This window comes from Micromonospora sp. SD19, from assembly GCF_054462275.1.
Genome location: NZ_JBTLMN010000009.1, coordinates 57063 through 287748, shown reverse-complemented (window position 1 = coordinate 287748; position 230686 = coordinate 57063). Strand labels below are relative to the sequence as shown.

Below are 230686 nucleotides of genomic sequence, written 5' to 3'. Positions count from 1 at the left end.
GCAGCGGCGCCTTACCGGATTCCTGGCTGGCGATCAGGTAGCCGCTGACCGAGACCAACCCTCGGCAGCGTTCGGGCCACAGCGCGGCCACGACATCGGCGGTCCGCGCGCCCCAGTCGAAGCCGGCCAGCTTCGCGGTGTCGATCTTCAGGGCGTCCATCAGGGCGATGAGGTCGAGCCCCATCGCCGCCGGTTCGCCGTTGCGCATGGTGTCGTCGGAGAGGAACCGGGTCGTGCCGTAACCCCGCAGGTACGGGACGACGACCCGGTGTCCGGCAGCGGTGAGCAGCGGTACGACGTCGACGAAGCTGTGGATGTCGTAGGGCCACCCGTGCAGGAGGATCACCGCGTCCCCGTCGGGCGGCCCGGCGTCCACGTACCCCACGTTCAGGAGTCCGGCCTCGACCTGTCGCAGGTCGGTGAACCCGCCAGCGGCTCTTGCCATCGGCTCTCTCCCCACGTCCGGACCTGCTCGGTTGGGCTGATCACGGCCGAATCTAGCGACCCGCCCGGGACGTGATTACCGTTCACACAAGCACCGCTGCGCGGATGCCGAACTGGGTAGGATGCCCGCTCCCCGCGGTCGTTGCGGGTGGAGGTCGTGGAGTGGTAGCCGCGGAACCGTAGGGTGTTGGCATGGCTGAGCGACCTCTGACCCTGATGGCGGTGCACGCCCACCCCGACGACGAGGCGACGAGCACCGGCGGCGTCCTCGCCCGCTATGCCGCCGAGGGGGTCACTACCGTGCTGGTGACCTGCACCGACGGGCGATGTGGGGACGGCCCGGGTGGGGTCAAGCCGGGCGAGGAGGGGCACGACCCGGCTGCCGTGGTGGCGATGCGTCAGGCCGAGCTGGAGGCCAGCTGCGCGGCGCTGAACGTCACCCACCTGGAGACCCTCGGCTACGCCGACTCGGGGATGATGGGCTGGCCGACCAACGACCAGCCCGGCGCGTTCTGGACGACCCCGGTGGCGGAGGCGGCGACCCGGCTCGCGGAGCTGATCCGGCAGTACCAGCCGGACGTGATCGTCACGTACGACGAGAACGGTTTCTACGGCCACCCGGACCACATCCAGGCGCATCGGATCACCATGGCCGCCGTCGAGCAGACGGACGTCCCGGCGAAGGTCTACTGGACCACGGTGCCGCGTACGGCGTTCGCGGAGTTCGGTCGGATCATGAAGGAGCTCGGCGTCGACTGGGCCGAGCCGGACGCGTCGCAGCCGCAGCTCGGCCTCCCCGACGACGAGATCACCACCTGGGTCGACACGAGCAAGTTCGGCGCGCAGAAGTTCAACGCGCTGGCCACGCACGCCAGTCAGACCGAGAACATCTTCTTCCTGCAACTCGGTCAGGAGCGGTTCACCGAGCTGATGGGCGTGGAGACCTTCCTGCGGGTCCGGGACCGGACCGGCGCGCCGACCCCCGAGGACGACCTCTTCGCCGGCCTGCGCTGGCCGGTCTTACCCAACGGCACCGGGGCATCGTCGACCACCGCGTCGACGATGCCACCGGCGTGCGCCGGGGCCGGAAGCTGATCCCGGAAGTTTCGACGCTTGGTGGCCCAGGGCTGCGCAGGTCATGTGATGAATTTCCGGAAGTTTTCACCGTTGACGCCCAGACATAGATCGGCTTAACGTTTCGAGCGGGTTTCCGGTTTCCGGCCGGAACTACCGGTGTCGCCCGCCCACCCGACCACGTTCCCGCCGGCCAGCACCGGACCCTCGCCTCCTTGATCGACACATTCCCATTGATCGTTTGGAAGGAAGGCACATGAAGCTAAGGCAGTGGTCGACCGTCGGCCTGGTCGCCGTCGCGACTGTCGCGACGCTGAACACGGTGCCGGCCACCGCGAGCCGGCCGTACGACCCCATGACGCAGAGCCTCGCCACCCTCGGCCTGCGCCACGGTCTGCACGTCGGCACCGCGGTGGACATGGACGCCCTCAACGACGCCAGCGACCCCCAGTACCGCAAGCTGGCCTCCACCGAGTTCGCCTCGGTCACCGCCGAGAACGTGATGAAGTGGGAGAGCCTGGAGCCCACCCGTGGCACCTACAACTGGGCTCCGGCCGACGAGTTCGTGGAGTTCGCCAAGCGCAACCGGCAGAGCGTGCGTGGTCACGTGCTGGTCTGGCACAACCAGTTGCCCGCCTGGCTGACCAGTGGCGTCGCCGACGGCTCCATCAGCAAGCAGGAGTTGCGCGAGCTGCTGCGCAAGCACATCACCACTGTCGTCAACCGCTACAAGGGCAAGATCTGGCAGTGGGACGTGGTCAACGAGGCGGTCAGCGACCCCTGGGACACCCCGTCGACACTGCACTACAAGGGTTTCTGGGCGCAGAACCTGGGGCCCGGCTACATCGCCGACGCGTTCCGCTGGGCACGGGCCGCTGACCCGAAGGCGCTGCTGTTCTACAACGACTACAACATCGAGGCGTTCGGCTCGGGCAACCCGGCCGACGACAAGACCCAGTTCGTGTACGACATGACCAAGAGCCTGCGCGCTCAGGGTGTCCCGATCGACGGCGTCGGCGCCCAGGGCCACCTGGGCACCCAGTACGGCAACTTCGACACCCTCCAGGTGACGGCGGCGCTGAAGAAGTTCAGCGGGCTCGGCGTCGCGACGGCGTTCACCGAGGTCGACGTCCGCAGTCAACTGACGGCGGGCGTCCAGGCGGGCAACTCGGAGGAGATCAACCCGCGGCTCCAGGCGTCGGCCGCCAATTTCAGCGTGCTGATGAAGGCGTGCCTCGCCGTGCGGAGCTGCCTGTCGTACACGGTCTGGGGTTTCAGTGACAACCACTCGTGGGTGCCCGGCTGGTTCAGCGACCCGCCGGAGGGCCTGGCCACCATCTACGACGAGAACTACCAGCCCAAGCGGGCCTACCACGAGTTGAAGTCCGACCTGATCTTCGCCGGGCCGCCGTACGTCCTGCCCCGCGTCGCCCCCAAACCGCGCCGCTGACACGCATTTCGCCGGACGGGCCGTGTGGAGCTTGCCGAAGCTCCACACGGCCCGTCCGCCACCACGGACGTCGGCGTTCGACTCACGTTCGGTGGCATCGTTGCGCCATCTGGACGCCATCGGAGGGCTGGTGTCGGTTTCTGCCGGTTTATTGATGGTGTTGGTGTCACTATGGCAGGCGTGGGAACTGCGAAAACTGCCATGCCTGCGATCTCGCCGCTCACCGGCGATCCCATCAAGCGGGCCGATGCCGAGCGGCTAGCGGGGGTGCTGAAGGCCTTCGCCGATCCGGCGCGACTCCGGTTGCTCAGCCTGATCCAGTCCGCGCCGGAGGGTGAGGCGTCAGTGAGTGACCTCACGTCGGCGCTCAATCTCTCTCAACCGACGGTGAGTCATCACCTTCGGATCCTCACCGAGGCCGGCCTGCTCGAACGCGACAAGCGTGGGGTCTGGGCGTACTACCGCCTGGTGCCCGCCGCGATCGCGCAGATCGCCGACCTGTTGACGCCACCCCGGAAGCGGGCGACGAAGCGGGCCCGCTGACCGGGGCCGGGGAGCCGGCCCGTCACATCCGCGCCAACGTTCGGATGCCGAGCAGGTCCAGCCCCTGCCGCAGGGTCCGGGCGGTCAGCCCGGCCAGCAGCAGCCGGCTCTCCCGCAGTTCGTCCGACGCGCGCAGCACCGGGCAGCGCTCGTAGAACGCGCTGAACGCGGTAGCCAGCCGGTGCAGGTACCCGGCGAGCTGGTGGAGTTCGAGGCTCCGCTCCACCTCGCCGACCACCCCGGCGAAGCCGAGCAGCTCGACCGCGAGCGCCCGCTCCGCCGGCTGCGCGAAGACAATGGGCGCGTCCGGCCGCGCGTGGACGATCGGCGCATCCGGCTGCGCGGCGGTCCCGGCCCGCCGCAGCACCGACCGGATCCGGGCGTACGCGTACTGGAGGTAGGGCGCGGTGTTGCCGTCCAGCGCCAGCATCCGCTCCCAGTCCAGGACGTAATCCTTGGTCCGGTCGACGGACAGGTCCGCGTACTTGATCGCGCCGATGCCCACCGCGCGGCCGATCTCGGCGGCGGCTTCGGTGTCCAGGTCCGGGTTTCTGCTACGGGCCAGGTCGGTGGCGCGGGCGACCGCCTCCTCCAGCAGGCCGACCAGCTTCACCGACTCACCGGCCCGGCTACGCAGCATCCGACCGTCGGCGCCGAGGATGGACCCGAAGCCCAGATGCTCGGCCCGGACCGGTGGGCGGAGCCAACCGGCCGCCTCGGCGACGGCGAACACCATCGCGAAGTGCTGCCGCTGCGGCAGGCCGACGACGTACAGCAGCCGGGTCGCGCCCAGCTCGCCGACGCGCTGCCGCAGCGCGGCCAGGTCGGTGGCCGGATAGCCGTACCCACCGTCACTCTTGCGCACGATCAGCGGCAGCGGCGCGCCGTCCCGGCCGGTGAACCCGGGCGGGAAGACGCACTCGGCCCCACCGCTGGGCCGCAGCAGCCCCAGCCGGTCCAGGTCGTCGACGACACCAGCGAGCAGATGGTTGTAGGCGCTCTCGCCCCGGAAGTCGTCGCCGGACAACCCCACGTCGAGCAGGTCGTACACGGTCAGGAAGTACCGCTCGGACTGCGTCACCAGCAGCCGCCACAGCCGCCGGGTCCGCTCGTCGCCGCCCTGCAACGCGACCACCCGCAGCCGGGACCGTTCCCGGAACGCCTCGTCTTCGTCGAACTTCACGCGGGCCGCCCGATAGAAGGTGTCCAGGTCGCCCATCGACAGGTGCTGCGCGGCCTCGGCCTCACCGAGGTCGATCAGGTGCTCGATCAGCATGCCGAACGGTGTCCCCCAGTCACCCAGGTGGTTGACCCGCACCACCCGGTGCCCGAGCCAGGTCAGCAGCCGCACCGCCGCGTCACCGATGACGGTCGAGCGGAGGTGCCCGACGTGCATCTCCTTCGCCACGTTGGGCGCCGAGTAGTCGACCACCACGGTCTGCGGCGTCGCCGTCGGCGGCACGCCGAGCCGGGCGTCGCCCGCCAGCCCGGCGACCAGGTCGGCCAGCGCCCGGTCGGCGAGTGTCAGGTTGATGAAACCCGGCCCGGAGACCTCGGCCGACACGCCGATGTCGTCGAGCACCGCGTGGGCCAGCACCGCGCCGGCGATGTCCCGCGGCGGGCGACCGAGCCGCCGGGCCAGCGCCAGCGCCGCGTCGGACTGGAAGTCCGCGCGCCCGGACCGCCGCACCAGCGGGTCGACCGGGCCGCCGGCCACCGCCGCGAACGCCGGTGCCAGCCGGTCGGACAACAACTTTTCAAGATCCATGGGTACGCCGATCTCGCTCGGACCCGCGCTGTCACGCGAGCCGTTGACGGGGAGATGCGGGCGGACCGAGGACGACCAGCGAACGACCGGCGGCTCGATCCGCCGGTCGCAGGAACAGGTCAGCGCGGGCGGGCGACGGGTCGCCGGCGTCGCTCCGCACCGACCTGGACGTCACCCGACAGTCCGGTGGTGCAGTGAGCGATTACGCTGGTCATGCGGGGCAGCCTAGCGGCCCGGTCGATGTGACGACACCTCAATTCCGGTGGCCCGGTCGATCCTCGCGCCGCCTGGTGATCGTTTCGGTCGGCGCGACGCTGGGCACCTTCCCGGCACAGACAAGGGGTGATGATGAGCCGATCCGCACCACTGCCACCGGCACGTACCCGACGTGCGCTCGCGCTGCTCCCACTGCTCGGCACCATCGCGCTGGCCGCCGCCTGCACCACCACCGGGGAACCGCCCGACTCGGCCCCGGCGACCACCGCGCCGACCACCACGTCGGCGTCGGCGCCCCCGACGGGCGCACCGTCTCCGAGCGCGAGCAGCCCCCGGGTGACCATCCCGACCTCGGCCTTCGTCGAGTTACCCGCCGAGCTGCGGAAGTCTCCACGACGGACGACACCCGTCGAGGAGGCCCTGCCGACGCTGTGTGGCAACGAGTTTGGCACCGGCGGCCGGCAGGTCACCGCCAGCGCCGCGATGACCGTGACCTACCAGACGGCCGGCGAGCCCGCCAGCAACGTGCCGCAGGGGATGATCCACCAGACCATCTTCACCTTCGACGGCGCCGGAGCCTCGGCCTACCTGGACCGGCTCCGCACCGCCGTGCAGGCGTGTCCCTCCTACGAGCAGGCCGGAAACCGGGTCACCGTCAAGAGCGAGGTGCTGACCGGGGTCGGTGGCGAGGGGCTGCTGCTGACCCGGACCTGGCCGGAGACGAGCCTGAACGGCGAACGCACCGGCGGCACCGCGTCCAGCCAGATCGCCGTGGCCCGCGTCGACAGCACGGTGACGGTCTTCAACGACCAGGGGTGGGAGGGCACCAGCGGCAACCCGGCCATCCTGGACCGGGTCCTACGCGACGGCGTACGCGCCATCGACGCCTGGCAGCGGTAGCTCACCCGGCCGCCGCCGGGGCGGGGCTTCCACCGATCGGTCCGATCCTCGGTCGGATCATGGACAACAGGACGCAAGCTGTGCTCACGCCGCGAGACCTTGGGCTCTCGGTCCACAGTGGGGTTACCGGATACGGCAGCCTGCCGGGCCATCAGCAGTGGTCGGTGGAGGAGGTCGTCATGTCCGATGCTCAGGAGACGAAGGCGCCGTGGCTGCCGCCGCGGTGGTTCATCCGGTTGGCCTGGTCGGTGCACCGGGGTGTGTACCGGGTCACCGGCAGCCGGGTCGGGCTGTGGCGGCCGCGCGAGCACCGCTGGGGCACGCTGCGGCTGACCACCATCGGTCGCCGCACCGGCCAGCAACGTAGCGTCATCCTCGCGTACTTCGAGGACGGCCCGAACCTGGTCGGGGTGGCGATGAACGGGTGGGGCGAGGGCGCCCCCGCCTGGTGGCTCAACCTTCAGGCCCACCCGGACGCGTCAGTGGACCTGGCCGACGGGCGGCGGCTGGTCCGCGGCCGGGCCGCCACCGCCGACGAGCGGGCGCGACTGTGGCCACGCTGGCGCGGGGCCGACAAGAACTTCGAGGCCCATGCGGCGCGGCGATCGTCGGAAACCACTGTGGTGGTGCTGGAGCCCAGATCGGGTGGCGACTCCTCAATGCAGTGACGCGGTTGTTGACCTCAACACCCCGGGTCCACCGGGCTACCAGCGCTGCCACCCGGTCAACGGCCGAACGCGAGGTAGAGACCCAGGCCGAAGTTCACCACCAGGATGATCGCGCCGGCGACGGCAGACCAGCGCTGCCACGCCGTCCACCGGACCGTCCTCTGGGATTCGACGATGCCCGCCTCCTCCACCCGCACGGCGGCGATCCTCTCCCGCTCGCTGGTGTCCCGGCGGTCTGCGGTCATGTTGGCGCTGAACAGGGCGACGTTGGCGCGGAGCTCCTCGGTGAGAAATTGGAGAGCCTGCGTCATCGAGTCGATCGAACCATTGATCTTTCGCAGGTGCTCATCGTGCCCCTGTAGACGTTGCTCGATCCGACCCGCGTCGAGACCGCGGGCGTAGGCAGCCGCCTTTTCCTCGGTGTTCTCCGGACTTGTCATGGTGCCCTCGGCGTCGACGACGGCGCCGCGATCCCCCGCTGGGGCGGAATCTCCACGGCCGCCAGATGGCAGGGCCGGTGTCGAGGCGGGGTGCTTGTGAGAAGCATGGATGTCACCTCCTGAACCCGCACCACCTGGTCCGATGCATCAGTCGTACCACTCGCAGACCGTGAACGCCACTGCTCGGATCCGACAAAACCCCAGGTCAAAGGCCATTCCCGCTCAGCTCGCGCCGGGGTCGTGGGGCCGGGCAAGCCCGGGGAGACAACCGCGGCGGTACGCCGTTGCGAGCGCGTACATCCCGGGTGGTAGGCCCGTTGGCAACTCCGGCATGACGACTCGCGGGCGGTCCCGTTCCTACGCTGCCGCATGTAGTCGTCAGCCGACCGAGGGGAACCACGATGTCCGTCCGCCACCTGCTCGCCACCGCCGTAGCCGTCCCAATCGGGGGGATCACGCTCAGCGCGCCGGCAGCCGCGCACGCCTCGGCCCAGTCGACCGCAGCCGCTGCGCTCTCCATGAGCTCCGGGCGTCTCGGTGCCAGCGCCGCCGTCCTGCTGGGCCTGGCCGGCGCCGTCGTCGGGGGGCTGGCTCTGGCCCGCCCCGCCAGTCGCATCGGCACCGGCTCGGGCAGCCTCGGAGCCGTCCTGGCCCTGGCGGCGGGCCTGATCAGCATGGCGCTCGGTGGGCTGGTGGTGGTCACCTCCGACAGTGGCATCGGCACCGGCAACGGGCGAGGCGGCGCCTTCGTGGCCCTGGTGGTTGGACTGGTCGGCGTGGTCCTCGGTGGGCTGGCTCTGGCCCGCGCCCGTCGCACTGCTCGGCTGACCACCTGACCGGTCGGCACGCGGGTCGGAGCCCCGGTGGTGGCGCTGCCCGCCACCGTGGGCGTGCTCAGGAGCGGGTGAGCCAACCAGGCACGGTCAGGCCGGACTCGTAGGCGAGGATCACCAACTGGGCCCGGTCCCGGGCAGCGGCCTTGGTCATGATCCGGCTGACATGTGTCTTGGCGGTGGCCGGGCTCAGCACCAGGCGCGAAGCGATCTCGTCGTTGGACAGACCGGCCGCGACCAGCGCCAGCACTTCACGCTCGCGCTCGGTGAGCACGCTCAGTCGCGGCCCCGGATCGGGATGCCCGGCCCGGGCCGCGAACTCGGCGATCAACCGGCGGGTGATCGACGGCGCGATCAGCGCGTCACCCCGGGCCACGACCCGCACTCCGTGGATCAACTCGGCCGGCTCGGTGTCCTTGACCAGAAAGCCACTGGCGCCGGCCCGCAGCGCCCCGTAGACGTATTCGTCCAGGTCGAACGTGGTCAGGATGATGACCCGGGCGTCGGAGTTCCCGACGATCTCCCCGGTCGCGGCCAGGCCGTCCAGCCCGGGCATCCGGATGTCCATGAGCACGACATCCGGCCGCAGTTGCCGGGCGAGCCGCACCGCCTGCGCGCCGTCGGCAGCCTCGCCGACCACCTCGATGCCGTCCTCGCCGTCCAGGATGGACCGGAAACCGGCGCGGACCAGGGTCTGGTCGTCGACGAGCAGCAGCCGGATCATGCCCGCTCCCCCGCCGGGCTCGGCCGCGCCGGCAGCCGGGCGCAGACCCGAAAGCCACCGTCCGGCTGCGAGCCCGTGGTCAGCGAACCGCCCAGTGCCCGTGCCCGCTCCCGCATTCCGGAGATCCCGCTGCCCGGCGTGCCCGGTTGACTGGTGCCGTCGTCCTCGACCTCCACGAGCACGTCATCGTGGTCGGGCCGGACCCGGACCACCGCGGTGGTGGCACCCGCGTGCCGCGCCACGTTGGTGAGCGCCTCCTGGACGATCCGGTACACCGCCAGGTCGACCTCCGGTGGCAGCGGCCGGGTCTCGGCCAACTCGGTGCGGATCTCCAACTCCGGCCGACCGGCCGTCCTGACGAGATCGTCGAGGCGGGACAGACCGGGTGCGGGCACTGCCGCCCCCGCACCCTCTTCCCGCAGTACGCCGAGCGTCGCGCGCAACTCGTGCAGGGTCTCCTTGCTGGCCTGTTTGATCGCGGTGAGGGCCTGCTCGGACCGGGCCGGGTCGGGCCGGTGCAGCGCGGCGCTGGCCTGCACGTTGATCAGTGACAGGTGGTGGCCGAGCACGTCGTGCAGTTCCCGGGCGATGCGCAGCCGTTCCTCGGTGGCTCGTCGGCGGGCCTCCTCCTCCACCCGCTGCTCGGCGACGACGGCTCGGGCCTGCGCCTCGGCGAGATAGGCGCGACGGTTGCGGGTGACGCCGACGATGACCGCGACGAGCCAACCGGCGTGCAGCAGCGTCGCCCCGTTCATGCTGGTCGGGGAACGGTTGTAGCTGTCCGCCACGGCGAAGGCGATCACCGAGGCGAGACCCAGCCCGATGGCGACCGCGAGGTGCCCCTCGTCGACGACTGTGTAGAGCGCCACGACGAACACCAACATGATCGGACCGGGCCGGTGCAGCAGCGCCCCGTACGCGCCGACGGCGGCCAGCGCCACGACGCCCACCGGCACCGGGTGACGCCGGCGGACGTACAGCGCGCCGGACGAGAGCAGCACCACAGGCAGGGCCGCCCATTCGGCGGTGGTGTCGAGGCCGCGCGACTGCACCACCAGGCCCACGAGGGCGATCAGGCCGACGACGAGCACCAGGGCCGTGTTCGCCGAACGGCCGCGCCACCCTGACATGCGCGGAAGCCTAGCCGCTCGGCGGGGAACGGGAGAAGGTCTGACCCGGGGCTGGCGATGGCGTCCTCAGTGGGAGCTCGGTGCGGGCCGGTGGCCGTCCCTCAGGTTCGCGTCGTAGCCGGCGGCCTGGAGGGCGAACAGTTCGGCGTACCGGCCGCCGGTGGCGACGAGGTCGGCGTGTGAGCCGGCCTCGACCAGTCGGCCGTGGTGCAGGACGAAGATCCGGTCGGCGTGCCGGACGTTGGCGAGCCGGTGCGTGATGAGGATCGTCGTGGCGCGACCTCTGCGGTCCCGAATGGCCTGGAACAGGGCATCCTCGGCGCGGGGGTCGAGCGCGGAGGACGGCTCATCCATGATCAGCAGTTCGGCGTCGCGCAGGAAGCCGCGGGCCGCGGTGATGCGTTGCCACTGCCCACCGGAGAGGTCCTGACCGCGCGCGAAGGTCCGGTCGAGCAGTGTCTCGTACCCGTGCGGAAGTTCGTTGATCATGTCGTGGGCGACCGCGCGGCCGGCGGCGGCCTCGATGCGATCCTGCCGGGCCTCGCTGTCGACGTCGCCGATGGCGATGTTCGTGGCCGCGGTGAACGGCCACTTGTGGTATTCCTGCGTCACGACCGCGATCCGGGCCCGCAGCCCGTCGACGTCGAGCTCCGACAACGGGCGGCCGTTCCACTCGATACCGCCAGCGGTGGGCACGCGCAGGCCGGCGACCATCGCGGCGAGGGTGGTCTTGCCCGAGCCGTTCTCCCCGACGAACGCGACCGTCTGCCCGGCGGTGATCGTCAACGTGACGCCGTCGACGGCCGGGGTGTCCCGGTCGGGATAGCGCAGGCTCACCCCGTTGACCGTCAACTCCCGCAACCGGTCCGGCGCGGCCCCGGCTTCGTCGTCGGCGTTGCCCGGCAGGTAGGCGTCAGCGCGGGTCATGAAGCCGGTGTAGTCGCCGAAGTGCTGCCCCTCGGTGTAGACGTGGTCGACCTGGAAGGTCGCGATGGCCAGGGACCGTTGCGCGGACTGCACCGCGATGACGCAGGTCGCCGCCGCGGCGAGCGGGATCTGCCCGTCCAGGAGCAGCAACCCGAGCAGGGCGTAGACGGTGCCGGTGGCGAGGCCACCGATGATCGCTCCGACAGTGGTGGTCGTGGTGACGCGCCGGGCCAGGGCGAGCTGGATGTCGGTCTCCACCCGCATCACCCGGTCGTACTGGTCGAGCAGGAACCGGCGCAGACCGTACGAGCGCAACTCCGGTGCCGAGGCACGTTCGGCCATCAACTTGTGCAGCAGCCACAGTCGACGTCGGCGCACCGATCCGGCGGTGTACGTCTGGTAGCGCAGATGCCCGGCCCGCAACGACGCCCATGCCGTGGGCACCGTGGCGACCAGCAGCGCCAGCAGCAGCAGCGGATGGATGATGATGACGGCAGCCGCCACGGCGAGCAGGCCGGCCAGCCCGGCGAGCAGGTTCATCGACGCCTGCACCAGCCCGATCGTCGACTCGGTGCCCCGCGAGGCGCGTTCCATGTCGTCGGCGAACGCGTCCGCGTCGAACGCCTCCAACCGGACCGCTGTGGACACCTCGAACAGGCCTCGCTCCACCTCCCGGCTCACCCGGGGCGTCAGCCCGTTCTGCGCGTACCCGGTGGCGATGCCCATCCCGGCGCGGAGCGCGACCGTCACGGCCAGCACGACCAGCGCGGGCAGTGCCGCCCGCACCTTGTCCGGTGTCGGCCCGCCGGCGAACAACTCCACCAGCACCCGCTGCGTGGCCAGCAGCCCGAAGGCCGCCATCACCCCCGCGCCGACGGTGGCCACAGCCACCACACCGGTACGGAGCCGGTCCGCGCGCCAACTGATGCCGAGTGCGGTCCACACCAACCTGGGCAACTCCGCGAAGACGGCGAAGACGCCGGCCTCGGCGCGCGCCCGCACCCCCGTCTCCCACCACATCTCCCGCAGTTCCGGCAGCACCGATTCGGTACGTCCCGGGCGGGACTGCTCTGGCCTGACCCGGTGGGCCTCTGCGGTGGCGGTCTCGCTCATGGACGTACCTCCCGGGCGGCGCGGCCGACGCCGTCCCCCGCGGGCGGGCGGGGTGGCGGCTTTCTGGAGGATTGGACCACCCGGACGTAGCTGTCGGCAATCGCCCGCGCACTTACAGTTATGAATGCGATAGTGCCGGGGAGCCGCCCTGGCGTGTCACTCCGCGCGCAGGGCGTCGAGGCGCGCTCGCAGTGCCGTGGCGATCTCGCCCGCCGCGACGATCTGGTCCGGGGTGAGGGCGTCGACGAAGAGTTCACGGATGGCGCGCAGGTGCGGAAAGGTGGCGCCCTTGAACGCCTCGGCGCCGGCTGTCGTGAGCAGCACCTCGGCGCCACGGGGCACCGTCGCGCACTCCTGGCGGCGGATCAGGCCGCGCCGTTCCATCCGCCCGAGGTGGTGCGAGAGGCGGCTCCGCTCCCACCCGATGTGCGCGGCGAGTTCGGACGACCGCATCGCCTGACCCTGCGCCTCGCTGAGGGCGAGGAGCACGGCGTAGTCGCCCGTCGAGAGCGAGGAGTCGCTCTGCAACCGGGACTCGAGCCGGGAGCCGAGCGCTGCCGTCGTCTCGATGAAGTCCCGCCAGATCCGCAGCTCGTCGGCGGTGGGGAGCTGGCGCCCCCGCCGGGCCGGTGTGGCGTCCGTCATCTCACTCTCCTGGGAATTGACGTGTCAATTGCCAAGTTAGCATCATTGACACGTCAACCGGTAGGTCTGCTTCCGCAGCTCGCCGGCTGAGCACCGAGGAGGGGACGATGGCAGCTGCAGACTTCGAGCTGGGGCTGAACTCGTTCGGGGAGGTCGCCACCGACGGCGACCGGACCCTGAGCGACGCCGAGACCGTACGGCTACTCGTCGACGAGGCACGGCTCGCCGAGTCGGCCGGACTCGACGTGTTCAGCGTCGGTGAGCACTACCGCGAGGGACACAACGACTCGGCGGCACCCGTGCTGCTGGCCGCGGCCGCGACGGCGACCGAGCGAATTCGTCTCGGCACCTCGGTCACCGTGCTCAGCACCAACGACCCGGTACGGCTCTACCACGAGTTCTCCACCCTCGACGCTGTCTCCAACGGCCGCGCCCAGGTGATCCTCGGCCGCGCCTCGGCAACCGAGTCGTTCCCGTTGTTCGGTTACGACCTCGCCGACTACGAGCGGTTGTTCGAAGAGAAGCTGGACCTCTTCCTGCGGCTGCGACAGGACGAACCGGTCACCTGGTCCGGCACGGTACGAAGCCCGCTCACCGCGCAGCGGCTGCACCCACGGATGCCCGCCGGCGGCATCCCGACCTGGATCGGGGTCGGGGGAAGCCCGAACTCGGTCATCCGCGCCGCCCGGCACGGACTTCCGCTCATGCTCGCGATCATCGGCGGGCGTCCGCAGCGCTTCGCCGGCCACGTCGACCTCTACACCAGGGCGCTCGAACAGTTCGGGCATACCCTGCCGCCAATCGGGCAGCACTCCCTCGGCCTGGTCGCGGACACCGACGAGGAGGCGGTGGAGACGTGGTGGCGGTACTGGCAGCCGGTCGCGACGGCCCTGGCCGCCGAACGCGGCTTCTACAAACCGGACCGCGCGCGCTACGAGGCCGAAATCGACCACGGGGCGCTGTTCGTCGGCTCACCCGAGACGGTGGCGCAGAAGATCGCCACTGTCGCTCGCGACCTGCGGCTGAGCCGCTTCGACCTGAAGTACGACATCATGCACCTGCCCCGCGAGGCCCGTGCGCGCACGATCCACCTGCTGGGCAGTGCGGTCGCGCCACGGGTCCGGGAGCTGCTGGCGAAGGAGCCCAACCATGTCTGATCTCTTGTTCGGCCTTGACACGTTCGGTGACGTACCGCAGGACGACGCCGGCAAGCTCGTCTCCCACGCGGCGGCGATCCGGCAGGTCGTCGACGAGGCGGTGCTCGCCGACCAGCTCGGGGTCGACGTCATCGCCCTGGGCGAGCACCACCGTCCGGAGTACTCCGTCTCCACACCGGAGACGGTGCTGGCCGGCATCGCCACCCGCACCTCGCGGATCCGGTTGGCCTCCGGCGTGACAGTGCTGAGCTCGGACGACCCGGTGCGGGTGTTCCAGCGCTTCGCCACCGTGGACGCGCTGTCGAACGGCCGGGCCGAGGTCATCCTCGGCCGCGGCTCGTTCACCGAGTCGTTCCCGTTGTTCGGTTACGACCTGCGCGACTACGACACGCTGTTCGAGGAGAAGATCGACCTGTTCGTGAAGTTGCTGGACGAGAAACCGGTCACCTGGAGCGGGACCCTGCGTGCCCCGCTGGAGAACGCCGACGTCTTCCCGAAGACCGAGTCGGGTCGCCTGGACACCTGGGTCGGCGTGGGCGGCTCGCCGCAGTCGGTCGTCCGCACCGCCCAGTACGGGCTTCCGCTCATGCTCGCCATCATCGGCGGCGCTCCCGACCGCTTCGCGCCCTACATCGACCTCTACCGCCGGGCCGCCGCGCAACTCGGCACCACCGCGCACCCGGTCGGGATGCACTCGCCCGGCTTCATCGCCGACACCGACGAGGAGGCCAAGGAGATCTACTGGCCGCACTACCGGATCATGCGGGACCGGATCGGCAAACTGCGGGGTTGGCCGCCGATCCGCCGCCAGGAGTTCGACTCCGAGGTGGAGAACGGCTCCCTCTACATCGGTTCACCGGAGACGGTGGCCCGCCGCATGGCCCGGGCGATCCGCAGCCTCGGCGTCGGCCGGTTCGACCTCATCTACTCGGCCGGAGCACAGCCGGCGAGCGCCCGCATGCGCGCCGTGGAACTGTACGGCTCGAAGGTGATCCCCATGGTCCGCGAACTGCTGGCCTGACCGCCACTTCCCCGCGAGAGGACGACATGACCGACAACGACCGAAGCCGGCCTGCCACCCTCGGCATCCTCGGTGCCGGCAAGGTGGGCACCGTGCTCGCCCGGCTCGCCGTCGCCGCCGGCTACCGGGTACGGGTAGCCGGCTCCGGCGACCCGGCGAAGATCGCCCTCACCGTCGAGGTGCTCGCCCCGGGGGCCGAGGCCACCACCGCGCTGGACGCGGCGACCGACGCCGACATCGTCGTCCTCGCCCTACCCCTGGGCAAGCACCGCAGCATCCCCGCCGAGGCGTTGCGTGGCAAGCTCGTCGTCGACGCCATGAACTACTGGTGGGAGATCGACGGCATCCGCGACGACCTCACCGACCCGCGTACCTCGTCGAGCGAGATCGTCCAGGCGTTCCTGTCCGGCTCCCGGGTGGTGAAGGCGTTCAACCATATGGGTTATCACGACCTGGAGGACGAGGCCCGACCGGCCGGGGTGGCCGGGCGCAAGGCCATCGCGATCGCCGGCGACGACAGCGCCGACGTCGCCGAGGTGTCGACACTGGTGGACGCGCTCGGCTTCGATCCGGTCGTCGCCGGCCCGCTGGCCGAGGGGGTACGACTCGAACCGGGCAGCGAGTTGTTCGGCGCCAACGTGAGCGCCGACGAGGTCCGCGCGATGCTCGACCGCTTCCCGGAGTCGGAGCGGGGACGGGTCGTCACCGCCGCCCGAGCCTCGACCTCACCCGGGGCCGCCTAGCGCGGCTACGCGGCGAAGGCCGCCCTCGGTTCGAGGAGCTGGCCGACGGCGTACTCCTCGTCGAAGGCGGCCGGGCCGAGCGCTTCGACCGCGGCGGCGCGCATCCGGGCGAGGTCCGCCGCGTCGTCCGGGTCCGGCACCTGGCCGAGCGCCGCGAACGCGGCATCCGCGACGCCGATCATCCGCGCCGCCCGCAGGTGATCTCCCTCGGCGGTCGCGAGCGCGGCGCCCGCGACGCAGACGTACGGCACGAAGTCGGCCCAGCCGTTGTCGAACACCCGCTCGCGGTTCTCGGCGAACAGCGTCCGCGCCACGTCGAGGTTGCCCAGCCCCAGCTCGCAGAACGCCAGGTTGTGATACTCGGAGTTGACGGTCTTGGGTTGGCCGAGCGTCTCGTTGAGCGCGATGCTCTCCCGGTACAGCTCCCGCGCCCGAACCAGGTCGCCGGACATCCGCGCGACGCCGGCCAGCACGTGCCTCGGCCGTTCCTCGAGGGCGCGGTCGCCGGAGCGCAGCGCCACCGCCAGGGCCTCCCGCGCCCGGGCCTCCCCGCCCGCCAGGTCGCCGCCGCGGATGGCGACCCGGGCGAGGCTGTAGCGGGCCTCCACCTCACCCGCCGGGTCGCCGGCCGCCCGCGCCCGCTCGATCTCGGCCTCGCTCATCCGCACCACGGCGTCGGTCTCGCCCCGCCGGAAGGCCGAACGCACGTTCTCACTGAAGCTCATGGCCTTCTCCCCCGTCACGCTTCGCTCGGTCGCGCCGTCAACATGGTCCAGTTCTGCACGAGCGCGAAGCCCATCGACTCGTAGAGCGGCCGGCCCATCGGGCTGCTGTGCAGGTAGGCGATGTCCGCGCCGGCCGCGATGCCGTCGCGCAGCACCGCTTCGGTGAGCGCCCGGCCGAGGCCACGACCCCGGGCGGACGGTACGACGCCGATGTTGAACACACCGACCACGCCGGCGGCCCTCATGCCGAGGGCGGTGCCGACGGGACGGCCGGACTCCTCGGCCAGATAGCCGGTCACGCCGTCGGTGTCGAGCACCGCGCCGCCCATCAGCGAGCCGAAGACACCGACGGGCGCCTCGAAGCTCTCGGCGAAAGCAGCGGTGTACGTGTCGCTCTCGGCGGCGCCGACAGGGCGTACCAGGGTCTGCTGGGTCGAGCCGGTCCGGAACACGATGTCGTCGGTGGCGCAGGCCAGCAGCGGGAGGGCGCCGCGTTCGGTGAGCCCGTGCCGGGCCGCGAGCTCGGCGATCCCGGCGCTGGGCTCACCTCGGACGATGATCGACCAGTGCGGGACCTGCGCGCGGACCTCGGTTGCCAACTCGTCGAGCGAGCCGAGGTCCGGGTCCGTGGTCAGGTCGAAGACCCCGTTGAGCGACGCGACGCCGGTGTGGGTGACCCCCGCGCGAGCGGTGCCGCGTTCGGCGTACCAGCCCTTCGGTGTCACCCGGCAGAGTGTCTCGATGGCGTCGGAGTACGCCGTCGCCAACCGGTCGGCGGTGGTGCTCATGCCTGGTCTCCCCCATGGAACTAGTCCTGACGAGTCCGTCAACCTAGCCAGCAATCCGTTAGACCAGCAAACGTGACGATTCGGGCATCCGGCGGTGCTCCGTACCGATCAGGAATCGAGAAGCCCCGGGGCCGACGTCCGGCCTAGCCTTTTCCCAGAACGGCCGGCGGCACGCCGAGCCGGACGACGAGAGGGAGACCGCCCATGTCCACGAAGACCACCACCGAGTCCGACGGCTTCACCGCCGAGGAGCGCGCCGCGATGAAGGAGCGCGCCGCCGAGCTGCGCGCCGAGGGCAAGAAGGGTGCCAAGAAGGCCGACGGGCTCCAGGCGGTCCTCGACCGGATCGCGCAGATGGAGCCGGAGGATCGGGCGCTCGCCGAGCGCGTCCACGTGACGGTGACCGCCGCCGCCCCGGACCTGACGCCCAAGACCTGGTACGGGATGCCCGCCTACGCGAACGCGGACGGCAAGATCGTGGTCTTCTTCCAGGACTCCGGGAAGTTCAACTACCGGTACTCGACGCTGGGCTTCCAGGACACCGCCAACCTCGACGACGGCGACATGTGGCCGGCGTCGTACGCGCTGCAGAAGTGGAGCCCCACCGTGGAGAAGAAGATCACCGAGCTGGTGCGGGCAGCGGTTTCCTGATCGTCCCGCTAACCGCCTGGATCGGGGCGACCGCAGTGGCCGAGCGGCCAGAGGTGAGCGATGATCGGGGCCGGCGACCGAGGGAGACACAGTGCGGACGATGTGGCGCGGACCGTCAGCGGCGACACGAGCAGCCCGGTGACGGCCCGAGCGGGTGAGGCGTTCGACACCGCTCGGGCGGTCTCCCACGTCGAGTCGTTGCTCGCCGTCGAGCTGCCCACGGACGGCGAGCCGGTCAGCGAGGGCGACCCGGCCACCGGTGAGTGGACCGGCACCCGGGGGGCGGGCTTCCAGATCATTCCGCTCTGGGAGAGCGACGACCTCGTCGGTGTGTACGGCGCCGAGTGGAACGAGGCCGAGGAGGTCGCCACGGCGAACCTGACCCTTGTCGTCGGTGAACTTGACCGCCGTTGGGGCCCGCACCGCAGGGTGTCCATGCACGTACCGCTGTTCCGCAAGCAGGCCGGCGCACCGATGCCGGCGCTGTTCCAGTCCCTGAGCGACATGGACTGCTACGGCGACCTCACCGTGTGGGGGCCGACGGCGGCCGAGGGCCGGTGGGTCGCGGTCTCGGTCAACCAGTGCGACGGCGACGCCCCGATGATCATGATCGGGGTGGTCAGTCGGTTCGCGATCACCGAACTGCCGGAGTGACACGTGTCGATCACCGACCAGGCCGTGGCCATCGCGGCGGCGGAGGCCGGCGCGGCAGTCGTCCGCGCGCGATTCGGGTCGCCGCTGACCCGCTTCATGAAGATCGGAAACGACTTCGCCACCACCGTCGACATCGAGGCGGAGGAGGCCATCCTCGGCGTCCTGCGCGGGGCGCGCCCCGACGACCTCGTGGTGGGCGAGGAGAGCGGGCGCACGGGCACCGGCGACAACGGCCGCACCTGGCTTGTCGATCCGCTCTGCGGCACGGCGAACTACGCCGCCCGCACCACGCTCGTGTCGGTCAACGTCGCGCTGCTCACCGGGACGGGCTGCGCCGTGGCCGCGTCGGCGGACCCGTTCAGCGGTGAGGTGTTCTGGACCGACGGCGGTGCCGCGTACGTCCGCCTCGCGGGCACCGACGAGCGGCTCGTGCCGTCGGCCGAGTCGAGGCTGGTCGACGTCAACCTCGACCCGCCGTTCCCCAGCCGGGACGTCTTCCTGGCCGCCCGGATGCTCGCCGACGAGGACTTCATCGAGCAGTTCCACCCCCGGGTGGTCTCCACCAGCCTGGCCGTTGCGTGGGTCGCCGCCGGTCGCCGCGCCGCCTACCTGACGGACCGCCACGACCTGAGCCGCAGCGTGCACTTCGCGGCCGGAATCGCGCTCTGCCAGGCGGCCGGTTGCGTGGTCACCGGGCTCGACGGCGAACCGCTGCACACCGGTGGGAACGGTCTCGTGGTGGCCGCTGACGAGCGGACACACGCCGCCCTGCTGACACTCGTCCGGAGGCAGCGCCCCGGACCAGCATGACACTTGACATGAAGTGGGGTTGAGGTTCTAGCGTCCCTAGATGATCACGTCCGGGCCGTCGCGTCCGGACGTCCGTCAGCCGAGCGCCACCGTCGGAGGGAATCTGATGCACCTGCCCCGCCCGCTCCGCCCGCGTACCGTCGCGAGCGCCCACTGCGACCTGCCGTGCGGCGTCTACGACCCGGCCCAGGCCCGCATCGAGGCCGAGTCGATCAAGGCGATCTCCGAGAAGTACCAGGCCAGCGACGACCCGGAGTTTCGCACCCACTCCCTGCTCATCAAGGAGCAGCGAGCCGAGCTGGTCAAGCACCACCTCTGGGTCCTCTGGACCGACTACTTCAAGGCGCCGCACTTCGAGAAGTACCCCCAGCTGCACGGCCTGTTCAACGAGGCGACGAAGCTGGCGGGTGCCGGCGGCGCGAAGGGCGCTGCGGACCCGGCGGTCGCCGAGCAGCTCCTCGGGAAGATCGAGGAGATCTCGAAGATCTTCTGGGAGACCAAGCAGAGCTGAGCAGCCGGTACCGGGTGGCGCAGGCCACCCGGTTCGGGGTACCACGTTCGGGAGGAACCGCATGACGTCGCGCACCGACCTCGTCGAAGAGTTGATGAGCCGTTTCCCACACGTGCCGCGGGAGGCGGTCCTCAAGGAGGACCTGCTGCGGGGCGGGCTCGCCTTCGACGACGCGGCACTGACCGACAACGAACACGGCGACGTCAAGCCGAAGTCGTACTTCATCTTCTCCTTCGACCACCGGACGCTGCCGGAGCTGGGGACGGCCGCGCTGCGCCGACCGCCGGAGGAGATCGTGCTCACCGGGGGTCCGTACGAGCTACGCCGGACCGTCGTCTCGGTCCGCACCAACCCCAGTTCGCCGTACCGGGTCGGCACCGACGGCGACGGTCGACTGCGCCTGTTCCTGGACGGGCGGCCGATCGCCGACGTCGGGCTGCCCCCGATGCCGGCGTACTACCGCCACACCCTCGCCAACGGCAAGTCGGTGATGGAGGTCGCCCCGACGATCCAGTGGGGCTATCTCATCTACCTCACCGCGTTCCGGGTCTGTCAGTACTTCGGCGCCAAGGAGGAGTGCCAGTACTGCGACATCAACCACAACTGGCGGCAGCACAAGCAGGCCGGCCGCCCCTACACCGGGGTCAAGCCCGTGGACGAGGTCCTTGAGGCCTTGGAGATCATCAACCGGCACGACACCGACCGCGCGTCGCAGGCGTACACGCTGACCGGCGGCAGCATCACCTCGCAGGTCAACGGGCTCACCGAGGCCGACTTCTACGGCCGGTACGCGCAGGCGATCGAGGAGCGTTTCCCGGGCCGCTGGATCGGCAAGGTGGTGGCCCAGGCGCTGCCCCGAGCCGATGTGCAGCGGTTCCACGACTACGGGATCCGCATTTACCACCCCAACTACGAGGTGTGGGACAAGCGGTTGTTCGAGTTGTACTGCCCGGGCAAGGAGCGCTACGTCGGTCGGGAGGAGTGGCACCGGCGCATCCTCGACTCCGCCGAGGTGTTCGGCCCGCGCAACGTGATCCCGAACTTCGTGGCGGGCGTCGAGATGGCCGCCCCGCACGGCTTCACCAGCGTCGACGAGGCGATCGCCTCCACCGCTGAGGGGCTCGACTACTTCATGTCCCGGGGGATCACGCCCCGGTTCACCACCTGGTGCCCGGAGCCCACCACCCCGCTCGGCCGGACGAACCCGCAGGGCGCGCCGCTCGAATACCACGTCCGCCTGCTGGAGGTCTACCGGGCGACGATGGAGGCGCACGGTCTTTCCAGCCCGCCCGGGTACGGTCCGGCCGGGCCGGGGCGAGCGGTCTTCTCGGTCAGCTCCTTCATGGACACCCTGCCGTCGACTGATTCGTGACGGCCGCGCCGGCTGACCAGCCGTGCGGAACTGCCGAACAGCGGTATACCTCAGGGGGCATGTTCATACCCCTGAGGTATACCGCTGAGAACCGCATCGGCCCTAGCTGGCGTACGTCTCGAACTCACCGACTCGTGGCGTACCGTCGGAGCTGTTGATCTTGAAGTTGATCTTGCTCAACGAGGTCGCGGAGAAGGTGATCGCTCCGGCCCCGCTGCCGGCGGCCAGGACGGCTCCGTTGTCGTTGTTGATCAGCTGCCAGGACCCGATGGAGCCCTGGGTGCCGGACGGTTCGCGGATCACCACTCGGGACACCCGGGTCGCCGAACCCCACTTGATCGAGATCGTGCCGGTCGACCCGGCCGGCGACCAGTAGGTGCTCAGATCGCCGTCGCGGACGTTGCCGTAGCTGGTCCCGCTGGCCTTGCTGGAGCCGTCGGCGCCGGCGCCGAGGCTGAGGTTGGTCCCACCGGAGGGCGGCGGCGTGGTCGGCGGTGGCGTGGTCGGCGGTGGCGTGGTGGGTGGCGGCGTGGTCGGCGGCGGGGTGGTGGGCGGCGGGGTCTGCGGCGAGCAACTGCCGTTCGACACCTTCAGGCCCGTGTTGGCGCCGACCGTCTGACGGACGATCTCCGGTACGCAGCTCGCGCCGTCGAGGCTGTACGGGTACGGGATGCTGACCGTGGTGGTGGAGGTCGGGTTGGGGCCGGCCGGGTAGTTCTCGCTGCCCGCGCTGGACCAGGTCACGTTGTCGAAGATGTTGCCGCCGACCTGCCAGTAGCCGCGCTCGTTGGTGTAGAAGGTGCCCAGGACGTCCTTGGAGTCGCGGAAGTAGTTGTTCTCCACCTTGGCCCTGGCGCCGGCCCGCGAGTTGATGCCGGACTCGTGCAGGCTCACGTAGTGGTTGTTGTAGATGTGGGCCACACCGCCGCGCAGCAGAGGCGTCCGGGAGTCGATGTTCTCGTAGAGGTTGTGGTGGTACGTGATGTAGCCGTTCGACAGGTCGCTCTCACTGGACCCGACGAGGCCGCCGCGACCAGAGTTGCGCAGGATGCTGTAGGACAGCGTCACGTACTGGGTGTTGTCCTTCATGTCGAAGAGGCCGTCGTACCCTTCGGACTCCCCACCCGAGGCTTCCAGGGTGACGTGGTCGACCCAGACGTTGCGGACCGTGCTCTCCATGCCGATCGCGTCCCCACCGTTCGAGGTGGGCGAACCCGACTTCTTGACGTTCCGCACTGTCACGTTCTGGATGATGATGTTGCTGGAGTCCCGGATGTGGATGCCGAGCTGGTCGAAGACGGCGCTGCCGACCCCGATGATGGTGACGTTGCTGATCTGCTTGAGCTCGATCACGCCCGCCGCGGTGTTGCAGCTCGACCCCGACACCTTGCTGGTGTTGCCGTGGTTGATGGTCCCGCTGACCTCAATGGTGATCGGGGTGCTGCTGCTGGGCCGACCGCACAGCGCCGCGTGGATCGCCGTCCCGGTGGTGGCCCGCACCGTCTGCCCGCCCGCGCCGCCGGTGGTTCCGCCGTTCTGGGTGGCGTAGCCGGTGGCGTTGCCGACCGCCGCCGAGGCCTGCGGGGTCGGCACTGTCACCCCGACCGCTACCAGCACGGCCGCGGTGGCCAGCACCGCCCGACGTCGCAACACGACTCGTCGTCTCATGTCGCCTCACCTTCGCATTCGTCTCGTACCAGGTTTCGACTCGACGGACACCGCGATCACACCTGCCGACGGACGTCGTTCAGGAATTGGCGGCAGTCAATCGCGAGAATGTCATCGAGATCTTTCGTGCCCTGGTGGAAGCACTGATGTGTCGGGTGAGCGCGGCGCTCCTGGTGACGCCACTCGCCCGACCGTTAATCGAAACATCGATGTAACGCAATCGTAGGAAAGCGGTTTCCCTGAAGGCAATAGCTGACGCTTGCAGGTTTGTTGCAGTGCTCCCGGACGCTCGGGCGAGCGGGCGGGGCGCTCGCCGAGCCCGGTCCGCAGGTTGGCGCACGCGCGGTATTGACAGCGCCGGACCGGCCACCGATGCTCTGCTAAATCAGTTTAGCGACCGGCTCGCTCCGACCCGTCCCCTCCCGGTCCCGGGCAGGCTCGTCGACTGAGCGCACCACCCCCGAGAAAGGACCCGCATGAGACTGCGAAAAGGACTGATCCCGCTCGCCACCGCCGTCGTCCTGGCCACCGCCTCCGGCACGGCGTACGGCAGCGCGACCGGTAGCCCCGGCGCCCCGGACGGAATCCGCAGCATCACCCCGATCACCACCGTCTACACGTACGGCCAGAAGGTCTCCGCGGTGGCGATCGAGTACGGGGCCACTGTCAACCCCCGCACCCTCGACACCGACACGTTCGCGGTGACCGACACCATCTACAACTTCCGCTTCAACCCCATCGAGGACCTGCCGAAGCTCGCCGAGCGGACCGTCACCCGCACCTACACCAACTCGGCACCGGACACCCGCGACGACCACCGGTCGACGCCGGGCAGGTACGTCATCGTCGAACTCGACCCCGCGGACACCGGCGGCTCGACGGTCATCGTCTCCAAGTGCCCGACGTTCCTCTGCACCGTGAAGGTCAACCCCGAGCTGCCCACCCGGGTCGTGCAACGCGAGGACGTGCACGGCCAGCCCGGCCGAGGGGCCGGTAAGGGGCCGGTGCTCGCCCGCGCCACCCCGCGCGAGTCCCGACCGGTCACCGCGAAGCCGGTCAACCACCTGGTCGACGAGTTCACCTACGGCTCGTTCCTCAGCGGTGGGATGGTGCTGCCGTACCACTACCACCTGCCGAAGAACTACCAGCCGGGCCGCACGTACCCGCTGATGGTCGTCCTGCCCGGTCACGGAATGGGCTGGGACGGCGACAACCTCGGTGTCCAGCTCGCCGCCGACATCCCGGCGACCGCGTGGCTCCAACCGCAGTGGACCGGCACCTCCGAGGACGTCATCGTCCTGGCGCCGCAGCACCAGCGGGTCGGTGGAGCCGCCGAGGCGGACCTGCTGGTCAAACTGCTCGACCAGTTCGTCGACCAGTTCGCGGTGGACACCCGTCGGGTGTACGCGACCACCGTGTCGTACGGCTCGCAGCTGCTCTGGGAGGCGTTCGCCAAGCGTCCGGACCTGTTCGCCGGCGGGTTGGTGACCGGTGGTTTCCCGGTCAACGCCACCCAGGCGAGCGCCATCGCGGCGGCCGAGGTGCCGGTGTGGATCACCCACGGCGAGCACGACCACCTGCTCAACGTCTCCGGCGCGCGCAACTCCACGGCGGTGCTGCGGCAGGCGTACGCCGCCCGGGGCAAGACGCCCGAGCAGGCCGCCGACCTGGTGCGCTACACCGAGTACGCCGACGCCGCGTTCTCGGTGCCGGACTACCACGCGGCGTTCGGGCCGACCTACGAGGACGCCGGCATCCTGCGCTGGCTGCTCGACCAGGCCAAGCCGTAGGGTCGCGGGTCGGGCGACGCCACGCCTCGACCCGACGGCGCGATCTGTTCGCGTCGACGGGTCACCGGTGGGCGTCGCCCGGGTCGGGCTCGCCAGCGGTTGCCGCGCCCCCGACGAGCACGGACTCCTGAGCCTCCTGCCGGCCCTCCTGCCGGGCGCGGGCCAGCAGGCCGGCCAGTCGACGCCGCCGGTGCCGGGCCGCGGCCCGCAGCCCCAGGAGCAGGCCGGCGAGCAGAGCGAGCAGTGCGAGCAGTGCCCACGGTACGACCCAGGTGGTGACGGTGGCGGAGGCCGGACGGAGGTCGGCTCCGGCCTGGCCGTCGCCCAGCAGCGTCGGCGACGTGGTGACGGTCGTGCGGAGGCGGCCCAGGGCCCACACGCCGTCGGCCCGGGTCCGCACCGTCCGGCTGCCGCCGGGCAGCAGCTCCTCGACGGCGCTGGTGGCGTCGTGGCTGCTGCGGCCGAGCAGGTCGGACATCGCCACCCGACTGGTGCCGCTGACCCAGACGTTGCCGTCGTTCTCGACGGTGTAGCGGACCCGCACCGTGCCACCGGCGAAGGGATTCCACGACGGGGAGTACGTCGCGTCGAGGTCCCGGACGGCAAGGGCCGCCCGCGCGGAGCCGTTGACCCGCAGCATGACCCGGAACCCGACCCGACTCTCGACGGTGACAGTGCCTCCGGCGCTGCTGACGGTCGCGGCGATGCCGGCCGGGTGGTCGCCCGGTGGGGCGCTCCTGGGCACGGTGATGGTGAACGGCACGACCCGCGTCTCGTTCGGGCCGACGGTGACCTTGTCCTGCACGTCGATCCAGGTGCCGCCGTCGACCGAGGGCCGGTCGGACGACAGCATGTTGAAGCGGCCCTTGTCGGTGAGGTACCCGTCGGCGGCCTTCAGGGCGAACGTGACGGCGGTGCGGCTGAAGTTGCGGACCGCCAGGTGCTCGGTCACTGCCTGCCCCGGGTCGAGGCTGGCGGTGATCCATCGGCGTTGGTCCGGGCCACTCGCGGTGGCCGGCTGGACCGTCCAGGTCAGGGCCTTGGGGTCCGGCTCCGCCGCCGCCGCGACCGGCGTGGCCGCAACCGCGAGGAACACGACGGTGAGGACGGCGAGCGCCCGGCGCAGCGGGGTGACGGTCATTCAGGTGGCCCTTCGGCACGGGGCTGGGCGGGGACCCGGTCCGGGCCCCCGCCCAGGCCACTACTCGAACAGTGAGAGTGTGAGGGTGGAGCTGTACTCGCCGGCCGCGACCTCGGCGGGCGTCCGCAGGTACAGGTCGGCGTTGACCGAGTACGAGTCGCTGGCGACGGCAGCGGAGTCGAAGGCCGAGACCAACAGCTCCTGGTCGACAAGGCCGACATTGTTGCCCGGCTGGGTCGGCTCGTCCAGGCTGGTCACCACCTCCTCGCCCTCGGTGACCAGGCCGGTCTCGCCGCCGTCGAGCAGGCGCGGCTTCCAACCGAAGTGGTCGGCGGTGATCGGCGCCTGACCGGCGACGCCCGCGAAGTCGGTCGCGCTGCCGAGCACCGCCCAGCTGGCGCCGTCGGGCACCTCGTCGGCGACTCGGGTGTCGGTGACCGTCACCGTCGGCAGAGTGCCGACGAACTGGCGTACCAGCAGGGTCGAGCCGTCCTCGGAGAGCGCGACGGCGTCGCCGGCGATCGACAGGGCGAGCACGCCCGGTTCCCTGATCTCGTCGATGTCGACGGTGACCCGCACGCTCGCGTCGTCACCGGGCTCGGCCAGCGCGGGCGACGGCAGCACCGCCGCCCCGGTCAGCACGGCGCCGACCGAGCAGGCCGCCAGCAACTGCCGCCGTTTGTCTGTGTTCATGTGAGCTCCGTTCTCTGCATGAGGGGTTATCCGCCGCAGGTGCCGGCGGGGTGTTGCACGGTGCGGACGGTCGTCACGTCCTGTCCGCCGATCGCCCCGGTCACCCGGACCGTCGCCGAACCCGCGGGCACCGACCCGGCCCGGGTGGTGAAGGACTGGTAGGCGTTCGCGCCGGGCGCGACCGCCGCGAAGGACCGCGTGCCGTACGGCGTCTCCATGCTCACGCCCACCGGCGCGTCATGGTCGTTGCGCGCCTGCACCGCCACGTACGCCGTGCCACCGACGCACCGCGTGGACGCGGTGACCGTCACGGGCAGGTCGACGGTGGCCGACTGGAACGCCCAGGTGTCGATCTCGAAGAGGTCCGCGCCGGCCGGGCCGGTGTAGGTGAAGTAGACGTCGTGCACGCCGCTGACACCGGTGAGTTCGGCGCTCACCTCGGCCCACTGTCCGACCGGCGTGTCCACGGCGACAGTGCCGACGACGGGACCGTTGACGTCGTCCAGCCGGACCTGGACCTGCCCGCCGGCGGCGAGCGCACGCATCCGCGCCGTCAGGCTGCGCGCGCCGCTGTCCCCGAAGTTCACCGAGGACAGCGCCGTCCAGTCCCCGTTGTCGATGTCGCGGACCACCAGGTTCGGTGCCGCACCGCCGAACTGGGCGGAGCCGCCGTCGACCTTCGTGGTCGCGACGCCCTTGCTCCAGCCGAAGGTCTCGGCCTCGAAGACGCGGTACGGGTCGAAGTCCCGGACCTGGTCCACACCGGCGTACGTGCCGACGACCTGCTGGATCGTGCCGTCCGGGTTGAAGGTCAACTCCTGGATGTGCGGGCTGCGGTACCCCTGGGTGGTGTTGCCGTTGATGCGCTTGTTCAGCGTCGGGGCGTGGTAGGTGAAGTAGTACCTGCCACCGAACTCGAACACCGACTGGTGGTTGTTGCCGCCGGTGCCGGCACCGAAGAACTGCGACTGGTTCGGGAAGAGCACACCGGCGTACGCCTCCTTCGGCCACGACATCGGGCCGTCGGAGATCATGTAGCCGATCTGCCCACCGCCGGGGTAACCGGGAAGGGGCTGCTGGCTGCCACCGAAGTCGTTCCCGCCGAAGTGCGAGGAGTACGAGAAGTAGTACTTTCCCTGGCGCTTGAAGACGTGCCCGGCCTCGAAGGCGACCGGGGCGTCCACCACCGCGGCCGTCCCCTCGGTCGACACCATGTCGTCGCCGAGCTCGATCGACCGAATGTTCTTCGGGTTGTTGAAGCGCTCGGCCGGCGGCATGCTCGTCGACGCGGGGCCACCACCGAAGTAGAGGTACGGCTGGCCGTCGTCGTCGACGAACGGCGCCGGGTCGAACTTCCACGCGACGGCCTCGGCACCGGGGGTACGGCCGTCGATCAGCGTGCTGGTGCGCTCGCTGGTCCACGGGCCGAGCGGCGACGCACCCGTGATCACATTGCTGGAACCACCGCCGTTGGCGTAGTAGAGGAAGAACTTCTCCACCCCGTTCACCACCTTCTTGGTGATGCCCGGAGCCCACGAGTTGGCGGTGAACGGGGCCACCCCGTTCGGGCCGGCGACCTGGATCTCACCGTGGTCGGTCCAGTTCACGAGGTCCTCGGAGGAGATCACCGTGATCTGGTTGATGTCGCCGTAGTTGATCCCCGGCGAGACACCGGTGGTCGGGTTCGGGGCGTACCCCTGGGTGTCGTTGGTCATGTACATGTAGACCCGACCGTCGTGCACGAGACCGAAGCCGTCGGCGCCGAACTTGTGCCCGATCAACGGGTTGTGCTCCCCGGGCAGCTTGCCGACGACCTCGATGGTCTTCGACGCCGGGGCAGGCGGCGCGGCGCCGACCACCGACACGTCGTCGAGCGTGAAGTCCATGAGGTGCAGGGCCGGGTCCGTGGACGGGGTGCTCGTCCACGGGGTCTCGAAGAACAGGCGTGCCGTCGACACACTCTGCGTCGCCGGGATCGTGAACGTTCCGCTGAACTGCGCCCACTGACCCTTCGTCGCCGTCACGCTGACCAGGTTGGTGTAGGTGCCGCCGCCGTAGTGCATGGTGGCGAAGAACTGCTTCGTGGCCGGTCCGCTCTCGTTCGCGTACTTGATGCGGGCCGTCAGGGTGTACGCCTGACCGGCCTGCACCTTGCCGCTGAGGTCCTGCATCGGGCCGGATCCGGTGGTCGCCCGGTTGGTGACGTGCGCGGCGGTCGCGCCGGAGAAGGCGTCCGAGGTGACGGACAACTGGGCGCCGTCGGCGGCGTTTCCGTTGTTGACGAACCAGTTGGCCAGGCCGTCCTCGAACCCGCCGTTGACGACGAGGTTCGTGTCGGCGGCCTGGACCGGCGCCGCGCCGGCGACGAACCCCGTGGCCAGCATCAGGCCCAGTGTCGCGAGCGCAGCTACCCGTCCTCGGGTCGCCCGTCGCAGTCGTTGTTCCACGAGACATCCTCCTTCATCTCTGACGTGCGGTCATCGGTGTACGGGGGATCGGTGGGTGGTCCGGACATCAGGGGTCGACCGTCACCACCGGCGGGCCGTGGCCGGCGGCGCGGGACAGGTCCGCTGTTCCGCACCGTCCGGCCGGTCGCCGGTGGTGACGGTCGACGAGCCGAGGGCTCGTGGTGGGGTCAGCCGCCGCAGGCGTTGGCGGGGTGCGGCGTGGAGTGGACGGTGCTCACGTCCTGACCGGCGACAGTGCCGCTGACCCGGACCGTCGCCGAGCCGGCCGGCACGGACGCCGTACGCGTGTTGAACGACTGGTAAACGTTCGCTCCCGGCGCGACGGCCGCGAACGACCGGTTCCCGTACGGGGTCTGCACGGTGATCTCGACCGGTTCGGTCGAGTCGTTGCGCGCCTGCACCGCCACGTACGTCTTCCCGCCCAGGCAGCGCACCTCGGCGGTGGCCGTGGCGGGCAGCGCGGCCAGCACCGCGAGTCGGGCCAGTTGGTAGCTCAGCGCCCGCTCCGGCGCGTCGATCTCGTTCTGGGTGCCGAGGTGACCGGCCCGCGCCGCGCTCGCCGCGGCGAGCGCGGCCTGCGTCGTGGCCCAGGCGTCGGCCGGGTAGTGGCGCGCGTCGAGCGTCCGCGCGTGGGCGATGGCCGCGTCGAGGGCGGTGGTGTCCAACGGTCGGGCCTGCGCGGTCAGCACGTCGCTGAGCAGGTAGTTGTCGAAGTCGACGTGGCCACCAGCCTCCTGGGTCGCGTAGGTGAACAGACCCACCCGGTGGCCCATGAAGTGCGCGAGGCTGCCGTCGAGAGCCTGCGGGCCGACGCGGTTGCCCAGCCGGGTCCACTGGACCCCGTCCAGGCTGTAGTAGAACGTCGTCCACAGTTGGCCCACCGGCGAGGCGAAGTCGAGGTCGGCCTTCACGTGCACGTCGGTGGCGTCGCCCAGCGGCACCGTCGTGCCCGCCACGAAGTTCTCCAGCGTCGACTGGTCGAGGTCGACAGCGAACGGCTGCGACCGGTTCACCACACCGAGGGTGTTGACGCCGTCGACGCGCTTCACCGCCACGTACGAGAATCCGCGGTTGTAGGCCGCCAGGCCCGCGACGTCGCCGTTCTTCATCCCGCTGATGTCCATCCGGGTCTGGACCGACTGCCGTGGCCCGAACGTCCGCTGGGAGAGCGTGTTGCGCGCCTCCTCGAACCACGCCAGCTCGGCCCGGTTGGACAGCTTCGTGTAGACGTACTGGCCGGTGACGACGGTGCCGGCCGTCAACCGCAGCCAACCGTCGCGGTCGGTGAGCGACCAGTACCGGTTGTCCGGGGCGTGGTTCCACTCCCACGCCAGGTCGAGCCGCGACCCGTTGGGGGCGATCTCCGCCGGGTCGAGCGGCGCCGGGACCGTCCACTGCTCGTCCTGGTACGCCCGGTGCGGCGCGTCGTTGGCGAAGTCGTCCGGGGCGACGATGCTCTTCTGCCGCTCGAACGTCTCCTCCGCCGGGCTGAGCCGGATCGGCTTGTCGAACAGGCCGTTGACCGGCACGACCCCGCCTGCGCCGAAGGTCGGCCACCCGTCCTGCCAGGTGGCGGGGATGAGCGCCGGGATCCGACCGATCGGGAAGGTGTCCCGGAAGAACATGCCGTGCCAGTCGGTGCGGCCGTCCGCGCGGCTGATCGGCACCAGGCTGCCCTGGGCGAAGCCGTTGGAGTTGAGCACGCCGCGCGCCTCGTAGGTGTTGACTCCACCGGCCGAGGTGTAGCGCCCGAGCAGGTCCTTCGACCGGAACATGACGACCTGGCGTCCCTGCCCGGACGGCCAGGTGATGATGACGGCGTAGTACCAGCCGTCGATGTGGTAGACCTGCGCGCCCTCGAACAGACCGCCGATGAACGGCTGCCCGGCGTAGTTGTTGGCGGTGAAGATGTTCGGGTAGTCCTGCGCGATGGCGGTCAGGCCGGCGTTGAGGCGGACGGCGCTGGTGCCGCCGGAGCCATAGAAGATGTACGGCGTGCCGTCGACGTCGAAGAAGAGCGACGGGTCGTGCAGGCCACGACCGAGGGCGGTGCGCTGCCACGGGCCGTTCTCGATGTCGTCGGTGCGGTAGAGGTACGCCCCGCTGAGGTTGTTGGTGTTGAAGACGGCGTAGAACGTGCCGTCGTGGTAGCGCAGCGACGACGCCCACTGGCCCTGGCCGTACGAGTTCTGACCGTTGCGCAGCGAGAAGGAGTCGCCGATGCTCGCCCGGTCGAAGACGTAGTTGACGATCTCCCAGTTGACCAGGTCGTACGACTTCATGATCGGCGCGCCCGGGCTCAGGTGCATGGTCGTGCTGATCATGTAGTAGAGGTCGCGGCCCTCGTCGTTCTCGGCGGCCGGTACGCGTTCGACGCTGATGTCCGGCACGTCGGCGTTGAGCAGCGGCACCGAGTAGGTGCCGGCGCCGGTGTCGGTCGAGGTGTACGACGACCGGGGCGACCAGCCGTCGGCGTCGTGCGCGGCGGCCGGGGTGACCATCAGGCTCGCGGCGACCAGGGTGGCCGCCGATGCGAACGCGCACAGTGGGCGCAGCCGACGTGGCAGCACTGTGGACACCAGCCGGCTCAGCGCGCGCCCGGTGCGGCGTGCGAGGGCGTTCAGGCTGTTCACAGGAGTGATGCGGGAGGAGTTCAGGACACCCGAGCGGATCGACACGACCAAGACGAGCTCCAAACGCGAGAGCGGCGTGAAGGCCATGGTGTTATCGCTAACAACACCTGTCAAGACTATCGATGAAACGTGCCCGAAGTATCCCCGTAACATCCCCCCGTTCCACAGTGGACGGTTGGCCACGCCGAAACCCCACCCCGGTGGCGGGCCGGGGTGGGGTGGGGCGGCCCGGGTCAGGTCTCGAGGCAGGTGCGGAGGGCGGCGGTTAGCCGGTTCGCCCGCTCGTCGCCCATCCCCCGCATCTGGTTGACCACGTAGCCGAATCCCACCTGGTGCTCGGCGTCGGCGAAGGCCAGGTTCCCGCCCGCGCCGTCGTGGCCGAAGCTGCGCTCACCGAGCAGGGGCCGGGCCGGCGGCGAGTGCAGCAGGAAGCCGGTGCCCCATCGCTGCCCGGTGTCCGGCGGACCGTGTCGCTGTTGGCCGCGCGAACGGACGACGACAGCGTCGTGCACCGACGCGGACGTGAGCAGCGGTCCGGCCTGACCCGGCAGATCGGAGACGCAGGCGGCGTAGAGGCGGGCGAGGCCGTCCGCGGTGCTCACCGCGCCCGCGCCCGGAACACCGGCGGCCCGGATGGCGTCGTCGTTGAAGCTCACCAGGCCGTCGGCGTCGGCGGGGAAGGCGAAAGCGCCCCCCATGGTGATGCCGCGTTCGGCGACCGGGTCCTCGAACGGGTCCGGGTCCGGCGGCGGCGCCAGGCCCCAGGCGACGGTGTCACTCTCGGCGGCCGGAAGCCCGAGCCAGGTGCGCAGGCCGAGCGGGCCCGCGAGCGTGTCGGCGAAGAACGCGCCGGGTAGTTGGCCGGTGATGCGGTGGATCACCTCTCCGACCAGCCAGCCGTAGGTCATCGGGTGGTAGCCGTGTGCCGTGCCCGGCTCCCACAACGGGGCCTGCGCCTCGATCGCCTTGATCACCGGGTCCCACGCCAGGACCTCGTCGAGGGTCAGGGGTCGGTCCAACGCGGGCAGACCGGCCTGGTGCGTGAGCAGCCAGCGCACCGGGATGTGCGCCTTGCCGTGCTGTCCGAACCCCGGCCAGTAGCGCGTCACCGGCGCGTCGAGGTCGAGCCGGCCCTGTTGGACCAGCAGGTACGCGCAGATCGCCAGCATTCCCTTGGTGCAGGAGAAGACGACGACGGGTGTGTCCCTGTCCCACTGCCGGCCGGTCCGGGTGTCGGCGACCCCGCCGTACAGGTCGACGACCTTGCGGCCCCGCACGTAGACGGTGACCGCGGCGCCGACCTCGCCCCGCGCTGTGAAGTTGTCCCGGAAGACGTCCGCGACGCGCCCGTAGCGGTCGGCGACGTCGCCGTGGATCTGTGGCTGTGTGACCACTGCCTACCCCTTCACTGACCCCTGGATCAGGGCCTTGATGAACTGTCGCTGGAAGATCAGGAAGACGATGAGGGTCGGGGTGAGGATCAGCAGCGACCCGGCACACAGCAGCACCAGGTCGGTGCCCCACTGGCCCTGGAACGCGCCCAGCGCCCCGGCCATGGTGCGTTTGGTGGCGTCGTCGACCAGGACGATGGCGAGCAGGAACTGGTTCCACGTCCAGAGGAACATCAGGATGGTCAGCGAGGCGATCGCCGGCCGGGCCAGCGGCACCTGGACCCGCCAGAACAACTGCCACGTGCTGCTGCCGTCCACCCGGGCCGCCTCGGTCAACTCGACCGGCACGTTGGTGAAGTGCGCCCGCATCCAGAACACCGCGAACGGCATGTACAGGCCGATCAGCGGCAGGATGATGGCCCAGCGCGTGTTGAGCAGGCCGAGATCCTGCATCTGGTAGTAGAGCGGCGTCACCACGGCCTCGAACGGCAGGGTCAGACCCAGCAGGAAGAGGCCGAAGACGAGCCGGCCACCGGGCACCCGCAACTGACCGAGGCCGAAGCCGGCCATGGTCGCGATGAGCACCGACACCGGCACGACACCGGCCACGATGAGCAGGCTGGACCGGAGCAGGGCGCCCATGTTCGCGGCGGTGAAGGCGTCGGCGAAGTTCCCCCACTGCGGGTCGGACGGCCAGTCGAGCCCGCTGGGCACGGTGCCACGCGGCTGCAACGCCGCCGACAACATGCTCACGAACGGCAGCAGGGTCACGACGATCAGGGCGATCAGGAAGACACGCCCGGTCAGCTGTTCGCGTCGGGTCAGGTTCACGACTTCTCCCCTCGGCTGAGCCGCTGGATCGGCAGCACACACGCCAGCACCAGCAGCATCAGCACGACAGCGAGCGCCGAGGCGAGGCCCACCTGCCGTTGCGAGAAGGCCAGCCGGTAGATCTCCAGACCCGGCACCGTGGTCTGGAGGCCGGGCCCGCCGCTGGTGGAGATGTAGACGATGTCGAAGCTCGCCAAGGCCGCGATGATGGTCACGGTGAGGCAGACGCCGATCTCCTGGCGCAGGCTGGGCAGGGTCACGGCGAAGAACTCGCGGAACGGACCGGCGCCGTCCAGGCGGGCGGCCTCGTACAGCGCCGGATCAATCTTGCTCATGCCGGTCACCAGCAGGATCGTGCAGAGGCCGAGCAGGACCCAGGCCCCGATGACGCCGACGGCGGGCAGCGCCGTGTCGAAGTCGCCGAGCCAGGCGCGGGCGACGCCACCCAGCCCGACCGCCCGCAGCACCTGGTTGACCAGACCGTTCGAGGAAAGCAGCCAGCTCCACGCGATGCCCGCCGCCACCAGGGGGATGACCTGCGGCAGGAACAGGATGGTCCGGACGACGGTGCCGAACGGGCCGGTGGTGATCCGGCGGACCATGCTCGCCACCAACAGCCCGAGCGCGACCGGGATGAAGCTGAAGAAGACGATCAGGACGATCGCGTTACCGATGATCTTCAGCAGGTCGCTGTCGGTGAAGACGGTGAGGTAGTTGTCCAGGCCCACCCAGCGGGCCACCCCGATCCCGTTCCAGTCGTAGAGCGAGTACTGCAGCGTCAGGACGAGCGGGCGCAGGACGAACACCGCGTACATCACCAGGGCGGGCAGGACGTACAACCAGCCGGTCCCGGCCGCGCGGGCCCACCGAGAACGGTGGGCCCGCGTGGGGGTCGGACGGGCGCGACGAGCGTCGCGCCCGGTTGGTGCGCTGCCGAGGGCAGACGTCATCGGGACAGTTCCTTCTGGTACTCGGCCTGGACCGCCTTCACGTACCCCTCGGGCGTCTGCTGGCCGGCGATCAGCTTCTGCATCTCCGGGGTGATCGCGGCGGCGAAGATGCCGCCGGTCGCGTTCGCGGTGAAGTCGACCGCGCCGTTCTCCGCGCCGAGCTGCTGCGACGCCTTGAGGGTCTCGGCGAGCACGGTGTTCGGGGCGGCGGCCGGCACCGGCAGGTCGCTCGGGCCGCCGGGGCTCGAGCCGCCGACAGTCACCGAGATCTCCCGGGCCTTGGCGTTGGTGTGCACCCAGTTCAGGAAGTACGCGGCGGCGTCCGGGTTCTTCGCCTTGGCGGAGACGCCGAAGGTGTTCGGGGCGGACATCGCCACGTGCTTTCCACCGGGGGACTCGGTGGGGAACAGGAAGAAGCCGACGTTGCCGGGCATCGACTTGTCGAGGTTCGCCGACTCCCAGTCACCGTTGAACATGAACAGGCCGTTGCCCTTCTGGAACTCCCCCACCATGCCGGCGTAGTCGATGGCGTTGGCGTCCTTCGGGAAGTAGCCGGCCTGCGCCCATTTCTGGATGGTCTGGGTGGCCTTCAGGGCGGCCGGGGTGTCGAACGTGGCCCCCGGCTTCTGGAAGATCCAGTCGGCGACCTGGGCCGGGTCACCGAACTGGTTCTGCAGCGCCTGGTGCGGGAAGTTGATGCCGGCGGTGTTCTTGTTGAACTGCATGATCGGCTGGACCCCGCCGGCCTTCGCCTTGGCCAGCAACTGCTCGAACTCGGCCACGGTGGCCGGCGGCTGGGTCATGCCGATCTGGCTGGCCAGCTTCTTGTTGTAGAACACGCCGGTGACGCTGTAGCCGAGCCCCATCCCGAACAGCGAGCCGGTGCCCCGGGTGTTCTCACCGACGCGCAGCTGCACGAGCTGCGAGGCGGGGAACTTGTCCCAGCCGTACGCGGTGAAGTACGGGTCGAGGTTCTTGAGCAGGTCGTCCTTGACCAGGTCGACCATGGTGGGGAGCCGGATGATGTCGGGCGAGTTGTCCGAGGCCATCACCCGGGGCGCGTTCTCCACGATCACCGTGAACTGGTCCTCACGGATGTTGAACTTGACGTTCGAGTGCTGCTTGGAGAACTCCTCGGCCAACGCCTTGGCCAGCGGGAAGCCGGTCTCGGCGTACATCTCCAGGGTGATCGGGTCGGTCCCCAGCTCCGTCGTGACGGCGGCATCGGACTTCTGGGTCGACGACCGGTCCTCGCCCGGGGCGCTGCAGGCCGTCGCGGTCATCCCGACCGCCAGCAGCGACGCGAGGAGCACCGTTCTCCGTCGCGGAAACTTTGTCAGCAATTCTGCCATTTCATGACTCCTTGACATCTCCACGCGTCCCGCGACCCACGGCCGCGCGACGGCTCCACCGGGACCAGCGCGACCGGGTGGGGCCACGACACGTACGCCGTGACCTGCCGCCCGGGCGCAGCACCCGTACCGTCAGCGGAAAAGAAGCCGGCACGGCCACCGAAGGCGCCTCTGGATGCACCAGAAGTGGTCGCTAAACTGATTTAGCAGAGCATGCGCGTGGCACGGGAAGCTGTCAAGGACAACTTGGCAACGGTGCGGAAACGTCGGGTTCACACCGCACCGACACGACCGGCGCTGGATCCTGGGCGGCGACGCATCATGATGGGCGGGAGCGGTGCCTGCGGCACCGCGCCTGATTCGGAGGACTGATGGGCCGCAACAGAGCAACACTCGCCGACGTCGCGCGCAGAGCCGGGCTGTCCAAGACCGCCGCGTCGATGGTGCTCAACGGCAGGGAGGGCACCCGACTCTCGGCCGAGGCGCACCAGCGGGTGTTCGCCGCCGCCGAGGAGCTGGGCTACCGGCCCAACCTCGCCGCGCGCAGCCTCCGCACCCGCAAGACGGCCACCATCGCGTTCGTCTCCGACATCGTGGCCACCACCCGGTTCGCCGGTGACCTCATCCGTGGCGCTCTCGACGCGGCCCGCGAACGCGACCACGTCCTGCTCATCACCGAGACGCAGGGCGACGCCACCTTCGAGCAGTACGCCATCGAGGCCGTCCTGGACCGACAGGTTGACGGGGTGATCTACGCGGCGATGGCGACCCGACGGCTTTCGGTGCCCGCGGCCATCCTCGGCGGACCGGTGGTGCTGCTCAACGCCACCAGCCCCGACGGTCTGCCCAGCGTGGTCCCCGACGACGAGGGGGCCGGCCGCTCCGTCGCCGCCGCCCTGCTGGAGCTCGGCCACCGCGACGCGATCGCGCTCATCGGCCGCAACCGGCTCAAGGAGGACGACCCGGAGGTCTCGCTCGCCGCCAGCGCCCGGCTGCACGGCATCCGGCAGACCCTGGACGAGGCGGACGTCAGCCTGCTGGCCGAGTGCTTCTGCACGGAGTGGTTACCCGAGCACGGGTACGCCGCCATGCGCGGCCTGTTGAGCAGGCCGAAGCGCCCCAGCGCGGTCATCTGCATGAACGACCGGTTGGCCTTCGGCGCCTACCAGGCGCTCGGCGAGGCGGGGCTGACCGTCCCGGAGGACATCTCGGTCATCTCGTTCGACGACGACCCGATCGCCGCCTGGTTGCGGCCCAGTCTGGCCACCACGGCCCTGCCGCACGAGCAGATGGGGCGGCGTGCTGTCGAACTGCTCCTGGACGGCGGCGTCGCCGAGCCCGCGCTGGTGGCGATGCCGCTGCGCCGACGCCGGTCCCTCGCACCCCCGGCCGGCTGACCAACGGGCCCACGGCCGCACCGCCGCGGCAGCCTGGGCCGACGCTAAAACGGTTTAGTGCTAGGTTTCCGACCATGCTTCGTCTACCCGACCACTGGGTGTGGGACAGCTGGTACGCGCGGGACGACAACGGCCTCTGGCACGTGTTCTTCCTGCGCGCGTCACGTGCCCTGCACGACCCGCACCGCCGCCACCGCCGGGCCACGATCGGCCACGCCGTCTCGACGGACCTGCGCTCGTGGCGGCTGGTCGCCGACGCCCTGGTCCCCGCCGACCCGCCCGGCTGGGACGACCTGGCGACCTGGACGGGCTGCACAGTGCGCGGGCCGGACGGACTGTGGTACCTGTTCTACACCGGTGTCGGTCGCGCCGAGGACGGGCTCGTCCAACGCATCGGGCTGGCCGTCTCCGACGACCTGATGACCTGGCACCGGCACGGCAACGAACCGATCGTCCAGGCCGACCCCACCTGGTACGAGCTGCTGGACACGGACCTGTGGTACGAGCAGGCCTGGCGTGACCCGTGGGTGTTCCCCGACCCGCACGGCCAGGGCTGGCACATGCTCATCACCGCCCGTGCCAACACCGGGCCGGCGAACACCCGTGGCGTCGTCGGCCACGCCACCTCCACCGACCTGCTGACCTGGACGGTGCGACCACCCCTGTCGACCCCCGCCGGTTTCGGTCACCTCGAGGTGCCCCAGGTCGCGGTCCTCGACGGGCAACCGCTGCTGCTGTTCTCCACCGACGCCACCGGCAGCGCCCGGCGCGACGACCACCGGATCTGGGTGGCGACCGGCGAGAGCACCCTCGGACCGTGGGACATCGCGTCCGCCCAGCCGTTCACCCACCCGCACCTGTACGCGCCCCGGCTGGTCCACGGACCCGCCGACGACTGGTCCCTCATCGGCTTCCTCGACCACGTCGACGACACGTTCGTCGGGGAGATCACCGACCCGATCCCGGTCCGCTACCGGGCCGCGACCGGGCTGACAGTGGACACGGCGAGGGCGACGGTCGGGCAGTAGACCGGACAGGTCCGGGCCGAGGCGTGTCGCCCCGGCCCGGACCCGTCGGTGCCCAGCTGGCAGGTCAGCTGCGCAGCTGCCACTGCTGGTTCGTGCCGCCGTTGCAGGACCAGAGAATCAACTTCGTGCCGTTCGCCGTCCCGGCGCCGTTGGCGTCCAGGCAGAGACCCGACTGCACGCCGGTGATCGTGCCGTTGGCGTTGACGTTCCACTGCTGGTTGGCCTGGCCGTTGCAGTCCCAGATCACCACTGTGGTGCCGTTGCTGGTGCCCTGGCCGGAGGCGTCCAGGCACTTGGTGCCGTACACCATGAGCTGCCGGCTGGCCGTGTGGGTCCACCGCTGGTTGGTGGCCCCGCTGATGCAGTCCCAGAGCTGGGCCTGCGTGCCGTTCGTGGTGCTCGACCCGCCGATCTCCGCGCACCGGCCCGACTGGACGCCCACGATCTGCACGTTCTGCGGGTTGGTGCTGCCGCCGCTCTGCACGCCGGCCGCGTTGATCACCGTCTGCGCACCCGACGGCCAACTGCCTCCGGTGACAGTGACGTTGCCGTTGACGACGTTGCCGCGGTCACCGTTGGTCACGTTCGTGCTGTTGTTCGTCGACCAGTTGTTGGTGACGGTGAAGTTGCCCATGTTCTCCGCGTACCAGTAGTTGGCGGTGGCCCAGGTACCGGTGGAGGAGAACACGTTGTTACGGGCGGTGTAGTAGCGGGAACCCTCGTCGAAGTAGAGCCCGAACCAGCCGTTGGTCCGCAGGCAGTAGTTCTCGTTGATGGTCCCGCCCGGGTTCGCCGACAGCGTGTAGATGCACCCGCCGTCGGTCATCTGCTGCATCACGTCGTGCACGTAGTTGCCGATCACCTGGTTGTTGGCCGCGGTGGTCGCCGTCGTGTAGCGGGGCTGGTAGTTGTACAGCCCCCGGTTCGCGTAGTGCTGACTGCCGCCGGCGTCGTTGGCGCCCCAGCCGTAGCCGACCGACAGACCGGTGTACGGCATGTTGTAGACCTCGTTGTGCGAGACCAGTGCCGTGTTCACGTAGGTGGTCAGGATCGACACCACACCCCGGTACTCCAGGCCGAGGTCGTGCACCCGGTTGTTGCTGATGGTGATGTTGCGGTTGACCATCCGCTGGTCGCTCGGGTGGTGGGCGTCGGCCCGCACACCGCCGACCACGATGCCACCGGCGGAGTTGCGGGCGATCTCGGAGCGGGTGACGGTGATGTTGCTGGCCCCCAGGCCGACCCCGCTGGCGTGGGCGTTGGCGTCGTTGCCGATGCCGATCGCCGTCTGCCCGAGGTTGACGAACTGGGAGTCGCTGAAGGTGATGGTGTTGGCGGCGGAGACCTGCACGGCGGCGGGCATCTGGTTCCAGTTCGGTCGGGTGGCCTCGAACTGGGGGCAGCCGGCCTGGCAGGAGGTCAGCGCGTCGGACGGGCGGGACCAGGTGCCGGTGATGTGGGCGCCGGTCTGCTGGTCGGCGAAGCCGTTGCTGCTGCTGGGGCCGAGCCAGCTGGTGCCGGTGAAGGTGATGCCGCTGAACGAGATGTGGTGCGCCGGCGCGTCGTAGCTGCCCCCGACGTTGACCAGTGACTGCAACTGCGGCAGCTCGACGCTGACCGAACTCATGTTCTGCCCGGCGAGCGGGATGTAGTTGAGCTGGCCGTTGCTCGGGTTGAGATACCACTCCCCCGCTGAGTCCAGGAACTCGTACGCGTTGGTCAGGTAGAACGGCCCGGCGCGGTGCGGGCTGGAGAGGGTGTCGAACCCGAAGGTGTTGTTGTTCCACGCGGGCTGCTGCATCGTCAGGAAGTTCCCGCTGATGCTCTGCACGGGCGAGTACCGGTCGGTGAACGAACCGACGCTCTCCACCTCGACGCGGTTCTGGTTGCCCAGGTTGTTGAGGTAGCTGAGGGCGCTGTTGGTGAACCGCATTCCGGACGTGGTGAAGGTGAAGTCGGAGCGGTTCACCGCGGTACGCGCCCGCGTGGCGACAGCCCCGTTGACGTAGAGCTGGCGGGAATCGAGACCGGCGGGAACGCTGGCCCGCCAGATGTTCTTGCCGGAGTCGACGAGCGACCAACCGGTGACCGCCCGCGCGCCGGTGATCGTCGGACGCGCGCCGGCGGCCGCCCGCCAGATCACCTGGTAGCCGTTGTTGCCCGAGTCGGCGGCGGTGAACCGCAGCGGCGACGAGAGCCGGTACGTGCCGTTGGCCAACTCCACCACGATGTCACCGGACATCGCGCTGTTGATCGCCCGGACCGCGGTCTGGGCGCCGGTCAGCGAACACGGCTGGCTGGCGGAGCAGGTGGTGCCGGCACCGGAGGGCGACGCGTACAGGGTGGTGGTGGCCGCGACGGCCGGGGACGCCGCGACGGTCACGGCGACCACTGCGGTCACCGCCGTCGCGGCGGCGCCGGCCAGCAGCCGGCGCAGCGGAGGAGAAGAGGACATGGGACGGTGCTCCTGACGTGCGGAGGGCATGGGGACGGAACGCCTCGACGGGCGGGAGGCGTGGCTGGTAGGAGGGGGCGGCGGCTACCCGAGGATCTCCCGGAGATAGCGCAGGCCGTCCGTGGCGAGACGGTCCTGCGAGGGGGCCAACGGCCGCCAGATCGCCGCGGCGGTGGCGATGGTCTCGTTCTCCGCCGTGAACGACTCGATGCAGACAGCGCCCTGGTAGCCGGTGTCCCGCAGGACGGTGAAGAAGCGGGGCCAGTCGAAGTGGTCAGCACCGGGCGCGCCCCGGTTGGTGCCGCTGACCTGGACGTGCTTGATGTGCCGGCCGGCGACGGCGAGGGCCGCGTAGGGGTCGGCCTCCTCGATGTTCATGTGGTACGTGTCGATCATGATGCCGACGTTGGACGGTAACCCGTCGATCAACTCGACGGTCTGTTCGACGGTGTTGACGACGCTCGTCTCGTAGCGGTTCAACGCCTCGACGCCGATACTCACGCCCAACTCGCCGGCCCGCTCGGCCACCGGCGCCAGGTTGCGCCGGAAATCCGCGTAGCAGGCCGCGCGGGCCGCTGGCGACATCCGCCAGATGCGGCCGACCGAGGCGTACGCGGGGCCGCCGACGCATCCAGCGCCGACGGCCGCCGCGCTCGCCACGCAGCCCATGAGGTACGCCACCGTCGACTCGACCACCGCTGGCGCGGCGTCGACCAGTTCCCGCCCCGGCGGGGTGACCGCGCAGACACCGGCGGCCACGAGGCCGTGCGCCGCCAACAGGTCCCGGGTACGGATCGGGTCCCAGTCACCGGGCTGCTCGATCGGCAACTCGACGGCGTCGAAGCCGAACTCGGCGATCCGCGGAATCAGCTCGGCCAGGGCCTTGTCGTCGACCGGCGAGGCCCAGACCCAGGGGTTGACGCCGATGGCGTACATCGGACCCTACTTCCAGCGCTGCGGGTAGCCGGGCAGGTCGGTGCAGCCGCACATCGCGTAGTGCAGGGGCGGCATGCTCGGGTCGAGATACTTGTCGAGGTTGTCCTGCGTGACGGTCGGCTGTGGCAGCTTCCACGGGCTGGACACCTGCTTGCCGTCGAGGATCTGCAGCACCGCCAGAATCGGCGTCCGCCACTGGTAGGTCGGGTAGGTCGGTGCGATCGCGGTGAGGTTCTTGTCCTTCCAGATCTTCAGGAAGTCGAGCTGGTCCTCGCCGTTCATCGGCGGAACGGGCTTGCCCGCGTCCTGGAACGCCTCGACCGCCGCGACGGCCGTCGCTCCGGCGTCCATCCAGACCCCGTCGATCGTGCCGTACCGCTGGATGTAGTCGTCGACGATCTTCTTGGTCTTGGCCGGGTCACCGTCGGTGAACTCGACGCCCACGACGTCGACCTTCGCCTTGTCGAACGCCACCTTCGCCGCCGACCAGCGGGTCTCCAGGACGTCGACGCCGGGCAGGATCCGCAGGGCGAGGACCTTGCCGCCGGGCTTCATCTTCTGGCTGACGAACTCGGCGCCGACATGGCCGAACCCGTAACCGCCGATGGGGTTGATGAACGTCACCGGGCACTTCGTGTTGACCCCACGGTCGAAGACGACGACCGGCAACCCCGCCTTGCAGGCCGCCTCGACGGCCGGGGTGAGCGTGGCGGTGGTGTTCGGCGAGACGATGAGCGCGTCGCAACCCTTGCCGAGCAGGTCGTTGATGTCCGCGATCTGCTTCTGGTCCTTGCCCTCGGCGTCGACGTGCACGAACTCCTTGATGCGGCTCTTCTGCGCCTCGACCTCGGCCTGCATCGTCTTGAACCCGACCTGACGCCACGGGTTGTTCAGGGCAGCGTTCGAGAAGCAGATCTTGTGCGGGCCGTTCTTCTTGAACTTGGCCGTGTCGACCATCGTCGGGTTGAGCACCTGCTCCCACGGCTTGTCGGCCGGGCCCGTCGGTGCCGCGTCGAGCAGCGCCAACTCGGCGTCGTAGTCGGCCTGCACGAAGAACTTCGACTGGTCCCCGGTGCCGGAACCAGTGGCGGCGGACGCACTCCCCGACGGGCTCGCGGCCGGCTCGTCGGTGGCACAGGCGGCAAGGGACAGCAGGGTGACAGCGGCAATGGCCGCCATGGAACGTCGCACTATGGTTTCCCCTTATCTGGACGAAGAACGCGTTGCCGAGACCGCCACGGCGAGCAGGATGATCGCGCCCTGGACGGTCGACCTGAGGGCGCCGGAGACGCCGTAGAAATTCATGAGAGCGAACAGCAGTTCGAGGGTCAGCGCGCCGAGCATCGCCCCGACAACAGCGCCGCGACCCCCGCCGAGCGCCACCCCACCGAGGACGACCGCGGTGATCGCACCGAACTCCAGGCCGTTGCCGGCCTGGAACGACACGCCGCTGTAGCCACCCAGGAGGATCGCCGCCACCGCCGCGGCCAGACCGCTGAGGATGAAGGCGAAGGTCCGGGTACGCCACACCCGTACCCCGCTCAGCTCGGCGGTGCGCGGGTTGTCGCCGACGGCGACCAGCGTCCGACCGAAGTCCGACCGCATCAGCAGCACTGCCGCCACCGCCAGGACCACCAGAACCAGCAGCGCGTACGGCACCCGGCCCAGCACCGGAACGTCCTCGAAGGCCCGCCGGCCGAACCGCCGGAACTCCTCGGAGAGCCCACCCTTCGGAGCGCCGTCGGACCACAGGTAGACAGCGCCCACGAGGATCAGGAACATGCCGAGGGTGGTGATGAACGACGGCACCCGCAGCCGGGTCGTGACCAGGCCGTTGACCAGCCCGACAAGTGCTCCGAAGGCGAGCAGGAGCAGCACCACCGGCCAGGTACGCGCCGGGTCGCTGTCGATCAGCCGGGCGGCGACCACCACCTGCGCGGTCACCAGGGACCCGACCGAGAGATCGAACTCACCGGAGACGATCACGAAGTACTGACCGGCGGCGAGCAGGATGATCGGCGCCGACCGACCCAGGAACGACATCAGCGACGGCGGGGCCAGGAAGTCGGGCTGCCGGATGCCGACCAGCACCACCAACACCGCGAGAATCGCGAGGATCGGCAGGACACCACCGGGACGTACCCGCGGCAGCCGCAGCGGCAGGGAACGGGGTTGGACGGTCTGCATGACTAGGCCGCCTTTCGCATGGCCCTGCGGGCGTAGACGGCGACCGCGGCGATGATGATGACGCCCCGGATCACCTGCTTGAAGAAGGCGTCGACCTCAAGCTGGTTGAAGATGGCGTCGATGCTGGCCAGCAGCAGCACGCCGCCGACAGTGCCGACGACGCCGCCGCGCCCACCGGCGAGAGCTGTCCCGCCGATCACCACCGCGGCGATCGACTCCAGGTCGTAGAGACCCTCGGTGCCGACCCGGGGGGCACCCGAGCCGAGCCGACTGGCGAGATAGATGCCGGCGAGCCCCGCGCACATCGAACACAGGACGTGGGCGGTGACGAGGACCCGGTCGTTGCGGACACCGGAGAGCCGGGCCACCTCCGGATCCCCGCCGACAGCGACCAGGTGATGGCCGAAGCGGGTCCGCGACAGCGCGAACCAGGCCGCCGCGGTGACGGCTACCAACAGCAGGAACGACACCGGGACCGGCCCGACGCGCTGGTAGCCGAGCGCCTGCACGAGTGCGGGTGCTGTCGTACCGGCCGGACCGTCGTAGCCGTTGTCCAGGTAGCCCTTGAGCAGCAACCCGACCCCGAGCGTCGCGATGAACGCGTTGACCCGGAACCTGGTGACGAGGATCCCGTTGAGCAGCCCGACGCCGGCGCTGACGACGAGCACCAGGCCGATCGCCGGCAGCACCGCACCGTCGCTGCCGTTCATCGTCTCGGCCGCGACGAGGGTGCTGAGGCTGATCACGTACGCCACCGAGAGGTCGAGCGAACCCCCCAGGATGACCAGGGTCTGCCCCACCGCGACCAGCCCCAGGCCGGCGGCGACATGCAGCAGGCTCACCGTCGTGGACTGGTTGAAGAGCTGACCGCCGTCGAGCAGGACGACCAGCCAACCGATCGTCAGGGTCAGGGTCAGGGCCACGAAGACACCCGGTACGGGACGCCGGGCCGGCAGCAGCGACAAAACGCTCATGCGACGGCCTCACGCGCGGTGCCGACCGCCAGCGCGACGACCTCCTCCTCGGTCGCGCCGGCGGGCAGCTCGCCCGCGACGTGGCCGTCCCGCATGACGACGATCCGGTCACTCATTCCCAGCAGCTCCGGTAGATCGGACGAGATCATCAGCACCGCCGCGCCGTCGCGGGCGAGGCGGCGGACGAGATCGTGGATGGCTGACTTCGCGCCCACGTCGATGCCCCGGGTCGGCTCGTCGAAGAGCAGGATCCGCGGGTTGAGCGCGAGCCACCGGGCCAGCACGACCTTCTGCTGGTTGCCCCCGGACAGGAAGCGGATCTCCTGGTCGTCGCCGGCGCCGCGCACCTCGACGGCGGCCAGCAGCTCGCGTACCCGCAGCGTCCGTGCCGCCCGGCCGGAGCGAGCGGCGAAGACGGCCCGGCTGGCGAGCAGCGCGTTGTCGAGCACCGACTGCCGGGGAACGATCCCCTCGCCCTTGCGGTCCTCGGTGACGTAGGCGATGCCGGCCCGCATCGCGGTGCGGGGTGAGCGCAGCCGGACCGGGCGGTCGTCGAGCGTGACGTCGCCGGTCGTGAACGGCGACACCCCGAAGATCGCACGGGCCAGCGCGGACCGCCCGGAGCCCTGCAGACCGCCGATGCCGAGCACCTCGCCGGCGCGCAGCTGAAGGTTGACGTCGCGCAGCTTCCGGTTTCCCGCGTCGCGAAGGTTGAGCCGCACCGGGCCCCGGTCCTCGGGGGCCGCCCGGTCGGGGTAGTAGCTGGACAGTTCCCGGCCGACCATGTGCCGCACCAGCTCGTCGCCGGTGGTGTCGGCGGTGGCCACCGTCGTGACTCGACGGCCGTCCTTGAGAACGGTGATCCGACCGGACAGGTCGAAGACCTCGGCGAGCCGGTGCGAGACGTACAACAGCCCGATGCCCCGCTCCTGGAGTCGGCGCACCAGCCCGTAGAGCAGCTCGACCTCGTGGTCGGCCAGCGCCGCGGTGGGCTCGTCCATGATCAGCAGCTGCGCGTCCAGGGCCAGCGCCTTGGCGATCTCGACGACCTGCTGCTGGGCGACACCGAGCTGCCCCACCCGGGCGTCGGCCGGCAACGTGGTCTCGCCGATCGAGGCGAGCAGCTGCCGGGTGCGCTCCAGCATGCCCCGGCGGTCGACCAAGCCGCGGCGGACCGGCTCGTGCCCCAGGTAGACGTTCTCCGCGACGGTGCGCTCCGGTAGGAGGTTGAACTCCTGGTGGATGATGCCGACGCCGGCCCGCTGCGCGTCGCGCGGGCCGCGGAAGCTACGCGTGGCACCGGCGAACTCGACGGTGCCCTCGTCCGGGCTGTAGCCACCGGAGACGATTTTCATGAGAGTCGACTTCCCGGCGCCGTTCTCACCGACGACGGCGTGGACCTCGCCCGGGGCGACGTCGAGGTCGATGCCGTCGAGAACACGTACGCCGAGGAAGGACTTGCCGATGCCCCGAAGGGTGAGAAGTGGCGTCGGCGGCGGATCTGACATCCCGAAAGCCCTCACAGACAGTAGTCATCAACAAGGTTCGATGAAACTCTACGGCGACTTCGAGGCCCTGGGCATCGAACTTTCGTAGCCATCGACGGATGCTTACGTTCTTATGGTGCGAACATTCCCTTGACATCGAGGAAACATCACACGTATGAAGATAGATGTTTGGATTGAGGTCCGCAATCCTCGACCGGGGCTGATTGCCAGGGCCGCAGCTTGAGCGGCAGCGACGCCGCAGCGAGGGAGTCGATCACGGCCGTCGTCATCCGGGCGCGACGTCGGACGTTTGCTTCTTTGATTGACAGTCATCTATTTGTAGCTCATCCTGACCCCGTGGATCACCGGACGAAGCCCTCAGCCACCATCACGCTGGGTGACGTCCCACGGGTCTGACTGCCGTCTTCGGCGAGCGGCACGAGGACCGACCACCACCCTCGTGCCGTCGCACGCGTCCAGGCACAACCTGACGTGCTGCGGGGCCCGTGGTCGCTACCGGAGTTGCCCGTCCAACCTAGGAGACGCCATGCGTCGCAACACACTGCTCATATCAGTGATCGCCGGTTTGTTACTGGCGCTCGGACTCGCCCCACCCGCGTCGGCGGCCCCGGCCTTCCGGGCCCTGCTGTTCACCAAGACCACCGGCTACCGCCACGACTCGATCCCGGCCGGGATCAGCATGATCCAACAGCAGGCCGCCGCGAACAACTTCGAGGTGGTGGCGACCGAGGACTCCAGCGTCTTCACCGCCAGCAACCTGGCGACCTTCGACGTGATCGTCATGCTCCAGACCTCCGGCATGGTCTGGACCTCGGCGGCGCAGCGCCAGGCGGTGGAGGGCTACCTCGCCAGCGGCAAGGGCATCGTCGCCATCCACAACGCCACCGACATGGGCATCGAGGGCGAATACCCGTGGTGGGACCAGACCATCAACGGTGGCGCCCACATGCCCGAGCACTCCCCCGGCGTGCTCCAGGGCACCGCCATCGTCGCCGACAAGAAGCACCCGTCGACGGCCAGCCTGCCGGATCGGTGGACCCGCAGCGAGGAGTGGTACAACTTCGACGCCAACCCGCGCGGCAACGTGCACGTGCTGGTGACCGCCGACGAGCGCACCTACAACCCGGGATCCCGGGCGATGGGCCCGGACCACCCGATCTCCTGGTGCCGCAACACCAGTGGAGGGCGGGTGTGGGCCACCGCGATGGGCCACGCGATCGGCTCCTACAGCGAGGCGAACTTCCAGAACCACGTGCTCGGTGGCATCCGGTGGGCGGCCGGTAACGCCGCCGGAGACTGCGGCGGCACCGTCTGGGGCAACTTCGAGAGGCGCACCCTCGACGACAACACCGTCGACCCGATGGCGCTGGGTGTGGCCCCGGACGGCCGGGTCTTCTACGTCCAGCGCGGCGGCCAGGTGAAGATCTTCAAGCCCTCCACCAACAGCACCGTCACCGCCGGCACGCTCAGCGTCTACACCGGCGGCGAGGACGGCCTGACCGGCATGGCGCTGGACCCCAACTTCGCCACCAACGGCTACATCTACCTGTACCACTCACCGGCCAGCAGCAGCACCGACGTCAACCGGGTCTCCCGCTACACGGTCAGCGGTGACACGCTGAACACGTCCAGCGGCGTGACGATCATCGACATCCCGGCGTACCGGGACCGGACGTTCCCGGAGCCCGGCCACACCGGCGGCTACATCAAGTTCGGTCCCGACGGCAACCTCTTCATCGGCACCGGCGACGACACGCCGCCGAACCTGGACCCGAACTGGCAGGGCTACGCCCCGCTGGACTGGCGGTCGGGCAAGTCCAACCTGGATGCCGCCCGCAGCGCCGGTAACACCAACGACCTGCGCGGCAAGCTGCTGCGCATCCGGCCCTCGGCCAACGGTGGCTACACCATCCCGTCGGGCAACCTCTACCCCCAGGGCACCGCGCAGACCAAGCCCGAGGTCTACGCGATGGGCTTCCGTAACCCGTTCCGCTTCTCCATCGACCCGGCCAACGGCTGGGTCTACCTGGCCGACTACGGCCCGGACCGGAACCCGCCCACCACCAACCGTGGGCCGGAGGGCCTGGTCGAGCTCAACGTGATCAAGCAGGCCGGCAACTACGGCTGGCCGTTCTGCCACGGCAACAACCAGCCGTACGCCCCGTTCAACCCGGACACCGGCGTCGTCGGCGCGAAGTTCAACTGCTCCGCGCCGGTCAACAACTCGCCGAACAACACCGGTCTGACCAGCCTGAAGCCGGTCGTCATGCCCAACATCTGGTATGGCTACCCCGCCTCGACGACCTTCCCGGAGCTCGGCTCCGGCGGCTCCGCTCCGATGGGTGGGCCGATCTACCGGTACGACGCGGCGAACCCCTCCGAGACGAAGTTCCCGCCCTACTACGACGGCGTGCACTTCTTCTACGAGTGGGCGCGCAACTACGTCAAGGAGGTGCACTTCGACTCCTCCTCGGCGGTGACCCGCACCAACCCGTTCCTGCCCAACGTTCGGTTCAACAAGCCGATGGACATGGAGTTCGGCAAGGACGGCTCGCTCTACATGCTGGAGTGGGGCACCAACTTCGGCGGCGGCAACAGCGACTCCGGGCTCTACCGGATCGACTACAACCAGGGCGGCCGGTCACCGATCGCCAGGGCCACCGGCACGCCCACCAGCGGCAGCGCACCGCTGACCGTCCAGTTCAGCAGCGCTGGCACGTCCGACCCGGACGGCAACACGCTGACCTACCTGTGGACGTTCGGCGACGGCACCACCTCGACGGCGGCCAACCCGTCGAAGGTGTACACCGCCAACGGCAACTACACCGCCCAGTTGAAGGTCACCGACAGCACCGGCAAGACCGGCTTCGCCAACGTCCCGATCACCGTCGGCAACAGCGCCCCGGTGGTCACCATCACCACACCGGGCAACGGCGGCATGCTGACCTTCGGTGACAAGGTGCCGTACCAGATCACCGTGACCGATCCGGACGGCGGAACAGTCGACTGCTCGAAGGTGTTCCTCAACCCGGCGCTGGGTCACGACGACCACGCCCACGAGACCACCGAGTACCCGGGCTGCTCGGGCACCATCTCCACCGACCTGCTCGGCGGGCACCCCGATGGCGCCAACCTGTTCTACGTGCTGAACGCCAGGTACACCGACAACGGCGGCTCGGGCGGCGGGTCTCCGCTCACCGGCACCGCACAGGCGATCCTGCAGCCGAAGCACAAGCAGTCCGAGTACTTCAGCAGCCAGTCCGGCATCCGGGTGATCGACCAGGCGGCCGCGGAGAGCACCAAGCGCATCGGTGACATCTCCAGCAACGACTGGATCGCGTTCAACCCGATGAACCTGTCGGGGATCTCGACGGTCAGCTACCGGCTGTCGTCGCCCTCCGGTGGCGGATCGATCGAGCTGCGGGCCGACTCGCCGACCGGCACCCTGTTGGCCACCACCACGGTGCCGAGCACGGGTGGCTGGGACAACTACCAGTCCACGACACCGGTGAGCGTCGCCGCCCTCGGCGGGACGCACACGCTCTACATGGTGTTCAAGAACGCCAACAACTCGTTCGATCTGGACTCGCACACCTTCGGCGGCAACGGCGTCGGGACACCCGGCACCGGCACCGGCCTGGCCGGCAAGACCTACACGGTCACGGCGCAGCACAGCAACAAGCTGATGGACGTCAGCGGTGTCTCCACCGCCGACGGCGCCCAGATCACCCAGTGGGCATCCACCGGTGGCAACAACCAGAGGTGGCAGGCGGTCGACGCCGGCAACGGCGCGGTCTACCTGAAGGCGGTGCACAGCGGCAAGTGCGTCGAGGTGATCGGCAGTTCCACCACGGCGGGTGCCTTCCTCCAGCAGGCCACCTGCAACAACGGCAACCAGCAGAAGTTCACCGCGACCGCGACCGGGACCTCCGGCGTGTACACGGTGCGCAACGTGCTGAGCGGGCTCTGCGTGGACGTCAACGGCGCATCCACCGCCGACGGCGCCCGGCTGTTGCAGTGGACCTGCCACAGCGCCGCCAACCAGCAGTGGCGGTTCACCGCAGTGTGATCCCGCCGCTCTCGCGGTAACAGCTGACGTCCCGGTCGGGACCGGTCTCCGAGGAACGGAACCGGTCCCGGCCGGGACGTCGTCGTCACCGTCGCACCCACTGGTGGGCGGCAGAGGCGAACGCAGCCGTCAGTCGGGCGGGGCCGGGGAGCGCCGACCGGGCGGCTCGGCGAGCAGCCCGGCCGCCGCCAGGTCCTCCCACAACTCCTCCGGCACGACGACCCCGGACCGTCGCACCGTCTCCGCCACCTGCGCCTCGTTGCGGACGCCGACCACCGTCGACACCACCGCCGGATGCCGGCGGACGAAGGCCAGTGCCGCCTGCGGCAGGGTCACCCCGTGCGTCTCGCAGACCGTGGCGATCCGCCGCGCCCGCTCGATCACCGCCGCCGGCGCCTGCTGGTAGTTGTAGACGGCGTCGGCCGGCGGCCGGTCCCGCGACAGCAGACCCGAGTTGTAGACGCCCGCGATGACCACGCCCACCCCCCGGTCCTCGGCGGCCGGCAACAGGTCACCGGCGGCGCCCTGTTCGAGCAGGGTGTACCGCCCGGCGCACATCATCACGTCGACGTCAGTCTCCCGCACGAACCGCGCCAGCATCGCCGACTGGTTCATGCCCGCGCCGATGGCACCCACGACGCCCTGGTCCCGCAGGTCGACCAGGGCGGGTACGGCCTCGTGCGCGGCCTGCTCCCAGTGGTCGTCCGGGTCGTGCAGGTAGACGATGTCGATCCGGTCCAGCCCGGTCCGGTCCAGGCTGGCCTCGATGGAGCGCAGGACGCCATCGCGGCTGAAGTCCCACACCCGCCGATGGGTCGCTGGCACGTCGAACCCGTCGGAGTCCCGCAGGTGCGCGTCCTCGGGCGAGGGCACCAGGAGCCGCCCGACCTTCGTCGACACCACGTACTCGTCGCGCTGCCGTTGGCGCAGCGCGGCGCCGAGGCGGCGTTCGGACAGCCCGAGACCGTAGTGTGGCGCGGTGTCGAAGTACCGGACGCCCGCCTCCCACGCGGCGTCGACCGCCGAGGCGAACTCCTCGTCCGTCGTCGCCCGGTAGAGGTTGCCCCCCTGGGCCGCGCCCAATCCCAGCTCGGTGAGACGTGTCCCCGGCCGGCGCGGCAGCGCACGCGTCATCACGACGCCTCCAGCCCGTAGGCGCGGCGTGCCGTTGCGCCCCAGACCGACGCCTGGTCGGCCCCGTCCTGGCCGTCCAGCAGCTCCGCCAGTGTGTCCACCCACCGCTGGTACGAGCTGGCGAGCAGGCAGACCGGCCAGTCCGAGCCGAACATCAGCCGGTCCGGCCCGAACGCGTCCAGCGCGTCCTCGACGGCGGGTCGCAGGTCCCCCGGCGTCCAGGGCGAACCCGGCACCTCCGTCACCAGCCCGGAGAGCTTCGCCGTGGTGTTCGGCGAGGCGGCCAACGACCGCAGGTCCCGGCTCCACTGCGCCATCTCCGGACGACCGATCGCCGGCTTGGCCAGGTGGTCGAGGACGAAGCTCACCTCGGGCAGGTCGCGCGTGAGGCGCGCGGCCATGGGGAGCTGGTGCTGGCGTACCAACAGGTCGAAGACGAGGCCGGCGGCCCCCACCGCGGCGATCCCCCGGCGGACGTCCGGGCGGTCCAGGTACGCCGGGTCGGTCTCGGACTGCACGAGGTGGCGGATGCCGACGAGACGCTCCCCGCCCCGAGCGGACCGTAGCCGGTCGAGGCGCTCCGCGACATCGTCGGCGGTCAGGTCCACCCAGCCGACGACCCCACGGATCACTGTGTCCTCGGCCGCGATGCCCAGCAGGTCCACCGTCTCCGCCATTGAGGGAATGGACTGCACCACCACGGTCGCGGTGACCCCGGCCGCCCGTGCCAGCGGCGCGAGATCGGCGGGTTCGAAGTCGGCGTCGATGGCCGCCATGGTCACCGGGTCGATCCACGACTGCGGGTGCCGGGCCCGGACCCAGAGGTGGTGGTGTGCGTCGACGATCCCGGCGCGGCCGGGCTCCGGTGCGCCCGTCATCGGCCCAACCAGCCGCCGTCGACGGGCAGCACCACGCCGTTGACGTAGTCCGACGCGGACGACGCCAAGAACACCGTGGCGCCGCCGAGATCGTCGGCCCGGCCCCACCGCCCGGCCGGGATGCGGCCGAGGATCGCCTGGTTGCGATCGGGGTCGTCGCGCAGCGCCTGCGTGTTGTCGGTGGCGATGTAGCCGGGCGCGATGGCGTTGACGTTCACCCCGTGGGCCGCCCACTCGTTCGCCAGCGCCTTGGTGAGGCCGGCCACGCCGGACTTCGACGCGGCGTAACCGGGGACGGTGATGCCGCCCTGGAAACTCAACAGCGACGCGGTGAAAACGATCTTCCCTCGGCCGCGCTCGACCATCGTCCGGCCGATCTCCCGGCTGAGGATGAACTGGCTGCTCAGGTTCACCTCGATCACCTGGTCCCACATCTCGTCCGGGTGCTCCGCGGCCGGGGTCCGGGCGATCGTGCCGCCGTTGTTCACCAGGATGTCGACCGGTCCGAGCGCGATGATGTCGCGGGCCAGGCGGTGCACGGCCGCCCGGTCGCCGAGGTCGGCCCGCAACGCGGTGAACCGGCGGCCGGCGGCGCGCACCCGACGCTCGACCTCGCTGCCGTCGGCTTCGAGCTGCGCGGAGACGCCCACGATGTCGGCACCGGCCACTGCCAGCGCCTCGGCCATGGCGAGACCGATACCGCGCCGCGCCCCGGTCACCACGGCGGTCCGTCCGGACAGGTCGAACAGGGCCGTCACTGGTTACCCTCCCGCACGTCGAGCAGCACCTTCATCACGCCGCCACCCTCCAGCGCCGCGAAGGCTGCGCTGGCCGACTCGACCGGCTCGATCCGGGAGATGAGCCGCTGGGCCGGGATCGCACCCGAGGCGACCAGCCGGATCGCCTCCACCATGTCGTCGCGCTGATACAGCCGGGCGCCGAGGAGCTCCAGCTCACGCCAGAAGAACCGGTGCAGGTTGACCTCCCGGGGCTGGGGGTGGATCGCCACCAACACCAGCCGCCCACGGGTGGTGAGGACGTCGACCGCCGTGGTGACACCGGCGGCGGAGCCGGACACCTCGAAGGCGATGTCGGCGCCCGCGCCGTCGGTACGGTCGTTGACCAGCGCCACGACATCGGTCGACAGCGGGTCGACGGCCTCGACCCCGATCCCTTCGGCCACCTCGCGGCGGAACGGGTCCGGCTCGACGAGGAGGACCCGCGCGCCACGGCTGCGCGCGACGGTGGCGATGAGGACGCCGACCGGTCCGCCACCGACGACGACCACCTGGTCGTCGGCGGTCACGTTCCCCCGGCGTACGTCGTGCACGGCGACCGCCACCGGCTCGACGAGCGCCGCGTGGTCGAGGGGCAACTCCTGCGGAAGTGGCAGGACCAGCTCCACCGGCACGGTCCACGACGACTGCATGGCACCCGGTGAGTCGATGCCGAGGAAGTTCATGGCGTGGCAGACGTGGGAGTTGCCCCGCTGGCAGGCGGCGCAGCGTCCACACGGCCGGGTCGGCATCACGGTGACCGGCTGACCGACCTCCCAGCCGGTCACGCCCTCACCGAGGGCCGCGATGCGGCCGGACATCTCGTGCCCGATGACGGCGGAGTCACCAACCCGGGCGTCCATGTCGCCGTGGTAGATGTGCAGATCCGTACCGCAGATCCCGGTGTACGCCACCTCGATGCGTACCTGACCCCGGCCCGGTGGCTCCGGGTCGCGGTGCTCGATTCCGAGGTTTCGCGCCCCCCGGTAGACGACTGCCTTCATCGTTCCTCCGTCTCGACGGTCGGTACGTCGGTCGTGCCGACCGGGCATGGTCGTGGGTGCACCGCCGTCGCGATGCACCCACGTCTCCCTGTTCTGTCGGTCAGCTCAGTGCCGTGCGGTCGGTGACACGTCATTGTGGGGGTGCAGCGACGTGACCGGCACCTGACGTGTGGGGATCACCCCGTCGACACCGGCCAGCAGCCGCCGACCGGCCCGCTCCGGCCGGACGTTGGGGCTGTCGGCCGTCTGCGCCTGCGGGCGGCGGTTGGCCGCCCGGATCCGGTCCTCGTCCACTCGGACCCCCAGCCCCGATGTGTCACCGAGGATGAAGGCGCCATCCTCGACGTGCAGGTCGATGGAGACGCCGACCGGCGGGTGCAGGTCCTGCAGCTCGCTCGTCAGGTGGTTCGGCACCGAGGTCGCGGCGTGCAGCAGCCCGATCGGGCTGTTGCCGATCGGGCTGACCGGCAGGTCGTGGGCGTGGGCCAGGGCGGACGCCCGCAGGAAGTGGGTGACCCCCCAGACGGCCGCCATCTGGACGATGTCGACAGCGCCGGCGGCGATCAGCGGACGGTACTGTTCGAGCCCGGTGAGGTTCTCGCCGGTGGCTACCGACGCGGACACGCCCCGGCTCACCGCGGCGAGACCCTCGGCGTCCCAGCGCCGGACCGGCTCCTCGATCCAGATGAGATCCAGCGTACGTTCCAGTTCGCAGACGTGCCGGACAGCCTGCTTGCGCGTCCACGCCTCGTTGACGTCGAGCATGAGGCCCGGCCGCTGCCCCTTCCCGGCCTCGGTCAGGACCTCCTTGACCAGCCCGAGGCGGCGCCTGTCGTGCTCGATGTCGAGCCCGCCCTTGAGCTTGGCCGCCCGGAGGCCGTGGCTCGCGTAGACCTCGTACTCCGCGACGAGTTCGTCGTCGGTGAGCCCGATGTCCAGACCGGACGCGTAGGCGGTGACCCGCCGGTCGCTTCCGCCCAGCAGCCGCCACAGCGGTTCGCCGGCGGCCTGCGCCTTGATGTCCCAGAGCGCGGTGTCCAGCGCGCCGATGGTGCCGAACACCGGCCCCGCGTGGCCCGCCTTGAAGGTGTGCCGCAACATGCGGTCGTACAGGGACGTCACGGCACGGGGGTCTTCGCCCTCGACGGCTGCGAAGATCCGCTCTATCTCGACGTGCGGCCCGAGGCCGATTCCCGAGATTCCTTCGTCGGTGTCGACGATGACGATCGAGACGGGGACCACCCCGTCGGCGAACACCCCGTTGGCGTCGCCGACGGGTCGCCCCCACTCCTGGACCGTCGTGAGCGTCCGATATCCCGTGATCCGCATGTCAACCCTTCGTGGAACCGGCGGCGACGCCGTCGGCAATTTGGCGCTGGAGGAACAGGTAGACCAACAGGACGGGTATCGCGGCGATCAGCACACCCGAGGCGAAGGTGGGAATGTTGTCGGAGTACTGCCCGCGCAACGAGGTCACCCCGATCATGAGCGTCCGGTGGTCGGCCGAGGGCATCATCACCAGCGCCATGAGGACGTCGTTCCAGCAGAACAGGGCGTTGAGGATGCCGACCGACAACAGCGCCGGGGTGCCCAGGGGCAGCATGATCCGGCGGTACACCCCGTACACGGTGCTGCCGTCGATCCGCGCGGCGTCCACGATCTCCGGCGGGATGCCCTTGTAGTAGCTCGTCATGAGGAAGACCGTGAAGGGCAGGAACTGGGCCACGTAGACCAGGATCAGGCCCGGGTAGGTGTCGATGAGCGCGGTGTCGGCCATGATCCGGGCGAGCGGCACCATGATCACCTGGAACGGGATGAAGAGCCCCGCGAGGCAACCCAGGAACAACGCCGAGGAGCCACGGAACCGCAGCTGGCTCAGGGCGAAGCCGGCCATCGACCCGAACAGCAGCAGCAGGAGCACCGACGCCGTCACCACGAACAGCGAGTTGACGAAGTAGCGGCCCATGCCGACGCTGCTCCACGCCGTGCTGATGTTCTCCCAGCGCAGCGCGTCGGTCAGCGAGAACCGGTCGAGGATGTAGTCGCGCCGCGTCTTCATCGCGACGTTGGCGGTGAAGAGCAGGGGGTAGATCGTCGCCAGCGCGAGCAGTGCCATCGGGACGGCGATCAGCCACCGTCCCAGTCGGATGCGAGACATCAGTCCTCCTTCCCCGCTCGTTCCAGCAGTTTGATCTGCATGAGCCCCACCACCAGCATGATCACGAAGAGGATCGTCGACGCTGCCGACGCGAGGGCCGGGCGGTTCATCTGGCCCTGCTGGATCCAGATGTAGTACTCCGGCAGGTACGTCGAGCCCTCCGGGCCGCCGCTGGTCATCACGAAGAGCAACCCGAACATCGAGGTCAGCATCCCGATCATCGTGGTCACGAAGACGAACTGGATGGTCCGGGCGAGGCTCGGAACGACCACGTGCCAGACGACCTGACGCAGCGACGCCCCGTCCACCCGGGCGGCGTCCAGGAGCGCGGCGTCCAGCGTGGCGAAGCCGGCGAGGAACACCACCAGCGCCATCCCGAAGGTGGCCCAGATGTGCACGCCCACCACCATGAACATCGCGATGTCCGGGTCTCCGAGCCAGTCCACCGGACCGACACCGACCGACCCGAGCACGGCGTTGAGCGGGCCGTCGAAGGCGAGCAGCAGGTTGAAGATCGCACCGACGATGACCGGTGAGAGCACCGCCGGGAAGAAGTAGACGCTGCGGTAGAAGCGGTGACCCGGCACCCGCAGGTAGATGAACGTCGCGAGGAGACCGGGGATCGCCACCGCCACCGGCAGCAGCAGCACCAGAAGCCCGACGTTGCTCAGCGCGGTCCGGAACAGCGGGTCCGCGAACAGCTCGCGGTAGTTGCCGAATCCGACCGCTGTGCCGTTCTGCGCGCCGTCGCCGGTGAAGGAGAAGTTGACGCCGAGGATCAGCGGGTAGAGCCGCAGCAGCACGATGATCAGGACGGCCGGGGCGACCAGGATGTAGGGGGCGTAACGCTCGGCCCCCGGGCCGCCACGGGCGCGACGCGGTCGTGCGCCGCTGCGATGGGCGACGGGGGTGACTGCCGCCCCGCCGGCCCGTCCGGCCGAAGCCGGACGGACCGATGGTTGCGTGTTTCCCATTGGCACGAGGTCAGCCCGCCTGGTCAGAAGCGGCCAACTGCTTCACCACCTCGTCGACGGTGATCGAACCGCTGAGGAGCTGCTGGGAGAGGCGCCCCATCAGGTCGATCGTCTTCGAGGAGAGCGCCACGTGCAGAGCGGGCTTGCCGCTCTTGAGCTCACCGACGATCGTGGAGACCGCCGGGCCGCCCGCCGACACGTCGATGGTGGTGTCGGCGGCGATCGCGCCGGCGTCAGCGTAGAAGGCCTTCAACGCCTCGGCCGAGCTCAGCGAGCGCGCCAGGTCGGCGGCCATCTTCGGGTCCTTCGTCCACTTGGCGACCGCGTAGCCGATGCCGCCGTCGTAGGGAAGGCTCGGGGTGGTGCCGGCGGTGACGACCGGGGCCTTCATGACGCCGAGCTTCTCCGGGGTGAGGAACTCGTTGAAGTCCTGCCAGTGACCCACGTCCGACATCAGGCCCATGACGTGGGCGGCCTTACCGGACTGGAAGAGCGCGAAGGAGTCGTTAAACATGGCGGTCGAGTTGGCCCCGTCGCTGTTCATCTTCTTGTCGCCGGTCTCTTTCCAGAGCTGGAAGAGCCGCTTGACGTTGGCCGAGTTCCAGTCGCGCTTGCCGGCGATCCAGGCGTCGTACTCGGCGGCGGTGAGGGTCGTCGAGCCCATGCTGGAGATCCAGAACTGGATGCCGACGCCCTCCTTGTTGCCGAGGGCGAAGCACTTGGAACCGGCCTTGGCGATGGCGGCGCAGTCGGCGACGAACTTGTCCCAGGTGGTGGCCGGGCTCGCCGGGTCGAGGTTGGCCTTCTGGTAGATCGCCTTGTTGTAGTAGATCGGGTAACCCTGCAGCGTCACCGGGGCGGCGTAGATCTTGCCGTCCTTGGTGAACGCCTCCCAACCGGCCAGCCGCTGCTTGTCCTCGGCCACGTACTCGTCGAGGGGCACCAGCGCGTCCACCCGGTCGCGGATCTGGCCGCCACCGTTGAACAGCATGACGTCCGGGCCCTTGCCGGACTGAATCGCCGCACCGAGCAGGGTGTAGTACTGATCGAAGGGCTGTGCGACGAACTCGACCTCGACGTCGGCGTGCTTCTTCTTGAAGTCGGCCTTGGCCTTGTCCAGATAGGATTTGGCGAACGGCTCGCCGGACTTCCAGTCCCACACCACCAACTTGCCGTCCGAGCTGGTTGACTTGCCCGAATCGCTAGCACTTCCACAACCGGCCAGGGCCAGGCCCACAACGAGGACGGCCGACCACATTGCGCGCTGTCTCATGTTGTCACCTCTATATGGGGGGTGGCCGGCGGGTGCCCCGCGAGCCAATGTTGACGGGAACGTAACTCGTATGACGTGTGACGTCAACACCCGGCCGTACACTGATCCGGACGTCGTGCCACGGCGAGCCATTCGGAGGGGGACATGACGCCACCACGGGAGACAGCCCTGAACAGCCCGGCGACCCCGGCGTGGGTGCGTCGGCCGACCAACCTCGCCAGGGCGGTCACCGCCGAACTGGTGGAGCGCATCGTCCGCGGCGTACACCCGTCCGGGACGTCCCTACCTCCCGAGCCGATCCTCTGCGAGACCTTCGGGGTGAGCCGGACCGTCGTCCGGGAAGCAGTGAAGATCCTCCAGGAGAAGGGGCTGGTGCAGGTCCGCCAGGGCGCCGGCACCATGGTCACCCCACCGGCACACTGGGACATGCTCGACGAGCTCGTCCTCGCCGCGACCATCGCCGTGGACGACAGCTTCGCCATCCTCGACGACCTGGTCGTCACCCGGCGGGTGCTGGAGTCCGACATGGCGAACGTCGCCGCCCGCCTCGCCGACACCGAGACCATCGAGCGCCTGCGGGCCATGGTCGACCGGATGGACGAGCTCGTCGACGACCACGTCACCTACCACGACCACGACCGGGCCTTCCACGACACGATCATGCAGGCGTCGGGGAACCGCATCGCTCGTGGCGTCGTCCGTGCGCTGGAAAGCCAGGTGATCAACACCGCCCGGTACATGGGCCGGACGGAACGCGCCCTGTGCGTGGCGTCCAACCAGGGCCACCGACGCATCTACGAACGCATCGCCGCCCACGACGCCAACGGCGCCGCTGAGGCGATGTTCACCCACATCACCGAGGCCTGGCTGGTCCGCCGCAACGGCTCGGGGAGCCCCGCCCGCCTCGAACGCTGACCGCCACCCCAGCCGGAACGGCGCCCACCCCCGGGGTACGGGAGCGGACGCCGCCGGCTGCGCCGATCAGTGTCACGAGAACTGGGCGAAGAACCTCCAGATCTCACCCTTGGTCCAGGTCGTGATGCCGCTCTCGGCGTAGGTGCCGTCCACCGGGCCGGGCATGTGACCGTTGTCGTACGCCGCCCACTGCACCGGGTAGCCGGTCCGGCAACCGGAGTAGGCGGTCGTGATGTGCGTACGACTGCCGCCGGCCGGCTCGGGCGGGTTCTGGGCGGTGCAACCGTTGTTGCGGACGAAGGTGTCGCGCAACGCCCTGCCCTGGGAGATGTTCAGGACGTTGTCCGAGATGCCGTGCAGCCCGAAGTACGCGATCGGCTGGGTGCCGCCGCTGCACCCGCTGATCTGCGCGCCGGAGATGACAGCGACCGCCCGGAAGACGGTGGCCCGTGCGCAGGCGACGGCGTAGCTCATGCCGCCACCCCAGCTGAAGCCGAGCGCGAACCGCTGCCTCGGGTTGACGCAGAGGCTGCTCTCGATCCGGCTGATCATGTCGTCGACGAAGGTGATGTCCTCACCGCCGGAGTTGCCCCAGCCGTTGCCGAACCCCTGCGGCGCCACCAGGATCGCGCTGTTGTTCGACTGCTCCTGCTGCCCGTAGTAGGACCAGGCGGCCCCACTGGTGCCGCCGGAGGATATCTCCTGCATGGTGCCGCCCCGCCAGTGGAAGGCGAAGATCAGCCGGTACGGGTTGCTGTTGTTGTAGTTGGCGGGCACCCGCAGGATGAAGGTTCGGCTCTTGCCGTTGCTCTGGATCGTGTGCGTGCCGCTGGCCAGCGTCGGCGCCTTGCCGCACCCGCTGCCGCCGGTCGGCGGGGGGTTGCTGCCGCCGACGGGAACGAGTTGCCACTGCTGGTTGGCGCCGCCCCAGTCGGCGTACTGCACGATGTTGCCGCCGTCGGCGGTGGACGCGCCCTGCACCTCGACGACCTTGTTGCTGTTGCGGTTGATCAGCCGGACGTAGCCACCGTCCGAGTCGGCCAGCCGGAACTGCTGGTTCGTCCCGTTGAGGTCGGACCACTGCACGATCGCGCCGCCGTCGGCGGTGGAGAAGTTGCTGACGTCGAGCACCTTGCCCGAGTGCCGGGACTTGACCCGGTAGTAGCCGCCCCCGGAGTCCACGAACTGCCACTGCTGGTTGGTGCCGTTGTTGCGCGTCCACTGGCTGATCCGCGCACCGTCGTTGGTGGCCGAGGCGTACAGGTCCAACGCCTTGCCGCTGTTCCGGTTCACGAGGGTGTACCAGGCGTTGGTGTCCACTGTCGCTGCCGCCGCGGGCGCCGCGTTGACGGCGACGAGGGTGCTGGCGGCCATGACCGTGGCCGTCGCCGCGGCCAACCCTGACCGCCAGCGACGTCTCTGTCGAGAGGCGGGACGAGCCTCACCGAGGGCTTTCATGTCCACTCCTTCGATCGGGGTCACCCACGAGCGGAGAGCCGCGGGTGCCCTGGCGTGCGTGCCGGCGTCGTGGTGGTGGCGTCAGCACGTCTGGGGGTGTTGTGCGGGCATCCTGCGGCCTTCGGCGCACGTCGATGGCGATGCCGCGATCCGGGCTTCGGAGCAGGCCGCGTCGAGCCGCGCGGCGCGACGTCCTGGCTCCCGGCTGCCGCGTCGCCGCCCCCACCCGGGGACGGGCCACCGGTCGTCACACCTCGCCGGGGCGGGCGCCGGCCGGATCCCGGTCGGCCGGCAGCCCTTCTCCCCCAGCTCAGGCAATGGCAGCGACTAGCCGATCCGGACCAGCTGCCACTGCTGGTTCGTGCCGCCCCAGTCGGCGTACTGCACGATGTTGCCACCGTCGGCGGTGGACGCGCCCTGCACCTCGACCGCCTTGTTGCTGTTGCGGTTGATCAGGCGCACATAGCCATCAGACGAATTGGCGAGTCGGAACTGCTGGTTCGTGCCGTTGAGGTCGGACCACTGCACGATCGCGCCACCGTCGGCGGTGGAGAAGTTGCTGACGTCGAGCACCTTGCTGGAGTTGCGCGACTTCACCCGGTAGTAGCCGCCACCCGAGTCCACGAACTGCCACTGCTGGTTGTTGCCGTTGTTGCGCGTCCACTGGCTGATCCGCGCGCCGTCGCTGGTGGCCGAGGCGTACACGTCCAGCGCCTTGCCGCTGTTCCGGTTCAGCAGCACGTACCAGGCGCTGGTGTCCACCCCGGTGCCCGGCGGGGGCGTGGTGGGCGGGGTGGAGCCGCCGTTGAGGGCGTCCAGGACGGCGTTGTACGCGGCCTTCTTGTTGCCGTTGCAGTCGAACAGCAGCGCGTTGTCCGAGCCACGCCACGAGTCGCAGTCGCGTACCCCCCAGGTGGTGATGCCGGTGCAGCGCGAGACCGCCAGGCAGGCGCGGGTGACGGCGCCGTAGATGTTGGCCTGGTTGCCACCGGTCATCACGTCCAGCTCGGTGATCTGCACGTCCACGCCGAGATCGGCGAAACGCTGCAGGTTGGCCTGGTAGTCACCGGCCAGCGAGGTACCCAGGTGCGACTGGAACCCCACACAGTCGATCGGCACACCACGGGACTTGAAGTCCCGCACCATGTTGTAGATCCCCGTCGACTTCGCGTTGATCCCGTCGGTGTTGTAGTCGTTGTAACACAACTTCGCACCCGGATCCGCCGCCCGCGCCGCCCGGAAGGCCGCCTCGATCCAGTCATTACCGGTGCGCTGCAGGTTCGAGTCACGACGCCCACCCGAACCACCGTCGGCGAACGCCTCGTTCACCACGTCCCAGGCGTAGATCTTCCCCCGGTAGTGGGTGGCGACCTGGGTGACGTGGTTGATCATCGCGTTGCGCAACGCGCTGCCCGACATGCCCTGCGCCCAGCCCGGCTGCTGCTGGTGCCACAGCAGCGTGTGACCCCGCACGCTCATGCCGTTGGCCTGCGCGTGGCTGACCAGGCGGTCACCACTGGAGTAGGTGAACACACCCTGCTGCGGCTCGGTCGAGCTCCACTTCATCTCGTTCTCGGCCACGACACTGTTGAACTCACGGTTCAGGATCGTCGTGTAGGCGCTGGTCGACAGCTTGCCGACGGCGACAGCCGCGCCGAAGTAGCGGCCCTTCTCGGCGGCGGCCGCCTTCAGGGTCGTGCCGGCACCGGCTGCGGGTGTCAGCGCCACCGTCATGCCGGTGGTGAGGGCGACGGCGAGGGCCGCCGCCGCCAGCAACGTTCTCGGTGATTTCATGTCGTTCCTTCTCAGTGGGTGCATCGGTGGTGGTGATGTGCCACTTCAGTCAGGACGGCCCCTGGTGCCGGCGCACATGGTTGGGGAAGGCGTTCGCCGGCACCGCCGGGAGCCCTGAGGTGACGTCCGCCTGCCCGGATGGACGCCGAGAACCGAGAAACGACGCGTAGGGCCCGCCCGGTGAACCCAACGAAACGATCGTCCTCTATATCGAGAGTGAGCGATAACATGTCGTTCGTCAAGACGAAATGAGCCGTTCACGCCGACGCACCCGAACACCTCGCCTCGATCACCACCCGCCGCCTGCGAGGATCCGCGTCATTCGCCGAGCGACCTGCCGGAACGGCCGCGCCACGGCGCTACCGAAAGACGCCTGAGGGTGGCTCTGTTATCGCTCACAGCTAGCAAGCGAGACCGGGCACGGGCGGCGGCGGGGCAGGCGATCCGGCGACCAGAGGTCCTTATCGGCAACGCGCGCCTACGTGGAGGTCAGCTCCTGCGCCAGCCGATCCAGACCGTCCTTGATCAGCTGCCCGTAGGCGTCATCGCCAAGCGCGCCGACCCCAGACCCCGAGTGCGCCATCGGCACGATCCACGTAATTCTCGTCAGCCGGCAGAACCGCTATGCCCATGCTCGGCCAGGCTCGCCTCGACGCGTACACCGGCGAGCATGTCGGCGGTGGTGTGTGCCCGGATGTCGGGCTGTGTGCCGTCGGCAAACCGGGCGACGACCGCCCGAACGTGCCGCTCGGCGGGCGCGGCGAGGCCGTCGTAGACGGCCGCGAACAACTCCTGCGCCGGCCGCCGGAGCCACCCCTGCGGAAGAAGCTCCAGGGGCAACTGCGGATCGAGTACGGGAAACCGCCGGAAGGTGTCCATCACCTCGGTACGCGCCCGCACCGCGGCAACCCCGTCGACCTCCCCGGACACCACAGCGGGCAGCAGCGGCGTCCAGCGCCGCAGGAACGCGTCGTAGCTCCGACTGATCGCCTGGATGTCCCAGGCCTCGATCGGGGCACGATGAGCCGCCGAGCCGAGCGGGGTCTGTCGGCCGCGAAACACCGTCACGGCACCGAGGGTGAGCTGGTCGAGCCGAGCCCGAGCCGGAGCGTTCAGTTCGCGCGGCGAGATCCACAGCCCGTCGTACAGCGGCGCGTAGCCGAGCCACCGCAGCTGAGCCCGCAGCGCGCGTCGCTGCGTGCTCAGCTCCTGCGGCAGCGAGAAGGCGACAACCGTCCAGCACCCGTCCCATCGCACCGTCGAGGTGGTGGAGGCGAGGATCCAGTGGGCGCCCGCGGAGAGGCTGGCCGCCGCTGCGCGGCTGAGGCGGTACGAGCTGCGGCGCCCCAGTCGGCTGCCCTCCAGGACCCCGCGGCGGGCCAGCCGGCTGATCGCGGTGCGCGCCCCGGCCGTCGTCACGCCGGTCTCTCCGAGCAGCGCCACGATGGCGGCGGACGGCAGGGGGACACGGGTCCGCAGGGTGTAGTCCGCCAACAGGGTCACGGCGACCCCCTGGGGGGAGTTGCCCACCTGCCGCCTGGGCAGCCGGAGTTCGTGATCTCCGTCGTCCGGATATATCTCGTCGATGTCGAACGGGCTTGCCACAGGCGCTCCGTGCTCTTCAGGGACGGTGTGACGACTGTAGACGGATCGCCGCTCCCCGCCGAGCCCCGGGACCACCTCGCGATAGAGAAACTTCGATTGACACTTGTCGGTCCGAGGGGAACACTAATTGCCACGCAATGCCGTCCGGAGCCGGGCAGGGCAAGCCACAGGTAGCGGGCAGGCGCGATCACGCGGGAACCGGGCGCACCCGCTGACGGATCGCGCGACCAATCCCAGCCGAACCGGCAATCGAAGGAGTCGTCCGTTGAGAATCAAGAGAAAACTGCTGCTCGCCCTCGCCGTGCCGCTGCTGACAGCCGGCCTGCTGGTCCCCGCGCTCCGACCCGCGTACGCGGCGTCGCTGACCGAGGTGACCAGCTTCGGTGACAACCCGGGTCGGATGCGCATGCACGTCTACGTGCCGGACAACCGCCCGGCCCGCCCGGCGGTCGTGGTGGCCATGCACGGCTGCGGAGGATCCGGCCCCGGCTTCTACTCCGGGAGCGAGTTCGCCAGCCTCGCGGACCGCTACGGATACATCGTCATCTACCCGTCCGCCACCCAGCAGGCCGGGTTCGGCAACTGCTTCGACACCTGGTCGGACGCCGCCAAGCGACGTGGTGGCGGCAGCGACCCGGTGTCGATCATCTCCATGATCCGGTACGTGCAGCAGCAGTACGCGGCCGACGGGGACCGGGTCTACGCCACCGGCAGTTCCTCCGGCGGCATGATGACGAACCACATGCTGGCGCTCTACCCCGACGTGTTCAAGGCCGGCGCCGCGTTCATGGGCGTGCCGTTCAACTGCTTCGCCAACGCGGCGGACTATCCGCCCGGCAGCAGCCAGTGCACCGGCGGCAACATGAACCGGACCCCGCAGCAGTGGGGCGACGCGGTCCGCCAGGCGTACCCGGGTTACTCCGGGCCCCGCCCGCGCGTGCAGCTGTGGCACGGCACCAGCGACACGCTCGTGCCGTACTCGTTGCTGCAGGAGACGATCGAGCAGTGGACCAACGTGTTCGGGCTGAGCCAGACACCCACCTCCACCGACACGCCCCAGGCCAACTGGAACCGGCGTCGCTACGCCGACAGCAACGGCACCGTCCAGGTTGAGGCGTACAGCATCCAGGGGGCCGGGCACAGCCTGCCCTCCGGCGGAATGGCTGCCGCGGCCCTGCAGTTCTTCGGCCTGACCAACCCCACGACGCCGCCGCCGACCACCCCGCCGCCGACGACGCCACCCCCGACCACGCCACCCCCGACCACGCCGCCGCCCACCACGCCGCCGCCGGCCAACGGCGCCTGTCGGGTGAGCGTCGCCGTCAACGCCTGGAACAACGGCCTGACCGAGAACATCACCATTACGAACACCAGCACCAGCGCCGTCAACGGCTGGTCACTGGTCTTCACCCTGCCGAGCGGGCAGACCATCACCTCGGGCTGGAACGCCACCTATTCGCCCAACTCCGGGCAGGTGACGGCCCGCAACGTCGCCTACAACGGCGGCATCCCCGCCAACGGCTCGGTGACCATCGGCTTCCAGGCCACCCACACCGGCAACAACGCCCGGCCGTCCTCGTTCACCCTCAACGGCGCGTCCTGCGCCATCGCCTGAGACCAGGCTGGCGTCGGCGAGACAGTGCGCCGGTCACCACCGCGTGGTGACCGGCGCACTCCCCCGTTCCGGCGTCACCGGGTCAGCGGTAACCGGCGCCCACCACGCTGGCCTGCACCGCGTTCTCGGTCGCGTCGGACGGGTAGCCGGCGACCATGGCCCCCTCGTAGAAGGTGCCGGCGCTCAGGTTCGCGCCACCGTCGGGCTTGCAGCAGTCACCGCCGCTGCCCAGGATGATCGCGCCCTGCTTCTTCATCGGGCTGTATCCCGGCGGGAGCGAGCCGTCGTACAGCGTGTAGAGGCTGCCGGACTGGGCGTCGCTACCCTTGATGGCGAAGCGGGTCGTGCCGTTGTTCTTCAACGTCGCGGTCACGAACTTGCTGGTGAAGGCACGCTGGTTCGGGTTCCAGGCCTGGCTGCCACCTGGGAAGAGGCCCCACTCCAGGTCCGCCTGCACCCAGGGCCCGCTGCCGGAGCAGCCGCCGAACCAGCACTGCTTGCTGAAGTTGATGGCGTCCATCGCCCCGGCGGCGTCGGCCTTCCTGGTCGTCTCGCTGTTGCCGTAGTCGAAGCAGCAGCCGCTGTTGACGTGGGTCCCGCTGGTCACCATGTACATGCCCTCGGGGGCCGCGCCGGTCGGCACGCCGGTGAGGTGCCCGTCGCGCCAGTAGCTGTTACCGGGATTGATGTAGAGCGAGTACGCCTTCGCGCCGCCCACGGTCAGCGACTCCGAGGTCGCGATCGCCGGCTTGCTCTGGGGCGAGCCCGGCACCACGCTCGACCCCTGGTACCAGAGGTCGTTGCCACGCCCGGACTGGTCGAAGACCACGGTGATCACGCAGGTCGTGCCGGCGCAGAACGAGTCCTGCGTGGCCGCGTTGGCGGTGCCGCCGGTTGCCGTGAGCCCGATGTTGCGGGTCGTGTTGTCCGACGAGCGTCGGACCTGGTACAGGTTGCCGGCGTACGCCTCGTAGAGCGCTCGCGTGGTGCTGTGCGCGGCGATGCACGGGGTGCCGCCGGAGGCGTAGATGTCGCACGGGCGCGCGCCGGTGGGCGGGTTGGTCGGCGGCGGGGTGGTGGTCGGCGAGGCCCACTGCTGGTTGGTGCCGCCGTTGCAGGCCCAGAGGATGATCTTGGTGCCGTTGGCGGTGGCCGCGCCGTTGGCGTCGAGGCAAAGCCCGGACTGCACGCCGGTGACGGTGCCGTTGCTGTTGACGTTCCACTGCTGGTTGTTCTGACCGTTGCAGTCCCAGATGATCACCTGGGTGCCGTTGGTGGTGCCCCGGCCGGAGGCGTCCAGGCACTTGTTGCCGTACACCTGGAGTTGTTTTGTCGACGTCCAGGTCCAGGTCTGGCCGGCGCTGCCGTTGCAGTCCCAGAGTTGCGTCTGGGTGCCGTTGGTGGTGCTGGAGTTGGGCACTTCGAGGCAGCGGCCGGATGCGGTACCGATGATCGGGGTGCTCTGCCCCGGTTGAATGGCGGCCGCGGCGGCCGCCTCGGCGGACGGCGACGAGGCGCCCGGGGTGGCGCCGATGCCGACGAGAACGCCGACCAGAGCGCCCGCCACGGCGGTCAGCCGTCGGGCGCGATGACGTCTCGGGACGAGATCACGGGCCTTTTCTGGCCCGATGGGGGACGGGGTTCGCACGGGGTGCTCCTCGGATGTCGTGGAGGCGCGGGGAGTTGTCGATGCGCCATGTCAGTGGTGGCGGCGAATCGATTCGCAGCGAATCGTATGACCTTTGCGGAATTTATGTCAATGAATGCAATGTGGCGTGACGCGCTGGCCGTTGGACCGACGGCCAGCGCGTCACCCTTTCCCGGGGCGCCTACCGCCCCAGGAGCCGCCACGTCTGGTTCAACGGGCTGCCCTGGTTGGCCGCCCTGCAGGTCCACTGGTGCACCTGTGCTCCGGCCGCCGTGGAGACCGCGTTGACATCGACGCACTTGCCGCTGTGCCGGGCGATGAGTTGGTAGTCGTGCGAGTCGTTGCCCGAGTAGGTCACCTTGCGCAGCGTGAACTGCTGGTTGGTGCTGTTCAGGCAGGTCCACTGGTGCACCGCCGCGCCGTCGGCGGTGGACACGCCGCTGACGTCGAGACACTTGCCGCTCTGCTGGTTGACCACCGTGTAGGTGTTGGCCACCCCGGCCACCGGCCGGAAGTTCCAGAGCTGCTGGTCACCGCCGTCGCAGTAGTTCTGCTGCTGGACGTTGCCGTCGGCGGTGCTCAGCCCGGCGTTGTTCAGACACTGCTGGGAGTGCTGGGCCACCGCCACCGACTGGAAGCCACCGTCCGAGGGAGGCAGCAGCGTGACCGTGTAGGTGTCGGTCTGGTTGGTGTACGGCACTGTCACCGTCGCGTTGTTGTTGGAGACCGCGACCACGCTGTTCGAGACCGTGACCGGCCCCGGCACGGCGCCACCGCCGTTGTGCGGGATGCGCTGGGTGACGACCCGGACCTGGTTGTTCTGCACGATGCCGCTGGTGGTGTCCAGGCGTTGCAGGTTGACGGTCAGGTTCCCGGTGGTACGACCACCGCCGATGAGCACCTTCGCCGACCCGGCCGTCTTCGTGGCGTACGCGTCGTACGACTGGCTGGGGGTCACCGCAACGATCTCCCCGACCTGGGAGGCGTAGTAGCGGTAGTTCCACCACTCCCCCTTGGGCTGGTGCTGGCCGGCCGAGTTGCGGATCAACAGGTTGCCGAGGTCGTTGTGCAGACTGCCGCCGCTGGCCCAGTTCGCCCGCAGGCCGTCGGCCCGGGCCCGCTCCAGACGCGCGATGTACCAGGCGCCGTCGGCCGGGTTCTGCTCGTCGGGCGCGCCGTACTCGTTGATCTGATACGGACGCGGGTGGGCGATGCCGCGCGGGTCGAGGGTGGCGTTGGCGGCGGCGACGTTGGCGACCGGGTCACCGGGCAGCGAGTGCCAGCTGATGATGTCCGGCACGGTGTTGGTCGAGCGGACGAAGTCCAGGTACTGGTTCCAGAAGGTGTGCGTGGTCGACGGCACGCAGGCGCAGCTCGGCCCGACGATGAGCTGGCTGGGGAACTCCGCCCGGATGCGCTGGTAGGTCCGACGCCAGAGTTCGAGGTACTGGGAGATCGGCCGGTTCCAGAAGATGGTGATGTTGGGTTCGTTCCAGATGTCCCACTGCACCGACAGGCCGGACGCCCGTACGTCGCTGATCAGGCGGGTCAGGAAGTTGTCGTAGTCGGTCCAGTTGCCGTTGTCACCAGGGAAGCGGGAGATTCCGGCACCGTCGGCGCCCCACAGGTCGTGCGGCAGGATGATGAACTTCCCGCCGAGGGACGTGGTCCGGCGCGCCTGGGCGAGTGTGGAGTTCCAGCGACGGTCGTACGTGCCGCCGACCCAGCCGCTCCCCGGAAGCTGCGCGCCACCGGCGCGCATGTACTGGAACTTGACGTCCCGGTAGAAGTGGTCGGCGGGGCCGCTGGCGTTCTCGGTCATGCCGTAGATCCAGCCGGACGCGCGGTAGGTCGGCGCGCCGCTGGTGGTGGAGAAGTTGACACTGATCGACTCGTCGGCGGCCTGGGCGGGGGACGCGACGACGGTGACGGCGGCTGCGGCGGCGAGCAGGCCGACGACGAGTCGGGCCGCGGACACGCGGGCTCGTCCTGACCTGCTGCGGGACGGGGTTTTCACGGGCGGCTCCTTGGTGGGGCGCGGGGGACGCTCTCCGGAGGGCAGCGCTTGCGAATCGATTCGCACGGATCGTAGGACCACGAACTGAACGATGTCAATGAGATGACAGCACAGTGACGTCCACGTTGCCCAGCGATCCTCCCCGAGCGGCAGACTGGCCCTTGACCCCCGGGCGCGGCCAGACCTATCTTCGGGCGAACCGATTCGTCGAATCGATTCGCCTCATGGTTGGACTGGTCCAACCCGCGACGATCAACCCACCCACCCCACCTGACGATCGATTTGAAGTGAGGCACCAGATGACCGGACTCAATCGTCGGCGGCGCCTGGCCGCCGTCGCCGTGATAGCTCTCGCCGCAGTGACGGGCAGTGCCTGCTCGTCGTCCACCGACGGCCCCGCCGACGAGGGGGCCTACCTCGTCTGGGACCCGTATCCGCAGTTCGCCGACGACTCCGAGTGGGTCGCGCTGCTCAAGAAGTGCGGCACCTCCGCCGGAGTGACAGTCGAGCGAACCGGCTACGACACCACCGACCTGACCAACAAGGCGCTGCTCGCCGCCCAGCAGGGCAACTCGCCGGACGTGCTGATCGTCGACAACCCGGTCATCTCGACGCTGGCCGAGGCCGGTGCGCTCACCACCACAGACGACAACAAGCTGGACGTCTCCGCCATGGAGAAGAACCTGCTCGGCGCCGGGCAGAGCGACGGCAAGACCTACGGGGTGCCGATCGGGGCCAACACCCTCGCCCTCTACTACAACAAGGACCTGCTCACCGCCGCCGGCGTCGATCCCGCCACCGTCACGGACTGGACGTCGCTGACCGCGGCACTGACCAAGGTCAAGGCCAAGGGGAAGAAGGGCATCACCTTCTCCGCGATCGGCACCGAGGAGGGCAGCTTCCAGTTCCTGCCCTGGTTCTGGGGATCGGGCGCCCAACTGACCAGTCTGGACTCGCCGCAGGCGGTGGCCGCGCTGACGCTCTGGACGGACTGGCTCAAGCAGGGCCACGCCCCCAACTCCGTCATCAACAACACCCAGACCACGAGCTGGCAGGAGTTCGCCACCGGCGACTACGCGTTCGCCGAGAACGGCACCTGGCAGTTGGCGAACGCGGAGAAGCTCCCCTTCGCGTACGGCACCATCCCGGTCCCGGCCAGCGCGGGCGGCCCGGCCCCGGCGCCCACCGGTGGTGAGTTCGTCTCCATCCCGGTGCAGAAGAAGACCAGCCGGTACGAGACGTCGCAGAAGCTCGTCACCTGCCTGACCAACGCCGACAACCTCCTCACCACTGACACCACGCTCTCCTACGTCGCACCCGTCGCCGCCGTCCAGGAGCGACAGGCGACCGCGGACCCGAAGCTCAAGGTCTGGGTGGAGGCGGTCCGGGCAGCCAAGGGCCGCACCGGGGACAACCTCGGCACGAAGTACCCGAAGATCTCCGAATCCCTGTGGACCGCCGTGCAGGCGGCCCTCAGCGGCGGGAAGTCGCCACAGGAGGCGCTGACCGCCGCGCAGACCGCCGCCTCGACCAGGTAAGCGATCCGAACCGACACCATGCGCGCCACGACAGAGACCTCCACTGCCGTACGGGACCAGGGTGGGGCGGCGAGCACCGCCCCACCCGGGCCTCCCCCGTCCCGGGCCCGCCGGCCCAACCGATGGTTGGCCTGGGGCTTCCTGGCACCGGTGACCATCTACCTGGCGGCCTTCTACGCCTACCCGCTCTACCGCAACGTCGAGTTGAGCCTGCGGGAGTACACCGTCCGCTCGTTCGTGCAGGGCGGGGCACCCTTCGCCGGCCTCGACAACTACCGGACGATCCTGACCGACGCGGCGTTCTGGCCCACGCTCACGCACACTGTGGTCTTCACCGCGGCCTCGCTCGCTCTCCAGTTCACCATCGGGATGGCCCTGGCCCTCTTCTTCCACCAGCACTTCCCGCTGTCGCGCACGCTGCGGGCGCTGTTCCTCGTACCGTGGCTGCTGCCGTTGATCGTTTCGGCGTCGACCTGGTCGTGGTTGCTCAACAGCGACTCGGGCCTGGTCAACGCGGCGCTCGGCGTCGTCGGGATCGACCCGGTCAACTGGCTCACCTCACCGGGCTGGTCGCTCACCTCGGTGGTCATCGCGAACGTCTGGATCGGCATCCCGTTCAACCTGGTGGTGCTGTACAGCGGCCTCCAGGCGATCCCGGCGGAGATGTACGAGGCGTCCGCGCTCGACGGCGCGACCGGGTGGCAACGGTTCTGGGGGATCACCTTCCCGCTGCTGCGTCCCGTCTCCGCGATCACGCTCCTGCTGGGGTTGATCTACACGCTGAAGGTCTTCGACATCATCTGGATCATGACCAGGGGTGGCCCGACCGGCTCCTCCGCCACGCTCGCCACCTGGTCGTACCGGCTCGGCTTCGGCAACCTGCTGCCCGAGTTCGGCCCGGGCGCGGCCATCGGGAACCTGCTCATCGTGCTGGCCCTGATCGCCGGCCTCGTCTACATCCGGATCGAGCGGAGGCAGCAGCTGCGATGACCACCTCGACGCCTCGGGCCTGGTGGAAGACCGGCGTCGGCCTGGTGCTGACCGGGCTGATGCTCTTCCCCGTCTACTGGATGATCAATGTGTCCTTCACCCGGGACCAGGACATGCGGGCCAGTCCCCCGCACCTGTTCCCCACGAACGGCACCCTGGACGGCTACCGGGCGGTGCTCGACCAGCAACTGCCGTACCTCGGCACCAGCTTCCTGGTCGGCCTCGGCACCGTGGCACTGACAGTCGCACTGGCCGCCCCCGCCGGCTACGCCCTGGCGAAGCTGCGGCCACCCGGCGGGCCGGCGCTGAGCTTCGTGCTGCTGATCGCGCAGATGATCCCGGGAATCATCATGGCGATGGGCTTCTACGCCATCTTCCTCACCCTCGGCGTCCTGAACACGCTGCCCGGCCTGATCCTGGCCGACACCACGCTCGCGGTGCCGTTCGGCGTCCTGATCTTCACGGCCTTCATGTCAGGCATCCCCGACGAGCTGCTCCAGGCCGCAGTGGTCGACGGCGCCGGTCGACTGCGGACCTTCTGGTCGGTGGTGCTGCCGGTCAGCCGCAACTCGATCGTCACGGTGTCGCTCTTCGCGTTCCTGTGGTCCTGGTCGGACTTCATCTTCGCCTCGACCCTGGCCGGAGGCGGCGACCACCAGCCGATCACCCTCGGCATCTACCACTACATCGGCAACAACAACCAGCAGTGGAACGCCATCATGGCCACCGCCGTCGTCGCCTCGATCCCCGCCGCCGTACTGCTGATCCTGGCCCAGCGCTACGTCTCGATGGGCGTGACCGCCGGCGCCGTCAAGGACTGACCATCCGCGGCGGTCGAGGACCGACCACCCGCACCACAGAGAGGCACCCGCCACCCATGACCGTCGCCCCGTCCGGTCCGGAGTTCGGAATCCAGGACATCCCGTTCAGCTACCGAGGATCCTGGTTCGACATCTCCCCGGTGGTAGCCGAGAAGACGTACGCCGACGATCTGCACCTGGTCTCGCACCAGACCGGGCTGCACCCCGTCCTGCGGCTCGCCCCCAGTGTCGCCGGCACCACCGTCGTCGCCACACCCACGGTGCTGACCTGGCACAACGGCACCGGCCGGATCGAGGCCGTCTACGACGGGCCGGACACCCTGCGGATCCGGGGCCACCGGCTCGGCCTGCGGGTGGCCGCCGCCGCGCACACCCTCACCCCGTTCAGCGGCACCTACCTGTACGCCGACCCGGTCGACGGGTCACACGTGTTCACCTCGTACGAGACCGGTCGCCGCTACCGGGTCACAGTGCTCTCCGGCGCTCTGTGGCGGACCGACGGCGCGCAGGCGCTCGGCACCGCCGACCGGTCCGTGGACCTGCCGGGCGACCAGCCCTGGGAGATCGCGATCGAGGAGTACGCCACGGCGCGCCGCCCGTACGCCGGATCCGTCGCCTTCGAGCGGTTGTGCCGTGACCGGATGGCGGAGTTCACCGCGTTCGTCGACGCGATCGCGCCCTGGCGTGGTGCCCAGACCCCGGCCGCCGAGCTGGCCGCGTACGTCCTGTGGTCGGCCACCGTCGCTCCGGCGGGTTTCGTCACCCGACCGGCCGTGCTGATGTCCAAGCACTGGATGGACAAGGTGTGGAGCTGGGACCACTGCTTCAACGCGATAGCCCTGGCGGCCGGCGAGCCGGAGCTGGCCTGGCACCAGTTCCAGCTGCCCTTCGACCACCAGGACGAGACCGGCGCCCTGCCCGACTCGGTCACCCACTCCGAGGTCCTGCACAACTACGTCAAGCCCCCCATCCACGGCTGGGCCCTGCGTCACCTGCGCCGACGCCTTCCCGAGCCGCCGGATCGGGCGGCGCTGGCGCAGACCTACGACCGGCTGGCGCGCTGGACCGGGTTCTGGCTCGACGCGCGGCGGGCCCCCGGCCACGACCTGCCGCACTACCACCACGGCAACGACAGCGGTTGGGACAACGCCACCACCTTCGACGACAACCGGGTCCTCGAGACGGCCGACCTCGCCGCGTTCCTGGTGTCGCAGCTGCGCTGCCTCGCCGACCTCGCCACCGAGCTGGGTGAGCCCGCCGCCCGCTGGTCCCGGGAGGCCGACCGGATCCACGCTGCCATGCTGCGCGACCTGTGGGACGGTGAGCGTTTCCGCGCGCGTGACCCCCGTACCGGGCAGCGGCGATCCAGCCGCAGTCTGCTCGACCTGATGCCCGTCGCGCTGGGGGCCGACCTGCCGGCCCCGGTCGCCGCCGCGCTGGCGCGAGGCGTCGAAACCCACCTGACCACGCACGGGCTGGCCACCGAGCCGACGGATTCGGCCCACTACGTGGCCGACGGCTACTGGCGTGGCCCGATCTGGGCACCGTCCACGGTGCTGGTCGAGGACGGCCTGCGCCGGGCCGGGCAGACCGGGATCGCCGACGACATCAGCCGACGCTTCCTCGCCCTGTGTGAGAAGTCCGGCTTCGCGGAGAACTTCGACGCCGAGACCGGCACCGGCCTGCGCGACCGGGCGTACACCTGGACCGCGAGCAGCTATCTCATCCTCGCCGCCGCCGCGGAGCAACGGCGGGTCAGGGGCGGGTAGCCGGGTCGGATCAGCGGGCCCGGACCGGCCCGGTGCTGGAACGCAACGAGATGGGCGGGCTGTAGAGGCGGTGTCGTGGCACGGCGCCGGGAGCCGCGATGATCTCCAGCAGGAGCGCCACCGCCTCGGCGCCCATCTCGACCATCGGCACGTCGGCGGCGGTCAACGGCGGGCGGAAGTCCTCCGCCCAGTGCTGCGCGGCGACGCCGGTGACGGAGAAGTCGCGGGGCACCGACAACCCGGCGCCGGTCAGCGCGCGCTGCATCCCGGGCAGTGCGGCCTCGTTGATGGTGGCCACCGCGGTGACCTCCGGGTGCGTGGCGAGCAGCTGCTCCATGCACGCCTCGCCGGAGGCCGTGTCGTCGCCGCTGCAGACCTCCACGCCGGTCAGCCCCCGCTCCAGCGCCGCCGCACGAAAGCCGGCCAGCGCGCGATGGCTGGGGCCGTATCCGGCGGCCACCAGCTCCGCCGACCGGTTCACGAGGGCCACCTGCCGGTGCCCCAGATCGGCCAGGTGTTGCACGCACCGGGCGATCAGGCCGGCGTAGTCGATGTCGATCCAGCTCATCCCGTGCGGCTCGGCGGTCCGGCCGATCGTGACGAACGGCAGCCCGGCCGTGGTCAACCGGGTCACCCGGTCGTCGGCCAACCGGATCTCCATCAGGATCACGCCGTCCACCCGACGCCCGGTCACGATCCGTTCGAAGGACCGGTCATGGTCGCCACCGGAGGGGGACAGCAGCACATCGAGGTCGTGGCGGGCGGCCGCCTCGACGACGCTGGCGACGAAGCCCAGCTGCATGTCTGTCAATCGCTGGCTGGCCGGCGGGATGACCAGCCCGAGGGTGCGGGTGCGCCCCTCCTTCAGCGCGCGGGCGCTGGCGTTCGGCCGGTAGTTCAACTCGTCGATGACCGACTGGATGCGTTGCCGGGTCCCCTCCGAGACGCTGCGTTTCCCGCTGAGCACGTAGGAGACGGTGCTGCGGGACACCCCCGCCCGACGGGCGATCTCCCCGATGTTCATCAATCGCCCTCGAATCGATTCTTGCCCCGACACGGGGACGCACCTTGCACCGCCGACCAGCATATCCGTCCTCAGGCTCATCGATCGACAACCAACGTGTGCCAACTAGCGCTCATAGATGGGCGACTATTAATGTCACAGGTATGACGTGTGACGTCAATCTCCGCACCGCACCCCGTCCCGTACCGGAAAGGATCCGATGAATGTGAAGAGAAAACTGGGTCGCCTGATGGCCGCCGCCGGGACCCTGCTGGCAGTGGTCGTCAGCGCCGGCGTCTACGTGGTCTCGGACACCCCGGGCGTCGCCCATGCCGCCGGCACCGGCCCGTGCGACATCTACGCCTCCGGCGGCACACCCTGCGTGGCCGCGCACAGCACCACCCGCGCGCTGTACGGCGCCTACAACGGCCCGCTCTACCAGGTCCGACGCTCGTCGGACAACACCACCCGCGACGTGGGCGTACTCAGCGAGGGGGGCTACGCCAACGCCGCCACCCAGGACTCGTTCTGCGCCAGCACCAGCTGCGTCATCACGATCATCTATGACCAGTCCGGCCGCAACAACCGGCTCACCCAGGCACCGCCCGGCGGCTTCGCCGGCCCCGCACCCGGCGGTTGGGACAACCTCGCCGACGCGAAGGCGGCCCCGGTCACCGTCGGTGGCCAGAAGGCGTACGGCGTCTACATCGCCCCCGGCACCGGCTACCGCAACAACAACACCAACGGTGTCGCCACCGGCGACCAGCCCGAGGGCATCTACGCGGTCGTCGACGGCACGCACTACAACCAGTGGTGCTGCTTCGACTACGGCAACGCCCAGACCAACAACCTGGCCGACGAACGCGCCATCATGGAGACCGTCTACTTCGGCGCCAACAAGCAGTGGGGCTACGGCGCGGGCGCCGGCCCCTGGATCATGGCCGACCTGGAGTGGGGGCTGTTCTCCGGGGTGAACGCGGGCTACAACAACATCGCGTCCATCAACCACCGCTTCGTCACGGCCATGGTCAAGGGCGAGCCGAACCACTGGGCGATCCGGGGCGGAAACGCTCAGTCGGGCAGCCTGACGACCTACTTCGACGGGCCACGCCCCAACGGCTACCACCCGATGAAGAAGGAAGGGGCCATCCTGCTCGGCATCGGCGGCGACAACAGCATCACCGGCCGGGGCACGTTCTTCGAGGGCGTACTGACCTCCGGCTACCCGACGGCCGCCACCGAGAACGCCGTCCAGGCCAACATCAACGCCGCCGGCTACGCACCGGCCGGAGGCGGCAACCCGCAACAGAACGCCCAGGTCGTGGGCGGCCAGTCCGGGCGCTGCGTCGACGTACCGAACGGCACCACCACCAACGGCACCCAGGTCCAGCTCTGGGACTGCATCAGCAACAGCACCGCGCAGCGCTGGACCTACACCGCCGGCAAACAACTCCAGGTGTACGGCAACAAGTGCCTCGACGCCTTCGGCCAGGGCACCGCCAACGGCACCCAGGCCATCATCTGGGACTGCCACGGCGGCACCAACCAGCAGTGGAACCTCAACTCCAACGGCACCATCACCGGCGTCCAGTCCGGGCTCTGCCTCGACGCCAATGGCGCCGCCACCGCCAACGGCACCAAACTCATCCTCTGGGCCTGCAACGGTGGCAGCAACCAGCAGTGGTCCACCCGCAGCTGACCCACCCGCCCACTGATCGGTCGCGCCGCCCCCCGCAACGCAGCCGGGGGCGGCACGACCGGCGACGTCCCACATCGGCATCGTTGCTTTATATATCGCGGTGCGATATATATCGTGCATGGACCTCAGTGAGCAGACGTTCCTGATCCTCTCCGCCCTCGCCGACCAACCCCGGCACGGCTACGCCGTGGTGACGGAGGTCGACCAGATGACCGACGGCAGGATCCGGTTACGCGCCGGCACCCTCTACGGAGCCCTTGACCGCCTCGTCGCCCAGGGGCTGATCGCCCCCGACCACGACGAGGTGGAGAAGGGTCGGCTGCGACGTTTCTACAAACTGACCGACGCGGGGGCAGACGCCATCCGTGCCGAGAGCCAGCGGATGGCCGGAGCGGTCCGGCTCGCCGAGGAGCGCCTCAGCAAGCGTGCCGCCCGCAACACTCCGCGCCTCGGGACCACCGGATGAACCCGGGCAGGAGCAGTCTGGAGCGACGATATCGACGGCTGCTGCGGCTGCTGCCAGCCGCGCACCGCACCGCCCGCGGCGAGGAACTGCTCGGACTGCTGCTGGACCTCGACCACGGCCGCCGGCACCCGAGCTGGCACGAGACGCTGCACATCGTCGCCCTGGCGATCCGACTGAGACTCACCACGCCCGTCACCACCACGGCCCTCACCACTGGCCTCAGTGCCCTGCTCGTCGCCGCCGGCACCCAGCCCGCCGGTCAGACCCTGGACCTGTTCACCGGCGCCGTCCTCGCCACCGACATGCCGGCCATCATCGCCGGCTGGCCACAGACAGTCGGTCTCGGCCTGCTGCCCCTCGCACCGCTGATCGCCTGGCTGTGCGGCGCGGCCCGGACCGCCCTCACCGTACAGGCGATATTCCTGACGGCCACCGTCGGTTGGTTCGTCGTCGATGCTCGCAACGGCGGCGCCATGGGCACGAACCTCGGCCAACAGCTCTTCACCACCGCCGTACCGGTCTCGATCCTCGTCCTGCTCGTGATCGCCGCCCGCGAGCGGTGGACCGCGCCCCGGCCGCGCCTGTTCTGGTGGGCCCTCGTCCCGCTCGGGATCCTCGCCTGGAAAGGCACCGGAGCATGGGGACGCCACGGCGTCTACGTTCTCGACGCCGTGCCAACGGTCCTGGGGATCCTCGCCGCCGCCACCGCCGCTGTCGTCGCCGCCTTCGCGGTCCGCCGCCATCGGCCCGCCGTCATCGTCGGCGTCGGACTCACCGGCTTCCTGGCCGGGTGGCTCATCCCCGACCCGCTTCTCGTCAACACGGCGATGCGGCACTTCGACGGTCAGCCGCTACCACTGGCAATCCTCATCACGGTGATCGCCGCCATTGTTACCGGCATCGATCGCCTCACCCGCCGCCACCAGCCCGAGGTGCGGTTGAACCCGTGATGCGCTGAGCACCAGCTTCGGGTTCAGACGAGCGGCGACCGCGGCGGAACACGGTCCGCTGCGGTCGCCGGACCGCGCCGGATCACCGCAGCCACCTCGCGCAGGTCATCGTTGAGCTGGTGATCGCGCTCCGGCAGCCGGTGCAGACGCGCCTGCGGGATGACGTCGGCGTACCGGTCGGCGTGCGACGGTGGCGCCGTGTCGTCCCGGAGGCCGTGGAACACGTGCACCGGCACCTCGCGCGGCAGCCTCGCGCCGAGGTCGGGCGGCAACTCGAACTCGTCGGCGGCCCAGCCGCCGGTGCCGACGAACGGGGCGGCGATCAGCACGATCGCGCCGAGCACCCGCTGCGGTGGCTGCTCGGCGAGGGTGTGGACGAGGATCGTCCCGCCCACCGAGTGGCCCACGACGACCGCCCCGTCGGCCAGCGCCGCGGTCTCCCGCCGGATGGCCGCGCTCCAGGTGGCGTAGCTCGGGTCGTCCTCGTCGGGCATCCGCGGATAGCGGACCTCGTACCCGTCCCCGAGCTCACGGCGCAGGCTGTCCACCAGCCGGTTGTCCCACTCGTCGTGTACGCCGGCACCGGCTCCCTGGATCACCAGGATCTGCGTCCCCATGCCGCTGTTGTCCCCGACCCACGGGTGTCACAAACGGGCGAACGCGCGCCGCCCGGTCCGGGTAGGTTTCGGGGCCGGGCGAGAGACGGGGGCGCGTGGTCAAGGGTTGGCACGGTTGGCTCGGCACGATCAACGGCGTCGTCCTCATCACGGTGCTCCTGCTGCCGTTGGCCGCGCTGACGGTGTGGGCGGTGGCGCGCCGCCGACGTGCCGCCGGCATCACCTCGGCGTGGCGGACGTCGCTGGCCGACGTCGGCATCGTCTACGGCACGGTGCCGTGGGTCTGGATGATCATGTTGCCGGGCGACCAGGCCGGTGTGGTGTCCGGCCGGGTGGCCCTGGTGCCGCTACGCGACCTGCTCACGATCTTTTCCGACGGGGGCCCGCTGACGGCGACGGTCCAGGTCGTCGGCAATCTGCTGGTCTTCGTTTCGGTGGGGTTCTTCGCCCCGCTGCGGTTCCGGGCGCTGGCGTCGGTACCGCGAATCCTGGCCCTCGCAGCCGGCTCCTCCATCCTGGTCGAGACCGCCCAGTACGTCCTGCGGCTCGACCGGGTGTCGTCGGTGGACGACGTCCTGCTCAACGCCGCCGGCGCCGGACTGGCGGCGTGGGCGTCCCGCCGGTGGTGGCGAGCCGCGCCGGATGCGTCAACGGATCGCCGACCTCACAAGCGCGGCCGCCACCCGGCTACCATCCGCTGGTGATCGAGGAACTGATCGGCAGAGCGGCGGACGGGGACGACGACGCGATCGAGGAGTTGACCGGGATCGGTGCCGCCGATCCGCTGAGACTGTCGCCGTACCACGCAAGTCTGCTCGACCTCGATCTGCTGTGGCCGGCGACGTTGTACCGGGCGGCGAACGCCGACGTGGTCAGCCGGGTCATCGAGCAGATCGACGGCGGGCGGACGCCGGACCAGCTCAACCACCTGCTCCTCATCCTGGCCCACAGCGGGCACCCGCTCGCCGAGCGTGCCCTGCGTCGCTGGTCGACGCAGCCGCCAGCCGGTGCGGACGACCTGCACGTCGGCGTGCTGAGCTATGCCCTCGAGGGCGGTTGGACGATCGGGCCGGACGGCAACCGCCGGGACCTGTGCGCCGACCTCGCGTACCGGTGGGTCATGCGGGACGGGCCCGCGCCAGCCGACCGACCCGCCTGCCCCTGGTGCACGTCACCCCTCTGGGTCGCCGCCGACCTTGACACCACCGACCCCACGATCCGCGCCGCGCTGGCACATACCGGCTGGTCCGGCCGCCTGGTCATCGAGACCTGCCACTTCTGCGCCTGCTACACGACGTTGTACAGCCGGGTCACGCCGGCCGGCACCACCGACTGGTGGGCTGACAACATCCGTCCGAGCTACCTGGGCGGTGACGTCGGGCCGGAGGACCCGCCGACGCTGCTCCCGGTTCCGGGGCCGGCCCTGGCGAGCCCGTACCAGGCCAGCGCCTGGAACGAGGGTGGCTCGACGGTGGGTGGTCGGCCCGACTGGATCCAGGACGCCGAGCACCCCGACTGCCCCGGCTGCGGCGAGCCGATGGACTACCTGGGCCTGATCGGGGGTGCCGACCTGGACGAGGTCGGCGAGGGCGCCTACTACCTGCACCTGCACCAGCCGTGCGGGTTCGCCGCGGTGAACTACCAGCAGAGCTGACCGCGGTTGCTGGCGATGGTCAGTCGGGGGACGCCGGCAGCCGCTCCAACCTGGCCAGCCCGGCCCAACCCCGTTCCCGGACGAAATCCAGCAGGCGTTGCAACCGCGGGTCGGCCTCGACGGCGAGCGCGTCCAGCAGGTCGAACGGCAGATCGTCCTGCCCCACCTCGCCGAGGTCGATCTCGCCGGAGGCGTACGCCTGCTCGGCCAGGCCGGCGATGAGGTCGGCGGCTTCCTCCAGGCGCGCGTCGTCGCCCGCGTCGCTGTCGAAGACCCCGGACAGGATCTGGTACAGCCGAACGACCTGCGGGTCATCCAGCTGCGCGATCTTGCCGGGCATCCAGTCGCCGACGCGGTCGGGCCAACGGGCCGACATCAGGATCCAGCCGTCCCGCTCGCCCGCCACCACCCGCTCCGAGGCCCCGATCTCCCGGAGCCGGTCGAGATAGGCGATCACCTGCGGCGGGAGTGCCAGCCGGTCCCCGGCGGCGAGTTGCGCGATCTGCTGACGGCTGGCCTCCAGTCGGGCGATCTCGTCGCCCAACTGCCTGTCGATGTCAGCGACCGCGGCGGCGAAGGTCGGCGCGTCGGCCTCCAACATCTGACCGATCTGGGACAGCGGCACCCCGGCGTTGGCGAGGATCCGAATCCGGATGAGGGACACCGCCGCCGTGGCGCCGTACCGCCGGTAGCCCGAGGCGTCCCGCTCGGGCTCCGGCAGCAACCCGATCTGGTGGTAGTGGCGCACCGCCCGCACCGTGACGCCGGCGTACGCCGCCAGTTGGCTGATCGTCAACATGCACTGATCCTGCCTTGCGAGTCGTCCGGCCCCACCCGAATCCGCATCAGGAGATCTTGCGGCGGTAGGTCAGGTTGGCGAACACGTACGCGACCACGAGGATCCCGACGCACCAGGCCAGGGCGGCCCAGATGCCGGCACCGACCGGCTTCTGCGCGAAGAGGTCCCGGATCGCGTTGACGATGGCGGTCACCGGCTGGTGCTCGGCGAAGGCGCGCACCGGGCCGGGCATCGACGCGGTGGGCACGAAGGCCGAGCTGACGAACGGCAGGAAGATCAGCGGGTACGAGAACGCGCTCGCGCCGTCCACCGACTTCGCGGTGAGGCCGGGGATCACGGCGATCCAGGTCAGCGCCAGGGTGAACAGCAGCAGGATGCCGGCGACGGCGAGCCAGTCCAGCACCCCGGCGCCGGTGCGGAAGCCCATCACCAAAGCCACGAGGACGATCACGGCGAGCGAGATCAGGTTGGCGACCAGCGAGGTCAGCACGTGCGCCCACAGCACCGAGGATCGGGCGATCGGCATGGACTGGAACCGTTCGAAGATGCCGCCCTGCATGTCCAGGAACAGCCGGAAGGCGGTGTACGAGATGCCCGACGCGATGGTGATGAGCAGGATGCCGGGGAGCAGATAGTTCACGTACGAGTCGGAGCCGGTCTCGATCGCGCCGCCGAAGACGTAGACGAACAGCAGCAGGAAGGCGATCGGCATGACAGCGGTCGTGATGATGGTGTCCGGGCTGCGGGCGATGTGGCGCAGTGAGCGTCCCAGCAGGACCGTCGTGTCGCCGAGGAAGTGCTTGTTCATCGTTGTTCCTTCTCCGTCTTCGTGCCGACGAGGGTGAGGAAGACGTCCTCCAGGGTCGGCTGCTTCTCCACGTACTCGACCTGGGCGGGTGGCAGGAGCTGCTTGAGTTCGTCGAGGGTGCCGTTCACGACGATCCGGCCCTCGTGCAGGATCGCGATGCGGTCGGCGAGCTGCTCCGCCTCGTCGAGGTACTGGGTGGTGAGCAGCACTGTGGTGCCGCCACTGGCGAGTTCCCTGACCGCCTGCCACACCTCGATGCGCGCCTCCGGGTCCAGCCCGGTCGTCGGCTCGTCGAGGAAGATCACCGGCGGGTTCCCGATCAGGCTCATCGCGATGTCCAGCCGGCGACGCATGCCGCCGGAGTAGGTCCGCACCCTGCGGCTGCCCGCCTCGGTCAGCGAGAAGCGCCGCAGCAGGTCGTCAGCGATCACGCCGGGCTCACTGAGGTGCCGCAACCGGGCGACCAGGACCAGGTTCTCCCGGCCGGTGAGGATTTCGTCGACCGCCGCGAACTGCCCGGTGAGGCTGATCGCCTGCCGTACGTCGGCGGCCTGGGTCGCCACGTCGAAGCCGGCAACCCGGGCGGTCCCCCCGTCGGCCTTCAGGAGCGTGGCCAGGATTCGCACCACGGTGGTCTTGCCGGCCCCGTTCGAGCCGAGCAGGGCGAAGATGCTGCCGCGCGCCACGTCGATGTCGACGCCGCGCAGCACCCTCAGCTGCTTGAACGACTTCTCCAGGCCGTGCACGTGGATCGCTGGCTGCTCGACCTGCGCTGTTGGTGGCGGGATGCTCATGGCGTCAGCATGGAGGGTTGACGCAGCGTCAAGGTCAAGCCCGCAGGCCGCCGACACCACAACCCGCACGCCGTCGCGACCCTGACTCTTCACCCCGATGTCACCGTCCGCTCCCACTGGTGACGTGTCGCCGTCCGCCCGCAGGAGTTGGCTGCGAGCCGTCGCACTTGTCCTGACCAGGAGCTGATCCGCGTGCCTTCCTCTCGTCGTACCTTCCTCGCCAGCGGCGCCGCCGCCGGCGTCGGCCTTGCCGTCGCGGGCGGCCTGCCGTCCCTGGCCCAGGCCAGCCCGGCCCGGCCGCACCCGCCGGTGAAGCCCGGCAACGTGCCCTTCCCGCCGCTGGTGGACGACCCCAAGGGAGTCCTGGCCCTGCCCAAGGGCTTCAGCTACACGGTGATCACCCGGACCGGCGTCACCCGGCTCGACCGCGGCCAGGGCGTGACCCCCTCGGACCACGACGGCATGGCCGTCTACGACGCCGGCCGGGGCCGGTACACCCTGATCCAGAACCACGAGATCGACCCGGGCGCCGAGTTCGGTGTGCCGCACGTCAAGGGGACCGTCTACGACGCGGGCGCCATCGACGCCGGCGGTTGCACAGTGATCAAGACCGACCTCGCGGGCCGCAACCTGGGTGAGTTCGTGGCGCTCTCCGGCACCATCTCCAACTGCGCCGGCGGGCCGACCCCCTGGGGCACCTGGCTCACCTGCGAGGAGACCGAGGACCGGGCCGGCGACAAGTGGGAAGAGGGCAACCGCTCCGGCGTCTACCAGAAGGACCACGGCTACGTCTTCGAGGTGTGGGCCGACGGCAGCGCCGACCCGAAGCCGATCAAGTGCCTGGGCCGCTACTCCCACGAGGCTCTGGCCGTCGACAGGGACCGCACCCGGATCTACCTCTCCGAGGACGCCGACGGGCCCAACGGCCTCTTCTACCGCTGGACGGCGCCGCACGGCGTCAAGCTGGGCCCGGGCGTGCTCACCCGCCTCGCACCGAACGCCGGTGTCCTCGCCGCCATGCAGATCATCATGGACGACGGTTCGGTGCTGCCGGACGTCGCGTACCTGACCTCCGCCCAGTTGGGCCGCCCCTTCCCGGTCCGCTGGATCGAGGTGCCGAACCGCGACGCACGCACCACGTCGGTACGCGAGCAGTTCGCCGACGGCCAGGTCACCCGGGGACGCAAGTTCGAGGGCGTGTGGGCCACCGACGAGGGCGTGTACGTGGTCAACTCGTACGCCTGGGACGAGGGTGACCTGCCGGCGGACGCGGCGCCGCACGACGGCATGGTGTGGTTCTACAACTTCAAGGACCAGACCATCCAGTTGGTGACGTACTTCCCGCACCAGACCCAGTCCGAGGAGGGCACGGCGGTCAGGTACACCGACCTCACCTTCGACGGCCCGGACAACGTGACGGTCACCCCGTGGGGCAGCCTCGTGCTCGCCGAGGACGGCTCCGGCGCCTCGCACGTGCTCAGCACCATCCCGGGCGGCCCGACGTACCCGATCGCCCGCAACCAGCTCAACGACTCGGAGTTCTGCGGGCCGACCTTCAGCGCCGACGGCAAGGTGCTCTTCGTCAACATGCAGGACCCGGGCCTCACCCTGGCCATCACCGGTCCGTGGGAGAAGTACCTGGGCTGACCGAGCCCGCACGGAGGGGGCCAGGCGACTCGCCTGGCCCCCGACTCACTCCACCTTGGTGAGAAGTGGTTTCCCCTTCTCGACGACGTACGTGGCCAGCTCGACAGCGATACCGTCACCGACATTGCGGGCCTGGTGGTGCACACCGTACGGAACGGTCAGCGCGTCGCCGGGATTGCACACCACGGGCGGCTGCCCCTCAAGCCGGTATTCCAGCGTTCCCTGCAGAACGCAGATGATTTCCTCGCCGGGGTGGAAGTGCTTGAACGGTGGCGAATCCGGCGTGAACTCCACCCGGGTCTGAATGACCTCCCGCCCGGGGATGCTGAGGTCGTGCCGTTGCAGGTCGATCCGCCACAGCCCCGGCGCTGACTCCACCGCCGTGGGGCTGATCCCCGCAGGTCGATCCTTGCTGCTCATGACGGCCTCCTGTCAGCCGTCGGGCCGACGGCCACCACTCAGATGTGGTGCATCTCCGTCGAGGATAGGTAGCCGTCGCCGATCAGGGGCCGCGGATGCCGACACGGCGGCCCGATTCCGCGACGCTGGCGTGCCGCTTTCCGGCACGCCAGCCGGGCTCACCGATGTCCCAGCAGCCCTCGTTCGGTCAGGTGGGCGCGCAACGTCTCGGCGTCCTCGGCGGCCATCAGCCAGCGCGGGATCACGGTCGCCGGCATCCGGCCGACGTACACGACCCAGAAATCTCCGACGTCGCGCACCTGGTCGACCCCGTCCCAGGCGATGCCACCGGACTCGGAGCCGCTGCGCATCATGATGTTGTCATCGGTGATGTCGTACGCGCCCGCGACGGCGTAGCGGCCGGAGCGGCGTCGGGCGCGGGCCAGCACCCACGGCCGGTACAGCATCGACAGCACACCGGCAACGACCAGCGCGGTCCACAGCGGTGCACTCCGCTCGCCCCACCCGAACCCCCGCGAGATGACGAGGCCGATGACCCCGACCGCCGTCAGGACCGCTCCGATATAGCCGAATCTGCGGAGCCGGACGGCGCCGAGCGCGGCGGCCACCCGGCCGGGGTAGGCGGGATCGGCGGGGACGTCGAAGCGGATGTGCACGCCAGAACGATAGTGCCCTCGTCCGCCCCGGGCAGCGCCTTACCCCGCCCTGCTCGTGACGAGGCCCGTGCGCGTCGTGGTGCGGCAGTCTGGTGAGGTGAACCTCCACGAGCCCGCCGACGACGTCCGAACCCCCCGGGCCCAGGCCGGGTCCAGCCCGCAGCACCTTCTGACGACCCTGCTCGGCGAGTACCTCGACTCCGCGGAGGCCGACCTGCCCTCGACGGCGGTCATCGCGATGCTGGGCGAGTTCGGGGTCAGCGAGTCCAGTGCCCGTGCCGCGCTGTCCCGGCTGGTCAAGCGTGGTCTCATCGCCGTGCGGGGGAACCGCCGGCCGCCGGTCTACCACCTCACGCCGCAGGCGATCGCCAAGCACCGCTCCCGGATGCAGCACTTCCTGAACTTCGGCTCCCACCCGGCGTCCTGGACCGGCGAGTGGCTGTTGGCGTCCTTCTCCCTTCCGAGTTCCGGCCAGGCGTCCCGTCACGCGCTGCGCAGGTCGTTGAGCGCACTGGGCTTCGTGGGCCTGTACGACAGCGTGTGGATCCGGCCGGGGTCCGACGCCGCGCCGGTGCGGGAGGCGCTGCGTGCGTTGCTGCGGCACGTGGAGGGCGCCCGGTGGTCGGTCCTGCACGCCCGGTTCGACGAGGAGACCGGGCCACACGGTCCGGCCGCCGCGTACGACCTGACCGCTCTCGCCTCGGCGTACGCGAGCTTCGTCGCGCGGTACGCGCAGCTGCGGGCGGCCGCGCGCAACGGGGAGGTGGACGGGGCCCGGGCGCTGGTGGCGCGCACCTCGGCCATGGACTCCTGGCGGAAGTTCGCCGACGTCGACCCGGACCTGCCCGCGCATCTGCTACCGCAGCCCTGGCCCCGTCCCGAGGCCCGGGAGACCTTCCTGGACATCCACACCATGCTCGGCTCGCTCGCCCAGGCGCGTCTGGTCGAGGTGATGACGCCGCACTGGCCGCAGGCCTCGTCGTGGATCACCCATTTCCGGGCGTCGAGGAACCCCTCCCGCCCGGCGCCGATCGGCGGCAGACCACCTGTCGGCTGACCGGTCGCGGCCGGTCAGAATAGCCCAGACATTGACACTTTTCGTTACGAGAGTGATAGTAACTGCACACAGCTCCCATCGGATCGCCTGTGGGGACCGCGGCCGGGCGGTCGCCGGCGCCGGACGAGCGGGCAGTGGTGGCCGAGGGCACGGCCACCGCCCAGGCCGCGACGCGCCCCTGTCGACCAGACCCGTGGCCAGCGCCGACCACCTTCGTCGGGGTGCGGATGACACCACCACCCCAGGGAGCGCCACCGTGACTGTTCCTGGAGGGTTCAATGAGAAGGCGATCGAAGATCTACGCGGGCCTGGCGGCCGCCATCGTCCCGGTCACCTCCGTGATCATGGCGCTGAGCGGGACACCGGCGTCCGCCGCCGTCGGCGGCTCCGGCCCCTACCCGGCCGACTACGAAACCTCGACCACCCTTGCCAATCACACCATCTTCCGACCCCAGACACTCCCGTCCGAACGCCTGCCCATCGTCGTGTGGGGCAACGGCGGCTGCTCGGCCAACGGCCTCTCCCAGGGCAACTTCCTCCGCGAGATCGCCTCCCACGGCTTCCTGGCCATCGCCAACGGTGCTCCGAACGGGTCCGGCTCCACCACCTCCCAGATGCTCACCCAGTCCATCGACTGGGCCGTCGCGGAGAACTCCCGGCAGGGCAGCAAGTACTACAACAAGATCGACACGAGCAAGGTCGCCGTCGCCGGCTTCTCCTGCGGAGGCTTGGAGGCGTACGCCGTCTCGAACGACCCGCGCGTCACCACGACCGGCATCTTCAGCAGCGGACTGCTGAACGACGCCGACGACTACCAGCTCCGGAGGCTGACCAAGCCGATCGCCTACTTCGTCGGCGGGCCCAGCGACATCGCGTACCCGAACGCCATGGATGACTGGGGCAAACTCCCCGCCGGCCTGCCCGCCTTCATGGGCAACCTGAACGTCGGGCACGGCGGCACCTACGACCAGACCAACGGCGGCGAGTTCGGTCGGGTCGCGACCCTCTACTTCAAGTGGCGCCTGAAGGGTGACACCACCGCCGGTCGCAACTTCGTCGGCGCCGACTGCGGTCTGTGCCGCAGCCAGTGGAGCGTCCAGCAGAAGAACCTGACGCTCGACGACGGCGCACCGCCCACCACGCCGCCGCCGACCACCCCACCTCCCACCACCCCACCTCCCACCACGCCGCCGCCCACCGGCACCCCCGGCTGCACCGCTGTCTACTCCGTGCAGGACCAGTGGAACGGCGGATTCGTCGCCAACGTCAGCGTCACCGCGGGAACCACCGCGCTGACCGGCTGGCGGGTCACCCTCACCCTGCCCGGCGGCGCGTCGGTCAGCTCGCTGTGGAACGGGGTCAGCAGCGGCACCAGCGGAACCATCACCGTCGCGAACCAGAGCTACAACGGGCGACTGGCCGCGGGACAGGCCACCAGTTTCGGATTCCAGGGCACCGGCACCGGCAGCGGAGCCACCGCGAGTTGCACCGGAAGCTGACCACGTCGCTCGGCGGGCCGGTGCCCCGGCACCGGCCCGCCGAGGGTGCCCGAAGGTCAGACGGGTAGGGAAGACTGGCCGGCATGGCTGATCTGAGCGACATGAAGGCTGCGCTGCACCTCTACCTTCAAGGGACCCGCGAAGACCTCATCTGGAAGCTCGACGGGCTCAGCGAACGCGAGGTCAGGCTGCCCCGCACGGCGACCGGAAACAACCTGCTGGGCATTCTCAAGCATTGCCTCAATGTCGAAGCCGGCTACTTCGGGCCCACCTTCGGCCGCGAGTTCCCGACCCCTGACGAGCTGGTCCCGATGGCGGCGTTCGACGAGGACCCGCAGGCCGACTGGTACGCCCGGGAGGACGAGACGAAGGACGGGCTGATCGACCTGTATCGCCGGGTCGCCGCGTTCGCCGACCAGACGATCGACCAGCTACCGCTCGACGCGCCGGGGCACGTGTCGTGGTGGCGGCCCGGTTCGCAGGACGTGACGCTGCACCGGATCATCATCCACGTGACCTGCGATCTCGCCCGTCACGCCGGGCACGCCGACATCATCCGCGAACAGCACGACGCGGCGATCGGCCTTCGGCGGGACAGCACCATCCTCCCCGACGACTTCGACTGGCCGGCCTACGTCAGCAAGCTGACGAAGCTGGCCGACCGCTTCGCATGAGCGGGATACCCGTCGACCGGCGAGACGACCTCGCCCGGATCGAAGCGGCGTTCGTGGGCACCCCACTGGCCGGCCTGCCGATCGGGCACGGCCCGGCGGGCACCATCCTCGTCGCCGACGTCGACCCCGATCGTCTGTACGAGGCCTGGCGGGCCGCAGACGCGCTGGTGCCGGTCACCGGACGTCGGCCCGTCCTGGTCACCGACGACTTCGACGACGGGCTCACGATCCGGCCGGAGCCCGAGCAGGGTCCGTCGGAATCCGAGCTGCGCGCGTTCGCCGAGGCCGCCGCGTCCTCCGCACCCTGGCTGAGCTACCGCCACTACAGCGAGGACCAGCAGGTCGAGCAGAACGAGATCGACTACCATGCGCGCCCCGAACCTCGACCTGCGCCGGTGGGAGGTCGCCGTCGCCCTATCGGCCGGTGACGTGTGGTTCGTCCACAACCGGCCCTGACCGGCCGACGGCACGGGATACCGCACGGATCAGTTCGAGCGGTTCCTCGGTCCAGTGGGAGACGAGGACCAGCTCCCGGGCCGGATCCACCCACAGCAGGTGTCGTCCGCCGTTGCCCCGGGCGCTGCGGCCGGTGGCCGGGGCCCCCGGCCACGGCGCCTGATCGTCGTTGAGCCACCACAGATAGCCGTATTCCCGCTTCACCGGGCACGGAGACCACGACTGATCAACCCACTCGGCGCTGAGCAGTCTGGTCCCGGCATGGGTCCCCCGGTCCAGGAAGAGCTGACCGATCAGGGCCAGGTCCCGGGCGGGGATGATCAGCCCGCCGCCCCAGTGCGCGCCGCCGGAGACCACAGCGGTCGGGCGGCCGTCGATGTCGACGACGCTCGTCCGGTACCCGTGCCACGACCACCGGTCGGAGGCGCCCAGCGGGTCCATGACCCGCTGCCGCAGCACCTCCGGCAGCGACCGGCGCAGCAGCAGCGTCAGCGCGTACGTCAGCAGGTTCATCCGCACGTCGTTGTACGCCCACCCCTGCCCCGGAGGCGTACCGTGCACCTCCGTCCGCTCGCGGAAGCTCTGCGCGTCGACGCTCGTCGGCTTGCCCCACAGCTCGCCCTTCCACTGGCTCGACTGCTGCAGCAGATGACGCCAGGTGATCTGCTCGTTGTGCGGCCCGTGGAACTCAGCGACGTCGACGACCTGGTGCACCGGTTGGTCCGGCACCAACAGCCCGTCGTCGAAGGCCAGGCCGGCCACCACGGACACCACGGACTTGGTGACGCTGAAAGCCATCTCCGGGACGTCCGGGTCGCCCCAGGCCGCGACCTCACGACCGCCGACCAGGACCACGCCGCTGGCCCCACTGGCGGCGAGCAGCGGGCCGACGACCTCGCGGTGGCTGGTGTCCGCGACCTGCGCCGCCAGGTAGGTCTCGATGTCGGCGGCGTCTCTCGTCCACCGCGCACCGAACTCCTGGACGACCCGCTCCAGCCGCTGCTGGTCCACCGACACGTGACCCATGCCCAGCAGTGTCCAACACCGGCAGGACGAGCCGCGACCGGCCACCTAGGATCGGCTGACCGTCGCCGGACACGAGGAGCATCCCGGATGACCCTGCTGGAGCGGCTGCACCGGGCCGGCATGCGTGAGGTGGTGACGGTGCGGCCGGTGACGGGCGGGCTCGCGGCGCTGGCCGGCATCGCCACCCGCCGGGACGCTCCGCCGGTGTTCGTCAAGGGTTTCGCCGATCCGCCGGCCGACGACGTCTTCGCCGCCGAGGCCGACGGGCTGGCCGCGCTGCGCGAGCTCGGCGGGGTGGCGACCCCCGAGGTGATCCTGGCGGATCGGGACCTGCTGGTGTTGTCGGTGCTGCGGGCCAGGCCGCAGAGCGAGGTCTTCTGGGAGCGGTTCGCGCACCTGCTCGCCCGCCTGCACCTGAGCACCACCCATCCTCGCTTCGGCTGGCACCACGACAACTGGCTGGGTCGCCGCCGCCAGATCAACACCTGGAACGACGACGGCTTCGCCTTCTTCGCCGAGCACCGGCTGCTTCGCTGGCTCGATCAGCCCCGCGTCGAGGCGGCGCTGGACGCGGCGGACCGAGCCGCGCTGGAACGGCTCTGCGACCGGCTGCCGGACCTGCTGCCGGACCGGCCGGCGTGTCTGACGCACGGCGACCTGTGGGCACAGAACATCATGGCGACCGTGGACGGAGAGCCAGCGCTGATCGACCCGGCCGTGTCGTACATGTGGGCCGAGGTGGACCTCGCGCACGTGTGGTCCACCTCTCCCCCACCCGAGGCACGACGGATGTTCGCGCTCTACGCGGAGCTGACCTCGCTCGACGGCGACTGGGAGGCCCGTATGCCGCTCATCCAACTGCGGCAGCACCTCGCCGTGCTGGCCCAGTTCGACGACGACTGGGGCGCGGCTGAGCAGATCCGGGCCGTCCTTGCCCCGTTCCGGACCCGACAGTGAGCGCAGGCCCGGCCGTCGACAACGGCAACCGGCCCGCCCGTGACGGGATCGACGTCCGTCGAGAGACCCGCGAGCGGAGCTGAGGTCGGGGACTCCACTACGGTGACCCCTGGAACGGGGGTGGACCATGGCACCGGAGGTGTCGCCGCGAAGGGCCAGGGCGGTGCTCGTCACGCTCTCCCTCGCCGCGTTCGCGTTCATCACGACCGAACTGCTGCCGGTCGGTCTGCTCACCCACATCGCACCCGATCTCGGCCGGTCCCGCTCACAGGTGGGACTGCTGGTCAGCGGGTACGCCGTGGTGGTGGTGCTGGCGTCCGTGCCGCTGACCCGGCTGACCCAGCGGATCCCCCGGCGGCAGCTGCTCGGCGTCACGATGCTGCTGTTCGCCGCCGCCAACGCCGCCGCGGCGCTCGCCTCGACGTACACCGTGCTGGCGGGTGCCCGTCTGGTCACCGCCCTCGCCCAGGCGCTGTTCTGGTCCGTCGCCACGGCGACGGTGATCGGACCGTTTCCGGTCGCGGTACGCGGCCGGGCGGTGGCCCTGTTCGCGACCGGGGCGACGCTCGCCCCGGTGCTCGGCGTACCCCTCGGCACCTGGCTCGGGCAGCAGGCCGGCTGGCGCGCCGCGTTCGCGGTGCTGGCCGGGGTCGGTCTGGCGATCGCCGCCGCGGTGGTGGTCCTCCTCCCGTCCTATCCCCCGGCCGCTGGTGGCGCCGCCCGGGGCTCCGCGCCGGACGGGCGTCGCTTCGTGGTGTTGTTGATCGCCACTGCCCTCGGCATCGGCGGCTTCATGACCCTGCAGACCTACGTGACACCGTTCCTGCTCGACGTCAGCGGCTTCGCCGACGCGGTGCTGGCACCGCTGCTGTTCGTCTCCGGCGCGGCCGGGGTCGTCGGCACCCTGGTCGCGGCGCGGACTCTGGACAGCCGACCGATCGCCTCGCTGCTGACGCCGCTGAGCATCGGCATGGTGTCGCTGCTGGGGCTGTACGCGCTCGGCGCGCTCAAGCCGGGTGTGGTCGCGTTCCTCGCCGGGATCGGCCTCGCGTACGCGGCGTTCGGCTCCGCCGTGCAGAACCGGATGTTGCACCTGGCCCCGGGCAGCACCGACATCGCGTCGGCCGGGGTCAGCATCGCCTTCAACACCGGCATCGCCGGCGGGTCACTGCTCGGCGGTGCCCTGCTGCCCACCTCGGGGGCCCGCCCGCTGGCGCTCGTCGGCGGGCTGCTGGCGCTGGCCGCGCTCACCCTGCTCGCCGTGGACACGCGTCGCGGTCGCGCCGTCGGACCAGGGCCGACCGACCCCACCGCGTCGCGTCGCACGCTCCGCCGTCGAACGGTCAGCCACCGGCCCCGCTGACCACCGCCATCATGATCAGGGTGCGCCGCCGCCGCTGGCTCATCAGCGCGAAACAGGCGGTGAGCACCACCAACTCCAGCTCGGCCCACTCGCCGGTGACGTCGACGCGGATCGGCCCACCCCGTCGGCCGGGAAGCCGCACCGCCAGGCGGTGCCCGTCGCGGACCAGCTCACCACCGCAGTGACCGGGCAGCCAGCGCGCCACCCCGCCCGGCCCCGGCACGTGCGACCGGCCCGGGTCGAGCCGCACCGGCACGCCGTACTCGCCCCGGGCGGTGAATCCGGTCCGTCGGCGGCCGGTCGGTTCGACCGTCCAGCGGCCGGTGCCGGTGCGGATCTCACCGCACCGCCAGGTCCAGCCGGTACGCAGCGAGGCGCGTGACCCGGAGTCGAGGACGAACGCCCCGTCCTGCTTGCGGACGGTCAGGGCGGTCACCGGTCCGCCCCTGCCGGTCGGGGCCGGGGCAGGCCGAGGATGAGGACGAGGCCGACGCTCAGGTGCAGCAGCGCGAGGGTCGCCTTCGCTGCCCCGCTGACGCCGCTGGGTGGCCCGACCACGAGCGACAGCAGCAGGACCGTCACCGCTGTCGAGGTCCACCAGACACGGGAGCGGTCGGTACGACGTTCCAGCACCGCGAGCAGCGCCCAGCCCGCCAGCGCCGCGACCGCCGCGGCGACGATGACAGCGCCCACAGTGACCTGTCGGGTCGAGCTGCCGGACCTGACCGACAGGTCGACGCCGGCAGCCGAGTGCAGCAACGCGAACTCGGCCACCGCCACCACGATCGCGCCGGCCGCCACGATGGCCCGTACCAGGGGAAGGTTCTTCGTCATGGCCTGAGTCTGCGGACCGGGCCGGGCGGGACGCGTCGGTCCGGACGCCGCGACGGGTACGTCCGCCGGCGGCTCGGCGTACTACCAAAGGAGGTGGTCCGGCCCGCCACCAGCGCAGTAGCGTGCGCGATGTGGATGCGGCGGCGTGCGAGGTCGAACCGCCCGGGGCGTGGCGATTCGCTCGGGTGGGCGTGACGACAGCGGCGGTCGGCGTCCTCGTCGCGACCATGCTGTGGTCCGCCACCCGGTCCAGCTCCGCCGGAATGATCGGCGTCGACGTCGCGCTGGCGGTGACCGCCCTGATCCTCGTTCCGGTGGTCATCCGCCGCCCGCGCACCGGTGGTGTGCTGGCCGGTGTGCTCGTCGCGCTGTCCCCGGTGGTCACGCCGGTGGCCAGCTTCGCGGTGCTGTTCCTCGCCCGCAACCGGCCGTTTCGCCAGGCGGCGGCGGTGGCGGCGGTCAGCGTGGCGGGTGAGGCGGTGCAGGCGTTCTGGCGGCCGGTGCCGAGCCTGCCGTACGGGTGGCGGCTGGTGCTGATGACGATCGCGTACGCGGCCCTGTTCGGCTGGGGCACCTGGGCGCAGGCCCGCAACGCCCTGTTGGCGGAGCTGCGGGACCGGGCCCGGCGGGCCGAGCGGGAGCAGGAACGGCGGGTCGACGAGGCGCGGGCGGCGGAACGCGGCCGGATCGCACGGGAGATGCACGACGTGCTGGCCCACCGGCTGTCACTGCTGGCGGCGGCGGCCGGCGCGATGGAGTACCGGCCGGACGCGCCGCCCGAGCGGCTCAGCGCCGCCGCCGGGGTGATCCGGGCCAGCGCCCATCACGCCCTCGACGAGCTGCGCGAGGTCATCACCCTGCTGCGCAGCGACGACGCCGAGTCGCCGACTGACGCGCCACCCGGGCAGACCCTCGCCGACCTGCCGAGCCTGCTCCACGAGGCGCGGGCCGCCGGGCAACGGATCGAGGTCGACGACCCGCTCGGTCCGCCGGTCGAGATTCCCGCCGCGGTGGGCCGCACCGCGTACCGGATCGCGCAGGAGGCGCTGACCAACGCCCGCAAGCACGCCGCCGGGCAGCCGGTCCGGCTGGTGCTCGGCGGCGCGCCCGGCACGGGCCTGCGCATCGCGGTGAGCAACCCGACCACGCCTGACGGCGGCGCCACCGGCAGCGCCGGCACGGGTCTGATCGGCCTCGCCGAGCGGGCCGCGCTCACCGGTGGTCGGGTCACCCACCACGTCGACGCCACGGGCCGGTTCCACCTCACCGCGTGGCTGCCGTGGCCGACGTGACGGGACCGATCCGGGTCGTGATCGTCGACGACGATCCCCTCGTGCGGGGGATGCTCACGCTGATGCTCGACGGGGCGGACGGGATCGTCGTCGTGGGCGAGGCCGCCGACGGTGCCACGGCGATCACCGCTGTGGACCGGCACCTGCCCGACGTGGTGCTGATGGACATCAGGATGCCCGGCGTCAACGGCATCACCGCCACCGAGCGCCTGCGCCGCCGCCACCGGCCGCCCGAGATCATCGTGCTCACCACCTTCGACACCGACGAGCACGTGGTGCGGGCCCTGCGAGCGGGCGCGAGCGGCTTCCTGCTCAAGGACACTCCACCCGAGCAGATCAGCCAGGCGGTCCGCGCGGTGGCGGCCGGCAACCCGATGCTGTCGCCGGGGGTGACGCGCCGGCTCATGCAGCGGGTCGCGTCGGGAGCCGAGACCTACGAGCAGGCGCGAGGGCGGTTGGCGGTGCTCACGCCCCGGGAACGCGACGTCGTGCTGGCCATCGCCCACGGGCGTTCCAACGCCGAGATCGCCGGCGAGCTGCTGATGAGCGTGACGACGGTGAAGGCCCACGTCTCGCACATCCTGACCAAGCTGGATCTCGACAACCGTACCCAGATCGCCCTGCTCGCCCACGACGGCCGGCTCCTCTGAGGTGAACCGGCGGTCAGGCCAGCGCCGCCGGCAGGACGAGGACCGCGAACCGGAGCATCCGACCGGACAGGCACACGACGGCGAACTCCCAGCGTCGAAGGCCCGCGGTGCCGGCGGCGAGGCTGACGACTGCCAGCGGTGGAACCCCCACCGTGGCGGAGACGAGCACGGTCGGCAGCGCGGTGCGGCGGCGGGAGAGCCAGCGCCGGATCGGCGCGGTCCACCGTGCCGTCCGGGCCGCCGCGCGACCTGACTCGTCGCGCCGCGCGAGCGTCCGGGCCAGCCGCCCCGATCCGCGTCGCGCCGATTCGAACAGCAGCAGCTTGCCGACGGTCTGCCCGAGCGCCAGGGCGAGCACGGCGAGGAGAGCCTGCCCGCCACGGTGCCCGGCGACCACCGCGTACGCCTCGGCGTTGACGACCGGGACGAGCGCCGAGGCGAGACCGTAGCCGAGCGCCACCGCGGCCTCGGCGAGGCTGTTCACGCCCGGCCGTCCCGGTGGAGCAGCCGGAGCACCGCTGCGACCGACCACAGCTTCACCGCGACGACGGCGACGGCGACGGCCAGCGCGAGCCGGTACTGCCCGAACGCGATGGCGCCGATCACCCCGGCGGTGTTGGCGACCTTGGCCAGCGGCGACCAGTTCCACGCCCACACCCGCCGGTCGACGAGGTGGAAGTAGTTGGGGCTGAGCACCGGCCAGCACAGGAACGCCAGCGACAGCATGGTGTCCAGCACCAGGAACGAGAGCAGAAAGACCACCGCGACGACCGCGACCTCAGGCACGAGGGCGACCAGGCCCCCGCAGAGCACGGCGGTGCAGGCGCGGTCGCTCACGATGTCGAAGACGGCCCCGGCTCGCGTTTCCTGGCCGAGTCGGCGGGCGGCCCAGCCGTCGAGCACGTCGCCGACCCAGTAGATACCATACGATACCGCCATCAATGCCACCGAACCGGAGACGAGGGCGACGACACCGACGGCGACAGCGGCGACCGTACGAACGGCGGTGATGTAGTTGGGAACCGTACGGAAAGGGCCGACGGTGAGGGCGGCACGGGAGTCAACGAGAGTCACCCCCGCAGGTTCGTCCGGTGAGCGTTCGCGCGGAACGTGCCGCGGTGCCGATCTGGGCGCGCGGGCGGTACCGGGGTGCCGGCCGATCCGGTACCTGGGTACTGGTCGGCGTTCCGGCTGGTCGCGGAGACTGTGCGGGTGAGCACTGGAATCCGCGAACTGTTGCGTGACCCCGCGCGGGCGCGCCGACTCGCGTACGGCGTGGTTGGCGTGATCATCGTCGCCGTCGTCACCACCGTCGAGGGGGGCGTGTCCGTTCCGGCCGGCTGGGCGTGGCTGGTGCTGCCGGTCGGCCTCGGGGCCACCGCGCTGCACCCGCGCCACCGAACCCTGATCTTCGCGGTCTGCGCGGGGTTCGTGGCGATCGTCAGCACCGGGGAATCGGTGCAGCTCGGCCTCGCAGCCGCCGGCCTGGTGTTCGTCTCCACCTGCGAGGACCCGGCCCGACACCCGTGGCTGGGCTGGGTGGGTGGTCTGACCGGTGCGGCCGGCGCACTCGGCATCGCACTGCTCAACGAGCGGGGGCTGTACGAGCAGCCGTTCTTCTTCGTGACGGCCGGCTACCTCCTGGCGATCCTGTTGCGCTCGTGGTCACGCGGCTACGCCCTCACCCGGGAGACAGCCGACCTGCGCGGCCAGGCCGCCTGGCTCGAACAGCGCACCAACCTGGCCCGCGAGCTGCATGACGTGGTCGGCCACCACGTCACCGCGATGGTGGTGCAGGCCGAGGCGGGCCAACTCAGCGACGACCCGGGGGCGGCGTTGCGGGCGATAGCGGGCAGCGGCCGTACCGCGCTGAGCGAACTCGACACTCTCGTCGTGCACCTGCGCGACCCGAACGCGTCGATCGCGGTGAGCGCGCCGCCGCGCCTGTCCGACATCGACGAGTTGCTCGCGCAGCCGTTGCGCCAGCAGGGCGTGACGGTGCGGGTCCAACTGGACCCCGATCCGGGTCTGGACGAGATCGGGGTGTTGACCGTCTACCGCATCGCCCAGGAGGCCCTCACCAACATCGCCCGGCACGCGAAAGCCACGGCGGCCTGGGTCGAACTGGTCCGGGTCGGCGACCATGCCCGCCTGCGGGTCAGCGACGACGGCGTCGGACCGCCCCGCACGCCCACGAGCGGGTCGGGTCTGCTCGGCATCGGGGAACGCGTCTCCGCGTACGGTGGCAGCTGGGAGCTGGGCCAACGCCCCGGCGGCGGCACCGTCGTGCAGGCCAACCTGCCGGTGGCGAACCGGTGATCCGCGTCGCGATCGCCGACGACCAGGAGTTGGTCCGGGACGGCTTCAGCCTGATCCTGCGATCCCAACCCGACATCCAGGTCGCGGCCGAGGCGGCCGACGGCCGGCAGTTCCTCGACGCGGTACGCCGCGACTCCCGCATCGACGTCGCCCTCGTCGACATCCGCATGCCGGTGCTCGACGGTCTGCAGGCCACCCGTGAGCTGGCCACGATCCCGCACGCACCGGCCGTCATCGTCGTCACCACCTTCGACGACGACGCCTACGTGCTGGACGCCATCGCCTCCGGGGCGCGCGGGTTCCTGCTGAAACGGTCCAGCGCCCGCGACCTGATCGCCGCGGTACGCACCGTCGCGGCCGGCGAGGCGGTCCTCTCCGCCGAGGTCACCGGTGCCGTCCTCGACCGGGTCCGGGCGACCGGCCCGGCCACCCGGGTGGACCTGTCGACCTACCAGTTGACCGCCCGGGAGGTCGACGTGCTGGCCCTGATCGGCGCCGGGCTCAACAACAACGAGATCGCCGAACGCCTCTACCTGTCGATGAGCACCGTCAAGTCCCACGTGACGAACGTGCTGGCCAAGACCGGCAGCCGCGACCGGGTACGAGCGGCCATCCTGGCGATCCAGGCCGGCCTGGCACCGTGAGTGATCCAGGCCGGACAGGCACCCCGGCCACGAGAGCGATGAAGCGGGCCGACGCCATGACTGTCCACAGCAGACCGAGGCGGATGGTCATCGGCCGGGTTGAACCCACGCCGCGACGCTGCCGCAGGCCGTAGGGTTCAGGTATGGCACAACGACTCGTCAGCGTATGGCAACCGTTCTTCCTCGCCAGCGAGAGTCGGGGCGCGGTGATCGACGCCGCGACGGAGCTGGAGGATCTCGGCTACTCACGAATCTGGTTCTCCGGTGGTTTCGGCGAGGACGTCGCCCCGCGCTTCCGGGAGATCCTGGACGGGACCACGCGCATCGGGGTCGCGTCGGGAATCGTGAGCATCTGGCACTCGTCGCCCCCCGAGGTGGCGGCGTTCGCCCAGGACGCAGAGCGGGCGCATCCGGGCCGGTTCCTGCTCGGTCTCGGCGCCAGCCACGCAGTGGTGGTGGAGAGCGGCGGCACCGACTACCGCAAGCCGTACTCAAGGATGGTGGACTACCTGGACGGCCTCGACGCGGCCGGGCTCTCGCCCGAGCGACGCATCCTGGCCGCCCTGGGCCCGCGGATGCTGAAACTCTCCCGCGACCGTTCCGCCGGGGCCCACCCGTACTTCGTCCCGGCCGAGCACACCGCCGAGGCCCGGGCGGCGATCGGGCCAGACCGGCTGCTCGCCCCGGAGGTCGCGGTGGTCCTCGACGCGGACGCCACCACCGCACGCGCCACCGCCCGGCAGTACACGAGCGGGTACCTCGCGCTACCGAACTACACCAACAACCTGCGGCGCTTCGGCTGGACCGATGAGGACTTCGCCGACGGCGGCAGCGACCGGCTCGTCGACGCCCTGATCCCCTGGGGGACGGTCGAGAAGGTGGCGGCCGGCCTGGAGCAGCACTACCAGGCCGGCGCCGACGAGGTGGCGATCCAGGTGCTCAACGGCGGCGACGACACGACGTTCCCCGCCGACGCGTTCCGCACCCTGGCTGCGGCCCTGATCTGACCCTCGCGAGACCAGGGCGACCGGAGAACCGCCGTCTGGTACGGCGATGCCTGGTGCGCGACAGCGATCGCCCGTCGTGCCGCCATTGGCGGCACGACGGGCGATCCGCAGCCTTGGAGAGCATCAGCGTCCTCGCCGCCATCGATTGGTCTAATGACGACGAGGCACGCCCACATCCGTGAGCCCGGCGCCTTGCTGGTTCGTCTCCGTCACAGAGTGACGACAGCGTCCTCGGCGAGAGTGAACAAGCCGGCATCGAACGTGATGCTCTTCAGCTTCGTGCCCTTCGGTACGTCGAAGTAGACGTTTGCCTTCACCGAGTTGCCCGGGTTGATTTTGTCGAGGAAGCCCTGCCCGTCGGTGTTGCCGTAGATGGCTGCCTCGCCGTCGACCTCGTACTTCCGACCAGAGCCGTCCTGGGCGGTGATGGTGCCATCAGCGTGGAAGGTGTGCGCGCTCTTGGTGACGTTTTTGACGGTCACGCTGGCCCGGCAGAAGGTGCCCTGCGCCTTTTTGTTCAGGAACTCGCTGCCAACCTGGGAAATCCCGCACTTCACGCTGTTGACGGTGAACTCGAAGTCACCGCCACGCACTTTGTCACCGGTGCCGAAGGTCTTGGGCTTGTCGGGAGCGGCGGTTGTCGTCACCGGGTCGGGCTTCGCCGACGCGGGTGCCGACTGCACCGTGCTCGGCGCTGCCGCAGCCGGTGCGGAGGCACTGCTGCCAGCTGCGGGGATGTCGGTGCTGGCCGACGCGTCGGGCTTCTTGTCATCGCCGGTCAGGCCGATCACGAGCCCACCACCGCAGCAGAGCACCACGACGACAGCCGCACCGATGAGGGTGGGGATCAGCCACGACCGCTTGCGCGTGGACGGCGGCGCCACGGGCGCCGGACTCTGCCCGGGCGGCGGCGGATACTGGCCGGCGGGTACCTGAGCAAATTGAGCGGTTGGCGGTGCCGGCTGCTGAGCGCCCGAGGATGGCTGGTTTTGGGCAGGCTCGTAGGGGTTGGTCATTGGTGTTTAGGTCTCCCCGATGTGCTGGTGATGCGCCCGGATGGGAGCAGCGCGTTCAAGGTGCCATGGCGATACTGCCGATGGCGTCCCCCTGCTGTCTCGTCGCACCAACCGATTAGCTAAAGAAGGCACCTTCTTTGTTCATGAGGCTCTCGGACGTTGAGACATCCAGCAATTGAAGTGAATTCATGTGGCGCCCGGCATCGGCCTTGAGACGCAATTCGGTCCCATGTCCAGCAACTTCGCTCAATTGTGGATGGTGCAGACATAGATCAAGACGCGGATTTCCATGAACTGAATTGCAGGACAAGCCTGATTCGACAAGCCTTCCGGGAAGGAGCCCGCCCTCGCCGCACGACTCCGGCTCAGGCGATGAGATCGAGGCCGGTCAGCTCGGCTGACAACGCCCAGAGTCGAGCTGCCTCGCCACTGTCCGTCGGGTCGCTGTCGGTGAGGTGGCAGTCCACGCAGGAGTCGCCGCCGTTCGTGTCGAGCTGGGGTGACGTGGCGGCCCAGACCTGGGTGGCAGCGCCCTGCTCGACGGTCTTGAACAGGCCCGGCGCGGAGTTCCCGTCCGCGTCGATCCAGCCGGCTGCGACCATCTCCTCGGCCGCGAGGTGCCGTTGCAGGGGCGTGCGGATCCAGCCAGGGTTGACGGAGAAGGCGCGGACGCGGTGTGCCCTGCCGAGCAGGTCGAGGTGGCGGGCGAACAGGATGTTCGCGAGCTTCGACTGGGTGTACGCCTCCCACTTGTCGTAGCGGCGCTCGAACTGCACGTCGTCCCACCGGATACGCCACGCCGGGTCCCGTCCGGAGGCGACCGAGACGACCCGAGCCGTGTCGGCGGCGGTGAGGGCGGGCCACAGCAGGTTCGTCAGCGCATAGTGGCCGAGGTGGTTGACCGCGAAGTGCGCTTCCCAGCCGGGGCCGACGCGTGTCTCCGGACAGGCCATGATGCCGGCGCTCGCGACCAGGATGTCGAGGGCGGGATGGTTGCGGAGGAACCGTTCGGCGAACGCGCGGACGGAGGCGAGATCGGCCAGATCGAGGCGGTCGACCTCGACCCCGGCGGTGTCGGCGAGTGCCTGGCGCGCCGCGTCCGGCCGAAGAGCGGGGACGATGACCCGGGCCCCGGCCCGGGTGAGGGCGCGGGTGGTGGCGAGACCGAGGCCGGAGTAGCCGCCCGTGACGACTGCGGTAGTGCCGGTGAGGTCGATTCCGGCGAGGACGTCGTCGGTCGTACTGTGCGGGCCGAATGTGGTGTGGGTCATGAGGCGGACGCTAGATGCTAGACCGGGGTCTAGGTCAACGGGCTACGGTCGGTGCCATGGCGGATGGCGGGCTGAGCATCGGGCAGGTGGCACAGCGCACCGGGTTGAGTGTGCACACCCTGCGCCTCTACGAGCGTGCGGGTCTGTTGGCCAGCGAGGTGCAGCGTGACAGGTCCGGCAGGCGCGTCTACAGCGCCTGGGACGTCGAGTGGCTGGCGAACTGCGTCAAGTTCCGGGCCTCCGGGATGCCGCTCACGACCATCGGCCGCCTGGCCCAGCTCGTTCGCGAGGGCAGCGGCAACGAGGCCGAACGGCTCGAACTGCTCCGTGAACACCGGCGCCACATCACCGAGCAGCTCACGCGACTGCGCGACTGCCTCGACCTCGTCGACGGCAAGGTGGACAGCTACGAGCGACACCTCGCCGCCGGCGCCCGCGGTGATCCGTGGCAACAGCAACCCCGGCCCACCACGGCGGGGCCCTCGCACCAGACGGGCTGACGAACCCCGCGTGCCGGGTGTCGTGGCTGCTCGGGCGACGGGTTGCGACGCCTGGTTGGTGGGTAGGACCTCAGTGCCGGACCCGTGAGTACGCTGGACCGGCGACAGCCGCAGACGAGAGGCGAGACCACACGATGACCGCAGTGCCAGGCCAACGGTCTCCTGCCGCTGCGGCTCCGGCTGCTGCCGAGCAGGCAGCGGAGGAGGACCTGCGGGGTTTGTTCGGGGAGTCCATCGCCGTCTTCGCGTCGCTCACGGGGCCCGAGCACCTGCTGGAGACGGCCAACCCGGCGTTCTTCGCCACCATCGGTGAAGAACGCGCCCGCGTCGGGCTCCCGCTCGCCGAACTGATGCCCGAGTTGGCCGATCAGGGCTTCATCGCGCTACTGGACCAGGTCTTCCGTTCGGGTGAGCCCTACACCGGTCGGGACATCCAGGTGATGCTGGGCAGCGGCCCGCAGGTGCGGGAGGCGTTCTTCGACTTCACCTACGAGCCGCGCCGGGACGCCGACGGCAACGTCACCGGGATTCGGGTGCTCGGTGTGGAGACCACACAGGTCAGACATGCCCAACGGCTGATGGCCGAACACCGGGCCCTGCTGGAGCAGATCGCCCGCCAGGCACCGCTGACCGAGGTGCTCGACGGGATGGCCCGCTGCATCGAGAACCTCGCACCGGGGGTGCTCGTCTCCGTCCTGCTCGCCGACGCCGACGCCCGACACCTGCGCCACGGTGCCGCGCCGAGCCTGCCCGACTTCTACAACAAGGCCATCGACGGCATCGCGACCGGCGAAGGTGTCGGCTCCTGCGGCACCGCCGCCCACCGGCGGGCGCCGGTCATCGTCACCGACATCGCCACCGACCCGTTCTGGGACGACTTCCGGGACCTGGCCGACCAGGCCGGACTGGCGGCCTGCTGGTCGACGCCGATCCTGGCCCGCGACGGCGGCCTGCTGGGCACCTTCGCGATGTACCACCGCACCCCGCGCGTCCCGCAGGACACCGACCTCGCCCTTGCCCGGCTCTTCGCCGGCACCGCAGCCCTGGCCATCGAACGCCACCACATCGAGCAGGCGAAGCTCGCCGCCGAGGCACACGCCAGGTCGGCCAATGACGAGCTGGCCAGGGTGGTGCTCGTGGAGCGGGAGCTCCGCGCCGAGGCTGAGCAGCGTGCCGCCGCCGCCGCGGAACTCGCCACCCAGATGCGAGCCGCCGCGGCGGCGCAGGCCGCCGCGCCGCACCCTGAGCACTGCCAACTCGGCGGCGCCGCCGGGTGCACCGCGCCGGCCGAGATCAAGATTGCCGATTCGTGGGGCGACGCGGCGTGGGGCTGCCCCACCCACGTCGAGGAGGCCATCCTCAACGTGCGGTCGGTCTTCATCGCCAGTGAGGAACTCGGCGGCCTGGCCGCCTACCTCAACCGCTGACGGTTCACGGAAGCCTCCTGGGCACCTGTTGCGCAGCGTAGGCCGCGCTCCACTCCGGGGCGACGTCAAGTGCTTGACCCTTCAAATTTCCACCGGTAGCCTATCGATGTTCATCGAAGTTTATCGATTTGGGTAGGTGAACCGTGCTGGTGAAATCCCTCGCCCTCGTCGCGTCTGTCGTCGGGGTGCTGGCCACCGCCCCCGCCGCCTCGGCGGCACCCTCCGCAGCATCCAACGACGTCTGGCCGCCCGGAAACTGCCCGCAGGGCACGTTCTGCATCTGGGCCAACTGGGATCACCCAGCGGAGGGTCCTACCGCGACTCCGTCCCTGGTGACCAGCAGCGAGTGGTCCGGCAGCGTCCCGGCCTTCAACTTCTACAACCGCACCTCACGCAACGCCGAGATCAGCTGGTCCTACAACTATCTCGGGACGGAGCACACCGGCGTCGAGTGCGTTCGCCCCGGCGGGGGAAACTTCTACGTGCCGCTGGTCGCGACGAAGGTGAGTTGGCAGACGCGCACCTGCTGACCCTCCCCCGACGCCTGATCGCGGACGTTCGGCGACGGATCGTGGCCGCCGCTCCGAGGGGCAGTGGCACACGCCGGGAGCCGCCGCCGGACGTCCGACCCGGCCGGGTCACGGTGTCCAGCGCACGCCCGGGTTCACCTGGCCGGACCAGTTGAAGATGGCCATGTTGTCCCACTGGTTTCCGGTGCCGTTGATGTTGGCCGGGTCCCAGCCGTTGCCGCGGACGGCGTACCAGGTCGGCTCCCAGTAGAAGACACCGATGGCCCCCGCGTTGCGCGCCGTGTTCTGCACCCAGTCGAACTCCTGGGCCTGCCCGGACCAGGTCGCGCTGATGCCGTCGCAGGTCGCGTCGCCGATGGCGTTCGGCTCGCTGTCCGCGTTGTTGCGGGTGAAGGGGTACGCGGTCTCCACGATCACCACCGGCTTGCCGTAGCGACCACGCAGGTCGACGATGTTGTTGTAGAGGTTCGCCAGGCTGCCGTGCCACATGCAGTAGTACGACTGGGCGGTGATGTCCCACTGCACACCCTGGGCGCGGATGCCGTCGTAGAACCATCTGGCGTTGGCGTTGCTGTCGGCGTTGGCGGTATGGATCATCACCGGGATGCCGCCGCCGCACGCCTTCGTGGCGTAGTAGCCCTGCTTCAGCAGGCTGGCCAGCGGCGCGAAGTCGTTGTTGACGACCTTGCCCTCGTTCCACAGCATCCCGACGTTGATCTCGTTGCCGATCTGGACGCTGTCCGGTGGGGTGCCCTGCCCGCTGAGGCTGGCGCAGACGTCGTAGGTGAACGCGTACACGTCGCTACGCAGCTGGCTCAGGTTGTGGGTGGCCCAGGCGGCGGGTTTGTGCTGCTTACCAGGGTCGGCCCAGGTGTCCGAGTAGTGAAAGTCGATGAGCACCTTGAGGCCCTTCGCCCTGGCCGCTCTCGCCTGGGTCAACACCCTGCTCTTGTTGTTGTAGCCGCTGATCGGGTTGTTCCAGACGCGCAGCCGGACGTAGTTGACGCCGACGGACCTCAGAATGTCCAGCGGGTCGCGGGCGACCCCGCCGGCGTCGTAGTACGTGGCCCCCAGATCCAGGCTGCGCTGAAGCGAGGAGACGTCGGCGCCCCTCATGGTGAGCGTGTTCGCGGCCCAGGCGGGTGCGGGCGCGCCGACGAGCGTGGCGGCGACGAGGACGCCGGCGGTGACAGCGGCGGCCAGGGCCCTGGTGCGACGGTGGGGAGTGACCGGACGGGTGTTCACGAGACTCCTTCAGCCCACGGTGCAGGGAGCGCCGTTCAGCGAGAAACCGGTCGGCGGAGCGTCGCTGACCCCCCACCGGCCCTGGATGCCGAAGGTCGCCGAGCCGTCCGGCGCGAGGACCCGGTTCCAGTCGACGTTACGGGCGGTCACGGTGGTGCCGGTCTGGCCGATCGTGGCGTTCCACCCCGAGGTGACCTGCTGGTCCCCCGGGTAGCTGAAGGTCACGGTCCAGCCGTCGACCGGTGCTGCGCCAAGGTTGTGGACCGTCGCGGTGGCCACGAAACCGCCCGGCCACTCGGACTGGTTGCGGTAGGTCACCCGGCAGGTGGCGGGTGGCGGCGTCGTGGGCGTCGTGGGCAGCTCGACCGTGTTGGACGCGATCGAGACGTTGCCCACCGCGTCCCGGGCCCGCACGTAGTACAGGTTGCGCAGCGGCGTCGGCGTCGACGTGGGTAGCGACGCCGTGTACGTCGTACCCGGCACGGTGGCGATCAGCCTGGAGGTGAACCAGCCGTCGAATTGGTAGACGCTGTATCCGAGCACGCCGACGTTGTCCGTCGACGGTGACCAGGACAACGTGGCGGTCGAGGCGGTCACCTCGCCGACGGTGAGGCTCTGCGGCGCGCTCGGCGGGGTGGTGTCCGGGCCGGTGTCCGTCACCGGGGTGACCACCGTCAGCACGTCCGACCAGTTCGAGCGTTGCCCGAGACTGTCCCGGGCCATCATGCGGATCGAGAACTGCATGCCCGGCCCAACGTGGGCGGTGATCGTGGTGGTGGTGACCGCGCCGGCGGTGGCGCTGAGGCCGATATCGCCAAACTCCTGGGAATACGCGATGTCGTAGCCGGCGATGCCGCAGCAGCCGGACGTGGCGGCCGTCCAGGTGAGGGTGATCGCCCCGGTCCGGACCTCGCTGGCGGTCACGTTCGTGGGCGGGCTCGGCGGGACGGGCGTGGTGCTCGGCGTGCTGACCGGCGCCGGCGGCGCGGTTCCGGCCGGCGTCGCGGCGGACACCGCGCCCGCAGCGGCTGCCGGGGCCACTCCCGGATGGGCGGCGGGCGCGACGGTGGCGGCATCGGCCGCCGGCGCGGCGCTCAGGGCGGTGCCGAGGACCGCCGTCGACAGCAGGACGGCGGCCAGCAGGGCCGGCCGGGGACGGCAGAGCAGCGAGGACCAGGAGACGCCTGTCATACACCGACCATGCAGTGACACATCGATGATCGCCAACGTATCTCACGCCTCGGTCGGCGACGGCCCGGTCCACACCGGAGGGTCGCCGCACCCTTCCTCCCGAGTCAGCACCATTCACGCCCCTCGCTGGGCTGGGAGCGATACCAGTGGGGCAAAATTCAACAGTTCCGATCGTTACACTCGCCGCAACGCCGGCACCATCCGTAGACCCCTGCCTGCGCCAACCCCGATCGAATGGAGACGCCTATGACCCGCGACAAGGCGGCACCCGCCGGCATCGACCCCACCATTCCCAGCGTGGCCCGGGTCTACGACTTCTTCCTGGGCGGCAAGGACAACTTCGAGGCCGACCGGAAGGTCGCCGAGCACGCCCTGCGGATCACCCCGGACGGGCCGGCCGCCGGCCAGGCGAACCGGGCCTTCCTGCGTCGAGTGATCCGCTACCTCGTCACCGAGGCGGGCATCGACCAGTTCCTCGACATCGGTTCCGGGCTGCCCACTCAGGGCAACGTGCACGAGGTCGCCACCGAGCAGAACCCGAAGGCTCAGGTGGTCTATGTGGACAACGACCCCATCGTCCTGACGCACGGGCGCGCCCTGCTCGCCGCGGAGGGCACCGCGACGGTGATCCAGGCGGACATCCGCGAACCGCAGGCGATCCTCAACCACCCCGACGCACGCCGGTTCCTCGACTTCGACCGGCCGATCGGGTTGCTGCTCTTCGCGATCCTGCACCACCTCGGTGACGACGAGGACCCGAAGGCGGTGGCAGCGGCGCTGATCGACGCGCTGCCCTCCGGCAGCTACGTGGCGATCTCACACTTCCGCGACCCGGGCGACCGGGACCCAGAGGGCTCCCGCAAGGCCCGCGAGGTCGAACGGGTCTTCAACGAGTCGCTGGGCACCGGCCGCTGGCGTACCGACGAGGAGATCCTCTCGTTCGCCGAAGGGCTGACGGTGCTGGAACCGGGGCTGGTGCCGCTGGCCGAGTGGCGCCCGGAGCCGGACGCACCCGTCACGGTGCAGACCGACACCTATCACACGTTCGTCGGGATGCTCGCCCGCAAACCGTAGGCCCGCCCTGCCTGAGGTCCGTCGGCGGGAGCATGCCCCGCCGACGGACCCGCGTCAGCTCCGACCGGAGCGGCAAGTGCCCGCAAGACTCCCGTACGCGGTGCCGCCAGACCCCGCCCAGCGGCTACCGCCCGCTGCGGCTACGCCCTACTCCTCGGCGGTGGGTCGACTGCGCACCACCAGTTCGTCGATCTCCAACCGGCCGACGCGCAGCTCCCGCACCACTGCCCTGCGGATAGCCAGCCGCCCGATGGCCAGCGCCCCGACGGCCACGGCCCCGACGGCCAGCGCCCCCACGGCCAGCGCACCGAGCGACACAGCCCCCGCAGCCCGCGCACCGGTGGCCGCCGCACCCGTCGCCACCGCGCCGTTCGCCCGCATCAGGCTCACCTCTCGCTTCATCCCCCCATTGTCGGCGTACCGCTGGCCGCCCGCTCCCCCAGCGGGCTGAGCCGCCGGGCCCAATCAACCGGTTCGGAGGAGCAGCAGCCGGCCCGGCCGTCCACCGTAATCGAACCGTTGCTGTGGGCAACTGTAACCGCCCGCCCGGTCCTGCTGTCGCATCGCTGACACCAATCTTCTTCCCTCTATGGCCGGCCGTAAGGGTGTAGAACCCAACGTGAATTTCATTGAGTCCTAGCGGCGATCCCGGAGGTGGATGTGGTCTCCTCGCTCAAACACGCACCGGCCGCGCAGGAAGCAGAGCCGGCGGGTAAATCGTCGTCGGCCCGTGTCACCGCAGAGCGAAAAGTGGTATCGCCGCCATCGGCCCTCTCCGTTTTCGTCACCTGCATCCTCATGGCGCTGTTGTTTGTCTTCGTGATCGTCGGCACGCCGGACAGATGGGGCGCCGACCTGAGATGGGCGCTACGGGCACTGGCGGCGTTGACGCTCGGTCTGCTCCTCGTCATACACACCCGACGCCGTTACGTTCTTCCGCAACGGACATCACATCGATCCACGAAGGTATGGGGGCTACCCGAATACCAGGTCAACGTCCTGCAGCGAACCGCTGGCCAAGCGCAGATCAGCAACACCTCGGACAACGCCGGTCCCGCACAGGCGCGCATTTTCGCCTCTGCCGTCATCTACCCCGCGCACGTTCGTCAGCGGCTCACCGAGCGATACGATCCGGGCCAGCGGACGCTGACCCAGCTGGTCACCATCGATGCGCAGTTGCCGTCACGGGACGTCCAACGGCTGCTGAACACCGCTGATACCGCGACACTTCCGAGGCCAGGAATTCCGGCCCAGCGGACGACAACAGGCAACGAGGGCTTCGAAGGTGGGCGGAGCGACGCCACCGACGCCACCCAGCATCCGGCCGTCATCCTCTTCCCCGTACTCGTGCCCCGCAAGGGCGAGATGGTGGACAACCTGCGGGTCCTGGCCGCCGACGGCAGCGCGGTACCGGTGCTCTCCTACCGGCAGTACCTGCAACTCGTCGCCAAAGTGCTCCGGACCCTCCTCGACATCGCCTACGGCGAGGACATCTCCAACGGCAGACACCCGGACGCTCTCGACGCGGAACGGACCGCTCTCCAGGCGGTGATGCGCCGGGCCACGACCACGAGCGACGAGCCTGATGACAGCGAGGGCAGCAACGCGCTGTACCGGGCAGGACACGCGAACGGCCGGACGAAGCTCGCGAACCCCGCAGCGCTGAAGCTGGCGGCGCAACTGATCAAGAAGCTGTCATCCCACTACGCGGTCGTGGCGGCTGTGCCCTGTCCCGTGGATGGTCGATTCGTCGTCTCGTACGAGCGGATGATGACGCCCACCCTCGCCCTTGCGCCCTTGTCCGAGGGCATCCTGAGCTGGTTGAAGGCGCGCGCACGTCTGCTGCTCGGCTCCCGACCTGTCGACTTCTCCATATCGTTGGACAACGCGTGGACCACGCAGAGCTATCACCTCATCATCGACTGCCAGGACGGGGTGTTCGTCGGCGTACAGGAGGCGCAGGAACTGGTGGGATACCTGAACGCCCACTGGAACGATCGCCAGTCACGACTTGAGCAGAGCTTCGCGCAGGAGAAGTCGGGGCCGCTGCTGGAACTGACCACGCCCCCGCCCTACTACCGTTTCCGCCGACGCGCCGGCCAACGCTACGCCCACTTCTACACACGCTTCTTTCCCGAGCCCAGGGAAAAACTGCCCAACGGTGATCGCATCCCGGATGTGCGGTTCCGCTTCTACGAGGTGCCACCGGGTTCGGTCTTCCGCGCGCTCATCGCTTCCACAGCGGCGGCACTCCTCATCTGGCTGATCGGCTTCGTCACCTCGCGCGACCCCGACCCGGGAACCGACGTGCCGGCGTTCCTTCTGGTTTTTCCCGCCGTCGCCGCAGCCTGGCTCGGCTTTGACAGCCAACCGCGACGTCTACTTGAGGGAACACTCGCGGCGCGGATCTCCCTGCTGGCCACTGTGCTGTGTTCGATCGCCGCCAGCGGCCTGTTCATGGTTTACAAGGCAGAACTCCCCCTCCTGCAATGGAAAGTCCCGGCCGATATGCAGATCCTGGGCATCACGTCGATGGCATGGAGCGCGCTGATGTTGCTGGCCCTGTTGAACGCGAGCACCACCGGTTACGCGTACCTCGCGAGGACGTGGGAATTCATCCATCTATCGGGCAGAACCGACGGATTCGGTGGCCCCAAAGAGCACCTTCACTAGGGTGGAGCCCTGTTACACTCGGCCCACCACATCGAGCGATCACGATACATCGACGCACCCGTCTGTGAACCAGAACGGCACCGCGTACGTTTTCACTGAGGTGAGCCTCGTACGCCCCGGCAGATCGGATCGGTTCAGGTGATGTCCATGGACTCCGAGTACCACGTCTCATCGCACGACTGGCCAGCCGGCACCGGCGCCGACGACCTCACCCTCGACCAGGCCAACGAGGTGTTCGACCTCTTCGACTCGTACTACTCGATGGCGATCCAAGGCCTGTCAACGGTCCCGATCCTGCTACCCAAGCCTCCGCAGCTCAGCGACGGCACGGTTGACGGCAGCTGAGTCGCCCTCCTCAGTCCCGGCCGCAGCCGGTAATTCGGAGGCGCGGAGAATGGGGCGGTGGCTAGCGTAGGCGGATGAGCGCTGTCTCGACAGCCGGGCTGCGCCTGCGGTTCTGCACCGATCCGGGCGAGTTCCTGGCTGTGGCCGATGACTACCTGAGCGCCGATCCGGTCGTCAGCACGGTCGTGACGACCGTCGCGCACCGGCTGCTGTCGCAGCGGGCCGAGGGCATCTCACAGCCCGACCGCAATTGGTGGCTGGTGGTCAGCGACAGCTCCGGCGTCGTGGTCGGCGCCGGGATGCGTACGGCACCGTATGCCCCCCACCCCCCGTTTCTGCTGCCCATGCCCGACGAGGCGTCCGTTGCGCTGGCCCACGCGTTGCACGAGCGCGAGGAGGAGGTACTCGCTGTCAACGGGGCCCTGCCTGCCGTGGAACTGTGCGCCGCCGAGCTGACCCGGCTCGGCGGGGGTCGAGTCGACATCACCCAGCACACCCGACTGCACGAGCTCGGCGAGCTGACGATGCCGCCACCGGTGCCGGGCGGCTTGACGGTCGCCACCGAGGACGATGTGGAGCTGGTCACGGACTGGTTCGCCGCGTTCATGGACGACGCCGACGAACAGGCTGGCCGACCACGCGGCACCAGAGCCCACGAGATGCCCGACCGGGCGGACATGGTGCGCCGCCTCCACGCCGGACGGCTGTGGTTCTGGGTCGACGACGCCGGAGAGCCGGTGCACCTGACGGGTGCCAACCCGCCGTCGTTCGGAGTGGCCCGGGTGGGCCCGGTGTACACCCCGCCCACCCAACGCGGACGGGGGTGGGCCAGCAACGCGGTCGCCGAGGTTTCCCGACGAATCCAGGCCGAGGGTACGCGGGTCTGCCTGTTCACCGACCAGGCCAACCCGACCTCGAACAAGATCTACGCCGCGCTCGGCTACCGACCGGTCGTCGACATGGCCAACCTGGTCATTCGCCGCTGACGGCGGGACGCGGGTGATGATGAGGCGACCAACACTGTTCCTGACTGTGGGACTCCCCTGCACCGGGAAGACCACTGCCGCTCGGCGCATCGAGACCGAGCGGGCAGCGCTCCGTCTCACGAAGGACGAATGGGTGAAGGCTCTCTACGGCCACGAGAATCCGGCATCAGCGGGCGACGTGATCGAAGGTCGGCTCATCCAGATCGGGCTGCGCGCGCTTGAACTGGGCAACAACGTCGTGATCGACTACGGCCTCTGGAGTCGGAACGAGCGCACCGCGCTCCGCCAGGCCGCAGCAGACCGATGCGCGCTGGTGGAGATGCGCTACTTCGAACTCACCCCGGCCGAGCAGCGGAGACGACGTGATCGGCGTCAAGCCGAAGCGCCACACACGACGTGGCCGATGTCCGACGACGAACTCGCCGAGTGGGCCTCCACCATCGAGATCCCAACGCGAGCAGAACTCGACGGCAGTGAACCTCTTGACGATCCGCCGGCTGGATTCTCGACATGGGACGAGTGGCGCGAACACCGCTGGCCGCCGTCGCTGTCCTGACGCCTGTCAGGTGACGCTCACGACGACCTTCCCGAGGGCGCGTCCCTCGCCCACGTGGGCCAACGCCTCAGGGGTCTCGTCGAGCGTGAAGGCCCGGTCGATGTGGATGCCGAGGTCACCCGCTACGCAGAGGTCGGCCACCGGTTCGAAGTGGGCCGGCCCTTCCCGGACGGCGAGCACACCCAGCCGGCGGTTGCTGAGCCGGCCGGCCATCGCGCCGACCGTCAGCACGCGCAGCACCGCCGGGACCGATCCGCCGACGCACCGGTAGCGGCCGCCGGGGGCCAGTGCCCGGCGGTAGGCGAACACCGACCGGTACGCGACCAGATCGAGGATGAGATCGTACGGGCCGCCCCGGGTGAAGTCCCGGCTGCGGTAGTCGATCACCTCGTCCGCGCCGACAGACCGCATGAAGTCGAGCTTGCCCGCGTTGTCGACCCCGCTCACCTGGGCGCCGAGTCGTTTGGCCAACTGGATCGCGAACGCGCCGGATCCCCCGCCGGCGCCGTTGATCAGGACTCGGCTGCCGGCTCCTGCGCCCGCAGTGCCCTGCTGTGCGATCGCGCCCGCCTGCGGGATCGTCGACGCCTCGGCGAACGTCAGGGCGGCGGGCTTACGGGCCAGGACCGACTCGGGGGCGATCGCGTACTCGGCGAACCCGCCCTTGAGCATGAGGTTGTCGCCGTACACCTCGTCACCGGGTCGGAACCGGGTGACGGCGGAGCCCACCGCCTCGACCCGTCCGGCGATGTCCGAGCCGAGGGTGCGGCGTGCCGGGGAGCGCAGCCCACCGATGCGCGCATACAGCGGCGAACCCCGCAGCGCCTCCCAATCGCTCAGGTTCACCGAGGTCGCCGCGATCTTGACGAGCACCTGTCGGGCGGCGGGGGAAGGCTTGGGGAGGTCCTCGATCCGCAACCCATCCGGGGATCCGTACCGGTCGTACACGACTGCTTTCACCTGGCACCACCAGCCTTCGGGACGGTAGGCCAGCCGCGGTACCCGAAGCGTTCCGGGCAAGCAGCCGACCTCTCCTGGCTAGCACGGCGGGACAACCGGCATCCCCGGGCCGCGCGGCAAGCTGTAACAGCCTCTGACCAGGCATTCTTGGGATATGGGCCGTCCGCTGAACCTACCCCTGGAGGTACCACGATGTTCACCACGAAGTTCTGGAAGGCCACCGCCGAGCGGGCGGTGAAGAGCGCCGCGCAGGGTCTGCTGCTCTACTGGGGCGCTGACGTCGTGTTCAACGCATGGCAGGCGGATTGGGCGGCGGCCGGTGGCATCGCGTCCGGCGCGGCGGTGCTGTCGGTGCTCACCTCACTGGTGAGTGCGAAGGTGTCGGGAGAGGACGACTCACCCAGCCTTGTCGGTGCCGAGCACTGACCCGCGGCAGCTGCGGACGGTCGCGCGTGGTGCGGCCGTCCGTCGTCATTCCGACACCGAGTGGGTTTTGCAGGTCTGGTCAGCAGCGCGTGCAGGGGGAGTCTTTTCGGACACTCCAGGTGAAGGTGGTGCTGCCCTGTCCGCCCCCGTCGGCCGTGACCGTGACGTTGTAGGTGCCGATGGTGCTGAGCGTGCCGCTGATCAGGCCGGTCGAGGGATTGATGGCCAGCCCGGGAGGCAGGCCGGTCGCCGACCAGGTGTACGACCCACTCCCGCCGGTGGCCTGCATCTGCAGCGCCACGGAGTCCAGCTTGAGCATGCTCTGGGTGCCCGGGTTGGTGACCGTCACCGCCCCGCTCGGCGGGGGTATCGGAATATCCGGGGGCGGGCACGTCAGGTATGTCGTCAGAGAGGTTGCCGATCTGGTGATGTATTCCGGACTTCCCGAAAGGAATTGGACGGTGGCGGTCGCTCGACCCGAGTAGTAGCCCGACTCGCAGAGCGTGCCCGGGTTGGTGACGCCAAGACCGAACAGGGTCACGTTGGTGTCCTGCCACACCTCGGTACGGCCGTTCACCGTCTGGCCGGGGCCACCGACCAGCCCGTGGTAGAGCAACTCCACGGTGAGGTCGACGCGACGCACCGGACCGTCGCACTGGACAGTTCCGGTGAAGTTGACGGTCTTGGCGTCCGTCTTGCCTGGTGGGCTGTCCGGCGAGATCCACCCGCAGTAGTGACCGTCAGAGGCCGCGGCGGATGCCGGCGTGGCGAAGCCCAGGGATGCGGTGGACACGGCAGCCGCTGCCATCGCCAGCAGTAGGCGAGACCTGCTGCGACGCAAGAGTTCGACGCGCATCGATAAATGGTGCCACGGAGGCGTCGGAGTCGGCAATGACCGATCCTTCGGCGCTCCCGTGACCCGGGCCGGGAGGGCATCTGCCGACCTTCGGCGAACCACCCTGGCGGGGACCATCAGTGCCAGGCCGGTCTCGGTGTCGTTCCGATGATCGCTCCGGGTCAGTCCGCCTGCCCGGCGAAGCGCGCCCGGATGTCGCTCAGGTAGGACCCCGAACTTATGCCGCTCGCTTCGCCTTCGTCACCCACGCCCCGCCGAGCGTGACCACAAAAGCGACAGCGGCGAGCACCCACGCGAGCCAATCCGGTCCGTCAGGACGAATGACGGTCCGGGCAACGATCAGGGACCCGATCACCACTACCGCCAGGGCCACCAGATAACCGATGCCTGCGGCGCCTGCCGGAACAGGCAGACGAGTTCCTGAGGACTTCGCCGCGACACGACTGGTCACCCCCACAACGAGGGCTGCGGCGACGAGAAAGATGCCTGCGACCTGCTGCGGCAGGCCCGTCCCATATCCGCGAGTCAACGCTTGGCCCCGTGTCGTGTCAAGCGAGGCCGAGCGCACGCCGGCCGTGCTTCCACACCTCTTCCACGGTGCTTGCACCAGCCTTGCACCAGGCGTCGGCAGGGTGTTCCACAGAGGAAGCACGGTGCTCCTCGGGTATCTCGGGAGGCTCGGATGAGGGGAATCATCGAGGGCATGGGCGGCCGGTTGCTGGCCATGTTCGTACCCAAGATCAGTGCGTCGGCGGGCTGTGGCAGCTGGCCTTCGTGCTGGCAGTGCATCAGCCGGTGCGGACGGGCGCTGCCCTGCGACGCCTGCACCGTCGGGGAAATCGATCAGCCCGGTGAGTGGATCTACTGCAAGGGCTGCTGACAACTGAGGCCGCAGGGCGACTGACCGCTGTCACCATGCGGCTTTCCGCCTCCGGCCGAGGTCGCGAAGCCGATTCTCCGATGGGGAACCCGTCGGGATCGGGTGGTCGATCCTCGGCCGGGGTGGCCGGGCGTCAACGAGTCGAAGCGAGGGGAACACCGATGCACTATCTGACCATCACCGTGCGGTGCGCGATCGGCCTGGTATTCCTGGCGTCCTCGGTGAGCAAGGTGTGGGGACGGGATGCGTTCCCCGCGTTCGTCGCCTCCCTGCGCGGAGTCGGACTGCTGCCGAGGCGCCTGGTCCGTCCGGCCGCGATCGTCCTGGTGGTGGTGGAGGGCGCGCTGTGTGCGGCGTTGGCGGTGCCCACGGGTGTCGTCCCCCGCATTGCGCTGGTCGGTGCGGCGGTGCTGCTGGGCATCTTCACGGTGGGCGTGGGAATCGCGGTGCGACGGGGGACCGCGAGTACCTGCCGCTGCTTTGGTGCCAACGCCCAGAGACTCGGCCGCCGGCACGTCGTCCGCAACGTACTGCTGACCGGCCTGGCGGCGGGCGGCGCCGTCGTGGCTGTCGCTTCGGCCGCGTCACCACCCAGCTCGCTCCGGCCGGCGGGGCTGGTGCTCGCCGGCTTCGTCGGCCTGCTGCTGGGCTTCCTGGCCATCAGATCCGACGACCTGGTGGCCCTGTTCCGCGGGGTCGACCACGATCCGCGACTTACCACCCACAGTCGTTGACTACTTTCGGGAGCAACAGATGACCCTCCTTGCTTCGGCCGTTCTGGTCGTGGGCCTGCTCGGTACGGTGAACTTCCTCCTCACCTTCGGCGTCCTGAAGCGTCTGCGTGAGCACACGGCGCTGCTCTCGAACGAGGCCGGGGTCTCCGCCGAACTGGGCATCGCCGACCCGGTGGGCGATTTCGCCGCCGTCGACGTCGATGGCGTCCCGGTGCGCCGCGAGCTGCTGCGGGCGGAGACCTTCGTGGCCTTCGTCTCCACCTCCTGCGACTCGTGCCGAGAGAAACTGCCCGAACTCATCGAGCACGCCCGGCGGGTGCCCGGCGGCCGGGAGCAGGTGCTCGCTGTCGTCGCCGCCGGTGCCGACGACGCCGATGCGTTCACCGAGCGGCTCGCCCCGGTGGCGCGGGTGGTCGTCGAGCCGAAGGGCGGGCCGCTCAGCAACGCCTTCCGCGCCTTCACCTATCCCACGATGATGTGGGTCGGTCCGGATGACGCCGGCCGGCTGGTTCGGATCAAGCAAACGGCGCCGGCCCCGGCATGATCGGGTGGCGGACGCGGCGCGGCGACATCGCGGCGGATGACGCCCGCGGGTTGCGGGCGTCGGCACCACCGGCGCGGTCGGCACGCCGCATCCGTACGGCGTGCCTGCTCGTCGGCCGGGCCGCCCCGGTGACCCTGCTCGGGTACGTGGTGCTCATACTCGGCGCCGGTGCGCTGCCGGTACTGATCGCATGGTTGACCAAGGGGATTCTGGACGGGATCGCCGGCGACGCGGCGCCGAAGACGCTGACCCAGATCGGTGTGGCGCTCGCCGTCGCCGGCATGGTGGCGGGGTCGGCGCCGCAGCTCACCCGGTACCTGCGGGCGGAGTTGGACCGGTCGGTCGGCCTGCTCGCACAGGATCGGTTGTTCACGGCAGTGGACCGCTTCGTCGGTCTCGACCGGTTCGAGGACCCCCAGTTCCTGGACCGACTCCGGCTCGCCCAGCAGACCGGTGGCAGCACCCCGAGCCAGGTCATGGACGGCGTCCTCGGCACCGCCCGTACGGCGATCACCGTCACCGGCTTCCTCGGGTCGCTCTACCTGTTCAGTCCGATGCTGGCCGTCCTGGTGCTGGCGTCGGCGGTGCCGATGCTCGCGACCGAGATGCTGTTGGCCCGCTATCGGGCCGGGATGCAGTGGCGGATCGGGCCGGCGGAGCGCCGCGAGTTCTTCTACAGCCAGTTGCTCTCCACCTCCGCGGCGGCGAAGGAGGTGCGACTGTTCGGCACGGGCGGCCATCTGCGGGGCCGGATGTTGGCCGACCGCCGGACGGTCAACCGGGCCAAGCACCTCAACGACCGCCGCGAGCTGGTGGCGCAGGTCGGCCTGGCGCTCGTGTCCGCGGTCGTCGCCGGCGTCGGTCTGCTGTGGGCGGTCCGCTCCGCGGCGGCCGGTCGAATCACCGTAGGTGAGGTCACCGTCTTCGTCGCGGCGGTCGCCGGCGTGCAGAACGCGTTGGCCACTCTGGCGGCGGAGATCGCCCGCGCGCACCACGCGTTGCTGATGTTCGACCACTACGTGGCGGTGACGACCAGTCCCCCGGATCTGCCCGTCGCCCCGGTCGCCCGGCCGGTCGATCAGCTCAGGCGTGGCGTCGAGCTGCGCGACGTGTGGTTCCGGTACTCCCCCGAGTCGCCGTGGGTCCTGCGTGGGGTGAACCTTCGGATCCCGGCCGGTGCCACCCTCGCGGTCGTCGGGCTCAACGGTGCCGGCAAGTCGACGCTGGTGAAGTTGTTGTGCAGGTTCCACGACCCCACCCGTGGGCAGGTCCTCTGGGACGGGGTGGACATCCGCGAGGTCGACCCGGCCCAGCTGCGGCGCCGTATCGGCGCTGTCTTTCAGGACTACATGCACTACGACCTGACCGCCGCCGAGAACATCGCTCTGGGTGATCTCACCGCCCTGTCGGAGCGAGGACGGATCACCGCCGCCGCGCGTACCGCCGGCATCCATGACGTGCTGACCGCCCTGCCGCACGGTTACGACACCCTGTTGTCCCGGATCTTCTACCAGGAGTCCGACAAGCAGGACCCGAGCACCGGTGTGGTTCTCTCGGGTGGCCAGTGGCAACGGCTGGCGCTTGCCCGCGCCTTCCTGCGTGACCGGCCGGACCTGCTGATCCTCGACGAGCCCTCGGCCGGGCTCGACGCCGCAGCCGAGGACGAGATCCACCACCGCCTGCTGCGGTACCGCACGGGCCGGACCAGTGTGCTGATCTCCCACCGTCTGGGCACCCTCCGCGACGCCGACCTGATTGTCGTCATCGCCGACGGCCGGGTGACGGAACGCGGCACGCACGATTCCCTGATCGCGGCCGACGGCACGTACCGCCGGTTGTTCGATCTTCAGGCGTCCGGCTACGGCGGAAGCGCCGAAAGCGCGCTGACGACGGAGGCACGATGATCCAGGCTGCCACCTTCGGGACCCCGCTCGCCGAGGCGTCGAGGGCGTACGAGCTGTTGCTGATCGTCGGGTCGTTGGCTGCCCTGGCCGGCGCGGCCCTGCTCGGATGGCGCCTTCTGACACGTCGTCTCGTCGCGGTGACAGTGGACGGCGCCAGCATGGAGCCGACCTACCGGGACGGCGACCGGGTGCTGGTGCGGCGGGGCCGCCTGCCGGCCACCGGGCATGTGGTGGTCGTGGAGTATCCGTCAGTCGACGGCAAGTGGCCACTGCCGCCACTGCGCGACGGCGCCTCGGCAGCCGAGGTGGGCCGACGCCGATGGTTGATCAAGAGGGTGGCGGCGGCGCCTGGTGATCCGGTACCCCGTGACCGGGTGCCGGCGTTGGCTGAGGAGCGAGTCCCACCAGGCATGGTCGTGCTCCTGGGCGACAATCCGGGATCGAGCTTCGACTCACGGCGAATCGGCTACTTCTCCGGGGAGCGGATACTGGGCGCGGTTCTCAACGCCCCTCGCTCACCCTCGCCATGACCCACGGCCGGCACCCTGGCCCGGGTGAGTTCCAGCTTGGCCCGTACCGCGTCGGCGTCGCCGGTGCGCAGCTCGGTCATGATCGCGTACGCCCGTCCCCAACTGTTCGCGGCGGCCGCCATGTCACCCAGGGCGTGGTGGCAGTCGCCCAGGTGGGCCAGGGCCTCGGCTTCCTTGAAGCGATGCCCGACGTTCAGGCACAGTGCCTGCTCGTAGCACTCGATGGCGATGCTGTACTCACCCAGGTGGTGATAGGCGTAGCCGAGGGTGTCCCAGGTGTTCACGGCCCCGGCGTCGTCGCCCAGTTCGGCGTGCAGCGACAGCGCCTGCCGGCAGTAACCGATGGCCTGCCGATAGTTGCCGACCTGCGCATAGTCCCAGCCCACCGCGTTCAGTGCCCGGGCCTGCCCGCTGCGGTCGCCACCTCGTCTGAACAGGTCGAGCGCGACCTGGTCGTGGTGAGTCGCCGATCGTTGATCACCCTGCAACTCGTAGAGCCAACCCAGGCTCAGGTGGTTGTACGCCTGACCGATGGGATCCGCGACGTCGGAGAGGTCGATCAGCGCCCGGTGCAGCTGGTCCCGCGCCTGCTCCAGTCGCCCGAGCCCGGCGAGCGCGTGGGAAAGTTCCCTGCGGCACTGGGCCTGCGCCGACCGGTCGTCGAGGCGGACCGCCGCCGACAGGGCCAGGGACTGGGTGGCCAGAACGTCGTGCCAGTAGCTGCCCCGGCCGAGATAGGTCGCCATCGCCCAGGCCAGCTGCGCGGCGTGCCGGTCGAGACCGGCGTGGGCGGCGCAACCGACCACGGCGATGAGCGTCTGGTGTTCCACGGTGAACCAGGCGAGGGGGTCGACCTCCGCCGGGTCTTCGGGCGTCACGCCCTCCTCCGGTGCGACCACCGCGACCGGTTGCCGGTACGGCATCAGCACCTTGTCCGCCGCGACGGCCGAATGCAGATAGTGGTCCAGCAACCGGCGTCGCGCGGCCTGCCGTTCGGGTTCGTCCTCGCACAGTTCACCCGCGTAGGCGCGGAGCAGATCATGCAGGACGTACCGGCCCGGGACCCGCTCCCCCGTCAGGTGGGCACCGGTCAGTTCGACGAGCAGGGCGTTGGCCGTGCGCCGGCTCAGGCCGGCCAGGCTGGCCGCCGCGGCGGCGGTGAAATCCGGGCCGGGATGCAGGCCGAGCAGCCGGAACAGCCGAGCGGCCGCCGGGGTCAAGGCGCGATAGGACCAGGAGAAAACCGCGCGTACGTCCACCGAAGAGTCGCTGTCGGTGAGTCTGTCCAGCACCCCGGCGCTGGCCAGATCACCGGCGAGGGACCGGAGGTCGAACTGGGGGTTGGCAGCGGCCCGGGCGGCGGCGATGGACAACGCCAGCGGGAGGCCCGCACAGAGCCGGGCAATCTCGAAGACGGCCTCGGGTTCCTGCCCGGCGCGGTCGATGCCGATTCGGTCCCTGACGAGTTGGGCCGCTTCCCCCTCATCGAGCAGGCCGAGGGTGAGCGGGTGGGCACCGTCGACCGCGATCAGTGATGACATCCGATTCCGGCTGGTCACCACTGTCACGCACGTGGCGGAGCCGGGAAGTAGCGGCCGGACCTGGTCGGCGCTGTGCGCGTTGTCGAGCATGATCAGGATCCGTCGGTCCCGCAACTGGGCCTGGTATCTGGCGACCTGTGCGTTGAGGTTGGTCGGAATCTGCTCCGGTGCCACACCGAGCGCTTCGAGGAAGGCGCGCAGCACCTCGGTCGGCGCCAGCGCCGCGGCAGTCGCGTCGAAGCCCCGGAGGTTGGCGTAGAGCTGCCCGTCGGAGAATCGAGGGGCCAGCCGGTGGGCCAGATGCACACTCGAACTGGTCTTGCCGACCCCGGCCGGACCCAGGACGAGCAGAATCGCCGGCCGCTGCTCGTCACGCTCGATCAGCCGGGCCTCCGCCGTGGACAGCTCCTGCGCACGGCCGACGAAAAACGGCAGGTCCGGAGGCAGCATCCGGGGCACCGTGGGCCGACCGGCCGAACCACCGGCCGGTTGTCGCACCTCCCGCCGCAGGATGTCGCGCTGCAAGTCATGCAGCTCCGGTGCGTCGATGCCCCGGCGGCCCAGCAACGCCAAGCCGTCCCGGCACACCTCCGCCGCCTCGTCAGTGCGGCCGTCCCGGTAGAGGGTGAGAGCGAGCATGCAGCGCAGGCCCTCGTCGTACGGGTCGGCGGCCACCGCGCCGGTCAGGTCGCCCATCGCCTCGGCGTGCCGCCCCAACCCGTTGACCGCCTCCGCGTAGAGGAGCAGTGCCGCACGGTGAACTGCTCGAAGTCGTGCGACTTCGGCCAGGGCAAAGGGTTTGTCCGCGAGGTCAGCGTAGGGCTCGCCGTGCCACTGATCGAGCGCGGAACGCAGCATCGCGGCGGCCCGGTCGGCGTGCTCGGCATCGCCGAGCGCGAACAGTCGACGGCTCTCCCGGAGCGCCTCCTCGAACCGGACAGCGTCGACGCACGCCGGGTCCAGGTCCAGCCGGTATCCCGCTGCGGCTCCGCGGCCGACCGTGGCGATGAGCCAGTTGCCACGCCGCCCGCGCTCACCGGGTTCGAGGGCCCGCCGCAGGTGGGCGACATGGCTGCGGAGAGTGGCCCGCGCGGCGTCCGACGCGTCGTCGCCGGTGAGCAGTGTCGCCAGTCGCCGGCTCGGCACCGGCTTACCGAGCTCCAACAGCAGGATGGCGAACAGCGTGGTGAGCTGTGGACCCAGCGGGACCGGGACGCCGTCCCGGCACAGCTGAATGGGACCCAGTATGGAGACGTCCAACCGACCACCAGCCACATGGCCGCTCAACGGCACGCGCCCAGGTCACCGAGAGCAGTTACGGTCGGGGCCGTCGCACCTGTGGCTGGCCCGCCCGCCAACCGGGAAATGCCGATGAGCGCTACCTGAATACGCAGCAGATTCACCTCAGCCATGGTTACAGCTCGATATAGATGAGGTGCATTGTATAGACGTCGTCGGGCCGTCGACACATGCCGCCGACCGATCACCGGCATTTCACAGAGGATTCACATCGGTCTTCTCATGTCCCAACCGCGTGAACACCCGACGGAGCGCGCGTTGAGGGCGTCGTCGCGGTCGGAGCGGCGGCGCCGAGGCTCCAGCGGGTGCTGGAGCCTCGGCACCCTTCGCTCTGCTCGACACAGCGGCGGCAGCTACCGCCCGCGGTGTCCGGCCGCCGAAGCGACGTCGGTCGATCAGGCCTGCAGGCGTACGCGACGGCGTCGTGCGACGAGCACCAGCGCGATGCCGACCGCGAGGGCGACCGCAGCCGCGCCGACGAGCAGCATGGTCTTGTCGCCGGTGACCGGCAGACCCGGACCGGCGCTCGTCGGCGACGACGACGGCGACAACGGCGGCGAAGACGAAGACGGCGAGGAAGACGGCGACGGCGAGGACGGCGACGGCGAGGCGCTCGGAGAGCTCACGGGAACCTTCTTCGCCGGCACGAAGATGCGCGGCTCGTCGCTGTCGTCGGCGCTGACCTGCGCCAGGGTGTGGTCGTACTCGCCGTTCTCGCCGGCCATGACCTTCCAGCCCGCCGGGGCGGTGAAGGTCAGCAGGACGTCGCCGGCTGGGAGGTGGGCGAGACGGAACAGGCCCTTGGCGTCCGTGATGGCCTCGGCGTACCTCGTCTTGCCGTCGGCAGTGGTGGCGACGACCTTCACACCCGGCACGCCGGCGGTCTGGGGCGTCCACTCGGCGTCATAGGACTCACCCTGGAAGACGTATCCGCCGAGATCGTCAAAGGCGCCCGGCACCAGCAGCCGCACGCTGGTGATGTTGTCGGCGGCGTTGGCCTCGCCATTGTCGGCGCGAAGCTCGAAGGCGACGTATCCCCGGCCGACCTGCCACGCCACGCGGTTGGTCTTGCCGGTGAGCTTTACGGTCTTGGTGGCACCGGCGGCGAGGTCGAAGCCGCTCGACAGCTCACCATAGGCGACATCGTCGACGCCCTCGCTGTCGCCGCCGGTGTAGTGCACGTGCTTGGCGTCGACGGAGCTCTTGTTCTTCACCGTGACCGTGATGGTGAAGGTCTCACCCTCGGCGTAGCTGGCCTTGTCGGCGGCGGAGGTCACCGCGATATCCGGCTTGGGGGCGGCGGCCAGGGCGGCCGTTGCCGGAAGTGCGGCCACGAGCACGCCCACGAGGGCGGCGGCAAGTTTGCGCATGGAGGTCTCCGTAATGGGGGGCGGGAATCAGCGCGATGCTAGTGGCTGGACGAGTCACTCCGCCGTCCCAAGACTGAGAGCGTGACCGGACGGTGTCCGATCACGGTTAGCTTGATGATCGAGTGAACGCTCATCGTGTGCGGACGCCGACGACCGCCGACCGCTCCATTTACGCTCACCATCGCCGCGCCTGGTCACCGGCAGATCAGTATCTCGAGGCCGCAGAATTCGTTCGCGTTGCGAGCCGCTGTGCCCGGCAACCAACACACATGCCGTCCAGCCCTCGGACGTACACCGCGAGGATCGCCTGCTCCTGACCGCCGTTCACTCCTCCTCCCCGAGCTCGTACGGTTCGCGCTCACCGCATGGGGGAAGCACTGGTCGGCACTGGCCCGTGAGTGGTGGGACGCCGACCGGCATGGGTGATCGGGCGTGACGGTCGGGCCCCTACGACTCGCGCACCCGGTTACGGCGGTGGTGGACGATCAGCGCGACCGCGCAGAGCAGCGCCACCAGCCCGAACCCGGAGCTGATCCACTGGTTGTCCGCCGCGGTTGACAGCACCACGTTGGCCGCCGCGCTGACGAAGAGCACCAGCCACAGCAGCGGGCGTAGCAGGCCGCCCGGCTTCTTCGTCGCGGCGACCGGGGCCTCGGTGATGCGGTACGGATCGGTCATTGCTGCCTCCTTCGGCGAATGTTCCTCGACGCCGTCAACGCTAGGTAGGCGGCGCGGCGGAGACGATCCCGCCAGCTCGACGACAGTGGTACAGCAGGCTGTACCTTCCGCGCCGGACGTTGCTGGGCGAGGCCTGCGGTGGCCTATGTTGGCGGGGGAGGTGGGTCGATGGCGTACGTGCGGGGGCGGGTTCGCGCCTCGGTCAACGCCGTGGAACACCTCGTCGGAGGGCTGGGCACCGCCACGCTGGCGCTGGGCGCGCTGCTCTGGTCGGTGATCGTGGCGGTGGCCTGCGTGGGCGGGGTGGGGCTGCTGGCGGTACCCGGTGCGTTGCGGGTGGTGCGGTCGGTGGCCGACCGTGAGCGCGCCCGGTTGTCCCGCTGGGGCGACCGGATCCCCACCCCCGGTCCGGTGCCGGACGGGTTGCGGACGGCTGTGCACGATCCGTTCGTGCGCCGGGAGCTCGGCTGGGTCGGGCTGTACTCACTCATCGGCCTGGTGGCCGGGCTGGTCGGCGTCGCGCTGCCGCTCTATGCGGTGCAGGACGCCACCTTCCCGCTGTGGTACCGGCTGGTTCCCCCCGACGCCGCGCCGGGGATCGTCTGGTGGCGCGTCGACGACCTGTCCGACGCGCTCTGGGTCGGGGTGCTCGGGGTGGGTTGGCTCGCCGCCGCGATCTGGTTCAGCCCGGTCCTGGCCCGTCTCCAGGCATGGCCGGGCCGGTGGCTGCTGCCTCCGCCGCCGGGTGTCGACCTGTCGTTGCGGGTGGCCGAGCTGACCGCCACCCGCGCTGCGGCGCTGGACGCCCACGCTGTCGAACTGCGCCGGATCGAACGGTCGCTGCACGACGGCACCCAGAACCGGTTGGTGGCGGTCAACGTGTTGCTGGGTGCCGCGCGGCGGGCCGTGCGCCGCAATCCGGACCGCGCCGACGAGATCCTCGGGCAGGCGCAGGACGCCGCCGAACAGGCACTCGGCGAGCTGCGTACGGTGGTGCGCGGGATCCTGCCGCCGGTGCTGGACGACCGGGGTCTCGCCGGCGCGCTGGCGGGCCTGGCCGGCAGCTGCGCGGTGCCCTGCCGACTGGAGGTGGACGTGGCCGTGCGGTGCGCGGCCTCGGTCGAGGCCACCGCCTACTTCGTGGTGGCCGAGGCGCTGACCAACGTCGTCCGGCACAGCGGTGCGAGCCGGGTGGACGTGGCCGTGCGCCGCGAGCACGGCCGGCTGCTGGTGAGCATCGAGGACGACGGGCACGGCGACGCGGACGAGACACGTGGCTCAGGGCTCACCGGTATCCGGCGGCGGGTCGAGGCGTACGACGGCCGGATGACGCTGACGAGCCCACCGGGAGGGCCGACGAGAATGGACGTGGAGCTGCCATGCGGATCGTGATCGCCGAGGACGACCCGCTGCTGCGTGAGGGTTTGGCGCTGCTGCTGCGGGCGGAGGACCTGGACGTGGTCGCCACGGCCGGCACTCCGGGCGAATTCCTGGTCGCCGTGGACGACCATGCGCCGGACGTCGCGATCGTCGACGTACGGATGCCTCCGACCCACACCGACGAGGGCATCGTGGCGGCGGTGGAGGCCCGGCGGCGGCGCCCCGGCCTCGCGGTGCTGGTCCTGTCGGCGTACGTGGAGCAGGCGTTCGCCACCGACCTGTTCTCGGTCGGCGCCGTCGGGCTCGGTTACCTGTTGAAGGAGCGGGTGGGTCGGGTCGAGGAGTTCCTCGCCGCGCTGCACCGGGTCGCGGGCGGCGGCAGCGTGATCGACCCGGAGGTGGTGGCGCAGTTGCTCGCCCGCAACCGCCGGACGGACACGGCGCTGAGCGAGCTGTCGCCACGTGAGCGTGAGGTGCTGGGGCTGATGGCCGAAGGGCTTGGCAACAGCGCGATCGCCGAGCGGCTGTTCGTCACCGACGGCGCGGTGCACAAGCACATCCGCAGCATCTTCTCGAAGCTTCAGCTGCCACCGGACGACAGTGCCGACCGCCGGGTGACCGCCGTGCTGCGCTACCTGGACGGCGATCGGCGGTAGCGCCTGCTGTACCCGGACCTGGCAGCTCACGGGATGGTTGCCGTTCTCCCACGTCAATAGCGTTTCTGGTGCGCGCAGTTCTTGCCGATGACACGGAGAGAGGCCACCAGAATGCCGGACTATCCGGGACAGACAACCGAAGCGGCGGTACGCGTCGAACACCTCACCCGCGTGTACGACGCCGGCCGTAACCAGGTGACTGCGCTCGCGGGCCTCGACGTCCGTTTCGACAGGGGCACCTTCACGGCGGTGATGGGGCCCTCGGGCTCCGGCAAGAGCACGCTGCTGCAGACCGCGGCCGGGCTCGACCGGCCCACCTCCGGCCGGGTGGTGATCGGAGGCACCGACCTGTCCGGGCTGTCCGAGACCCGCCTGACCGAGCTGCGTCGTACCCGGATCGGGTTCGTCTTCCAGGCGTTCAACCTGATCGGCGCGCTCACCGTCGAGGAGAACATCGTGCTGCCTCTGCGCCTGGCCGGCGTCCGTCCGGACCGGGCCTGGCTGACCCAGGTGGTCGAGCGGGTCGGCCTCACCGACCGACTGCACCACCGGCCGGCCGCGCTCTCCGGCGGCCAGCAGCAGCGGGTGGCGATCGCCCGCGCGCTGGCCACCCGCCCCGAGGTCATCTTCTGCGATGAGCCGACCGGCGCTCTCGACTCCCGCAGCGCGGCGGAGGTGCTGACGCTGCTGCGCGCGGTCGTGGACGAGCACGGGCTGACCGTGGTGATGGTGACCCACGACCCGATCGCCGCGTCGTACGCGGACCGCGTGCTCGTGTTGGCCGACGGTGCGATCGTCGCCGACCTTCCGCAGCTCGGCGCCGCCGGTATCGCCGAGCACCTGGCGTCGCTGGATCGGCGGGTCCTCCGATGACCGGGCTCGCCGCCCGCCTGCTGCGGCACCGCGCCGGCCCCGCCGCCGCCACCCTGCTGGCCCTGGTCGCCGGTGTGCTGATCCTGGTGGCGATGGGCACCCTCGTCGAGTCCGGGCTGCGTTTCCGCGCGGAGCCACGGCTCTGGGCGACGGCCGACGTGGTCGTCGCCAACCGCACCGTCAGCCACACGTTCAAGGAGTTCGGCGACACCACCACGAGCACCGTCGCGCTGCCCGAGGGCGGCACTGTGGACGCGGCGGTGGTGGACCGGATCCGCCAGGTGCCGGGCGTCGCGGCCGTCGCTGGCGACGACGCGGTGGTGATCGGCTCCCCCGCCGCCGTGGGCCACGGCTGGGACACGTACGCCTTCACCGGTCGTCGGATCGTCGCGGGTGCCGCGCCACGGGCCGACGACGAGGTGCTGGTCGACACCCGGTTCGGCGTGGCACCCGGCGACCGCATCGACCTGGTCGTCGGCGGGGTCGGGCGGTCGTACCTGGTGAGCGGAACCGCCGAGACCGGTACGGCGGCGGTGTTCTTCACCGACGCGCAGGCCGCCCGGTTGTCCGCCCACCCGGGCCGGGTTGATGCGATCGGCGTGCGGATGATGCCCGGCGCCGACGTCGGCGCGGTGCGCGAGATCGCGTCGGCGGCTGGCGCCACGACGTACGCCGGGAACGACCGTGGCAACGTCGAGCAGTCGGACAACCTGGCCGCCCGCACGTTGCTGGTCGGGGCGGGATCGGCTTTCGGGGGGTACGTCGTCCTGCTGATCATCTTCGTGGTGGCCGGCACCATCGGGCTGTCCGTCCGGCACCGTCGACGTGACCTGGCGTTGCTGCGCGCGGTCGCGGCCACGCCGGGGCAGGTGCGCCGCATGCTGATCGCCGAGGCGGCGCTGCTCGCCCTGGTCGGCTCTGCGGTCGGCGGCCCGGCGGGCCTGCTGGCGGCCCGCTGGGTGCACGGCGAGCTGGTCGAGCGGGGGTTCGTGCCGGCCAGCTTCCCGATGGCCGGCGGTCTGTTCGCGGTGCCGGCCGCTGTCGGTACGGCGGTCCTCGTGGCGGTGCTGGCCGCGTTGGTCGCCGCCCGCCGGGTCACCGGGATCAAGCCGATCGAGGTGCTCGGCGAAATCGCCGTCGAGCCCCGGCGGAGCGGCCGGGTGCGGCTGATCGCCGGCGTGCTGACGCTGGCGGCGGCCGGCACCTCCGGGGCGTTCACCCTCGGTGCGGGCGGGTCGACCGGGGCACTGGCCGGCGCGGCCGGCATGTTGTACCTGTTCGTCATCGCCGTGGCGCTGCTCGCACCGAGGATCAACGCGTACGCGGCACGGCTACTCACACCGTTTTTGCCGCGGGTGTGGCGGGTCAGCGGCTACCTGGCCGCGGCCAACCTGCGGGCCAACGCGCAGGGCATGGCGACGGTCCTGACCGCCCTCGTGCTGTCGGTGGGGTTCGGCGGCTCGGTCTGGTTCCTGCAGACCAACCTGGAACGGCAGACCACCACGCAGAGCAGCGCGGGAACCCTCGCCGAACGGGTCGTTGTCGCCCCGGGTGGGCTGCCGGCGGACACGGCGCGGGAGATCCGCGAGTTGACCGGGGTACGGGCGGCCACCGGTGTGCGCCGTACCCAGGTGGTGGTGCGGGCGTTGGGCGGCATCGAGCCGGTCGGCGCGCAGTCGGTCGACCCGGCGGGCGTCACGTCGACGATGAACCTCGCCGTGCGCGCGGGCAACCTGGCCGACCTGCGCGCGGGCACCGTCGCCGTGTCCGCGACGCAGGCGTCCTCGTCCGGCTGGGACGTCGGCGACAGGGCGGAACTCTGGCTGGGCGACGGCACCCCGGTCACGTTGGACGTCATCGCGATCTACGGCCGTGGCCTCGGCTTCGGCGACGTCACACTGGCTGCCGATACGGTCGCCGGGCACACGGCCGCGAACACCACCGACGAGGTCCTGGTCAGCGCCGGCCCGGAGGCCGACACCGCGCTGGCCACGTGGTCGGCTGGGAACCCGGGCACCGAGGTTCTCGACGCCGCCACCCGTACCCGCCTGATCAGCACCGATCTGGCTCTCGGCGCCTGGCTGAACCGGCTGCTGATCGGCGTGATGGTGGGGTACGCGGCGCTGGCGGCGGCCACCACGATGGTGATGGCCGCGCTTGCCCGCCGCCGCGAGTTGGCGTTGCTGCAACTGGTCGGGGTCACCCGCCGGCAGATTCGCGCGATGGTCCAGGCCGAACAGGCCGGGTTGCTCGGCACCGCGGTGCTGATCGGCGCGACGATAGCGGCGCTGACCCTGAGCGCGATCGTCAACGGACTGACCGGCAGCCCGATCCCGTACGTCCCGCCGCTCGGTGGGGTGGCGGTGCTCGGCGGCACGACGCTGCTGGCGTTGGCAACCACTGTGTGGCCCGTCCGACGGCTGCTCAGCGCCCCTCCGATCGACAACATCGGTGTGAAGGAGTAGGCCTCGCGGCTCAAATGTCGGTGACAGTGCCGCCTCCGCAGACATCGCTGAGGCGGCACTGTCACCCTGGTGTCGCAGAGTTTGTCACTGGATTCGAGGCGCGGCAGATGAGCGCTGTGACCTCCGAAAAATCGGATCCCGCAACTGGCACGATCGTGTGATCCTCTGCCTCATGCCCCAACCGACCTTAAACACCGCCCGTCTGCTGCTGGTCCCACTTGCCGACCGGCACCTCGATCTGGAACTCCAGCTTGACTCCGATCCGGAGGTCCTCCGCTACATCAACGGCGGCCGGGCGCGATCCAGGGACGAGGTGGTCGCAGCCCACGGGCAGAGGATGGCCTTGGCAGGCACGGTGGACGGCTTGGGCTTCTGGATGGCGTTCGGCTCCGATGGCGGCGCGCGCGGCTCGACGCCGCCGGCACGCGAGGACGAGGGCGAGTTCATCGGGCTCATGATGCTTCCGCCGGCGCACGGCCCCGACCAACCTGACGACCCGACAGTCACAGACCTGGGTTACCGCCTTGTGCGTCGGTACTGGCGGAAAGGCTTGGCCAGTGAGGCATCCCGCGCCCTGCTGCGGCACGCCTTCGACACCGTCGGGCAGAGCCGGGTGATCGCGCAGACCATGGCCGTGAACACCGGCTCTCGCGGCGTGATGGAAGCCATCGGCATGAGGTACGTGCGCACCTACCGACCGTTCGGTGATGACCCGCTGTCGGGAGCGGAGGTCGAGTACGAGATGACCCGCGCGATGTGGGAGGCGTGTCGTGCCTCTTGCTGAGGCGGGACTCCTGTCAGGTGACGCTCACGACGACCTTTCCGAGGGCGCGTCCCTCGCCCACGTAGGCCAACGCCTCGGGCGTCTCGTCGAGGGTGAAGGCCCGGTCGATGTGGATGCCGAGGTCACCCGCGACGCAGAGATCGGCCACCGAAGCATGAGATTGTCGCCGTACACCTCGTCACCAGGTCGGAACCGAGTGACGGCGGAACCCACCGCCTCGACCCATCCGGCGATGTCCGAGCCGAGGGTCCGCAACCCTTGGGGACGGTAGGCCAGCCGCGGTACCCGAAGCGTTCCGGGCAAGCAGCCTACGCCTCCTGGGTTAGCACGGCGGGACAAGCGGCTGGTCGACGACGAGGCTGCCGGCGGTCGAGAAGTCGGCGTCGGGCTCGGAATTGACCTACTGGCACCGGCCGTTCAAGCGGAACGTACACCGCCTCTCCGCATGACCTGCGGCGACCTGGTTGCGCGCCCGACGGTCACCCAGTTGGTCACTCAGCCGTTGGTGGAACGGTTACCCATGGACCTCACGCGCGGCACCAGGTCCGAAGTTGTTGCTCGCTGTCAGGCAGGTTGTAGCGGCTGAGCAGCCTGGGCGCGGCTGACATGACGCCGCTGCTCAATACCGTCCAGAGGGCTCTCTGCCGGGTTGGGGTGAGGTCCGTGAATCCCACACCGTCGGGTATCGGCCCGTCGGGGAAGGCTGCGTCCAACAGAGCGGTGAGCAGGGTGAAGGCATCTGCGGTGGGATCAGCGGAGGCGGCCCTTTCGGCCAGCACGTCGATCCGATCCCCGGCGACTCCGGGAGTTAATTCTGCGATCGTGAGGGCCGCCATGCCGGCCATGTCACCTTCGAGGAACGGCCAATAGGGTACGGGTTCAGTGGCCCCGAAGAGGCATTCATAGAGTTCTCTGACCAAGGATCGATCCGGGTGACTCAAGATTCTCGACAGGCCCAACACCGCCGACCAGCGCTCGGCACGGTTTACGCTGCCTCGCCGATTAGACAGCGCGTCGATTAATGCTTCGCCGCCGTGACGACACCCGAGGCTCGCCGCGACACAGGCAGCTGCTGCGACGACCGGATCCGGCTCCCGCCGGATGAGACCGGCCATCACTGGGCCGACCAAGCCCTCTTCCTCAGGAAACCAGGCGAGCAGGTGAGCGGCGTACAGCCGGACCGCAGCTTCCGAGGCTTCCAGCGCTGCCACGTAGACAGGCACCCCGACCCGCACCGCGTCGTACGCCTCTATCGTCCACCGCTGCTCGTCACGGTCTGCCTCGACGTCGCCCCATTCGGCTCGCCGTTCCCGTGCGCTGCGCTCCTCTTCATTCGGTGCCGCTGCCATCCAATCTCGATGCTCCGCCTCCAACTCCTCTCGGCTCAATGACGCGCGGCGTTGGGCCTCAGCCCTCATGTCTGTTGGATCAGGACGATCGCTGAGCCATGAACTCTCATCGCCCACCGCGATCGCCGCCAACACCTGGCAGGCAGCAAAGCGGTCCGGGGCCGCCGGATCAGCGACAATATCGATCAGGTATGGAGCCACCGCAGCACTGGCCTCGAACCGGGAGCCCTGATGCACGAGCAGGTCGACGAGATCGCCGTATGCACCTTGGCGGACCTCCTGGATGTCTGACCTGACAGCACGGAGGAGGGCCGGGATCTCGACGGCAGGGCCGTAGGCATGGCTCACCGACGACCAGTCAACCTTTTCAGCGGGTACCGAGCGTTGGGGCATCGGACCACCTTAGGTGTGAAAAGCCGCTGGTGACGTCGTCAGCCACCGCTGAACAGCAGGAGAGCCAACGGCCTAGCGGCCCGACAAGCCATCGTCGAATCTGGCGAGCTGGTGACTCGTGGGGGTGTGACCGTCTCCGCTCGTCAACGAGCTGTTGGACGGTCGCTGTGTGTACCGCCTAAAGATCCATCGCGTAGACCCGGACCTGGCGGCCGGTGTCCGGCTGCACGGCCTCGCGTTCCAGCGTCATGCCCAGCTTGACCATCACCCGCGCCGACGCCTCGTTGCCGACAACGTGGATGCTGACCAGCCGCCGCAGTCCGAGCTCGGCACGAGCGTGGGCGACCACGGACTGGGCCGCCTCGGTGGCCAGACCCCGGCCCCAGTGCGCGCGGCCGAGCCGCCAGCCGATCTCCACGGCCGGCAAGATCTCGGGCAGGAAGGTCGGCACCGCCAGCCCGGTGAAGCCGGCCAGTTCTCCGGTTTCCTTGATCTCCACCGCGTACAGGCCAAAGCCGTGCTCATCCCAGTGCCGCTGATAGATGGCCAGGCGCTCTGCGGTCGCGGCCCGGTCCAGGGTGCGGCCGTCATGGATGTAGCGCATTACCTCGGGCTCTGCGTTTACCGCGGCGAAGCCGTCCAGATCGTTGCTTCGCCAGCGGCGCAACAGCAACCGTGGAGTTTCCAGGGACGTGGCATCAAGGGATCTGGTCATGTCAGGCACGTCCCTTCGTAGCATCCGGCACTGATGGGGCGGGGGTAGGGCCTACCCCACCGGCGACGTTCCCGCTCACCGGCTGTCACCGGGATTTGCCGCTTCGTAGGGTCGGAGGGAGCCATCGAATTCGATTTACTGTTCGATACGGGGGTAGCCGCGTGAAGTTCTCCATCAAAGACCCGTCAGTCGTTAATGAAGGGCCGCCCGGGCCGTTCTCCCGGATCGCTGCCGTCGACGCGTTGCGCGCCGTGGCGTTGCTCCTCATCCTGATTGTCAACATCGCCTTCTTCGCCTCCGGCTATCCCTTCCATCTGGTGCCGGACCCCGCGCACGACTCGTGGGGCGACCAGGCGGTCCTGTGGTTGGTCGAGCTGCTCTTCACGATGAAGGCGTACCTGCTCTTCTCCTTCCTGTTCGGCTACAGCTTCACGCTCCAACTCGACTCCGCCGCGCGGCGCGGCATCGACTTCGCCCCCCGGTTCCGGCGACGGTTGGCCGGGCTCTTCGTGCTCGGCATCCTGCACGCGGTGCTGCTGTTCCAGGGCGACATCCTGACCACGTACGCATTGCTCGGCCTGATCCTGCTCGCCATGCGGGGAGTCCGCGTCGGGACCGCGCTGCGCGCCGCCGTACTGCTGACCGGCGGGATCGGTTTCGTCCTCGCGCTCGCCGCCGTCGGCGGAACCCAGCTGGTCACCGATCCGGCGACGGCACTGGCGGCGGGGCAGCGATCCACCGAGGCACTACAGGGCGGAATCGGGTCGGTGATCACCGAGCACGTACGGCAACTGCCGGCGATGTTCGGCACGCTCCTCGTGCAGGGGCCGCTCGCGCTCTCGGCCTTCCTCTTCGGTTACGCGGCCGGGCGGCGCCGGCTGCTCACCGACGTCGTCGGAAACCGGCAGTTCCTGCGCCGGGTGCAGCAAGTGGGCTATCCGATCGGCCTGGCGGGTGCGGTGATCTTCGCCTCCGGCGGCGGCACCGCCAACCTGACCGGACTGACGGCGGGCGTACTCACCGCGCCGCTGCTCGCCGCCGCGTACGCCGCCACCCTTCTCCGCTTCTTCCAGACCAACCGGGGCCGGCGGGTGGTCGCCGTACTCGCACCGGCCGGACGGATGTCCCTGTCGAACTACCTGGGTCAATCGCTGCTCTGTGTGCTGGTCTTCACCGGCGTCGGACTGGGCCTCGCCGGCACCGTCGCACCCGCGGTCGTCCTCGTCATCGCGGTCGCCATCTATGGTGCGCAGCTCGCCGCCAGCGCGGCGTGGATGGCACGGTTCCGGTACGGACCGATGGAGTGGCTGTTGCGGGCCTGGACCGAGCAGCGGTGGCCACAGCTCCGCGCCGCCGACCCGGTCTGACGGCGTGTCCAGCTCGCCACCGTCGTTGCGTTCGGGGTCATCAGCCGAACGGATGGCCGGAGGCGATGGTCAGCTATTTCCATGTGCGACGGACACCCCGCGACGCCTAGGAAGGAGGCATGGCCAACGAGCGGACCGTTCCCCTGCTGCCGTGCGCATCCATCGACGACATCGAAACCTTCTACGGAGTTCTTGGTTTCCACACCACGTACAAACAACGCAAGCCCAACCCGTGCGTGGGGGTGCAGCGCGAGGACATCGACCTGCAGTTCTTCGAGATCGCCGGATTCGACCCGGAGCAGTCCTACGGCTCCTGTCTCGTAATCACCCCGGACATCGAGGGACTGCACCGAGCATTCGCAGCCGGCATGCGCGCCGCGTACGGCAGGGTACTGGTGTCCGGGACACCGCGGATGACCCGGCCCAGGGCGCGAAAGAACGCCGACGGGTTGGGCGGATTCAGCGTCATCGACCCGGGCGGCAACTGGATCCGCGTGTTCCGGGACCCCACCGCCGCCCCCATGCCGGACGCCACGTCTGCCGGGCGGCTGGCCAAAGCCCTGGCGAATGCCGTCGTACAGGCCGACTCCAGGGGAAGCATCAGCCAGGCCGTTCGGATCCTCGACAGCGCGTTGGCCCGCCCGCAGGCCGACGACGACCCGGTCGAGCAGGTAGAGGTCCTGGTCTACCGCGCCGAACTCGCGATGGTGCTGCACGACCCGGACACCGCGGCCGAACTGCTGGCCCGCGCCCAGTCCGTCACGCTCACCGACGACGAGTCAGAGAGGGCGGCAGCCGCGTTCGACAACGCCACCGAACTCGCAACAGCACTGCGCTGACTCACCACGCGAACGCCTCCATCATCTCTCGGCAGTCGATCGGGGCACGCTCACGATCGCCGCGCCTTGTCAGCGATAGATCAGTATGCTCGAGGCCGCAGAAATCGCTTCCGTTGCGAGGCGCTTTCTGCGCTCGTCGCATGAACCCGATCAGCTCGCCGCCGCTTAAGGAGTTGCTGTGTCGTACGGCTACATCGGATCGATGAAGGCCAAGCCGGGCCACCGGGATGACGTCGTGGACATCCTGCTGAGCGGCGCTGATGGCCTGCGCACGGTCGGATGCGACCTGTACGTCGTGAGCGTCTCGGACACCGACGACGACACGATCTGGGTGAGTGAGGTGTGGCAGAGCAAGGAGAAGCACGACGCCTCGTTGCAGCTTCCCGAGACTAGGGCGGCGATCGGCAAGGCCATGCCGATGCTTACGGGCGAGTTCACCAGCCAAGAGGTAACAGTGGTGGGAGGCCTGGGCGTGTAAGCCCGTGATCGCCGTCTCGCAGGTTGCCCGGCGAGTCGACCTCGTTCAATGGGTGACGGATACGCGTCAGCGTGGCGGCGAGGCCTCCTCCAGTGGACGTCCGTGGGCTCGGGTCGTGTCGGAGACGGCAATGCCGAGCAGGACGGCGGCCGCCGCCGCGGCGACCCCGAGGGGCGGTAGGCCGACCATGATCGGTGCCATGGCCGCGAGGACGAGGATCCCGATCGGCCGTGGCCAGGACACTCGGGCGAAGGCCACGTACTCGAACACTGAGCGCCCGGCGAGGTAGAGCGCGGGCCCTCCGAGGATGGCTCCGACCCAGGCGGGTTTGGCGTCTCCGGATGGGTCGATGAGGACGAGTTCGGAGCCGGCCGAGGTGGCGAGGATGCCGGACACCATGAGCAGGTGCGCGAACTCGGCCAACCGACCGAGCCGGCCCGGGTCGGCGGATGCCGCGATGGCCTCGCCCAGGATCTGGCCGGCTCGGTAGAAGTAGATCCGCCACAGCAACACCGTGGTGAGGAACGACAAGGTAAGGGCCATCATTCGTTCAGCCACGATCGGACCGCGGAGAAGACTCGACCCGGAGGTCAGGATCGTCTCGCCAAGCGCGACAATGACAAGCTGCCAGTAGCGCTCGGCCAGGTGCTCGCCCGCGACGGCCCACGGGGACACCCGCGAGCGGCCCAGCCCCGGTATCGGCCAGCCGAGCCTGGCCCCCAGGTAGTCGATTGCCAGGGCCACCGTCCACAGCGAATTGCGCGTCACCTCGGGGGCGAAGGCTCCGGCGAGCCACGGTACGGCCGACACACTGAACCAGATGAGCGCCAACATATTGACGCGGCGCAGATTGTGACCGCGCACGATGCCTACGAAGAAGAGGGTGCGGCCCACCTGAATCGCGACGTAGGTGCTCGCGAAGAGCATGCCGGTGTCGGAGAGCGCCCCGGCAATCGCGACCGCCATGAGCAGGCTGCCGTACATCGTCGCGACGACAACGAACTGGATCGGCGGCTGGAACGGATCGAATCTGCTGGTCACCCATGCCGTCTGGGTCCAGATCCACCAGAGGGCCAACAGCAGCAGCAGAGTTTCGCCGTTCTCCGCGAGGGAGGTGGTCAACCGCTCTGCGACGTGACCTCTGGTGTAGTCCAACACCAGCTCGTGCACAATCCGGGTGAGCGCGAAGACGTAAACGAGATCGAAGAACAGTTCCAGGAACGTCGGCCGCTGCGGACTCTCCCGCCTGCGCAGCAGATTGGCCACTCTGTTACTCGTCACCCGGCCCGCTCGCTTCGTCGGATAGTCGCTGAAGCAGTCGTACCACGTTGCCGGAGCGATCACGGACAAAAGACGCATCCGCGATGGAGGATGTTACAGCTCGCCGGAGCGGGACCTGCCTGTCGGGCCGCACCCGGCGACGTTCAACGGTGGAGCGCGCACCGCCGGTCCCCCGCCACCCCCGCACACTGGTAGCCGTCGTCTGCCGTTCCAGGAAATCAATATAATTTCTCTACTTTGGATGACTTACCAGGAAACATGAGCCCTGTGCTGCGGCACCCCCGCTCCAGGGCGCTACCGGGACAAGGGAGCGGCATGGCTCGGCACGAGCGGCCCGTAGATCCGACGGCTGGACCGTTGTCGTCCTTCGCCCATGACCTACGGAAGTTACGTGTCGAAGCGGGCAACCCCACCTACCGGCGATTGGCCGAGGTGGCCGGCTACAGCGCCTCGACCCTCTCCGCCGCTGCCAGCGGAATCCGGCAACCCAGCCTCGACGTGCTGCTCGCGTACGTCGGGGCCTGCGGCGGGGACACCGCCCAGTGGAGGCAGCGTTGGCTCGAACTGGACGAGGAACTGCGGCCCGCCAGTTTGGCCAGCGCACCAGCCGACCCGGCAAGGGCAGAAACACCCGACCCGACGCCGGCCGAACCGCTCGCCACACCCCTCGCAGAGTCACCATCCACTGTGACTGCCGGAGAGCCACTCGTCCCGGCCACGGATGAGCCAACCGCCGGACCGGCCCACGATCGGCCCGCGAGCCCCCCGCGGCACCGGAAACTCCGACGGCGACTGGCGCTGGCGGCGGTGGCGGTCGCCGGCCTCGCCGGTACCGCCGCCGTGGTGCCGATGACCCAGCTGAAGTGGCCGGCCAGCGGGGCGACGGCAGCCGCCGGCACGACGACCACCACAGCCTGCCCGGCGACCACCACGGACGCCGCCTTCACCGCCGTCACGTACGGCGGTGGTGTGCACGTCCGGAGCGAGCCCCGCCGCGACCAGGGCATCCTCTACACCATTCCGCCCGGCTGCGTGGTCGGGCTCACCGGCTACTGCCTGGGTGAGCGGATCACCGACTCCACCTCCCAAACCCCCGACATCCGCTGGTTCAGCCTCGCCGACGGTGGGCTGATCGCCTCCGGGGTGGTGCACGGCAACCCGCCCACGGGCCTGGAACCGTCCCGCTGCACGGGCGACCGACCCGGGCCGACCGCGATCGCCCTCGCGATCGCCCCCGATCTGACCGGCCCGGGTGGGTGGCGGCTGAGCGCGACCGGCACGCACGTGGAGATCGTCGGCTTTGCCGCCTACTACGCGGACGACCCCGCGCTGCCGGCCGAGCGCCGCTGGCACCAGATCGGATTGACCGGGATGGCCGCCCCGCCGTTCGACCTCGTCTGGAAGCTCGACCGCCCGTCCGTGCAACCCGGACCCACTGCCGAGATCCCGGTGGCCGCTGTCGCCTGTCTCGGCGGTGGCGCGCCGACCGACGTACTCGACGTGCGGGCGGCCCGACCCGACGGCTCCAGCACCGCCGAGGCCCTGCCCCTCGCCGCCGACCAGCGGCTCGCGGCCCGTCGTACCGCCTGCCTCTACCCCTGACGGGGGCGTACGCGGACGGCCACCGGTGGCCCGGCGGGACGGATCCCACCGGGCCACCGGTCAGGCGTCACCGAACTCAACAGCCCTGGCGACCGGAGTGGATCCAGTAGGTGGTGCCGGCCCAGTCCATCTCGCCGTACGCGTCGACGCAGTTGTTCGCCGTGCCGGTCACTCCGCGCGGCCCGGCGTAGTACAGGTAGTCGGCGTTGTCCTTGGTGGAGACCGCGGTGGCGGTGCACGAGCCGCTTCCGGAGGTCTCCGCGCACCGGGCGATCTGCACGGAGGTCCGCGCCGAGGAGCCGTACGCCGCGCCGCGGTGGTACATGCAGGCGCTGTTCGTGCCGCCGTTGGTGCTGTTGTAGTAGATGACCAGCTCGGCAACGGGCTTGCTCGGCGGGTACGCGTAGCTGTAGGTGACAGTGCCCGAGCAGGCCACCGCCGCCTGCGACGGGGCCGCCGTGACGACCAGCACCGTGCCGAAGGTCAGCAACGCCACCAGCGCTCCGAACACCTTGCGCAGCATCATGACTTCCACTCCTCCGGGACGGGGTTGGTTGAGAGCCGTCCCGCCGTCCACTTCTACGGAACAGAAAAGTTGATCGCCGCTGATGGTGGCGCCAATCAATCAATCCCGCACAACGCCGAACCAGATCACGCCGCATTCGCTGGGCAACCTGGTGTGGCGGGCCGTGGTTACACTGACGCCTCGAATGCCCCTGCTCGGCAACGGAAACGGAGGCGCGATGGCTAATCCGCTGTTGGACGCCGAGGATGCGAGGGAACGCCTGGAGGCATGGCAGGCCAATGCCGTGCGCCGGGCCGCCGACACGCAGGCCGCCAGTGCCGGCTTGCGCGCGCTGCGGGTCACGGCCAGCGACGCCCACGGGATCGTCGAGGTCACCGTCGACTCCACGGGGGCGATGGCCGACGTCCGGCTCTCCGCGCGGGTGCAGCGCGTGAGCCTGGAGCAGACGCAGCAGGCGATCATGGGCGCCTATCGCAACGCGCGGGTCAAGCTCGCCGAGGCCGCCGCCGAAGTCGTGCGGGAGACGGTCGGCGCCGACTCGGCGACCGGCCGGGCCCTGCTGGCCGGATTCCGGACCGCCGACACCGAGGACGAGGAGGGGCGTTACTAATGCACGGGGGGTTCGAGGTCGACGTCGAGGCCCTGCGCGCGCACGCCACGGCCATGTTGGCCATTCACGACCGCTTCGCCGCCGTCAAGTCAGCGAGCGCCACCATCTTCCAGGCCGACGAGGCGTACGGGCAGCTCTGCCAGTTCTTACCGCCCATCCTGGAGGGACGCCACCGGGACCAGGACAAGGGCGTGGGGATGCTCGCCGAGAACATCGCGCTGCTCGCCGCGGGAATCAAGAGAAACGCCGACGCCTACGAGCGGGCCGAGGAGTCGAACACCGACGGCTTCAACTCCTTCCACTCCGCGACCTGAGCCGGCCCGGCGCCCTCTCATGAGCAACCCACTGGTCGCCACGACCTCCGACATCGCTTCGACAAGCGCCGCGCACCGCGACGGCTGGACCGGCCTGCCGCTCGCCGACGACTACATGGGCATCAAGGCCGCCATCGACTCCGGCAGCTGGATCGACGGCTCAGTGGCGGGCTTGGGCGCCGCTCTCGACGGGGCGTCCATCGTCATCGACCCGTTCAGCACGCTCCTGTCGATGGGCATCGAGTGGGCCATCGAGCAGGTCGAGCCACTGAAGCAGGCACTCGACTGGCTGGCCGGCGACCCCGAGACCATCGAGACGCACGCCTTGACCTGGGACAACATGGCCAGTGAGTTGTTCTCCATCGCCGAGGACCTCAAGGCGCGGCTGGTCGGCGACCTCGACGGATGGCAGGGCACGGCCGCCGACGCCTACCGCGACATCCTGACCATCAACATCGACGTCGCCGGGATCTTCGCGGGCACGGCCGCCGGCATGGGTGCCGCGACCCGTGGCGCGGGAGTCCTGGTGCAGACGGTGCGGGAGGTGGTGCGCGCCTTCATCGCCGACTGCATCGCCAAGGTCGTGGTGTGGCTGGCCGAGGTGGTCTTCTCTGTCGGCTTCGCCACACCGCTGGTCGCCTCCCAGCTCGCGGTCGCCGTCGTCCGCTGGACCGGCCGCATCTTCGGCTGGCTGATGGGCCTGATCAGCAGCCTCTCCGCCCTTCGCGCACTCCTCGACGTCTAGGCGGCCCTCGATGCGACAACTCATGGCGGCTCTGCGGACCACCGCCGTCGTGGTGGTCCTGTTCGCTGTGGCGGGTATCCACAAGCGGCCCCCGGGCCCCACCCCACCGCACGGCGGTGGCGACGATGGCGCCAAGCCTAAAAAGTTCAACCCGGCAATGATGCCCAAGCGCGTGGGAGCGGCCCAGCAGCACGGCCTCAAGCGCGCCGGGGAGGGCCGCCCGAAGGACGCCGACACATCCGAGCCCGAGGTACCCAAGAGGACCAACCCCTGGGACGACCCCGAGTTCGCCGACGCCCTGTACGACATGGACCGCTTCGGTCAGATGGGCGACGGGGCGATGGACAAGATCTGGGACGGCGACGGCAAGGGCAATGGCGACCACAAGCCCTCCTCCACCGAGCCCGGCAAGACGCGCTTCCCGCCCGGCACCACCAGGGAGCAGGTCGAGGGCTGGTTCAAGAGCATCGCCGCCAACCCCGACAGCCGCCCTCAGGCGCGTCCCGGCGGCGACGGCTGGGTCGTCATCGGCACTCGCGACGGCATCACCTGCAAAGTTACCCTGGACAAGGACGGCAGCATCTCCGGCGGCCACCCCGTCAGCGGCGAGGGCGTCACCACCAACCCGCTGCCCTAACCACCGCACCCACGGGAGACCCATGGAAGTCAACGATTACATCCGGCGCACCCTCCGGATCATCGACCAGCTCGCACCCAAGATCAGCCCGAAGTACCTGCCGATCGTCCGGGACGCCGCCGGCGCCGGGGCCTGGGACCTGGCGATCACGACGCTCGTCGGCGCCGTGTGGGAGGAGGGCGTTGTGATCACCATGGCGGAGAAGGACGCGCTGCGGGAGCTCATGGAGTACCTCCAGGAGCCTCTGACGCGCCTGGAGCAGATCCGGACCTCGGACTGACGGCCGAAGCGTAGATCGGGCCCCTCGAACCCTGCACCGTGTCGACCTCCGCCCCCGCTGGCACTCCCCCGCCGAGGCCGCCGTCCTGCTCGGCTTCGGCATCTCCAAGGTCAGGACGCGGGTGGGAACGGGAGCCAGCGGCCAGACGACCGCCACAGACGACGCGTCCTGGCCAGCCTCACCCAGTCGTCACCGTACGGATCTTCTCCAGAATGCGGTCGGCGTCCTGGCCCAACTCCACGACGATGTTCAGCGCTTCCCGCCACACCCCACGCGCCGCCGACCGTTCGCCCACAGCGAGATGGGTGTCGCCGAGGTGCGTAAGCGTGGTTGACTCGTAGTAGCGTTCGCCCGCCTCGCGCCAGAGCGACAGGGCCTGTCGGTAGCACTCGGTGGCCTCGGAATACTGGCCCAGATGGTGGTGCACGCACCCGAGGCTGTCCCAGGTGTGAGCCTGCCAGTAGCGGTCACCGGCCTCCTGTTGCAGCAACAGCGCCCGCTGGCAGTGGCGTAGCGCAAGCTCGTGGTCACCGAGCTGACTGTGGTACCAACCCGCGTTGTTCAGGGCGTTCGCCTGCCCGGCTCGGTGCCCAACCGCTCGGAACAGCCGCTGCGCCAGTTCGGCGTAGCGCAGGGCGAGCCGGGGCTGACCGCGATGCTCGGCGACCGTACCCAGGTTGAGCAGGGTGCGGGCCTGCCCGACCTGGTCGCCGAGCCCGCGGTAGAGCCGCACCGCGTGCCACAGGTGGTCGCGCGCCTCGCCGTGCAGACCCCGACGCAGATGCGCGATGGAGATGTTGCGGTGTGCGCGGGCCTGCCCGTCCCGGTCCCCGACGCGGCGGGCCGCCTCCAGCGCGAGCTGTTGAACGATTGCCTGGTCATGCCAGCGGCCACACCGGTCCAGGAACGTGGTCAGGGCCCAGCCGAGCTGCCACGCGTGGACGTCGTAGCCGTCGCCGCCGGCCCGCCGCAGAAGATCGAGCAGCACCGGGTACTCCTGGCTGAACCAGGTCCGGGCGACCTCGCGGTCGCCGATGGCCGCCACAGTCACGCCCGCCACCGCCGGTGGTAGCCCGATCGGATCCCGATGCGGATGCAGTCGCAGGTCGGCGAGGTGGGCGCCGGCCAGGTAGTGGTCGAACATCCGGTTGGTCACCGCGAGCCGCTCGGCGCCGTCCTCCTCGATGTCCGTCCGCTCCATGGCGTACGCGCGGAGCAGGTCGTGCATCGTGTACCTGCCGGGCGTGTGCTCGGTGACCATGTGCGCGTGCGCCAGCTCAGCCAACAGCGGGCGTACCCGCGCGGGTGGAACACCGGCGAGGCTGGCCGCGGCCACCACACCCAGATCCGGGCCGGGATGGATGCCGAGCAGTCGGAACAGGCGCGCGGCCGGACCACTCAGGGCGCGGTACGACCAGGAGAAGACCGAGCGGACATCGGTTTCGGCGTCGGTGAACCCCTCCAGACCTCCGTGGGCCAGGTCCAGTTCCTCGGCGATGGCCCGCAGCGAGAAGCGGGGGTGGTCGACCAGCCGGGACGCAACGATGGCCAGTGCCAGGGGCAGCCCCGCCGACCGGGCCGCGATCGTCGCGACGGCTGCCGGCTCGGCGGTGAGCCGGGTCGCTCCGAGGCGGCGGATCAACATACTGTGCGCGTCGCCGAGCGGCAGCGGGTCGACGGTGATCGGATGGGCCCCCTCGGTCATCACCAGGCCGGTCAGCCTGCTGCGGCTGGTGACCAGGGTGAGGCAGCCGGGTCCACCCGGCAGCAGCGGGCGGACGTGCTCGCTGTCGCGGGCGTTGTCCAGCACCAGCAGGACCCGACGACCGGCCAGCAGCGTGCGCAGCAACGCCGACTGGGCGGCGAGCCCTTCGGGCAGCTGCTGTGCCGGCACCTCGAACGCGTCCAGGAAGCCACGAACCGCCTCACCGGGGTCAAGCGGCGGACCGGTTGGATGGAAGCCGCGCAGATCGACGTGAAGGTGGCCGTCCGGAAACCGGTCGGCCACGAGGCGGGCGAAGTGGACCGCCAGGGCCGTCTTCCCCACCCCCGCGATGCCGGAGAGGACCGCCACCATGGCCGTGCGGGTCCGAGCCCCCGCGTCCAGCAGCCCGGACAACTCGTCAAGCTCGGCGGTGCGTCCGGTGAAGGCGTACGGCGACGCGGGTAGCTGCGCCGGAACCGGCTTGGTCGTGGTCGATGCCCCCGGCTGGCTGGGCTCCGGCCGGGAGATTGCCGCGGGCGCCGTGACCGGTGCCAGTCGCGGGTCGGCGTTGAGGATTGCCCGGTGCAGCTCGGTCAGTTCCGGTCCCGGCTCGATCCCTAGTTCACCCACCAGCAGTCGGCGTACCTGGTGATACGTCCGGAGCGCCTCGGTCCGGCGGCCTGCCCGGTACAGGGCGAGCATGAGCTGCCCGTGGGCCCGTTCGCGCAGTGGTTCCGCGGCGACCAGGTCGGCGATCTCGTCCACGAGTTCGGCTCCGCCGCCCAGCGTGAGTTCAAGCGACAGGCGTTCTTCCTGGAGGCTGCGGCGTTGGTCGTTGAGCTGGGCCGCCGCCGCCTCGACCAGCCGGCCGGTCACTCCGGTGAAGGCGGATCCGCGCCACAGCGCCAGCGCCTCCCGCAGGTGGACGATCGCGCCGGTCAGGTCACCGGCCGCAGCGAGCCGGCGGCCCTGCCGTGCGCGCTCGACGAAGACCCGCAGGTCGATCTCGTCGTCCGGGACGCGAAGCAGGTAACCGCCGGAGTCGGTGACGATCTCGCCAGCCCGCGCCAACTGCCTCCGCAAGGTCGACACGCAGTTGCGGACCACCTTGACCGAGCTGGTGGGCGGATGCTCGTCCCAGATCACGTCGACCAGCCGCGACAGCGGCACCACGTGGTTCGCGTCGAGCAACAGGGCGGCCAGGATCCGTTGCTCCCGTGCTGCGCCCAGGGAGATCTGGCCAGCGTCGAGTCGTACTCGGAGCGGGCCCAGCGCCTCGAACCTCACGTACCTCCCGCCCTCGTCCGCGCCGCACGAGCTGTTCTCCGTGAACCGCGTGGGACCGCCGAATGAGCCCCGCCATCGCGGATTTTCCCACCGCTACGAGCTATTGCACAGCTAACTGTCGATGGCTCTGTTCCGTGGTGTTTCGGCGCCGCCGGGGACGAGCCGGGGATCGATCGGGGACGGCCGGGCGCAGGGTGCTCCGGAAGAGTCACTGCTGTGCGGGAGGAAGTCATGATGCATCGCAAGATCTGGTTCGGCCTGCTCGTGCTGGCCCTGGCAACGGTCTCCCTCGGCTTCGGGGCGCGCGGCCAGGCCGACCCCGGCTGGCCGGGCCCACCGCCGCGACACCGGGCCACGGAACTCTCCGACGCGATCCTGTTCAACGACGGGCCGGCTGCCTTCCGACTGGTCTACCTGCAGCGCCCGCCGACCCGGTGGACATCAGCGCTGCGGTACGCCCAGAGCGCGCTCAACGCCGAGCTGACCCGCCGGGGCACCTGGTCCGACGTGATGATCGGGCAACGGGTACAGAGCGGCAACCCGGTCGTGGTGCGCGACGGGCTCGTCACCCTCGTCGCACTGGCCCGCGAGGTGTTCAACCGGACATTCGGCAAGGAGACCGTGGACTCCGCCGTGCTCCTGGTCAACGACGCCCTGTTGGAGAACGCGTACGAGGTCGTCCGGGCAGACTCCTACATCGACATGGACAACAACAACCGCACCCCGCTGGAGGTCGGCACCATCCGGGCCGTCTTCGCCGGTGGCTTCGCCGACTGGTCCTGGGACATGGCCGGCAACCCAGCGCCACGGGCCAAACTGGTGCAGGACCAGTTCATCGCGACCATCGCCCGCGACCTGCGAGCCGGGTAGTCGACTGTGGACGACACCCGGTTGGGCCGGTGGATCGCCGGGATGGCGGTCGTCGCCATGCTCCTCGTGGGCTACCTCACCAGGGCGGTGCTGCCGGTAGCTGCGATGCCGGCCCCGCCCGGCCGGACGGTGGCCCGCGCACTCGTGCCGGAAGGCTGGGCGTTCTTCACCCGCGACCCCCGCCGGCCCAGCCCGGTGGCCTACACGACGGACCGGGACGGCGGGTGGCGGCCCGCCTCGAGCAGCAGCCGCGGCCCGGCCGGCCTGGACAAGCGGGACCGTGCCCGCAGCGCCGAGATCTCGCTGCTCACCCGCCGACTCGACGGAACCTCGTGGACCCGGTGTGACGGGGAACCCTCCACCTGCCTGGCCGCCGCCCGGGCCACGGCGGTGACCAACACCGCCACCGTACGCACGCTCTGCGGCGACATCGGGATCGTCCTTCAGGAGGTACTGCCATGGGCCTGGAACGACCTGCCGACCGTGCTTCCGTCCCGGCTGGCCCGCCTCGCGGTGAACTGCTAGACCGGTGGCTGGCCCGGCTCGGCCGGCGCTGCCGTCCCGCCCTGGCCGTCGCGCCCTGGTCGAGCGGATTCGGGCTGGCCCGTACGCTGCTGGCCACCGGCACCTGCGCCACCCTGCTGGTCAACCCGCCGGCAGTCCTGCTGTCGATGGACAGCGCCGAGGACTGCACCGGGCCGGCCGCCGCCGGCATCTGGTGCGTGCTGCCCGCCCAGCAGGGGCAGCACGCCGCGTGGGCGGCGATCGCCGTGCTGGTAGTGGTGGCCAGCGGCTGGCGGCCCCGCTGGACGGCGCTGCCGCACTGGTACATCTCGTGGAGCGTGATCGCGAACCTGTCCGCGTTGGACGGCGGTGACCACATCACCGCGACCCTCAGCCTGTTGCTGCTTCCGATTGCCCTCACCGACCCCCGGCGGTGGCACTGGCAACCGCCCCCGGCGGGCACCGCGATCGGCGCCGGCCGGGTGGTCGCGTACGCCGCTCTGGTCCTCGTCTGGCTCCAGGTCGCCGTCGTGTATCTGCACGCCTGCATCGCGAAGCTCGGCGTCACCGAGTGGGCCGACGGTACGGCGATGTTCTACTGGCTACGCACACCCGGGTACGAGCCACCCGACTTCCTGCGTCCGCTCATCGAGGGGGTCACCGGTTCCGCAGTGGGGGTGACGCTGTTCACCTGGTCGGTGCTCGTGCTGGAGTTCGCCCTGGCCCTCGCCCGGCTGATGCCCGCCGAGCTGCGCCGCCTGCTCCTGGTCGCCGGGCTGGTGTTCCACGTCGGTATCGCGGTCGTCCTGGAGCTGGTCACCTTCGGTCTCGCGATGAGTGGGGCGCTGCTGCTCTATCTGTTGCCCGTGGGACACCAGGTCAGGCTGCCGGCGATTGTGGTGGCGCGGGTGGGCGGTGCCCGTCGAGCCAGTCGGTAGGCGGCCTGTGGGCCCGAGCACTTCGACGCGGATACTTCACTGCTGTACTCCTCATCTTGCAAGTTCTCTGCGCTCCGTCCGGCGGGGTCCGTCCACGTCCGCGACCTCGGGTGGCTGTCTGTGGTCGGCCGTTGAGAGCGGCCGCCTCGTTGGGTCTTTCACCGTGGTTTCTGGCGGCGGTCATTGCAAACTCATGCTGTTTCTGTGCGTCGCTCAGCTGCTGCAGCTCTCGAAGTACCCCTCCCAGGGGTGGGGCAGGGATCGACGTAGGGCGAGGCTCCCGGTAAGACAGCAGTCGACCAAGATCCGATGCCCCAACCGGAAGCCTCGCTGTTGTCCTACCCTGCCGCGATTCCCCTGTCCGACCGCACCCTCATTTGCCTCGCTGACCTGATCCGCAACCACCGAGTGCAGGTGGAGAATCGCGCAGCGCTTGGCTGGCGGTTCAACAAGTTTGACCCGAGTACCAGGCGTTGGATACGGCGTTGGCGCCGCCGATGTCCCACGTTCCCGGGCCGATGCACCAGCTCCAGTCGTTGCGGGGCCACGTCGCGTCGACATAGATGATCACGTGGGTGTTCCCGCAGTGGTTGTACCAGGCCGTCACCGCGTCTTCGTAGTAGCCGCAAACCTGCGCGGCGACGTCCTCGCTGCCGGGCTTGGCCTGCTCCGAAACCGCGCTGGTTTCGGGTTGGGACAGGCGGGAGTTGGCGCCCGGACTTGCCTGTGCCACGGTCCCGGACAGGGTGAGTGCGCCGAGGATCGCGGTCACTGCCGAGATCCGAAACGCCGTTCTGTACCACATTTTCACAATGGTCTCCTGTCAGCCGCCGCTGCGGCCTAGATGATGCTGCTGGCTGCATGAAGTGATCGATGTACTTCCTCGCGCTCCTTCCATCGCGAAAACACGGATCGATGTAACACGCTCAAGTGAACCTTCTTCCGTAAGCCGGAATCAGATTCAACCCTGACTGAGCGGACTTCCTCAGATAAGAGTGCAGGCCACAGCCGGGTCTGTCGTTACTGGTAAGCGCACAAGTCTTTAGTCTGCGCGTACTCTCGCGCACTGCTCGCGGAACTGGCGTGGCGAAAGACCGTAGGCGCTGCGGAACGCCTGGCTGAAGTGCGCCGGGCTGGTGAACCCCCACTGGGCGGCGATCGCGTGGATCGGGCGCGCGCCTAGTTGGGGGTTGGCGAGGTCGCCTCGGCACTGCTCCAGGCGACGCTCGCGGACCCAGCCGGCAACCGTGTGCCCTTCCTCGTGGAACAGCTTGTGCAGGTATCGCAACGAGATGTGATGCGCTGCGGCAATCGCGTCCGGTGTCAGGCGCGGATCGCCCAGATTCTCTCGGACGAAGGCGTGGATCTGAGCCATCAACGCTCGCCGTCGGGTGTGGGAGGGCACCGCGCTTTGGACGTCCAGCGCGTTGGCCAGTGCCGCTGTCAACACGTCAATGGTGAGGGTGGACAGCCGGGCGGCGTCCAACGGACTGAGTTCGCCCATGTGCCGGGCAAGGTGCAGCAGGAATTGTGAAGATAACGCGCCGATGCCTTGGGCGCCAGGAATGCGAACTGCGCTCAGGCGCCGCAACTCCCGACGGGGCAATGGCAGTAACGAGCGCGGGAAGCGCAGGAGCAGCAGCTGACTAACTGGCACATCGGGGGTGAATTCGGCCAGGTAGGGCCGGGAGGTGTCATACAGTATCAGGTCCCCCACGCCGAAATCTGTGCGATGGCCATCTTGCGTGATCATGCCGCCACCGCGCACAAGGCAACCCAGCTTGAACACCTCGGGATCGGCCTGCCGAATGAGCTTGGGAGTGCGGTGGACCGAGTGCGGCATCGTGGTCATTAATGTCGCCTGCACGGGACCGAACTCGCTGATTCCGACCTGAGCCCGAAATCCGGGCTCCCACTGCGATTCACAGCGTAAATCGTAGGGCACCCAGAGCTTCGAGTTTACCTCGCGCCAGAAGGCGAACCCGTCTTCAACCGGGACCTCGGTGGTGCTGACTACGTCCATGACTCACCTTCGCGCTGTCGCTGCAGGGGTCAGATAACGATAGCTTGGCGTCGATGTAGCGGTGTTGCGATGTTGTGGTGCGGGTCAGGCATTAGGGCTTTTCATCGTGATGGGCCTGGTCGCGATGGGTGGCAGGCAGTGTGTGTCGACATAGGACGAGGCTCCCGGTAAGACAACAGTCGGCCAAGATCCGCTGCCCCAACCGGGAGCCTCGCTGTGCTGTCTCACCCGTCTGCGGTCGCGCTGTCCAGCCGCACTCTGAACCACATGGCCGACCCCATCCGCGCCGAACGCACCCGCCGCCGTGGCCTGTGGCGACGTCTTGATGCCGGCAGGCCCTGCTCACCCTGGCCCATCTGGGTAACGGTGACACCATCGCTCGTCTGGCCTGCGGCTTCGCGGTCAGCGTCACCACGGTCTGGCGGTACGTCCGAGAAGCCCTCGACTTGCTCGCCACGCACGCCGACTCGCAAACGTATCGACGGCCAGTGGAAGGACCTTGGTCAGCCCTTAACAGAGGGCCGAGGCGCTAACGGATGGTGAAGGTCAGCGGGTTCGAGATGCCGAGGCCGCCGTGGGAATCGTGGACCCGCACGGTGAAGGTGGACGACGTGCCGGCCGACAGGGCCGTCTGGAACTGGTAGCGCTGTCCGCTGTTGGTCGGCGTCACGGCCAGCCGGGTTTCGCCGAGGTAAAGCTCCACCCGGCTGACGAGGTCCCCGGGATCGGTGTCGGCGACGTCGGCGGCCAGCGTGACGGTCGTCGGCTCGAGGAAGTAGGTCTGCCCGCCGGGGGTGCTCAACGCCACCGCCGGCGGGTGGTTGGTGCCGGTGGACGGCGGCGTCACCACCGTGACCAGCAACGGCGGCGCAGCGCCCGACAGCGACTGGTCGGTGCCGGCCGAGACGTACAGCACGAAGGTGGTGCTGGTGCCGGGCTCCCCGATCGGTGGTGTCCACAGCGCCTCGTACCGGTCGCCGGTCGTCCTCACTCCCCGGGCCACCGTGACGCCGTCCACCCGGAACGACACCGAGGTGATGCTGTGTCCGCCTCCCACGGTCGCGGTCGCCGCCAGCGGGACGGTTCCCGGCGTGGTGTACACCGCGCCGGCGGTCGGGCTGAGCCAGGTGACGATCGCCGGGTAGTCAGCGACCGGCGGTGTGGTCGTCCGGGTCGGCGTCACGCTGGGCAGGACGCTGCCGGTGCACGTGACGCCGTTAAGCGTGAACGACGCCGGTATGGGGTTGCTGCCCGACCAGGCGCCAACGAAACCGATGTTCGCGGAGCCATTGGTGCCCAGGGTCGCGTTCCAGCCCAGATTGGTCGCGCTGACCTGCTGGCCCGCCTGGGCCCAGGTAGCGCTCCAGGTTTGCGTGAGCCGCTGGTCGACTGCAGGGAACGCGAACCGCAGCGTCCACCCGTTAACTAGGTCACCCAAGTTGGTGACCGCGATGTCGGCGTGGAAGCCACCGGTCCACTGGCTGGTGACGACGTAGTTCACCCGACACCCGGCCGCCGCGTTCGCCGCACTGGCGTGTGAGATCGCGGCCATCATCGCGACCATGGCAACAGCGATGGCGGCCACAGCAGTCAGCGACTTCCGCATGGCACACCTCGCCGTAGATAGCTGAGCATCTATGACTATGTCGACTGTCCTGCTGCTCCGCCTTCCTGTCAAGGCACGCACGGCAGTCCCGCCGCCGGCAGGACAACGGACAGCCCGCCCATGGCTGATCGGTAGCGACCACAGCGCCGAGCAGGCAGAAGAGTGGATAGCGCAGCTTCCCGCCTGGTCCGCGACTGAACGCCAGGTCCTGGGCGACTTCGCGTCAAAGAACGCAACGAAGTGGGCGGGCAAGTCCCGGCAGAACACCGAGCGTTGGGTACGCGACCTCGCAATGTGGAGCGGCGAGTGGGCGGATCACCAGACCGATGGCCATCAGTCAGCCCGTGAGCCACAGCGCGGGGGCACCCTCTCGTGATATGGGCGCCAGCCAGCAGCCCCGCTCAGGACCGCATATCAGGTCACTCAGCCGGGCAGGTCCGCGGCGGCCCGAACCGAGAACCAGCCGCGCTGCTCCCAATCCGCTCCCAATGTAAGCCACACATACCGCTTCTGACCTACACAAACTGAGAGTGGGCGATGCTGGTATCGAACCAGCGACCTCTTCGGTGTGAACTCTCGGCGAGCCGGTCCGATCGGTGTCATCCGAGGTCGTACGGCGTGCTGGGGTCGCTTCGGGTCGGGTTCGGTGGGCAGGGTTGCTGTACTTCGCTGCTGTACTGCTCGTCGACGAGGAACTGTCTGAAGTGAGTGCGTATCTCCAGCCAGTGGCGGTGTTCGTCGCAGGGGTGGAGTCGGCCGCAGCGGCACAAACTCAGGGCCGACTCGGCGTGCTTGGTCAGCAGGATGTCCGCATGGGCCACCTGCGCCTTCGCGTACTCCCGAAAGGCTGTCGAGGTGTAGATGGCTCCCATCGGTCACCGCCCTGCCCTGCGGGCGTGGCGGTGGTGCCAGAGGGCCTCGGCGACGGCGTCCACGGGGTCGATGTCCCCGGCCGCCAGGCGCTCGCGGGTAACGGCGATCCAGGGTGGCGACGCGGGGGTGGCTTCGCCGCACGCGGTGCGCATCCCTTCCTGGGCGAGTTGGGCCAGCTGGCAGGGGTCGCGTTGGTTCGTGTGCCAGCAGCCGGTGGCAACGCAGAAGCCGGCGCTGTCGGGCCGGTGAGCCTCCCAGAGAGCGCGGGCCAACCGCCACAGCAGACGGTGCTGGCATTCTGCAGGCGGCTCTTCGGGCGGGCTGTCGACATTGAAGGACATGCGCCGACCATCCCGGCCAGCGGTAGGCCGTTCCATGGCCAGCGGTCATGTCACGGTGACATGGGACGGCTCGACCAGTGCGAATGGTCGCCCTAGGCTGTCGATCTGAACACCTTGAGTAGTCGGAACGCGACGCTGGGAGCTGCCGTGAGGCTCGATCCGCTGCGAATACCGGAGGATGCGTGGTCGCACGGCGAGGTACTGACCGCCCTGGCCGCCCGCGACATCGGCGGACTGTTCCGCTGGATCACCAGTCTCACCGGGGCGAGTCAAGGCCGGATCGGGGCCGCCGTCGGGCTGGAACAGGGCTACGTCAGCCGGATCATGGCCGGACGCAAGGTCACCTCGATAGACGTCCTGGAGCGGATCGCCGACGGCTGCCGGATGCCCGACCAGGCGCGCACCGCGATGGGCCTGGCACCCCGACAGACCACACCACCCACCGGACCCGACCGGCGCACCCCCAGCGAGCCGGTTCACCGGACCTGGCAGGAGGACGTACGAAGTGCCGCAGAGCTTTGGCGAGGTGACGTGAACCGTCGAGAAGTACTCCGGCAGGTGGCCTTCAGTTCCGCCGGCTACACCCTGCCGGCGCTGCGCTGGTTCACCGCCCCCGACCCGGCCCCGGTCACCCAATCGGGCCGCAACACCGTCGGTCAACCCGAGATTGACACCATCCGCGCGATGACCGCGACCTACCGTCAGTTGGACAACCAGTACGGCGGCGGCCATGCTCGCGACACCGTCGTCCGTTGCCTCCATCAGGAGGTGACCCCGCTGCTCACCGACGGCCGCTACGACCATGGCACCGGTCAGCGGCTGCTCAGCGCCGCCGCCGAACTGGCTCAACTCGCCGGATGGCAGGCGTACGACACCGCCGAGCACGGCATCGCCCAGCGGTACCTCACCCTCGCCCTGGACTTCGCCCACGCCGCCGGAGACGACGGCCTCGGCGCGGAGATCCTCGCCGCGATGAGCCACCAGGCCACCTACCTCGGCCACACCACCACCGGCCTTGACCTCGCCCGCGCCGCCGGCCAGACCGCCCGCCGCGCCGGGGTTCCGGTCCTGATCGCCGAAGCCCACGTCATGGAAGCCCACGCCCTGGCCAAAGCCAACGACGAACGGGCCTGCGCCGCCGCCCTGCACCAGGCAGAACAAGCCCTCGACCGAGCCGACCGCAGCACCGAACCGCAGTGGCTCAGCTACTTCGACGAGGCGTACCTGTCGGCCAAGTTTGGCCACTGCTTCCACGCCCTCGGCCGCAACACCCACGCCGAACGCTTCGCTGTCCGGTCCCTGCACATGGACAACCGATATGTACGCGGCCGAGCCTTCAACCTCGCCCTGCTCGCCAGCGTGCACGCCCAACAGGGCGAACCTGACCGGGCCAGCGCCGTCGGCGCGGAAGCCCTGACCCTGACCACCCAGCTACGGTCCGCCAGAGCCGTCCGCTACCTCCGGGACCTGCAAACTCAACTCGCTCCGCACCGGCGGCTCCCCGCCGTCCGGCACTTCACCGGCCGCATCGACGCCACGCTCGGTCGGCGGCGCTGACCGTCACAGCTCTCCCCGGGCTTTACGCGCAACCAGCTCCAGCACCGCGATCACCGTGCCGGCACCGAGGATCTCACCCCGGGACACCAGCCCGTACGCCTCGTCGAGCGGAATCCACGCGACCTGTTCCGCCTCGTTCACGTCCAAAGGTGCGCCGATGTGCTCAGCCTTACGAGCCAGGAACAGGAGGTTCTCGGCGTCGGCAGTGGCGACCCACGGTTGGAAGGACAGCAACAGCTCCACCCCTTGAGGCCGCCAGCCGGTCTCCTCCTCGACCTCCCGCACCGCGCACTGCGCCGGCTGCTCGTCGTCGTCGACATAGCCGCCGGGCAGCTCCCATACCCACCGGTCGAACACGAACCGGTGCCGCCGCATCAACAACAGGCGCTCCTGGCCGTCGAGCACGGCGACCATGGCCGACCGGGGAGCCCTGATCACGTACTGCTCGAACCGAACCCCGTCGGGCAGCTCCACCTCGGCGATGCTCAATTGCGCCCGCCGGGTGTCGTCCACGACCCGCTCGCCGTGGATGGTCCACCGGGTCAACTCCGTCGTCTGCTCCTGCTCCTTCACCCCGCCAGTATCCGCGCCGAACCTCACCACGCACCGCATGCCCGGTTAGGCAAAGAGCCGTACGCCGCCGACGCATCGTGTCGAGCGATGCCCCGTCCTGCACCCTTTCGCGAGGTAGCTGGTCACGCCTTGCCAGCAAACTGTCCAGCAACGCTGATCGCTGTGGCCGCGACCGCCGAAAGCATCCCCACGATCGCGCCCAGGGTTGTCAGTCCTTCCCTGGGTGACGCCCAAAGCCCGCGGTTCATTTGACGCCAGGCGTTCGGGACGATGGTCATCCTGAGCTTCTGCCACTTGTGCTGCCGCTTGCTGCATCCGAGCAGGAGGCCAGCCGAGTTGTTCCGGCAGAGGGTCCCGTCCCGGTTGACGGCGCAGCACCAAACAGGCGCTTGGAACAGGAAGAAGCCTGTCACCAGTATGGACAGCACGAGCAGCGCCACCGGCCCCACAGAGCGAGTCCACCAGGCCGTAATGAGGATGAGTGGTCTGCTCGGCTTGCCCGGGTCGATGGCAGACGGGATGGCCTGCGCAACCGCCCGCGGACCGCAACGCGCCGACGGGTTGCAACCATCTCGGAGTCCGAGCGCCCCCGCCGGAGGCCCAGTAACCGCTACCCCGCGACCGCCGCCAGCTCGCCGACGCGGCCGGCGTGCGCTCCCCTACGCCGCGCGGACTCGTGGCCGCGCGGCCCGGCCGGCTGCCGGCCCACCACTACACCGATCAACGGCCTGTCGTTCTGCGGCGGCCCCTGGGCTTCCCGCTTCCGCGCCAGCCGCCGGGCGTGTTGCGTAGCCGGAGTCGGAGCGCCAGCGGAGCGACGGATGCGCGCCCAGGCGGCGGCGCGTGCGGCCCGTTCAGGGCCGCCTTGATAGACGTACAGAAAGTCCTCCCACACCGCCGACAGCCGGCAGTGTCCTCCGTCGGCTGACGTGCGACAGTCGTCCGCCAACTGATCGGCGACGTCAGCGCGGATGGCGGCAGGAGAGGACTTCTGGGCCAGCCCTGAAAGCGCCGATCGCGTACCTTGCACCCATGCCAGTGCCATCCCCCGACACGGTGCAAGGTGCGACCCATGCCCCACCAAATCGCCGCCTCACCAAGGTTGCGTTTTCTCTAGCGCTGGTCGCCGTAGGGCTGATCGGCGGCTTCGGGGCGGCCAGGCTTGCCGACGATCCGCACACTGCCAAGCCGGAGCTGCTCGTTGGGACGGTCACCTGGTCGAACGACGAGACAAGGTCCATCGCGTTTGAGGAAGACGGAGCGCTGCAGAGTCCTCTCGATGGCGACACGATCTACTCGGTTATCGCCGAAAGCTGGCAGGACGTGCGCGGGACACTGCACCACGACGGCACGTATCCAACCTGCCTGGCCGGCGAAGCGAACGAGCCTGACTCAATGGACCGGCACCGTGTCGAGCTCGAAGTCCTACACCGAGACACCGGCGCTCAGCCACAGCACATCGCCGTCCACGTCCGCTGCCTGGATTGATGGCACGACCCTGGGCGCCAGCGCGTCTGGCCATCCCTCCGCCATGAGGTCGGCCGACGGTGACACACACTCAAATCGGTAGATCCGGCGCTCACGCTCTGCCGACCTGCCGCTAGGCCTTGGACCATATGTCGCACATCACCTGGCGGACATGTGGAGCCACAATGACGACGATCCGCGGCTCGGGCAGCCGTTGTGCCTGGACTGCTACGACCACGAGCACCAGGCCATCTGAAACTACTTCTCCGGCGAAGCTGTGGCGACGCACCAGACAAGCCATCGAACGTCACCTCGCCGCGACCCGCGACGCACTCAAGAGACTCGGCGATCCTCTCGGTCGCTGACACACCAGCCGGTCAGGCCGGGCAGCGGTGACGCTGGTGCTCCTTCAGCTCTCACTAGCGTTGGCGCCTGGCAGGTCGAGGTAGGCCAGCAGCCGCAGGACTCCGGCAAGGTGTTGCAGGTCGTGCCAGAGCACCGGCACGTCGCCTGCCGGACGGCGCAGCAGTGCATGTAGCTCTGCCACGTCGTCACTGATCTGCCCGACGTCGAGCCCCGACTCCGGAACGTCTCCCAGGTCGAACGCGGTCCTCAGGTCGACGTTCCAGTAGAGGTCGACATCGACACGGGACAGATCGATCTCCGCGCCGAACCGCTCCTCCACCATGTCCAGCAGCACACCGCACACCCGGCGGAGGTCCTGGACCCTCAACACGTCCGTCACGTTCACCGCCCTCCCGGCAGCGCCACACACCGGTTGCTGTACAGGCAGCAAAAAGGCCACCTCCCGAACCCGGGAAGCGGCCTCTGAACTGCCAGAACTGAGAGTGGGCGATGCTGGTATCGAACCAGCGACCTCTTCGGTGTGAAACAGGACGCTGCGCCCCCTCTGAGCTGCGGCAACGTAGAGCCGCAGGCAGGGGTCGGTGCAGTTGAGCGCCATTCGAAGCCGTTGGGCGCAGTTCACGGCCGTTCAAGGCACCCCGCTGCTCCCAACTCGCTCCCCCAAACCGGGCCCGCGCCGGGCCACCGACCGACCTTGAAGTGCCGGCCCCAGTACCCCTGCTTGGCGCCAGCGCTGGCTCCCACAGCCGCATCGGTCGACGGGGAAGCACGTCCACGAACGCCGCGCCTTGTCAGCGGCATGAGAGTGCGCTCGTCGGCAGCACCTTTCTCGTTTACTCTGCACCGAGTGTTCGACCACGACGAGATCGTTCGGCTGTACGGGCCGTGGGAGGTCCGCACCCCACGGGACGCTGCCAAGCTGTTCGAGGGTTACTGCGGCCGTTGGTGGGTCGCCGGCGGCTGGGCCATCGAGGCGTTCACGAACTCTCCGCGTCAGCACGACGACCTAGATCCCAGCATCCCGCGTTCCGACGTCGCAGCGTTGCGCCAGCACCTTTCCGGGCGGCTCGACGTGTGGGCGGCAGACGATGGCGCCCTCCGCCCACTCTTCGGCCAAGACGACCTGCTCCCTGCGACGTGCGGCAATCTATGGCTGCGGACCAGCGGCGCGGACCCGTGGGAATACGACGTCATCCTCATGGACATCACCTCGACGAGGTGGACGTACAAGCGCGATGCCCGAATCAACCTCCCGGCCGACGAGATCCTCTGGACCCGAGAAGACATCTCCTACCTTCGGCCGGAGGTTCAATTACTCCACAAGGCCCCGGGCCTCAGACCGAAGGACCAAGCGGATTTCGAAGCCTGCCTGCCCCTCCTTGAACCGGCCCCTCGGGCGTGGCTCCGCTCGGCGTTGGGTGTCGCTCACCCGGGCCACCCGTGGATAGCTCACCTGTAGGCCGGAGACGTTGCCACCGTTTCCTGGCATAATCCGCTCATCGGCACGACCGGGCGCCGCGACGCCCGGCCAGCGGCAGATCCGGTCATACGGTCGAGGCCTGCCCGTCGTGCGGTGCTGCCTCCCGGGCACACTGAAGACCATGGGAGACAAGGCGTGCGCGAGGCCGCTGTGCTCGTGGAACTATGTCGACCGTGGGGCTGAATGATAAACAACTGGTGGAACGGCTCCACTGATCAGCTCGCGGCCTGCTCGCGTAGTGGCCTGGTCGAGCTGGCGGCGGTGCTACCGGCAACGGGCAGATTCGTCGTTGCCCGGCTTGACGGAACGAGGATGACGGATGCGGACCACGCCTTCTACGAGTTCTCCGACGCCCTGCTCTTTCCCGGCTACTTCGGCTGGAACTGGGACGCGTTGTCCGACTGTCTCCGTGATCTGAACTGGTTGCCTGCGGACGGGTATCTGATCGTTGTCGACAACGCGCCCCGGTTGCTGTCGAGCAGTGCCGACGCTCAGCACACGCTGTTCCGGATCCTGTCGCGGGCCGTTCATCACTGGGCGCGCCCGCTCGGCCAGCCGGACGGCAAGGGCGTCCCGTTCAAGGTGCTGCTGCTGTGCGACCGCGACGAGGAGGCGACGCTGCTGCGGCAGGAGATCGCCTGCGCAGTCCATAGCATGCGGTGAAAATCGTCGATACTCGCGGCCGCGGCCTGCCAGCCGCTTCGGCAGAACCAGTCGTCGTAGCGACCACTCGGCGGCAGATCAGGATGCCAGGTAATGAAATTCAGTCGGAAGCGCTCGCTCCCAGGCTACGGCCGTAGAGACACCGCTGCGATCGAGGATGATGCCCTGCGTGCCCATAGTCGATCTGCTTCGAGCTGGAGTGACCACACCGCGCCCTGACCCGGTGGCGTGTGCCGCATGGCTCGCGTCGGTGCACGAGAGCATCAGAGGAGCCGGTGGTGCGGTCACCACCTCGGTCGAGGAACCAACGGTTGGCCAAAACTATTACCGGATCAGTGCGCGACTCGGTGGCGGCAAGCCGTTGTGGATTCTTCTCAACTCCGCAGCCGCCCTGGTTGCTGCGGCTCAACAGCGAGATCGTCATCTGATCAACTTGGTGTTCGCTGAGGTCCCGGGCGGGGAGATCTATCGCCGAGCGGGGTTGCGGGTCGCCACCGCGGCGGAGCTGGAGCAACCGATCGAAGATCGGCACCTCCGGGTGCTTACCGACGACGAACGTCGGGATGTCGCCTACCACTGTCCGGGCCGTCTTGGTGACCTGCTGTTCAACTGGTTCGACTGATCTGCCCGTGAACACCTCGCGGCAGACCCGGATACCCCGTCGCGGATTGTCCGGATCAGGACTACCTTGCCTCGATGACGTTCAACTTCGGTATCCCCGGCTACCAGCCAGACTGGCGCCACGGAATCGCTGACGTCACCAGTCGTGACGCTCAGCGACTGCGGGGCCTTGTCGGCCGCAGGTTGACGTCTACCTGGGTGGTCTGGGATGACGACGACGATTCGTGGTTCGCCGACTGCCCGGTGGTGCTCGACTTCGATGAGGAGCGCCTGGAGATCAACCATCAGAAGTTCGACGATCTGTCGATCACCTGGTGCGCGATCGACGTGACCCGGGCGCCGATATGGCCGACATCGGATGGCTTCCGCCTGCGGTGGCGCGACGATGCTCCCGCGCCGTTGGCTGCTCGACGCGGGCAGCGCCTTGAGGCGGTGGAGCTCCTGGAGTACACCGGGGGCGACCTGGCGGACGGCACCGTGGCGCTGGGCCTGCGATTCGCCGATGGCTGGCTGACGATCTACAACGCGCTCGACGAGAATGGGATCGAGGTCGGCGAGCTCTCCCCGCAGTACCGCCGACACCGGTTGAACTGAGCCGCGATCCTCCGAACTCGACCAGGCAAGATGGTCAGCGGCATGAGCGGACGGATCCTGCTGGCCAGGGCGTGTCTAGAGCGGATCCAGGAGCAGCACGCCGTCCGGTGAGTAGAAGTAATCGCGCACGTGCCGAGCCCAGTCTTCAATCTTCGGGTCTTCCGACTGCGACAACCACTCAGACAGACGCGCGTGCTCGTCGGTGTATCCGTTCTCCAAGAGCCACTGAAGCGTGTCGCCCCGGCCCGCTCCGAAGATGGCCTGGGCGTCGAAGCCGATGCCTAGGTCCATGTCGCCCGTGCGGAACTTCGCCCCATACAGGCGGGGTGAGTCCCCGGGATCGCCGATTAGGAACAGCAGAAAGGCCGTTACGTAGACCTGCTCGTACTCGTCGCTCTCGCCCACGTCCGGGCCTTCGCGCCACGCCCTTTCGAGGTCGAAGATCTCTCGGAGCATCGCGTGGTAAGGGCCGGGATCATCTACGTCAGCCATCCGGAGCGCTTCCCGACGCGAAGCCGGACTCGAGAGGTCCAAAGACTCGGCCATGTGTGCACGCTAGTCGGGTGCCCGCTCATCGGCAGAGCCGCGAGCGTTTGCTACGTCCCGGAGGCCATGTACGCGGCGAGGATGTAGTTGGGGTGGCGGTCGAGGTTCTTGCGGGCTCGGTCGTAGCGCATGGTGGTTCGGGGGTCGGCGTGGCGGGCGGCGATCTGCACGTCTCGGAGGCTGACGCCGGCGTCGAGCATGGTGGTCACGAAGGTGTGGCGCAGCATGTGGGGGTGCATCCTCGGCATCCGGATCCCCGCCGTGTCGGCGAGGTGCTTGAGTCGGCGGGTGGCGGCGTGCCGGTCTATCCGTCGACCGTGGGTGTTCCGCAGGATCGGCCCGCTGGTGCGCTCATCGACAGCCCGGTCGATGGCCCGAGCCACCGCGGGTGGCAGCGGGACCAGTACGACCTTGCCGCCCTTGCCGCGCACCCGTAGGACCCGGTGGCCGTGTTCCTCGCCCAAATCGGCGACATTCGAACCGCAGGCTTCAAAGATCCGCAGCCCGAGCAGGCCCAGAAGCGCGACCAGGGCGAAGTCGTTCGGATTCGAGGACTTACGGGCGGTGGTGATCAGGGCCTCGAACTGCAGGTGACCCAGTCCGAGGGTCGGCGACTCAGCCGGCACCGTGGGCCGGCGGACATAGTCGGCAGGCGAGTGCTCCAGGATGGCGTCGATGACGCAGACCCGGTAGAACCCGACCACGACCGACAGCCGACGGGACACTGTCGAGGGTTGATACCGGCGTACGTCCTGCAGCCAGCGCACGTACCGTTCGATGTCCACCCGCACCGCCGTCAGCGGGCCAAGGCCGTGGTCGCTGCACCAGCGGAGGAAAACGTGCAGGTCGGACTCGGTATGGGCGCGCGTCTGGCCGCGATAGCGGCCCAGGAAGGCCGACACCGCGGCTCGTAGAACGAGTTGATCGGCAGGTACGACACGATAAGCCGAAGCAGGAGAGGTAGTCATACGTCACTGTGCGTCACCTGCGGTAAAGAACGCCAGCACGCCGGGAGCGGCAGATCAGTGAACGTGGACGTCCCGCCTGCATCCGGGTCCGTGACCACTGAAGACTTTTTGCGCGCCAAACTGCGCTAGAACCAGGTCCACGGTCGTATCAGTCGCCACAGGTGCCCACGCCGAGGATGCAAGAAGACCTCTATGTCCTCTAGGGCGTTGCCGGCAGTCCCCCTGACGTGAGGCCTGGCGCGCACGTGGCGGAGTGCGGGGACTACACGATCTTCGTCAAGTTGACCGTAGACCCTCGCGAGGTGCCCGAGGCAAGTGGCTGCAAGCGCCTGCACCTGGTGGTCATGGTGATCGAGCAGGTTCAGGTAGAGCTCCTGCGACACCCTCCAGTCGCCGTCGCCGTACAACGCGCATCCAACCATGGCATCCGAAGCCCCGACGATGTCGTTGCGGTCGAGAGCCCTCCGCACATCGGCGGGCGTTGCCGACGGAGGGTTATGAAAGGTGTGGTGCTCGTGGCTCATGGCCAACATCTTTGATCATCGCGGCCGCCGCGAACATCCGCTTATCGGCATGAGCGGACGCCGCTCGACTGACGACCGGAAGCAAACTGGCCGACCCCTTCGGGTGCGCCGAAGAGGTCTCCAGCTTGAAGGGCCTGGTCACGGCGCCGCCCATGGGATCGGCGTCTCAAATGACGGAACCGTGACGGACTTCAGCAGGCTCGCCCGCGATGCTTCACATCGATCCACACCAGACCTACAGGCGTGGCGTTAGGCGAACCGAGACGCCGGCCGGCGACGGCCACCCTGGAGCAACACGCCTGACCACTGCGACCTCTACTGGGACGTCACGCCGCACTGCTCGACCTTCATCGCCGGGTGTCATCGGAAGGGCTCAACATCAGCCCACTCCCAGTTCGCCCCAGCGTTCTCCTCCTCGAAAACCACCCTAAGCAACCTATCGACGTCTGCACCGACCGGGACGTCCACTGCGATGTGGCGGTCGCCGCTCCACTCAAAGAGCAAGCCCGCGTCGCGAGTGGCAGTCTCAATCCTCTGACGCCCAGTCTCCAAATGCCCTTGGTCCGGGGCTAGAAGGACTCTCAGCACCCTCGCCCCGGAGGGCTGAGCAATTTCGACCACAAGAGAACCATCTGGCGTCGCCCGGACCACATCTCGAAGTGCCAAACCGTAGATACGAAACGGGATGCAGCAGAGCTCAAAGAGCCCATCTTCCCGTTGGCGGAGCCACACCTGCTCAAACAGGCCTGGGAATCCAAATCGCTCTAGATCCACCCTGGAGATGTAATTGCTCTCACCCCTGAGAACAGGCGCCTCGTGGGTAACGAATTTCATGACAGTTCTCCCTCCGGCACTCCGTTAGCGGAATCACTATCTGCACCATGGTCTACAACCGTCAACGGACTTGCCCCCTCAGAGAGCCACCAAAAGGCGGGAACCCGGCCAGCATGAGCGGTTAGCCTCAGCTCGCCAGGTCCACGTCGTTAATCCTAACCGCCCACTAGCGCATCCCAGACGGCCACCAGGGCGGCGGCCACGGGCCGGTGTAGTTTGCTGGAGGGTTAACGGGGGCAACCCGTGCCCCCTTGGAGCTGTTGCAAGCCGTGCAGGCTGGGGTCGTGTTCGCGTCGGTTAGATCGCCGCCCCTGCTGCGTGGCTGGACATGATCGATCGATGTCGCTGAGTTCGTTCGGCAGTATGAACACAGCGGCGCAGTGCTTCCCGGTGCGGCGTTTACGCCGACATCATAGTCCCGAAGCATCCGAGGCGGGATTCGCTGGTTGGCGCCCGGGCCGCCGCTCGAGCCGGCGGGGATGTCATAAATTGCTTCACCGTTGGGTCCGCATCCGATCGGCGTATTCGTGTTGTGCACAAGTACCGGAATGTTGCCGGCGAGCACGTAGTACGTGTGAATACCGCTTACAGTCAGGTTGTAGGCCAATGCGGAACGAGTCGACGCGGGGCGTACACCACCAGCGGCTCGAATGGGACCATCAGGGCCTAACACCAGGTCGCCTCGGTCAAGCTGGTCGGCCCGTTGCCATTGCCGGTCGGAGTGGTTCCAGAAGGGGTGGTCTCCGGTAGTGGTGAGAACCGATCCGCCTATTTCAAGGTCGATCAGTTCGTCGGGGTGCACCCAGACATGCTCGACCACCCGTGGCCCGTGTTCGCCGCTTTCCGGGTCGGCAGCGAGGATTTCGTCGCCGGCGTCGATCTCGTCCAGCCGTTTGGTAGTGCCATCGGCCATCAGCACCTGGGTGTCTCCGCCGAAGCTCTTACAACCGCCCGCAGCAGGGGGCTTCCCACCGCCTGCGGGCCCAGCTCCGCGTCCCGCGCTTCCCACAGCGCCGAGTGCTCCAACTCCACCTGGAATGAGGTCGTCGCTGGGCAAGGTCGCGGCAAGGAAGTCGATGTACGGGTTGTAGAGGTCTTCAATCCACTGTTGGCACCCTCCAGGGCGGCCCATCTCGTGACAGATGTTCATGGCGAGGGCGCGTTCGTCGTTGGCCTGCAATTCAGCGTTGGAGAAGAACTCGCGTCCGAACCATTCGCCGCGCTGTTCGTTCCAGCGACGGGTGAATTCCTCCAGCGGTACGGTCTCGGGCACGCGGATGGTGCGAGCGAGGATCCGGACGTCGTTTCGCTTGGTGGGCGCGCTTCCAGTGCTGCCGTTGCTCGCACCCCATGCTTCGTTCTCGGGGGTGCCGCAGCCTCCGGGACAGCCGGTGGTCGGGCTGTAGCCGTAGCAGTCGAATTCGGCGCAGTCTGCCGGGATCAGTCCGCTGGGGTCGCTGGAGGTGACTGGTGAGTTGTTGGCGTAGGCGTAACCGTTCCACTGTTGTGGATCTGCCAGGTCCTGCAGGGGGTCGAGTGAGACGAAGCGGCCGATGGTGGGGTCGTAGTTGCGTGCGCCGACCTGGGTCAGGCCGGTGTTGGTGTTGAGTGGTTGGTTGAGGAAGCCGCGGTTGTCCGGGGCGGTTACGGTGGCTCCGCGTGGGTTGCCGTAGGGGGTGTACTGGCGCCAGGTCGGGACTTGGGCGGTGTTGTTGAGGTAGAGGCTCGGTGTGCCCTGGTGGTCGGGGAGCATGTAGCTGTAGTTGGTGCCGGTGCCTGTGCGGATGGCGGTGGCGCCGTTGGGTAGCGGGTAGTACCGCACGCCGGTGAGGGTCTGCGTGGTGGTGTTGAGGGTGATCTGCTGGTTTGGCAGGTACAGGGTGGTTTTCCCCGGATCCTTTTGGATCATCAGGTTGCCGTCGGCGCCGTACAGGAACGAGCTGGTGCCGCCGGTGCCGCCGGTGACGGCGGTCAGCTCCCCGGTGTTGTCCCAGGTGAGTGTCTGGCTACCCTGGCCCGCGCTGCGCGTGACCATGTTGCCTGATTGGTCGTAGCTGTAGGCGGTAGTGCCAGTCAGGCCGCCGGTGGTGGTGGTGCTGGTCAGTGTGTGGGGCTGCTTCTTCCCGTTGCCGTTGTAGGCGTAATCGGTAGTGGTGTCGGTGCCGCCGCTGGTGGAGTACTGCTTCTGGGTCTTGCGGTTGCCCAGCGAGTCCAGGTTCCACTCGGTCCAGTAGGCGCTGGTGGATCCGATTCCACTGCCGATCATCGAGCGGTTACCGGTGCTCGGCTTGGTCGCGCAGCCGTCTTTAGCTGTCCAGGCGGACGTCATTCGGCGCAGCGAGTCGTACGAGTAGCACTGGGTTTCAGCGGCTGCGGTGGGATCGGAGCGGGTCTCGACCTGCTTGATGATGTTGCCGAACAGGTCGTACTCGTAGTTGCGCTGGCCGACGTCCTTGGTGGTGGTCGTCGTCTTGGTGATCTTCTGTTGCTTCAGTCGACTGGTGTGCTCGTCGTAGACGTTGAGGAGCGTCGCCTGGCTGTTGCTCGCGTTGATCCCGCCACCGGTGACCCGGCCCCAGGCGTCGTAGTAGGTCGAATTGCCGTAGGCCCCCAGGAGGCTGCCGACCGTGTTGGGCAACTCCAAGGCGCTGGTGTAGCCGTAGGTGACCGTCTCCGACGGCAGGCCGCCCTTGGCCTCGTAGGTGTTGCTGTACGGCTTGCCGGTTACGGCGAGGTACTTGTGGCCGAAGTTGTAGGTGTTGGCGAGCAGCACTCCGTCGGCGGCGGGGATCGTGATCGCCTCCCCGGTGGAAGCGCCGAATGCGGTGAATCCCTTGTACTGCGTGACGTAGGCGGCGCCCTGGCGGTAGGCGGTGACCGTGGTCAGCTTGCCGACGGGGTTCTCCATGTTCAGGACCGCGGAGTTGTCGTTGTCGTACACCCATGACGCGAGCCGGTTTGCTGATGTCTGGGCGGAGGCGGCGGCTGCGTAGCTACCGGTCTTCCGGTTGATCTTGTCGTAGGTGTACGAGACGGTCTTGAGACGGGCGTCGGTGGATTCGGTGACGTTGCCGGCCGCGTCGTACTTGGTGCTGCTGGTTCCGGCGTCCGGATCTGTTTTGCTGGTCACCCGGCCGAGCAGGTCGAATTGGCTGCTCCACGGGTTGTTGTCGGCGTCGGTGAGGCTCGACTGGTTGCCGTGCTCGTCGTAGCCGTAGCTGGTGGCGACGGTGGTTCCGCCGGTGAGGTAGTAGGTGCCGGTGACGGCGTTCGCGGGGCGGTTCAGGGTTGGCGCCGACGTGTACTGGAGGACCTTCTCGGTGCGGCCCATCGGGTCGGTGATGGTGGCGGTGGTGGTGCCGCCGGCCGGTGGGATGACTGTGGTGCGGTCGCCGTTGTAGACGGTCCTGGTGGAGGAGACGACCTGGTTGTCGCGGGCGCTTTCGGTCAGGGTGATTCGACCGGCTCCGTCGTAGGTGTTGAAGGTCTGGTTGTAGACCGTCTTTTTCAGGTCGGTGGCGGAGACCGGGGTGGTGCCGGGGTTGTTGGCGGCGTCCCACCAGCCGTTGTAGGTGGCGCGGACCCAGCCTCGGCTGTCGTAGAAGTTGTCGGTGATGAGGCGGCCGGTGGTCGGGCTGGTGGTCTGCGTCTGGCGGACCCGCAGCTGGGCGTCGTAGATGACCGTGGACGTGGCATAGCCGCCGATGTTGTTCAACGTCTCGGTCGTCGTCGCGGTCGGTCCGGTCTTTTGCACGGTGTAGGTGTAGCGGTGGTGGGGCGGGTTGCTGGTCGCACGGCCTGCCGCCCATACCGCCTTGATGCGACCGAGCGCGTCGAATTGCCGACGGGTCGACACCAGGTTCGCGTCGGTGGCGACGGTGGTCAGGTTCCGCATCGGCGTGACGGTCGTGGAGGAGGTGTGGCCTTCGGCGTTGGTGGTGGAGATGCCGGTGGTGAGGCCGACGGTGTTGTCCGTGTAGGTGGTGGTGGTCGTATTGCCGTTCGCGTCGTAGAACGCGGTGCTCCGGCCGTAGGAGTCGAATTCGGCGCGGTCGGTGGTCTGGTAGACGTAGGCGCCGGAGACGTAGTCCGACGCCTTGCGCACCATGGTCACGTTGCCCGCGGTCGGTGCGGTGGTCTGCGGGAAAGCCGTGGCGAAGCTCGGGTCGTCGTAGTAGGTCCGCAGGTGCGAGACGACCTGCGCCGGCCGGTTGACGGCGGCCGGGGCGGTGAGGGTGTTGATGCTGCCGGGCTGGGAGGCGGGTGATCCCTGGGTGAAGCCGCCGCAGGCCACCGACACGGTCTCGACCTGACTGATCAGCCCGGTGATGTTCTTGGCTGCGTTGGCGGGCGCGTACTCGGTGGTGGTGCACCGGTCGTAGGCCGGGTTGGTCGGCACGGTGTGGTCGTAGGAGTGCCTGAGTAGCCCGAAGGTCGGCGAGTCGACGGACGTGTCGTAGGCCTTGTCGGTTTGGCTGTAGCGCCACGTGGTGGCGCCGGTGGTGGTGACTGCCTGGCGGGTCCAGGTCTGGATCGGCGCCATCTTGTTGGCCGTCAGCGCGGAAAGGCCTGCGCGGGACCGCGTCGCGCTCGCCTCGGACACCCAGTAGGAGGTGACTGCGGATGTCTCTACCGGGCCTCCGTCGCCACGGTAGGTGGTGGTCTCGAGCTCGCGGCCGGCGAGTTGGTCGACGTCCTCGTGGGCTCCTCCGGCGGAGTCGGTGACGTTGACGACGGTGCTGTTGTTGTTCTTTGACATGCCGCGGTAGTAGGTGGACGTCGTCAGCGTGTACGGATCGTTGACCCCATCACCGTTGCGGGTCTCGACCCTGCCGTAGCCGCGGAATTGGCCGTAGGTGCGGTACTTGGCCTTGACCACTTCATTGTCGTCATAGCGCCACGCCGCGCCGTTGAGGTACTTGTAATTCGTCGACGTGATCCGGGCTCCACCGGTTGGGTCGGTGGCCGTGACACGGGTGACGGCGTACTTGTGGAACCAGTCCCGCAGCGGGTCGGTGAGTCCTTCGGGGGTCCAGTACACGGGGTAGCAGGACTTGGTGTTCGAGGCCGGACTGACGCTGACGGGCGCGGTGCAGGGTTCCGGTAGCTCGTAGCTGGCGGTGATGACCGAGCCGGTTTCGGTGGTCACGGTCTCGACGCGCTGCCGGAAGAATGAGGGTAGGCCACCTGTGGTGTCGACCCGGTTGGGGAGTTTGACACTGGTGAACGACACCGAGGGCAGGCTGATCGGGGTGGTCGATCCGCCGGAGGTGAGGTCGTGGCCGGTGCGGGTGATGGAACTCAGCCAGAGGGTCGGGGCGGTGACGTCGAGGGTGGGTGGGATCGTGTGGGCCAGCGCGTATGAGTCAACCGGCAGATATTTGCTGGTGGCGGTGTCGTACTGCTGGGTCTGAATGGAGGTGAGGCGAACGGTGGAGAAGAAGGAGGGGCTCCAGGACTTGCAGTCGGTTCCCTCATTGCAGATCAGGTCGAACGGTACGTCGGGCCAGTTGGCCTTGTTGGCGGCGTTCAAGGGCTGGCAGGTACCTGAGAGGCAGCGGTCACCGGTGGTGAAGACAACCTGGTTCGGCACGGTGCCGAAGGCGTTGTTGTCAGTGAAGCCGTAGTCGATGCGGGTGAGCCAGCTGTCACGGATGTAGGGGACGTCGGTGGTGCCCTCGTTGCGGCCGTAGTAGTTGGTGGCCTGCTTGTAGTAGTAGGCCATGGCGTTGCCGTGGACGTCCTTGACGTAGTCAAGGTTCCATCGGTAGGCCATGGTGCACACTGAGGAGGCGAAGCCGGCGGAGTTGTAGCAGGGGTCGCCGTCGTGCGGCGAGTAGACCGGTACGTAGTCCACCGACTTGGTTTCCGGTTTGTTGGCGACCCAACCGGGCAGCCGGTTGCGGCCGAACTCGTATGTCGTGCCGTCGGGCTCCGTGATCCGCCAGTAGTCGGTGTTGTACGTGCCGCTGCCGTTGTTCGAGTTGGTCACCTGGGTGACGACCGAGCCGTTGTCGTTTCGCAGCTTCCAGGTCTTCTTGCCGGCATCCCAGATCATTGACGTCGACGAGCCGTTCAGCGACAGAGTCAGGATGGGTCCGGTGTAGCAGCGATCGAAGGTTTCCTTTGGCGAGGCGCTGCCACCCGGCTCGTCTTCGCAGGAGACGAAGGTCTGCTCGACGTAGTTGCGGGGGGTTGACCAGCCGTCGCCCACCCAGGACGCCTGAGCGCTGGTAGCGGAGGTCTGCCCGTCGACGGCACTCGAGTCGTACGACAGGGCCAATTGCGGTGCGAGCTTCGAGCGGCTCGGCGGGACCGTCAACGGGTAGGAGTAGCTGAAGGACCCGGTGCTGCCGCCGGCGTTCCATGAACCTGACGGCTTCAGATCCGTTGCCGCGTAGGTGCCGCCGGCACCACCCTCGTCGCCAGCGCCGGCCACCGCCGCCAGAACAAAGGGGGCAGAGCTCGCCGAGCCGGCCTGCGCCGACGCGGAACTGACCGGGATTTCTGCCGAAACCGTCTTCGCCGCTGCGTCGTTGGTCGCGGCCAACGGCTCGACGGTGCGGCACTGTGCCAGCTTCGGGGTCGTCAGTGCACAGGCAGGCAGTCGGACCAGCTTGAGCCGGAGGCCGTAGTTGCCGCCGTAGGCCTCAGCGAAGTCGTCGTAGTCGATGCCGACCCGTACCGATGCGTCCTTGACCGCCGTCGAGGCTGGCGTCGCCGAGGATGCGACGCTGACCAGTACGCCGTCGATGCCGGCGGATTCGGTCAGCGCGCGGTCGAGCACTCGTACGTCGACGTGCGTCGGGCCGTCGTAGGCGGCGCCTGGCTTGGTTACCGGCTGCACCCAGACCGGGGTGCCCTCGGCGTGGGTCTTGACCGGGGCCGAGGTACGGGCGCTGGGGGTGAGCAGGTCGACCTGGGCGGCGGCCGCTTTCGGCCAGGTGGTGCGCGTGGGCCGGTAGTTGTTCTTCGCCGCGTCGCGTGGGGTCACGAACGTGCTGGGCAGGGGCTTGACACCCTTGACCGACCTGCCCGGTGACGGCACCGGTGGCCGGGCGGGACCGTCCGGGCTCGCAGTCGCCGGCGTCCCCGTCAGCGTTCCTGCGGCGACCGCCGCCACTGAGAAAAGCGCGACCAGACGCCTGCGCTGTGTCAGCAGCCGTGATCCACCGTGCCTGACCATGCGAACCCCAGCCTGAGTGATGACCGACAAAAACCACGCAGGGTGTCAGGTCGCACACCCCCGTGGCGCGAACAATGTTTCACGTCCCGAGGCAGCGCAGGTCACGGGACCATAACGAAAGATCGTCTGGGGTTGGTCAGACCTGCCGAAGAGTCCCCTAAAGGGACACCCCGGTCCGACGCACGGCGTTCCCGCATGCCGACCTGGCTGCTTCACTGTGCCCGCCACTGAGCGTGCACCGGCACGCCCTCTGACCCACGGGGAGACACCTCTTCATGCCCGGAAACCGTCCTCTACAACGGACGCGAGTAGCAGCATCCGCGGTGGCGGCAAGCCTGTTCCTTACCGCCGCCGTCAACTGCCACAACCCTGCACCCGCCGTGGCCAAGCCAGCGAGCGCCCAGTCGGCGCAACGCTCCGCTCCCCCGTCGCTGGGCATTGACCAGGCGGTAGCTGAGGCTCGACGCACCGGCCAGCCAGTCGAGGCAACCGCGTCTGGCACGTCGACATCCGTCGTCACCGCTCGGCCTGATGGCCAAATCCAGCTGACCCAGTCCGCCGGGCCGACCCGAAGCTGGGTCGACGGCAAGTGGGAGGCGCTGAATCCAACGCTCGTCCGGCACGCCGACGGCAGCATCACCTCCACGCTGACCACCAACGAGGTCCGTCTGTCCCCAGGGGGCACGGAACCTCTGGCGGAGATGATTTCCGGCGACCGCGCGCTGACCTTTGGCGCACCGCTACCACTCCCCACCCCCACCCTGTCCGGGGCCACGGCCACCTACCCGGGCGTGCTTCCCGACGTCGACCTGAACGTCACCGTGGGCCAGGACGGCGCCTTCTCTCACGTCTTCGTGGTGCATACCCCGGAGGCGGCGGCAAACCCGCAGCTCACCACCCTTGCCATGAGTACCGAGGCCACCGGGTTCGCCCTCTCCGCCGACGCGGACGGCAACATCGCCGGCCGAGACCGATCCGGTATGCCCGTCATCACCGCTCCCGCCCCGATCATGTGGGACTCCTCCGCCGACGCCACCGGTGGCACCGCCGCCCGCGGCGCGGCGACCTCGTCCCCCATCACTCCGGGACGCACCGCCCGAACTGCTCCGATCAAGGTGAAGATCAGCACCGGAAAACTTGAACTCACCCCGGACCGGAGGCTCCTCACCGACACGAAGACCGTCTACCCCGTCTATATCGACCCCACATTCAACTGGACGCCCACGGGATCCGGCCGCGGCGGGTGGGCCAGCATCTCCTACCAGCACCCATCATCGAACTACTGGATGAACACGCCCGACCCGTACAACCGGATGCAGGTCGGCAACTCCGGAGAGCAACGTTCCAACACACTCATCAACTTCGCCATCCCGCACGCCACACTCGCCAACGCCGAAATCAGCTCCGCGACTTTCAAGATCACGAACACCCGGTCGTGGAACTGCACGGCGAAGACGGTCAACGTCTACGCCCCAGCCACGACGCTCAGCGCGGGAAACGCGACCTGGAACTTCTGGGACGACCAAAGCAACGGCCCGCTCGCGGCTAGCAAGAGCTTCGCCTACGGATACAGCGGATGCGAGGCCCTACCGGTCTCCTTCGATGTCAAAGCACAGGTAGAACGGGACGTGGCGGACAAGAGGGGAACGAGAACGCTCTGGATGAAGGCCGCCAATGAGGCCAGCGACGCCAAGAGTTGGAAGGAGTTCCAGGAAAACAGTCCCACGTTGGAGATCCTCTACAACCACAAGCCCAACACGCCAACCGGCCTGAAGACCTCCCCGACAACCTCATGCACAGCGGCAACACCAACGGTGGTCGGCGATTCCTCGGTGTCGCTGTACGCGCCGGTCTCCGACCGCAACGGTGGCGTTCTCGGCGTCAGCTTCAAGGTCACCCGCACCAGCGACGGCGCGAGCGTCGCCACATCAGACCCCAGCAAGCTCACCGCCTCCTCCGGCAGCACCGCCGTCCTCGTCATTCCGCAGAGCGAGTTGCGGAAGTACGCGGGCTACACGGTTCCCGGCACGGGCGTGGTGACCAGCTTTTCCTGGAGGGTCCAGGCCACCGACTTCCGCACTCCAAGCGATTGGTCGGTCACCTGCAAGTTCACGTTCGACCCCACTCGCACCGGCAAGCCCGAGGTCGAACTGTCTTCCCCCGACGCTCCTATCGTCGTCGGCCAACCAGTCACCTTCGCGGTCACCGCGCCGAGCAGCGGCAGCACCCCCACCAGCTACAGCTACCAGCTGAACAGCGCCCCACCAATCATCATCGCCGCGTCGGCCGGCAACGCCTCAATCACGCTTAAGCCCACCCGATACACCAACACCCTCGTCGTTACCGGCATCTCCGCTGGCGGCAACGCCGGCGACACCGCGCTGAAAATGTTCAATGCCGACCCGGCCGCAGCCGCCCCCGACGGCGACATGACCGGCGACGGCAAGGCGGACCTGATCACCCCAGGAGCGACCAACAACCTGTCGTCAGGGCTCTGGCTCGCCGAGAACAACGGAGGGCTCGGCGTCAACCCGAACATCACCAATATCGGCGCAGAGGGCACCGGCGTCGCCACTGAAAGCACCGCCGCCGACTACGACGGCTCCCAGGTGCTTTCCGGTCACTTCTTTGGCACCGGTCTGCAGGACATCCTGGTCTACCACCCCACTGCGGGTAACGGGGTCATGCTGCACGCCAACGGTGACGGCTCCGTGATTCAGCCGGAGGGAGGTGGCGACCAACAAGCCCTGATCCAGCGCGAGTCACTCCTCGACGAAGCCGGTACCTCGCCCATCCAGATCGTCAACGCGGGCGACACCCGACACGTCGACTCCCCATACCCGGACCTCATCGGCACCAGCGGCAACAGCACCAGCGGTTACTACCTCACCTACTACCCGACCGGGTATCCCGGCGGCTACCAACAAGCCACCCGTACCACCGCGCTGACCCCTACCGGTGGCACCGACTGGAACAACTGGACACTCGCCACCGCCCAAACCGCTACCGGCACCACCATGTTTCTCTGGAACCGCACCACCGGCGGGTTGCACCTTTGGACCAACCTCAGCTTCGACTTCGACACCGCCCAACTCACCTACAGCACCCGCACCCTCGCTACCGTGAACTGGAACAAGGCAGCGAATCTGACCCTGCGAGCCGCCAACATCAACAGCGACACCAATCCGGATCTGTGGGCCGTCGGCGCCAGCGGAACCGCCACATCCTGGCTCGTGCGTCCGACGACCAGCCCTAACCCCATCGAGGCCCAGCCGGCCCAATCGCTGATCACCTCACAACACACCTGGCTATTTAACGACGGCACCGCCAACGGCAGCGACGGAGCCGCCACGAGCGCTGTCGACTCCACCGGCGGCAAGACCCTCACCGCCACCACCAGTGGCGCGCAATGGCGCAGCGGGGACATGTTCAGCCCAAGCCTCATGCTGAACATGGACCCCGCAACAGCGGCCCCGAACACCGGTCTCAAGGGTGAGCTGTCACGAAGCGAGCTCCTGATCGATACGACAAAGTCGTTCAGCCTCTCGGCCTGGGTGAAGCCAACCGCGGCCGGAGGAGTCATCGCGTCCGAGGATGGAGCAAGCGCGTCACGCTTTCTTCTTTGGAACAACGAGGCCGACAACACCTGGCGCTTCGGCATGGGCAACGCTGACAGCGGCTGGTCCTACGCGCAGGTCGTAACCCCAGCCGGCACTGCACTGGGCGTCTGGACGCACCTGGTCGCCACTTACAACGCCGAAACCCGGACGCTTTCCCTCTTCGTCAACGGCGTGCTGAAGGGCACCGCCCTGTTCACCGCGACGCCGACCTGGCCGAGCACCGGAAAGTTCGTGGTGGGTCGGTACAAGTACCAGGCTGCACCCACCGCCTTCTACGCGGGAAAAATCAGCAACCTCCAGGTGTGGAAACGAGCGCTCACAGCCACGCAGGTAGGGGCGAGCAACACCACCAAGACCGGGTCTCTCACGCCGTTCGGGGCGACCATGTGGACGCCGCCCGGCACTGGTACGGCCGAGACCGATGTCTATGCCGCCGACACCAGTGGGAACCTGTGGAGGTATCGCAAGCAAAACACGCAACTGAACCCCACCCCCCGCCTCATATCCACGGGGTGGAGCCAGTTCACCATGTTCGGCATCGCGGACATGGACCACGACGGATACCAAGACCTAGTGGTTCGAGACAACACCTCCTGCAACCTTCAAGCCTTCCTCGGCACAGCCGATGACCTCAGCCCTCAGCCAACGTTCCTCGGCACCGGCTGGTGCAGCTACCGCCCCTTCGGCGTCGTCGACTGGAACAGAGACGGATACCAAGACGTCATCACCGTGAGCTCGACCGGTGAGATGTGGAACTACCCCGGCGACCTGAAGGGCGGCAAGGCGACCAGGCTAGCGATCGGCGAAGGATGGACGACGGACTTCACAACGTTCGGTATCGCCAACGTCATCGGTGACGCCACACCAGACGTATACACCCGACTGACGAGCACCGGCATCCTGCGGCTCTACGACTTTCCGGCTGGCACCGTAACGCAGGCGGGGATCGGCTGGGGTGGCTACACCTCATTCGGGCTCACCGACTTCAACCGCGACGGCAAGCCGGACGTCATCGCCAGGGAGAACTCGACCGGGGTCCTCTGGATGTACCCCGGTGCCGCCAACGGCCTGCTGAGCACCCGCGCACAGATCGCTAGCGACTGGTGAACCACCGTGGGGTGGGGCCGGGCACCGCGGTGCCCGGCCCCACCCCACATTCAGATCAACGAGTGAGTGCAGAGGCACCACGCCACTCACGTCGCGAGAAGAAACCCCGCGAATCCCACTGCCCTTCCTGATCGATGCTTGCGCAAGGCCCTGCATTGGACCGACGCCACCGCTCAGAGGCAATTGATACCGACCCGTGCTATGCCTTCACGGCGACCTGGTGGTTACCGCAGGCAGCGATCATCGCCGGAATGGCTTGACCCAACTGGGCGCGAAGGAAGTCCCCTCCCGGACCCGTACTGCGGGGGTCTTGCACACGCTGCACCATTCCCACCGCCGTCACGCCCGCAGACTTCACGTCCTCGTGAGCCGAGCGTTCGAACAGCTCACCCAATCGCCGCAGCTCATCAGCGGGCGCTATCTGCCCGTTCTCGGCGCGAACCAACATCCCCGCCGACCGGCATCCCGTCACCCCCGGGTCTTCATCCCCACGGCCGGCTAGCTGCCAGTAAAACGCGGCGCCACCCATCAGAGCGAGCAGAACAACCGACGCCGCCGCCAAACCGATCCACCGACGCCGCGGTTTCGAACCAACAGAGGGACCGAGGGCGGCCTGAGAGTCATGCATTAGAAGTCTCACTTCTCCTGATCAAGGGAGCCGTAAGCTAACACCCCCTAACGGCTGGCTCCGCACAAGCCCAGATGAGCGGCCGCCGCCCCTACCGCCTCCGCAGCGGTGCCAGCGCTGACGCCTTCGGATTCGCCGAAGAGTTCACCAGCTTGAAGTGCCTGGTCAGAGCAGCGGCGGACTCCAGCATGCTCCCCCGCAACGCTCCACATCGATCTGCAGCACGCCCACCGACGCGACCTTAGGCGAAACCGGGACGCCGGCCGACGCCAGCCCTCCCGGGAACAACAACGCCTGACCACTTCGACCTCTACTGGGAGGTCACGCCGCACCGCTCGACCTCCATCACCGCAGGTCAAAGCACCTCGTCTCCGTCCGGCATCGGTGAGCACTTCGGGCGCGGTGACCACTTCGCCAACCCGCACCCAATCTGCTCCCAGCTGCAAGGCCAGGCCAACCAACGACTCCTTACCGCCTTGACCTGCGCACACTCCCCTAACAGGCGACATAGAGCGCTGTCGACAGCTACGCAGAAGCGCAGAGCACTCCGCGGGAAACAGGACGCTGCACCCGCTCTGACCTGGGGAAACGTGGAGCGGGAGGCAGTGGTAGATGCAGTTGAGGGCCGTTCGGCGCCGTTGGACGCAGTTCAAGGCCGTTCAGGGCACCCTGCTGCTCCCAGTCTGCTCCCCCTATCCGGGCCCGGCACCGCCCCCTCACAGGCAGCACCAGCAATACAGATCCTCGCCGGCGTCTCGGGCGCGCTGAGCGAGCGCGGCAACCTTCTCGATCACAGGCAGCATCTCGTCGTCAGACAGTGGCCCACTCCACGCCAGCTCCTTAATCCGCCCCCATCGCGCCGACAACTCCCGCACCTGGGCATTGCTGATAGAGGCGAGGGTGTCCCGCGCGGCCCGGTCCAGCGACATCAACCACGGCCCGTCCTGCTCGTCCCCGCTCCACAACAACTCAAGGTCGACCAGGCTCACATCCCAGTCGACCTGTCGAACGAGGCTCACAAGCTTGCCGAGGATCACGGTCGGCTCGATGCCCTTCAGATCAACCACATCCACAGCTATGCCGCCGAGGCTGACAGCCAACGGTCCGCCCTCGAAATCCTTCATCAACCTGACAGCCGCAGCGTCGACCTTGGCCCGAAAGTAGTCGTACAGCACACCCATGGCACGCACTCCACACCACGGGGATACGACAGCAGATACCCCGTCGCCCACCGCTGGCAGGCCCTACAAGCCGAGATCGACGACCTGGAAACCGAACTGTCGGCCTGGTCACCGCCACCGCCCCGGATTTCGTCCGCGCTGCCCGGCGTCGGCGTCTACACCGCCGGGCAATTGCTCGTCACGGCAGGCGACGACCCAACCGGCTCCGCTCCGAAGCACCGTTCGCCCGGCTCTACAGAGCCGCCGCCATCCCGGTCAGCTCCGGACGCACCAACCGGCACCGGCCACACCGCTGCGGCGACCGGTGCCCGTGCATCGCTGCTGCTAAAGATCCTCAAAACGGAGCAGGATGCCGGCACCTTCCGCCGCGCGGCTACGAGGATGCCGGGTGCGATGTTTCAGCTACGCAATCCGGCGGAGCGGAATGGTGAACTGGTTGTTTCCTGCTGCGTGTTCGGCTGCGACAGACAGGAGCGTGGCCTCGGCAGGTGGCGGAGCGTCGAACACTCGGGACTCCACGAGAAACCCCTGAGCGTCAGACGACTCGCTTCCTCGCTCACGGTACTGTGTTCCTGTGTCGTCCCAGGCCCGCCAAGGGCGGTGGCTCCGCAATATGTCTGCTGCCGGAAGGTGCGGGCTCGGGTAGGCCAGCCGCAATCTCATGGACGAGGACCAGACCTCCAGGCTGACAAGCACGGCGGGCTTATCGTCAATGACGAGCCGTTCACCAGCCAATGATTGAACGTGCAACAACATCGGTATTTCAGTGGCGTTGGAGCGAGGAGGGCGAGACTGCTCGTGGCCTTCCAGCGCGCGGTTAACCGGGATCGCCGGGGCAATCTCGGGCCGGGCTGCGGTTGCGCGACGCCGCTCCAGCCAATCGAGATCTTCAAGCAAAGGTTCTAGGCCAGCGCGCGCTTGGCTAAGCTCCCCTGGCGGCAGAGCGGACGCGGCCACCAGGCCGAGAGCGAAGCCCTCAGTTCCGCTCGCTCCAAGACGGTTCAGCAGGTCATCACTGGCCGGGCTTCCCATCGCATCGAAGTATTGCCGAATCAACCCGGTAAGGATTTCGTGTCTGTCCATGTGTCCGCCCCCTGCATTGACGCAGATTTCCGGCTCTAGGCTACCTGCTCCCGCCAGCCGAGCAGCATCGGCTCGACTGGCGGAAAGGGTATGTGCAGGTGGATCAGTTCGATGCCGGCACCGTGACGACACTGCTGACTGCCGAGCAAGTAATGGCCTGCGGTGATAGAGCCAGGCAATCGGACGGAACCCCCGTCCACTGCCAGCCCGCCGGCAGTGTGAGCGTCACCAGGGAGCCTGCGAAGTAGCTTCCGGCACAGGTGACGCCAGCGCAGATGTCAGCGCCGGTGGAGTTCGCCAGGTTGCAGTTGGTGCACGTGAACGTGTTGCCGTTGGCGATGTTCACTCCGTTGTGCCACCAGGTGGAGTCCACACTGATGCCGGCCATCGACTGACCCGGCGCGGTGGTGTAGCACAATACCTTGGCGCTCCAATCTGACTCAGTGGTTGCCAAGACTCCATCGAGGTAAGTGGCATTGATCGTGCCGGTTACATCGCTGTAGTCACAGCCACCGAGCGGTGGATCCTGGAGAAGGCGGGAATTGCTGACCGAGAAGCGAGCGATCTCGCCCTTTTTCTTAGGGGTGACTACCCGGATGGACTTCTTGGCGTTGCCCGTCTCCTCGTCAACCCTCGACGTGGCGGGCATCGGAGCCGCCGGCTCTGAGATGTTCGCAGCGGCGGCGGTAGGAACCACCAAGACGCCCGATAGCACCAGTAGCGCCGACAGCAGTAACCTTGCACCTGTCCTCATAGGTGACCTCCCTTAGGCATGAGTGAGGACGGAGGGCGGTGACGATGTAGGCGCATCGTCACCGCCCGATTTCCCCACGGTAAGGCAGTCACCAAGAGGGATCAAGGCACACCTTCTGCAGGATCGCACCTATCGGACATAGCTGGATGCGGACGGTAGCTGTGATCGGTTTATCTCGGCAGAACTCGGACCAATAACGCAGCTCCGTCTTACGTTGAGTAGTTCGAATTTGTCACTCTGCAGCTTGCATCGACTTTGGTCACGGTGATCGAGCTCACAGATCACTTGCGCAGTCGGGCTGTTTATGACCGGGCAGGCGTATTAGCCCTCGGTCTCCCCCTTGGCTGACTGGTTCCGCAGATGCGCGTTCGCCATGCTCGTCGACGTCGCACGGTGAAGCTGACTGTTACACGACACATCTTGATCTCGAAGTCCGGTCGCCGCCTTGGCGTCCGGCTGCTCGGCGGCAATCATCACGCGGCAGTACCGGCCGACCGTTCGCGTCCAGCGCAGTTGCTCCCACGCGGCGGCCTGCGGCGTAGCACACCGCTAATCCCAGGCGCGCCGCTCGTCGAGCGACTGGCGACCACGCAGCTGCACGGTGGAGGGTCGCCCTGCCGGAGGGCTCCAAGACGAGAGCTGGCACCAGCCAGGCGGGAAGCAACGAACCTGACCACTTCGGTATCCACCAGGACGCCGCACCGACTCTGACCTGCGGAAACGTGGAGCCGCAGGCAGGGATGGGTGCAGTTGAGCGCCGTTCGACGCTGTTGGGCGCAGTTCAAGGCCGTTCAGGGCACCCCGCTGCTCCCAACCCGCTCCCCGAACCAGGGCTCACGCGGCTGGCGCGGCCAGGCTGAGACGGACTGTCCTGCAGGTCCTTCGTTAGAGATCGTGGCCCGTTTGCCGGAGCAGGACTGGCTAACGCCGACGCCGGCCAGCGACCGTTTAGGCTCGGTCGCTCCCGCCCCGCTCCCACGGCCCGGTCGTCAACCGGACGTGCTCAGGAATGCCGCGCCTTATCAGCGGCAAATCCGTGCGATCAGATCCGCCAGCACATGGTCATAGCGGTGACATCACCAACCTGACATGCCGCGCCTCCGCTTCGTCGTCCACGTCGAACTGCAGCAACCATTGCCCCGGATGCACTGCAACCTCGTCGCTCTCGTCGGCATCGCCGATGTACAGCCTTCCCGAAGGAAGTTGGAAGGCGACCTCATGCGGCAAGCCGTCAACCCGCTGAGGTGTCACCCGCACATCGAGGGTGACGTCTGCCTCCCCTTCATCAACCGTGGCGGCATGAACCACCAGAACGGAAACGTGGGAGGCGGTGGAGAGCACCGGACCTTCATCGTTGTGGAAGTCGATATCAAAGTCCGTCTCGCAAGCGGCATCGCTGAGGTAGAGGGCACCCCAGTAGTACGGGCGGACGCGAAGCAGGTGTTGATCATCGACCATGGTCACGGACCTTATCGCCGGATCTGGACCACGCGAGAACCGGGTGGTGCCTGCCAACTTCCCTTGGGCATCAGCGCCACAGGTCTTCGCCCATTATTGAACGATACTCATCGCTGGCCGAACGCACTCAACTCGGCTGAGCGCACGGGCCGACCTGCAAGCCCGCGGCTGACCGACGGATAGGGTCTGCCGCCCTCTGACAACGCGGGCCGGCGTTGGCCTCTCACTGGGACCGGCGGCCCCACGATCGCCTTACTCGGGTGGTCCCGCCGCAACATCGATGCCGGCGTTGGCGAGCAGGGCCAGCGCTTCAGGGAAGGGGCTGTTGAGCGGGCCATGGTGGATGCGCACGCGGCTGGCAAATTCGTTGTCCCGGGCGATGCGGGTGGCGTCGCCGAGCACAGTGAGCCGGTAATGCCACCATTGCACCGCTCCGTTGCGCTGCTCGACCCGTATTAGGTCGTCAGCGGCTCGAGCGGCGATAGCCCATCTGCCGTTGGCGCTGGTGGCCCAAACGGCAGCGACGTCGGCACCGTCGATGGCGTCGAGGGCGTCGGCCGCGGCGGGGAACGGGTTGGTGAAGGTGCCGCCGACGTGGAGTGCGGTGTCGGCGTGCCGGCTTACCCGCCAGGCCGGCCGGCGATCCTCCAGTACGTCGATTGCGGTTGCGATCGGGTCGTCATCGACGATCATCGCCACAGTGCGCATGACGTCGTCTGGGTCAATGGGGAAGCCGCGGCTGTTGCTGATGGCCTCCGCGTGGTCGGCCACCAGAATGGCGTCGGCGGCGACCACGAGATGAGCGGCTCGGTGAGCAGCTGCCTCGTAGCGTAGGTACTCGGCGGGGCGGCCCGTCGTGGGTAGGTGATCCCGGATGAGGTAGAGAGCGACTGCAGCCACGCTCGCGACGTTGGCCTCGATGGCCGGTGGTATATCGTCCAGGTCGAGCGTCGCCACCACCCCGGCGAGCACGCTGATCCATCCGTGTTCGCCGTACGGCGTCTCCCAGGCGCCCAGCTCGACGCCGACGAGCACGAGCGTCCCGACAGCCATACGGTCGACCGCGGGCAGGTGGGCGAGGTCGTCGCGAACGGTACGGGTTAGGGCGTGGCCGATGCGGCGCAGCTCGCGCAGCGCTCGCTCATCGGTGTCGTCGTCTGGGTCGCTCTCGCCGTGCGCGCTGCCAGGGCTGTCAGCCTCGGCGTTCTCCCCGGTTGAGGGGTCGATGTCGTCGTTAACGGTATTCGCGTCGTCTTCGTCGAGTCCGGCGGCGCGTTCGTCGCTGAGCAAGTCGGTTGGCTGGAGCAGATCGCTGCCGTAGGTCGTGGTGGCGGCGGAGAGGGCCGCGAACCCGCCGAGGGAGAAGTGGAACATTGCCGCCCCGAGCCGGCTCTTCGCGTCGTCGCTGTAGCGCAGCCAGTCCTCGGGATCGGTGTCGAGCTTCGGCGTGCCGGTGGAGGTCTCCGACTCGCCGGCGGGGCCGCCGGTTCCACCCACTGCGGGCAGGGTGATGCTGGCGCGCGCGGCGGCGAGTTGGCGGACGCCGTGGAGCCACCGTTCGGCCAGGCGCGCGTCGGCGAGGAGCTCGATCGGTCCCTGGGCCCTTCCGCGTGGCTCGTCGCCCAGGCGGAGCATCGTGCGTGCGGGATCGGTTACGAATACCAGGTTCCCGTCGCGCGTGACGCCGTACTCGGTCCACACCGTCCGTACCCGGGATCCACCGGGCAGGTCGACGCCGGCGATGACGTGGTGGACGGCGCCTTCGGGAACGGCGCCGACGTCGGCCCAGGTGTCGAAGTCGGTGTGTGCGGAGGCCTCGACCCGTACCGGGCAGGGCGTGGGGCGGGCGAACGTGACGTGCAATCCGTCGGCAGCGCGGGTCGCCGCGAGAAGCGTGGCTCCGGTGGCCTTGTCGACGTGGTTGGTCGCGCTGATCCGCACGGCGGGCACCTCGTCGAGGCGGATCGGCACGCCGCCGGGAAACAGCGATGCGGAGGGCTGGGTGAGGACACCGAGCTCGACGTTGCCGCCGTCGGCGACGGACTTGAGCAGAGCTACCGAGGACAGGTTGGGGCTGCCGGTGAGCGTCCAGCAGGCGCCGTCGTCGCCGATGGCCTCGACGATCTTGCCGTGGCGGTAGGAGCGGTGCCGGTCCTCCACCACCTCGAGGTCGATGCCGAAATCGTCGATGACGCGGGCTATCGCCTCGGGTTGCACGACGGTCCGGTGACCGGACTGCACGGCCAGCGTGACGCGTGCCGGGGTCAGCCGCAGCAGAAGCTCCTGGATGGCCTCGGCGCGCTCGTCGTGGAATGGCGCGTACAGCCGCAGGCACTCCACGGGCGTGGCCGGCAGCTGGTCGATGATGGGAGCCTCGGAGGTGTGCACCAGGCGGTGGCCAGTGTCGACGACCTGGCCGTCGTTGAACGCTTCGAGGGCGGCGGCGGTGCGACCCATCGCGGCGGCGGCGGGCGGGCTGATCGCGCACAGCCGGGCGACGCTGCGCAGCCATTCGGCCGCGTCGAGGACCAGCTGCGGGCATCTGTTGCGATCTGCGGCGGCGATCGTCCAGGTTTCGGCGTTGAGGTGCCAGCCGCCGACCGTGAGGTTGCCCGAGCCGACGGAAACCAGCGCCCGCGCGGGCCCCACTATGACGGTGAGCTTGGGGTGGAATGCGCTCCCGGTGGGGGTGGCGGCGAGTCCGTGTACGTAGCGGGTGCCGGCGTTTCGGGCGGCGCGCGGGTCCGGGTTGGACATGCGTAAATCGCCGACGACCGTGACGCGGGCGCCGGTCGACTGGGTGACGCCGAGCACGGCACGCTCGAAGAAGCCGAGGTCCGCGTTGAAGGTGCAGAACAGGGCCTCCCGGGCCTGCCGGTCGGCGTGTTTCTCCTCGGCGAAGATGTACGGCAGAGGCGACGGCACTGTGACAACGTCGCCGGCGTTCTGGTAGTCGCCGACGGTGACGTCGGCGGGCTGGTCAAGCAATGAGGTCTCCCCGGCCACCGATCTCCCATACCTCGTCGGTGCGGGCGAGCAGGCCCATGCCGGCGAGGATGCCGGCCAGCTGGTCCCACCGCAGAGAGGCGGAACCCGCGGTCTCGTCGGAGTCGCGGAACAGCAGGTCATCGCGTAGATGCACCCGAGTGGGAATCTTGAGAATGCCCTTTCGGGGATCGAGGCGGGACTTGGCCAGCGCCAGTCGCTGGGACCGGTCGACCATCGTGTCGGTGAGCCATCGGGCAAAGTCGCGTAGCGGCCTGTCGTGCCATCGGTCAAGCTGGTCGGCCAACCACCGCGGCGCCAGTTCCTCGTAGCGATCCTGCACCACGTGTCCCTCGAAGCCGTGCAGCTGCCGACCGACCAGCTCACGCACACGGCGAGCGCCGAGGGCCAGCACGCTGAGGTCGCGCACGGGAATGTTCAGACCCATCAGCCCCCGATCGTGCTCGGCGGGCACCGGCTGTCCCGCGCTGTCCGTGGTTGGTGGCAGCCCATCCCGGAACGCTCCCACCGTGCTGTCGGGTAGCAGGTCCGCGAGATGCGCGGCCAGCTCCGCGCGGGGCGTGATCCCTTGGATGCCGTTGACAAGCCACGCCCAGAGGCTCCGCCACGCCGTGACGGAGTAGTTGCGCAGGATCAGGCCCCGCCACTCGTCGGACAGCTCCAATGCGGACAACACCGGGTCGCTCATCGCCTCCGGCTCGAATGCCAGAAACCGGGACACGTCCCGGGTTACCCGGCGGACCTCCGTCAGCTGAATGACGCGCGCGATCATGCGCAGTGTCTGCCGGCGGACACCGGCCCGCGTCGCGGGCGTCTCGGCCTCCGGGACGGCGAATAGTCGGGCGAGCCAAGCGCCGTCCGCGCTAGTGGCCGAATGGCAGACGCACAACGACTCGTAGGCGTCGAGCGTCGCGTCGTCGAGCGTCCGCCTGCTGACCAGGTCGAGCACGTCGCCGAGCCCTTGAGCGACAGCGCCGGTATCCATCTGGTCACCGGGACCGATGTCGTCGGCTCTGGTCACGATTCGGAGCAAAACCTCGGAGCCCCGGTACGCCGGCCAAAAACCCCAATTCGGTTTGGCGTAGACACCCGGCGCGGCCAATTCCGCCACATCCACACCGCCGTCGGACGCCCGCCTCAGGATCTCGTCATATCCATGTGGTCGGGACAGCGCCTCGTGCGCGGAGCCAGCGCCGCGGTAGTGACGCGCCGACACCGCCCCAACGACGACCTCAGCCCGGCGCAACAGACTCTGTGCCGCGCCGCGGGCCAGGCCCCGCCTCTGCGCCTCCGCGGAGATCAGGCCGTGAAGCGCGTAGTAGCGGGCGTTGAGAGTAACCGTTGTGACCCCGGGGACAAGCCGATCTACAACGTTCATGGTGAACCGCTCCACCGACAGCGGAAACCGGCCCGCGTAAGTCCTTGATCCTGAGGACGACCACGCAGGACCAGTCACCACGGCCGCCAGTCTGCCGCCGGCTCCGACTCGGCGCAAGCACGGACGAGCGTCGAGGTGAGAGCCAGGGTGACGATCGAGCTCGTGAACAGGATGACCAGAAACGCAAGCCACGTAGGCGTGGACTCCTTCGGGCACGCCGAAGAGCTCACCGTCGAGGAAGCCCTGCACAGCGGTTCGCTATTGGGATTCGGTTCTCAGGCCGCAGGATCCATACCGACGCCACCACGACGGCACCCAGGTCGGCGGGCCTGTCCCCCGTCGAACCGGCTGATGCCTGTGAGCGATGAGCCTGACGAGCCAACCAAATCGACTTCACCGAACCCGAGGGACATCAAACCCTCCGGCGAATCGGGGAACTCACCCCGTCCTCGGGCTCGGTTGAGGTGCGCGTCCCCCGCCCCCGCGCTTCGTTGGCTGCCTCAGGTCCGGGGCAGGGCCAAGGCGCGAAGGAGATCCGCCCACAGCGTCGCCACTTCCCGGGGTGCTGGCACCAGGTCCGCGAAGGCAGCGCCAACTCTCAGTCCCTTCTGAGCGCCCACATCTTTCCTCACTCTGGCGAGTGCCTGGCTGTCCAAGCGGTTCAGGAATGCCTCGATCTCTCCGGCCTTGGACCCGTCGTCGCCGAAGTCCTCAGCAAGGGAGAACACACCATTTGCCGCCCACTGCGCTCGAACGTCAGCCAACTTCTCTCCAGACTGGGACACCGCCTTGCCCAGCTTTGCGAGCTGCTTCGCCATATTGCTGCCCGGGCGCAGGGCAGGGCCGTCGGCGACAATCACCCAGGGCACGCCGAGCTGATCCGCAAGCGAGGCGAGAGCCCCGAAACCGTTCTGGCCGTCAACCGACAGGCAAACGATGTTGCGATCGTCCGGCGTCGGCAATGGGCCCTGTTCATCTGCGACTGACCCGTCCAGCCAGCGCCCCACGGCTGCGAGGTCGGTTGGCCTCTCGAAGAGCACCACCCCGGCTGCGAAGAGCAGACTACGCACCTCTGCCGACGCGAGCAGCCGTATCACGGTTGCCACACCCAGCGGCGGATTCGCGGCGAGCGAGTACACGGCCTGCCCCCTGCCCCTCGCCATGCGGACGATACCGGCCAGATCGTCAGCCGACTGCACCGGCACAAGATCAGGATTGTGAGTGATCCAGACAGCTTGGCCGGTGCCTTCTCGGCGGGCACGCAACATCACCAACAGCCGCCGTTGCGCCGTCGGCGAGAGGTGAACAGCTGGCTCGTCGAGGAACACACAGCGACGCTCGTCGGCGAGCAGCGTTGCAAGAAGGAGAGCTTCGGCTGCCCCTGCGCCAGCGCGATGCAGCGGGATATCCTGTCCGCCGTCGCCTACCTGGATCTGAATAGTGGGAACGAGTACCACCTCCATCCCTGCCTCGCCATCCGGTACCACCCGTTCAGTGCAGTCGACCTGCTCCCCGGTCAGCTGCTCGAAGGACCGCTGAACGGTGACGAACCGGCGACGGTCCCCTGCTGATCCATTTTTCAGCTGGTGCAGCTCGAGGGCCAGCAGCGAACCGTCACGCAGGCTGGGTGGCCGCGCCAGCTCTCGCGCATCGAATCGGGTGCGCATCGGAGCCCGGTGGTTGTCCGTTACCTGGAGACGGCGCCGCAGCAGCAGATCCAGGATGTGGGCGAACGGCACCCGCAGTTGTGGGTGAGACCGGTACTCGGGGTCGGCCGAGACCGCAGCCACGCTTGGCGGCTGCACGTACGCGTTCACCTGCTCGACGACGAACTCGATGCGATGACCTTCAACGTGCTTCCACAGATCGACCGGGACTCTGCCGTCAGCGACCTTCTCCACGATGTCGTTGGTGGAAGAGCACAACTCGCCCAGGTACTGCAAGCTGGCCGATCGAGCCCTTACGGGTCCATCCAGCAGGCGACCCATTTCGTTGCCGAGAAGTTGAACATGCACTGGGCCGTGCGGCAGAGCGAACTCCCATCCCACCGTCCAAGGCGCCCGCTGCCGCTGGTCGAACAGGACCACCAAGTCGCCGACCATCATCGGCCTCGACGACCAGTGAGTGAGCTGGCCATCGACCGCCGCACTCAGCCCCATCACGTCAACCACGTCAGGATGCAGCAAGTGAAGTATCGCGGCACGGTAGTAGGCGTCGATCAAGGCACGCTCATCGGCGGCATCGAACCTGACGCCCACGCGAACCTCGAACGACCCCGCGCCCCTGTGCCCAGCCGTCGCCCACTCGCTGTCAAGAGTCGCTATTCCGCCGACGCTGGCACGGACGGCATCAGCCACCAGGTTGACAGCCTGCAACAGCGTCGACTTACCGCTGCCATTCGCACCCGTGATGATGGTCAACGGCCTGTCAGTGCAGACCTCCGCCGAGGCAAGGCCCAGGAAGTTCGTGACCGAGATACTGGAGACGCGCACGTGGGCATCATGTCAGCCGCCTCCGACTGAACATGGCAAGGGCAGCCGCTGGCGCTATGCCGCTCGTCCCCAGTAGCGCCTCATCGACTTGACATAGTCCCGCACCACGACAGGGCCCTGCACGCGGACCGAGCGCGATCGAAGTTACTTGGAAGCGGGTACCTGCGCGGCAGGCTGTCACGACGGCGTTCTACCTTTGTTCCATGCCCGACAAGCGCCCCCCTGGCTCTCTAGGTCTCGACTTACGGAGCCCGGGCCTCAGGCCCTGCGGGCTGTGTGGTGAGACAAGGCGGATGTCGAGAGCGCATGTGCCGCCCCAGGCCGCAGGCAACAGCGCACAAGTGACGAGCGCCATTGTCCGGATCTACAAGGGCGTCCTTCAGCCGGGACGTCACTCTGCTGGAGGGGTGTGGCTGCGCGGCTTGTGCGCAGACTGCAACAGCCTGGCGGGAGCTCGGTACGATGCCGCCTACGCTGATTTTGTACGCCGCCTTCGCTCCTTTCTCCGCATCTCAAGCCGTTTTAGCTTTGCGGAGCCGTATACCGCTCCACCAGTCTCGGTTGCGCCTGGGCTGGTGGCACGCTCTGTCCTGTTCGGCATGTTCGCAATCAGTCCGAACTTGCGCATCATCTTCCCCGAGCTGGCCGAAGGCCTTGTAACTGAGCGCCGTCACATCTGCATGCCCGACGGCGCGACGCTGCGCCTCGCAATCTATGACGCTCCTGCGGCCCGACTCACCGGCCCCGTTCACTCCTTTCGGGTGCTTAGCCGGCCAGAGCACTACAACACCTTCGCTGAGGTCTATTTTCGTCCCTTGGCGTGGGTGTTGGCGCCGAGCGACCGCGGCTGGGTCCCACTCGGCAGCATCTCGGTTCTCGACCGCCAGATGTGGGCAACGGCCGACGAGTGGATCCAGTACGGGCCCGACGTCACCTCCGTTGATCTTCGCAATCTTTGCCGATACATGCCCCCTGTTCGGCATCCGCTTGACGGGCACCGTGAGGAGTGGATTGAACTTTATAGCGATCAAATCACGTCGTTCCTTGAGGGCCGGGTCCTGATCTGAGGGTCCGGCGCTACGCGTTCCGGACCACCCTGCGACGATAAATATCCGTAGACACACGCTCATCCCTCGCGCGAGAAGGCGTTGACGTAGTGGCCCGGAATCGCGCCGACAGAGACGAAGCCAGCCACGAATCCGTACCGAGGCCACCACGAGGGCGCTCAGCATCGTATGTCGATGCGGTGTGGCCCTTGTGATCGGCGTTGGCAGGCCTCAGGCCGGCAGCCGGCACCAGCCAGGCGGGGAGCAGCGAGCCCTGACCACTTCGAGGTTTTCTGGGAGGTCAAGCCGAACCGTTCGCCTGCATCACTCCAGCTCAGCGTTCTGTGCTCGACGCCAAGCCGTTGAGCACTTTGGTCGGGGTGACCACTTCGCCAACCTGCACCCAAATTGCTCCCACATGCAAGGGCAGACCGTCCCGCAGCTCCTTACCGCAATGAGCTGGGCACACTCCCCTGCCAGGCGACATAGAGAACAGTCGACCGCTGTGCAAAATCGCGGAGCACTCCGTGGGAAACAGGACGCCGCACCCGTTCTGACCTGCGGCAACGTAGAGCCGCAGCCAGGGGTGGGTCCAGTTGAGCGCCGTTCGACGCCGTTGGGCGCAGTTCAAGGCCGTTCAGGGCACCCCGCTGCTCCCAACCTGCTCCCCCAAACCGGGCCCGCGCCGGGCCACTGACCGCCGACCGACCTTGAAGTGCCGGCCCAGTACCCCTGCTTGGCGCCAGCGCTGGCTCCCGCAGCCGCATCGGTCGATGGGGAAGCACGTCCACGATCGCCGCGCCCTGTCAGCGGCAGATCCGGATACCCGCTAGGTGCGATGTTTCAAGACGGACGGCGGTTGGTTGCTCCGCCCGGCGGACTCAGGCCGGGCCACCCGGAGCATCGGGCAACGCGAACCAGCGGCCCTTAACCACCTCACGTAGGTGGCCCTCGCGAGCAAGGTCGACACACGCCTCGACGATCTCCTCATGGTTGTAGCCGTTATCGGCGGCTTCGTCGAGGAACCAGCGAATGCGCCAGGCGTCGAATGCTTCGACCTCGCGCCCGAGGACGGGATCGGTGACCAGGTCGACGTCGACTTCCCTGCCGTCGGAGGTGACCATGCGGCACCCCGCGCCGTGGACGGTGTACTCGATCCCGCTGCGGGTGAGGCCTTCCGGGGCAGTTCCCGGCGCGAGCGAACCGCCGCCAAAAGATCCGCGATGTCCGCGATGGGGAGCAAGTCGGCAAGTAGGCGACCACGTATATCGCGCAAATCAGCGGCGAACCGCCGAACGGCGGCAGTCGATGAGGCATCCCGGGCCATGCCGTCCAGTATGAGCGTCCCGCCCACAGGTGTGATCATCCCCCTGGTGACCGGACATCCTTTGACCGGCACGGGTGGGCGCTGGAAGCAACCGAGCCGGCTTGCACAGCAAGGCCGCTCGCGGTGGCCGGCCGAAGACCATGCTCGGCTGCAGATCCCGAGCGCGCACACGGAGGGTGTCGCGCACTTAAGCGAAAGGCCTGCGACGGCCTCCGTCACGTCAAGTCCTCGCCCTGGGGTCTCTTGACAGTCCTGGATGGTCGTGCTCCGCGACCCGTTCCCCGGAGAGGACGTCGTCGGGTCGGAGTTGGTCGCCGCCAGAACCTGTAACGATCGCGTGAGACCCGTTGAGCTCCACCACCACGAGGTCCACATTCCGCTCCTGCCTGCCGTGTTCGTCGCAGGCGCGGTCAAAGCGATCCCCAGGACGAGCCCAGTGGCGCGGGTGAAATCCCGGCTCACCCTCCAGGCGCCAGCCTGCAGGGAGAACCTGGACAGAGTCGACGAAGAAGCTCAGACGCTCGATACGCATAGGTCAAATGCTGCAGGCCCCTCGAACGAGACCGCCATCCGACGCTGCGCCTTCTCGCCGCTGCCGTACCGGCACCGGGCCAAAGTCCCACGGTTCACAGCGGATGTGTTCACTCGGAAGCCTCCTCCTGCAACATCTCAGATGGCCGGGCCACCGGCCTCCCGGCCAGGGCCACGGAGGTAATCGGGGCGGATACCACCAGAATGTTGAACGACGGCCCCACGGGCGCCCGGCGTCCGCGATCGGCGAGGAGCAGACCATCAACAACTCCGACACGATCACCCTGTGGCGACCCACCGGGCAGACCGAACTCGACCTCGTCGCGGCGGCCCGGTGGCGGGCTTGGCCACCACGCCTCCCCGACCAGCCAATCTTCTACCCAGTGCTCAACCGCTGGTACGCCACAAGAATCGCCCGCGAGTGGAACGTCCCCGCCGAGGGCGTCGGCTACGTAACCCGGTTCGACGTCCAGCGTTCGTACCTGGACCGTTACAAGGTTCAGCAGGCCGGTGGTCGCGACGTGCTGGAGTACTGGATCCCCGCCGAGGAACTTGCCGACCTCAACGCCCACATCGTCGGCGCGATCATCGAGGAGGCCGAGTATCGCGGCCCGGTCGACGATCAGGAGTTCACCGACGCCAACAAGGCCCTGGGCCGAGCCCTGCCTGACGCGTGGCGAAACTATCTCCAAGGTGAGTCGTGGCTCCGGCGAGGCTGGATGACCGGCGGAACCTACGTCTGGCTCAATTCACCACGCGAGATGCTCGAGCTGCATGACGCATGGGACCAGGCCACCGACGCGCACTCCGGCATCGCGATCATCGGCGGCGACGGCTCCCGCGAACAGCTCGTGCTCGACCTACGCAGCGACCCCGCACCCGTGCTGCTGGTCGACATCACCAGCAGCGGCTGGGACAGCGCAATCCGGCAAGCCGACGATGTCCACCAACTCGTCGACCGAATCGAGGCGGGCACCTTCGAGTTCAACTACGAGCGCTACAGAGGTTGAAAGGCTGACGGTCGTCGGCGTGTCTGCGTGATCTGCGTCGATGGTTTCGGTAGGCCGGAGGCATGAGGTATCCGGCTGGTGGTGGCATGAACGCGGCAGCCCGGGTCCGGCGTGAGAAGGTCCGGATGCAGGCCGCGGCCATGTTCGAGGAGTCCAAACCGTCCACGCAGATCGCTTCTGAGCTGCGAGTTTCCCCAAAATCGGTCCGGGAGTGGCGACGTCGCTGGGCTGCCGGAGGTACTGCGGCTCTGGCATCGTCGGGGCCGGGTGGTTCGGACTGCAAGCTCTCCGAAGAGCAACTCGGCGAGCTTGCCGACCTGCTCGACCGAGGACCGGTTGAGCAGGGCTGGCAGGACGCCCGGTGGACTCTGGCGCGGGTCCTCGAGGTGATCGAACGCCGTTTCGGCGTCTCCTACACGCTGCGCGGGGTGTCCTACCTGCTGCATCGCATCGGCTACAGCCAGCAGGTCCCGACCCGACGGGCGATCGAACGCGACCCCGAAGCGATCGCGACCTGGCACCGCAGGCGGTGGCCGCCGGTAAGAGGTTAGCCTCGGCCCGCGGCGCCTGGATCTGCTTCCAGGACGAGGCCGGCCAGGTGCTGCGCCCGCCGGTGGCCAAGACCTGGGCACGCCGCGGCCGCACACCCGTCGTGGAGATCTCCGGTAAGGGCTCCGGCCGGGTGTCGATCGCCGGCCTGGTCTGCCTCAAGCCCGGCGAACGCGGCCGGCTGATGTGGCGCACCCGGCTGCACCGCGGCCGCAAAGGCGAACGCGGCAGCTTCAGCGAGGACGACTACATCGCCTTCCTCGACCAGGCTCACCAGCGGTTACGTACACCGATCGTGCTGATCTGGGACAACCTCAACACCCACGTCAGCCGCCGCATGCACGCCCTGATCGCGGCCCGGCCGTGGCTGACCGTGATCCGGCTGCCGTCGTACGCACCCGATCTCAACCCGACCGAAGGAGTCTGGCGATGGATGAAACGCGGCCTGACCAACATCGCCGCCCACGGCGTCGACCACCTCGCCGAACTGGTCAAACACCGCCTACGCGCCTGCCAGCAACAGACCGATCTCCTCGCCGGCTTCCTCGCCAACACCGGCATGACCCTCGACCCCGAACCACCCTGATAGCCCGAACCTCAGCCTTTCAACCTCTGTAGCCGTGCTGGGCTGCGTCGACCACAGTTCTCCCGGCAGGTTGGGCGACGATGTGCGCCGCAGTGGACCACCGAGGGACCGTGGTGTCCACGCCACGGCCTTGTCCGGGCCCGGCGATCGCCGGTCGTCCCTTCAGCCGGGCCTGGGGCGTTCGTTCCGGCAGTCTGATGATCGAGGCTGGTCAGCAGTCCGGGATGGCTGGGTCAACGTTCGTCGTGCCGTTGGAGCCGAGGGGGTCGCCGTTGGCGAACACGTCCGACGGCGCGTACAGGCCATCCCACGGGGCGCCGCGTAGCAGGTACCAGTAGGTGACGCTGGTGAGCGGCGAGGCGTTCTTGATTTTGCAGGCGACTTTGACCTCATGCCCGAATGGAATCCGGTCGGGCACTCCGCTGGCAGGTGTGCCGCTGGTATCGGCGAAGACGGGGGCGCCTGCGCGGTTCGCGGACAGCGCGACATGAAGTGGGTCTTCTCCACCTGGGATGGGGCGACGGCTTGTCGAGGGGGACGCCGGACGCCGGGCCACATCGCTGGCCTTGGGACTCGGGGAGCCAGGACGGGCGGCCTGCACCGTAAAGCGCACCAGCCCGGTGGTCCGGCCGGTGCGTTCGTCGGTCAGCTGGGTGGTGTACTCCCCCGGCGGGTCACCAGCGCACGGCCAGGTCCAGCTGACGCCACCATCTGAGGTGACCGCGGCCGAGATTTTCGCCAGTTCGTAAGGCCTGCCGTCGGGGTGCCACGCGCGGGTGGAGTAGGTCCCGGCAACGGTGAATCCGCTACCTCGGGCAGACAGGGTGCCGCCAGCGGTCGTGCAGGAGCCTGTCACGGCGAACACGAGGGGTGCCAGGCCGGCTGTGCCCGTCGGCGGAGTTCCGGCGCTGCCGGTTGGACTGGGCGTGGACATCGGCTTCGTTGACGCGTTGACCATCCGGAAGCCGATGACCGCCGCTACCAGCACGAGTACGGAGCCGCCAGCCAGGACGAGCGGCTTCCCTCCGCGCATGGCCCTCTCCTCGTTGATCGGTGGTATCACTGAGTGGGACGGTCACCGGCGGCTGCGGGGACGTGTGGGTCGGTCTCGGTGTGCTCCGGCATCGCCCTGGCCTCGCGGGCGACGCCACCGGTGACCTCCGCCGCGCCGATTCGGGCAGGCGGTGCCTCGGCTGCGGCGTGCTGGGTGAGCAACGCGGCCGCGCTGCCGAGTATCAGACCGACGGCAGTGCAGGTGACGACGAACAGCAACGTCCGGACACCGACCCGTGCAAACAGACCGTGGCGATGGGCTTTGGCATAGCCCATCGCGAGCAGTGGCGCCGAGCCGACGGTGATCAAGGCGATGAACAGTGCGGCCTTGTTGGATTCGACGAACGCCCCGGCTATCTGCATGGCGGCGGAGATCGCGCCGATCATCAGGCCAGCAGCACCGAGCAAGGCCATCACTGTGGGCTTGTCGAATTCTGAGCGGTCGCGCATTGCCGCCCTTCCGAGGGAACCGAAGACATACGTTGTTCAGTGTGCCAGGCGGATGTCTGAAGATCGCCATCGCGTCGTTCATTCGCACCGTTCTAGCGATGCCACCCCGCGGCAGTGGAGGCAGCGGGCCTGCACTGGGGCCGATTTGTCATATCTGGTCCACGCCTGTCCACAAGCACGCTGGAGAAGTGTCGGGAATTGGCAATGGGCAACGGACTAGAAGAGCCGCCGCAGGGAGAAATAGCGACCGCCAGCGGCTGGCGGAGCGGTAGCGTGAGCCGCGGGTTTGGAAGGGAGCACCCATGGTGGAGTCGGGTACGGTCGGCGAAACGCTACGGCGACTGCGCATTGCGTCCGGCCATTCCCTCAGCGCCTTCGCCGAGATCATTCGCTACGACAAGGGATATCTCAGCAGAATCGAAACCGGCCAACGCCGACCGAGCCTCGCAGTGTTGCAGCGGGCCGACGCGGCGCTGAAGACCGGCGGGACGCTGGTCGCTCACATCGGTCACCCTGGCAGGGCGGCTCGCCGCCTGCCGAAGCAGCGGCCCCCAGCCGACGTCGCGGCTCCCACCTCAACCGGGCGGGCCGGGCTGCCGGAACTGGTGGACCGCCTCGCCGCTCGTGGCATAGCACGACGGGGCGGCAGCATCGAGGTCGCGCCCGATCGGGCGTCTCACGGTCGCCTGGCAGCGACGGCCCAAACCCTGAGCCAGGATCTGCGGGCGTTGTGCCAGCAGGTCAACGCGACGACATGCGCTGGGCTGGTCGAGCCCTGGGCGCTCACGCTGGCGGCGTCTGTGGCGGGCTGCCCGGACGAGACCTGTGAATTGCTGGAACCGGCATTCGCGTACGCGGACCTCGCCGGCTGGATGGCCCAGGAGAGCAGCAGCGAGGCGGTCGATGACTGGATCAAACTCTCAGCAGTGCTGGCCGGGTGTCTCGGCTCGGCCGACGCCGTGGCACACACGTGGATCCGCCAGGCGGAAACGGCTCTGTACCGTTGCGACGCCGCGCAGGTGCTCAGCGACGCCGGCAGCGCCCGAGCCGCCGCTGGACCCGGCGCCGGTGTGCTCGTCTCCCGCATCACCGCCCAAGGGGCGGCCTGCGCGGGCGATCACGACGCCTACGCAGTGGCCATCGACCAGATGCGCGCCACGACCGACCGTCCTGTCGTGATCGGCCGGTTCCAGCTCGGCTCTACCTCGATCACGGACCTGTTGGGCGCCACGATCGGCTGGTGTGAGGTTGACCTGCACCGGCCCGACCAGGCGATCCAGTTCCTTGAGAAGACGGTAGCGACACTTGCGCCGGCCTCGGTGCGAATGCGAGGGCTGTTCGCGGCACGCCTGTCTACCGCCTATGCCCGCATCGGTGAGCGGCGCCAAGCTGTGGAGGTGGGGCGGCAAGCCGTAGCGCACGCGCGACGGACCGGGTCCGGCATGACCCGGGTTCAGTTGCGCGCTGTGTCCCACGAGCTGCGTCGCTGGCGTCGTGACTCGCTGGTGCAGCAGTTCCTGGCTGAGGCGGCGGCGCTCACCTGACCGGTCGCGCCCGCAGGGCCGGCCCCGTCGTGGTCAGGCCGCACAGACCATCCCCATGCCGTGCCGCCCACGGCATGGCCTCCTCGCCACGAAGGTGGTCCCAGATGCACGACGCGACGCTCGGTTCCAGGCACGCGCCACGCGGAGACGACACCCGCTACGACGTGTGCTTCAGCTTCGCCGGCGAACAACGGCAGTACGTCGACCGTGTCGCCGAGGTCGCCAGAAGCGCGGGAATTCGCGTATTTTACGACCTTTATGAACAGATCGAGCTCTGGGGCAAGGACCTCTACCAGCATCTCGACGGGGTCTACTCGGATGCATCGAAGTTCTGCGTGGTGTTTCTGTCCGCAGACTACGCCCGGAAACTGTGGACCTCCCACGAGCTCAAGAGCGCCCAGGCCCGCGCGTTCCGGCAACATGAGGAGTACCTGCTACCCGCTCGTTTCGACGACACCCGGATCCCGGGCATACGTGACACCGTCGGCTACATCGACCTTCGACAGACGACCCCGGAACAGTTCGGCGCGCTCATCGTGGCGAAGGTCCGGGGTGAGTCAACTGACCAGGTTCCCGTGGCCCGGTCCGACCCACAAGCGGTCGACGGCGAGTGGGTGGCCACCTACGTGGCTGCCGGGCTCGCCGCCGCGGTGACGGGGTTCCTCGCCTGGATGCAGCATTCCCTCGAGGTGACGACCGCCTCGACGGTCGGCTCACTCGCGGTCTCCGCCGCGCTCGCGGCGGCCGCCTGCGGTGGCATCGGGTGGTACACGCTCGCGCGACAGGCGGGCGACCGTCCACGCTACGCGCGGTGGTACACCGCGGTGGCGGTCGTCGTGGGCCTAGCAGTGGGCGGGCTCGCCGGGCACGCGCTCCGGCCCAGCAACGACGGGCCGCCACGGACGTACACCGAGTTCGCCGGCAACCGCGTCGGTTCCCCGCTGTTCAAGGATCCTGGTTCCACACCGGATGGCCGGCGGATCCCGTACGGCACCGCGGTCGAGATCGACTGCAAGGTGCCGGACGCGAGCGGCATGGCCAGCGTAAGCAACTGGTACCACATCGTCAGTGATCCCTACCGGGGCCTGTACGCGCCCTCAGACACATTCGCCAACGGCGATCCACTCGGGGGAGGCACCACGGCCGTGGACGCACGAGTGCCCGACTGCGTCGACAGATGACCGAGCTCAACCCGGCACGTCATCCAACCGAGGAGGAATCCACAGCCCATGCGCCGTCCGTCTCTTCTCATCTCGTCTCTCGTGGTGGTATCGGCCGTGTCTACGCTCGGCTACTGGTCGGTGTCGCGCCGAACCGATGAGGCACCCCCCGACGCGCCGACGGAGGTCACTCAGGTGTCTCAAAAGCGGCTGGACCCGTCCGGCGAGCAGGCGACATCGGGCACGAGCGTCGTGCGCAGCGACGACGCGAAACTCCCGGTACGCATGCGCGCGGAACCCCGTGGCGGGAACAACGTCATCGACGAACTTCCGGACAACACGAACGTCACGATGAACTGCTGGTGGGACGGACGCGAACCGCTTCCCGGCAGGTCGTCCCGATGGTTCATCGTCACGCAGTCAGGGAACGGACCACACCCTGGAGTCAAGGGATGGGTGTGGTCCGAGCTCGTCTGGGAGCAGATCAAAGTGCCCAAGTGCGCCGGGTCCACCGTGACCAACCGCAACCTGCTGGCAAATAGCCGGGCGGCGGTACGCCGCGGAGACCTCGGTGACAGCGGTTACCGGTACGTGGTGGAACTGACTGGACTGCCCCCGGGATGGCACGCCAAGGTCGAGTGCTACGACGACTCCCCGCTCCCGGTGCCCGGCCGCGCGCCGATGGCCATCCACGAAATGGTGCTCGTCGCCGACGCGGCGGGTAGGGCCCGGGACGACACCAGCTGCACCTCAGCTCTGGACGGCGAGCACTGGGTGCAGATCCGCCCCGTGCCCTTCGAACCCACCTGGATCGTGAGTTCCAACCGCGCGGTCTGGGACGGCCGCCGCACTCAAACGCCCACCACGCCTAAGCCGGGCGAGAGCAGCGGTCGTCCGGTGGCGCCCCAACCCTCGATCAACCTGGCACGCGGCCCAGCCGCACCCGCCGGGTATCGGTACGCGATCACCCTCGAGCGCTTCCCGGTGCACCAGGCTATCTCCGTCACCTGCCGGGACTCCGTCAACCCGGAGGGCTTTTTCACGCTCACCATGCGCACCGACGGAAGCGGACGCGCGTACACCGAGAACTCGTGCTATTCCGGCGATGGCCCGGACCACTGGGTCACCGCCGGCGGTGTCGAGTCCAACCGCGTGCGGTGGACCGTGCCGAAGGCTGACCCGCCGCCGCCCCCTCCCCTGCCGGCCCCGAGGATCGACTTGGCCAGGGGTGGGACGGCCCGGTATGGCTGGTGGTACTCGGTGGTGCTGTCAGGCTTCGCGCCCGGCTCCAGCGTCACTGTCACCTGTCGAGACTCGGCCGACCCTGGTGGTTTCTGGACCCAGGCCTTCACCATTGGCGGAGACGGCAGGGCCTCGGACAACACACTCTGCTACTCCGGTGACGGTCCCGATCACTGGGTCACCGGTGGAGGTGTGGAGTCCAATCACGTCGGGTGGTGAGAAGCGCCTCCCGCCCACCGCGAGCGGCTTTGACGCCCGCCATGGTGAGGTGGCCGGCCGAATACTGCGGAGCGCTAGTGAGCGGCGGCGCTGCACTCATGCGCCGGGGGGTACGCGCCAGCCAGGTGGTGAGCATCCGGCTCGTGTCCTCGCCGGTTGCCGCCGCCGCTCGTGCCGCCAACGCGGTGAGCTCGCCGTGCTGGACGGCGGTGACCGGCAGCTCGGGTGGTGGAGTGGGACGCCAGGTGGTTCGTGCGGCGGCCCGGGCGAGGCGGGTCACGCCGGCCTTGCCACGTTCCGCCAGGCGAGGGTCCGGGTCGAGGGCGAGCATCAGGGCAGCGCGCAACTGGACGTCGACGCCGTGGCCACGCAAAGGCGGTAGCCGGTCCGACGCAACTCCACTCGCGCGTCCCCGAGCAACTGCCACGGGAACGCCGGGCGGCAGGGCACCGGTCAAGGGCCGCAGCGCGATGGTCACCTCTCGGACCACCGCCGGCGAGAATAGCAAGCAGCACGACGAGCGTCAGCGTTCGATGGACTCGGAGTCTCCGGTGCTGACGCTTTCGGGCCCGCCGAAGAGTTCACCGACCCGCTCCCATGGCCCGGCTGGTACTGGCACGCACTGACGGAGTGCCACGCCTTCTACGGCTGCGGGTGTTCCTGGTCTTGGGTCAGAACCCTCGGAAGACGGCATCCGGGCCCACTGAGGTCCCGAACTCGGTGTAGTCCATGTTCGCGAGTGACAGGTTGTTCTGGATCGTCTGCACCTGCCACGGCAGCGCCCGGAACGGTCGCGCGGCCGTCCCGGAGTTGAGATTGATGACCAGCACGGGGTGCTCTGGCGTGGTTACGGCGACAGTATCGACCACGAACAGCACCGGATGCCGGTACTCGTGCGGGTAGCTCGGTGGGTAGCCGGCTGCCATGGCGGCTTCGTCCAGGCCGTTCAAAGCGCGGTCCTCAACGAAGTCGACGTCCGCGCCGAAGCCCTCCTCGGTCGGCTCCGCGATCCACTCCTTGATCCGGATCCAGACGGCGTCATCGGTGAAGTCCGCCCGTACCACCGGAACGCTCCACGTCCCCGGTAGCTCTGCCACCGGCGCAGCGTAACCGCCGATACCGGCTGCGGCCCAAGGCCGCGCAGATCACGCATCGCGGGACGGCCTGCCGCCCTGAACGGCGGCCAGCTGCACGGGCGCGACCGATCACGCACTGAGCTGATGTTCACCGAGACTCGTGGTGAGCATCGTGGCCGACCACGCCATGGCCGCAACCGTGTCGCCCATGTGCGGGCACGGGCATCCTGCATGTGCGGCTGCGGAACCGTCCGCCCACCGTTGTTCGGTGCCAGGGTGGCCTGCTCGGTACCGCTCGGCGTAACGGTGCACGAGATCGGGGCGCCCGTGGTAGGCGAGCCATTCCAGAACCGCGGGCGGGTTGTTGGTGTAGTCGCCGGCGCGCGAGCTGACGATCGAATCGGGATCGCTGGCCTCGGCGAACCACGGCAGCACGGCCTCTCGCACCATCGCCACAAGACGCTCCAGGCGCTCCACACGCTGCGTGGGTGCGGTCAGGTCGATGTCACCGTCCTGGGCATCGCCGTACAGGTAGCCGTTGGCCCGGCCCGACGCGTACCCCAGCAGATGTCCGCAGACAAAATCGTGATCGGCCGGTTCGGCGACCAGGTGCGGATGCGCCAGCCGCCACGGCCGCACTCCCGGATCCCGCACCACCACATGGGTAGAGATCGAGATGAGCCCACCGGCGCGGTTGTACGACCCGGCCTGCAAGGCAACCTGCTGCACCACGCCGCCGACCTGCCGCTGCACCGTCCGAGCCTTCACCAGCCAACAGAACCCGTGCTCCCCCAACGCCTCGGCGATCCACCGCCCCGCAACATCGACCACATCACGAGGCCGACGAGCGACCAACAACTCCCGATCCAACCCCACCCGGTCAGTCAACCACCGCCGGCACGCAGCCCGTTCGACGACCACATCTCCGGGATGTGGCCCCACTGAACTCCATTCAACGCCGCGTCGCGCAACCAGCGGCAGATGTGAACGCAGGTAAGAGTCGTTGCGCTGATGCTGAGGCGACATCGAATAATTCCCGGGTGGATGTTGCCGATCTGCTCGCTCGGCCTGTGGCCATGGTTCCGGCTGACGTCGTCAACGACGCCGGCGTGACGGCGGTGGACGTGCGCGAGTACCTCGAGCACGACGAGTGGGAGGTCGCGCTCGATCTCCTCGCGGACCTCGACATGGGCTGGCGGCCGCCGACCGCCTGGTGGGATCTGCTGATCGACAGCGCCGAGCTGATGTGGCTCTCCGAGACCGCCGCGCGTGCCGCCGGGGCCGGCGAGAGAGCATCCACGGTGAAGGGTGAGCCGGTCAGGCCGACCCGCAAGCATCGCCGCTCACTCACGTCGGCGGCTCGAATCCTGGCCGGCCCGCCTCGCCGAGCCCGTGGCGCCTCACCTGCGCATCGCCGAACTTGCCCGAGCCTGACGACGGTCAAGAGGTACCGGCCGAAGCGATCCGGGAAGGGCTCGGCGATCACGGCCGAGGCTGCACAGTTGCCCCTCACTGAGCCGGTACCAGCATGAGCTGACCAGCGACCGTACGGCCCACCGCTGATCTGTCGCACCGACCTGCCATGATCACCCGCGACCCGCCGAGGGCGGCGACGGTTGACGACCGATCGCGGCCACGCTGGCCGACTGGCCTGCACTGCACCATGACCAGGAGACACACGAATGCGCAAGACGATCATCGCCGTTGGAGCCCTCGGACTGGCCCTGCTCACCGCTGGCTGCGGGAACGCGGACACCACCGAGCCGACCACCCCCGCCGCCCCGGGTGCCGCCTCCGCCGAGGCCAAGGCCGACAAGCCGCAGGAGCCGAAGACGGTAGAGGCGGCCAAGGCGCTAGCTCAGAAGGAGTACGACACCTACGCGGCCGGCGACTGGAAGGGTGCATGGGACCTCTGGACCAAGGAAGGCAAGGCAGCGATCACCCGCGACGAGTACGCCCGTCTGCACACCGAGTGCAAGACCATCACCGGCCTGACCTTCGAGATCACCGGGTCCCGACTTGAGGGCGAGGACAAAGCGGTCGTGAACTTCAAGCGGTCGATCGCCGCCGGGATGTCCGAGATCCGCTACGAGGACGGGCAGTGGCGGTACCAGCCGGACGCCGAGTCGATGGCGGATTACGCCAAGGGCGTCGACAAGGTCATTGCCGAGGGGCAGGCCAGCGGGCGGTGCCAGAAGTAGGCGAGGCACGCGAGTAGCCCTACGGGCCCGACTCGCTCAATCGCGAGGGGGCCGGGCCCCCTGCTGTAGCTGCCTCAGGCTGGCCCACCCCGGCCCACCCGAGCCGTTGGGTGGCGTTTGACGGCCTGGGACGGACTGAGTGAGTGCTCAGCAAGCTCGTGCTGGCTTGGCCCTTGCGCCAGCGCGTGGACGCAATCCGCCATGGCCGTCACTACAGCTCGTGCCAACCCCCTGCCCGACCAAGGGCACCGGTGCGGACGAACTCCTCGACGACCTGCCAGGCGCGTTCGAGGTCGAGAATGAAGTCCGCAGCGAACTCGACCGGGTCGTCCAGCACCAGTACTTCCGCATTCATGCTCGCAGGTTCGTCAGCAGCCAGCAGGGACGTGGCACTGTCGTCCGTCATCAGATGGACGACCGCCGCGGACTCGGTGAACCCGAGCGTGAGCACAGGGAATGCGTCGCCGGCCCGCACTTCGATGTACCCGCGCCCCTGGGTACGCAGTTCATTGAACCGCTCGATGAGGCCAGCGATGTCCGACCGCTCCACTGCGACGAAGGTCCCTGTCGTCGGAGACGTAGCACTCCACGAAACGTCCACCCGGCACCCCCCCCCTTGACGATCACGACGACCCGTGCCACAAGTTATCTCTCCCAGGGGTCCCAGTGAGCGGCGTAGCGCAGCAGCGAGCGTGCCAGGTCAGGATTAGCTGCCGCCCACCGATTGTCGAACAGGAACCACTGGTCGAACCCGAAGAAGCCGTCGATGTATCGGGCGACCTGCCCGAGGTGCGTATCCAGCCCTATCAGCGACTCGGCGGGACGCTCCGCGTGCAGCAGGTCCACCACCTCCCGGTGAACGGCCTCATGCTCAGGCATCCGGTCGAGACTGGCAGGTGACGGCGCGTAACCCGGCAGCTGGGCATAGCGCTCCAACGCCCGACCCACATCGTCCTCCCCGGGAGCGACAAGCGCCCGCAGCAGCCGAACGTCGTGTGGCCATCGGTGGCTGCCGGGACCATCGACGGCCCGGTGGACGGCGAGGTCCGGCAGGCTCACGCCGGGAAACTGGACGGCACCGATCAAATCCAGGTTCCGGTATAGGTCAGGCGACTGCCAGCACAGGCGGACCGAGAAGGTGCAGTCCGTGCCGGGCGGCCAGCCGGACGGTACGGACCGGAACGCTGTGGCTGAAGACGGTCTCCGACCCGCCCGCGTCGGCGGGCAGCGGCCACGTGTCGTGCAGGAGGAACACGAGCCGATCAGGTGAGGCAGCGGCCGCATCGTCATCGACAAAGTAGTAGGCCAGGTCCACCTCGTCGTCATCGGTACGCACCCTCAGGGCGCGCTCACCGAGCCGAATGAAGTCGCCCTTGTCATCACCCTCCACCCACAGGTCCGCCCCAGCGGCTGACCGGCGGGCGCCGGTGCTCGGCTTTGCCGTGCTGGTGCGCCTGGTGGCCATGTCGGTCCTTCCCGAGAGTGGTCGCTCACCCCTCGGCCGATCCGGCGATTCGGACATTCCTGCTATACTGGTATCAGCACCGAGAGGTGCTCCTGATCATCCCGGTCGCGCGCGGGTTCGAATCCCGTCAGCTCCACAACATGGGGCTGTAGCTCAGTGGTAGAGCAGCGGGTTGTCTTGCCGGAGCGGATTCCCGCTCCGGCCTCGGTCGTTCGTCATGCGCGCAGCGCGCGAACCTCGTTCAGCAGCTCGGTCAGGGTCCGCGCGGTCGCGGAACGCTCCGACGAGCCGCGGCCGAGGACGAGTACGGCGCGCTCTTCGCCGAGTCGGTGAAGTACATGGCCAGCGAGGCTTACGAGCAGATCACGGGTGATGACCATGCCTTCTACGAAGCGATGAAGGCCCGCCAGCGCGAGCAGGCCGCCCAGATCGACGGGTTCGGCCCGCTTCAGCGTGGTCGTGGGAACGCATCAGGCCGCCGATGGCGCACAGCATCGTGATGGGGCTGGCTGGCGTACCTGCGTCTCCTCGCCGGAGCGCGGCAGGAAACTCGACTGGGCCAAGCCTGGTGGGGGACCGCCCACCGGCCGCCTCCGTGCCAGTCTCCGATGCGCCGCCCGAGCTGGCGGAGCAGATGCGACGCCTCGTCCTACAACGCCGCCTGCGTATCGCTTCGCAGCGCGGGACCGAGCCGTAGTCGAGCTCATCCGCCTCGCCGTCCGGTCGTGCTGCTGGGAGCAAGACGCTAGAGCGAGCGACCCGCTACGTTCGCCGTCATGGATGTTGCAGACATCATCACGATTATCATCGCGGCCCTCGCTCTGCTCGTCTCTGGCTGGAGCGTGAGGTACGCCCGAACATCCGCCCACTCCGCCGACAAGTCGGCGGTTGCCGCGGAGCGGTCTGCGGATGCCGCAGAGCGACAGGCATCGGCCGCCGAGGCAGCACTGCCACCGCCACCGCCAGACGTCGCCTGGGTTACCCAACGAGCGGGCAAGAGCCGCTGTTTGCTGAGGAACATCGGCACCAAGTCGGCAACCGGAGTTCGCTGGGTCAAGACCGGCGGACCCGCCGAAGGGTTCATCCGCTTCCCGGAGGAAGTTCCCCGGGTCCTGTCGGGAGGTGAGGTCGAGTTCACCGTCATTCGCGCGTACGGCGGAGCTGTGCCGGCCGAGATGCTGCTCGCCTGGGACGGGCAGGATGAGCCTGTCGCTGTACCCATCCCGTCATAGCCTCCTGGGGGTCGCCATGCTGCTGGGCTCCGACACTGGTGGCCCTGCCCGACCCAGTCGAGGTACGCCTGGGCGCCCTAGTTTCGGAACGGATGTCCGCCGCCCGCCAGCCACCCGGGTCGGCGACCGCCTTGCGGCTGGCGGAGAGCACGGTCCGCCCATCGCCGGCCGCAGCGACCGCCCCGCCACCACGTCGTCGGAGTGCGGACGTCACTCAGCTGCTCGATCACCGGGATCAGCCCTCTTGAACCGCCCCGGATCTTCTAGAGACACAGGGCTGGCGCTCGTCCCCATTCGGGAGACAGGCAAGACGGAGCAATGACTCCTCCGGACGAGCCGACAGGTCCGAGGACGTGACCCATTCGGGTGCTTGTGACCGCTCGCGACGGTTCGTACCCTGGCCGTCTCACTCCTGATAGGACTTCGCTTGTGCCGATGCGGCGACCCGCCACCGACGAGGCCGTGCTGACGGTCATCGGGATCGTCGCCAAGACACTCTTCGCCTATTTCGGACCGCTCGGCACGCTCGTCGGCGAGACCACCGGCGAGGTCCTCAAGCTCTTCCAGCAGTCCGACCCGCCCGGGCGGAAGCTGAAACGTCAGCTCGAGGAGATCGCCGACAACATCACGACCAGCGCGTTGCAGCCGCACGAATACTCGACGATCCCGGACAGTGACCTGGCCGGTGCGGTCACCGCCGTCGGCATCACCCTGGAGAGGGTGCCGATCGGCAAGACAGCGATCGAGAAGAGCCGGCTTTCCGCGGAGGCTCTCTACAAGTTCTATCGGGCCGAAGATCCGGGGCGGCCGGACGATCTCGGCGAGGCCGCACCGGCCTACAAAGAGGTTCTGCGGGCGGTGTGCGTGCAACTCATCGACGTACTGCGGCACTCCGACGCGGCCCAGGGCATCGCGATCAGCGTGCTCTTCGAACAGCTGCGTACGCTAACCGCCGAGTTCGACCGGCCGATCAACCTGGCCGCGAACATGGCCGCCGTCGGCGACGAGCAATACCGGCCGTTCTACCGATCACGGGCCGGCCTCGTGCTGGCCTGGATGCGGTTGGTCGAATCGCCCTTGGCGACAGCGAATGTCCGCCGGATCAGCCTTCCCCGCGCCTACGTGGAGCTGAACGCGCGCGTCGACGGCCAGGTACTGCCGCTGCGCCAAGCTCTTGCGCGCCGCCGACGAATTCTGCTCACCGGTCCGCCAGGAATCGGCAAGACCACGACCCTGCGCAAGCTACTGCTCGACGTGCTCCCTGCGAGCCGGCCGGACGTGATCGAGGGCTGGGGTCTAACCGTGCCGTTCCTGCTCGATCTGCACGAGCAGCCAGCCGTCCCGCCGGTCGACAAGGCGCCCGAACTCATGAACCCGTCGATGACCGCAGGCCCGCACAACTGGCCGGGGCAGCTCGCCGCAGCCGGGCGAGCCACGATCCTGGTTGACTGCCTTGAGCCGCTGCTCTGCAAGGCATCCGACGCCGCGTTTCATCATGACGCGCTCGCCGGCTTGATCGCCTCGGCCGCGGACTCCATCGTCATCCTCGCCGCTCGCGAAGGCACCTTCGACCCCGCCTGGCCAGCTGGTCATGGTTTCACGACGGTCTACCTGGAGCCGCTCACCGCCAGCCAGGCCGGCGAGGTCGCCCAGCAGTGGTTCGCCGCGGTCGCAGCGGAAGTGCCCGACGACCAGGTCGCTATGGTCGAACGGCGCGCCGCCGAGTTCGCCACGGGTGTTGCGGCCCTTCCCAGTGTCGCCGAGTTGATGTGCACACCACTGATCGTCGCACTCGCCTGCGAAGAGTTCCTGTCCTGCGGACACCGCCTGCCCGACGACCTCGCCCGGCTTATGAGCGGAGTGCTCGCTCGCCTTGCCGAGCGGGACGCTCGCTCCTGCCCGGAGCCGCAACCCAGCCCCGACGAGGTGCGTCGCGCCCACCAGGAGATCGCCCGGTGGGCTGCCCTCAACGGTGATCCGTTTCCTCGCAACCTGCTCACGTCCTACATGGCTGCCAATGCGCCAGGCAGTCAGCCCAGCGCCGATGACGTGATCAACTATCACTCGATTCTGCGCCCGGACGGCGCCCGGCTCCGGTTCGTCGCCCCCGCTCTGCGCGACCAGCTCGCCGGCGCAGTCCTGGCCGCCGACTTCTCTATTCCTTACCTGCTAACGGAGGCTCGACGGATCGAGCGCTCCGGGATGGTCGGTGCTGCCATCGCCTATCTGGATCCGGCCCTCGCCGGAGGGCTGGTCGCCGACCTTCTCGGCGAGGCTAACGCGATGCGCGGGCAGAGGCCAGAGCGCCGAGCGCTGATTCGAGCCGCGGCTTTGGGGGCGGCTGCAGTGCCCGGCATCGATCCCAAGCTGCGTCGCAGAGCGATGGCGGCGGATGCGCGCTTCGGGCGTCGGCGCCCGAACCCGTGAAACACCGGTACGGACGGCAAGATGATGGAGCATCGGGAGGAGGATCCGCAGCATGAGAAGCGATGAGATCGCCTGGCCGCTGAGCGCGAGCATCGTCCGGCGGGCACTGATCGTGTGGCTGGGCATTCCTCACCCCGCCGACGGCTCATCTCTTGATCTGATCATGGCCGAGGAGCCGAGCGCCTTGATCGTGCGACGGGTGATGCGTCGATTGGAGGAAATTCAGGAGCAGGTAGCAGGCCGGCTCGTCGAATACATTGATTGGTCGCCCCGACCGGGTCAACCCGCCGACGAGGAACGCGCCTGGATCGCCGGTGCGGTGAACAGCCAAATCAACCTTGCCGCCCTGACTCAGGATGGTCTTCGTGGCACCGGATATGACCCGGTTGCGGTGGCCGGTCTAATCAGGGCCCGGACCGCGAGCGACCGGCAGCTCACGCGTCATCTGTCGCCGAGTGGACAGGCACTGTACGAAAGCATGGTCAACGCCTCCGCGGCGATCTTCGTCGCAGTCGCCCGTGCGGCGGCACCCGGTGCCAGAAACGTCATCAAGGCTCTCGCTGAGGACGACTACATCAGGGACCGTGTAAGGAATGCACTGGTCCACTTGCCGTCGCGGTTCCACAACGATCCGGAAGACACCGAGCAGCTCTACCGCACGCATCTGGCCGACTCTCTCGATCGCGTCGAACTTGTCGGCTTCCCCCTAGGGAAACGCACCGGCCAGGAACAGCTCACCGCCACTTTCATCCGGCCGGACGTGCGCCTGCACTCCACGCCCGTACCGGTGGACTGGGCCTTGGCCGACCAGCCCCGGCTGTTCCTGCACGGTCCAGCCGGCTCCGGCAAGACCAGCATCCTCAAGTGGCTGGCGGTCGCTGTCGCCCGCCGCCACGGCGACGGCCTCCTCACCGGTCTCGCCGACACCCTCCCCATGTATATCCAGGTGCGCCAGCTCGTCCCAGGCCGCCTGAGCACAGAGCTGCCCGAGCTCGCCTTCTCGCGGCCGACGGCGGCGCTCATCGCTGGCCGACTTCGGAAGCGAGCCGCGGCCGGTTCCCTTCTGCTGCTCATCGACGGTCTCGACGAGACTCGCCCCGCCGACCGGGACCGCATCCTGAACTGGCTCGGCGAACTTGTCCGGCGGTACCCCGAATGCCGGTATGTCGTGACCTCCCGCAACGATGTCGCCGAGGAACTACTGCCGCCACGGTTCACTCCGGCCCGGGTGCTGCCGCTAGAGCGCGACGGCATCATGCGGCTAGTCCGCCAATGGCTGGGTGCCCTGACAGACGGAGATCCTCCGGCGGCGACGAAGCAGGCCCGCCGCCTGATCGACCTGATCGACGACGACGGCCGCCTCGGCGAACTGGCGTCCAGCCCGCTCATGTGCTCGCTGATCACCGTCCTCTATACACAGCGAGGCAAATCCGCACTCCGCGGTCCGAGCATTCACGAGCCGCTGGCGGAGATGCTGGCGATCCGACGAGACAACGAGCGCGCCATCGGCGACAGCGGCCGCTGGACGTACCGCACTATCCGGCAGCTGCTGATGGCGCTCGCGGCCGCCATGGTATTCCGAGGCAGCGACGAGCTCGCTGAGCCGGAAGTCCTCGACATACTCGAACGCGAGTTTGCCGACAGGCCGGAAATTCATGAAACGCCGACGGTCGCCTACGAATACCTGCGCACCCGGGTCGGGTTGCTCACCGAACCGGTTCCAGGACGGCTCGGCTTCGTACATCGCACGTTCCGTGACTACCTGTCCGCCCGTGAGGTCCTCGACGAAAAGCTGTTCGACAAGGCGGTCGACCACGCACACGACCCGTCATGGCGCGAGGTGCTCGTCACCGTCGCAGCACTCGCCGACCACAGCGACGCCGACCGGTTCGCAACGCTGCTACTCCGGCGTTACCGCAACGAACCAGCCCGGCGCGTTCTGCTCGGCCCGGTCACGCAGAACTGCCTGGCAAGCATGCACTGGCTCAGCCCCAACATCCGCCAGGAAGCCGACGTTGCCTGGCAAGAGCTATTGCCTGGCGGAGGCTCACAAGTCTTCATCGTGGAGATACCGCGCCAGGAGGGCTGGGAGCCGCTGGCCCGATGGCTGCGGATAGAGTCGTCAACCAGGTTCGACGAGCCAGTGTCGGTCACACCCGACGAGGGCGACATGATTCATCGCCTACTGATCACCGGTCGGCCCGGCCTGCGCCTCGGCCAAGTCGTGGAGACCATGACCGAATGGGCCCGGATGAATCATCGCAGCGTGATCGTCCGTGACGCTGTGGGCACCGAGATTACAATCCACCCCAGCCAGCTGCGATCGAGGTCCATTTGAGCGGTTCTCGGCGACGACAGTTGCCCGCATCGGCTCGGTCACCGGGGGTAAGGTCGCTGACTTTGCGGACGTGGCGCATTCTAGGTAACGCGTCGTGGCGATCTGGGTGCCCCTTTTCGTCAGCGAGCCCTGGGCCAGCACCATGGCCTGCAGGTGAAGCAGGGCGATCACGGAAGGACGTGGTCGACGGGGAGCCGCCTCTGCCCGTTACCGATGGCCCTATCAGCCGAGGGTCCGCGCTGCCCGCTCTAGGAGTTGGCCGTATGTGACGACCTCCAGCCGCGCCAAGTGACTGTTGTACACCCGAAGCACCTCTTCAATCGCTCCGGCTGAAAGGTCCGCTTGGTACTGTGGATGGCCGACCACGACAGTCGCGCTTGCTCGGCGTGTGTCGATACCGTGCTCGGCGAGGATCCCAGCACGGTCCTCATCTAGCCCGACGAGGTAGTTCATTGCCTGACCGACCGCGCGGTGGACCACGTTGGTCGTTACCAGGCCGTTTCGCTGGTGAGTAACAATCCGGACATTGGCTCGCTTCAACTCAACCACGTGAAGTGAGCCGTCCGGACGCAGTAGTGGAAGGTCAAGTTCTGCACCGTTGAGCAGCCGCCGTTTACCGAGCCCCGGAAGATACTGCCCTCCGAAGACCCAAAGGTTTTTTTGCATCGCCTGCTGCAACTCATTTTCCGTGCTGTGTCGGTTATTCACCACACAGAATAGGTCGTGCAGCGACGCTGCCCGGACCCTGGCCTGGGCGACTCGCGCAAGATCATCCAGGTCCATTTGTCCTGGGATCACCGGAAGATCGTCCGAATGCGCTGGTAGTGTTCTGAGCCGGTCCTCCAGCACCTCGCGGAGCCAGGCATACTTCTGGGCATCCAACCCGGCCTCGCGATAGCGGCCAGGGTGGTGCTCATCCTCGACAATGAATCCTGGCGAGTCGCGTAGTCGTTCCAGATGTTCGCGCACGTCAGACGCAGTCGCGCCAGCATTGTTGCACACCACGTCATCAACATGGAGGAGCGCGACGCTGGTAGCCAGCGCAACGGTGCCGCGCACTTGCTGGAGGTACTTGTCACGCGAGTCCGCGAAGAGCTGATACTTGATCTCGACATCCGGGCGAAGCATAGTGTTCATCGCGTAGCCGAGCGCGTCCTCAATTCGCTCCAGAGCGTCCTCGTCGCCGTCGTCTCGACAAACTTTCTCGGCGTAGCGGAGCAGCGTAAGCAGGTCACGACCACCGCGATAGGGTCGGCGCTCACCGACGTGCCTCAGCGCATCATCGATCAGCTGCTGCAGGGCCTCCGACCCACCAAGTTCTTTGATCCGCACCAGCAGCCGCCGCAGCGTGGAGTCCGATCGGATGCGCATCCATAAACCGTAATGCCCGCCTTCCTTCCCTCCGCCGCTGCCGCTCGGATAAGAAGAGTTTTCGGCGGCACAAAACTCGCGCTTCGGATGAATCGGACCGTTACGTCGGAGGTACGTGTCGGACCCTTGTGTCATTCCTAAACAAGTGACGCAGGTTCATCGGCATCCGCCCCTGGTCTGGAGCGGAGCCGCCGGCGTCGATACCTTCGGGCGCGCCGAAGAGGTCTCCAACCTGAAGGGCCTGCTCAGGACGTTGTCCATGGGATCGGTGTCTCGGATGACGGAACTGCGGCGGACTCCAGCAAGCTCACCCGCAACCCTCCACATCGATAGGCAGCACGCCTACAGACATGGCTTCCGGCGTACCGGGACGCCGGCGGGCGCCAGCCGTCCCGGGAGCAGCAACGCCTGACCACTTCGACCTCTACTGGGAGGTCACGCCGCACCGCTCGACCTCCATCACCCCAGGTCAAAGCACCTCGTCTCCGTCCGGCATCGGTGAGCACTTCGGGCGCGCAGACCACTTCGCCAACCTGCACCCAATCTGCTCCCAGTCGCAAGGCCCCCGCAACCAACGGCTCCTTACCGCCTTGAGCTGCGCACATTCCCCTACCAGGCGACATAGAGCGCTGTCGACAGCTACGCAGAAGCGCAGAGCACTCCGCGGGAAACAGGACGCCGCACCTGCTCTGACCTGGGAGAACGTGGAGCCGCAGGCAGGGGTGGGTGCAGTTGAGTGCTGTTCGATGCGGTTGGATGCAGTTCAAAGCTGTTCAGGGCACCCCGCTGCTCCCAACCTGCTCCCCCTAGACCGGGCTCGCACCGGGCCGCCGACCGCTCGTGACCTGCCGGCCCAGCGCTACGGTCGGCACCAGCGCTGGCTCCCTCAGCCGCATCGGTCGATCGGGAAGCACACCCACGATCACCGCGCCTTATCAGCGGCGGAAGCGTGTATGTGACCTTGGTGTGCTACGCCGTGCTGCTCGCTCTGCCATCAGGCAGGAGACCGCCGCAACGAAGAGTCGATCGCGACGGGCTCTCCAGGGCGAGAGCCGACGCGTACCGCTCGCTCAGGCGTCCTGCTGTGTGCGGATGTCCAACTTTCCCGCCAGCCAGTCCGACTGGGGCACGGCCGATCCCCGGATGCCGAGACTCGCCCGGGCCGCCTGGTAGAAGCGATCGCGTGTCTCGTTGGCATGGCCGAGCCCAGCAGCCAGCTCGAACCCCGCGGAAGTCATGCCGCGGGCGTAACGGGCGATGTCCGTCACTGCGGCGCGCCACTCGCGGGCCGCAGTGATCGATGTGGCGTCGCCCAGGAGAAGGACACTCTCCCATGTCTTTGTGCGCCGGATATCGGCCTCTTCCATGTTGGCCAGGGCGTGTTCACGATCGACACCGTGACGAAGCGCGTTCAGGTTGGCGATCCGGAGCGCGTACGTGTGCACTTCCTTGACTGCGTTGGCGAACTCGACGTACGCCTGAAGCCGGCGCTCGTCCCACCGCGCCGCCTGCTGGCGCTGCCACCGCGAGCGGTCCGCGATCAAGGTGGCGAGGATGGTCCCGCCTGTTCCGACGAGGACGCCGAGCAAAGCCGGCAGTTGGTCCATCAACGCGCTCATGCTTTGATGGTGCACGGGTGCCACAACCGATAGGCGTCTGCCCGGCAAGGCGCCCGACCTTCGGCGTGACCGCGCGACCAGCGGCATGTGTGTGCATCTGATCAAGCGTGGTTCTCGAGTCGCTCAGGGGAGAAGGGTGCGCCCCTCCCAGGTGCCGTGTTCGGACAGAGGGCGGAACCGCATGAACGCGGATTCGTGGTGGAAGTCCCGGCGATGCTGTTCAGCCATGGCGACGGTGTGTGTATGGGCCTGTGGGACGGCGCTGCGGCCGTGGACCATGTCGGTCATCTCGCGGACGCTGCGCCAGATCGTGAAGGTGGAAAACGTGTGGGGCGGGCGTACCGCTGCGGTGGCGAACGTGGTGCCGGGGTGACCGGCGACCAAGCGTTCGACGGGCCGCCCCCACTTCAGGAACCGGGGTAGTTCGAGAACCTTGAGCCGGGCGAGGGTGACGGCCACGATAGGCTCCTGCGGATCCCACCGGCCCGCCTGCACCGGCAGGCCAGCGAGGGCGGCCACCTCGCCGTAACGCCGCAAGTACTGCAGTCGCACATGCCATCCGTCGTCGAGCTGCCGCCCCAGATCGTCGTCTGCGAGGAACCGCTCCAACGCCGATTCGTCGTCCCATTCGGCGAACATCGCAAGGCGTCGCAGCTGCATCCGTTCCACCGACAACGCCGGGGAGCCGAGTCGCATGAGCGCGAGGCATTCGGCGTGCCGCAGCCCAGCCGCCCGAGGCCTGCGACGCAGTGTGCGCAAGGTCAAGGCCGGCGGAAGCAGCGCGAGATGGAACGAATGCATCATCGGCCCATGATCCCAGTCGTCCGCACCCGCGTCCCTCCCACAGCGTGCGGGCTGGCGACGGCGGCAGGCGGACGTTGGCTTCGCCGGCAGCGGTTCAGCACAGAGGCCCAATGACAGTCTCATCAGCCCCGTCGCCGTCTGACGAGGCTCAGTCCCCACAGAATCCCCTGAAGACTGCCGAAGACGAAGATGTCCAGAGCCCCGGCAAAGTCGTCAAGTGATGCCGAGTAGTGCCAGCGGGCGGTTGCTGTCGCGGGCGTGATGTCGGTTGGCGGCGGCGATGTTGGTGACTCCGCTCAGGCGTAGGGCGCCGATCGCGGCGTTTCGCAGTGCGGCCATGACCTCGGGTCCGGTGCCGATGCGGATCTGGCTGCGGTCCCCGTCTTAGGTGACGTCGCGGACCCAGTGGACCTTGTCTGGATCGACCAGTGCCCGCAGATCCAGCCGGCCAGTTGTGCCGGTTTCGCCTGGTGGACGCGGAGATCGGTGATGGCGTAGACGGTCTCGGTGGTGAAGCGTTTCGGCTGGTCCAGTCGGCGTCTGCGGCGGCGGATCTGGATGGCTTGGACGGCGTGCGGGAAGTCGATGCCGGTGGAGATCGTCAGGATTCTCAGGCTGCGGATCTCGCGGCGGCCGTGTCCGCGGTCGCAGTCACCGGTGGCGTCCGGAACGGCCCGCCAGGGCAGTGCTGTGAGCTCGGCGTGCAGGTGGGGCTGGTTGGCCTTTGACGGTCAGGATCCAGTGCGCGCCGCGCTCGGCAAGGTAGGTGACGTGCTCGCGTTGGCAGTGCAGGGCGTCGGCGGTGATCACGGCGTCGCGCAGGTCGCTGATCTGGTCGAGCAGCGGCGCGACCCGGGTGATCTCGCCGGTCTTGCCGTCGACGTCGATGCTGGCTAGGACCACACCGGTGGCCTGGTCGCAGGCGGTCATCACGTGCCGGGGCAGGGGTGTCGGTGGTTCGGGAGCCGCGCAGGGTCTTGCCGTCGACGGGATCGCCCGGCCGGCCGTCGAGGTGGTGGCGGTGGCCCGGCCGGGAGCCAGACACTGATCGCCGCGGTCAGTAGCTGCGGGTCCAATGCCTGCAACAGCCGACGGATCATCGCCTCCGACGGACGCCGGTCGGCAGTCATACCCAAGGCGAGAGCCGTCGTGGCCGGCACGTCGGCGACTCATTCGGCGATCGCGGTGTACGAGCGGTAGCCGGCGACCACAGCACACACGGCTGCGGGGACCACGACCGTGAGCCGGTGGGCGGTGCTACTAGCTGTACACCTTCCGCTGCCCCGGATCATTCGATCACCCCCGGCCACCGCCATGCAGTGACAGGGCCTTGCGGAGGCTGGGTCGGCCAGGTGATCCGCCTTGGCGCGGAGCTTGTGGCCGTGAGCGGAAGCGTTCAAGTCGGAGCCTTGGAACCGGTTCGGGGCAGCTCCTAGCATCCAAGTCACAGCCCACCCACGTCATGACGCGACGTTTCACGCGATCAGCACACCAACGGACGCGCGGGCATACCAAGGGAGTCTCAATGACGACGGTCCTCGGTTTAGGCGGTTCAGGCCACGACTGGTCGGCGTGCGCGATCCGCGGCGACAGGGTCATCGCGATCGATGAGGAACGGCTGACCCGGCACAAGTACGGCGTCGGCTCCGACCTTCTGGCCGGGGTCAGCCGTCGCGCGGTGCTGGACGCGCTGGGCGAGGCGCCCGGCGATGTCCAGCACGTGGTCGGCTGCGACCTGGTGCCCCGCACGTTCACACACGCCTACCGGGACCGCCTCGTCCGGATCAACCACCACCTGGCCCACGCCTACAGCACGTTCGTCGCCTCCGGCTACCCCGATGCCGCGATTCTCGTGTGTGACAACTCGGGCAGCCTGCTCTCCGGCCAGCGCGTCGGCGGCTCGGGCCGGGTCGCGGAAACGATCAGCTACTACCGGGGCAGCCCCGACGGGATCACGCTGCTCGACAAGGTCAGCGGTGCGCACCACGTGGAAGCGACGAGCGAGTCCGCGTACTACCAGCCGGGGTCGACCGACAACTCCCTTGGGCAGTTCTACCGCAGCGCGAGCCTGGCGATCGGGCTGTCCTACGTCGCCGACGGCTCGCAGACCCACCCGGTCAGCGAGGACGGCAAGACCATGGGGCTTGCCCCCTACGGCGACGCCCGGTTCGTCGACGACGTCGTCAGCCTCATCTCATTCCTGCCCGACGGACAGTTGCAGATCTCCGCGAACGAGGTCGACCGCACCTTCGCCAAGCTCGTCGAGGGTGGCGATTTCAAGGTCAAGGCCGCTCTGGCCCGCGCGGCCCAGCAGGCGCTGGAGCAAGGGCTGTTGCACTGCGCCCGCGCGCTGCACGCGCGCACCGGAGCGACGAGACTCTGCCTGGCCGGTGGGGTGGCACTCAACAGCGTCGCCAACGGGCGCATCCTGCGCGAGACACCGTTCGAGCGCGTCTTCGTGGTGCCCGCCGCCGGTGACAACGGCATCTCCCTGGGCTGCGCCTACTACGCCGCACACCAGCTCGAGGGTCGGGCCATCGCCGACCTACCTCGGCTGACCGACGCCTACCTCGGCCCGGTCTACCTGCCGTCGCAGGTCGACGAGGCCATCAGCAAGGGCGGCCTGGTCATCGAGGAGTGCACGGACCTGCCCGACCGCGTCGCCGAGCTTCTAGAGGCAGGAGCCTTCATCGCCTGGTTCGACGGCGGATCGGAGTTCGGTCCGAGGTCACTCGGGCACCGCAGCATCCTGGCCGCGCCCTACCCAGGTGACGTCAAGGACCGGCTCAACGACCAGGTGAAGTTCCGGGAGTGGTTCCGCCCCTATGCTCCCGTCGTCCTGGCTGAGCACGCGACGGAGTATTTCGATCTCACGCAGGAATCGCCCTACATGCTGATCGTCGCCAACGTGCTGCGGCCCGACGCGATCCCGGCGGTCACACACGTCGACGGTACTGCCCGGGTACAGACCCTTAGCGAGACCACCAACCCTCGCCTGCACGCGATGATCACCCGCTTCGGCGCCCGTACCGGCGTCCCCGTGGTCCTCAACACCTCGTTCAACGTGGCCGGTCAGCCGATCGTGGAGACCCCCGAGGACGCGGTGCAGGCCTTCGTGTCGATGCGCCTCGACTACATCGTCATCGGTGACCGGCTCTTCAAGCATCCACACCGGAACATCTACCGCTGAACCCGAGATGTGGCCGTGGGTGATCCGGGTGCCACCCCGGCCACGGCCACGTCGATTCGCGCCCCGGGGTCTTTACAACAACCCGGCCGCGTCGTGCTCAGGGTGCGAGCGCCGCGGACGCGTAACACGCCTCCACGATTGACAGTATGTCGCGTACGCAGTCCAGCGACCGCTTGGTTGTCGCGTCATCGTCGCAGGTCACGAGGTCGTCGAGTAGCCGGTCGTATTCAGCGCCGACCCTCGTGTCAGGCAGCATCACCTCCTCGACCCTTCCCGCGCTGCGGACGTGCAAAGACGCCCTCGCCAGCCGGTGCGGGCTGAAGCCGAACGTGGTGCGCAGCTGCGCCGACGCGTCCGTGCCGTGCAGGGTGATCGTCGTCTGGTCGACCTCCTCGTGCGACGCCCAGGCGAACCGCAGTCCCAGCGCGTAGCTGTCGGTGGTCACCAAGCCGGTCAGCTGATCCTCGACATCACCCGCATACATCTGAGCACCACCAGGAGTAGCCGCGGACGACGGCTGCCACAGCGCGGACCAATCCGGTCGGCGCAGGAAGTCCGACGTGGCGGTGGCAACGGCGGCGCGTACCCGGACCGGGCCCCAGAGGTCGTGGGCGACATCGAGCACGTGCCAGCCGAGGTCGACGAGAGCTCCCCCACCGGCGCTGGCGCTGCTGGTGAGCCAGCGGCGTTGCGGGATTCCTCGGCCACGTACCCAGCTCAGTTCGGCAAGTCGCGGTGTGCCGAGCCGGCCGGAGGCGACGATGTCGCGCAGCGCGGACACGTCGGTACGGTGGCGCGCGGCGGCCGAGAGCGCCAGCGATCCACCGCCGTCGGCAGCGGCGGCCTCGAGCCGGTCGATCTCGTCGACGCGCGTGCAGTTCGGTTTCTCCAGGACGACTCGGCGCCCCCGCCGCAGGAACCACTCGGCGATCTCGGCGTGCGTGTGGTTGGGGGTGAGCACGAAGACCATGTCGACGTCGTCGACGGGCACGTCGCGGTAGTAGGGGCGGACCGGCACGCCGCCGAGGAGGACGGCCGCGCGCTCGGCCGCCGCGACGGTCGGTTCGACCGCCCCGACCACGGTGATAGCGGGGTGAGCCAACAGCCGAGGCAGCCATACCTCCGTGGCGACCCAGCCCAACCCGACGACGACCGTCCTCATCGAACCCTCGTGGGCCGTCGGGTGGCGATCCCCGCGAGCACCTTGGCCACCGCCGTAGCTACCTGGGCGGTGTCGGCCGAGGAGCCGAGCAGCGTCCGGTGGTGCAGCCAAATGCCCCGCATGCCGATCTTCTCACTGGCCGGGCATCGTTCGGCGAGGTCCTCGACACTGGGCAGCCCGTGGACCGGTCCGGCCCAGAACGCGGGCGTGCGGTAGACGGGCGGGTAGTTCACGAAGGCCGGGATTCCCTCGGCGAGCAGTGCCTCCACCACCAGCGCGCGGTCCACGTCGTCGTTTTCCAAGGTGAACATGGCCATGTAGTGCGGGTTGAGATCGCAACGGACGTCGCGCCCCTGCGGGCGGATGCCGTCGATGCTCGACAGCGCCGCGGAGAGCTCCCGCCAGCGGGCCTCGCGACGCGTGGTCTGCTCGGCAAGGCGGACGAGCTGGGCACGCAGGACGGCCCCGCTGAATTCGTTCAGCCGGAAGTTCGACGACGGGGTGCGGTGGGCATAGACACGGTCGCCGATCGGGCGCCCGCAGCTGTGCCGGACGAAGGCCTCCTCGTACCACGCCTCATCGGGCAGCAGGACGGCGCCGCCCTCGCCAGCGGTCATGAGCTTGCCGTTCTGGAAGCTGAAGCAGGCGATGCTGCCGAACTCGCCGAGGCGCTTGCCTTCCCAGGTGGCGCCGTGAGCGTGCGCGGCGTCCTGGACGATGGTGACGCCGTGGCGGCTGGCCCAGGCGCCGATGGCGTCCAGGTCGGCGATCTGGCCGGCCATGTGGACGGGTATGACCGCCTTGGTACGCGGGGTGCGCACCGCCTCCAGCTGCGCCGCGTCCAGGCAGTAGGTGTCGGTGTCCACGTCGACCGGCACTGCGACGCCGCCGAGACGGGCCACCGCGTTGGACGTCGAGATGAAGGTGAACGCGGGCACGATGACCTCTTCGCCGGGCGCGAGGCCGATGAGTTCCAGGGCGAGTTCGAGCGCGTGCGTACCGTTGCTGACGGCGAGCGCGGCGGGGGCCCCGTGGAACTCGGCGAACTCACGCTCGAACTCGTCGACCTCGCTACCGCCAGCCCGCCACCACTGGCCCTGCTCGAGAGCACGGATCAGCGCGGCGCGTTCGGTGTCGTCATGGTATGGCCAGGCAGGAAAGGGGTCTCGGCGTACTGGAGTGCCACCGTCGATGGCCAGCGTCATGATGATTCTCCTCGGTTGCTCGACTGAAGCCACCGGTCCGCGCAGACGGCCTGCAGATATCCGGCCGCGCTGCCGTCGCCAGACAGCAGCTGGGGCAGGGCGATGACTGCCGGATCTCGGTGCTGAGTGATGAACCGCCGCAGATTGAGGTCGTGCTCCTCCCATCGGTTGGGGCGCGGGTGGGAAAGGTGGATGCCGTTGGCCTGCTCGGCGAGGTGGAACGCGGCGCCGGCGATCATCAGCCGGTAGCCCAGCTCAAGATCCTCGCAACCCCAGACCTGACCGTATGACTCGTCGAACCCGCCGAGGCGCTGCCAGGTCCCCGCGAGCATCGACACGTTGGCTCCCACGCAGGCGAGCCACGGGGCCACGGCGGGCACCCTGCCCGCTGCCATGTCGCCCACGAGGCGTTCCAGGGAATTGACGAACGTACGCCCGAAGTCGCCCCCAACCGCCGTCGAATAGGGGTCGGCGGGCGCTGCGTCGAGCAGCCGGGCGGCGCTGGGCATCTCCCGCAGCGGACCGTGCACGACGAGGTCCGCGCCGGGTTGCGCGCTTCCGATCGGCCGATCGGTGCCCTGCAGGTGAGCCGCGATGTGCGCGGTGACGAAATGCGGCGGAACGAGGATGTCGTCGTCAATGAAGATCAGTAGGTCGCCGTCAGCGGCTCGGGCACCGGCGTTGCGGGCGGCCGCCCGGCCTACCCCGGTCAGCCGGACGACCCGCAGATTGAGCCCCTGCCCGGCTGCCCCGGCGATGACCGTCAGGGTGTCGTCGGCCGCGCCGTCGTCGACGACGACGACGTGGAAGTCGGTATCGGACTGACGCTGGAGCCCGGCCAGGGTCGCGCCAAGGGACGCCGCCTTGTTCCGGGTAGGTATCACGATGCTTGTTCGCACAGGTCAACCCTTCTGGTGTATGCCACGGCGGGCCCGGGGTCGCGTTGGGGGTGGGCCGCCAGTTCCACCCGGCCGCGTCGCGCGACGAGCATGGCTCCGGCGAGGGACGCGTCGGCACCGAACCAGGCGCGCGCGATCACCGGCAGGGGACGACCCGGACGCCAACGACTCTCCAGCGCCGCTGTCACTCGCTGGGGCAGGTCGTCCAGCGCGTGACCGAGACCGCCGCCGAGGTGCACCCGGGCGGATTGGACGAGTTCGCTGACCGCGATGATCGCCTGGGCCAGGGCGGAGGCGGCCTCGTCGCAGACCCGTACCGCCCAGCGCCGTCCTTCGCGCGTCCCGGTGACGAGGTCGGCCTCGGTGGTGGGGCGCCGGCGCAGGCGGGTGGCCCGGGCGGCCAGGGCGGCACCCGAGGTGCTCGCCTGCAGGCAGCCGGTACGTCCGCAGCGGCAGGTCGGCCCCACCCGGTCGATCGGCAGGTGCCCGATCTCCCCCGCCGTGCCGAATGCTCCGGTGATCAGGCGCCCGCCGCTGACCAGACCACCGCCGACACCCGTACCGATGCCCACGTACGCAAGATCGGCGCAGGCGGCCGCGTCGGCTTCGGCGAGCGCGGCGAGGCCCCCGTCGTCGCCGATGATGGTCTGCGCGCCGGCGGCATCGGCAATCACATCGCGGACCGGTTGGCCGGTCCAGGACGGGCGGCTCGGCCAGGTGACCACACGGCCATCGGCGTCGAGGGTGGCGGCGCAGGCGACGCCGACCCGGCCCACCTGTCCGCCGAGTTGCTGGCGGGCCTCGCGCAGGGTCCGGGTCAGCTGTTGCAGGTCCGATCCGCTCCACGGCTGGCGGGCGACGAAGCAGCGGGTGCCGCGTTCGCCACGGACGGCGAGCTTGGTGGCGCCGATGTCGACGGCGAGCCAGTAGGGCTCGGCAGCGCCGTGAGACGTCCCGCTCTGTTCCTGCACGATCCGCCCTTTCTCCTGGCCGAGTGGTGTCTAGCCGGGCTGCTCGCAGCGCTGGATGGAGAGCAGGAGGTCGACGCCGATCACCACGGTCTCGACGTCGCTGCCGCGGCCACGAAGAGCACGACGGCAAGCCTGCGGCCGACGTCGTGACGTGGTGGTGGTCGGTGAGATGCCGGACCGCGTACCCGTCCGACCGGCGTACCGGACGGGGAGCGTCCAGCCATGGGCCTGTGAACGGCACGACACCTCGGACTGGATGAGGTACATCCTCGGTGGTTCACCCCCACTCGAGGCCGCTGAACACCGTCTTTGCATGAGTGCGAGCCATGGCGTCCATCCCTTCGGCTGGCCTTGAGCATCGGTTCGACGTCCAATTCAGGATTTCGCGATCAACCTGCGATGTCACGGGCGTCGATAAGCCCGAAAGTGCTCTGACAGGTTCGTGTCGGTGCGCCCGGTCGGCATCTGCGACGAGCTCATTGAGGACCGCCGGTCGGGCTGCCGGCCGATGGCGGCGCGCAGCGGCCGATCCTGGTGGTAAAGCAACCCCAGCCGGGCCGCCGTCTCCGCCTTCGCCAGCTCCGCACCCAGATATCCGGCGTGGGTGCTTTCGCGCACCAGGCCGAGCCCGAGGATCCGCAGCAGGAGCGCCTCCGCGCTGCGCCCGGTCATCTCGTGCCCGGATGCCAGATCCTCCCGATAGTGCCGCACCGTGATCCGGCGGGTGGCATGGTCGACGCTGATCACGAAAAACCCCTCCCCCGCCGCCGCGATCGGCACCCGCCGTCGCATCCCGGTGACCTGCCGCAGCCGACTCCCGCTGGCGGCAAGCTCGGCGTCCAGCGCGTCGGGCACCGGCGTGGCGCGCAGCCGAGGTAGGCGCTCGATCCGGGCGACGAGCAATTGCGGGTCGTCGATCCCGATCAGGTCGTGGACCGCGACTCGCCGCCGGAACTCAGCAATGACGGTGGGCCGAAGCCCCGCGACCCGAGCCCGGTATCCGACCGCCCCGATGATCGTCCCGTTCTGGTCGCACCCGTTGGCGGCGAGGGCGAGCAGGCTCTGTCCCTGGCGGAAGAGCGGCGAGTCGTGCCCGCAGACGACGAGGTGGCGCAGGCATGGCGTTCTCAGCGCACCGATGACGAGCTGTTCGATGCCGAGGTTCGCCGTGGCCATCGGCGCGGCGATGGCCACCCTCGACGCCGATGTCAACCTGGCGGCGAGCGCGACGGCGGTCAGCGTACAGACGGCGACGTCTGCGGGGCCGGAGTCAGGCGGGGTCGGGCCGGTCACCATGTCGGCGCGCCGCCGTTGTAGCTTCGTGGCGCTCCGCCCGGGGTCACCTCTGGCAGGGTCGAGCTGATCGAGGAGACGTCGAGCCCGAGGCGGTGCAGCGCCATGCCGACCCGCAGCTGCTCGCTGCGGATGTGGTCAATGGCCTCGCGGAACCGGGCCTCGACCGCGGTGACCTGGCGATAGCGCTTGGCCTCATCCAGCCGGTCGTCGAGGACGTCGGTGAGGTTATCCATGAAGAACTCGTAGTTGGCCTGCCCCATCGCCTGGCGCTTGGTGTGCAGGAAGTCCTTGAACCGCTCCAGCACCTCGACGGCTCCGGGATTGGCATGGAAGCGGCGGTAGAGGCGGGAGACGAAGGTCTGCACGACCACGTTGAAGGTCTCGAACTCGAAGACCGCGGACTGCCCCGTGATGACCCCTCGTTGGTGGTAGTCGTCGTTGTTGTACAGCGAGGCGAAATGGATGCCGAGGCGCTGCACGCGCTCGTCGGCGTACCGGTAGTCGTAGGGGTCCAGGGTCGCTGCGTATTTCTCTCCGACCAGGCCGTCCTCCATCATCCGTCGCAGAATTCCCGTTCCCGGGTAGACCTCGAGGCGTTCGGTGAGCCGGCGCAGGTTGTGCCCGCAGTGGGCGCGCAGGAATTCGGCGTTCTCGATCAGGGTCTCGACGGTGGCGTACGGGTGGAACGGTATGAAGCCCATGGCCAGGTAGATACCGTGCTCGCGGAGCATCCGGATGATGCGCACGTTGTCCTCGACGGTGGCGCGCTTCTCCCACAGGTTGAGCTCGGCCGCGACGCCGGACTCGATACCGACGTTGACCTTCTCCAGCCCGCTCCTGACAAGCAGGTCCATCAGGTCGTGGTCTTCCGCGGTGTCGGCCCAGTTCTCGGCCCGCATGCAGATGTTGTAATAGATGTCGAGACCCCGGCCGAGGATGCCCTCGGCGATCTCGCGGACCCGCTTCTTGCCGACCCGCCCACCGTCGGGGTCCTCAAAGGTCGAGTCGACGAAGTCGAGCGTCCGAAACCGGTAGGTGTTGACCAGCACATCGACCTCGTCGACGACCGAGGACGCCGGCCGGCCGCGCCACGCCTTGCCGGCCTGCACCCGGTTGCCAAGGTTTGGCGCCGAGCAGAAGGTGCACTGGGCCACGCAGCCTCGGCTGGTGCTGACCCGGACGTACTCGAGTTTGTTGCCGTGGTTGACGAGCTGGTCGCGGGCCGGGTGCGGCAGCACGTCGAGATTGTGGATGAGCGGCCGAGGAGGATTCTGGCGCAACGCGCCGCCCTCGGCTCGATAGGCGACGCCGGGAATCGTGGTGAGGTCGCCACCGAGCGCGACCCGCTCGACGATGTCGAGAATGATCGGTTCGCCCTCACCGATGGCAACCAGGTCGGCGTCGGCGTTGACGCGGAGGATCTCGGTGCCGGTGAAGGTCCCGGCGGGGCCACCGCAAACGATCAGGCCTTCGGGGTACGCGAGGCGCAGCTGGCGGCTGAACTCGACGCAGCTGGGCACGTTGAGGCTCATCAGGGTGAAGCAGATGATCTGCGGTCGGGCCTCGGCGATCTCGGCGACGATGGCGCTGTAGTCCCCGTGTTCGGCTTCGCGGATGTCGCAGGTGACCCCGACCTGGCGCAGTACCGCAGCCATGTAGGCGACGCCGAGGTGTTCGGGCGACATCACCAGGTCCCCGTCGAGCAGGATGATGAAACTGACCCGGATCGACGCGGGATCGGTGATCCGTTCGTCCAACCCGATGGTGAACTCGCCAGGCTTGGCCCGACGCGGCACGAGGGGAAGATCCACGGTCATATGCCACTCCTATGTCCGATCGGGCTGGGTGTACATCCCGCGGCGCGACACGTCGCGGCCTTCCATGCTCGGCGGGGGCGCTATCCCGAGGTAGCCGAGCACCGTCGGGGCTACGTCGCGCATCTCCACGGGTCCGTCGCTGCGATCGCCACGGAGCCAGAACAGCGCGTCCTCGCGAGTGTGTGTGCCGGTGAGCGGACCGTCGACGGTCAGCTCGTCGACCGCCCAGCTTCCCCGCACCTGCACGCCGGGCGCTGGAACGATGACGAGGTCGGCCGCAGCCGCCCGACATGGGCCGTCGTAGAGATCGGTGCCGCGCAGCACCTCGGCGACGACCGGCTCGCCGACCTGGGCGTCGGTGATCGCACCCTCGGGCGTGCGCCGCAGCGCCAGCAGTCCGGCCGTGATCTCTTCGACGAGCTCGTCGACAGGCAGCTCGCGCCCTCGCGGAAACCGGCCGGCACGGTTGAGGAAGATCCGGCCTGGGTCGAGGGCGAAGGCGGTGGTGGTTTCGTCGAGTTCGGTCAGCGAGCCCGCGTCGCGCGGCAGGGCGAGGTACCCAGCCTGGCGCAGCCATGCGTTGACGTGGAACTGCGTGGTCACGGGGCCGAAACCGTGGTCGCTCACGATCATCAGCCCGCCGTCGCCGGCCCGTTCGGCGAGCTCGTGCACGGCCGCGTCGAGGCGACCGTAGAAGTCGAGGATCCGCTCGTGGACGGGCGAGTTCTCGTCCATCAGGTCGCGCCACAGGAAGTGGTGCACCCGGTCGGTCTCCGTATAGACGCAGACCGCGAGCTGGGCGTCCTTTCCGCCGGTCGGGCCCGGGGTGTCGAGGATGTGGCGGAAAGCTTCCCGGCGTGCGGCGAGCGCGGCGTCGACGCGGTCCATGAAGGCGAACGGATCGGCGTGCACGTCGCCGACGGTCACGTCGAGCTGGTACCCGATGTCCTGCAACGGTTTGCGAACCTCGGGCGGGTAGACTGCCCGGTCGAAATCGGGTGCCACGAACCCGGACAGCAGCACCCCACGCATCGGCGGCGCCGGGTAGGTGCCGGGCACGTTGAGCACCACGCTACGCCGGCCGCCAGCGCCGACGGGGTGCCAGACGGGGGTGGCCCTGAGGTCGCGCAGGTTTGGAAAGTAGGTCTGGTAGCTGCCGGGCCGCAGGTCGATGAAGCCGTAGATGCCGTGCGTCCCGCAGTCGGCACCGGTCAGGAAGCTGGCCCAGGAGGTGGAGCTGATGTCCGGGATCGGCGCGCGCAGCGGTCGCAGCGTCGCCTGCGGCAGGAGCTTGGCGACCTGGGGCATGACGGCCTGGTCAGCGAGCAGGCGCAACAACCAGTGCGGTACGCCGTCGAGCCCGATCACCAGCATGTCGTCGGCTCGGCCGGTCATCGCGGCACCCGTGCCTCTCCGGTGGCCGGTGTGCCGCTGGCGACCCGGTCGATGACGCCGAGGCCGACGGCTTCGCCTGCGGCGTCACAGAGCATGAAACGTCCGACCGGCGGGCAGTTGACCAGGGTGTCGGCCGCGACCGGTTCGGCCAGTTGGATTCGGACCGCGGCGATTTCACTGAAACCGATGATCTGACCGTGGGCGCCGGGCTCGAACGTCGCGCTCTCCCAGCGCTGGTCGATGCCTTCGATATGCCCGCTGACGGAGGCACTGGCGAACCGGACCTCACATCGCTCGCCTCCAGCGAGATCGCGGTCGGCGACGCTGAGGACGCGGGCGTACCAGAGATCGCCGAGGCACAGGGGTTCATCGCCGGGGGCGAGGATCGCGCCGGACGGGGGTGGGGTGCCATCGATACGCAGGCCGACGCTGTCGCCCGGGCCGGCCACGGCCAGCGGCGGTTCACCGAAGCGTTCGATCGACGTGACGTGACAGGCGGTCCCGGTGCGCGGGTCGACAAGGTCCCGGCCGGGCCGCAGCAGGCCGCTCTCGATCCGGCCGACGACGAGGGGGCTCCCACCCCGGTTCAGGACGGTCTGGACGGCGAACCGTAGCCAGGCCAACTCGGCCCGGCGCTGGCCCTGGGTGTGCAGGGTTTCGATGAGAGAGCTGCCTGCGTACCAGGACAGGGGGTGCCCGGGCGGAACCGGGACGGTGATGTTGGTGCCGTCGATCGCGCTGACGGGGACGGTGGCAACGAGTTCGATGCCGCACTCGGCGGCGACGGCGGTCATGGTGGCGGCGAGATCGTCGAAGACGTCGGGCCGGTAGTTGACGAGGTCCATCTTGGTCGCCGCGCACACGCAGGTGGTCACGCCGAGGAGTTCGAGGATGCGCATGTGCCGTTTTGTCTGCGGCACGATGCCCTGGTCGCAGTCGACGACGATGACCCCGACGTCGGCGGTGGACGCCCCGGTCACCATGTTCTTGAGCAGTTCGAGGTGGCCGGGTACGTCGATGAGGGTCAGCCGCCGTCCATCCTGCTCGATGGCGGCCTGGGCGGTGTCCAGGGTGAACAGGCCGTTGCGCTCCTCGGCCAGCCCGTCGAGGAGGAACGCCAGGCCGCCGTCGGCCACGGGGGCGTTGAGGCGGTCGGGGGTCATCGCTCCGGCGTCCAACAGGATCCGCCCGAGCAGGGTGGACTTGCCGTGGTCGACCTCGCCGACGAAGGCGACGCGTAGGGTGTCTGCGCGCCATTCGCGCACGTCCGGATCGAGTCCGTCTTGAGCGATCATCGTCGCCTCACATGTATCCGAGGGCGCGGAGCTTCTGCATGGCCTCGGCGTCCTCCTTGTCCTGGGCGCGCCCTGCGCGCTCGCCTTCCGTGGAGTGGCGCACGTCGAGGAGAATCTCCACCACGGTGGAGGCGTTGCTCTGCACCGGTGAGCAGCAGCAGGCGCAGCCGATCGAGCGGTAGCGCTTGCCCTCCTCGGCGAAGTAGAGGTCGGGCACCGGGATGGCCTCGGCCTCGATGTACTCCCAAATGTCTACTTCACGCCACCGCAGCAGCGGATGCACCCGGATGTGTCCGTCGTCGCTGACCGCGGCCTGGTGCAGATCCCAGAACTCCGGGGGCTGGTTCTGGTAGTTCCAGGAGAACGAGGCGTCACGCGGGCTGAAGGTGCGCTCCTTGGCGCGTACCCCGTGCTCGTCCCCCCGGATGCCGAGGATCACCGCGTCATACCCACCGTCGGTGATCGCCTGCTGTAATGCGTTGGTTTTCAATGCCGTACAGCAGGCGAGTTTGCCTCCCACGCCCGGCCCCATCCCGGACGCGAGCGCCGCCTCGTTGCGGTGCACCCGAAGATCGAGGCCCCACTCGGCCGACATCTTTTCGCGGAACGCGTACATCGACGGGAACTTGTAGGACGTGTCGATGTGCAACACCGGGAGGGGGATCTCGCCGAAGAACGCTTTGCGCGCCAGCCACAGCAGGGTCGTGGAGTCCTTGCCCATCGACCACAGCAGGGACGGGCGCTCGAAACGCTGCTGCACTTCGCGCAGTAGGTGCACGGCCTCGTTCTCCAGCTCCCGCAGGGCAGCTCTCATGGCGTCGTCTCCTTCGCGTCGCAACTGTGGATCGCGGATCGGTCCGGCGGGGCGGGTCAGCCCCAGGTCGGCGCGGGGCCGCCCGGGGCGTGCCCCAGCGGTGTCCCGGAGGTGTCGGCGAACGCGGGGATGTCGAGCATCTGCGCGATCGTGGGCATGACGTCCGTCAGGCTGCCCGTGCCGCCCGAACCCGAGACGAACGCGGGCCCGACACCTCCCCAGAAGGAGTCGCGCCGGTGCCAGCCGCTCTGCAGCCAGCGGTTGACCCGCGACACCCAGTACATGTCGCCAAACGCCAGGTAGCGCCAGTCGGCGGGCTCCATGATCAGGTCGGGGGCCTCCTCCACGGCCGGCCCAGCGTGGATCTTGTCGCGCGGGATGGCGTCGGCGAGGAAGAGCCGGCCGGTGAGTGGGTTGACGTGTTCGGTCAGCACTGCGCGCACCTCGGCCAGGGCGGAGTCGTACTCCGACACCGCCACCACGCCGTCCCGCTGGCGCCCGACGAGGTTGAGGTTGACACCCGCCGCGCCCTGTACCGCCTCGAAGGCTCGGGTCCTGGTGAAGTCGATCACCCCGTCGGCGGCATAGGTCAGCAGGCCCGCCTCGGCCAGCACGTCATTGACCGACCGGTACGACCGCAGCGGCCCGAAGCCGATCTCGGAGAAGCAGAACAGGCTTGTCGAGCCGTCGACCAGGTCGAGGAGTTCGCCCAACAACCGGTCGCAGACCTGGTACGCCTGGAAGATCGCCTGGTCGTGTTCGGCGACCTGGCTACCCGGCTCCATCTCCTGCCAGTAGAAATGCGACAGGCGGTCGATCGCGGTCATGTTGACGATGGTCAGGTCCGGCGGCGTGCCGAGCCCACCGTGCAGCAGGTGCAGGGCCGCCGCGGCCCGCTGCTCGTCCGCGTCGAGGATCGGCGGCAGGGATTCCGTCTTGGGCTGTCCCGCGAACCAGATGGTGACGTCGTGGAGCGGCTTGATACCGACTTCGGCCAGCTTGATGGGCAGGTTGCGGGGATGGCAGGCGTGCAGGGTGCTGCGCATCGGGTAGCTGATGACGTGTCCGTTCACCGGCTGGATCGGGTGCGTGCCGAAGACGTTGATCACGGCGACGGTCCGGTCCCCCAGCTCCGGGCGGTGCCACAGGAAGGGTCGGCGGCAATCGCCGCTTCCCAGCACCCGCGGCACATACTCCGGCGTGTGCACCTCCCAGTAGGAGAAGCAACCGTGGGTCGCCGGCTCGACGCCGGTGAACGCGGTGAGCAGGCCCGACGGCTCGTACGGGACGTATTCGGAGTTCATCACTCCGCCCGCACCCTCGGCGAACAGGCGGTGGAAGTTCGGGAGCCTCTCCGGACCCCACCGGGCGACCAGGCTCGGCTCCACGCCTTCGGCGATCAGGACTATCGCCCGCTTGTGCGCCATCAGCTCAAGCCTTTCCCGAGGTTGCCCCCAGGCGGGCGTCGACGTAGGCGGCGAGCGTGTCCAGGGAGTCGACCAGCACGACGCTGAGATCCTCGTCGTCGATCTGGATGCCGAACTCGTTCTCGACCCAGATCAGAAACTCCAGAGCGGCAATGGAGTCGATGTCCAACTCCTGGCGTAGGTCAGTGTCGGGGATGGTCGCTGGGTCCCGGTCCAGTCGAAGCGCGTTGACCAGTGTCTTGCGGAGTCTTTCCTTGGTCTGCGTCTGTGACATCGTTCGCTCCTCTACAGGTATCCCATTGCGGCCAGCGCCTTGGCGGTGAGGTCGTCGTCTCGGACATGTCGCGTGTCGCGGCCACCCGGTGTCTGTGCGGACGTCACGTCGGGCAGGTAGGGCCGAACATCCGGTTGCTGTGCCGTGACGGCCGGGACCGGCCGGCCCGCGACCGACCCTGGCTGGCGCAACCCCAGGTCATGCAGCAGCGTCGGTATCACGTCGTGCAGTGCCACGGGCTCGAGGTGACGCCCCGGCGCCACCCGTGGCGAACGGATCGCCCACATCCCGGTGTAGCGGTGCATCCCGGTCTGGTAGCTGGACCGCCACACGTCCCCGCCGATCGACGGGTCGGCGAGCACGCCCTGGTCCGCCGGAACCAGCAGGAGGTCCGGCGCGGCATGGCCCATCACACCGGGGTACGCCTCGGCGCGCGGCAGCACCGCCGCGAACGTTCTACGTCCGGACTGCGGATCGGTGAGCCCGTCGAAGATCCCGATGATCTGCTCGGTCAGCGAGGCGATGTCGCGCCGGGTGACCGTGCCCTCCCGCTGGCGCCCGGCAAGGTTGAAGTTGATCGCGTATGAACCCGGCGTCGGCATGTAGGCCGCTGTGCGCGAGAAGTCCACCGTCCGGCCTTCGGCGGAGAACCAGCCCGCATACGGGCCGGCACCGGAGCGAATGCTCAGCAGCCCCGCCTCGGCCAGCACGGTGTTGACCCCGACGTGCTGGCGGCCCTGGCCGAAGCCGTGGTCGGAGACGACGACGACTGTCGTCTCATCACCGACCAACTCCAGAACCTCGCCGAACATCTCGTCGATGGCGGTGTACGTCTGCCGGATCGCCTGCGCCCAGTCGTTGCTCTCCGGGGCGTGGTCGTGGCGAGGGTGGCACGGGTCGGCGAAGTGCCAGTAGTGATGGCAGACCCGGTCCACCTCGGTCAGCACGGCCATCACCACGTCGACGGGGCGGGTGGTCAGCAGATGCCGGATCGAGCGGCCTCGGGCGTGCACGTTGGCGACCGCGAAGTCGGCGTAGCCGAGGTCACCCTGGTACATGGTCAGCAGGTCCGAGGTGAACGGGGCGCCGGCGGCGCTCAGTTCGCCGAGCAGGCCACTGGGACGGCTGTACCGCAGTGTCTGCACCAGCGGCCAGGTGACCTGGTAACCGGGCACGTCGATCGGGGGATGCGACATCGGCACGTTGATCAGCCCGACCGAGAGCCCCTGCTGCGCCAGCCACTCCCAGACTGTCGAGCAGCCGAAGTCGCCGCTACCGACGAGACGGTCGCCGTACTCCGGGTGCTGGGTGTCGAAGAACTGGTAGATCCCGTGGCCGCCCGGCTGTCGGGCGGTCACGAACGTGGTCCAGCCGGGCGCGGTGTGTGCCGGCCAGGTGGTCGTGGTCGGTCCGTGCAGGCTGACGCCGAGCAGCGCCTTGAGGTTCGGCAGTAGCCCCTGTGCCAACAGCGGCTCGATGACGTCCAGGCTCCCACCGTCGATCCCTAGAATCAGAGCCTTCGGTGGAATGACACCGGCGTCGGACACGGCAGCTCCCTTGCATGGCGATTCGAAATAGCGGACTCCGCTATTTCGTATCGGATGCTATGGATCAATCTGATCGAATATCAGAGCTCCGGCGTGACCACTTCCGCCCACGAGCACAAGCTCTCTCCAGCAGCCGGAGCAGGCCATTTGAGCAGCCGAAACCGGGCTGGATCAGATGCTGGACACCTCCTGCTGCGGCACCCTACGATAAGCGCCGCGCGCCCACGGATTCCCACTCGTCATTGGCTGTTGTCCCGATTCCCGGACGAGGTGCTACCACGATGAACGTATTGGTGATCAGCCCGCACCCGGATGACGCGGTCTGGTCCTGCGGTGGGGCGCTCTCGGCCTGGGCGGCGAGCGACACACCGGTCACCGTGGCCACCGTCTTCGACGCCGATGGCACCCCGGCCACCGAGGCGTCAGTGGACACGCCGATGTCCGTCCGTCGCGACGAGGATGCGACCGCGCTCGCCATCTGCGGGGTGACCAGGGTCAGCCTCGGCTTCACCGAGGCGGCGATGCGCACCGCCGCCGGCACCGGTGATCCGCTGTACCGCTCGATGCTGGCCCTGCGCCGGGCGCCGCACCCGGCCGACGAGCTGCTGACGCAGGCTGTCGCCGACGCCCTGGCCGCACACATCAAGACCGTCGAAGTGGTCATCGCCCCGCTCGGCGTCGGCACCCACGTCGACCACGCCATCGTCCGCCACGCCGCCGAACGGCTCATCGCGCCGCACCTGTTGCGCTACTACGGCGAGTTTCCCTACGGTCCGCCGCCACCGGATGGCCTGGTCCCCCGCGACTATCCGGTCGATTTCGGCATCTGGCTGCGCGCCGCGCTGGCCTACCGCACTCAGGTGGAGGCGATGTTCGCTAGCGCCATTTCGTTCGCCCGGGCGCTGTCCCGCCACGCCCGGCACAACGGTCGCGGCGCGCGGTGGCAGGAGTGGGGGCCGAGCGGCCGTACCGGGGTTCTCTGACCTAGGAGGTGTTGTGTGGTCGACGCTCTCGCGATCACTGGCTCGACCAGGATCTACGCTCTGCTCGGTGACCCCGTCGCGCAGGTACGGGCACCGTCTCTGCTCAATCCGCTGCTCGCCGAGCGTAGCGTGGACGCCGTGCTCATTCCCGTGCACGTCGCCCCCACCGAGTTCGCCCAGGTGGTCGGCGGTCTGCGGCGGATAGGGAATCTCCACGGCATGCTCGTCACCGTGCCGCACAAGGCTGCCGCGCTGGCGCTGGCCGACCGGGCCAGCCCGGGCGCAATCCTGTCCGCCAGCGCCAACGCCCTGCGCCGCGAGCCGGACGGCGCCTGGCTGGCCGACACGTTCGACGGTGTCGGCTTCGTTCGGGGCCTGGGCAACGCCGGTCACACGCCGAAGGGCAAGCGGGTGTGTCTGGTCGGCGCCGGCGGGGCGGGCAGCGCCATCGCCGTCGCGCTGCTCGAGGCGGGCGCCGCCGCGCTCGACGTCGTCGATCTCGACCCGGGTCGGCTCGGCACCCTGGTCGACCGGCTGGCGCCCGCCTATCCCGGCCGGGTCACCGGCGCCACCCGGTTCCGCCCGGACGAGGTGGACATCGCAGTCAACGCCACCCCGTTGGGGATGCGCCACGACGACCCACTGCCGTTCGATCCGGCGCG

204 protein-coding genes and 6 pseudogenes (2 of these 210 only partly in view) are annotated in these 230686 nt (G+C 68.9%); 98 read left to right on the top strand and 112 right to left on the bottom strand.

Going from position 1 to position 230686, the window contains the following annotated elements; translation table 11 throughout:
- Window positions 1-445, bottom strand: the 5' end (the start) of a protein-coding gene (locus tag ACX27O_RS26400; protein ID WP_458940250.1) for an alpha/beta fold hydrolase. It extends 461 nt beyond the left edge of the window; only the first 445 of its 906 coding nucleotides appear in the window; its start codon is at window positions 443-445; its stop codon lies beyond the left edge, outside the window.
- Window positions 446-636: 191 nt separating this feature from the next.
- On the opposite strand from ACX27O_RS26400, the gene ACX27O_RS26395 reads away from it, so the two are divergent.
- The 3 genes from ACX27O_RS26395 (at window position 637) to ACX27O_RS26385 (ending at window position 3511) form a co-directional block, all read left to right on the top strand.
- Window positions 637-1539, top strand: a complete 903-nt coding sequence (locus tag ACX27O_RS26395; protein WP_458940249.1) for a PIG-L family deacetylase — start codon at window positions 637-639, stop codon at window positions 1537-1539.
- A gap of 235 nt (window positions 1540-1774) precedes the next feature.
- Complete coding sequence (locus ACX27O_RS26390; RefSeq protein ID WP_030333935.1) at window positions 1775-2968, top strand: endo-1,4-beta-xylanase; 1194 nt, start codon at window positions 1775-1777, stop codon at window positions 2966-2968.
- A 201-nt stretch (window positions 2969-3169) separates the two neighbouring features.
- Window positions 3170-3511 (top strand): ArsR/SmtB family transcription factor, encoded by a 342-nt coding sequence (locus ACX27O_RS26385; protein ID WP_030333934.1) that lies wholly within the window; start codon window positions 3170-3172, stop codon window positions 3509-3511.
- A 22-nt stretch (window positions 3512-3533) separates the two neighbouring features.
- Here the strand turns inward: ACX27O_RS26385 and argS are convergent, their stop codons facing one another.
- Window positions 3534-5279 (bottom strand): arginine--tRNA ligase, encoded by a 1746-nt coding sequence (argS, locus tag ACX27O_RS26380; protein WP_458940248.1) that lies wholly within the window; start codon window positions 5277-5279, stop codon window positions 3534-3536.
- Between the two features lie 348 nt (window positions 5280-5627).
- Here argS and ACX27O_RS26375 point away from each other — a divergent pair, with 348 nt between their 5' ends.
- Both ACX27O_RS26375 and ACX27O_RS26370 read left to right on the top strand, forming a co-directional pair.
- On the top strand, window positions 5628-6395 hold the full coding sequence (locus ACX27O_RS26375; RefSeq protein ID WP_458940247.1) for a hypothetical protein: 768 nt from the start codon (window positions 5628-5630) through the stop codon (window positions 6393-6395).
- Between the two features lie 179 nt (window positions 6396-6574).
- Window positions 6575-7063, top strand: a complete 489-nt coding sequence (locus tag ACX27O_RS26370) for a nitroreductase/quinone reductase family protein (RefSeq protein WP_458940246.1) — start codon at window positions 6575-6577, stop codon at window positions 7061-7063.
- Between the two features lie 56 nt (window positions 7064-7119).
- On the opposite strand, the gene ACX27O_RS26365 is transcribed toward ACX27O_RS26370, so the two are convergent.
- Entirely contained in the window at window positions 7120-7503 is a 384-nt protein-coding gene (locus ACX27O_RS26365) for a hypothetical protein (RefSeq protein WP_030333927.1), read from the bottom strand.
- 401 nt (window positions 7504-7904) lie between these two features.
- On the opposite strand from ACX27O_RS26365, the gene ACX27O_RS26360 reads away from it, so the two are divergent.
- Window positions 7905-8339, top strand: coding sequence for a DUF6223 family protein (locus tag ACX27O_RS26360; RefSeq protein WP_210861860.1), 435 nt, complete (start codon window positions 7905-7907; stop codon window positions 8337-8339).
- A gap of 58 nt (window positions 8340-8397) precedes the next feature.
- Here the strand turns inward: ACX27O_RS26360 and ACX27O_RS26355 are convergent, their stop codons facing one another.
- From ACX27O_RS26355 to ACX27O_RS26340, 4 genes are all read right to left on the bottom strand, one after another.
- The gene (locus ACX27O_RS26355; RefSeq protein WP_458940245.1) at window positions 8398-9060 is read right to left on the bottom strand and encodes a response regulator; all 663 of its coding nucleotides are present in this window, start codon (window positions 9058-9060) and stop codon (window positions 8398-8400) included.
- Entirely contained in the window at window positions 9057-10190 is a 1134-nt protein-coding gene (locus tag ACX27O_RS26350) for a sensor histidine kinase (protein WP_458940244.1), read from the bottom strand. The genes ACX27O_RS26355 and ACX27O_RS26350 overlap by 4 nt, the downstream gene beginning before the upstream one ends.
- A gap of 66 nt (window positions 10191-10256) precedes the next feature.
- Window positions 10257-12137: an ABC transporter ATP-binding protein gene (locus ACX27O_RS26345; protein WP_210860010.1), complete on the bottom strand. Its 1881-nt coding sequence runs from the start codon at window positions 12135-12137 to the stop codon at window positions 10257-10259.
- Window positions 12138-12386: 249 nt separating this feature from the next.
- Window positions 12387-12875, bottom strand: a complete 489-nt coding sequence (locus ACX27O_RS26340; protein ID WP_210865629.1) for a MarR family winged helix-turn-helix transcriptional regulator — start codon at window positions 12873-12875, stop codon at window positions 12387-12389.
- Between the two features lie 107 nt (window positions 12876-12982).
- Between ACX27O_RS26340 and ACX27O_RS26335 the strand changes: the two genes are divergently transcribed.
- From ACX27O_RS26335 to ACX27O_RS26325, 3 genes are read left to right on the top strand one after another with little or no spacing between them, the layout of a single operon-like run.
- The gene (locus ACX27O_RS26335; RefSeq protein ID WP_030333917.1) at window positions 12983-14032 is read left to right on the top strand and encodes an LLM class flavin-dependent oxidoreductase; all 1050 of its coding nucleotides are present in this window, start codon (window positions 12983-12985) and stop codon (window positions 14030-14032) included.
- Window positions 14025-15053: an LLM class flavin-dependent oxidoreductase gene (locus ACX27O_RS26330; RefSeq protein WP_210858689.1), complete on the top strand. Its 1029-nt coding sequence runs from the start codon at window positions 14025-14027 to the stop codon at window positions 15051-15053. The genes ACX27O_RS26335 and ACX27O_RS26330 overlap by 8 nt, the downstream gene beginning before the upstream one ends.
- A gap of 26 nt (window positions 15054-15079) precedes the next feature.
- On the top strand, window positions 15080-15796 hold the full coding sequence (locus tag ACX27O_RS26325; protein ID WP_210858690.1) for an NADPH-dependent F420 reductase: 717 nt from the start codon (window positions 15080-15082) through the stop codon (window positions 15794-15796).
- Window positions 15797-15801: 5 nt separating this feature from the next.
- Here ACX27O_RS26325 and ACX27O_RS26320 read toward each other — a convergent pair whose 3' ends face one another.
- Together ACX27O_RS26320 and ACX27O_RS26315 are read right to left on the bottom strand one after the other, a co-directional pair.
- Window positions 15802-16521: a hypothetical protein gene (locus ACX27O_RS26320; protein ID WP_030333910.1), complete on the bottom strand. Its 720-nt coding sequence runs from the start codon at window positions 16519-16521 to the stop codon at window positions 15802-15804.
- Between the two features lie 14 nt (window positions 16522-16535).
- Window positions 16536-17309: a GNAT family N-acetyltransferase gene (locus ACX27O_RS26315; protein WP_210858691.1), complete on the bottom strand. Its 774-nt coding sequence runs from the start codon at window positions 17307-17309 to the stop codon at window positions 16536-16538.
- Between the two features lie 204 nt (window positions 17310-17513).
- Here ACX27O_RS26315 and ACX27O_RS26310 point away from each other — a divergent pair, with 204 nt between their 5' ends.
- From ACX27O_RS26310 to ACX27O_RS26290, 5 genes are all read left to right on the top strand, one after another.
- The gene (locus ACX27O_RS26310; RefSeq protein ID WP_210858692.1) at window positions 17514-17960 is read left to right on the top strand and encodes an iron chaperone; all 447 of its coding nucleotides are present in this window, start codon (window positions 17514-17516) and stop codon (window positions 17958-17960) included.
- Between the two features lie 138 nt (window positions 17961-18098).
- A complete protein-coding gene (locus ACX27O_RS26305) occupies window positions 18099-18614 on the top strand; it encodes a hypothetical protein (protein ID WP_210858693.1) in 516 nt (171 codons plus the stop codon).
- 3 nt (window positions 18615-18617) lie between these two features.
- A complete protein-coding gene (locus ACX27O_RS26300) occupies window positions 18618-19424 on the top strand; it encodes an inositol monophosphatase family protein (RefSeq protein ID WP_210858694.1) in 807 nt (268 codons plus the stop codon).
- A gap of 106 nt (window positions 19425-19530) precedes the next feature.
- Complete coding sequence (sodN, locus tag ACX27O_RS26295; RefSeq protein ID WP_458940259.1) at window positions 19531-19935, top strand: superoxide dismutase, Ni; 405 nt, start codon at window positions 19531-19533, stop codon at window positions 19933-19935.
- A gap of 61 nt (window positions 19936-19996) precedes the next feature.
- Window positions 19997-21307: a radical SAM protein gene (locus ACX27O_RS26290; protein ID WP_210858695.1), complete on the top strand. Its 1311-nt coding sequence runs from the start codon at window positions 19997-19999 to the stop codon at window positions 21305-21307.
- A gap of 102 nt (window positions 21308-21409) precedes the next feature.
- On the opposite strand, the gene ACX27O_RS26285 is transcribed toward ACX27O_RS26290, so the two are convergent.
- Window positions 21410-22975: a pectate lyase family protein gene (locus tag ACX27O_RS26285; protein WP_458940243.1), complete on the bottom strand. Its 1566-nt coding sequence runs from the start codon at window positions 22973-22975 to the stop codon at window positions 21410-21412.
- Between the two features lie 476 nt (window positions 22976-23451).
- Here ACX27O_RS26285 and ACX27O_RS26280 point away from each other — a divergent pair, with 476 nt between their 5' ends.
- Window positions 23452-24765: a hypothetical protein gene (locus ACX27O_RS26280; RefSeq protein WP_210865635.1), complete on the top strand. Its 1314-nt coding sequence runs from the start codon at window positions 23452-23454 to the stop codon at window positions 24763-24765.
- A 61-nt stretch (window positions 24766-24826) separates the two neighbouring features.
- Here the strand turns inward: ACX27O_RS26280 and ACX27O_RS26275 are convergent, their stop codons facing one another.
- The 8 genes from ACX27O_RS26275 to ACX27O_RS26240 all read right to left on the bottom strand — a co-directional run bounded on the left by ACX27O_RS26275 (window position 24827) and on the right by ACX27O_RS26240 (window position 36224).
- Entirely contained in the window at window positions 24827-25906 is a 1080-nt protein-coding gene (locus ACX27O_RS26275) for a hypothetical protein (protein ID WP_458940242.1), read from the bottom strand.
- A 60-nt stretch (window positions 25907-25966) separates the two neighbouring features.
- Complete coding sequence (locus ACX27O_RS26270) at window positions 25967-26599, bottom strand: hypothetical protein (RefSeq protein WP_210862222.1); 633 nt, start codon at window positions 26597-26599, stop codon at window positions 25967-25969.
- A 26-nt stretch (window positions 26600-26625) separates the two neighbouring features.
- Window positions 26626-29046: a family 43 glycosylhydrolase gene (locus ACX27O_RS26265; RefSeq protein ID WP_458940241.1), complete on the bottom strand. Its 2421-nt coding sequence runs from the start codon at window positions 29044-29046 to the stop codon at window positions 26626-26628.
- 188 nt (window positions 29047-29234) lie between these two features.
- Complete coding sequence (locus tag ACX27O_RS26260) at window positions 29235-31700, bottom strand: glycoside hydrolase family 43 protein (protein WP_309140871.1); 2466 nt, start codon at window positions 31698-31700, stop codon at window positions 29235-29237.
- A 233-nt stretch (window positions 31701-31933) separates the two neighbouring features.
- A complete protein-coding gene (locus tag ACX27O_RS26255) occupies window positions 31934-33094 on the bottom strand; it encodes a serine hydrolase domain-containing protein (protein WP_036411814.1) in 1161 nt (386 codons plus the stop codon).
- Between the two features lie 3 nt (window positions 33095-33097).
- Complete coding sequence (locus tag ACX27O_RS26250; protein ID WP_030333883.1) at window positions 33098-33922, bottom strand: carbohydrate ABC transporter permease; 825 nt, start codon at window positions 33920-33922, stop codon at window positions 33098-33100.
- Window positions 33919-34872, bottom strand: coding sequence for a carbohydrate ABC transporter permease (locus tag ACX27O_RS26245; RefSeq protein WP_357633041.1), 954 nt, complete (start codon window positions 34870-34872; stop codon window positions 33919-33921). The genes ACX27O_RS26250 and ACX27O_RS26245 overlap by 4 nt, the downstream gene beginning before the upstream one ends.
- Window positions 34869-36224: an ABC transporter substrate-binding protein gene (locus ACX27O_RS26240; RefSeq protein ID WP_210865639.1), complete on the bottom strand. Its 1356-nt coding sequence runs from the start codon at window positions 36222-36224 to the stop codon at window positions 34869-34871. The genes ACX27O_RS26245 and ACX27O_RS26240 overlap by 4 nt, the downstream gene beginning before the upstream one ends.
- Window positions 36225-36595: 371 nt before the next feature.
- Here ACX27O_RS26240 and ACX27O_RS26235 point away from each other — a divergent pair, with 371 nt between their 5' ends.
- Together ACX27O_RS26235 and ACX27O_RS26230 are read left to right on the top strand one after the other, a co-directional pair.
- The gene (locus tag ACX27O_RS26235; protein ID WP_210865640.1) at window positions 36596-37621 is read left to right on the top strand and encodes a LacI family DNA-binding transcriptional regulator; all 1026 of its coding nucleotides are present in this window, start codon (window positions 36596-36598) and stop codon (window positions 37619-37621) included.
- Window positions 37618-38649: a family 43 glycosylhydrolase gene (locus ACX27O_RS26230; RefSeq protein ID WP_282102205.1), complete on the top strand. Its 1032-nt coding sequence runs from the start codon at window positions 37618-37620 to the stop codon at window positions 38647-38649. The genes ACX27O_RS26235 and ACX27O_RS26230 overlap by 4 nt, the downstream gene beginning before the upstream one ends.
- A 64-nt stretch (window positions 38650-38713) precedes the next feature.
- On the opposite strand, the gene ACX27O_RS26225 is transcribed toward ACX27O_RS26230, so the two are convergent.
- From ACX27O_RS26225 to ACX27O_RS26200, 6 genes are all read right to left on the bottom strand, one after another.
- Window positions 38714-41104, bottom strand: coding sequence for an RICIN domain-containing protein (locus ACX27O_RS26225; protein WP_210858548.1), 2391 nt, complete (start codon window positions 41102-41104; stop codon window positions 38714-38716).
- Window positions 41105-41188: 84 nt separating this feature from the next.
- Window positions 41189-42040, bottom strand: coding sequence for a sugar phosphate isomerase/epimerase family protein (locus tag ACX27O_RS26220; RefSeq protein WP_210858550.1), 852 nt, complete (start codon window positions 42038-42040; stop codon window positions 41189-41191).
- A gap of 6 nt (window positions 42041-42046) precedes the next feature.
- Window positions 42047-43231 (bottom strand): ABC transporter substrate-binding protein, encoded by a 1185-nt coding sequence (locus tag ACX27O_RS26215; RefSeq protein WP_307857817.1) that lies wholly within the window; start codon window positions 43229-43231, stop codon window positions 42047-42049.
- 12 nt (window positions 43232-43243) lie between these two features.
- Complete coding sequence (locus ACX27O_RS26210; protein ID WP_357633046.1) at window positions 43244-44227, bottom strand: ABC transporter permease; 984 nt, start codon at window positions 44225-44227, stop codon at window positions 43244-43246.
- 2 nt (window positions 44228-44229) lie between these two features.
- Window positions 44230-45201, bottom strand: a complete 972-nt coding sequence (locus ACX27O_RS26205) for an ABC transporter permease (RefSeq protein WP_357633049.1) — start codon at window positions 45199-45201, stop codon at window positions 44230-44232.
- Entirely contained in the window at window positions 45198-46709 is a 1512-nt protein-coding gene (locus tag ACX27O_RS26200) for a sugar ABC transporter ATP-binding protein (protein ID WP_358130473.1), read from the bottom strand. Before ACX27O_RS26200 ends, ACX27O_RS26205 begins: the two co-directional genes overlap by 4 nt.
- A 526-nt stretch (window positions 46710-47235) precedes the next feature.
- Here ACX27O_RS26200 and ACX27O_RS26195 point away from each other — a divergent pair.
- Window positions 47236-50778 carry a ThuA domain-containing protein gene (locus tag ACX27O_RS26195; protein ID WP_210860277.1) on the top strand — a complete coding sequence of 1181 codons (3543 nt, stop codon included), beginning with the start codon at window positions 47236-47238 and terminating at the stop codon, window positions 50776-50778.
- 129 nt (window positions 50779-50907) lie between these two features.
- Here the strand turns inward: ACX27O_RS26195 and ACX27O_RS26190 are convergent, their stop codons facing one another.
- From ACX27O_RS26190 to ACX27O_RS26155, 8 genes are all read right to left on the bottom strand, one after another.
- Window positions 50908-51912: an aldo/keto reductase gene (locus tag ACX27O_RS26190; RefSeq protein ID WP_458940240.1), complete on the bottom strand. Its 1005-nt coding sequence runs from the start codon at window positions 51910-51912 to the stop codon at window positions 50908-50910.
- Window positions 51912-52790 carry an amidohydrolase family protein gene (locus ACX27O_RS26185; protein WP_458940239.1) on the bottom strand — a complete coding sequence of 293 codons (879 nt, stop codon included), beginning with the start codon at window positions 52788-52790 and terminating at the stop codon, window positions 51912-51914. The genes ACX27O_RS26190 and ACX27O_RS26185 overlap by 1 nt, the downstream gene beginning before the upstream one ends.
- Window positions 52787-53548, bottom strand: coding sequence for a 2-dehydro-3-deoxy-D-gluconate 5-dehydrogenase KduD (kduD, locus tag ACX27O_RS26180; RefSeq protein WP_030333853.1), 762 nt, complete (start codon window positions 53546-53548; stop codon window positions 52787-52789). Before kduD ends, ACX27O_RS26185 begins: the two co-directional genes overlap by 4 nt.
- A complete protein-coding gene (locus ACX27O_RS26175; RefSeq protein WP_458940238.1) occupies window positions 53545-54570 on the bottom strand; it encodes a zinc-dependent alcohol dehydrogenase in 1026 nt (341 codons plus the stop codon). Before ACX27O_RS26175 ends, kduD begins: the two co-directional genes overlap by 4 nt.
- A gap of 105 nt (window positions 54571-54675) precedes the next feature.
- Window positions 54676-55899: a mandelate racemase/muconate lactonizing enzyme family protein gene (locus ACX27O_RS26170; RefSeq protein ID WP_458940237.1), complete on the bottom strand. Its 1224-nt coding sequence runs from the start codon at window positions 55897-55899 to the stop codon at window positions 54676-54678.
- A 1-nt stretch (window position 55900) separates the two neighbouring features.
- Entirely contained in the window at window positions 55901-56728 is an 828-nt protein-coding gene (locus ACX27O_RS26165; protein ID WP_210857598.1) for a carbohydrate ABC transporter permease, read from the bottom strand.
- Window positions 56728-57702, bottom strand: coding sequence for a carbohydrate ABC transporter permease (locus tag ACX27O_RS26160; RefSeq protein WP_081883910.1), 975 nt, complete (start codon window positions 57700-57702; stop codon window positions 56728-56730). The genes ACX27O_RS26165 and ACX27O_RS26160 overlap by 1 nt, the downstream gene beginning before the upstream one ends.
- Window positions 57703-57712: 10 nt before the next feature.
- Window positions 57713-58975, bottom strand: coding sequence for an ABC transporter substrate-binding protein (locus ACX27O_RS26155; RefSeq protein WP_030333843.1), 1263 nt, complete (start codon window positions 58973-58975; stop codon window positions 57713-57715).
- A 144-nt stretch (window positions 58976-59119) separates the two neighbouring features.
- Between ACX27O_RS26155 and ACX27O_RS26150 the strand changes: the two genes are divergently transcribed.
- Window positions 59120-59890, top strand: a complete 771-nt coding sequence (locus ACX27O_RS26150) for a FadR/GntR family transcriptional regulator (protein WP_030333841.1) — start codon at window positions 59120-59122, stop codon at window positions 59888-59890.
- Window positions 59891-59962: 72 nt separating this feature from the next.
- On the opposite strand, the gene ACX27O_RS26145 is transcribed toward ACX27O_RS26150, so the two are convergent.
- From ACX27O_RS26145 to ACX27O_RS26135, 3 genes are all read right to left on the bottom strand, one after another.
- Window positions 59963-61264 (bottom strand): RICIN domain-containing protein, encoded by a 1302-nt coding sequence (locus tag ACX27O_RS26145; protein ID WP_458940236.1) that lies wholly within the window; start codon window positions 61262-61264, stop codon window positions 59963-59965.
- A gap of 411 nt (window positions 61265-61675) precedes the next feature.
- Window positions 61676-63142: an endo-1,4-beta-xylanase gene (locus ACX27O_RS26140; RefSeq protein WP_357633076.1), complete on the bottom strand. Its 1467-nt coding sequence runs from the start codon at window positions 63140-63142 to the stop codon at window positions 61676-61678.
- Window positions 63143-63748: 606 nt separating this feature from the next.
- On the bottom strand, window positions 63749-64747 hold the full coding sequence (locus tag ACX27O_RS26135; RefSeq protein ID WP_051708621.1) for a PaaX family transcriptional regulator: 999 nt from the start codon (window positions 64745-64747) through the stop codon (window positions 63749-63751).
- A gap of 265 nt (window positions 64748-65012) precedes the next feature.
- Between ACX27O_RS26135 and ACX27O_RS26130 the strand changes: the two genes are divergently transcribed.
- Window positions 65013-66362 carry an extracellular catalytic domain type 1 short-chain-length polyhydroxyalkanoate depolymerase gene (locus ACX27O_RS26130; RefSeq protein WP_030333831.1) on the top strand — a complete coding sequence of 450 codons (1350 nt, stop codon included), beginning with the start codon at window positions 65013-65015 and terminating at the stop codon, window positions 66360-66362.
- A gap of 82 nt (window positions 66363-66444) precedes the next feature.
- On the opposite strand, the gene ACX27O_RS26125 is transcribed toward ACX27O_RS26130, so the two are convergent.
- Together ACX27O_RS26125 and ACX27O_RS26120 are read right to left on the bottom strand one after the other, a co-directional pair.
- A complete protein-coding gene (locus ACX27O_RS26125) occupies window positions 66445-67929 on the bottom strand; it encodes an arabinofuranosidase catalytic domain-containing protein (RefSeq protein ID WP_458940235.1) in 1485 nt (494 codons plus the stop codon).
- A gap of 262 nt (window positions 67930-68191) precedes the next feature.
- Entirely contained in the window at window positions 68192-69988 is a 1797-nt protein-coding gene (locus tag ACX27O_RS26120; RefSeq protein WP_357592217.1) for an RICIN domain-containing protein, read from the bottom strand.
- A 338-nt stretch (window positions 69989-70326) separates the two neighbouring features.
- On the opposite strand from ACX27O_RS26120, the gene ACX27O_RS26115 reads away from it, so the two are divergent.
- Genes ACX27O_RS26115 through ACX27O_RS26100 form a run of 4 tightly spaced genes read left to right on the top strand, consistent with a single transcriptional unit; the run spans window position 70327 to window position 75145 of the window.
- Window positions 70327-71565 carry a sugar ABC transporter substrate-binding protein gene (locus ACX27O_RS26115; protein WP_357592216.1) on the top strand — a complete coding sequence of 413 codons (1239 nt, stop codon included), beginning with the start codon at window positions 70327-70329 and terminating at the stop codon, window positions 71563-71565.
- Window positions 71566-71583: 18 nt separating this feature from the next.
- Window positions 71584-72555: a carbohydrate ABC transporter permease gene (locus tag ACX27O_RS26110; protein ID WP_458940234.1), complete on the top strand. Its 972-nt coding sequence runs from the start codon at window positions 71584-71586 to the stop codon at window positions 72553-72555.
- Entirely contained in the window at window positions 72552-73376 is an 825-nt protein-coding gene (locus ACX27O_RS26105; protein ID WP_030333822.1) for a carbohydrate ABC transporter permease, read from the top strand. The genes ACX27O_RS26110 and ACX27O_RS26105 overlap by 4 nt, the downstream gene beginning before the upstream one ends.
- 56 nt (window positions 73377-73432) lie before the next feature.
- Window positions 73433-75145, top strand: a complete 1713-nt coding sequence (locus ACX27O_RS26100) for an amylo-alpha-1,6-glucosidase (RefSeq protein ID WP_458940233.1) — start codon at window positions 73433-73435, stop codon at window positions 75143-75145.
- A gap of 10 nt (window positions 75146-75155) precedes the next feature.
- Here ACX27O_RS26100 and ACX27O_RS26095 read toward each other — a convergent pair whose 3' ends face one another.
- Window positions 75156-76169 (bottom strand): LacI family DNA-binding transcriptional regulator, encoded by a 1014-nt coding sequence (locus tag ACX27O_RS26095; RefSeq protein ID WP_210857605.1) that lies wholly within the window; start codon window positions 76167-76169, stop codon window positions 75156-75158.
- Window positions 76170-76368: 199 nt separating this feature from the next.
- Between ACX27O_RS26095 and ACX27O_RS26090 the strand changes: the two genes are divergently transcribed.
- The 3 genes from ACX27O_RS26090 (at window position 76369) to ACX27O_RS26080 (ending at window position 79263) form a co-directional block, all read left to right on the top strand.
- The gene (locus ACX27O_RS26090) at window positions 76369-77847 is read left to right on the top strand and encodes an arabinofuranosidase catalytic domain-containing protein (protein ID WP_210865651.1); all 1479 of its coding nucleotides are present in this window, start codon (window positions 76369-76371) and stop codon (window positions 77845-77847) included.
- A 118-nt stretch (window positions 77848-77965) separates the two neighbouring features.
- Window positions 77966-78313 carry a PadR family transcriptional regulator gene (locus tag ACX27O_RS26085; RefSeq protein ID WP_210861675.1) on the top strand — a complete coding sequence of 116 codons (348 nt, stop codon included), beginning with the start codon at window positions 77966-77968 and terminating at the stop codon, window positions 78311-78313.
- A complete protein-coding gene (locus ACX27O_RS26080) occupies window positions 78310-79263 on the top strand; it encodes a hypothetical protein (protein ID WP_210861674.1) in 954 nt (317 codons plus the stop codon). The genes ACX27O_RS26085 and ACX27O_RS26080 overlap by 4 nt, the downstream gene beginning before the upstream one ends.
- 23 nt (window positions 79264-79286) lie before the next feature.
- Here the strand turns inward: ACX27O_RS26080 and ACX27O_RS26075 are convergent, their stop codons facing one another.
- Complete coding sequence (locus ACX27O_RS26075; protein WP_210861673.1) at window positions 79287-79880, bottom strand: alpha/beta fold hydrolase; 594 nt, start codon at window positions 79878-79880, stop codon at window positions 79287-79289.
- Between the two features lie 95 nt (window positions 79881-79975).
- Between ACX27O_RS26075 and ACX27O_RS26070 the strand changes: the two genes are divergently transcribed.
- Together ACX27O_RS26070 and ACX27O_RS26065 are read left to right on the top strand one after the other, a co-directional pair.
- Window positions 79976-80584, top strand: coding sequence for a VanZ family protein (locus ACX27O_RS26070; protein WP_210861672.1), 609 nt, complete (start codon window positions 79976-79978; stop codon window positions 80582-80584).
- The gene (locus ACX27O_RS26065; RefSeq protein ID WP_210861671.1) at window positions 80581-81534 is read left to right on the top strand and encodes a hypothetical protein; all 954 of its coding nucleotides are present in this window, start codon (window positions 80581-80583) and stop codon (window positions 81532-81534) included. Before ACX27O_RS26070 ends, ACX27O_RS26065 begins: the two co-directional genes overlap by 4 nt.
- Before the next feature lie 19 nt (window positions 81535-81553).
- Here ACX27O_RS26065 and ACX27O_RS26060 read toward each other — a convergent pair whose 3' ends face one another.
- The 3 genes from ACX27O_RS26060 to ACX27O_RS26050 are packed head-to-tail and all read right to left on the bottom strand — an operon-like array spanning window position 81554 to window position 83935.
- Entirely contained in the window at window positions 81554-82333 is a 780-nt protein-coding gene (locus tag ACX27O_RS26060) for a MerR family transcriptional regulator (protein WP_358131097.1), read from the bottom strand.
- A 46-nt stretch (window positions 82334-82379) separates the two neighbouring features.
- The gene (locus ACX27O_RS26055; protein WP_210865658.1) at window positions 82380-83141 is read right to left on the bottom strand and encodes an ABC transporter permease; all 762 of its coding nucleotides are present in this window, start codon (window positions 83139-83141) and stop codon (window positions 82380-82382) included.
- Window positions 83138-83935 carry an ABC transporter ATP-binding protein gene (locus ACX27O_RS26050; protein ID WP_030333804.1) on the bottom strand — a complete coding sequence of 266 codons (798 nt, stop codon included), beginning with the start codon at window positions 83933-83935 and terminating at the stop codon, window positions 83138-83140. Before ACX27O_RS26050 ends, ACX27O_RS26055 begins: the two co-directional genes overlap by 4 nt.
- Window positions 83936-84127: 192 nt before the next feature.
- On the opposite strand from ACX27O_RS26050, the gene ACX27O_RS26045 reads away from it, so the two are divergent.
- Window positions 84128-85582, top strand: coding sequence for an alkaline phosphatase PhoX (locus ACX27O_RS26045; RefSeq protein ID WP_210862230.1), 1455 nt, complete (start codon window positions 84128-84130; stop codon window positions 85580-85582).
- Between the two features lie 45 nt (window positions 85583-85627).
- Here ACX27O_RS26045 and ACX27O_RS26040 read toward each other — a convergent pair whose 3' ends face one another.
- Window positions 85628-86002 carry a cupin domain-containing protein gene (locus tag ACX27O_RS26040; protein ID WP_030333800.1) on the bottom strand — a complete coding sequence of 125 codons (375 nt, stop codon included), beginning with the start codon at window positions 86000-86002 and terminating at the stop codon, window positions 85628-85630.
- A gap of 158 nt (window positions 86003-86160) precedes the next feature.
- Complete coding sequence (locus ACX27O_RS26035) at window positions 86161-86658, bottom strand: YcxB family protein (protein WP_030333798.1); 498 nt, start codon at window positions 86656-86658, stop codon at window positions 86161-86163.
- Window positions 86659-86755: 97 nt separating this feature from the next.
- Between ACX27O_RS26035 and ACX27O_RS26030 the strand changes: the two genes are divergently transcribed.
- The 4 genes from ACX27O_RS26030 to ACX27O_RS26015 all read left to right on the top strand — a co-directional run bounded on the left by ACX27O_RS26030 (window position 86756) and on the right by ACX27O_RS26015 (window position 90316).
- Window positions 86756-87715 carry a PaaX family transcriptional regulator gene (locus ACX27O_RS26030; RefSeq protein ID WP_358131094.1) on the top strand — a complete coding sequence of 320 codons (960 nt, stop codon included), beginning with the start codon at window positions 86756-86758 and terminating at the stop codon, window positions 87713-87715.
- Between the two features lie 278 nt (window positions 87716-87993).
- Window positions 87994-89214: a cellulose binding domain-containing protein gene (locus ACX27O_RS26025; protein ID WP_358131091.1), complete on the top strand. Its 1221-nt coding sequence runs from the start codon at window positions 87994-87996 to the stop codon at window positions 89212-89214.
- An 83-nt stretch (window positions 89215-89297) separates the two neighbouring features.
- Window positions 89298-89888 carry a DinB family protein gene (locus tag ACX27O_RS26020; RefSeq protein WP_210859159.1) on the top strand — a complete coding sequence of 197 codons (591 nt, stop codon included), beginning with the start codon at window positions 89298-89300 and terminating at the stop codon, window positions 89886-89888.
- Window positions 89885-90316: a hypothetical protein gene (locus ACX27O_RS26015; RefSeq protein WP_210859161.1), complete on the top strand. Its 432-nt coding sequence runs from the start codon at window positions 89885-89887 to the stop codon at window positions 90314-90316. The genes ACX27O_RS26020 and ACX27O_RS26015 overlap by 4 nt, the downstream gene beginning before the upstream one ends.
- Here the strand turns inward: ACX27O_RS26015 and ACX27O_RS26010 are convergent.
- Window positions 90303-91370: a serine hydrolase domain-containing protein gene (locus tag ACX27O_RS26010; RefSeq protein WP_458940232.1), complete on the bottom strand. Its 1068-nt coding sequence runs from the start codon at window positions 91368-91370 to the stop codon at window positions 90303-90305. The two genes, ACX27O_RS26015 and ACX27O_RS26010, sit on opposite strands and share 14 nt — an antisense overlap.
- Before the next feature lie 87 nt (window positions 91371-91457).
- On the opposite strand from ACX27O_RS26010, the gene ACX27O_RS26005 reads away from it, so the two are divergent.
- Window positions 91458-92327 (top strand): fructosamine kinase family protein, encoded by an 870-nt coding sequence (locus ACX27O_RS26005; protein ID WP_210859164.1) that lies wholly within the window; start codon window positions 91458-91460, stop codon window positions 92325-92327.
- 127 nt (window positions 92328-92454) lie between these two features.
- A complete protein-coding gene (locus ACX27O_RS26000) occupies window positions 92455-93690 on the top strand; it encodes an MFS transporter (protein ID WP_357633122.1) in 1236 nt (411 codons plus the stop codon).
- Here the strand turns inward: ACX27O_RS26000 and ACX27O_RS25995 are convergent.
- On the bottom strand, window positions 93671-94126 hold the full coding sequence (locus tag ACX27O_RS25995) for a hypothetical protein (protein WP_030333783.1): 456 nt from the start codon (window positions 94124-94126) through the stop codon (window positions 93671-93673). The genes ACX27O_RS26000 and ACX27O_RS25995 overlap by 20 nt on opposite strands.
- Complete coding sequence (locus ACX27O_RS25990) at window positions 94123-94524, bottom strand: DUF6069 family protein (RefSeq protein ID WP_458940231.1); 402 nt, start codon at window positions 94522-94524, stop codon at window positions 94123-94125. Before ACX27O_RS25990 ends, ACX27O_RS25995 begins: the two co-directional genes overlap by 4 nt.
- A gap of 191 nt (window positions 94525-94715) precedes the next feature.
- Here ACX27O_RS25990 and ACX27O_RS25985 point away from each other — a divergent pair, with 191 nt between their 5' ends.
- A complete protein-coding gene (locus tag ACX27O_RS25985; protein WP_210863521.1) occupies window positions 94716-95816 on the top strand; it encodes a sensor histidine kinase in 1101 nt (366 codons plus the stop codon).
- A complete protein-coding gene (locus tag ACX27O_RS25980) occupies window positions 95804-96466 on the top strand; it encodes a response regulator (protein WP_210865668.1) in 663 nt (220 codons plus the stop codon). The genes ACX27O_RS25985 and ACX27O_RS25980 overlap by 13 nt, the downstream gene beginning before the upstream one ends.
- Window positions 96467-96479: 13 nt before the next feature.
- Here ACX27O_RS25980 and ACX27O_RS25975 read toward each other — a convergent pair whose 3' ends face one another.
- Window positions 96480-96950, bottom strand: a complete 471-nt coding sequence (locus ACX27O_RS25975) for a hypothetical protein (protein WP_210861660.1) — start codon at window positions 96948-96950, stop codon at window positions 96480-96482.
- A complete protein-coding gene (locus tag ACX27O_RS25970; RefSeq protein WP_030333773.1) occupies window positions 96947-97540 on the bottom strand; it encodes a CDP-alcohol phosphatidyltransferase family protein in 594 nt (197 codons plus the stop codon). Before ACX27O_RS25970 ends, ACX27O_RS25975 begins: the two co-directional genes overlap by 4 nt.
- A gap of 138 nt (window positions 97541-97678) precedes the next feature.
- Here ACX27O_RS25970 and ACX27O_RS25965 point away from each other — a divergent pair, with 138 nt between their 5' ends.
- The 3 genes from ACX27O_RS25965 (at window position 97679) to ACX27O_RS25955 (ending at window position 100436) form a co-directional block, all read left to right on the top strand.
- Window positions 97679-98785 (top strand): sensor histidine kinase, encoded by a 1107-nt coding sequence (locus tag ACX27O_RS25965; RefSeq protein WP_458940230.1) that lies wholly within the window; start codon window positions 97679-97681, stop codon window positions 98783-98785.
- Entirely contained in the window at window positions 98782-99429 is a 648-nt protein-coding gene (locus ACX27O_RS25960) for a response regulator transcription factor (RefSeq protein ID WP_210865672.1), read from the top strand. The genes ACX27O_RS25965 and ACX27O_RS25960 overlap by 4 nt, the downstream gene beginning before the upstream one ends.
- A 143-nt stretch (window positions 99430-99572) precedes the next feature.
- Window positions 99573-100436 carry a TIGR03620 family F420-dependent LLM class oxidoreductase gene (locus tag ACX27O_RS25955; RefSeq protein WP_458940229.1) on the top strand — a complete coding sequence of 288 codons (864 nt, stop codon included), beginning with the start codon at window positions 99573-99575 and terminating at the stop codon, window positions 100434-100436.
- 209 nt (window positions 100437-100645) lie between these two features.
- Here the strand turns inward: ACX27O_RS25955 and ACX27O_RS25950 are convergent, their stop codons facing one another.
- Both ACX27O_RS25950 and ACX27O_RS25945 read right to left on the bottom strand, forming a co-directional pair.
- Window positions 100646-101452: a DUF4352 domain-containing protein gene (locus ACX27O_RS25950; RefSeq protein WP_210865674.1), complete on the bottom strand. Its 807-nt coding sequence runs from the start codon at window positions 101450-101452 to the stop codon at window positions 100646-100648.
- Window positions 101453-101817: 365 nt separating this feature from the next.
- The gene (locus ACX27O_RS25945; protein ID WP_458940228.1) at window positions 101818-102723 is read right to left on the bottom strand and encodes an SDR family NAD(P)-dependent oxidoreductase; all 906 of its coding nucleotides are present in this window, start codon (window positions 102721-102723) and stop codon (window positions 101818-101820) included.
- 56 nt (window positions 102724-102779) lie between these two features.
- On the opposite strand from ACX27O_RS25945, the gene ACX27O_RS25940 reads away from it, so the two are divergent.
- From ACX27O_RS25940 to ACX27O_RS25930, 3 genes are all read left to right on the top strand, one after another.
- Window positions 102780-103223: a MerR family transcriptional regulator gene (locus tag ACX27O_RS25940; RefSeq protein ID WP_210858083.1), complete on the top strand. Its 444-nt coding sequence runs from the start codon at window positions 102780-102782 to the stop codon at window positions 103221-103223.
- 134 nt (window positions 103224-103357) lie between these two features.
- Entirely contained in the window at window positions 103358-104650 is a 1293-nt protein-coding gene (locus tag ACX27O_RS25935; protein WP_210858082.1) for a GAF domain-containing protein, read from the top strand.
- 143 nt (window positions 104651-104793) lie between these two features.
- A complete protein-coding gene (locus tag ACX27O_RS25930; RefSeq protein ID WP_357633157.1) occupies window positions 104794-105180 on the top strand; it encodes a hypothetical protein in 387 nt (128 codons plus the stop codon).
- A 108-nt stretch (window positions 105181-105288) separates the two neighbouring features.
- On the opposite strand, the gene ACX27O_RS25925 is transcribed toward ACX27O_RS25930, so the two are convergent.
- Together ACX27O_RS25925 and ACX27O_RS25920 are read right to left on the bottom strand one after the other, a co-directional pair.
- Entirely contained in the window at window positions 105289-106425 is a 1137-nt protein-coding gene (locus ACX27O_RS25925; protein ID WP_210865679.1) for a glycoside hydrolase family 53 protein, read from the bottom strand.
- Between the two features lie 9 nt (window positions 106426-106434).
- Window positions 106435-107616 carry a cellulose binding domain-containing protein gene (locus ACX27O_RS25920; protein ID WP_210865680.1) on the bottom strand — a complete coding sequence of 394 codons (1182 nt, stop codon included), beginning with the start codon at window positions 107614-107616 and terminating at the stop codon, window positions 106435-106437.
- A 246-nt stretch (window positions 107617-107862) separates the two neighbouring features.
- Here ACX27O_RS25920 and ACX27O_RS25915 point away from each other — a divergent pair, with 246 nt between their 5' ends.
- Complete coding sequence (locus ACX27O_RS25915; protein WP_030333757.1) at window positions 107863-108690, top strand: SAM-dependent methyltransferase; 828 nt, start codon at window positions 107863-107865, stop codon at window positions 108688-108690.
- A 147-nt stretch (window positions 108691-108837) separates the two neighbouring features.
- Here the strand turns inward: ACX27O_RS25915 and ACX27O_RS25910 are convergent, their stop codons facing one another.
- Window positions 108838-109092 carry a hypothetical protein gene (locus tag ACX27O_RS25910; RefSeq protein ID WP_030333755.1) on the bottom strand — a complete coding sequence of 85 codons (255 nt, stop codon included), beginning with the start codon at window positions 109090-109092 and terminating at the stop codon, window positions 108838-108840.
- Between the two features lie 252 nt (window positions 109093-109344).
- Here ACX27O_RS25910 and ACX27O_RS25905 point away from each other — a divergent pair, with 252 nt between their 5' ends.
- From ACX27O_RS25905 to ACX27O_RS25890, 4 genes are all read left to right on the top strand, one after another.
- The gene (locus ACX27O_RS25905) at window positions 109345-111363 is read left to right on the top strand and encodes a hypothetical protein (protein ID WP_156057668.1); all 2019 of its coding nucleotides are present in this window, start codon (window positions 109345-109347) and stop codon (window positions 111361-111363) included.
- A gap of 147 nt (window positions 111364-111510) precedes the next feature.
- A complete protein-coding gene (locus tag ACX27O_RS25900) occupies window positions 111511-111708 on the top strand; it encodes a hypothetical protein (protein ID WP_030333752.1) in 198 nt (65 codons plus the stop codon).
- 74 nt (window positions 111709-111782) lie between these two features.
- On the top strand, window positions 111783-112694 hold the full coding sequence (locus ACX27O_RS25895) for a GNAT family N-acetyltransferase (RefSeq protein WP_030333750.1): 912 nt from the start codon (window positions 111783-111785) through the stop codon (window positions 112692-112694).
- Between the two features lie 16 nt (window positions 112695-112710).
- Complete coding sequence (locus ACX27O_RS25890) at window positions 112711-113250, top strand: AAA family ATPase (RefSeq protein WP_030333748.1); 540 nt, start codon at window positions 112711-112713, stop codon at window positions 113248-113250.
- A 6-nt stretch (window positions 113251-113256) separates the two neighbouring features.
- Here the strand turns inward: ACX27O_RS25890 and ACX27O_RS25885 are convergent, their stop codons facing one another.
- Window positions 113257-114210, bottom strand: a complete 954-nt coding sequence (locus tag ACX27O_RS25885) for an NAD(P)-dependent alcohol dehydrogenase (RefSeq protein WP_030333745.1) — start codon at window positions 114208-114210, stop codon at window positions 113257-113259.
- 192 nt (window positions 114211-114402) lie between these two features.
- On the opposite strand from ACX27O_RS25885, the gene ACX27O_RS25880 reads away from it, so the two are divergent.
- A complete protein-coding gene (locus ACX27O_RS25880; protein ID WP_030333742.1) occupies window positions 114403-114636 on the top strand; it encodes a holin in 234 nt (77 codons plus the stop codon).
- A gap of 79 nt (window positions 114637-114715) precedes the next feature.
- On the opposite strand, the gene ACX27O_RS25875 is transcribed toward ACX27O_RS25880, so the two are convergent.
- Both ACX27O_RS25875 and ACX27O_RS25870 read right to left on the bottom strand, forming a co-directional pair.
- Window positions 114716-115492: an Ig domain-containing protein gene (locus ACX27O_RS25875; RefSeq protein WP_245233670.1), complete on the bottom strand. Its 777-nt coding sequence runs from the start codon at window positions 115490-115492 to the stop codon at window positions 114716-114718.
- Between the two features lie 217 nt (window positions 115493-115709).
- Entirely contained in the window at window positions 115710-116144 is a 435-nt protein-coding gene (locus ACX27O_RS25870; RefSeq protein WP_458940227.1) for a hypothetical protein, read from the bottom strand.
- Window positions 116145-116174: 30 nt separating this feature from the next.
- Between ACX27O_RS25870 and ACX27O_RS25865 the strand changes: the two genes are divergently transcribed.
- The 5 genes from ACX27O_RS25865 (at window position 116175) to ACX27O_RS25845 (ending at window position 120084) form a co-directional block, all read left to right on the top strand.
- On the top strand, window positions 116175-116372 hold the full coding sequence (locus tag ACX27O_RS25865) for a hypothetical protein (protein ID WP_156057661.1): 198 nt from the start codon (window positions 116175-116177) through the stop codon (window positions 116370-116372).
- Window positions 116373-116533: 161 nt separating this feature from the next.
- On the top strand, window positions 116534-117106 hold the full coding sequence (locus tag ACX27O_RS25860) for a MauE/DoxX family redox-associated membrane protein (RefSeq protein ID WP_051708615.1): 573 nt from the start codon (window positions 116534-116536) through the stop codon (window positions 117104-117106).
- Between the two features lie 19 nt (window positions 117107-117125).
- Entirely contained in the window at window positions 117126-117650 is a 525-nt protein-coding gene (locus ACX27O_RS25855) for a thioredoxin domain-containing protein (RefSeq protein WP_051708614.1), read from the top strand.
- Window positions 117647-119554, top strand: coding sequence for an ABC transporter ATP-binding protein (locus ACX27O_RS25850; RefSeq protein WP_358133912.1), 1908 nt, complete (start codon window positions 117647-117649; stop codon window positions 119552-119554). The genes ACX27O_RS25855 and ACX27O_RS25850 overlap by 4 nt, the downstream gene beginning before the upstream one ends.
- On the top strand, window positions 119551-120084 hold the full coding sequence (locus tag ACX27O_RS25845) for a S26 family signal peptidase (protein ID WP_081883903.1): 534 nt from the start codon (window positions 119551-119553) through the stop codon (window positions 120082-120084). The genes ACX27O_RS25850 and ACX27O_RS25845 overlap by 4 nt, the downstream gene beginning before the upstream one ends.
- Here the strand turns inward: ACX27O_RS25845 and ACX27O_RS25840 are convergent.
- The 3 genes from ACX27O_RS25840 to ACX27O_RS25830 all read right to left on the bottom strand — a co-directional run bounded on the left by ACX27O_RS25840 (window position 120021) and on the right by ACX27O_RS25830 (window position 124972).
- Entirely contained in the window at window positions 120021-122885 is a 2865-nt protein-coding gene (locus ACX27O_RS25840) for an AfsR/SARP family transcriptional regulator (protein ID WP_167337313.1), read from the bottom strand. The two genes, ACX27O_RS25845 and ACX27O_RS25840, sit on opposite strands and share 64 nt — an antisense overlap.
- Window positions 122886-123319: 434 nt before the next feature.
- Window positions 123320-124294 (bottom strand): SdrD B-like domain-containing protein, encoded by a 975-nt coding sequence (locus ACX27O_RS25835; protein ID WP_030333732.1) that lies wholly within the window; start codon window positions 124292-124294, stop codon window positions 123320-123322.
- 447 nt (window positions 124295-124741) lie between these two features.
- On the bottom strand, window positions 124742-124972 hold the full coding sequence (locus tag ACX27O_RS25830; RefSeq protein WP_030333731.1) for a hypothetical protein: 231 nt from the start codon (window positions 124970-124972) through the stop codon (window positions 124742-124744).
- Between the two features lie 168 nt (window positions 124973-125140).
- Between ACX27O_RS25830 and ACX27O_RS25825 the strand changes: the two genes are divergently transcribed.
- The 5 genes from ACX27O_RS25825 (at window position 125141) to ACX27O_RS25805 (ending at window position 131130) form a co-directional block, all read left to right on the top strand.
- Complete coding sequence (locus tag ACX27O_RS25825; RefSeq protein ID WP_358133906.1) at window positions 125141-126364, top strand: sensor histidine kinase; 1224 nt, start codon at window positions 125141-125143, stop codon at window positions 126362-126364.
- On the top strand, window positions 126352-127008 hold the full coding sequence (locus ACX27O_RS25820) for a response regulator transcription factor (RefSeq protein WP_358133904.1): 657 nt from the start codon (window positions 126352-126354) through the stop codon (window positions 127006-127008). The genes ACX27O_RS25825 and ACX27O_RS25820 overlap by 13 nt, the downstream gene beginning before the upstream one ends.
- A 111-nt stretch (window positions 127009-127119) precedes the next feature.
- A complete protein-coding gene (locus ACX27O_RS25815; protein ID WP_030333726.1) occupies window positions 127120-127881 on the top strand; it encodes an ABC transporter ATP-binding protein in 762 nt (253 codons plus the stop codon).
- A complete protein-coding gene (locus ACX27O_RS25810) occupies window positions 127878-130346 on the top strand; it encodes an ABC transporter permease (RefSeq protein WP_458940226.1) in 2469 nt (822 codons plus the stop codon). The genes ACX27O_RS25815 and ACX27O_RS25810 overlap by 4 nt, the downstream gene beginning before the upstream one ends.
- Before the next feature lie 172 nt (window positions 130347-130518).
- Window positions 130519-131130 (top strand): GNAT family N-acetyltransferase, encoded by a 612-nt coding sequence (locus ACX27O_RS25805; protein ID WP_030333723.1) that lies wholly within the window; start codon window positions 130519-130521, stop codon window positions 131128-131130.
- Window positions 131131-131143: 13 nt separating this feature from the next.
- On the opposite strand, the gene ACX27O_RS25800 is transcribed toward ACX27O_RS25805, so the two are convergent.
- The 4 genes and pseudogenes from ACX27O_RS25800 to ACX27O_RS25785 form a co-directional block, all read right to left on the bottom strand.
- A complete protein-coding gene (locus ACX27O_RS25800; RefSeq protein ID WP_081883901.1) occupies window positions 131144-131278 on the bottom strand; it encodes a zinc-binding dehydrogenase in 135 nt (44 codons plus the stop codon).
- A gap of 32 nt (window positions 131279-131310) precedes the next feature.
- Window positions 131311-131385: pseudogene (locus ACX27O_RS25795) on the bottom strand (hypothetical protein); the annotation flags it as partial.
- Window positions 131386-131657: 272 nt separating this feature from the next.
- Window positions 131658-132872, bottom strand: a complete 1215-nt coding sequence (locus ACX27O_RS25790; protein ID WP_458940225.1) for a hypothetical protein — start codon at window positions 132870-132872, stop codon at window positions 131658-131660.
- 178 nt (window positions 132873-133050) lie between these two features.
- Window positions 133051-133587 (bottom strand): GNAT family N-acetyltransferase, encoded by a 537-nt coding sequence (locus ACX27O_RS25785; protein ID WP_247680642.1) that lies wholly within the window; start codon window positions 133585-133587, stop codon window positions 133051-133053.
- A 161-nt stretch (window positions 133588-133748) separates the two neighbouring features.
- On the opposite strand from ACX27O_RS25785, the gene ACX27O_RS25780 reads away from it, so the two are divergent.
- From ACX27O_RS25780 to ACX27O_RS25770, 3 genes are all read left to right on the top strand, one after another.
- Window positions 133749-134954 carry a DUF418 domain-containing protein gene (locus ACX27O_RS25780; protein ID WP_156057652.1) on the top strand — a complete coding sequence of 402 codons (1206 nt, stop codon included), beginning with the start codon at window positions 133749-133751 and terminating at the stop codon, window positions 134952-134954.
- Window positions 134955-135073: 119 nt separating this feature from the next.
- Complete coding sequence (locus ACX27O_RS25775) at window positions 135074-135793, top strand: VOC family protein (protein WP_030333712.1); 720 nt, start codon at window positions 135074-135076, stop codon at window positions 135791-135793.
- A gap of 178 nt (window positions 135794-135971) precedes the next feature.
- Complete coding sequence (locus ACX27O_RS25770) at window positions 135972-136271, top strand: putative quinol monooxygenase (protein WP_030333710.1); 300 nt, start codon at window positions 135972-135974, stop codon at window positions 136269-136271.
- Window positions 136272-136337: 66 nt separating this feature from the next.
- Here ACX27O_RS25770 and ACX27O_RS25765 read toward each other — a convergent pair whose 3' ends face one another.
- Window positions 136338-137537, bottom strand: a complete 1200-nt coding sequence (locus ACX27O_RS25765) for a low temperature requirement protein A (protein WP_458940224.1) — start codon at window positions 137535-137537, stop codon at window positions 136338-136340.
- A gap of 273 nt (window positions 137538-137810) precedes the next feature.
- Here ACX27O_RS25765 and ACX27O_RS25760 point away from each other — a divergent pair, with 273 nt between their 5' ends.
- Window positions 137811-139154 (top strand): helix-turn-helix domain-containing protein, encoded by a 1344-nt coding sequence (locus tag ACX27O_RS25760; protein ID WP_458940223.1) that lies wholly within the window; start codon window positions 137811-137813, stop codon window positions 139152-139154.
- A 76-nt stretch (window positions 139155-139230) separates the two neighbouring features.
- Here ACX27O_RS25760 and ACX27O_RS25755 read toward each other — a convergent pair whose 3' ends face one another.
- The gene (locus ACX27O_RS25755; RefSeq protein ID WP_156057646.1) at window positions 139231-139680 is read right to left on the bottom strand and encodes a hypothetical protein; all 450 of its coding nucleotides are present in this window, start codon (window positions 139678-139680) and stop codon (window positions 139231-139233) included.
- 82 nt (window positions 139681-139762) lie between these two features.
- Between ACX27O_RS25755 and ACX27O_RS25750 the strand changes: the two genes are divergently transcribed.
- The 6 genes and pseudogenes from ACX27O_RS25750 to ACX27O_RS25725 form a co-directional block, all read left to right on the top strand.
- Window positions 139763-140290 carry a YbaB/EbfC family nucleoid-associated protein gene (locus tag ACX27O_RS25750; RefSeq protein ID WP_458940222.1) on the top strand — a complete coding sequence of 176 codons (528 nt, stop codon included), beginning with the start codon at window positions 139763-139765 and terminating at the stop codon, window positions 140288-140290.
- Window positions 140290-140604 (top strand): hypothetical protein, encoded by a 315-nt coding sequence (locus ACX27O_RS25745; RefSeq protein ID WP_030333701.1) that lies wholly within the window; start codon window positions 140290-140292, stop codon window positions 140602-140604. Before ACX27O_RS25750 ends, ACX27O_RS25745 begins: the two co-directional genes overlap by 1 nt.
- A gap of 19 nt (window positions 140605-140623) precedes the next feature.
- Window positions 140624-141349, top strand: a complete 726-nt coding sequence (locus ACX27O_RS25740) for a WXG100 family type VII secretion target (protein WP_030333699.1) — start codon at window positions 140624-140626, stop codon at window positions 141347-141349.
- Window positions 141350-141359: 10 nt separating this feature from the next.
- Window positions 141360-141986, top strand: a complete 627-nt coding sequence (locus tag ACX27O_RS25735) for an EndoU domain-containing protein (RefSeq protein ID WP_081883897.1) — start codon at window positions 141360-141362, stop codon at window positions 141984-141986.
- A gap of 22 nt (window positions 141987-142008) precedes the next feature.
- The gene (locus ACX27O_RS25730; protein WP_210865699.1) at window positions 142009-142266 is read left to right on the top strand and encodes a hypothetical protein; all 258 of its coding nucleotides are present in this window, start codon (window positions 142009-142011) and stop codon (window positions 142264-142266) included.
- A 31-nt stretch (window positions 142267-142297) separates the two neighbouring features.
- A pseudogene (locus ACX27O_RS25725) lies at window positions 142298-142399 on the top strand (excisionase family DNA-binding protein); the annotation flags it as partial.
- A 45-nt stretch (window positions 142400-142444) separates the two neighbouring features.
- Here ACX27O_RS25725 and ACX27O_RS25720 read toward each other — a convergent pair.
- Complete coding sequence (locus ACX27O_RS25720) at window positions 142445-145258, bottom strand: AfsR/SARP family transcriptional regulator (protein ID WP_458940221.1); 2814 nt, start codon at window positions 145256-145258, stop codon at window positions 142445-142447.
- 231 nt (window positions 145259-145489) lie between these two features.
- On the opposite strand from ACX27O_RS25720, the gene ACX27O_RS25715 reads away from it, so the two are divergent.
- From ACX27O_RS25715 to ACX27O_RS25705, 3 genes are read left to right on the top strand one after another with little or no spacing between them, the layout of a single operon-like run.
- Complete coding sequence (locus ACX27O_RS25715; RefSeq protein WP_130399913.1) at window positions 145490-146128, top strand: hypothetical protein; 639 nt, start codon at window positions 145490-145492, stop codon at window positions 146126-146128.
- A 6-nt stretch (window positions 146129-146134) separates the two neighbouring features.
- Entirely contained in the window at window positions 146135-146653 is a 519-nt protein-coding gene (locus ACX27O_RS25710; RefSeq protein WP_458940220.1) for an SdpA family antimicrobial peptide system protein, read from the top strand.
- Window positions 146587-147570 carry a sporulation-delaying protein SdpB family protein gene (locus ACX27O_RS25705; RefSeq protein ID WP_458940219.1) on the top strand — a complete coding sequence of 328 codons (984 nt, stop codon included), beginning with the start codon at window positions 146587-146589 and terminating at the stop codon, window positions 147568-147570. The genes ACX27O_RS25710 and ACX27O_RS25705 overlap by 67 nt, the downstream gene beginning before the upstream one ends.
- 445 nt (window positions 147571-148015) lie before the next feature.
- On the opposite strand, the gene ACX27O_RS25700 is transcribed toward ACX27O_RS25705, so the two are convergent.
- Both ACX27O_RS25700 and ACX27O_RS25695 read right to left on the bottom strand, forming a co-directional pair.
- Window positions 148016-148342, bottom strand: coding sequence for a DUF6355 family natural product biosynthesis protein (locus ACX27O_RS25700; protein WP_357633208.1), 327 nt, complete (start codon window positions 148340-148342; stop codon window positions 148016-148018).
- 270 nt (window positions 148343-148612) lie between these two features.
- Entirely contained in the window at window positions 148613-149593 is a 981-nt protein-coding gene (locus ACX27O_RS25695) for an AraC-like ligand-binding domain-containing protein (protein WP_358133891.1), read from the bottom strand.
- 216 nt (window positions 149594-149809) lie between these two features.
- On the opposite strand from ACX27O_RS25695, the pseudogene ACX27O_RS25690 reads away from it, so the two are divergent.
- Window positions 149810-150060 (top strand): annotated as a pseudogene (locus tag ACX27O_RS25690) (helix-turn-helix domain-containing protein); the annotation flags it as partial.
- Between the two features lie 62 nt (window positions 150061-150122).
- Here ACX27O_RS25690 and ACX27O_RS25685 read toward each other — a convergent pair.
- The 3 genes from ACX27O_RS25685 to ACX27O_RS25675 all read right to left on the bottom strand — a co-directional run bounded on the left by ACX27O_RS25685 (window position 150123) and on the right by ACX27O_RS25675 (window position 152413).
- Entirely contained in the window at window positions 150123-151199 is a 1077-nt protein-coding gene (locus ACX27O_RS25685; RefSeq protein WP_357633213.1) for a cellulose binding domain-containing protein, read from the bottom strand.
- Window positions 151200-151798: 599 nt separating this feature from the next.
- A complete protein-coding gene (locus ACX27O_RS25680; protein WP_358133888.1) occupies window positions 151799-152071 on the bottom strand; it encodes a hypothetical protein in 273 nt (90 codons plus the stop codon).
- 3 nt (window positions 152072-152074) lie between these two features.
- Window positions 152075-152413, bottom strand: coding sequence for a hypothetical protein (locus ACX27O_RS25675; protein ID WP_358133885.1), 339 nt, complete (start codon window positions 152411-152413; stop codon window positions 152075-152077).
- 147 nt (window positions 152414-152560) lie between these two features.
- Between ACX27O_RS25675 and ACX27O_RS25670 the strand changes: the two genes are divergently transcribed.
- The gene (locus ACX27O_RS25670) at window positions 152561-153970 is read left to right on the top strand and encodes a helix-turn-helix domain-containing protein (RefSeq protein WP_458940218.1); all 1410 of its coding nucleotides are present in this window, start codon (window positions 152561-152563) and stop codon (window positions 153968-153970) included.
- A 3-nt stretch (window positions 153971-153973) separates the two neighbouring features.
- On the opposite strand, the gene ACX27O_RS25665 is transcribed toward ACX27O_RS25670, so the two are convergent.
- Entirely contained in the window at window positions 153974-154582 is a 609-nt protein-coding gene (locus ACX27O_RS25665) for an NUDIX hydrolase (protein WP_458940217.1), read from the bottom strand.
- An 83-nt stretch (window positions 154583-154665) separates the two neighbouring features.
- Window positions 154666-154983: a hypothetical protein gene (locus tag ACX27O_RS25660; protein ID WP_051708610.1), complete on the bottom strand. Its 318-nt coding sequence runs from the start codon at window positions 154981-154983 to the stop codon at window positions 154666-154668.
- A gap of 592 nt (window positions 154984-155575) precedes the next feature.
- Here ACX27O_RS25660 and ACX27O_RS25655 point away from each other — a divergent pair.
- Both ACX27O_RS25655 and ACX27O_RS25650 read left to right on the top strand, forming a co-directional pair.
- The gene (locus ACX27O_RS25655; protein ID WP_458940216.1) at window positions 155576-156031 is read left to right on the top strand and encodes a hypothetical protein; all 456 of its coding nucleotides are present in this window, start codon (window positions 155576-155578) and stop codon (window positions 156029-156031) included.
- A 160-nt stretch (window positions 156032-156191) separates the two neighbouring features.
- A pseudogene (locus tag ACX27O_RS25650) lies at window positions 156192-156330 on the top strand (replication initiator); the annotation flags it as partial.
- Window positions 156331-156419: 89 nt separating this feature from the next.
- Here ACX27O_RS25650 and ACX27O_RS25645 read toward each other — a convergent pair.
- Window positions 156420-156746: a hypothetical protein gene (locus tag ACX27O_RS25645; protein WP_458940215.1), complete on the bottom strand. Its 327-nt coding sequence runs from the start codon at window positions 156744-156746 to the stop codon at window positions 156420-156422.
- A 477-nt stretch (window positions 156747-157223) separates the two neighbouring features.
- Between ACX27O_RS25645 and ACX27O_RS25640 the strand changes: the two genes are divergently transcribed.
- From ACX27O_RS25640 to ACX27O_RS25625, 4 genes are all read left to right on the top strand, one after another.
- Window positions 157224-157835 (top strand): hypothetical protein, encoded by a 612-nt coding sequence (locus tag ACX27O_RS25640; protein ID WP_285793651.1) that lies wholly within the window; start codon window positions 157224-157226, stop codon window positions 157833-157835.
- 204 nt (window positions 157836-158039) lie between these two features.
- Window positions 158040-158519, top strand: coding sequence for a barstar family protein (locus ACX27O_RS25635; RefSeq protein WP_458940214.1), 480 nt, complete (start codon window positions 158040-158042; stop codon window positions 158517-158519).
- Between the two features lie 250 nt (window positions 158520-158769).
- Window positions 158770-159141: a hypothetical protein gene (locus ACX27O_RS25630; RefSeq protein WP_458940213.1), complete on the top strand. Its 372-nt coding sequence runs from the start codon at window positions 158770-158772 to the stop codon at window positions 159139-159141.
- Window positions 159142-159215: 74 nt separating this feature from the next.
- Complete coding sequence (locus ACX27O_RS25625) at window positions 159216-159734, top strand: hypothetical protein (protein WP_458940212.1); 519 nt, start codon at window positions 159216-159218, stop codon at window positions 159732-159734.
- Between the two features lie 75 nt (window positions 159735-159809).
- Here ACX27O_RS25625 and ACX27O_RS25620 read toward each other — a convergent pair whose 3' ends face one another.
- The 4 genes from ACX27O_RS25620 to ACX27O_RS25605 all read right to left on the bottom strand — a co-directional run bounded on the left by ACX27O_RS25620 (window position 159810) and on the right by ACX27O_RS25605 (window position 169792).
- Window positions 159810-160280, bottom strand: coding sequence for a hypothetical protein (locus tag ACX27O_RS25620; RefSeq protein WP_458940211.1), 471 nt, complete (start codon window positions 160278-160280; stop codon window positions 159810-159812).
- 50 nt (window positions 160281-160330) lie between these two features.
- Window positions 160331-161182 (bottom strand): tyrosine-type recombinase/integrase, encoded by an 852-nt coding sequence (locus ACX27O_RS25615; protein WP_285793656.1) that lies wholly within the window; start codon window positions 161180-161182, stop codon window positions 160331-160333.
- Between the two features lie 950 nt (window positions 161183-162132).
- Window positions 162133-162606, bottom strand: a complete 474-nt coding sequence (locus ACX27O_RS25610) for a DUF4265 domain-containing protein (protein ID WP_458940210.1) — start codon at window positions 162604-162606, stop codon at window positions 162133-162135.
- A gap of 166 nt (window positions 162607-162772) precedes the next feature.
- The gene (locus ACX27O_RS25605; RefSeq protein WP_458940209.1) at window positions 162773-169792 is read right to left on the bottom strand and encodes an RHS repeat-associated core domain-containing protein; all 7020 of its coding nucleotides are present in this window, start codon (window positions 169790-169792) and stop codon (window positions 162773-162775) included.
- A gap of 323 nt (window positions 169793-170115) precedes the next feature.
- Here ACX27O_RS25605 and ACX27O_RS25600 point away from each other — a divergent pair, with 323 nt between their 5' ends.
- Window positions 170116-174519 carry a LamG-like jellyroll fold domain-containing protein gene (locus ACX27O_RS25600; protein ID WP_279517616.1) on the top strand — a complete coding sequence of 1468 codons (4404 nt, stop codon included), beginning with the start codon at window positions 170116-170118 and terminating at the stop codon, window positions 174517-174519.
- A 1344-nt stretch (window positions 174520-175863) separates the two neighbouring features.
- Here the strand turns inward: ACX27O_RS25600 and ACX27O_RS25595 are convergent.
- The 7 genes from ACX27O_RS25595 to ACX27O_RS25565 all read right to left on the bottom strand — a co-directional run bounded on the left by ACX27O_RS25595 (window position 175864) and on the right by ACX27O_RS25565 (window position 186499).
- Entirely contained in the window at window positions 175864-176328 is a 465-nt protein-coding gene (locus ACX27O_RS25595; RefSeq protein ID WP_279517615.1) for a hypothetical protein, read from the bottom strand.
- 402 nt (window positions 176329-176730) lie between these two features.
- Window positions 176731-177411 carry a hypothetical protein gene (locus tag ACX27O_RS25590; protein ID WP_279517614.1) on the bottom strand — a complete coding sequence of 227 codons (681 nt, stop codon included), beginning with the start codon at window positions 177409-177411 and terminating at the stop codon, window positions 176731-176733.
- A 103-nt stretch (window positions 177412-177514) separates the two neighbouring features.
- Window positions 177515-178165, bottom strand: coding sequence for a hypothetical protein (locus tag ACX27O_RS25585; protein ID WP_279517613.1), 651 nt, complete (start codon window positions 178163-178165; stop codon window positions 177515-177517).
- 1062 nt (window positions 178166-179227) lie between these two features.
- Window positions 179228-179629: a hypothetical protein gene (locus tag ACX27O_RS25580; protein ID WP_458940208.1), complete on the bottom strand. Its 402-nt coding sequence runs from the start codon at window positions 179627-179629 to the stop codon at window positions 179228-179230.
- A 246-nt stretch (window positions 179630-179875) separates the two neighbouring features.
- Window positions 179876-182629 (bottom strand): phospholipase D-like domain-containing protein, encoded by a 2754-nt coding sequence (locus tag ACX27O_RS25575; RefSeq protein ID WP_458940207.1) that lies wholly within the window; start codon window positions 182627-182629, stop codon window positions 179876-179878.
- On the bottom strand, window positions 182604-184022 hold the full coding sequence (locus tag ACX27O_RS25570) for a hypothetical protein (RefSeq protein WP_458940206.1): 1419 nt from the start codon (window positions 184020-184022) through the stop codon (window positions 182604-182606). The genes ACX27O_RS25575 and ACX27O_RS25570 overlap by 26 nt, the downstream gene beginning before the upstream one ends.
- A 485-nt stretch (window positions 184023-184507) precedes the next feature.
- Window positions 184508-186499, bottom strand: coding sequence for an AAA family ATPase (locus ACX27O_RS25565; RefSeq protein ID WP_458940205.1), 1992 nt, complete (start codon window positions 186497-186499; stop codon window positions 184508-184510).
- 575 nt (window positions 186500-187074) lie between these two features.
- Between ACX27O_RS25565 and ACX27O_RS25560 the strand changes: the two genes are divergently transcribed.
- Window positions 187075-187566 (top strand): hypothetical protein, encoded by a 492-nt coding sequence (locus tag ACX27O_RS25560; protein ID WP_458940204.1) that lies wholly within the window; start codon window positions 187075-187077, stop codon window positions 187564-187566.
- An 860-nt stretch (window positions 187567-188426) separates the two neighbouring features.
- Here the strand turns inward: ACX27O_RS25560 and ACX27O_RS25555 are convergent.
- Window positions 188427-188708 (bottom strand): annotated as a pseudogene (locus tag ACX27O_RS25555) (DUF6896 domain-containing protein); the annotation flags it as partial.
- A gap of 955 nt (window positions 188709-189663) precedes the next feature.
- Here ACX27O_RS25555 and ACX27O_RS25550 point away from each other — a divergent pair.
- From ACX27O_RS25550 to ACX27O_RS25540, 3 genes and pseudogenes are all read left to right on the top strand, one after another.
- Window positions 189664-190011: pseudogene (locus ACX27O_RS25550) on the top strand (ADP-ribosylation/crystallin J1); the annotation flags it as partial.
- A gap of 488 nt (window positions 190012-190499) precedes the next feature.
- On the top strand, window positions 190500-190964 hold the full coding sequence (locus ACX27O_RS25545; protein ID WP_458940203.1) for a winged helix-turn-helix domain-containing protein: 465 nt from the start codon (window positions 190500-190502) through the stop codon (window positions 190962-190964).
- Entirely contained in the window at window positions 190943-191548 is a 606-nt protein-coding gene (locus ACX27O_RS25540) for a transposase (RefSeq protein ID WP_458940202.1), read from the top strand. The genes ACX27O_RS25545 and ACX27O_RS25540 overlap by 22 nt, the downstream gene beginning before the upstream one ends.
- Window positions 191549-191759: 211 nt before the next feature.
- Here ACX27O_RS25540 and ACX27O_RS25535 read toward each other — a convergent pair whose 3' ends face one another.
- Window positions 191760-192581 carry a hypothetical protein gene (locus ACX27O_RS25535; protein WP_458940201.1) on the bottom strand — a complete coding sequence of 274 codons (822 nt, stop codon included), beginning with the start codon at window positions 192579-192581 and terminating at the stop codon, window positions 191760-191762.
- 26 nt (window positions 192582-192607) lie between these two features.
- A complete protein-coding gene (locus ACX27O_RS25530; protein WP_458940200.1) occupies window positions 192608-193051 on the bottom strand; it encodes a hypothetical protein in 444 nt (147 codons plus the stop codon).
- Window positions 193052-193353: 302 nt separating this feature from the next.
- Between ACX27O_RS25530 and ACX27O_RS25525 the strand changes: the two genes are divergently transcribed.
- The 3 genes from ACX27O_RS25525 to ACX27O_RS25515 all read left to right on the top strand — a co-directional run bounded on the left by ACX27O_RS25525 (window position 193354) and on the right by ACX27O_RS25515 (window position 197216).
- Complete coding sequence (locus tag ACX27O_RS25525; protein ID WP_458940199.1) at window positions 193354-194595, top strand: helix-turn-helix domain-containing protein; 1242 nt, start codon at window positions 193354-193356, stop codon at window positions 194593-194595.
- Window positions 194596-194699: 104 nt separating this feature from the next.
- Window positions 194700-195776 (top strand): toll/interleukin-1 receptor domain-containing protein, encoded by a 1077-nt coding sequence (locus tag ACX27O_RS25520; protein ID WP_458940198.1) that lies wholly within the window; start codon window positions 194700-194702, stop codon window positions 195774-195776.
- Between the two features lie 435 nt (window positions 195777-196211).
- Window positions 196212-197216 carry a hypothetical protein gene (locus tag ACX27O_RS25515; RefSeq protein ID WP_458940197.1) on the top strand — a complete coding sequence of 335 codons (1005 nt, stop codon included), beginning with the start codon at window positions 196212-196214 and terminating at the stop codon, window positions 197214-197216.
- Here the strand turns inward: ACX27O_RS25515 and ACX27O_RS25510 are convergent.
- The 3 genes from ACX27O_RS25510 to ACX27O_RS25500 form a co-directional block, all read right to left on the bottom strand.
- Window positions 197176-197589, bottom strand: coding sequence for a hypothetical protein (locus ACX27O_RS25510; RefSeq protein ID WP_458940196.1), 414 nt, complete (start codon window positions 197587-197589; stop codon window positions 197176-197178). The two genes, ACX27O_RS25515 and ACX27O_RS25510, sit on opposite strands and share 41 nt — an antisense overlap.
- Window positions 197590-197887: 298 nt before the next feature.
- Window positions 197888-198313 (bottom strand): DUF6924 domain-containing protein, encoded by a 426-nt coding sequence (locus ACX27O_RS25505; RefSeq protein ID WP_458940195.1) that lies wholly within the window; start codon window positions 198311-198313, stop codon window positions 197888-197890.
- A 108-nt stretch (window positions 198314-198421) separates the two neighbouring features.
- Window positions 198422-199045 carry a hypothetical protein gene (locus tag ACX27O_RS25500; protein WP_458940194.1) on the bottom strand — a complete coding sequence of 208 codons (624 nt, stop codon included), beginning with the start codon at window positions 199043-199045 and terminating at the stop codon, window positions 198422-198424.
- 287 nt (window positions 199046-199332) lie between these two features.
- Between ACX27O_RS25500 and ACX27O_RS25495 the strand changes: the two genes are divergently transcribed.
- Together ACX27O_RS25495 and ACX27O_RS25490 are read left to right on the top strand one after the other, a co-directional pair.
- Window positions 199333-199824: a hypothetical protein gene (locus tag ACX27O_RS25495; protein ID WP_458940193.1), complete on the top strand. Its 492-nt coding sequence runs from the start codon at window positions 199333-199335 to the stop codon at window positions 199822-199824.
- 150 nt (window positions 199825-199974) lie between these two features.
- On the top strand, window positions 199975-200493 hold the full coding sequence (locus ACX27O_RS25490; protein ID WP_458940192.1) for a hypothetical protein: 519 nt from the start codon (window positions 199975-199977) through the stop codon (window positions 200491-200493).
- Window positions 200494-200704: 211 nt separating this feature from the next.
- On the opposite strand, the gene ACX27O_RS25485 is transcribed toward ACX27O_RS25490, so the two are convergent.
- From ACX27O_RS25485 to ACX27O_RS25475, 3 genes are all read right to left on the bottom strand, one after another.
- Window positions 200705-201043, bottom strand: a complete 339-nt coding sequence (locus tag ACX27O_RS25485; protein WP_458940191.1) for an Imm1 family immunity protein — start codon at window positions 201041-201043, stop codon at window positions 200705-200707.
- Window positions 201044-201138: 95 nt separating this feature from the next.
- Window positions 201139-201552 (bottom strand): hypothetical protein, encoded by a 414-nt coding sequence (locus tag ACX27O_RS25480; protein ID WP_458940190.1) that lies wholly within the window; start codon window positions 201550-201552, stop codon window positions 201139-201141.
- Between the two features lie 46 nt (window positions 201553-201598).
- On the bottom strand, window positions 201599-201958 hold the full coding sequence (locus tag ACX27O_RS25475) for a hypothetical protein (RefSeq protein WP_458940189.1): 360 nt from the start codon (window positions 201956-201958) through the stop codon (window positions 201599-201601).
- A 338-nt stretch (window positions 201959-202296) separates the two neighbouring features.
- Between ACX27O_RS25475 and ACX27O_RS25470 the strand changes: the two genes are divergently transcribed.
- The 4 genes from ACX27O_RS25470 to ACX27O_RS25455 all read left to right on the top strand — a co-directional run bounded on the left by ACX27O_RS25470 (window position 202297) and on the right by ACX27O_RS25455 (window position 207955).
- Window positions 202297-202458 carry a hypothetical protein gene (locus ACX27O_RS25470; RefSeq protein WP_458940188.1) on the top strand — a complete coding sequence of 54 codons (162 nt, stop codon included), beginning with the start codon at window positions 202297-202299 and terminating at the stop codon, window positions 202456-202458.
- 276 nt (window positions 202459-202734) lie between these two features.
- The gene (locus tag ACX27O_RS25465; RefSeq protein ID WP_357195737.1) at window positions 202735-203190 is read left to right on the top strand and encodes a hypothetical protein; all 456 of its coding nucleotides are present in this window, start codon (window positions 202735-202737) and stop codon (window positions 203188-203190) included.
- 435 nt (window positions 203191-203625) lie between these two features.
- Window positions 203626-205617, top strand: coding sequence for an NACHT domain-containing protein (locus ACX27O_RS25460; protein WP_458940187.1), 1992 nt, complete (start codon window positions 203626-203628; stop codon window positions 205615-205617).
- A gap of 52 nt (window positions 205618-205669) precedes the next feature.
- Window positions 205670-207955 (top strand): NACHT domain-containing protein, encoded by a 2286-nt coding sequence (locus ACX27O_RS25455; RefSeq protein ID WP_458940186.1) that lies wholly within the window; start codon window positions 205670-205672, stop codon window positions 207953-207955.
- A gap of 222 nt (window positions 207956-208177) precedes the next feature.
- On the opposite strand, the gene ACX27O_RS25450 is transcribed toward ACX27O_RS25455, so the two are convergent.
- The 5 genes from ACX27O_RS25450 to ACX27O_RS25430 form a co-directional block, all read right to left on the bottom strand.
- Window positions 208178-209326, bottom strand: coding sequence for a Shedu anti-phage system protein SduA domain-containing protein (locus ACX27O_RS25450; RefSeq protein WP_458940185.1), 1149 nt, complete (start codon window positions 209324-209326; stop codon window positions 208178-208180).
- A gap of 1070 nt (window positions 209327-210396) precedes the next feature.
- Window positions 210397-210945, bottom strand: a complete 549-nt coding sequence (locus ACX27O_RS25445) for a hypothetical protein (RefSeq protein WP_458940184.1) — start codon at window positions 210943-210945, stop codon at window positions 210397-210399.
- 123 nt (window positions 210946-211068) lie between these two features.
- Window positions 211069-211614, bottom strand: coding sequence for a hypothetical protein (locus ACX27O_RS25440; RefSeq protein WP_377619644.1), 546 nt, complete (start codon window positions 211612-211614; stop codon window positions 211069-211071).
- Window positions 211615-211962: 348 nt separating this feature from the next.
- Window positions 211963-212088 carry a hypothetical protein gene (locus tag ACX27O_RS25435; RefSeq protein ID WP_377633295.1) on the bottom strand — a complete coding sequence of 42 codons (126 nt, stop codon included), beginning with the start codon at window positions 212086-212088 and terminating at the stop codon, window positions 211963-211965.
- 312 nt (window positions 212089-212400) lie between these two features.
- A complete protein-coding gene (locus ACX27O_RS25430) occupies window positions 212401-212679 on the bottom strand; it encodes a transposase (RefSeq protein ID WP_377633297.1) in 279 nt (92 codons plus the stop codon).
- Between the two features lie 595 nt (window positions 212680-213274).
- Between ACX27O_RS25430 and ACX27O_RS25425 the strand changes: the two genes are divergently transcribed.
- Window positions 213275-214939, top strand: a complete 1665-nt coding sequence (locus tag ACX27O_RS25425) for a carbamoyltransferase family protein (protein WP_377633299.1) — start codon at window positions 213275-213277, stop codon at window positions 214937-214939.
- Window positions 214940-215036: 97 nt separating this feature from the next.
- Here the strand turns inward: ACX27O_RS25425 and ACX27O_RS25420 are convergent, their stop codons facing one another.
- From ACX27O_RS25420 to ACX27O_RS25365, 12 genes are all read right to left on the bottom strand, one after another.
- Complete coding sequence (locus tag ACX27O_RS25420; protein WP_377633301.1) at window positions 215037-216101, bottom strand: Gfo/Idh/MocA family protein; 1065 nt, start codon at window positions 216099-216101, stop codon at window positions 215037-215039.
- Window positions 216098-217306: a DegT/DnrJ/EryC1/StrS family aminotransferase gene (locus tag ACX27O_RS25415; RefSeq protein WP_377633303.1), complete on the bottom strand. Its 1209-nt coding sequence runs from the start codon at window positions 217304-217306 to the stop codon at window positions 216098-216100. Before ACX27O_RS25415 ends, ACX27O_RS25420 begins: the two co-directional genes overlap by 4 nt.
- Window positions 217303-218205 carry a glycosyltransferase family 2 protein gene (locus ACX27O_RS25410; RefSeq protein WP_377633305.1) on the bottom strand — a complete coding sequence of 301 codons (903 nt, stop codon included), beginning with the start codon at window positions 218203-218205 and terminating at the stop codon, window positions 217303-217305. The genes ACX27O_RS25415 and ACX27O_RS25410 overlap by 4 nt, the downstream gene beginning before the upstream one ends.
- Window positions 218187-219176 (bottom strand): ROK family protein, encoded by a 990-nt coding sequence (locus tag ACX27O_RS25405; protein ID WP_377633307.1) that lies wholly within the window; start codon window positions 219174-219176, stop codon window positions 218187-218189. The genes ACX27O_RS25410 and ACX27O_RS25405 overlap by 19 nt, the downstream gene beginning before the upstream one ends.
- Window positions 219177-219578: 402 nt before the next feature.
- Window positions 219579-220472 carry a DUF4346 domain-containing protein gene (locus ACX27O_RS25400; RefSeq protein WP_377633309.1) on the bottom strand — a complete coding sequence of 298 codons (894 nt, stop codon included), beginning with the start codon at window positions 220470-220472 and terminating at the stop codon, window positions 219579-219581.
- A complete protein-coding gene (locus ACX27O_RS25395; protein ID WP_377633311.1) occupies window positions 220466-222283 on the bottom strand; it encodes a B12-binding domain-containing radical SAM protein in 1818 nt (605 codons plus the stop codon). Before ACX27O_RS25395 ends, ACX27O_RS25400 begins: the two co-directional genes overlap by 7 nt.
- 15 nt (window positions 222284-222298) lie before the next feature.
- Window positions 222299-223684, bottom strand: a complete 1386-nt coding sequence (locus ACX27O_RS25390; protein WP_377633313.1) for an alkaline phosphatase family protein — start codon at window positions 223682-223684, stop codon at window positions 222299-222301.
- Entirely contained in the window at window positions 223681-224949 is a 1269-nt protein-coding gene (locus ACX27O_RS25385; protein ID WP_458940183.1) for a GTP-binding protein, read from the bottom strand. The genes ACX27O_RS25390 and ACX27O_RS25385 overlap by 4 nt, the downstream gene beginning before the upstream one ends.
- Before the next feature lie 37 nt (window positions 224950-224986).
- Window positions 224987-225793, bottom strand: coding sequence for a sulfate adenylyltransferase subunit CysD (cysD, locus tag ACX27O_RS25380; RefSeq protein WP_377633317.1), 807 nt, complete (start codon window positions 225791-225793; stop codon window positions 224987-224989).
- 56 nt (window positions 225794-225849) lie between these two features.
- Entirely contained in the window at window positions 225850-227220 is a 1371-nt protein-coding gene (locus tag ACX27O_RS25375; protein WP_377633319.1) for an alkaline phosphatase family protein, read from the bottom strand.
- Between the two features lie 4 nt (window positions 227221-227224).
- Window positions 227225-227494, bottom strand: coding sequence for an acyl carrier protein (locus ACX27O_RS25370; RefSeq protein WP_377633321.1), 270 nt, complete (start codon window positions 227492-227494; stop codon window positions 227225-227227).
- Window positions 227495-227505: 11 nt separating this feature from the next.
- Window positions 227506-229041 carry an alkaline phosphatase family protein gene (locus ACX27O_RS25365; RefSeq protein WP_377633323.1) on the bottom strand — a complete coding sequence of 512 codons (1536 nt, stop codon included), beginning with the start codon at window positions 229039-229041 and terminating at the stop codon, window positions 227506-227508.
- Window positions 229042-229322: 281 nt separating this feature from the next.
- Between ACX27O_RS25365 and ACX27O_RS25360 the strand changes: the two genes are divergently transcribed.
- Entirely contained in the window at window positions 229323-230024 is a 702-nt protein-coding gene (locus ACX27O_RS25360) for a PIG-L deacetylase family protein (protein ID WP_377633325.1), read from the top strand.
- 15 nt (window positions 230025-230039) lie between these two features.
- Window positions 230040-230686, top strand: partial view of a shikimate dehydrogenase family protein gene (locus ACX27O_RS25355; protein WP_377633327.1) — the 5' portion only. It continues 154 nt past the right edge of the window; the window shows 647 of its 801 coding nt (coding positions 1-647); it begins with the start codon at window positions 230040-230042; its stop codon lies off the right edge, out of view.

Excerpts from the sequence above, each read along its gene's own strand:
- ACX27O_RS26395 (WP_458940249.1), top strand. The coding sequence starts at position 637 with ATGGCTGAGCGACCTCTGACCCTGATGGCGGTGCACGCCCACCCCGAC.
- ACX27O_RS26390 (WP_030333935.1), top strand. The coding sequence starts at position 1,775 with ATGAAGCTAAGGCAGTGGTCGACCGTCGGCCTGGTCGCCGTCGCGACT.
- ACX27O_RS26385 (WP_030333934.1), top strand. The coding sequence starts at position 3,170 with ATGCCTGCGATCTCGCCGCTCACCGGCGATCCCATCAAGCGGGCCGAT.
- argS (WP_458940248.1), bottom strand. The coding sequence starts at position 5,279 with ATGGATCTTGAAAAGTTGTTGTCCGACCGGCTGGCACCGGCGTTCGCG.
- ACX27O_RS26375 (WP_458940247.1), top strand. The coding sequence starts at position 5,628 with ATGAGCCGATCCGCACCACTGCCACCGGCACGTACCCGACGTGCGCTC.
- ACX27O_RS26370 (WP_458940246.1), top strand. The coding sequence starts at position 6,575 with ATGTCCGATGCTCAGGAGACGAAGGCGCCGTGGCTGCCGCCGCGGTGG.
- ACX27O_RS26365 (WP_030333927.1), bottom strand. The coding sequence starts at position 7,503 with ATGACAAGTCCGGAGAACACCGAGGAAAAGGCGGCTGCCTACGCCCGC.
- ACX27O_RS26360 (WP_210861860.1), top strand. The coding sequence starts at position 7,905 with ATGTCCGTCCGCCACCTGCTCGCCACCGCCGTAGCCGTCCCAATCGGG.
- ACX27O_RS26355 (WP_458940245.1), bottom strand. The coding sequence starts at position 9,060 with ATGATCCGGCTGCTGCTCGTCGACGACCAGACCCTGGTCCGCGCCGGT.
- ACX27O_RS26350 (WP_458940244.1), bottom strand. The coding sequence starts at position 10,190 with ATGTCAGGGTGGCGCGGCCGTTCGGCGAACACGGCCCTGGTGCTCGTC.
- ACX27O_RS26345 (WP_210860010.1), bottom strand. The coding sequence starts at position 12,137 with ATGTGGTGGGAGACGGGGGTGCGGGCGCGCGCCGAGGCCGGCGTCTTC.
- ACX27O_RS26340 (WP_210865629.1), bottom strand. The coding sequence starts at position 12,875 with ATGACGGACGCCACACCGGCCCGGCGGGGGCGCCAGCTCCCCACCGCC.
- ACX27O_RS26335 (WP_030333917.1), top strand. The coding sequence starts at position 12,983 with ATGGCAGCTGCAGACTTCGAGCTGGGGCTGAACTCGTTCGGGGAGGTC.
- ACX27O_RS26330 (WP_210858689.1), top strand. The coding sequence starts at position 14,025 with ATGTCTGATCTCTTGTTCGGCCTTGACACGTTCGGTGACGTACCGCAG.
- ACX27O_RS26325 (WP_210858690.1), top strand. The coding sequence starts at position 15,080 with ATGACCGACAACGACCGAAGCCGGCCTGCCACCCTCGGCATCCTCGGT.
- ACX27O_RS26320 (WP_030333910.1), bottom strand. The coding sequence starts at position 16,521 with ATGAGCTTCAGTGAGAACGTGCGTTCGGCCTTCCGGCGGGGCGAGACC.
- ACX27O_RS26315 (WP_210858691.1), bottom strand. The coding sequence starts at position 17,309 with ATGAGCACCACCGCCGACCGGTTGGCGACGGCGTACTCCGACGCCATC.
- ACX27O_RS26310 (WP_210858692.1), top strand. The coding sequence starts at position 17,514 with ATGTCCACGAAGACCACCACCGAGTCCGACGGCTTCACCGCCGAGGAG.
- sodN (WP_458940259.1), top strand. The coding sequence starts at position 19,531 with ATGCACCTGCCCCGCCCGCTCCGCCCGCGTACCGTCGCGAGCGCCCAC.
- ACX27O_RS26290 (WP_210858695.1), top strand. The coding sequence starts at position 19,997 with ATGACGTCGCGCACCGACCTCGTCGAAGAGTTGATGAGCCGTTTCCCA.
- ACX27O_RS26285 (WP_458940243.1), bottom strand. The coding sequence starts at position 22,975 with ATGAGACGACGAGTCGTGTTGCGACGTCGGGCGGTGCTGGCCACCGCG.
- ACX27O_RS26280 (WP_210865635.1), top strand. The coding sequence starts at position 23,452 with ATGAGACTGCGAAAAGGACTGATCCCGCTCGCCACCGCCGTCGTCCTG.
- ACX27O_RS26275 (WP_458940242.1), bottom strand. The coding sequence starts at position 25,906 with ATGACCGTCACCCCGCTGCGCCGGGCGCTCGCCGTCCTCACCGTCGTG.
- ACX27O_RS26270 (WP_210862222.1), bottom strand. The coding sequence starts at position 26,599 with ATGAACACAGACAAACGGCGGCAGTTGCTGGCGGCCTGCTCGGTCGGC.
- ACX27O_RS26245 (WP_357633041.1), bottom strand. The coding sequence starts at position 34,872 with ATGACGTCTGCCCTCGGCAGCGCACCAACCGGGCGCGACGCTCGTCGC.
- ACX27O_RS26240 (WP_210865639.1), bottom strand. The coding sequence starts at position 36,224 with ATGGCAGAATTGCTGACAAAGTTTCCGCGACGGAGAACGGTGCTCCTC.
- ACX27O_RS26235 (WP_210865640.1), top strand. The coding sequence starts at position 36,596 with ATGGGCCGCAACAGAGCAACACTCGCCGACGTCGCGCGCAGAGCCGGG.
- ACX27O_RS26225 (WP_210858548.1), bottom strand. The coding sequence starts at position 41,104 with ATGTCCTCTTCTCCTCCGCTGCGCCGGCTGCTGGCCGGCGCCGCCGCG.
- ACX27O_RS26220 (WP_210858550.1), bottom strand. The coding sequence starts at position 42,040 with ATGTACGCCATCGGCGTCAACCCCTGGGTCTGGGCCTCGCCGGTCGAC.
- ACX27O_RS26210 (WP_357633046.1), bottom strand. The coding sequence starts at position 44,227 with ATGCAGACCGTCCAACCCCGTTCCCTGCCGCTGCGGCTGCCGCGGGTA.
- ACX27O_RS26205 (WP_357633049.1), bottom strand. The coding sequence starts at position 45,201 with ATGAGCGTTTTGTCGCTGCTGCCGGCCCGGCGTCCCGTACCGGGTGTC.
- ACX27O_RS26200 (WP_358130473.1), bottom strand. The coding sequence starts at position 46,709 with ATGTCAGATCCGCCGCCGACGCCACTTCTCACCCTTCGGGGCATCGGC.
- ACX27O_RS26195 (WP_210860277.1), top strand. The coding sequence starts at position 47,236 with ATGCGTCGCAACACACTGCTCATATCAGTGATCGCCGGTTTGTTACTG.
- ACX27O_RS26190 (WP_458940240.1), bottom strand. The coding sequence starts at position 51,912 with ATGACGCGTGCGCTGCCGCGCCGGCCGGGGACACGTCTCACCGAGCTG.
- ACX27O_RS26185 (WP_458940239.1), bottom strand. The coding sequence starts at position 52,790 with ATGACGGGCGCACCGGAGCCCGGCCGCGCCGGGATCGTCGACGCACAC.
- ACX27O_RS26175 (WP_458940238.1), bottom strand. The coding sequence starts at position 54,570 with ATGAAGGCAGTCGTCTACCGGGGGGCGCGAAACCTCGGAATCGAGCAC.
- ACX27O_RS26170 (WP_458940237.1), bottom strand. The coding sequence starts at position 55,899 with ATGCGGATCACGGGATATCGGACGCTCACGACGGTCCAGGAGTGGGGG.
- ACX27O_RS26165 (WP_210857598.1), bottom strand. The coding sequence starts at position 56,728 with ATGTCTCGCATCCGACTGGGACGGTGGCTGATCGCCGTCCCGATGGCA.
- ACX27O_RS26160 (WP_081883910.1), bottom strand. The coding sequence starts at position 57,702 with ATGGGAAACACGCAACCATCGGTCCGTCCGGCTTCGGCCGGACGGGCC.
- ACX27O_RS26155 (WP_030333843.1), bottom strand. The coding sequence starts at position 58,975 with ATGAGACAGCGCGCAATGTGGTCGGCCGTCCTCGTTGTGGGCCTGGCC.
- ACX27O_RS26150 (WP_030333841.1), top strand. The coding sequence starts at position 59,120 with ATGACGCCACCACGGGAGACAGCCCTGAACAGCCCGGCGACCCCGGCG.
- ACX27O_RS26145 (WP_458940236.1), bottom strand. The coding sequence starts at position 61,264 with ATGGCCGCCAGCACCCTCGTCGCCGTCAACGCGGCGCCCGCGGCGGCA.
- ACX27O_RS26140 (WP_357633076.1), bottom strand. The coding sequence starts at position 63,142 with ATGAAATCACCGAGAACGTTGCTGGCGGCGGCGGCCCTCGCCGTCGCC.
- ACX27O_RS26115 (WP_357592216.1), top strand. The coding sequence starts at position 70,327 with ATGACCGGACTCAATCGTCGGCGGCGCCTGGCCGCCGTCGCCGTGATA.
- ACX27O_RS26110 (WP_458940234.1), top strand. The coding sequence starts at position 71,584 with ATGCGCGCCACGACAGAGACCTCCACTGCCGTACGGGACCAGGGTGGG.
- ACX27O_RS26105 (WP_030333822.1), top strand. The coding sequence starts at position 72,552 with ATGACCACCTCGACGCCTCGGGCCTGGTGGAAGACCGGCGTCGGCCTG.
- ACX27O_RS26100 (WP_458940233.1), top strand. The coding sequence starts at position 73,433 with ATGACCGTCGCCCCGTCCGGTCCGGAGTTCGGAATCCAGGACATCCCG.
- ACX27O_RS26095 (WP_210857605.1), bottom strand. The coding sequence starts at position 76,169 with ATGAACATCGGGGAGATCGCCCGTCGGGCGGGGGTGTCCCGCAGCACC.
- ACX27O_RS26090 (WP_210865651.1), top strand. The coding sequence starts at position 76,369 with ATGAATGTGAAGAGAAAACTGGGTCGCCTGATGGCCGCCGCCGGGACC.
- ACX27O_RS26085 (WP_210861675.1), top strand. The coding sequence starts at position 77,966 with ATGGACCTCAGTGAGCAGACGTTCCTGATCCTCTCCGCCCTCGCCGAC.
- ACX27O_RS26080 (WP_210861674.1), top strand. The coding sequence starts at position 78,310 with ATGAACCCGGGCAGGAGCAGTCTGGAGCGACGATATCGACGGCTGCTG.
- ACX27O_RS26075 (WP_210861673.1), bottom strand. The coding sequence starts at position 79,880 with ATGGGGACGCAGATCCTGGTGATCCAGGGAGCCGGTGCCGGCGTACAC.
- ACX27O_RS26060 (WP_358131097.1), bottom strand. The coding sequence starts at position 82,333 with ATGTTGACGATCAGCCAACTGGCGGCGTACGCCGGCGTCACGGTGCGG.
- ACX27O_RS26055 (WP_210865658.1), bottom strand. The coding sequence starts at position 83,141 with ATGAACAAGCACTTCCTCGGCGACACGACGGTCCTGCTGGGACGCTCA.
- ACX27O_RS26050 (WP_030333804.1), bottom strand. The coding sequence starts at position 83,935 with ATGAGCATCCCGCCACCAACAGCGCAGGTCGAGCAGCCAGCGATCCAC.
- ACX27O_RS26040 (WP_030333800.1), bottom strand. The coding sequence starts at position 86,002 with ATGAGCAGCAAGGATCGACCTGCGGGGATCAGCCCCACGGCGGTGGAG.
- ACX27O_RS26025 (WP_358131091.1), top strand. The coding sequence starts at position 87,994 with ATGAGAAGGCGATCGAAGATCTACGCGGGCCTGGCGGCCGCCATCGTC.
- ACX27O_RS26020 (WP_210859159.1), top strand. The coding sequence starts at position 89,298 with ATGGCTGATCTGAGCGACATGAAGGCTGCGCTGCACCTCTACCTTCAA.
- ACX27O_RS26015 (WP_210859161.1), top strand. The coding sequence starts at position 89,885 with ATGAGCGGGATACCCGTCGACCGGCGAGACGACCTCGCCCGGATCGAA.
- ACX27O_RS26010 (WP_458940232.1), bottom strand. The coding sequence starts at position 91,370 with ATGGGTCACGTGTCGGTGGACCAGCAGCGGCTGGAGCGGGTCGTCCAG.
- ACX27O_RS26005 (WP_210859164.1), top strand. The coding sequence starts at position 91,458 with ATGACCCTGCTGGAGCGGCTGCACCGGGCCGGCATGCGTGAGGTGGTG.
- ACX27O_RS26000 (WP_357633122.1), top strand. The coding sequence starts at position 92,455 with ATGGCACCGGAGGTGTCGCCGCGAAGGGCCAGGGCGGTGCTCGTCACG.
- ACX27O_RS25990 (WP_458940231.1), bottom strand. The coding sequence starts at position 94,524 with ATGACGAAGAACCTTCCCCTGGTACGGGCCATCGTGGCGGCCGGCGCG.
- ACX27O_RS25955 (WP_458940229.1), top strand. The coding sequence starts at position 99,573 with ATGGCACAACGACTCGTCAGCGTATGGCAACCGTTCTTCCTCGCCAGC.
- ACX27O_RS25950 (WP_210865674.1), bottom strand. The coding sequence starts at position 101,452 with ATGACCAACCCCTACGAGCCTGCCCAAAACCAGCCATCCTCGGGCGCT.
- ACX27O_RS25945 (WP_458940228.1), bottom strand. The coding sequence starts at position 102,723 with ATGACCCACACCACATTCGGCCCGCACAGTACGACCGACGACGTCCTC.
- ACX27O_RS25940 (WP_210858083.1), top strand. The coding sequence starts at position 102,780 with ATGGCGGATGGCGGGCTGAGCATCGGGCAGGTGGCACAGCGCACCGGG.
- ACX27O_RS25935 (WP_210858082.1), top strand. The coding sequence starts at position 103,358 with ATGACCGCAGTGCCAGGCCAACGGTCTCCTGCCGCTGCGGCTCCGGCT.
- ACX27O_RS25920 (WP_210865680.1), bottom strand. The coding sequence starts at position 107,616 with ATGACAGGCGTCTCCTGGTCCTCGCTGCTCTGCCGTCCCCGGCCGGCC.
- ACX27O_RS25915 (WP_030333757.1), top strand. The coding sequence starts at position 107,863 with ATGACCCGCGACAAGGCGGCACCCGCCGGCATCGACCCCACCATTCCC.
- ACX27O_RS25910 (WP_030333755.1), bottom strand. The coding sequence starts at position 109,092 with ATGAAGCGAGAGGTGAGCCTGATGCGGGCGAACGGCGCGGTGGCGACG.
- ACX27O_RS25900 (WP_030333752.1), top strand. The coding sequence starts at position 111,511 with ATGGACTCCGAGTACCACGTCTCATCGCACGACTGGCCAGCCGGCACC.
- ACX27O_RS25895 (WP_030333750.1), top strand. The coding sequence starts at position 111,783 with ATGAGCGCTGTCTCGACAGCCGGGCTGCGCCTGCGGTTCTGCACCGAT.
- ACX27O_RS25890 (WP_030333748.1), top strand. The coding sequence starts at position 112,711 with ATGATGAGGCGACCAACACTGTTCCTGACTGTGGGACTCCCCTGCACC.
- ACX27O_RS25880 (WP_030333742.1), top strand. The coding sequence starts at position 114,403 with ATGTTCACCACGAAGTTCTGGAAGGCCACCGCCGAGCGGGCGGTGAAG.
- ACX27O_RS25875 (WP_245233670.1), bottom strand. The coding sequence starts at position 115,492 with ATGCGCGTCGAACTCTTGCGTCGCAGCAGGTCTCGCCTACTGCTGGCG.
- ACX27O_RS25865 (WP_156057661.1), top strand. The coding sequence starts at position 116,175 with ATGAGGGGAATCATCGAGGGCATGGGCGGCCGGTTGCTGGCCATGTTC.
- ACX27O_RS25860 (WP_051708615.1), top strand. The coding sequence starts at position 116,534 with ATGCACTATCTGACCATCACCGTGCGGTGCGCGATCGGCCTGGTATTC.
- ACX27O_RS25855 (WP_051708614.1), top strand. The coding sequence starts at position 117,126 with ATGACCCTCCTTGCTTCGGCCGTTCTGGTCGTGGGCCTGCTCGGTACG.
- ACX27O_RS25850 (WP_358133912.1), top strand. The coding sequence starts at position 117,647 with ATGATCGGGTGGCGGACGCGGCGCGGCGACATCGCGGCGGATGACGCC.
- ACX27O_RS25845 (WP_081883903.1), top strand. The coding sequence starts at position 119,551 with ATGATCCAGGCTGCCACCTTCGGGACCCCGCTCGCCGAGGCGTCGAGG.
- ACX27O_RS25835 (WP_030333732.1), bottom strand. The coding sequence starts at position 124,294 with ATGCGCAAACTTGCCGCCGCCCTCGTGGGCGTGCTCGTGGCCGCACTT.
- ACX27O_RS25830 (WP_030333731.1), bottom strand. The coding sequence starts at position 124,972 with ATGACCGATCCGTACCGCATCACCGAGGCCCCGGTCGCCGCGACGAAG.
- ACX27O_RS25825 (WP_358133906.1), top strand. The coding sequence starts at position 125,141 with ATGGCGTACGTGCGGGGGCGGGTTCGCGCCTCGGTCAACGCCGTGGAA.
- ACX27O_RS25820 (WP_358133904.1), top strand. The coding sequence starts at position 126,352 with ATGCGGATCGTGATCGCCGAGGACGACCCGCTGCTGCGTGAGGGTTTG.
- ACX27O_RS25815 (WP_030333726.1), top strand. The coding sequence starts at position 127,120 with ATGCCGGACTATCCGGGACAGACAACCGAAGCGGCGGTACGCGTCGAA.
- ACX27O_RS25810 (WP_458940226.1), top strand. The coding sequence starts at position 127,878 with ATGACCGGGCTCGCCGCCCGCCTGCTGCGGCACCGCGCCGGCCCCGCC.
- ACX27O_RS25805 (WP_030333723.1), top strand. The coding sequence starts at position 130,519 with ATGCCCCAACCGACCTTAAACACCGCCCGTCTGCTGCTGGTCCCACTT.
- ACX27O_RS25790 (WP_458940225.1), bottom strand. The coding sequence starts at position 132,872 with ATGCCCCAACGCTCGGTACCCGCTGAAAAGGTTGACTGGTCGTCGGTG.
- ACX27O_RS25785 (WP_247680642.1), bottom strand. The coding sequence starts at position 133,587 with ATGACCAGATCCCTTGATGCCACGTCCCTGGAAACTCCACGGTTGCTG.
- ACX27O_RS25775 (WP_030333712.1), top strand. The coding sequence starts at position 135,074 with ATGGCCAACGAGCGGACCGTTCCCCTGCTGCCGTGCGCATCCATCGAC.
- ACX27O_RS25760 (WP_458940223.1), top strand. The coding sequence starts at position 137,811 with ATGAGCCCTGTGCTGCGGCACCCCCGCTCCAGGGCGCTACCGGGACAA.
- ACX27O_RS25755 (WP_156057646.1), bottom strand. The coding sequence starts at position 139,680 with ATGATGCTGCGCAAGGTGTTCGGAGCGCTGGTGGCGTTGCTGACCTTC.
- ACX27O_RS25750 (WP_458940222.1), top strand. The coding sequence starts at position 139,763 with ATGGTGGCGCCAATCAATCAATCCCGCACAACGCCGAACCAGATCACG.
- ACX27O_RS25745 (WP_030333701.1), top strand. The coding sequence starts at position 140,290 with ATGCACGGGGGGTTCGAGGTCGACGTCGAGGCCCTGCGCGCGCACGCC.
- ACX27O_RS25740 (WP_030333699.1), top strand. The coding sequence starts at position 140,624 with ATGAGCAACCCACTGGTCGCCACGACCTCCGACATCGCTTCGACAAGC.
- ACX27O_RS25735 (WP_081883897.1), top strand. The coding sequence starts at position 141,360 with ATGCGACAACTCATGGCGGCTCTGCGGACCACCGCCGTCGTGGTGGTC.
- ACX27O_RS25730 (WP_210865699.1), top strand. The coding sequence starts at position 142,009 with ATGGAAGTCAACGATTACATCCGGCGCACCCTCCGGATCATCGACCAG.
- ACX27O_RS25715 (WP_130399913.1), top strand. The coding sequence starts at position 145,490 with ATGATGCATCGCAAGATCTGGTTCGGCCTGCTCGTGCTGGCCCTGGCA.
- ACX27O_RS25705 (WP_458940219.1), top strand. The coding sequence starts at position 146,587 with ATGGGCCTGGAACGACCTGCCGACCGTGCTTCCGTCCCGGCTGGCCCG.
- ACX27O_RS25695 (WP_358133891.1), bottom strand. The coding sequence starts at position 149,593 with ATGGACGTAGTCAGCACCACCGAGGTCCCGGTTGAAGACGGGTTCGCC.
- ACX27O_RS25685 (WP_357633213.1), bottom strand. The coding sequence starts at position 151,199 with ATGCGGAAGTCGCTGACTGCTGTGGCCGCCATCGCTGTTGCCATGGTC.
- ACX27O_RS25680 (WP_358133888.1), bottom strand. The coding sequence starts at position 152,071 with ATGGGAGCCATCTACACCTCGACAGCCTTTCGGGAGTACGCGAAGGCG.
- ACX27O_RS25675 (WP_358133885.1), bottom strand. The coding sequence starts at position 152,413 with ATGTCCTTCAATGTCGACAGCCCGCCCGAAGAGCCGCCTGCAGAATGC.
- ACX27O_RS25665 (WP_458940217.1), bottom strand. The coding sequence starts at position 154,582 with ATGCGGTGCGTGGTGAGGTTCGGCGCGGATACTGGCGGGGTGAAGGAG.
- ACX27O_RS25655 (WP_458940216.1), top strand. The coding sequence starts at position 155,576 with ATGCCAGTGCCATCCCCCGACACGGTGCAAGGTGCGACCCATGCCCCA.
- ACX27O_RS25635 (WP_458940214.1), top strand. The coding sequence starts at position 158,040 with ATGATAAACAACTGGTGGAACGGCTCCACTGATCAGCTCGCGGCCTGC.
- ACX27O_RS25625 (WP_458940212.1), top strand. The coding sequence starts at position 159,216 with ATGACGTTCAACTTCGGTATCCCCGGCTACCAGCCAGACTGGCGCCAC.
- ACX27O_RS25620 (WP_458940211.1), bottom strand. The coding sequence starts at position 160,280 with ATGGCCGAGTCTTTGGACCTCTCGAGTCCGGCTTCGCGTCGGGAAGCG.
- ACX27O_RS25610 (WP_458940210.1), bottom strand. The coding sequence starts at position 162,606 with ATGAAATTCGTTACCCACGAGGCGCCTGTTCTCAGGGGTGAGAGCAAT.
- ACX27O_RS25605 (WP_458940209.1), bottom strand. The coding sequence starts at position 169,792 with ATGGTCAGGCACGGTGGATCACGGCTGCTGACACAGCGCAGGCGTCTG.
- ACX27O_RS25595 (WP_279517615.1), bottom strand. The coding sequence starts at position 176,328 with ATGGGTGTGCTGTACGACTACTTTCGGGCCAAGGTCGACGCTGCGGCT.
- ACX27O_RS25590 (WP_279517614.1), bottom strand. The coding sequence starts at position 177,411 with ATGGACAGACACGAAATCCTTACCGGGTTGATTCGGCAATACTTCGAT.
- ACX27O_RS25585 (WP_279517613.1), bottom strand. The coding sequence starts at position 178,165 with ATGAGGACAGGTGCAAGGTTACTGCTGTCGGCGCTACTGGTGCTATCG.
- ACX27O_RS25545 (WP_458940203.1), top strand. The coding sequence starts at position 190,500 with ATGAACGCGGCAGCCCGGGTCCGGCGTGAGAAGGTCCGGATGCAGGCC.
- ACX27O_RS25535 (WP_458940201.1), bottom strand. The coding sequence starts at position 192,581 with ATGCGCGGAGGGAAGCCGCTCGTCCTGGCTGGCGGCTCCGTACTCGTG.
- ACX27O_RS25530 (WP_458940200.1), bottom strand. The coding sequence starts at position 193,051 with ATGCGCGACCGCTCAGAATTCGACAAGCCCACAGTGATGGCCTTGCTC.
- ACX27O_RS25525 (WP_458940199.1), top strand. The coding sequence starts at position 193,354 with ATGGTGGAGTCGGGTACGGTCGGCGAAACGCTACGGCGACTGCGCATT.
- ACX27O_RS25520 (WP_458940198.1), top strand. The coding sequence starts at position 194,700 with ATGCACGACGCGACGCTCGGTTCCAGGCACGCGCCACGCGGAGACGAC.
- ACX27O_RS25490 (WP_458940192.1), top strand. The coding sequence starts at position 199,975 with ATGCGCAAGACGATCATCGCCGTTGGAGCCCTCGGACTGGCCCTGCTC.
- ACX27O_RS25475 (WP_458940189.1), bottom strand. The coding sequence starts at position 201,958 with ATGGCCACCAGGCGCACCAGCACGGCAAAGCCGAGCACCGGCGCCCGC.
- ACX27O_RS25470 (WP_458940188.1), top strand. The coding sequence starts at position 202,297 with ATGGCCAGCGAGGCTTACGAGCAGATCACGGGTGATGACCATGCCTTC.
- ACX27O_RS25465 (WP_357195737.1), top strand. The coding sequence starts at position 202,735 with ATGGATGTTGCAGACATCATCACGATTATCATCGCGGCCCTCGCTCTG.
- ACX27O_RS25460 (WP_458940187.1), top strand. The coding sequence starts at position 203,626 with ATGCGGCGACCCGCCACCGACGAGGCCGTGCTGACGGTCATCGGGATC.
- ACX27O_RS25455 (WP_458940186.1), top strand. The coding sequence starts at position 205,670 with ATGAGAAGCGATGAGATCGCCTGGCCGCTGAGCGCGAGCATCGTCCGG.
- ACX27O_RS25450 (WP_458940185.1), bottom strand. The coding sequence starts at position 209,326 with ATGCGCATCCGATCGGACTCCACGCTGCGGCGGCTGCTGGTGCGGATC.
- ACX27O_RS25445 (WP_458940184.1), bottom strand. The coding sequence starts at position 210,945 with ATGAGCGCGTTGATGGACCAACTGCCGGCTTTGCTCGGCGTCCTCGTC.
- ACX27O_RS25435 (WP_377633295.1), bottom strand. The coding sequence starts at position 212,088 with ATGGCCGCACTGCGAAACGCCGCGATCGGCGCCCTACGCCTGAGCGGA.
- ACX27O_RS25430 (WP_377633297.1), bottom strand. The coding sequence starts at position 212,679 with ATGACCGCCTGCGACCAGGCCACCGGTGTGGTCCTAGCCAGCATCGAC.
- ACX27O_RS25425 (WP_377633299.1), top strand. The coding sequence starts at position 213,275 with ATGACGACGGTCCTCGGTTTAGGCGGTTCAGGCCACGACTGGTCGGCG.
- ACX27O_RS25420 (WP_377633301.1), bottom strand. The coding sequence starts at position 216,101 with ATGAGGACGGTCGTCGTCGGGTTGGGCTGGGTCGCCACGGAGGTATGG.
- ACX27O_RS25415 (WP_377633303.1), bottom strand. The coding sequence starts at position 217,306 with ATGACGCTGGCCATCGACGGTGGCACTCCAGTACGCCGAGACCCCTTT.
- ACX27O_RS25400 (WP_377633309.1), bottom strand. The coding sequence starts at position 220,472 with ATGGTGACCGGCCCGACCCCGCCTGACTCCGGCCCCGCAGACGTCGCC.
- ACX27O_RS25390 (WP_377633313.1), bottom strand. The coding sequence starts at position 223,684 with ATGACCGGCCGAGCCGACGACATGCTGGTGATCGGGCTCGACGGCGTA.
- cysD (WP_377633317.1), bottom strand. The coding sequence starts at position 225,793 with ATGAGAGCTGCCCTGCGGGAGCTGGAGAACGAGGCCGTGCACCTACTG.
- ACX27O_RS25375 (WP_377633319.1), bottom strand. The coding sequence starts at position 227,220 with ATGGCGCACAAGCGGGCGATAGTCCTGATCGCCGAAGGCGTGGAGCCG.
- ACX27O_RS25370 (WP_377633321.1), bottom strand. The coding sequence starts at position 227,494 with ATGTCACAGACGCAGACCAAGGAAAGACTCCGCAAGACACTGGTCAAC.
- ACX27O_RS25360 (WP_377633325.1), top strand. The coding sequence starts at position 229,323 with ATGAACGTATTGGTGATCAGCCCGCACCCGGATGACGCGGTCTGGTCC.